Here is a 182,303-nt window from a genome sequence, read left to right on the forward strand (position 1 = left end):
CCGTACCCCGCTCCTCAAGCGCCGGAGGGGCTGGAGGTGGCTGCTGCCCGCTGCCCAGCGCGGCTCAAGGACCGGGGCTCCGCCCCCGCCCCCGCGCCTCAAACGCCGGCGAGGCTGGGTTTGGCTCCCGCCGTCTGCCGGTGCGGCTCAACGTCGGGGCTCTGCCCCGTACCCCGCTCCTCAAGCGCCGGAGGGGCTGGAGGTGGCTGCTGCCCGCTGCCCAGCGCGGCTCAAGGACCGGGGCTCCGCCCCCGCCCCCGCGCCTCAATCGCCGGCGAGGCTGGGTTTGGCTCCCGCCGTCTGCCGGTGCGGCTCAACGTCGGGGCTCTGCCCCGTACCCCGCTCCTCAATCGCCGGAGGGGCTGGAGATCGCCGCAGCGGGCGTAGCGGGGGTCCGGTGCGGTTCACAGAGCGCTCGGCGGGGCGGGAGTGGGTTGGTGGGGTGGGGGTCCGCAGGAGGGTCCCCGCAGGACGAGCGTGCAACCACCGGACGGAGTTCTCGCGGTGCCCGCAGGCGCGAGGACGAGGAGTCACTCCGGAGGGCCACCGCCCCGCCAGCCCACTCCCGACCCGCCCCACCCCCAGCCCCGCCGGCGATTGAGGCGCGGGGGCACGGGGGCAGAGCCCCCGCAACGGCCCCGCACCCGAAAAAGACGACCCCGGCCAAAGAAGAGCCCGCCGCCGATTGAGGCGGCGGGGGCGCGGGGCAGAGCCCCGGGAGCCGCGCCGCACCCGACAGACGGCGGCCCCGGCCAAGCCGAGCCCCGCCGCCGATTGAGGCGCGGGGTGCGGGGCGGAGCCCCGGGAGGGGGGCCGCACCCGACAGACGGCGGCTCCGGCCAAGCCGAGCCCCGCCGGCGATTGAGGCGCGGGGTGCGGGGCGGAGCCCCGGGAGCGGGGCCGCGCCCGACAGACGGGCTCGGCAGCGGCAGCGGCAGCGGCGCCGCACCCGTCAAGGCGACACCCCCCACCCCCGACCCCGCCCCCGCTGCGCGAGCAACACGCACAGCCCCACCCCCAGCCACACCGCCCCCACCACCCGCGCCGCCCAGGACGCCTCCACGATCACCGCCACCGTCACCACCGCCCCCAGCACCGGCATGACCAGGTGCTTCCACCAGTTCGGCGGCTCCTCCCGCCGCTTCACCACGAACCACCCCACCACCGACGCGTGCAGCAGCGTGAACGCCACCAGCGCCCCCACGTCCACCACCGAGACCAGGTGGTCGAGCCCGTCGTCGCGCCCCGCCGCCCACAGCGCGGCCACCAGCGTCACCGCCGCCGCCACCGCCAGAGCCACCCGCGGAGTACCGCCCGACGTCCGCGCCAGCGCCCGCGGCAGCCGCCCCTCGCGCGCCATCGCGAACACCAGCCGGCCCGCCGCCGCCTGCCCGGCCAGCGCCGCGAACGCCGCCCCGACGGCCTTGCTGACCGCCACCAGGTCGTGCAGCCAGGTGCCGACCGAGGACTCCACCGCGGTGTAGAAGGCCGGGCCCTGCAGCCCCGGGTCGGCCGCCAGCTCCGCCGAGGAGACCGGGTTCAGCAGCGCCACCAGATAGGTCTGCGCGACGAACAGCGCACCCGCCATCCCCAGGCAGAACAGCACCGCCCGCGCCACCCGCCGCGAGCCCCCGGTCACCTCCTCCGCGAAGGAGACGATCGCGTCGAAGCCCAGGTACGACAGCACCGCCACCGACACCGCCGTCAGCACCGCCCCCGCGCTGAAGCCGAGCGAGCCGTCGCCCGTCAGCGGGGACAGGAGCCCGCGCCGCGCCCCGTCCCGGACCAGCACCGTCACCGCCGCGACCAGGAACACCAGCAGGACCAGGACCTCCATGGCCAGTACGGCGAAACCGACCCGCGCTGCCGTCCGTACGCCCCACAGGTTGAGGCCGGTGGTCACGACCACCGCCAGCGCCGTCCACACCCACCGGGAGACCTCCGGCACCAGCGCGTTCATCGCGATCCCCGAGAACAGGTACGCGACCGCCGGGATCAGCAGGTAGTCGAGCATCGCCATCCACCCGGCGATCAGCCCGGCCCCCTCGCCCAGGCCCTTGCGGGCGTACGTGAAGACCGAACCGGCCTGCGGGGCGACCCGCACCATCTGCGCGTACGAGAAGGCCGTGAACGCCATCGCGACGGTCGCGGCCAGGTACACCAGGGCCACCGCCCCGTGCGACTTCGCGTCGAGGGTGCCGAAGACCCCGACCGGGGCCATCGGGGCGATGAAGAGCAGCCCGTAGACGACCAGGTCCCGGAAGCCGAGACTCCGCCGCAGGGCGGTGGGCGCACCGCCGCCCGTTTCTCGGGGCGCGGCGTTGCCGGAATCCGTAGCGGACGCCATCAGTCCTCCGGGTGACTGTCGGGACGTTTCTTCCGATCTTCCCGGCAAGTGTGTGCCGTACGGGGGACGTACGGCCTGCTGAAGACCCCCGTACGATGGAGCACATGACTGCTCCCGCCCCCGCTCCCGCTTCCCGCCGTGTCCTGCTCGCCGCGCCCCGCGGCTACTGCGCGGGCGTCGACCGAGCCGTGATCGCCGTCGAGAAAGCCCTCGAGCAGTACGGGGCGCCGGTCTACGTCCGGCACGAGATCGTGCACAACAAGTACGTCGTGCAGACCCTGGAGAAGAAGGGCGCGATCTTCGTCGAGCGGACGGAAGAGGTACCCGAGGGCAACATCGTGATGTTCTCCGCGCACGGCGTGGCGCCGGTGGTGCACGAGGAGGCGGCGCGCGGCAGGCTCGCGACGATCGACGCCACGTGCCCGCTCGTCACCAAGGTGCACAAGGAGGCCATCCGGTACGCGAACGAGGACTTCGACATCCTCCTCATCGGCCACGAGGGCCACGAGGAGGTCATCGGCACCTCCGGCGAGGCCCCGGACCACATCACGATCGTCGACGGCCCGGAGGACGTGGCCAAGGTCGAGGTCCGCGACGAGTCCAAGGTCGTCTGGCTCTCCCAGACCACCCTCTCCGTCGACGAGACGATGGAGACGGTCGACGCGCTGAAGACGAAGTTCCCGCTCCTCGTCTCCCCGCCCAGCGACGACATCTGCTACGCCACCTCCAACCGGCAGGCCGCCGTCAAGGTGATGGGCGCCGACTCCGACCTGGTCATCGTGGTCGGCTCGAAGAATTCCTCGAACTCCATCCGGCTGGTCGAGGTCGCCAAGGACGCCGGCGCCAAGGCCGCCCACCTGGTCGACTTCGCGAGCGAGATCGACGAGGCCTGGCTGGAGGGCGTCACCACGGTCGGCCTGACCTCGGGCGCCTCGGTGCCGGAGGTGCTGGTCGAGGAGGTCCTGGAGTGGCTGGCCGCGCGCGGCTTCGCCGACGTGGAGATCGTCAAGACGGCGGAGGAGTCGATCGTCTTCTCCCTGCCCAAGGAGCTGCGCCGCGACCTGCGTGCCGAAGCGGCCGAACTGGTCGCGGACAAGTAACTGGTTTCGTACGGTATGTCCATGCAGATCATGGGTGTGGACATCGGTGGTTCCGGGATCAAGGGCGCTCCCGTGGACCTGGCGAGGGGCGACCTGGCACAGGAGCGCCACAAGGTACTGACACCGCAACCGGCCACCCCCGAGGGGGTGGCCGGCTGCGTCGCGGAGGTGGTCGGCGCCTTCTCCTGGTCGGGGCCGGTCGGGGTCACCTTCCCGGGCGTCGTCACGAACGGGATCACCCGCTCGGCGGCCAACGTGGACAAGGGGTGGGTCGGCGCCGACGCCGCGGGCCTCCTCTCGCGCGAGCTGGGCGGCATGCCGGTGACGGTCCTCAACGACGCGGACGCGGCGGGCGTCGCGGAGATGACGTACGGGGCGGGCGCGGGCCGGGCGGGCACGGTCATCCTGCTCACGCTGGGGACGGGCATCGGCAGCGCCCTGTTCACGGACGGGCGTCTCGTACCGAACTCGGAACTCGGCCACCTGGAGCTCAAGGGCCACGACGCGGAGACGCGGGCGTCGGTGAAGGCCAAGGAGGACGGTGACCTGACCTGGGAGCGCTGGGCGCACCGCCTCCAGAAATACCTGGCCCACGTGGAGATGCTGTTCTCCCCGGACCTCTTCATCATCGGCGGCGGGGTCAGCCGCAAGCCGGAGAAGTTCCTGCCGCTGATCGAGGGCATCCGCGCGGAGATCGTCCCCGCCAAGCTCCAGAACAACGCGGGCATCGTGGGCGCGGCGATGGCGGCGAAGGCGGCCGCCGGCGCGTCCGGCTAGTTCGGAAACACCGCCTAGCCGACCCGTCGGGGAACCCTGCGCCGCCCGATCAGCACGGCCTTCCGTACGACGGCGATCAGGGCGGCGACCAGCGTCCCCGCGTACAGCCACCCGGCGTGCAGGGACAGCGCGGACACCAGCCCCATCAGCTGCCCGCCGAAGCCGCCGGAGCCGCCCGCCACGGGCCAGACTCCGGCGGCGAAGGCGATGGGGGCGGAGATCGGCGCGGTGATCAGGTCGGCGGGCCGCACCCACAGGGCGGTGGCCGCGGCGACGGGCGGGAACAGCAGCCCGTAGACGAACAGCGACGAGTCGAACAGCAGCCAGGCGAAGCCGGCCACCAGCACCATGGCGGCGCACGCGAACAGCCCGCCGCCGAGCCCCGTCAGCCGCGGCCGCGGCAGCCGCCGCGCGACGCTCGCGGCGGAGGCCGTCGGGCGCGTGCGCTGGGCCGGGGGCCGCGCGGGCCGCTGGGGCCTCGGCGGCCTCGGTACTCGCTGGGGGTGAGGGACCGGTCGCGTCCTGTATTGCTCCACCCCACAAAACTAGGCGCGGGAGCCGCCGGATCCGGTCCTGGACACGCGTACATCCACCGCCACTCATCGGAAAGTAAACTGTCCGGTGGCCCGCACCCGGGCCGCCGCCCCCTCCAGCTACGGGAAGTCGCCAACGTGTCGCTCACGATCGGAATCGTCGGTCTGCCGAATGTCGGCAAGTCGACCCTGTTCAACGCCCTGACCAAGAACGACGTGCTGGCGGCCAACTACCCGTTCGCCACCATCGAGCCGAACGTCGGCGTCGTCGGCGTCCCCGACTCCCGCCTGGCCGTCCTGGCCGGCATCTTCGGCTCCCAGCGCATCCTGCCTGCCACGGTCGACTTCGTCGACATCGCGGGCATCGTGCGCGGCGCCTCGGAGGGCGAGGGCCTCGGCAACAAGTTCCTCGCGAACATCCGCGAGTCGGACGCGATCTGCCAGGTCATCCGCGCCTTCAAGGACGAGAACGTCGTCCACGTCGACGGCAAGGTCTCGCCCAAGGACGACATCGAGACGATCAACACCGAGCTGATCCTCGCCGACCTCCAGTCCATCGAGAAGGCCGAGCCGCGCCTGACGAAGGAGTCCCGCCTCCAGAAGGAGAAGGTCGCGGTCCTCGCGGCCGTCGTCGAGGCCAAGAAGATCCTCGAAGCGGGCGACACGCTCTTCTCGAAGGGCATCACCAAGGGCACGGAGCAGGGTGACCTCCTGCACGAGCTGCACCTCCTCACCACGAAGCCCTTCCTCTACGTCTTCAACGTGGACGAGGACGAGCTGACGGACGAGGCCTTCAAGGACGAGCAGCGCGCCCTGGTCGCCCCGGCCGAGGCGATCTTCCTGAACGCGAAGCTGGAGCAGGAGCTCATCGAGCTGGAGGACGACGAGGCGCTGGAGCTCCTCCAGTCGGTCGGCCAGGACGAGCCGGGCATGGCCACCCTCGGCCGCGTCGGCTTCGCCACGCTGGGCCTCCAGACGTACCTGACGGCAGGCCCGAAGGAAACCCGCGCCTGGACCATCAAGAAGGGCGCCACCGCCCCGGAGGCGGCGGGCGTCATCCACACCGACTTCCAGCGCGGCTTCATCAAGGCGGAGGTCATCTCCTTCGCGGACCTGGTCGAATGCGGCTCGGTCGCGGAGGCCCGCTCGAAGGGCAAGGCCCGCATGGAGGGCAAGGACTACGTCATGCAGGACGGCGACGTGGTGGAGTTCCGCTTCAACGTGTAGTCGCTTCATTGCTGCACGTGACGTAATCAGTCAAATGTGCAGGCCGGAAGGGGTCGGACTCTGGCGAGTCCGACCCCTTTCGCATTCCCAAGTTGACTTGGTGCTGACCTGGAGGCGCCTCACGGCAGTATTCGTGGGTATGCGTGAGCGCCTGGGTGCCGACTGTTACTTTCATTGAACGCTTGATATCCTGCGTCCAATGAAAGTGTCACCGAGTCTGCTCCCCATCCTCCGGTCTCGCATGCAAGGCGAGCTCCTCGCCCTGGTGCTCCTGCATCCGGACCGCGAGTACAGCATCACTGAGCTCGCGGCCGAGGTCGGTGTGACGCCCACTGCTGTGCTGCGGGAGGTTGACCGGTTGACCGGCGGTGGCATCCTGGCCGATCGGCGAGTGGGGCGCAGTCGCCTCGTCAAGGCCCGGACGGACACTCCGCTGTACCGTCCGCTGAGCGAGCTCATGTCCGTCTCCTTCGGCCCCGTGCCCGTGCTCACCGATGCGCTCGCCGGACTCGAAGGCGTGGAGCGCGCCTATATCCATGGCTCGTGGGCCGCCCGGTACAACGGTGAGCCGGGGCTGCCGCCTGCTGATGTGGATGTCCTCGTCGTGGGTGCCCCCGATGCCGACGCGCTCTTCGACCTGGCCGAGGAGGCGTCACGGCGCTTGCGTCGTGAGGTCAACATTCATCGGGTCTCCGTCGAGGCGTGGGAGGCCCCCACGGACGATCCGTTCCTCACCAGCGTTCGCGAACGTCCGCTGGTGCAGCTGAACCTTGACTTGGAGGCGCAATGACGCGCTGGGATCAAGGGCGGTCGACGGTTGACGCGCTCATCGCCAGTGGTGGACTCGAACGAGTCCCCGCTTCTCGGGAGGCCGCCGAAGCGGAGCTGGTCCGGGCGCGTACCCATGTCGGCTCCGCGCGGCAGTTGGCGGACACGGACCCGGAGGGTGCCTACACGCTGGCCTATGACGCCGCGCGCAGGGCGCTGGCCGCGGTACTGCAGAACCAGGGGCTGCGTGCGACCAGTCGTGGTGGCCATACCGTCATCTACGAGGCCGTGCGGGCGCAGCTCGACCCGCCGCTCGGGTCCATGCTGCGTCCCTTCAACCGCATGCGAGCCCGGCGCAACGAAGTCGAGTACCGGTCGTCGGAGGCCCCCGCTGTGACGCCGGAGGAGGTCGCGGGCGACGTGGCGAAGGTGGAGGCGCTCATCGAGCTCGCGGAGAAGGCGATCCCGAACATGCCGCGTTACTGAAGCTCTGATCCGTCGGCTCGGTCGCGGGGCGGGAGCGTCGACCTTATTCTGCCGTGCTGATTCTGTGCTTACTTGAGCCGCACAAAACCGCGTTTCCGCAGGTGGGAGCGCTGTCGTGTGCGTTCCGCTTCAACGTCTGAGCGGATGAAACAACACCACGTCGCTGACGTGGCAAACATGCAGTTCAGAAGGGGTTGGGCTCTGTCGAGTCCGACCCCTTCGTCGTCACCGTGCTGGATCGGCGCTTTGATGGCGTCGAGTGCCCGCCTCCCAGGTCGGGTAGCCGTGGCAGCGCAGGTGCCGGCCCACCGCCTTGGCCGTGGGGCCGCCCATGCTCCGACCTCTCGCCGGCTGGGTACGGGGCAAGGGCAGCCGCGAGGGGGAGCCGATCTTCGACGAGTTCGAACGCGTGGGCGGTTTCGTCGCGATGTACAGGGCATCCTGAGCAGGGACGTGAACATCGAGTACGCGGCGAAGATGGAGCAGGGGGCGGGCGGAGGAGTTGGGCATCGACTTCGTCAACTTCAGCCCCCGGCGTGGCCCAATCCGCCGACGTCGGCCACGACCTCGTCGCCCGCAACTTCTTGAACACATCCAACAGCGTTCAACAGGGGGTATCGCAATGTCGTTCATCAAGTCTCTGTTCAAGCGGATCTTCGGGCGCAAGAAGCCCAAGAAGACGGACGCGTCGATCTACCCGATGTTCTAGGGGGCGGCCGAAGAGCAAGAGGGCATTCAATGTGGCGTGAGACGTACCGCCGGTGTGCCGACCCGGAGTTGTTCCTGGGCGCCACCACGATTCGCACACTCATGGCCGAGGTCGCGTCCGTCGACCCTCGGGCCACCCCTCCGGACCTGTCCGTCACCCTCGACGGCGTACGGTCGTGGTCGGACGAACAGTCCGGCGTCTACCAGGAGTTGACCGCTGCCGCAGACCGCGCCGGCTCCCCGGAAGCCCTGGCGCACGCGCTCCTGCGGCAGTCCGCCCCGCTCGCCTCGACGCTCGGGGCGTGGCTGCAGGGCATGAGCGCACCGGGCGTCTTCGAGGACGAGGTCCACCTACGGATCCTGGCCCTGTTCGCCGACGACATCGGCGTCGGCGACCCGCGGTCGTCCCGGTACGACGAGTTCAAGATGCTCGCGAAGCACCACGGCCGGGCCGAACTGGCCGTGGACGCGGTCGAACTGGCCGCCGAGCGTCCGATCCGGGACCACATGTTCGCGCTGCCCGCGGCGCTGTTCGCGCTGTCCAGGCGCAGTGACGCGTTCGCGCCGCTGATCGCCGGCATCGACGTGGTGATGCGCACGGCCGGCATGCTGCCCTGCTGGCAGGCGCTGCGGTCGGGCGCGGGTGGGCGCAGCGAGTGGGCGCGCCTGGACCTCGCGCGCTCCACCGGCGCGACCGACATCGCGGAGCCGCTGGAGGTCTCCCGCACCGTCGCGAAGCGGTTCGCCGGGACGGGAGCGGACGCGCGCCGCCGGGTCGAGCTCGGCGCGGCCTGGATGCTGGGCGCCCTGCGGTCGTGGAACGGGCTGCTGCTCGACGAGGCCGCGGCCGCGCTGGACCCGCGGCGGGCGATGGAGCAGCTCATCCGGGAGCGGGCCCGCGAAGGGGCCGTCTACCACCAGGGTTTCGCGATGGGCGACGGAACCCTCTCCGACCTGCTCGATCGTGCGAAGACCGACCCCGCCCCGCTGTTGGAGGAGCTGGCCGCGACCCGCATGGTCAAGCCGGGCAACGCGGAGAGCAGCTCCCTGGTCAACGGGCTGATCGGTCCGAAGGGCCCGATGTTCCGGGTCTTCTCGCCCGACGACGTCGAGGTCATCTCGAAGTGGATCGACTCGCTCGCCGACCCGGAGCCGCGGCCCGCACCGCCGCCGGCCGCCCCTGCCCCGAAGGCGCTGGACCTCGCGGCGCTCGAAGCGGCCGGAACCGCCGAGGACGGGATCGAGCCCGGCGACATCCGCGAGGCGTACTACGTCCTGCAGGGCCGTGCGCTGGCTCCGGCCACCCGCAGGTTCGCCATCCGGTACGTGAAGCGCCGGCTGGCCAGGGCGAAGCTGTCGGTGGGGCTTACGGACCGGTCGCTGCCCGAGAAGTGGACGCCCGCCGGACTGCGGCCCTGGCTGCTGGACAAGCACGACAAGCACGGCGTCGAGTTCGAGGCCGGCAGGTCGAACGAGCTGCCCAGCCGTGAGGCGGTCGTCGATTCGACGCTGCAACTGGCGCCGCTGACGCTGATCGACGGTTCCTGGCTGCAGGGATTCACCGACGCGGGGCTCGCCACCACTCGGTTCGGCTTCCCCCTGTTCGAAACCTACTGGGACGAGCTGGGCAACGGCGACATCGAGATCAACCATCCCAAGATCTACCGCGACGTGCTGCGCGAAATGGGCATCGAGCTGGCGCCGACCGGCAGCCGGGAGTTCGCCTACGACACCCGGTTCCGGGAGGAATCGCTCGAGAGGCCGGTCTACTGGCTGTGCCTGGGCAAGCTGCCGCACACGTTCCTGCCGGAGATCCTTGGCATGAACCTGGCGATGGAACTCTCGGGCGTCGGCGGCAGCTACCGCACCGCGCGGACGTTCCTGAAGCACTACGGCTTCTCCACCCATTTCGTCGACCTGCACAACACGATCGACAACGTGTCCACCGGCCACTCGGCCTGGGCCGCGGACGCGATCGACACGCACATGCGCACCGTGGCGAAGCTGTCGAGTCCCGAGGAGTCAGCCGCCGAATGGCAGCGGGTGCGGATCGGCTACGAGTCCCTGGCCCCGGTGCCGTCCAAAATCGCCGATCTGATCGGCTACCGCTTCCTGACAACGCCGTGGAAATCCCGATCGCAAGGCCGGTCGCTGTTCCACCACACACCGGTGGGGGTGTCCTGATGTCCGTCTACACGCTCGGCATATCGGCCTACTATCACGACAGCGCGGCCGCCCTGGTCCGCGACGGCGTCGTGGTGGCCGCTGCACAACAGGAACGATTCAGCCGAGTCCGGCACGACCCGGCGTTCCCGACCGACGCGATCGCGTACTGCCTCGACCACGCCGGGATCTCCCTCGCGGACCTCAATGCCGTCGTGTACTACGAGGACCCGCAGCTGAAGTTCGGGCGCGTGCTGTCGTCGTTCGCCAGCGCCGGACCGCGCGGACTGCGGCCGTTCTCGGCCGTGGTGCCCGAGTGGCTGAGGTGGAAGCGCGACGCCCTGCAGCGGGTGGACGCCGAACTCCACGCCATGGGGCGCGGTACGGCCCCGAAGACGGTCGGCTCGCAGCACCACCGCTCGCACGCGGCGTCGGCGTTCTTCCCCTCGCCGTTCGAGAACGCGGCCGTGCTCACCATCGACGGCGTGGGCGAGTGGCAGACCACCACGATCTGGCACGGTCGCGGCAACTCCCTGGAGCTGGTGAACTCGGTCTCCTACCCGCACTCCGTGGGCATGCTGTACTCGGCGTTCACCTACTACTGCGGTTTCAAGGTCGACTCCGGCGAATACAAGCTGATGGGTCTGGCGCCCTACGGGGAGCCGCGGTACGCGGACGTCATCCGCCGCGAGCTGGTGAACATCCGGCCCGACGGGTCGTTCACGCTGAACATGAGGTACTTCGAGTTCCACCAGGGTTCGCGCATGGTGGGGCGCGCCTTCGAGAAGCTCTTCGGCGCCCCGATCCGGGACGCGGAGAGCGAGCTGGAGCAGCGGCACTGCGACCTGGCCGCCTCGGTCCAGGTGGTCACCGAGGAGATCGTGCTCGGGCTGGCCCGTGCGGCGGTGGAGCAGACCGGCGAGCGGAAGATCGTCATGGCGGGCGGCGTCGCCCTGAACTGCGTCGCCAACGGTGTACTGAGCCGCTCCGGCATCGTCGACGAGATGTGGATCCAGCCGGCGGCCGGTGACGCGGGATGCGCCCTGGGTGCGGCGCTCGACCACTCGGTCGGCGTGCACGGCCGGCCGCACCTCGCCGCGGGCACCGACGGCATGTCCGGCGCGCTGCTGGGGCCGGGCTTCTCCGATGCCGAGGTCGAGGAGTTCCTCACCGCCAACGGATACGTCTTCCAGACGTACACGCGGGACAAGCTGTACGACGAGGTCGCCTCCCACCTGGCCGGGGGCGCCGTGGTCGGCTGGTTCCAGGGACGCATGGAGTTCGGTCCGCGCGCGCTCGGCGCACGGTCGATCATCGGCGATCCGCGCGACCGGGACATGCAGAAGCGGATGAACCTCAAGATCAAGTTCCGCGAGTCGTTCCGGCCGTTCGCACCCGCCGTGCTCGCGGAGGACGCCCGGGACTACTTCGGTCTCGTCGGCGACAGCCCGTACATGCTGGTGGTCGCCGAGATCGCGGACCGGATCAAGTCCGAGGCCGCGCTGCGGCCCGGCGGGCCCAGCCGTGGCCTGGGCAGCATCAACGAAACCCGTTCGGAGCTCCCGGCCGTCACCCACGTGGACCTCTCGGCGCGGGTCCAGACCGTCACCGACCACGACAACGAGCCGTACGCCCGGCTCCTGCGCGCCTTCAAGGAGGCGACCGGCTGTCCGGTCCTGGTGAACACCTCGTTCAACGTGCGCGGCGAACCCATCGTCCACACCCCCGAGGACGCCTACCGCTGCTTCATGCGCACCGGGATGGACGTGCTCGTCCTGGGCAGCCACGTGCTGCGCAAGGACGACCAGCCGCCCTTCACCGAAGCCGGCGACTGGCGCGACGAGATCCCGCTCGACTGAAAAGGACTGACTTCCATGCGTTTCGCAGCATCCGCGGTATTCGTCACGTTCTTCATCCCGATCTCGCTCTACCGGCGCCTGCGCGCGTCGAGCCGGTTCGGTCCCCGGTTCCACAACGCGCCTTCCGCCTGGGACAAGCCGGTCGTCAAGAAGGCGAATTGAGCTACGGCCGGTTCTTCGACGTCCGCCGCGGCCGCCACCTCTCCGCATCCGAGCTGGGCGGCCTCGTCGCCCTGCGCCGCGCGGCCGTCCCGGACTCGGTGAGCCCGTACCCCGACGCCGTCCGGCTCCTGGAGTCGGCCGCGGCGCTCGGCGTGCCCGCGGCGCGGGTCGTGCACATCGGTGACGAGGTCGCCACCGACGTCCTGGGCGCCCGCAGCGCCGGTCTGCAGGGCGTCGTCCACGTCAATCGGTCCGGTTGCGACTGCTCGTATGACGGCGCCTGCGTGGCGTCGCTCGTTCACACCCTCGCAAGGAGTGCCCGCAGTGAGTCCTGAACCCTCCGTCTACCGCGGCGGTGACAACGTCGCCGAGACCGTCCGCTCCGGTTTCACCGAGAGCTTCCACCGCGGCTCCGTCGCGGTGGTCGACCCCGCGGGCGCACTGATCGCGTCGGTCGGCGACGTCGTCTCCCCCGTCTTCCCGCGCTCGGCCATCAAGCCGGTCCTGGCCGTCGCGATGCTGCGGGCCGGGTGGCGGCCCGCCGGCGCCGCCGAGCTGGCGATCGCCTCGGCCAGCCACCGGGGCGAGCCGATGCACGTCGAGCGGGTCGAGGCGATCCTGTCGGCCGCCGGCCTGGGCGACGACGCCCTCCAGTGCCCGTCCGACCTGCCCGCCGACCCGGCCTCCCGCAACGCGGTCGTCGCCGCCGGCGGCACGGCGCGGCGCACGTACATGACCTGCTCGGGCAAGCACTCGGCGATGCTCGCGACGTGCGTCGCGAACGGCTGGGACACGGCGACCTACCGGGAGCTCGACCACCCCCTGCAGAAGCTGGCCGCCTCGGTGATCGAGGAGCTGGCCGGCGAGCCGATCGCGGCGACCGGCACCGACGGATGCGGCGTGCCGATCTTCGCGGTCAGCCTGACCGGCCTGGCACGCGCCTCCTCCCGCCTGGTCGAGGCCGCCGAGGGCACCGAGGAGCGGGCGGTCGCCGACGCGATGCGCGCCCACCCGCGGCTGGTCGAGGGCACCGGCCAGACCGACGCGCGGGCGATGGCAGCCCTTCCGGGGCTGATGTCGAAGTTCGGGGCCGAGGGCCTGCACCTGCTGGCCGCACCGGGAGCCGGTGCCGTGGCCGTGAAGATCGACGACGGCGCGGTCCGGGCCTCGATGCCGGTGGCGCTCACCGCGTTCACCAAGCTCGGCCGGCTGCCGGTGCCCGCATCGGCCGAGCGGGCCGTGGAGCACCTGACGGGCCCCCGGCTGTGGGGCGGCGGACGCCCGGTCGGCCGCCTGCACACGCTCATCTGACGGCCCGCCCCCGACCCGGCCGCACCCCACCTCGCTGATCCTGCGGCCGCGGCCGCAGCCGCAGCCGCGGGAGACGGTGCAGTCCGTGAGCGCGTGAGCGCGTGAGCGCCTGAACACCGGCGCACCGGTCCGAAGGGTCCGGCTCCTCCAGGGGCCGGACCCTTCGCCGTGTCCCCGGCGCCCCCGTCAGAGGCCGCGCACCGAGGCCACCGTGAAGGTGGTCGGAGTGCCCGTGCTCGGGGTCATCGGGCCGCCCTTGTCGAACTGGGAGCGGACCACCAGGGTGCGGCCCGGGGTGTGCGACAGGGTCGTCGGGATCTGCAGGGACGGGTCGGTGACCGTGCGGATCAGGCGGGCCCTCGTGCCGTCCGCGGTGAGCCGCCAGCGGGTCAGGGTGTTGGTGGTGTTGTGCGCCACCCGCAGGGTGCCGTCGGGGGAGAGGTCGAGGCCGTCGGCGGCCTTCATGTCCCGGCCGCCGAGGTCGACGCGGCGCACGGCCCCGGAGGCGAGGTCCACGCGGTACAGGTCCCCCTCCGGCATGTCCACGGCGAGCAGGTAGCGCCCGGCGCGGTCCGAGACGATCCCGTTGAGGCTGAAGCCGCCCGCCGGGCGGGGGCGCAGGGCCGGGGACAGGTCGTACGCCTCGGTGAGGGGGCCGCTGCCGGCGGCCAGCTGCTGCGGGGTCACGCGGTAGATCACCCCGCGGACGCTGTCGGTGAGGTACGCGGTGCCGTCCGGGGTGACCGTCAGGTCGTTGACGAAGCGGGGGCCGCTGCCCGCCACCTCGAAGTGGGCCAGCCGGGAGCCCGTCGCGGTGTCGTAGACCGAGACCCCGGCCGTGGAGTCGGTCACCCAGAGCCGCCCCCGGGCGTCGACCCGCAGGCCGTTCGCCGTGCGGCGGCCGTCGGTCCCGGAGGGCAGGAACACCTCCGCCTCGGTGCGGCCGGGACGGGCCCGGTAGACCGTGCCGTCCGCGTACGAGCCCACGTAGACGGTGTGCGTACGGGCGTCGGTGGCGATGCCCTCGGGATAGACCTTCGCACCGGGTATCGAGAAGGCGGTGGATATCCGGGCGCCGGCCGGCGAGGGGAGCGCGGAGGCCGGGGCCGCTCCCAGGCAGGCCAGGGACAGGGCGGTGGTCAGGGCGGCGGCGGGCAGGAGTTTCATCACGTATCCCCCGATGTTCTCTACTTGTCAGGTGCAAGCGAATCTATGTTAGAGCTCTAATGCATGCAAGGGCCGTAGGATGCGGGAATGACCTCCATGGCCCCCGACGAGCGCATCGGCGCGCACATCAAGCGCGCCGAGCAGGCGCTCCTCGCGGCGAAGAACGCCGCGGTCAAGCCGGCCGCAGTAACGGTTCCGCAGTACGCCGCACTGCTCTGGCTGGCCGAGAAGCCCGGTGTCTCCGCCGCCGCGCTCGCCCGGCTGTGCGGGGTGACGCCGCCGACCATGAACACCGTCCTGAAGAACCTCCAGGAGCGCGGGCTCATCGAGCGGACCCCGCACGAGCTCCACCGCAACGTCCTGGAGACCCGCCTCACCCAGGAGGGCCGTGCGGTGATGGAGCAGGCCGACTCCGGCGCGGTGCGGGTGGAGCGGGCGCTGGCCGCGGCGTTCAGCGCGGAGGAGCGGGAGCAGCTCGTCGCCCTGCTGGGACGGTGTGCCGAGGTCCTCGACCAACAGCGCTGACGGCCCGCCGGCGGTCGGCGCCGGCGGCCGACCCTGGCGTTCACCCAAGATTCCCGGCTCGTTTTTGCCGGGATTTGGAACTGCACGGGGGATTCGCGCATCAGGAAAAGAAGCCAGCCCTTCTGCCCGTGGGGCAGCCACGACCGTTCGGAGCGAAGTACGTGCACCAGCACCCGCAGCCCCCGGCCCCGCCCCGGCCCTACGAGGCCGAGGAGCCGCAGTACCCGCAGCCGCCGCAGCCGCCGCAGCCCCGGAGGTCCCGGCGCCGAATATGGATCGGCGTGGTCGTCGCCCTCGCCCTCCTCCTGGGCGGCGGTGGCTTCGCCGCCTGGAAGCTCGACTGGTTCTCCGGCAACGGCGACGCGGTGACCTTCGGCAAGCAGCCCGCGGCCGGCGCGGAGAAGAAGACCCCGGGCGCCCCGGCGGCTTCCGTCCCGGCCTCGCCCACGCCCACGCCCACCGGCGACCCCGACGTGCAGATGCCCAGCGGCCCGAAGTCCGACTTCAAGCAGACCACCAAGCTCGACGACGGCACGGTCATCGCCAAGACCCGCCTGGCGGGCGCGAAGTCCGGCTTCGAGGGCGACGTGTGGGTGTGGGCGCCCAAGGAGTACGACGACCCGAAGTACGCCAAGAGCGCCTTCCCGGTGCTCATCGCGCTCCCCGGCGGCAACGGCTTCCCGAACAACTACTGGGCCGACCGCAGCCTCGGCCTCCAGAAGGCCATCACCGAGGGCGTCCAGGCGGGGACCAGCCTGCCCTTCATCGTGATCATGCCGGTGCTCAACCCGGACAGCAAGTACTACTACGACGGCGCCGACATCCCCGGCCAGCCCAAGATGGGCACCTGGATCGCCGAGGACGTCCCGGACTTCACCCGCGCCAACTTCCGTACGTACAAGTCCCGCGACGGCTGGGCCTTCATGGGCTCCTCCTCCGGCGCCTTCGTCGGCATGAAGACGCTCCTGCAGCACCCGGACAAGTTCAAGGCCGTGATCGCGAGCGGCGGTGAGATCGTCCCGGACTCCCCGCTGTGGAAGGGCCACCAGGCGGAGATGGACGCGAACAACCCCGAGGTCCTCGCCAAGAAGCTGATCGACGCCAACGGCCCCGAGGTCTACATCAACTTCCAGATCGGCACGAAGGAGAGCGGGAAGGAGCGGATGACGAAGTTCGTCCAGACCTACGGCAAGGGCCCGGTCAGGACGACCATCCGCGACATCCAGAACGGCGAGCACAACGGCTGGCACTACGTCCGGGGCATGAAGGAAGGCTCCCTGGAGTGGATCAGCAAGGTGCTGAAGGGCCCCAAGCCCGCGGCCGGCTGACCGGGCTCCCGGCCGCGCTCCCGGTCGCGCTCCCGGCCGGGCTTCCGGCCCGTCTCCCGGCCGTGCTCCCGGCCGTGCCGGGAGAGCTCCCGGGAGAGCCCCCGGCCGACCGGTCGAACGCCCGACCACCATCGGGTGGTGCTCGACACGTCCCGCCCGTCCCAGGCAACCCCTCCCGTCGTTCATACCTCTGACAGGGGTGTAAGGGGGACCGAACGGTCCGACCCGCGCTCCGAGGTGAGCGCCGGAGAGGGAACGGGACAAATTCCGTGCAGTATGACCAGCAAGGCGACGGCGGCCCCACGACCAAGGGCGGCCGTCGCCCCAAGCGCCTGCGCCTGCTTCTGATCGGAGGCGGGCTCGCGTTCGTCCTGGCCGCCGGCGGCGGAGCGGCGGCGTACAAGTACGGCCTCTTCTCGGACATAGGGGAACCGGTGTCCTTCGGGAAGGTGCAGAAGACCTCCACCGCGGCCGCGGTGTCCGACGTGCCGCCGGGGGTGCGGATGCCGACCGGGCCGAAGGCCCAGTTCACCCGTACCAGCCGGCTGCCGGACGGCACCCAGATCGGCAAGACCACCCTCACCGGCGCGAAGTCCGGGTTCACGGGTGACGTGTGGGTGTGGGTGCCCAAGGAGTACGACGAGCCGAAGTACGCCAAGAGTGCCTTCCCGGTGCTGATCTCCCTGCCCGGCGGCCGCGGCTACCCGACGAACTACTGGGGCACGGGCCCCGGACTCGGTCTGCAGAAGGCCGTCAGCGACGGGGCGAAGGCCGGCAAGAGCCTGCCCTTCATCCTGATCATGCCGGTGCACAACGCCGACACCAAGCACCACTTCGACGCCTCCGACATCCCCGGCCAGCCCAAGATGGGCACCTGGATGGTCGAAGACGTCCCGGATTTCACGAAGGCCAATTTCCGGACCTTCACCTCCCGCGACGGCTGGGCCTTCATGGGATCCTCGGCGGGCGGGTTCGGCGCCTTCAAGCACGTCCTGAAGTACCCCGACCGCTTCAAGGCGGCCATCGCGAGCGGCGTCGACATCGTCCCCGATTCCCCGCTGTGGAACGGGAACACGCAGGCCATGGACCAGGACAACCCGGAGAAGCTCGCCGAGAAGCTGATCAGGGCGGGCGGCCCGGACGTCTACATCAACTTCCAGATCGGCACCGCGGAGACAGGCCGCGAGAAGGCCGAGAAGTTCATGCAGGACTACGGCAAGGGTCCCGTGCACACCACGCTCCAGGTGATCCAGGATGGTGAGCACAACGGGAAGTCCTACGTCCGCGGCATGAGGGAGGGCGCGCTGGAGTGGATCAGCAAGGTGATGTCCGCACCGACCCCCGACCCCGCCGTGCGATGAGCCATGCGGTCAGGGGGGCCTCCGTGGCCGCCGTGGCGGGGATCGCAGCGGTGTGCGCCGTCGCGTTCCTCACCGCGCCCGGCGACCGGCCTGTGCTCCCCTTCCCCACCGTCGGCGTGCTCATGGCGGGCGGCGAGCACTGGTGCACCGCGAGCGTCGTCGACAGCCCGAAGGGCAACGTCGTCGCGACGGCCGCGCACTGCGTCGCCCCGGCCGGCGAGGCCGGGCAGCCGGGCGAGGTCGCCCACGACGGCCTGGCCATCGGCGAGCTCGCCTTCGCCCCGGCCTTTTCCGGCGAGGGCGCCGGCACCCAGCCCCTGGGGGTGTGGAAGGTCCGCTCGATCCACGTCGACGACCGCTGGACGAAATGGGGCGAGGAGACCGCCGACTTCGCCTTCCTCACCCTCGCCCCGGACGAGGACGGGCGCAGCGTGCAGCAGGCCGTGGGCGGGGCGGCGGAGGCCCCGAAACCCGAATGGACCTCGGGGTACGAACGGGACGTGACCGTCGTCGGCTACCCGGAGTCCGAGCACAACCCGAAGAACCGGCCCGTCTCCTGCACCACGCAGACCCGGCACGACGACAACGACCCCGACATGCTCTACATGAGCTGCGCGGGCTTCTGGACGGGCACCAGCGGCAGCCCCTGGATCGCCGACCGCGGCGGTCCGGGCCGCCCGGGCCGGCTGATCGGCGTACTGAGCGGCGGGGACACGGACGTGGACTCCACGGCGGCGCTGTTCGACGAGCGCGCCAAGGCCCTGTACGAGCGGGCGGCCCGGAGCTGAGCCGGCCGCCCGCCCCCGGCTACTTCCTGCGCTCCGTACTCACGATCACGCCGACCGCCGCCACGACGACCGCGCCGCCCACCAGGATCGGCCAGGTCAGGGCCTCGTCGAGGACCAGCCAGCCGAGAGCGACGGCGACCACCGGATTGACGTAGGCGTACGTGGACACGAGCGACAGCGGCGCCGCCTGGAGCAGCCACACGTACGCCGTGAAGCCGACGAGGGAGCCGAAGGCGACCAGGTAGCCGAGGGCCAGCCAGGAGGCGGTGGAGTACGCCGCCGGGTCCAGACCGTGGTGCTCGCCGCGCAGCAGGCCGACGACCACGCCGCCGGTCCCGCCCGCGAGCATCTGGTAGGCGCTGCCGGTGAACGGGTTGCCCGGCAGGGGCAGCTTCGACGCCGAGAACGAGCCGAGCGACCACAGCACCGAGCCCGCCACCACCAGCAGCACCCCCGACAGCCGCACGGCACCGCCGATGCCCGGGCTCGTCAGGACCGCGAGCCCCACCAGCCCCACCAGGACCCCGCCCAGCGTGCGCGGCGGGGGCCGGTCCCCGGTGCCCGCCCGCAGCACCACCACCCACATCGGCACCGCCGCGACCAGCAGGGCGGCCAGCCCGGAGGGCACGGAGGTCTCGGCGAGCACGACCAGGCCGTTCCCGCCGAGGATGAGCAGCAGGCCGACCAGGACGGCCGAGCCGGTCTGGGCCCGGGTGGCCCTGAGCGCGCCGGGGCCGTACCGCCACGCGACGGCGGCGGTCAGGACCAGGCCGGCGGTGATGAAGCGGGCTCCGGCGGAGAGGAAGGGCGGCATGGTCTCGACGACGACCCGGATACCGAGGTAGGTGGAACCCCACAGCAGGTACACGAGGACGAGGGCGGTCCAGACGGCCGCTGCCGGGGCCGGGGCCCTGTCCGGCCGGGCCTCCTTCGCCGGAGCTGATGTGCGCATGATCAGATCCTATGGTCGTGGGGCCGGCCGCCCCGGCCCGCCTCAGCCCTTGAGCAGGGCGTTCAGCTCGCCGTACGGCAGCGCCTGCGCGAGCCCCCCGTAGGTGCCGCCGGAGAGCAGCTCCTCGGTGGCGCGCCGGACCACGGCGTACGCGGCCTCCGCGACCCAGGAGCCGAGGCTCACGCGGGAGACGCCGAGGGCGCCGAACTCGGCGACGGCGGGGGCGCCGGGGCCGGCGAGGACGTTCAGCGGGGCGTCGATGCCCTTCGCGAGCTCGGCCACGGTGGCCGGGTCGGTGACGCCGGGCACGAAGATGCCGGTGGCTCCGGCGCGGAGGTAGGCGGCGGCGCGGGCGAGGGTCTCGTCGAGCCGGGTCGCCGGGTCGCCGAGGCCGAAGAGGTACGTGTCGATGCGGGCGTTGACGTAGAGCGGGACCCCGGCGGCGTCGGCGGCGGACCGGGCCGCGGCGAGGCGCTCCGCGTGCTCGGCGGGGGCGCGGTGGCCGTCCTCGATGTTGATGCCGACCGCGCCGGCGGCGAGGACCCCGGCGACGGTCTCGGCCACGCCGGCGGCATCGGCGCCGAAGCCGCCCTCGATGTCGGCGGTGACGGGCACGGAGACGGCTGCGGCCACGCGGGCGACCAGGTCGACGGCCCGGTCGCGGGCCAGGGCGTCACCGTCGGGGGAGCCGAGCGACCAGGCGACACCGGCGCTGGTGGTGGCGACGGCGGGCGCGCCGGCGGCCTCTACGACGCGGGCGGAGGCGACGTCCCAGGCGTTGGCGAGGGCGAGGGGGGAGGCGGGGGTGTGCAGGGCCGCGAACGCGGTTGCCTTGGCGGTGAGTTCGGGGTGCGTGGTGGTCATGCCCCCACCCCATCACGCGGGCCGCCGGGAGGCTCGCGGTTTTCCGACAGCTACGTGCGGCGCCGTTGCCGGGGCTCCGCCCGGACCCCGCTCCTCAAACGCCGGAGGGGCTGAATCGCCCCGGCGGCGCCGGATTCTGCGGACGGCAGGAGCGGAAATCCAGCCCCTCCGGCGTTTGAGGAGCGGGTCTGGGCGGAGCCCAGGAGCCGCGCAGCGGCATGTCTTCAGCCCGCCCGCGTTTGAGGCGCGGGGTCCGGGGCGGAGCCCAGGGGCGGCGGTTTCAGGCGGCCGGGCCCGATTTCGCGCCCGCCCCGCACAGGGGGACGATCGCCGTGCGGCCGCGCAGGGGGTCGTCCGGAGCGCCCGGGCCGACGGCAGCCCAGCACGCCGCCGCCGTCGGTTCCACGAACAGCCCGCGCCGCGCCAGATCCCGCTGCGCCTCGCGGAGACCGGCGTCCGGGACGGTCAGGAACGTGCCCCCGGACTTGCGGACCGCCGCCAGGATCTGACGGGCCCGCGGTGGCGCGGGGATCGCGATCCCCTCCGCCGCCGTCGGCCGCTGCGGCACCGGCGCCGCATCCTGCGCACCCGCCGCGAACGCCGCCGCCAGCGGGGCCACCGCCGCCGACTGGACCGCGATCAGCGCCGGCGGCCGGACCCCGCGCGCGGCCAGCTCCTCCACCGCCAGCGCGGCCCCGAGCAGGAGGGTGCCGTTGCCGACGGGGACGACCAGCGCGTCCGGGAGGCGGCCGCCGAGCTCCTCCCAGATCTCGTACACGTACGTCTTCGTGCCGTGCAGGAAGTACGGGTTGAAGACGTGGCTCGCATAGAACGCGCCCGGCCGGTCCGCGGCGCCCCGCGCCGCCGCCGAGGCGGCCTCCCGGCCGCCCGGGACCACCCGTACGGCCGCGCCGTGCGCCCGCATCTGCTCCGTCTTCTTCTCCGAAGTGCCCTCGGGCACGAAAACTTCACAATCCAGTCCGGCCCGCGCGCAGTACGCCGCCACCGAGGTCCCCGCGTTGCCGCTGCTGTCCGCCACGACCCGCTCGGGGGCCAGCCGCCGGGCCAGTTCCACGAGCATCACGGCGCCACGGTCCTTGAACGACAGGGTCGGCATCAGGAAGTCGAGTTTGGCGTGAACCCGTTCCGCCAGCGGCACCAGTGGAGTGTGCCCCTCCGCCAGCGAGACGGAGAACGCCCCCGGCAGTGGCAGCACGGCCCCGTACCGCCACAGCGAGTTCGGCCCGGAGGCCGGTTCCAGCGGGATGGCCGGATCCGGTACGAAGTCGAGGTCCCACGGTCCGTCGCAGGCGGGGCAGCACCAGGGCGCCGTCCGGGCGTCGGCGCGGGTGCCGTCCTCAGGGCAGACGTAACCGGGCAGTGCGTGCGTCATGTGCGGAGCGCCTTTGCTCGTTCATGGCAGTCGTATGGCACGGATGTTACGTCTCCGCAGTCCTCTTGTGAGTGCTGCGGAGGTGGGTCAACCTTTCGGAGGCAACAGCCCGTTGGGCCGAATGCTTTGTCATGAGCACGACTGAAACGGATTTTTTGCGGTGTGCTCCGACCGTGCTCCCGACCATGCTCCGAGCGTGCTCCGAAGGCTGTGCCCCACCCCCCGCAACGCACCACCGACGAGGAGGACCCCCCATGTCCGTGCGTCACACCCGCCGGAAGCTCGCCGGCCTCAGCGTGACCGCCGTCGCGGCCCTCGCGCTGGGCGCCGCCGCCGCGTTACCCGCCTCGGCCGCCGACAGCGGCGCGCTCGGCGTCATCGAGAACGCGGGCGCCCCCGGTTCCGTGGCCGGCAGCTACATCGTGACCCTGAAGGACTCGGCCGCCCGCTCGACCGCCGACAGCGGCAAGGCCGTCGCCAAGCGGTACGGGGCGCGGATCGACCGGACCTACAGCGCCGCCCTCAACGGCTACTCCGTCGAGGTGTCGGAGGGTCAGGCCAGGAAGCTCGCCGCGGACCCGGCGGTCAAGTCGGTCGTGCAGAACCGTGTCTTCACCATCGACGGAGCCCAGGGCACGCAGCCCAGCCCGCCGTCCTGGGGCCTGGACCGCATCGACCAGCGCGCGCTCCCGCTGAACCAGAGCTACACCTACCCCGACAAGGCGGGCGAGGGCGTCACCGCGTACATCATCGACACCGGTGTCCGCATCACCCACCAGGACCTGGGCGGCCGCGCCTCCTACGGCTACGACGCCATCGACAACGACAACACCGCCCAGGACGGCCACGGCCACGGCACGCACGTCGCCGGCACCGTCGCGGGCACCACGTACGGCGTGGCGAAGAAGGCCAAGATCGTCGGCGTCCGGGTCCTGGACAACAACGGCTCCGGCACGACCGCCCAGGTCGTCGCCGGCATCGACTGGGTGACGCGGAACGCCGTCAAGCCGGCCGTGGCGAACATGTCCCTCGGCGGCGGCGCCGACTCCGCGCTCGACACCGCCGTGCGCAACTCCATCGCCTCCGGGATCACCTACGGCGTCGCGGCGGGCAACGAGTCCACCGACGCCTCCACCAAGTCCCCGGCGCGCGTCGCCGAGGCCATCACGGTCGGCGCCACGACCAACACCGACGCGAAGGCCAGCTACTCCAACTACGGCAGCATCCTGGACATCTTCGCGCCGGGCTCCTCCATCACCTCCTCGTGGGGCACCGGGGACACCGCCACCAACACCATCTCCGGGACCTCGATGGCCACGCCGCACGTCGTGGGCGCGGCCGCGCTGTACCTCTCGCAGAACCCGGCGAGCACCCCGGCCCAGGTTCGCGACGGCCTGGTGAACGCGGCCACCCCGAACGTGGTGACCGGTCCCGGAACGGGCTCCCCCAACCGGCTGCTCTACGTCGGCGCGGGCGGCACCGTCCCGCCCGGCCCGCGGTTCGAGAACACCGCCGACTACGCGATCAACGACAACTCGACGGTCGAGTCGCCGATCACCGTCAGCGGGGTCTCCGGCAACGCCCCGGCGACGCTCAGCGTCCCGGTCGACATCAAGCACACCTACATCGGTGACCTCAAGGTCGACCTGGTCGCCCCCGACGGCACCGTCTACACCCTGCACAACCGGGCCGGCGGCAGCGCGGACAACATCATCCAGACCTTCACCGTGAACGCCTCCTCGGAGGTCGCCAACGGCGTCTGGAAGCTCCGGGTGAACGACAACGCGAACATCGACACCGGGAAGATCGACTCCTGGGCGCTCCAGTTCTGAGGAACCCGGGATGACCGCGTGAGCACGCGGTGAACAGGGCGGGGGCGACCGCATCGGCGGTCGCCCCCGCTGCGTACTATTCGCGCGTCCGTTCGCGCCGCCGTGATGGAGTCCGCCCCTGTGAGCACCCCGCCGATACCGCCCCCCGGACCGGGCAACCCCTGGGCCCCGCCCTCACCGCAGCCGGGATGGGGCCCGCCGCCCGGGTACGGGCAGCAGCCGCCGGGGCTCAACGGATTCGCGCTCGCCTCACTCCTCGTCGGCCTGCTGTGCCTGCCGCCGCTCGGCATCGTCTTCGGCGTGGTGGCCCTCGTGCAGATCGCGAGGAAGGGAGAGCGGGGCAAGGCCCTGGCGATCACGGGCCTGGTGGTGTCGGTGCTCATGACGGGTGTCGTGGTCCTCTCGGCGGGGCGGGTCGTGACGGCGGTCCGCGGCGGGCTGGCCTCGGTGAACGAGCTCACCGAGGTCGAGGGCGAGCTCACCGACATCGACGACCTGCGGGCGGGGGACTGCTTCAACGTCCCGCTCGGGGACCTGATGGACGAGCACCCGCTGATGTACCGGACCGACTGCGGGCTGGTGCACCACGGGGAGGTCACCGAGTCGAAGCTGACGGACCCGAAGGCGCCCCTGGAATCGGCCGAGGCGGAGCTGGCCTTCGAGGACGAGTGCTGGAAGGCGCAGGACGCGTACGCGATGGACACCTGGGCCCTGCCCGCCTATGCCGAGATGTTCTACTTCGCGCCGTCGCGCGAGTCCTGGGACCAGGGCGACCGGCGGCTGCTGTGCGTGATCGGGACGACGGAGGACGACCACAGGGGCAGCCTGCGCCAGGACGCGGCCATGCTGAAGCCCGAGCAGGCGGCCTTCCTCCGGGCGGCGAACACCGTCGAGTTCGTCATGAGCCGGCCGCCCGACGAGGAGGTCGAGGAAGCGCTCGCCGAGCACCGGGCGTGGGCGCGCGAGGTGTACTCGGCGCTGGGCGAGGAGGCCGAGACGGTGGGCGGACACGCGGCCCTGCCGGGGATGGACAAGGCCGCCCGGGCGCAGCTGAAGGAGATCGAGGCGGCCCGCGTCGCGTGGCAGCGCGCCTCGCAGGCGAAGACGGCGTCGGACTTCGACAAGCAGTGGGACCTGGCGGTGGGGGCGCTGCTGCCCGAGACCGAGCAGGCGCTGCGCGGAGCGTACGGGCTGTCGACGCGGATCCCGCCGTGGCTGGAGGAGTACCCGGACGACTCGGAGTCCGGCTCGGGCCCCGGGCGGGCGCCGTCGCGCGAGTCGGTGTAGCGGCCCGGAGTGGCCGCCCCGGACTGCCGCCCCGGAGTGGCCGTTCAGGCCTTCTTCGGTAACGCGTCGTAACGGGTTTGGGTGACCAGGCTTCATCACTTCGGGTGAAACTCTGGCCCTTGCTTGCGGTCTTCAACCGTCGGTTGCCAGGGTGTGGCTGTCTGTCAACCTGATGGGAGTGGCCAGTGACTTTCGGTGAGCAGCCGGCCTATCTGCGCGTGGCCGGGGATCTGCGACAGAAGATCGTCGACGGTTCTCTGCCCCCGCACGCCCGGCTCCCCTCGCAGGCCCGCATCCGCGAGGAGTACGGGGTCTCCGACACCGTGGCGCTGGAGGCGCGCAAGGTCCTCATGGCGGAGGGCCTGGTCGAGGGCCGGTCCGGTTCCGGTACGTACGTGCGCGAACAGCCGGTCCCGCGGCGGGTCGCCCGCTCCGGCTACCGTACGGGCGGCGCGTCGACGCCGTTCCGCCAGGAGCAGGCGGACGCGGGCGCGCGCGGCACGTGGGAGTCGAACAGCGAGCAGACGGGCGCGCCGACGGAGATCGCGAAGCGGCTGGGCATCGAGCCGGGCGAGCGGGTGATGCGGACGCGGTACGTCTTCCGCGACGCGGGGGAGGCGATGATGCTGTCCACCTCCTGGGAGCCGCTCGCCGTGACCGGCCGGACCCCCGTGATGCTCCCCGAGGAGGGCCCGCTGGGCGGCTCGGGGGTGGTGGACCGGATGGCGGCGATCGACGTGGTCGTGGACAACGTGGTCGAGGAGGTCGGAGCGCGGCCGGGCCTGGCGGAGGAGATCCAGCTGCTGGGGGGAGTCCCGGGCCACGTGGTGCTGGTGATCGGCCGCACGTACTACGCCTCGGGCCGGGCCGTGGAGACGGCGGACGTGGTGGTCCCGGCGGACCGGTACCGCCTGTCGTACCACCTGCCCGTACGGTAGCCCGCCGTGGTCCGGTGCGGCGCCGCACCGGACAGCGGACACGGGGTTCGGGGGGTGTAACCCCGCGGTGATCCGGGGGACGGGTGTGTAACCCCCGGGCAACGCCCGCGGGTGACGGGGCGTCATGAAACGGCCCTACCTTGCGGCGGTATGACGGACACCGCCACCAGCACCCCCGCCCCCGCGAAAGCGACCCGCCGCTACGCCAAGCTCGCCGCCGACGAGAGCCGGGAGGACTACTCCCTCAGATACGCGCCCCACTCCTTCCGCCGCTGGGGCCCCGGCACCGTCGCCGGCACCGCCCTCGGCGGGATCGCCTACCTCGCCGACTTCGCCATCGGCGCGTCCATCGTCTTCGCCTACGGCTTCACCAGCGGCGCCGCCGCGATCCTGGCCGCCGCCGTGGTCATCTTCCTGACCGGCATCCCGATCGCCCGCGCGTGCGCCACGTACGGCCTGGACATGGACCTCGTCACCCGCGGCGCCGGCTTCGGGTACTTCGGGTCCACCCTGACCTCGCTCATCTACGCCTCGTTCACCTTCATCTTCTTCGCCCTCGAAGGCTCGATCATGGCCCAGGCCATGCACCAGGCGGTCGGCCTCCCGCTGGAGGTCGGCTACCTCCTCACCACCCTCGTGGTGATCCCGATCGTGTTCAAGGGCATGGGCGCGCTCGCCAAGGTCCAGGCCTGGACCCAGCCCGTCTGGCTGATCGGGCTCGTGCTGCCCTTCGTGGTGCTGGCCTTCCACGCGCCCGACGCGTGGGGCGCCTTCGCCGACTTCGGCGGGACGCAGGGCGCCGGGTCCGGCTTCTCGTGGGTCGGCTTCGGGTTCGGGACCGGCATCGCCCTCTCCCTCATCGCGCAGATCGGGGAGCAGGCCGACTACCTGCGGTTCATGCCCGCCAAGACCCCCGCCAACAGCCGCCGCTGGAACCTCGCCGTGCTCGCCGCCGGACCCGGCTGGGTGATCATCGGCGCCGTCAAGCAGCTCGGCGGCGCCTTCCTCGCCTTCGTCGCCCTCGAAGCGGTCGGCCGGACGCACGCCCTGGAACCGATCGCCCCGCAGATCGAGGCCCTGCGCCCCTGGCTCGGCGGCCTCGCGCTGCCCGCCGCCGCGCTCTTCGTGATCGTCTCCCAGATCAAGATCAACGTCACGAACGCCTACAGCGGCTCGCTGTCCTGGTCGAACTTCTTCTCCCGCGTCACCCACCGCCACCCGGGCCGCGTCTGGTACATCTTCCTCAACCTCGGCATCGCGCTGACGCTGATGGAACTGAACATGTTCGCCATGCTCGGCAAGCTGCTGGGCTTCTACTCCAACGTGGGCATCGCCTGGATCGCCGCGGTCGCCGCCGACCTGGTCATCAACAAGCGGCTCGGCCTCAGCCCGCCGTACATCGAGTTCAAGCGCGCCTACCTGTACGCCGTCAACCCGGCGGGTTTCGGCGCGATGGTGATCGCCTCCACCGTCTCGATCCTCGCGTTCTTCGGACTGTTCGGCACCTACGCCGAGGCCTTCTCCACCTTCATCGCGGCCGGTCTGGCCCTCCTGCTGTGCCCGTTGATCGCCTGGCTGACCAGGGGGAAGTACTACCTGGCCCGGCCGAACACCGTCAACGGACCGGACGCCGGGGCCGAGGACATCACCGTCACCCACGTGTGCGCCGTCTGCGAGACGGCGTACGAACTCCCCGACATCGCGGACTGCCCCGTCCAGGCGGGCCCGATCTGCTCCCTGTGCTGCTCCCTCGACGCGACCTGCGGGGACGTCTGCCGCAAGGGTCCGGCGGGCGGCGCGGTGGTCCTGCCGATGCCGTCCGTGCGCCCCGCACGCCCCGTCTGAACCGGCGCGCACGGCCCACTCGTACACATGGCCGGATGCGTACGCCCGCCAGGTACCTCTTCGTGAAAAACCGTATCCGCTCAGTAAAGGTCGGGCGTAAGCTCGGGCATATGCGCAATGCGGTTTCCCGGGCAGGTACGTCGGCGGAGGGTGAAACGCGATGAACGACAGCGGTGCCCTGCTCCCGTGGCTGGTCATACGTCAGGACGACAACGGCAACCGCTACCGAGTGGGCCGGTACCCCACCCGGGCCGAGGCCCAGAAGGTCGCCGACAGTCTCGACGACCGAGGACACAAGCAGCTGTACTGGGTCGAGCGGATCGGCCAGACCGCCACGACGAACTGAGCACGGGCGCCGGGACCTCCGGCGCCGGCATAGGCTCCGCCCATGACTGTACGAGTGGTCGTGGGCGGAGCCCTTTGTCATGAGGGGCGCCTGCTGGCCGCCCGCCGCAGCGCGCCGCCGGAGCTCGCCGGGCGCTGGGAGCTGCCCGGCGGCAAGGCCGAACCGGGTGAGTCCGTCCCCGAGGCGCTGGTGCGCGAACTGCGCGAGGAGCTCGGCGTCGAGACCGAGCCGCTGGAGCGGATCCCGGGGGAGTGGCCCCTGAAGCCCGGCCTCGTCCTGCACGTGTGGACGGCCCGGCTGCTGTCGGGGGTGCCCGCGCCGCTGGAGGACCACGACGAACTGCGCTGGCTCGGGCCGGAGGAGCTGGAGTCGGTGGACTGGCTCGACCAGGACCGTCCCGCGGTCGCCGAGGCCGGCCGACGGCTGCTCGGCGTGGCCGGGGACGGCGCCGCCGGCGCGGCCGGGGAAGGTGGCGCGGCCGGGTACGCGCCCGGCGGGGGCGCGTGACGCTCGCGCACTGGGCCGTCCGCGCCACAGTGCGCCGGTGGGCGGAGGGTCGGGTGGTACGACGCCTCGAATATCGGGTATGTCGCTATTAGTCCCTATCTCGTCCCTCTTTCGTCACAGACGAACCGGACTGGGGTCGCTGATGGCCCGGGAAGTGATCGGCGTGATCGACACAGACGGTGAGCGTGCCGAATGGGCCTTCCCCGCCGAGCCCGGTGCCGTCCGCACCGCCCGTCACGCCGTGCGCGGCACCCTCAGGGACTGGGGCCTCGAAGCCGTCGGTGACGTGACCGTCCTGCTGGTCAGCGAGCTCGTCACCAACTCCCTGCGCTACGCCTCCGGCCCCATCGGCGTCCGGCTGGTACGACAGGATCAAGCCGCCACCGACCCGGCGGGCGGGCCCGCGCTGCTCGTGGAGGTTTCCGATCCGCTTCCGGATCCGCCCCGGGAACGGGTCGCGCAACCCGACGACGAAGGGGGCCGTGGCCTGCACCTCGTCGCCGTCTCCTCACAGCGCTGGGGAACCCGTCACGGGAAATCGGGCAAGACCGTGTGGTTCGAGTTGGCTCTTCCTGGTGAGTAACAAGGTGAGATCACGGGACGTGGCTCGAAACTAACGGGACCTTTTTGTGATCGTGAACGCCGTGCCGAGCAGGGCCGTGGTGCTGAATACTGCGGTCATGGCCGGTCCGGTTGCGGTGAGCTGGAGGGGACGGTCGCGTGAGCGAGATACCTGCGCAGGCACATCAGACCAAGATGCCTCGCGAGACATGGCACGACGCCCTGTGGCACAGCAGTCCACCTGGCTCGATATATGACTACATAAAGGTCGCATCGTTCTCGATCGGGCCGGACGGGCTCATCGAACAGTGGAGCCTGCGCGCCGAGGAACTCTTCGGGCTGCCCGCCTCCCAGGCCGTCGGCCGGGATCCCGTCGACGCCTTCATGCCGCCCGAGCTCCGCGCCGACGCCCACCGCAGGGTGTCCGAAATCCTCGACGGCAAAGAGTGGACCGGCCTGATCCCGTTCCGGATCCCGGGCGGGGGCGGTGCGCACGGGGTCGCGGAGATCTACGTGATGCCGACCCAGACCGAGAACGACGAGCGGGCCGCGCTGTGCGTCGTCGTCGACGTCCGGGCGCTGCGGCGCATCGAATCCGATCTCGCGGCTTCGCAGGCGATTTTCGGCCAATCTCCCTTCGGCTTCCTCCTCTTCGGCACCGACCTCACCGTCCAGCGGGCCAACCGCCGCTTCGCCACCGTCTTCGGCGGCGCGGCCGAGGAGCACCGGGGCCGGACCGTCCACGACTACCTGGCCCGGGACGAGGCCGACCGGATGGCCGAGGCGCTGCGCCGCGTCCTGGAGACCGGGGACTCCGTCACCGACCTGCGGATCACCGGGGCCGCCCCCGGCAGCCGGGAGAACCGCCACTGGTCCATCAACCTCTACCGCGTGCACGGCGGCAGCGGCCGGCCCATCGGAGTCGCCGGCATCGGCACCGACGTCACCCGGCGCCACCTCGCGGCCCGCGAGGCCGCCGGAGTACGGCGCAACCTCGCCCTGCTCAACGAGGCCGGACACCGCATCGGCAACTCCCTCGATCTGGAGACCACCGCCCGCGAACTCCTCGACGTCACCGTCCCCGGCTTCTGCGACCTGGCCGCGGTCGACCTCTACCAGGCGCTGCTGCTCGGCGACGACGACCGCCCCGCCCGGCCCCAGGGCCCCGGCGTGCCCAGCCTGCCCGGGCAGGGTCCGGGCCGCGCCCCGTCCGCGGCCCTGCGCCGGGTCGCCTTCTCGTCGGCGGTCTCGGACGCGCCGCTGTCCGGGCCGGGGGCGCTGGTCTCCGTGGGGGAGATCCACCGCTACCCGGCCGCCTCGCCGGGCGCGCTCGCCCTGCGCACCGCCCGGCCCCGGCTCATCGAGGGCGGCGGCCCGGACGACCTGGTGCAGTCCACGCTGGTCGTGCCGCTGGTCGCGCACGACACGGTGGTCGGGCTCGCGCAGTTCTCCCGTACGAAGGGCAGCGAACCCTTCGGTGAACGGGACCGGGCGGTCGCGGTGGAACTCGCCGCACGGGCCGCCGTGTGCATAGACAACGCGCGGCTCTACCGGCGCGAGCACGAGCGGGCGCTGATACTCCAGCGCAGCCTGCTGCCCCCCGGCGACCCGGAGGCGGCCGGCCTGGACATCGCCTGCCGCTACCTGCCGGGCAACGCGGCCACCGAGGTCGGCGGGGACTGGTTCGACGTCATCGAGCTGCCCGGGCACCGCACCGCGCTCGTCGTCGGCGACGTCATGGGCCGCGGCCTGCGGGCCGCCGTCGCGATGGGCGAACTGCGGACCGCCGTACGGACCCTCGCGCTGCTGGACCTGGAACCGGCGGAGGTGCTGGCCGCGCTCGACGAGATCGCCCGCGGCCTCGGCGCCCCCGGCGGCTCCCAGCAGGCCTCCCGCGCCGCCCTGCACTCGCGGGACGCCGACCGCTCGGAGGTGTACCTCGCCACCTGCGTGTACGCCGTGTACGACCCGGTGACCCGGCGCTGCACGATCGCCAACGCGGGCCATATGCCGCCGGTGCTGGTCGAGCCCCCGGACGAAGCCGGGAAGCCGAGGCCGGCGCTGCTGCTGGAGGTGCCGCCGGGCATGCCGCTGGGGGTGGGCGGCGAGCCGTTCGAGGAGGTCGAGGTGGAACTCCCCGAGGGCGCCCTCCTCGCCCTCTACACCGACGGCTTGGTCGAATCCCGCGACCATCCCCTGGAGGAGGGCCTGCGGGGCCTGCGCGAGGCCCTCGCCGACCCGGTCCGCCCGCTGGAGGACGTCTGCGACCACGTCCTGAACACCCTCGACACCCGGCACGGTGAGGACGACATCGCCCTCCTCATGGCCCGGGTCCAGGGCCTGCCGGTGGACGCCGTCGGCGACTGGCAGCTGCCGAGGGAGGCCCGCTCGGTGGGACGCGCCAGGGAACTGGCCCGGGCGAAACTGCCGGCGTGGGGCCTGGAGGGCCTGCTGGACACCACCGAACTCCTGGTCAGCGAACTCGTCACCAACGCCCTGCGGTACGGAGAGGGCGAGATCAGACTCCGCCTGCTCCTCGACCGCACCCTGGTGTGCGAGGTCTGGGACGCGAACCTGGTCCAGCCGAGACGGCGCCGGGCCCGCGACACCGACGAGGGCGGCCGGGGCCTCCAACTGGTCGGCCTGCTGTCGGCGGGCTGGGGCACGCGGCGGACCCACCGGGGGAAGACGGTCTGGTTCGAGCTCCCCCTGCCGGGGGCGACGGCGGAGACCGTGGCCGAACTCTCGGCGGAGCAACTGCTGAACATGTACGGCTGAGCACCGCTGCCGGGGTGCTGCCCCGGACCCGCGCCTCAAACGCCGGCGAGGCCGGACATCCGCCGCTGCGGGCACTTTCAGCCCGTCCGGCGTTTGAGGACCGGGGTCCGGGGCGGAGCCCGGGGAACGGTGGAAGGGCGGGTAGGGGACGGGCCCCGCGCAGCGGCAACCCCGCCCCCCGGTAGGGTCAGGCGGCCCGGCCCTGCTTGAGCGCGGCGAGCCTGGCCTCGATCTCCGAGGTCTTGCCCAGGTCCTCCAGGGACTCGAACTGCGCGTCCAGAGAGGAGGCGGCGAGCTCCTGCTTGCCCAGAGCCATCGCCTCCTCCCGCCGGACCTTCTCCTCGAAGCGCGACAGCTCACTCGTCGGGTCCATCACGTCGATGTTCTTCACCGCGTCCATCATCGTGTTCTGCGCCTGCGCGGTCCTGGCCCGCGCCACCAGTTCGTCCCGCTTCGCCTGGAGCTCCGTCAGCTTGTTCCGCATCGAGTCCAGGCCCGCCTTGAGCTTGTCCACGACCTCCGTCTGGGCGGCGATCACCGGCTCCGCCGTCTTCGCCTCCTTCTCCGACTGGATCTGCCGGCCCAGCGCCACCTTCGCGAGGTTGTCGAACTTGTCGGCGTCCGCCGCCGAACCCCCGGCCCGCAGTTCGTCGGCCTTCCTGCTCGCCGCCAGGGCCTTGGTGCCCCACTCGCCGGCCGCCTCCACGTCCTCCTTGTGGTCCGCCTCCAGCATCCGGAGGTTGCCGATCGTCGTCGCGACGGCCTGCTCCGCCTCCGAGATGTTGTTCGTGTAGTCGCGGATCAGCTGGTCCAGCATCTTCTGCGGGTCCTCGGCCTGGTCCAGCAGGGCGTTGATGTTGGCCTTGGCGAGCTGGGTGACGCGGCCGAGGATGGTCTGCTTGCTCATCTGGGTCTCTCCCGAGGAAGGGTGATGGTCCGTTACCGGTGCCGATCGCGGTTCAGAAGCGGCCCCCGCCGCCCATGCGGCCGCGGGTGCCGCCGCCGCCGAAGGAGCCCGGTCCGCTGCCCCCGCCCCCGAAGCCCCCGAAGCCCCCGCCCCCGAAGCCCCCGCCCCCACCGCCGAAGGCGCCGCCGCCCCCGCCCCGCAGGATCTCGCCGAGGATGATCCCGCCGAGCACCGCGCCGCCCCGCCCGCCGCCCCCGCCGGGCCGGCCCGCGTACGGGTCCTGGTACGCCCGTACGTCCGCCTCCGCGAGTTCCTGCGCCTGCCGGGCCAGTGAATCCGCCTGCTGCGCCTCCGCCAGCGCCCCCGCCGGGTCCGACGAGGCCAGGGCCGTTGCCCGCTCCAGGTGCCGGCCCGCCTCCGCCAGCCGGGTCCGGGCCCGGCTCCCGACCGCGCCCCGGGTGGTGGTGACGTAGTCCGTCGCCGCGCCGATCGCACTGCGGGCCGAGAGCATCGCCTGATCGAGCAGCGCCGCGGCCCGCTGCCGGCCCGACTCCCGCTCCCGCGCCCCGGCCAGGGCCGCGTCCAGCGCCGCGTCGGCCTCCTCGACCCGGCGCAGCGCGTCGATCGGGTCGTACCGGCCGGCCTCCTGCTCCTTCTGCACGTCGGCCAGCACGGCCTCCGCCCGGCCGATCCGGCCCCGCAGGTCGGCCGTGGACGTACCCTCCGCGGTGCCGGACAGCAGCCCGCGCGCGTCCGCCAGGTCGGTCTCCGTCTCGCTCAGCGCGCCCGGCAGCTTCCCGGCCGCCTCCGCCAGCTCCTGCGCCCGCCGCTCGACCGCGTCGACCAGTGTCGCCGCCTGGCCGACCGCGCCCTCGGCGGCCCGGATGTGCACGGCCGCCCTGCCGTTGTCGCCCGCGTCGAGGGCCGCGTGGGCCAGGCCCAGGCTGGTCGCCGCGAACACCTGGCGGTCCTTGGCCTGTTCGGCGTTGGAAGCCACGGGCGCGGACGCGGAGTCCGCGTACCGCCGGGTCAGCGCGGTCAGTGTCGCCTCGGCGGTGACGGTGCGCCCGGTCAGGTTCAGATAGTGCTCCTCCACCGTCGCCAGGGCCCCCGGGGCGTTCTTCTCCAGGTCCCGCAGCCGGTCGAAGTCCGCCGACTCGGCGTCCAGCCGCCGGTTCGCCTCGGTGCAGCGGGCGACGATCTCGTCGAGCATCCGGCGCCGCGTCGCGTCGTCCTCCGGGTAGGCGTCGTCGAGCTGCTGGCGCAGCCGGAAGGCGCTCGTCAGCTCGCCCTTGGCGTACTCCACGGCCTCCGTGAAGGGGCCGACCGCCTCATCGCCGAACTCGGCCGAGGCGAAGCCGAGTTCCTCGGCGCTCGTCCGGACCGCGTCATCGGTCTCCACCAGCAGCGACCTGGCCCGGGCGTCCAGCTCCGGCAGCGGAACGCGGTCCGGCGCACCCTCGGGCCAGCCCGGCCCGGTCGTCGTCCCCCGGCCCGCCCGGCCCGGGGCACCGCGCCTGCGGCGGGAGTACGCGTACACCCCGAGCGCGCCGGCCGCGCCGACCACGATCACCGGGAGCACGTAGTCCCCGGCGCCGCTCTCCCCGCCCGCCCCACCCCCGGGGTCGGCCGGCCCCGGAGTGATCGTCGGCGTCGGCACCGGCTGCCCGCCGAGCACCGCGTCGTATCCGTTCGCCGCGCCGATCGCCGCGCCGGCCCAGTCGTTCTGCCGCAGCGGCGGCTCGATGGCGGTCCGGGCCACCTCCGCGAGCTGCTGCTCGGTGAAACCGGAGTCGACGGCGGCGGAGTAGGCGTACTGGCGGGCCCCGGTCGCCACGGCCAGCAGGACGTCGTCCCGGCCGAGGCCGTTCTTCTCGGCGGTGGCGTCGGCCCAGCTCTGCGCGGAGCGCCCGGAGAAATCGTGCACATACGTGACGAAGAGCTGGATCCTGCGGTCCGCGTACAGCTCGTCCAGCGCGGCGGTGACGGCCGCCTTCCGGTCGCCCAGCGCTCCGACGCGGTCGGTGATCTGCCCCTGCTGCGCAAGGGTGACGGGATCCTCCGCCCGCGCGGACGGTGCCCCGGCCACGCCCCAGCTGCCGAGAGCGAGCAGCGCGGCGGCCAGGGCGAGCAGGGCCCGTACGGATATCTCGCTTCGCGGCTTGCTTTGCGGCTTGCTCTTCGGCGGGATCACATTTGGGAGGTTATGGGCCGTTTCCCGGCTCCGCACCCGGAGGACTCACGGCAGGGCGATCGCCGTGAGCCCGGGCAGCGGGAGCACAAGGGAGTCCTCGTGCAGGACGGCGTCACGGCGCCCGATCCCGGGGTGGTCCCATCGCCATTGCGGCCGGCCCGTGCCGAGGTCGAGCGCGGTGACGAACGGGTCCTTGGAGCCGTTGTTCTGACGGGGGGCGGCCAGCGTGCACTTCACGTACAGCAGTTCCCCACGGATGCCGAGCAGGTCGAGGACGCATTTCCCGGTGTGGTACCGCCGGACGACGTCCCTCTGCCAGACCACCCGGCCGGACTCGGCCTCGATGGCGAACACCGCGTCCCCCGGCCTCTGGGGGGACGACCCGGCCGCGTACACCACCCCTGGCCGGACCAGGAGCTGCCGGGCCGGGATGTCCACGTTGACGGTCCACAACGTCCGGCCGTCGCGCTGGTGCAGGGTGCGCACCGACCGCCCGGACATCACGTGGACCGGCCCGAGAGGCACGTCCGGGCCGGCCGGGGCCACCGTCGCGTCCGCGCCGGGCGGCCCCGACCACAGGAGCCCGCCGCTCCGCAGCTGCAGGCCCGTCATCCGGTTCCGTTCCACGAGCACCAGGGAGTCCGGGCCCGTGGCCAGCGTCAGCGAGTCGTCGTACGGCCCGCGGCGGCTCCAGACCTCCTCCCCCGAGGCCGCGCTCAGGGCCTTCACCGCCGTTCGGCCCCCGTACAGGACGAGCCCCGCCGCCACTGCGAACGGCGCGGGGGAGTCATGGTCCGCGCGCGGGCCCACGGCCGTCTCCGCGGGCAGGTCCCGCCACCAGCGCACCCGCCCGTCGGCCGGCTCCCGGGCCAGCAGCCGGACACCGTGACCCTCCCGCCGTTCCACAGCCGCGAACACGGAGCCGTCCGTGGCGTCCGCCGTCAGGGCCACCGTGGTCCGCCCGGTCAGCGCCGGAGCCGGTACCCCCGCGTCCGCGTCCGCCGTCCAGAGGGACACCCCGGAGTCGGCCCGTACGAAGCCCACCTCGTTCCCCCTGCTCCAGGCCATGCCGTCCCCGGCCCGGTGCAGGGAGGCCGACCTCACCGAGGTGGACCACCGGGTCGCTCCGGCCGGGGCAGCCGGGGCCGCCGGCCCCGCAGCCGGGAGCGCATCCGCAGCCGGCGGCCCCGCGCCGACCGCCTCCCGCGTGTACCGGACGGTGGCGGCGACGGCGCCCGCACCCTTCGAATCCCGCAGGGCTTCGGCCACGGCCCTCGCCGACGGAGGCCGGTCCGCCGGATCCTTCGCGAGCAGGGCCCGCACCAGCCCGGCCACCGAGGGCCGCACGGCGAGCGGCGGCGGCGGATCGTCGACGTGCCTGCGCATCAGTACGAACGGCGACCCGTCCACGCCGAACGGCGGCTCCCCGCTCAGCAGGGCGTACAGCACGCAGCCCAGCGCGTACAGGTCGCAGCGGGCGTCCACGTGCCGGCCCAGGCACTGCTCGGGTGCCATGTAGGGGATGGTGCCCATCGCCTGCCCGGTGACCGTCCAGCCCGCCGTGGCGTCCGCGGAGTGCGCGATGCCGAAGTCGCAGATCTTGACCCGGCCGCCGGGCAGCAGGAAGAGGTTCGCGGGCTTCAGGTCCCGGTGCACCACGGACTGTTCGTGCGCGGCCGCCAGGGCCTCCGCGGTCTGGGCGGCCAGGTCCAGCGCGGTGCCAACCGGCAGCCCGTCCCGCTCGCGGGCCAGGACGCTCCCGAGGTCCTCGCCGGACAGCAGCTCCATCACGATGAAGAGCCGCCCCTCCTCCTGCCCCACGTCGTGCACGACCGTGATCCCCGGGTGCTGGAGCCGGGCCCCGATGGTGGCCTCGCGCCGGAAGCGGGCGACGAACTCGTCGCCGTGCGCCGCCTCCAGCAGCGCCTTCACCGCTACGGGCCGTTCCAGGTGCAGATCGTGGGCCCGCCAGACCTCGCCCATCCCGCCCGCCCCGAGACGCGCGTCGAGCCGGTACCGCCCCGACAGCCGATCACCCACGCGCATTGCAGAAGCCCCCTGATGTCACGTCAGCAGACGCTCGCCAGGGGGCATTCTGTACGCCGCGCGGGCTACCGGGGGTGGGAACGGCGCCGGATCACGCTCCCGAGCCACACCAGCGGGTCGTACTTGCGGTCCACCGCCCGCTCCTTCAGCGGGATCAGCGCGTTGTCGGTGATCTTGATGCCCTCGGGACAGACCTCCGTACAGCACTTGGTGATGTTGCAGTAGCCGAGCCCGTGCTCCTCCTGCGCGGTGCGCTTGCGGTCCAGGCCCGCCTCGGCCGCCGCGTCCAGGGGGTGCATGTCCAGCTCCGCCACCCGCATCAGGAAGCGCGGACCGGCGAAGGCGGGCTTGTTCTCCTCGTGGTCACGCACCACGTGGCAGGTGTCCTGGCACAGGAAGCACTCGATGCACTTGCGGAACTCCTGCGAGCGCTCCACGTCGATCTGCTGCATGCGGTACGCGCCCGGGGCCACCCCCTCCGGCGGTACGAAGGCCGGTACCTCCCGGGCCTTGTGGTAGTTGAAGGACACGTCCGTGACCAGGTCCCGGACGACCGGGAAGGCGCGCAGCGGGGTGACCGTGACCGTCTCGGACCGCTCGAAGGTCGACATGCGCGTCATGCACATCAGCCGCGGCCGGCCGTTGATCTCCGCGCTGCACGAGCCGCACTTGCCGGCCTTGCAGTTCCAGCGCACCGCGAGGTCCGAGGCCTGCGTGGCCTGGAGCCGGTGGACGATGTCCAGGACCACCTCCCCGTCGTGCACCTCGACGGTGAAGTCCCTGAGCGATCCGCCCTCCGCGTCGCCCCGCCAGATCCGGAAGCTCGCGTCGTACGTACTCATCCGTGCAGCTCCTCTTCGGCGAGGTACTTGGCCAGCTCTTCCTTCTCGAAGAGCCCGAGCAGGTCGGGACGGATGGGCTCGGTGCGCACCCGGGTCAGGTCGATCCGGTCGGCCGCCGGGTCCCCGGGCACCGGGTCGACCGGCCGGCACAGCAGGTTCACCGGGCGCCAGCTCCGCTCCATCGCCGGGCAGTCCTCGCGGGTGTGCCCGCCCCGGCTCTCGGTGCGTTCCAGGGCGGCGCGGGCCACGCACTCGCTGACCAGCAGCATGTTGCGCAGGTCCAGGGCGAGGTGCCAGCCCGGGTTGAACTGCCGGTGCCCCTCCACCCCCGCCCGGGAGGCCCGCTCGCGCAGGCCCGCCAGTTTCTCCAGGGCCTCGGACATCTCGCCGGCCCGCCGGATGATGCCGACCAGGTCGTTCATGGTCGTCTGGAGCTCCTGGTGGAGCGTGTACGGGTTCTCCGCGCCGTCGGCGGCGTGGAAGGGGGCCAGCGCCTCCGCGGCCGCCGCGTCGATCGCCTCCTGGGAGACGGCGGGCCGGGCCTCACCGGCGGCCGCGGCGTGCTCGGCCGCGTGCAGCCCCGCCCGGCGGCCGAAGACCAGCAGGTCGGACAGGGAGTTGCCGCCCAGCCGGTTCGAGCCGTGCATCCCGCCCGCGACCTCGCCCGCCGCGAAGAGCCCGGGCACGCCGAGGGCGGCGGCGGTCTCGGAGTCGACGGCGATCCCGCCCATCACGTAGTGGCAGGTCGGGCCGACCTCCATCGCCTCCGCCGTGATGTCCACGTCCGCCAGCTCCTTGAACTGGTGGTACATGGAAGGCAGCCGCCGCTTGATCTTCTCGGCGGGCATCCGCGTCGACACGTCGAGGAAGACACCGCCGTGCGGGGAGCCACGGCCCGCCTTCACCTCGGAGTTGATGGCCCGCGCCACCTCGTCGCGCGGCAGCAGCTCGGGCGGGCGCCGGTTGTTGTCCGGGTCCTCGTACCAGCGGTCGCCCTCCTCCTCCGACTCGGCGTACTTCTCCTTGAACACGTCGGGGATGTAGTCGAACATGAACCGCTTGCCCTCGGAGTTGCGCAGCACCCCGCCGTCGCCGCGGACCGACTCCGTGACGAGGATGCCCTTCACGGAGGGCGGCCAGACCATGCCCGTGGGATGGAACTGCACGAACTCCATGTTCAGCAGGGGCGCACCGGCGAGCAGGGCCAGCGCGTGGCCGTCGCCCGTGTACTCCCAGGAGTTCGAGGTGGTCTTGAAGGACTTGCCGATCCCGCCCGTGGCCAGGACCACCGCGGGGGCCTCCAGTACGAAGAAGCGGCCGGACTCGCGCTCGTAGCAGAAGGTCCCCGAGACCCTCCCTCCGTCCTTGAGGCCGCGATCTTTCAGAACCCGCGTGACCGTGCACTCCTGGAAGACCTTGAGCCGCGCCTCGTAGTCCCCGTACTCCTTGAAGTCCTCCTGCTGGAGCTGGACGATCTTCTGCTGGAGGGTGCGGATCAGTTCCAGGCCCGTACGGTCGCCCACGTGCGCGAGGCGCGGGTACTCGTGCCCGCCGAAGTTGCGCTGGGAGATCTTCCCGTCGGGCGTGCGGTCGAAGAGCGCGCCCCAGGTCTCCAGCTCCCAGACCCGGTCGGGGGCCTCCTTCGCGTGCAGCTCCGCCATCCGCCACTGGTTGAGGAACTTGCCCCCGCGCATGGTGTCGCGGAAGTGCACCTGCCAGTTGTCGTGTTCGTTGACGTTGGCCATGGAGGCGGCGATCCCGCCCTCCGCCATCACCGTGTGGGCCTTGCCGAAGAGCGACTTGCAGATCACGGCCGTACGGGCGCCCCGCTCACGCGCCTCGATCGCGGCCCGCAACCCGGCGCCGCCCGCGCCGACCACGACCACGTCCCACTGCTGCCGGTCGACTTGAGCCATGTCAGAAGAACCTCGGGTCTGTGAAGGCGCCGGTGGCGAGCAGGTACACGTAGAAGTCGCACAGGGCGACGCTGATCAGCGACGCCCACGCGAGCTGCATGTGGCGGGCGTTGAGCCGGCTGACCCAGCCCCACAGCCGGTAGCGCACCGGATGCCTGGAGAAGTGCTTGAGGCGGCCGCCCATGATGTGCCGGCAGGAGTGGCAGGACAGCGTGTAGGCCCAGATCAGCGTGATGTTGACCAGGAACAGCAGGGTCCCGAGGCCCATGTGGCCCCACTCGTAGTTCCCGTCGCGGAAGGTCAGCACGGTGTCGTAGGTGAGGATGCCCGCGACCGGGACCGCCGCGTAGAAGAAGTAGCGGTGCGCGTTCTGGAGGATGAGCGGGAAGCGGGTCTCGCCCGTGTAGGTCGCGTGCGGTTCGGCGACGGCGCAGGCCGGCGGCGAGGCCCAGAAGCCCCGGTAGTAGGCCTTGCGGTAGTAGTAGCAGGTCAGACGGAAGCCGAGCGGGAAGACCAGGATCAGCAGGGCGGGGGAGAGGACCCACCAGCTGCCGAAGACCTCCCAGTTCGGGCCGCCCTTCATCGGGACGCAGTTCTCCGCCAGACACGGGGAGTAGAAGGGCGAGACGTACGGGGCCGCGTAGTAGTCGGCGTTGGCGAAGGCCCGCCACGTCGAGTAGACGATGAAGGCGAACAGCCCGGCCGCGGTGCCGGCGGGGGCCAGCCACCACCGGTCGGTGCGCAGGTGCCGGGCGGAGATCGCGGCCCGCGAGGCGTCGTGGACGCCGGCGGGCCGCCGCTGCTGCTGGGGTGGTTCCGTGCCTGTGGCCAAAGGTGACTCCGGGTGGAGTGATGAGGGTGGCCCAGGAGGCCCGGCCGCGGGGCGGCCGGGCCAGATGGGGTGTGCGGGGGTGTGCGGGGGAGCCGGCCGGTCAGGGGGCGCGGCGGTCGCGGGCGCCGAGGCCCTCGTCGTCGACGTCCTGCCACAGCGTGGCGTCGTACGGGGTGTCCGGAACCGTCACCATCCGGGACGGGTCCGGAGCGGCCGCCGGCGTCGAGCTCCCGGGCTTCTGCCGCCTGGCCTGCTGCTCCAGCTGCTCGACCTTGCGGGTCAGCTCGTCCAGGTTGCGTCGTACGGCGGTCAGATCGTCTTGCAGGGACATGATGTGACCTCACTTCCGCAGAGTGCGGTGGCAATGGCAACGCTCATGTGCGCCTGCGAGTGTCGCGCTTCGCGTCCCCGGTTGTGAAGGGACGTGCAGCGATTGCGGGCGCGCAGGCGTGAACTGTGCGCCCCTCCCTGCCCCCATTCTCATCCCTCCCCCGGGGGAACGCTCCTTCGGCGCGCAAACCGCATTGGTCCGCACGGGTGGGGTTCGCGGCGTGGCGAGGGGCCGGTGCGGGGGGTGCGGCGGGATGTCGATTTCAGTGGTTTTCGGCAACCGGTGTGATCAGCTCCATATACCGCCGAACGTGATCATGCGTCCCCCCACGTCCCGCCCCGGAGGTACCACCCATGTCCCAGAGAAGGCGCAGGTCCTTGGCGCTGCTGACCTCGGGAGTCCTCGCCCTGCCGCTGCTCGCGGGCTGCGGTGCGGGTGACGACGAGGGCGGCCCGGCCGCCGCCGGACAGGACATCGCCGCGACCAAGCGCGACCAGGTAGCCGACGGCGGCACGCTGCGCTGGGCGGTGGACCGCCTCCCGGAGACCCTGAACACCTTCCAGGCGGATGCCGACGCCGCCACCAGCCGGATCGCCGGGGCGGTGCTGCCGCAGCTGTTCGTCCTGGACGCCAGGGGGCGTCCGGTGGCCAATCCGGACTACCTGGAGAAGGCCGAGGTCGTTGAGCGGGAGCCCAAGCAGGTCGTCCTGTACAAGCTGAACCAGCAGGCCGTGTGGAGCGACGGCCGCGAGATCGGCGCGGCGGACTTCGTGGCGCAGTGGCGGGCCCTGAACGGCAAGGACTCGGCGTACTGGACCGCCCGCAACGCCGGCTACGAGCGGATCGAGAAGATCGAACGGGGCAAGACCGACCTGGAGGTCAAGGTCACCTTCGTCAAGCCGTACGCGGACTGGCGCTCCCTGTTCACCCCGCTCTACCCCAAGCAGGTCACCGGCACCCCGGACGCCTTCAACGAGAGCGCCCGGGGCACGCTCAAGGCGACCGCGGGGCCCTTCGCGCTCGGCGCGGTCGACAAGAAGACGGGCACGGTGGCCCTGACCCGCAACCCGCGCTGGTGGGGAGCCCCGGCCAAGTTGGACTCCCTGGTCCTGACGGCCGTGCCCCGGGCGGACCGGCCGGCTGCGCTGGCCGCGGGCAAGCTCGATCTGGCGGAAATCGACCGGTCGGGCGCCGACCGGATCGCCCTGGCCCAGAAGGACGCCGCCGACAAGGAAGCGTCCGGCAAGGCCGGCTCCGGCCAGGGCGGGGCCCCCGCGCACGGACCGGCCGCCGCGCTGACCCCGGCGCAGGCCACCCTGTCGTGGGCGAACGCCTTCGGCGCGGACGAGGCCAAGGCCACGGCCGAGAAGGAGAACCGCCAGAAGCACGCCGACGCGGTGAAACGGTACGCCGACGAGCAGACGGCCCTGCGGAACTTCACGGTCCGCAAGTCCCTGGAGCCCGCCTACACGCAGCTCGCCATGAACGGGGCCTCCGGCCCGCTCACCGACGAGCGGGTGCGCCGGGCGGTGGCCCGGGCCCTGGACCGCAAGCAGCTCGCCGAGCTCGTGCTGAAGCCGCTCGGCCTGCCCGCGAAGCCGGTGGGCAGCCACCTCGCCCTGGCCGGGCAGCGCGCGTACGAGGACAACAGCGACTCCCTCGGAGGCCTGGACACCAAGGCGGCGCAGGCCCTGCTCGCGGACGCCGGCTGGCGCCTCGGCGGCAAGATCACCGAGCCGCCCGGCGCCAAGGCCGGCCCCCAGAGCGAGAAGCAGGACGACTCGAAGACCCCCTCGACCGCCTCCGGCCCGGGCACCGGCAACGACGGCCTCTACATCGTCGGCCAGGACGACCAGAACAACGGCGAGCTCCACTCGGCCGCCTCCGACCTGCGCGCGGTGACCACCTCGGCGGCCCGCCGGGAGCACCAGGGCACGCTGGGCAGCCGCCCCGAGGGCCCCGAGGGCCACAGCGGCGACGGAGCCCTGGCCGCGGACGCGTACGGCCCCGACGGGGAGATCGTCGACGCCGACGTCTTCGCCCGGGGCGCGTCCGGGGTCCGGCCCTCACCGGTGCTGGCCCCCGCCCCCTTCACGGCCCAGCAGGAGAAGTCCCTCCTCACCCAGGCCGCGGGCATGGCGGCCGTCGAAGACGGCAAGCGCAGCCCGGCCCGTGAGGCGGAGGCCGCCGAGCCCGCCGCCCAGGGCTCCCCGGCCCCGGCCAAGCAGGCCGTGCGCAACTCCGGCTCCGTGCTGGCCAAGGACGGCAAGCCGCTGACGCTGCGCTTCGTGGTCCCGGCGGGGCCGGGCTCGGAGTCCCTGCGCACCGTCGGCGAGCGGATCTCCCAGGAGCTCCGGAAGATCGGCGTGAACGCCGAGATCACCAAGGTCGCCGACGAGAGCTTCTTCAAGGACCACATCGCGGCCGGACAGTACGACCTGGCCCTCTACTCCTGGCCGGCCACCGCCTACCCCGCCACCGACGCCCGGCCCATCTTCGCCAAGCCGGAGCCGGCCGCGGACGGCTCGCTGCTCGTCGAACAGAACTACACCCGGGTCGGCACGGACCAGATCGACCAGCTCTTCGACCAGGCGCTCGGCTCCCTGGACGAGGACGAGTCCCGCGACCTGATGCGCAAGGCGGACGCCCGGATCTGGGCCGCCGCCGGCTCCATCCCGCTCTACCAGCGGCCCGAGCTGGTGGCGGTCAAGCCCGGCGTGGTCAACGCCGGAGCCTTCGGCCTCGGTGCTCCCCGCTTCCAGGACATCGGCTGGAAGAAGCCGCCGACGGCCAAGGACAAGAAGAAGTAGCCCGGCCCAAGAAGTGATGACAAAAAGGTGCCTGTCCGGTTGACCGGAGGGTCACAACCTCAGATGTGACTCAAGTCCCTTGCCCGCCGGAATCCCCGGCGGGCAAGGTCTTGGCACACCCACTGATCTGCCCGTTGACCCGCATGATTCCCGGCAGGACCGGCGACCGAGGCACCCCACCCCGAACTCGGCCGCGCTCATACGTCCAGCCTCTTGACAGACCCCCCCGGCAGGCGGTTCCCGCTGCGCGACGTACCATGGGGTAAGGCCGTGGCAGGTTTTCGCCCGGCCGAGGCGAGCGTGCCGGACCGTACGCGACGCCATCCACTTATCCCGGGAGAAGCGCCGAAGTGCCCACGCGCCACGACATCCGTAACGTCGCCATCGTCGCCCACGTCGACCATGGCAAGACGACCATCGTCGATGCCATGCTCAAGCAGGCCGGTGCCTTCGCCGCCCACCAGCAGCTCGACGACCGCATGATGGACTCGAACGACCTGGAGCGTGAGAAGGGCATCACGATCCTCGCCAAGAACACGGCGGTGAAGTATCACCCCAAGGACGGCGGGGCCCCGATCACGATCAACATCATCGACACCCCCGGCCACGCCGACTTCGGTGGTGAGGTCGAGCGCGGTCTGTCGATGGTGGACGCCGTCGTCCTGCTGGTGGACGCCTCCGAGGGTCCGCTGCCCCAGACCCGCTTCGTCCTGCGCAAGGCGCTCCAGCAGCGGAAGCCCGTCATCCTCTGCATCAACAAGACGGACCGTCCGGACTCCCGGATCGACGAGGTCGTCAACGAGACGTACGACCTCTTCCTGGACCTGGACGCCGACGAGGACCAGATCGAGTTCCCGATCGTCTACGCCTGCGGCCGTGACGGCATCGCCTCGCTGACCAAGCCGGAGGACGGCACCGTCCCCGCCGACAGCGACAGCCTGGAGCCGTTCTTCTCCACCATCCTGGAGCACGTCCCGGCCCCGGTGTACGACGAGGAGGCCCCCCTCCAGGCGCACGTCACCAACCTGGACGCCGACAACTTCCTCGGCCGCATCGCGCTGCTCCGCGTCGAGCAGGGCGAGCTGCGCAAGGGCCAGACGGTCGCGTGGATCAAGCGTGACGGCTCGATCTCGAACGTCCGCATCACCGAGCTGATGATGACCGAGGCGCTCACCCGCAAGCCCGCCGAGGTCGCCGGCCCCGGTGACATCTGCGCCGTCGCCGGTATCCCCGAGATCATGATCGGTGAGACCCTGGCCGACCCGGAGAACCCGATCGCCCTGCCGCTCATCACGGTGGACGAGCCGGCCATCTCCATGGTCATCGGCACCAACACCTCCCCGATGGTCGGCCGCGGCGGCTCCGGCAAGGGCGCGGACGCCAAGGCCGCGGTCAAGGACCGCAAGGTCACCGCCCGCCAGGTCAAGGACCGTCTGGACCGCGAGCTGATCGGTAACGTCTCGCTGCGCGTCCTGGACACCGAGCGTCCGGACGCCTGGGAGGTCCAGGGCCGCGGTGAGCTCGCGCTCGCCATCCTGGTCGAGCAGATGCGCCGCGAGGGCTTCGAGCTGACCATCGGCAAGCCGCAGGTCGTCACCAAGGAGGTCGACGGCAAGACGTACGAGCCCGTCGAGCGCATGACGATCGACGTGCCCGAGGAGCACATGGGTGCCGTCACGCAGCTCATGGGCGTCCGCAAGGGCCGCATGGACAACATGTCGAACCACGGCTCCGGCTGGGTCCGCATGGAGTTCGTCGTTCCGTCCCGCGGCCTCATCGGCTTCCGTACGGAGTTCCTGACCCAGACCCGCGGCACCGGCATCGGCCACTCGATCCACGAGGGCCACGAGCCGTGGTTCGGCCAGCTGGTCACCCGTAACAACGGCTCCCTGGTCGCCGACCGCGCCGGTGCGGTCACCGCGTTCGCGATGACCAACCTGCAGGAGCGCGGTGTCCTGTTCACCGACCCCGGCACCGAGGTGTACGAGGGCATGATCGTCGGCGAGAACTCGCGCGCCGACGACATGGACGTGAACATCACCAAGGAGAAGAAGCTCACCAACATGCGCTCCTCCTCCGCGGACACGTTCGAGGCGATCGTCCCGCCGCGCAAGCTCTCCCTGGAGCAGTCCCTGGAGTTCTGCCGCGACGACGAGTGCGTCGAGGTGACCCCCGAGGCCGTCCGCATCCGCAAGGTCGTCCTGGACCAGAAGGAGCGCTCGCGCACCGCCTCGCGCGCCAAGTCCGCGAAGTAGTACCCTCGCCAACCCGGTCGCCGCTTGGGCGGCGACGGGTCGGCGGATGATCGGCCGAAACACCGCAGAACACAGCAGCCCCTCACGTCACGTATTCCGTGACGGGAGGGGCTGTTCGCTTCTGTCAAGCGGATTGTTGCGTTCTGGTGTCCGGATACCGACCGTGACACTCCGGAAGATGAGCTAACCGTCCGTTTCGCACGTGTCTGTCTCCTATCCGTTTGTCCGGATTTCGGGTTTTCGACATGAGGTGATGTTGTGAAAACGAGACCACTTAAGTGTGGTTTACCGGTTGGGCGTCCCTGAGGATGGCTCCATTGAGCTCGGGTCAATGGGTCACGCGCTGTGGGGAGCGCCGACTCACGAGCACACACGATGGGACCGGATTTCGCTGTCAGGGGTGTCAGCGGGCCGGGACCTTCACGTATCGACAGTGACTCCTGAGGAGGCAATTACCCATGCGCGGAGCAACGAGCGCCAAGTGGGTCGCGGGTGCCGTCATCGTGGCGATGGCCGCCACGGCCTGCAGCACCAGCAAGGACGACGCCGGCAGCAAGGCGGGCGGCAACATCACCGTGCAGCTCGGTGAGCCGCAGCACGGCCTGGTCGGTCAGAACACCGCGGAGTCCGAGGGCGCCGAGGTCCTGAACGCGGTCTTCACCGCTCTGGTGGACTACGACATCAAGACCAACGAGCCGAAGCTCGCGGCCGCCCAGTCGATCGAGACCACCGACTCGAAGACCTGGACGATCAAGGTCAAGGACGGCTTCACCTTCCACAACGGCGAGAAGGTCGACGCCGCGTCGTTCGTCCGCGCCTGGAACTGGGGCGCCAACCAGGACAACGCCGCCGAGGGCCTGCCGTTCTTCTCGAAGATCGAGGGCTCCGACGAGCTGGCGCCGGGCAAGGACAAGAAGCCCACGGCCAAGGAGCTCAAGGGCCTGAAGATCGTCGACGAGATGACCTTCACCGTCACGCTGAAGGACCCGTTCTCCCAGTTCAAGACGATGCTGGGCTACAACGCCTTCTACCCGCTGCCGAAGGCGTTCGAGGCCGACCCGAAGGCCTTCGGCGAGAAGCCGATCGGTAACGGCCCCTTCCAGATGGACGGCGCCTGGGAGCACAACAAGCAGATCAAGGTCAAGCGGTACGACAAGTACCCGGCCGAGGGTCGCGCCAAGCTCGAGGGCGTCACCTTCAAGATCTACGACAACCTGGACACGGCGTACAACGACCTGCGTGCCGACGCCATCCAGATCACCGACAAGCTCCCCGTGTCGGCGATGGCCACCGTCTCCCAGGAGTTCGGCGACCGCTACATCTACAAGCCGGAGTCCGGCGTCGGCTACATCGGCATGCCGATCGCGCAGAACCCCGAGGTCTTCGGCAAGCCCGAGATCCGCAAGGCCATCTCGATGGCCATCGACCGGGACGCCATCACGAAGACCATCTTCAACGGCACCCGCAAGCCGGCCGACGACTTCGTCAGCCCGATCATCCCGGGTTACCGCAAGGGCGCCCTCGGCGAGGTCGGCACCTACAACCCGACCAAGGCCAAGGAGCTCCTGACCCAGGCCGGCGGTATCCCCGGCGGCAAGATCGAGCTCGGTTACAACGCCGACGGTGGCCACAAGGAGTGGATCGAGGCCGTCGCCAACCAGCTGAAGGCGAACCTCGGCGTCGAGGTCACCGCCAAGCCGTTCACCAAGTTCGGCGAGATGCTGGACGACCTGGGCGCCTCGAAGTACAAGGGTGCCTTCCGCATGGGCTGGGTCATGGACTACCCGGCCATGGAGAACTACCTCCGTCCGATCTTCTCGAAGGTCGCGATCGAGAACGGCTCCAACTACGGCCACTACGTGAACGAGGACTTCGAGAAGCTCCTCGACCAGGCCGACAAGTCCGCCGATGCCGCCGCCGGCCAGAAGCTGTACCAGCAGGCCGACGACATCCTCATCAAGGACCTGCCGTACATCCCGGTCTTCACGTACATGTCTTCTTCGGCCTACTCCAAGACCGTGAAGAACGTTGAGGTCGACGCCCAGGGCCGCATGGACCTGGCCAACGTCGAGCTGAACTAACACCCCTCTTCACTTAGGGGAACCCGGGGGCGGGCAGACGGAATCAGGTTTCCGTCTGCCTGCCCTTTCCCCCTGTTCTTGCTGGAGGTCTGATGGGCCGCTACCTCATCCGCCGACTCATACAGGCGATCCCTGTCCTGCTCGGTGCCACGTTCCTTATCTACTTCCTGACCTTCAAGATGCCGGGAGCTGACCCGATCCAGCTCCTCGCCGGCGAGAAGAAGGCAGACCCGCTCGTCGCTGCCATGCTGCGGCAGAAGTACCACCTCGACGACCCGTTCCTGCTGCAGTACTGGAACTACATCGTCGGCGTGCTCCAGGGTGACCTCGGTGAGACCCTGACCGGTCGCAAGGTCATCGACATGTTCTCCGAGGCCTTCCCCTACACGGTGAACCTCGCCTTCGTGGCCTTCGCCATCGAGGCCGTCGTCGGCGTCCTGGCCGGTGTCATGGCCGCCCTGCGCCGCGGCAAGTTCCTCGACCAGCTGGTCCTGATCTCCACGCTGATGGTCATCTCCATCCCCGTGTTCGTCACCGGCTTCGTGCTGCAGCTGACCCTCGGCGTCCAGCTCAAGAACGACTGGGGCATCGACTTCTTCCCCGTCTCCTTCAACGAGCACGACGGCATCCGCGCCTACCTGCTCCCGGCGTTCGTCCTGGCCTCCACGTCCCTCGCGTACGTGGCCCGCCTGACGCGCACCAGCCTCATGGAGACGATGCGCGCCGACTACGTGCGCACCGCGACCGCCAAGGGCCTGCCGCGCCGCCGCGTCGTCATGAACCACGCGCTGCGCAACGCGCTCATCCCGATCGTCACGTTCCTGGGCGCCGACCTCGGCTCGCTCATGGGCGGCGCGGTCATCACCGAGCGGATCTTCAACATCCACGGCGTCGGCGGCCTGCTCGCCAAGTCCGTGTACCTCAAGGAAGGCGCGGTCGTCGTCGGCGGTGTGACCATCCTGGTCCTCGTCTACCTCATCGCCAACCTGCTTGTGGACCTGCTCTACGCCGTGCTCGACCCGAGGATCCGCTATGCGTGACACAACTACGGTGGAGGACTCGATGACCGACACCCAGCTCGCCGGCACCTCCTCCGCCGGCGCAGCGACCTCCGCGACCGACCGCAAGAAGAAGAAGGACCGCGAGGCGAGCCTCTGGTCCGACGCGATGCGGGACCTGCGCCGCAACCCGGTCTTCGTGATCGGTGCCGCCCTCGTCCTGTTCATGCTGGTGGTCGCGGCCTTCCCGAGCTGGTTCACCTCCATCGACCCCTTCGCGAGCGGCGCCTGCCAGCTCTCGGACTCGCTGAAGACCCCCAGCGCGGACCACTGGTTCGGCTTCGACATCCAGGGCTGCGACGTCTACGCCCGCACCGTGTTCGCCGCGCGCAACTCGGTGATCGTCGGCATCGTCACCACCGCCCTGGTGATCCTCGTCGGCGGCGGCCTCGGCCTCCTCGCCGGCTGGGTCGGCGGCATCACGGACAGCATCCTGTCCCGCTTCACCGAGATCTTCTTCGCGATCCCGCTGCTGCTCGGCGGCATGCTGATCATGTCCGCCCTGCCGGGCAACGCGTGGACGGTCTCGCTGGTGCTCGCCATCCTCGGCTGGCCGCAGATCTTCCGCATCATGCGGTCGTCGGTGCTCCAGAACAAGAACAACGACTACGTGGTCGCCGCGCGCGCCCTCGGAGCCGGCACCCTGCGCATCACCCTGCGGCACATCCTCCCGAACGCCATCGCGCCCGTCATCGTGGTCGGCGCGATCAGCCTCGGTGTGTACATCTCCGCCGAAGCGGCGCTGTCCTACCTCGGCATCGGCGTCCAGCCGCCGCAGATCTCCTGGGGCCTCATGGTCAGCGACGCCTCCGTCCGCTGGCTGCAGGCACCCCACGTGCTCCTCTTCCCGGCCGCCGCGCTGAGCGTCACCGTTCTCGCGTTCATCATGGTCGGCGACGCGGTGCGCGACGCCCTCGACCCGAAGCTGCGCTGAGGAAGGGCGTACGTTGACCAACATCAGCAAGACCTCGACCGTCCCCGCGCCCCGCTCGGCGCCGGAGGGCACCCCGCTCCTCGAAGTGCGCGACCTGCACGTCGAGTTCCACACCCGCGACGGCGTCGCCAAGGCCGTCAACGGTGTCTCGTACTCGGTGAACGCCGGCGAGACCCTCGCCGTCCTCGGCGAGTCCGGCTCCGGCAAGTCCGTGACGGCGCAGGCCATCATGGGCATCCTGGACATGCCCCCGGGCAGGATCCCCTCCGGCGAGATCCTGTTCCAGGGCCAGGACCTGCTGAAGCTCCCGGCCGAGGAGTACCGCAAGATCCGCGGCTCCAAGATCGCGATGATCTTCCAGGACGCCCTGTCCTCGCTGAACCCGGTGCACACCGTCGGCGCCCAGCTCGGCGAGATGTTCCGCGTGCACCGCGGCATGTCGAAGAAGGACGCCACGGCCAAGGCCGTGGAGCTCATGGACCGCGTGAAGATCCCCGCCGCCAAGGCGCGCGTGGGTGACTACCCGCACCAGTTCTCCGGCGGTATGCGCCAGCGCATCATGATCGCCATGGCGATGGCGCTGGAGCCCGAGCTGATCATCGCCGACGAGCCCACCACGGCTCTCGACGTGACGGTTCAGGCCCAGGTCATGGACCTGCTCGCGGAACTCCAGCGCGAGATGAACATGGGTCTTATCCTGATCACCCACGACCTCGGCGTCGTCGCCGACGTCGCGGACAAGATCGCCGTCATGTACGGCGGCCGGATCGTCGAGAACGCCCCGGTCCACGAGATCTACAGCCGACCGGCCCACCCGTACACCCGCGGTCTGCTGGACTCGATCCCGCGCCTGGACCAGAAGGGCCAGGAGCTCTACGCGATCAAGGGCCTGCCGCCCAACCTGCTCAACATCCCCACGGGCTGCGCCTTCAACCCGCGCTGCCCCAAGGCCCAGGACATCTGCCGCACCGACGTTCCCGTCCTGCACCAGGTGACCGAGCAGGACGGCACGGAGCTGCCCGGCCGCGGCAGCGCGTGCCACTTCTGGAAGGAGCAGCTCCATGGCTGAGCTCACCAAGAACGCCCCCGAGCGCGAGCCGATCCTCCAGGTGCGCAACCTGGTCAAGCACTTCCCGCTGACCCAGGGCATCCTGTTCAAGAAGCAGGTCGGCGCGGTCAAGGCCGTGGACGGGGTCTCCTTCGACCTCTACCGCGGTGAGACCCTCGGCATCGTCGGCGAGTCCGGCTGTGGCAAGTCCACCGTCGCCAAGCTGCTGATGAGCCTGGAGACGGCCACCGCCGGCGAGGTCTTCTACAAGGGCCAGGACATCACCAAGCTGTCGGGCAAGGCCCTCAAGGCCGTCCGCCGCAACATCCAGATGGTGTTCCAGGACCCGTACACCTCGCTCAACCCGCGCATGACGGTCGGCGACATCATCGGCGAGCCCTTCGAGATCCACCCCGAGGTGGCTCCCAAGGGCGACCGGCGCCGCAAGGTCCAGGAGCTCCTGGACGTCGTGGGTCTGAACCCGGAGTACATCAACCGCTACCCGCACCAGTTCTCCGGCGGCCAGCGCCAGCGCATCGGCATCGCCCGCGGCCTCGCGCTCAACCCGGAGATCATCATCTGCGACGAGCCGGTCTCCGCGCTCGACGTGTCGGTGCAGGCGCAGGTCATCAACCTGATGGAGAAGCTGCAGGACGAGTTCGACCTGTCCTACGTCTTCATCGCGCACGACCTGTCGATCGTCCGGCACATCTCGGACCGCGTGGGCGTCATGTACCTCGGCAAGATGGCCGAGATCGGCTCCGACGCCGAGATCTACGAGCACCCCACGCACCCGTACACGCAGGCGCTGCTCTCCGCGGTGCCGGTGCCGGACCCGGAGGCCCGTGAGGGCCGCGAGCGCATCATCCTCACCGGTGACGTCCCGTCCCCCGCCAACCCGCCGTCGGGCTGCCGCTTCCGCACCCGCTGCTGGAAGGCCGAGGACCGGTGCGCCACGGAGGAGCCGGTGCTGGCGATCCCGACGCGCTTCCTGGGTGTCGACACCCCGGCCGCGCACGAGTCGGCGTGCCACTTCGCGGAGGAGAAGGCCGTTCTGGCCGTCTGATCCGGCGTAGCCGTACGGCTTCCAGGGCGCCCGGTACCGGACTCATCCGGCACCGGGCGCCCTGGCGTTTGCCTGCGGGGCGCGGGGCGGGGCGCGGGCGCTGGTGGCGGGGCCGACGGGTGCGGCGCCGCCGCCGGGGCTCCGCCCCGGACCCCGCGCCTCAAACGCCGGCGAGGCTGGATCGGCCCCCGGGCGGAGTTGCGCGGGCCGTGTGCGCGCCCGGACAGTGTGCGGATGCGAGAACCGCACCGTCCGCTGTGCGTCCGGCCCGCCGGGCCCGGGGACGCGCCCGACATCTGCGCCCTGCTCAACGCCGTCGACATCGCCGAGATCGGCAGACCGGAGACCGACCTCGGCACCGTCGAAGCCGATCTCAACCACCCCGGGATCGACCTGGCCACCGACTCCTGGCTCGCCTTCCGCGCGGGCCGCCTCGTGGCCTACGCCCTCGTCTGGGCCGACTCCGGCCCCGGCCGTGTCGACGGGGACCACTACGTGCTGCCGGGCCCGGAGCACGAGGAGGCCGCCGTCCGGCTGCTCGCGCTCATGGAGCGCCGGGCCCGTGAACTGGCCCTGGCGGCCGGGGCCGATCAGGGCCGCCTGCGGATCCAGCTCAACGTCGAACCCACCATCGACCTCTCCCTGCTGACCGCCCGCGGCTACCGCACCGTGCGCCGCCACCAGGTGATGACCAGGGCCCTCGCCCCCGCCGCGGACCTCCCGCCGGCGCCGCCGCAGGGGCTGACCCTGCGCCACTGCGCCACCGACGTGGCCGACCGCCGCCGGGCCCACGCCCTGGTGGAGGAGACCTTCGCCGCACACTTCGGGCACGTGGAGCGCGCGTACGAGCCGTGGCTCGACCACATCGACGCCCGCACGCTCGACTGGTCCCTCGTCTGGATCGCCTCCCTGCCCGGCCGGGGCGACGTGGCCGTGCTCCTCACCCGCGACGACCGCACCGCCATGGGCTGGATAAGCCATCTCGGCGTACGGGAGGACCTGCGCGGCCGCGGCATCGGCGGGTACCTGCTGCGCCACGGTTTCGCCGCCTACGCCGCCCGCGGCCGGCGCACCGTCGGTCTCGGCGTCGACATCCGCAACGAGACCGGCGCGCTCGCGCTGTACGAGGCGCACGGCATGGGCCTGCACTACGCGGTCGGGACGTGGGAGCTGCCTTTGCACCCGCATGGGTGACAGGCATCGGACGTGAGGGTGCAATCGGTCCAACCTGAAGTGCACGGGGCCCCTTATGGGGCGACATTGACCCCAATCGAGTCTTGGGATCACAGGAGGCACTTCATGCGCGGAGCCACCCACGCCAAGTGGGCCGCATGTGCGGTGGCCGTCGCCCTCGCGGCGACGGCCTGCGGCGGCGGCAGTGACAGCGGCGGGGGCGGTGGCTCGGGAATCGTCAGCTCCTCCTGGGGCGATCCCCAGAACCCGCTGGAGCCGGCCAACACCAACGAGGTGCAGGGCGGCAAGGTGCTCGACATGCTCTTCCGCGGTCTCAAGCGGTACGACCCGAAGACCGGCCAGGCGAACAACATGGTCGCCGAGAAGATCGAGACGACGGACAGCCAGAACTTCACGATCACACTCAAGGACGGCTGGAAGTTCAGCAACGGCGAGCCCGTCACCGCCCAGTCCTTCGTGGACGCCTGGAACTACGGCGCGGACGTGCGCAACAAGCAGAACAACTCGCCCTTCTTCTCCGACATCGTCGGCTACGCGGACGTGCACCCGGCGTCCGGCGAGCCCAAGGCCAAGACGATGTCCGGGCTGGTCGTCAAGAGCCCCACCGTCTTCACGGTCGCCCTGAAGGACAAGTTCTCCACCTGGCCCGAGACCCTCGGCTACCAGGCCTTCTCCCCCCTGCCCAAGTCCTTCTTCACCGACCACTCCGGCTGGCTGAACAAGCCCGTCGGCAACGGCCCTTACACCGTGAACTCGTACACCAAGGGCACCGGGATGCAGCTGCGCAAGTGGGACGCGTACGCCGGCCCGGACAAGGCGCAGAACAGCGGCGTCGACCTCAAGGTCTACACCGACAACAACACCGCCTACACCGACCTGATCTCCGGCAACCTCGACCTCGTCGACGACGTCCCGGCGCAGCAGCTGAAGAACGTCAAGAACGACCTCGGCGACCGCTACATCAACCAGCCGGCCCTCATCATCCAGACCCTCACCTTCCCGCTGTACGACCCGCAGTGGAACAAGGAGGGCAGCGAGAAGGTCCGCCAGGGCATCTCGCGGGCCATCAACCGCGACGAGATCACCAAGCAGATCTTCCGTGAGACCCGCACCCCCGCCAAGGACTGGACCTCCCCGGCCCTCGGTGAGAAGGGCGGCTTCTCCGCGACGATCTGCGGCGACGCCTGCGTCTACGACCCGGCCGAGGCCAAGAAGCTCATCCAGGAGGGCGGCGGCCTGCCCGGCGGCAAGGTCACGCTGACCTCCAACGTGGACACCGGCTCGCACCGCGACTGGATGGACGCCGTCTGCAACAGCGTCAACAACGCGCTGGGCGAGGGACCCGTCTGCACGGTCAACCCGGTCGGCACCTTCGCCGACTTCCGCAACCAGCAGAGCAGTTACAAGCTCACCGGCCCCTTCCGCTCCGGCTGGCAGGCCGACTACCCGCTGATCCAGAACTTCCTGCAGCCGCTGTACTACACCGGCGCCTCCTCCAACTACGGCAAGTTCAGCAACCCGGACTTCGACAAGCTCGTCGACGAGGCCAACCGGGAGAGCGACTCCGCCACGGCGATCACGAAGTTCCAGGACGCCGAGAAGGTCCTCGCCCAGCAGATGCCGTCCATCCCCCTCTGGTACCAGAACGGCAGCGCGGGCTACTCCGAGCGGCTCTCGGACGTGACGCTCAACCAGTTCAGCGTCCCGGTGTACGACCAGATCAAGGTCAGCTGACCGACCCCCGGATCGAACCTGGAGCAGTCCATGGGACGTTATGTGATCCGGCGGCTGCTCCAGATGATCCCCGTGTTCATCGGCAGCACGTTCCTGATCTTCTTCATGGTGTACACGCTCGGCGACCCGGTCGCCGCCCTCTTCGGCGACAAGGCCCCCGACCCGGCGACCGCCGCGCGCATCCGCAAGGACCTCTACCTCGACCAGCCCCTGTGGAGGCAGTACCTGCACTACATGGGCCAGATCTTCCAGGGCGACTTCGGCACGGCCTTCAACGGCCAGTCGGTGACCGAGCTGATGGCCTCGGCCTTCCCCGTCACCCTGCGCCTGACCCTGGTCGCGATCTTCTTCGAGATCGTCATCGGCATCACCCTCGGCGTGATCAGCGGACTGCGCCGGGGCAAGGCCACCGACACCTCCGTGCTGGTGATGACCCTCGTGGTCATCTCCGTGCCCACGTTCGTGACGGGCTACCTGCTCCAGTTCGTCTTCGGCGCCCAACTGCACTGGGTGCGCTCCACCGTCTCCCCGGACGCCCCGTTCAACGAGCTGATCCTGCCCGGCCTCGTGCTCGCCCTGGTCTCCCTGGCGTACGTCACGCGCCTGACCCGCACCTCCATCGCCGAGAACGTCAAGGCCGACTACGTCCGCACCGCCGTCGCCAAGGGCCTGCCGCGCCGCCGGGTCGTCACCCGCCACCTGCTGCGCAACTCCCTGATCCCGGTGGTCACCTTCATCGGCACCGACATCGGCGCCCTGATGGGCGGGGCCATCATCACCGAGCGGATCTTCAACATCCACGGCGTCGGCTACCAGCTCTACCAGGGCATCCTGCGCAACAACTCGCCCACGGTGGTCGGGTTCGTGACCATCCTCGTCATCGTCTTCCTGCTGGCGAACCTGCTCGTCGACCTGCTCTACGCGGTCCTGGACCCGAGGATCCGTTATGCCTGATCCCGAGCGCCCCGAACCCGCCGGCTTCGACCCCGTGGGCCCCCGTCCGAAGGAGGCGGTCTCTCCCACGGGCCAAGGGGGACCCATGGATCTCGCGCTGGACGAGGCCGAAAGCGTGGAAGGCATCGAGAAGACCGCCGGACCGGGCGCCCCGGGTCCCCGGGAGCGGGCCCGCTCCCTGTGGTCCGACGCCTGGCACCAGCTGAGCCGCAACCCCGTCTTCCTCGTCTCCGCGGCTCTGATCCTCTTCCTCGTCGTCATCTCGGTCTGGCCGCAGCTCATCGCGAGCGGCGACCCCCTCCAGTGCGACCTCTCCAAGTCCCAGCAGGGCTCCGAACCCGGCCACCCGTTCGGCTACGACACCCAGGGCTGTGACGTCTACACCCGCACCGTCTACGGAGCCCGTGCCTCCATCACCGTGGGCGTCTGCGCCACCCTCGGCGCCGCCCTGCTCGGCTCCGCCCTCGGCGGCCTCGCCGGCTTCTTCGGAGGCTGGGGCGACTCCCTGCTCTCCCGGGTCGCCGACATCTTCTTCGGCATCCCGGTCGTCCTCGGCGGCCTGGTCTTCCTGTCGGTCGTCACCAGCACCACCGTCTGGCCGGTCGTCGGCTTCATCGTGCTCCTCGGCTGGCCGCAGATCGCCCGCATCGCCCGCGGCTCGGTGATCACCGCCAAGCAGAACGACTACGTCCAGGCCGCCCGCGCCCTCGGCGCGGGCAACGGCCGGCTGCTGCTGCGGCACGTCGGCCCCAACGCCGTCGCCCCCGTCATCGTCGTCGCCACGATCGCGCTGGGCACGTACATCTCCCTGGAGGCGACCCTGTCCTTCCTCGGCGTGGGACTGCGACCGCCCACCGTCTCCTGGGGCATCGACATCTCCAACGCCGCCACCCAGATCCGCAACGCCCCGCACATGCTGTTCTGGCCCGCGTGCGCCCTGAGCATCACGGTGCTCGCCTTCATCATGCTCGGCGACGCGGTGCGCGACGCCCTCGACCCCAAGCTGCGCTGAGGAGCCCCGTACATGCTGCTCGAAGTCCGCGACCTGCACGTGGAATTCAAGACGCGCGACGGAGTCGCGAAGGCGGTCAACGGCGTCGCCTACTCCGTGGACGCGGGCGAGACCCTCGCCGTGCTCGGCGAGTCCGGCTCCGGCAAATCGGTGACCGCCCAGGCCGTGATGGGCATTCTGGACATGCCGCCCGGCCGCATCACCAGCGGCGAGATCCTGTTCAAGGGCGAGGACCTCCTGAAGATGAAGGAGGACCAACGGCGCAAGGTCCGGGGCGCCGGGATGGCCATGATCTTCCAGGACGCGCTGTCCTCCCTGAACCCCGTACTGAGCGTGGGCGCGCAGCTCGGCGAGATGTACGAGGTGCACCGCGGGATGTCGCGCAAGGACGCCAAGGCCAAGGCCGTCGAGCTGATGGACCGGGTGAAGATCCCCGCGGCCAGGGCGCGGGTGGGGGACTACCCGCACCAGTTCTCGGGCGGCATGCGCCAGCGCATCATGATCGCCATGGCGCTGGCCCTGGAGCCCTCCCTGATCATCGCGGACGAGCCGACCACCGCCCTGGACGTCACCGTCCAGGCCCAGGTGATGGACCTGCTGGCAGAGCTCCAGCGCGAGCTGCACATGGGCCTCATCCTGATCACCCACGACCTGGGCGTGGTCGCCGACGTGGCCGACAAGATCGCCGTCATGTACGCGGGCCGGATCGTCGAGGCGGCCCCCGTCCACGCCATCTACAAGGCCCCGGCACACCCGTACACCCGCGGCCTGCTGGACTCGATCCCGCGCCTGGACCTGAAGGGCCAGGAGCTCTACGCCATCAAGGGGCTGCCGCCGAACCTGCTGGCCATCCCCTCCGGCTGCGCCTTCAACCCGCGCTGCCCGATGGCCCGGGCCGTGTGCCGCACCGACGTACCGCCCCTGTACGCGGTGACCGGGACCCCCGGGGAGCGGACCAGCGCCTGCCACTTCTGGAAGGAGTGCCTCCATGGCTGAGCCCCTTCTCGAAGTGAAGGACCTGGTCAAGCACTACCCGCTGACCCAGGGCATCGTCTTCCGCAAACAGGTCGGCGCGGTCAAGGCCGTGGACGGGGTCTCCTTCGGACTGCGGGCCGGCGAGACCCTCGGCATCGTCGGCGAGTCCGGCTGCGGCAAGTCCACCGTCGCCAAGATGCTGGTGAACCTGGAACGCCCGACCGCGGGCGCGATCTCGTACAAGGGCGAGGACATCACCACACTGTCGGGCCGGGCCCTCAAGGCCGTCCGCCGCAACATCCAGATGGTGTTCCAGGACCCGTACACCTCGCTCAACCCCCGTATGACGGTCGGCGACATTATCGGCGAGCCGTACGAGATCCACCCCGAGGTGGCCCCGAAGGGCGACCGGCGCCGCAGGGTCCAGGAGCTCCTCGACGTGGTCGGCCTCAACCCCGAGTACGTCAACCGCTACCCGCACCAGTTCTCCGGCGGCCAGCGCCAGCGCATCGGCATCGCCCGCGGCCTCGCCCTGCGGCCCGAGATCATCGTCGCCGACGAGCCGGTCTCCGCGCTCGACGTCTCCGTCCAGGCCCAGGTGATCAACCTCCTGGAGCGGCTCCAGAACGAGTTCGACCTGAGTTACGTGTTCATCGCGCACGACCTGTCGATCGTGCGGCACATCTCCGACCGGGTCGGGGTGATGTACCTGGGCCGGATCGTGGAGATCGGCTCCGACGCCGAGATCTACGACCACCCGACCCACCCGTACACGCAGGCCCTGCTGTCGGCGGTGCCCGTCCCCGACCCCGAGGCCCGCGCCCACCGCGAGCGGATCATCCTCAGCGGCGACGTCCCCTCCCCGGCCAACCCGCCGTCGGGCTGCCGCTTCCGCACCCGCTGCTGGAAGGCGCAGCCCCGCTGCACGGCGGAGGTGCCGCTGCTCGCCGTGCCCGAGGCCTTTCCCTCCGGCCCGGCGGCCCACCCCTCGGCCTGTCACTTCGCGGCGGAGAAGCAGGTGGTGCCGCCCGTGCCGGCCGTGCCGCATGTGCCGCATGTGCCGCACGTGCCGCCGGAGGGCGGCGCGGTCGGGGAGACCCCGGACACCGGGGGCGTATGACCCGGCGCAGGGCGCCCGTCCGGGGCGCACGTCCGGGCCGTTCCGGCCGAATGCGCCCCCGCCGCGCCGGACATGCCGGAGCACCGATCATTTCCGGCCACGCCCTACGGCCTCCGGCCGACCGTTAGGGATGGCGAGATGGGAGTGCAACTCGGTTAACATGTAGGCAACTTGACCGTTTCTGCCCCGAGATCCGGGGCGTGCAGCCTGTGTGACGTGCGGCCGTGCGGGTGCCGACAGCCGACCGGAGGGGGCCAGAACCCCTCCGGTCGGCCTCTGGTGTGACCCAGCCCATGCGCGGCGTGCGCCCCTCGTGCTGCCGGAATTCGATCGATGCGCTGGTACGGATAGTTATGATCCGTAGCAGATGGTGGGTATGAGTCCTGCCGAGCACTGATGCGCGTACCGATGTCCGCTCGACGTGGAGGTGAACCGCCGTGGCACTCTCGATCTCGGCCGTGGTGCTGCTGGCGATCGTCGTCTTCCTGCTGGTCCGCAGGTCGGGCCTGAAAGCGGGACACGCGGTGGTCTGCGTACTGCTCGGCTTCTACCTGGCGAGCTCCACGATCGCCCCGACCCTGAGCCAGCTCACCTCCAACGTGGCGAGCATGATCAGCGGCCTCAAGTTCTGAGCCCGGCGACCGATCCGGCCTGAGCCGAAAGACAGGCCCTAGGCTGGGCCCATGAACGGTCTCCCCGCCCGTCGGCTGCTCCTCGTGCACGCGCACCCGGACGACGAGTCGATCAACAACGGCGTCACCATGGCCAAGTACGCGGCCGAGGGCGCCCACGTCACGCTGGTCACCTGCACCCTCGGCGAGGAGGGCGAGGTCATCCCGCCCGCCCTCGCGCACCTCACGGCCGACCGCGACGACACCCTCGGTGCCCACCGCGTCGGCGAGCTCGCCGACGCCATGGCGCAACTCGGGGTCACCGACCACCGGTTCCTCGGCGGCCCCGGCCGCTTCCGGGACTCCGGGATGATGGGCGCCCCGCAGAACGACCGTCCCGAGGCCTTCTGGTCCGCCGAGGTGGACGAGGCCGCCGCCCACCTCGTCGAGGTGATCCGCGAGGTCCGCCCGCAGGTGCTCATCACCTACGACCCCGACGGCGGATACGGGCACCCCGACCACATCCAGGCCCACCGGGTCGCCACCCGCGCCGCCGAACTGGCCGCGGAGGGCGCCTACCGGCGCGACCTCGGCGAGCCGCACCGGATCGCGAAGGTCTACTGGAACCGCGTCCCGCTCTCCGTGGTGGAGGAGGGCTTCGCCGAACTGCGGGCGACCGGGACCGAGTCGCCCTTCCCGGGGATCGCCTCCCCGAAGGACGTGCCCGGGGTCGTCGCCGACGAGCGGATCACCGCCGAGATCGAGGCGCCCGCGGAGCTCGCGGCGGCGAAGGCGGCCGCGATGCGCGCCCACGCCACCCAGATCGCCGTGGAGGGGGCCTTCTTCGCGCTCTCCAACGACCTCGGGCAGCCGCTGTTCACCCGCGAGTACTACGAACTCGTCGCGGGCGAGCCGGGCGCCCCGGCGGGCGAGCGCGAGCGCGACCTGTTCGCGGGGGTCGGGGCATGACCGCGGCGCTCACCCCGGGGCGGATCGCCGCCGCCCTGGGCCTGCTGGTCCTCGGCGCGCTGACCGGCCTGGCCGGCTGGCTCGTAGTGGACCTGTGGTTCCCCTTCGGGCTGCTGCTCGCGCTGCTGGCCCTCTTCGGGCTGTTCCTGGGCGGCCGGATCGCCCTCGGGACGGGGCTCGGCGTGGGCGGGCCCGTGGCCGGCTGGTTCCTCGCGTACGTGATGCTCGGTGTCCCGCGGCCCGAGGGCGACTTCCTGCTGAGTTCGTCCGGAATCGGTATGTACGCCTACCTTTTGGGCGGTACGGTGCTCGCTGTGATGTGCGCCACCCTGCGCGGCCCGCTCGACCGGCCGATTCCGGCCGCACGGCCCGTCAAGTGACGTGGTGTCGGACTCCGTCGAGCAATCCTGGGAGGCTGCGGGCGAGGGGCCGTCGGGCCGCCGGGCGGGGGTTCGGTGAGGGGTCCGGGGAACCCCTGAATCCCCGGGGTCAGTTGCGTCCGGGCGGCGGCCAGTATGGTGGACGGGCCGCCGAGCTGCCCGCGCACGGTATGACGGGCGGCGGAGCCAACCGGGAGAACCTGCCTTGAGTCGTGAAACCGCCAGTTCGTCCTCCGGGTCCAAAGGGCCCGGTGGAGCCGCCTACCCCTCGGGTACGCCGCCGTATGGAACCGGCCAGTCCCCGGAGGAGACCCCTGTGACCTCGAACCCGTCAACGCCCGATCCCGACGGGCCCAAGACCGAGACCACGCTGACGACCCGGATCCGGATCAACATCCCGGGTTCGCGGCCGATCCCGCCCGTGGTCGTACGCAAGCCCATGGGCACCAACTCGGGCTCGGCGGACAACGGCCCGGACGCGCCGCAGCACTCCGAGCCGGCGCAGCGCCCGGCCCTGCCGGCCGCGCCCGCCCAGGCCGAGCCGCGCCTGGAGCAGCGGCCGAAGCCCCAGCCGACCCGGATCCAGGCCGAGCCCGAGCCGGCCGCCGAGGCCGAGGCACCGACCAGCAACTGGTTCGCCCCCCGCAAGGCACCCACCCCGGCGCCGGCCCCCGCGCCCGCCCCGGCCCCCGCGCCGCTGCCGACCCGGTCCGCCGGGGGCCCGGCCGCCGGAGGTCCGGCCGCCCCGCAGCTGCCGACCCGCTCCGCCGGTGCCTCTCTCCCCGGTGCGCCGCTCCCCGGTGCGCCGCTCCTCGGCGACTCGCTCCCCGGCCCGATGGCGGCCGCGGCCCCCGCGCCCGGACAGGCGCCGATGCCGCCGAACCCGGCCGTGCCCGGCGCCGGTTTCGCGCCCCGGCCGCCCACGCCCGCCGCGCCGATGTCGGACCTCGCCCACGGCTTCGGCCCGGGTCCCGTGCCCGGCGCCCCGGCCCCCGCGGGCCCCGTACCGGGCGGCCTGGTCCCCGGTGCCCCCGGCCCCGACGCCCTCGGCGTCGACGGCACGCAGCCCCTGCAGACGTTCCGGGCCGATCAGGCCGCCGGCCCCGCCGGCCCCACCGCCGGTCCCGGACTCGGCAGCGGCCCCGGCGGCGCGGACGCGCCGCCCCGCTGGCCCGGTCCCGGCCTGGACACCCCGTCCCCCTCCACGGCGCGCGTTCCGGCGCCCGGGCCGGCCGCGCCGCGCCCCGCGCCCGCGCAGGCGAAGGCCGCCCCCGCCAAGAAGAAGGGCCGCTCCAAGGCGGTCCTGATCGGCGGCGGCGTCGTCGTCCTGTTCGGCGTGGCCTACGGCGCCGGCCTGCTGCTGAACCACTCCGACGTCCCCAAGGGCACCACCGTCCTCGGCGTCGACATCAGCGGCAGCCGCGACGAGGCCGTGGCCAAGCTCCAGACCGCCTTCGGCACGCGCGCCGCCGCCCCGCTCCAGGTGAGCGTCGGCGGCAAGCAGGCCGAGTTGAAGCCCGACAAGGCCGGCCTGAGCCTCGACGCCCAGACCACCGTCCGCAACGCGGCCGGCAGCGACTACAACCCGATCACCGTCATCGGCTCGCTCCTCGGCAACCAGCGCGTCGCCGACCCGGTGATGCCGGTCGACGAGGAGAAGCTCCAGGTGGCCCTCCAGGAACTCGCCGGAACCGCGGGCACCGCCACCGAGGCGACGATCAAGTTCGACACCGGCAAGGCCGTCGCCGTCCCCGGCAAGGCCGGCACCACCCTCGACGTCGACGCCTCCGTCCCCATCGTCGCCAAGGCCTTCCGCGCCATGGTCGAGACCGGCAAGTCGGCCCCGCCCGAACTGCCCGTCACCACCAAGGCGCCGACCATCGAACAGGCCGAGATCGACCGGGCGATGAAGGAGTTCGCCGAGCCCGCGATGTCCGCCAACGCCATCGTCAAGATCGGCAACAAGCCCATCGCCTTCGGCGCCAAGTCCCTGCCCAAGATCCTCAGCATGCAGCCCGTGGACGGCCACCTCGTCGAGAAGTACGACCTCGAAGCGCTCAAGGCCACGTACGGGAACACCTGGGACGGGGTCCTGATCACCCGGGGCACCGGCGAGAAGACCCCGGTCACCCCGCAGGACGTGGCCGGCGCCCTCACCAAGGCCCTGCGCGGCAAGACCACGGCCGAGCGCACCGTGGTCGTCGACACCAACCCCAGCTAGACGACCCTGGGCTCACGACCGTGCCCCCGCCCGGACCCCGGGCGGGGGCACCGTCATGTCCACGGCATGACATCCGTCATGCGGCCCTCACGACGGGCGACACTGCCGCGCGGCACCCCCAGGCGGCGAAGCTCTACCCATGACGACGACGACCGCGACACGCACCGCGCAGCCCGCCACCGACACCGTGGTGAGCTTCGAGAACGTGACCAAGAGCTACGGCACGGTCCGGGCGGTCGACGGGCTCTCCCTCGCGCTCCACCCGGGCGAGACCGTCGCGCTCCTCGGCCCCAACGGCGCCGGCAAGTCCACCACCCTCGACCTCCTCCTCGGCCTGCGCCCCGCCGACTCCGGCTCCGTACGGCTCTTCGGCACCACCCCGCGCGAGGCCGTCGCCGCCGGCCGCGTCGGCGCGATGCTCCAGAGCGGCGGCCTGATGGAGGAGGTGACCGTACGGGAGATCGTGGCGCTCGGCTGCGCCCTGCACCCCCGCCCGCACCCGGTCGACCAGGTCCTCTCCCGGGCCGGCATCGACAAGATCGCCGACCGCAAGGTCGACAAGCTCTCCGGCGGCCAGGAGCAGCGCGTGCGCTTCGCCCTCGCCACCGTCGGCGACAGCGACCTCATCGTGCTCGACGAGCCGACCACCGGCATGGACGTGACCTCCCGCCAGTCCTTCTGGGCCACCATGCGGGAACAGGCCGAGCAGGGCCGCACCGTCCTCTTCGCCACGCACTACCTGGAGGAGGCCGACGCGATCGCCGACCGCGTCATCGTCCTCTCCAAGGGCCGCGTCCTCGCCGACGGCACCGCCGCGGAGATCAAGGCGAAGGCCGGAGCCCGGAAGATCACCTTCGACGTGACCGACCCGGCCGACACCTCCCGCCTGCGCGAGCTGCCCTTCCTGACGTCCTTCGAACAGCACGGCGACACCGTACGGATCCAGTCCCGCGACGCCGACGCGACCGTCCACGCCCTGTACGCACTGGGGCTCTACCCCCGCAATCTGGAGGTCGCGGGCCTCGGCCTGGAACAGGCCTTCATCGCCCTCACCGAGGCCGAGGAGGCCACGAAGTGAACGCCCTCATCAAGCTCGAGATCGTCCGCGCCCTGCGCAACAAGAAGTACCTCTTCTTCACGGTCCTCTACCCGGCCGCCCTGTTCCTGATGCTCGGCGGCACCCTCGACGGCACCACCAAGGTCATGGGCACCGAACTGACCATGCCCGCCTTCTACATGGTCGCCATGGCCTCCTTCGGCGCCCTGACCGCCGTCCTGGTGGGCAACAGCGAGCGCATCGCCAAGGAACGCGAGAAGGGCTGGGTCCGCCAGCTGCGCCTCACCCCCCTCCCCGGCCGCGGTTACGTCCTCGCCAAGACCGCCGGAGCCGGGGTCCTGTCCCTCCCGGCCATCCTCGTCGTCTTCGCGGTGGCCGCCACCGTGAAGGACGTACGGTTCGACGCCTGGCAGTGGCTCGCCCTCACCGGCGCCATCTGGGCCGGCAGCCTCGTCTTCGCCGCGCTCGGCGTCGCCCTCGGCTACCTCGCCAGCGGGGACAACGTCCGCCCCATCACGATGCTGGTCTACTTCGGCCTCTCCATCCTCGGCGGCCTGTGGATGCCCACCGCGAACTTCCCGCAGTGGCTCCGCAACGTCTGCGAATGGCTCCCCACGCGCGCCTACACCGGTCTCGGCCAGGCCATCGAGCTCGGCGGAGCCCCCCACGCGAAGGACGTGGCGATCCTCGCGGTGTACTTCGTACTGTTCACCGGTGCGGCCGCCTGGCTGTACCGCAAGGACTCACTGAAGGCGTGAAGCCGTGGCGCTGACCAAGGAAGCCGAAGACGTCCCCCGATTGGGGATGGGCGTGAAGCCGCTGACCTTCCGCCAGCAGCTGGTGAAGGCCCTGTGGATCGGCATCTGGCTGTTCTACCTGAGCGCGCCCGTCACCGACCTGATCCGCGGCGGGCACGCCACCGGGCCCCGGATCCTGGGGGCGCTGGGCCTCGTCGCCTTCGTCGCCTGGTACCTGGTGCTGGTCTTCCGCACCGTCCGGCAGATGGCCGTCCCGAGGGTCCTGGTCTCGCTGGCCGTGCTCGCCGCGCAGGCCACCGTCCTGTCGCTGACGCTGGGCCGCGAATGGCTGGTGCTCTTCGTCTACGTGTCCATCTCCTCCGGCGCCGCACTGCCGGGCGAGGTCTCCCGCTGGACGGTCCCGGCCGCCACCGCGCTCCTGACGGCCACCGCCTACGCGGTGCCCGGCGGAGACGCCTACCTGGCCGGCCTGCTGATTCCGGCGCTGATGGGCGGCTTCGCGATGGTCGGCATCCGCGCCATGATCCGCACCACCCTGGAACTGCGCGAGGCGCGGGCCACGGTGGCGCAGCTCGCCGCCAACGAGGAACGCCTGAGGATGGCCCGCGACCTGCACGACCTGCTGGGCCACTCGCTGTCCCTGATCACGCTCAAGAGCGAGCTGGCCGGCCGGATGCTGCCCGACCACCCCGACCGGGCCGCCCAGCAGGTCGCGGACATCGAGCAGGTCAGCCGCCAGGCGCTGGTCGACGTACGCGAAGCCGTGAGCGGCTACCGGCGGCCCACCCTGCCCGGAGAACTCGCGGGCGCCCGGACCGCGCTGGCGGCCGCCGGCGTCGTCGCGAAGCTGCCCGCGGGGGACGGCACCGACCTGCCGGGCGAACTGACCGAGGAACAGGAGTCGGCCCTGGCCTGGTCGCTGCGTGAAGCGGTCACGAACGTGGTCCGGCACAGCGGCGCGAAGCGGTGCGCGGTCAGCCTGGAGACGCCCCAGACGCTGGAGGGCCCGGTGGTGGAGCTGACGGTCCGGGACGACGGCGCGGGCGGCCACGCCACCCCCGGCAACGGCCTCACCGGCCTGACGGAACGCCTGGAGGCGGTCGGCGGCACCCTGTCGGCCGGCCCGGCCGGCACATCCGGCTTCCGACTGGTCGCCCGCATCCCCCTAGGATCTCGGTCATGAGCCCACGCCCCATCCGCATCCTGCTGGCGGAGGACCAGTCGATGGTCCGCGAGGCCCTCGCCGCGCTGCTCGGCCTGGAGCCGGACATCGAGGTACTGGCCCAGGTCGCCCGCGGCGACGAGGTGGTGGAGGTGGCCCGCGCGCACGACGTGAACGTGGCCCTCCTGGACATCGAGATGCCGGGCATGACCGGCATAGAGGCGGCCGCGGCCCTGCGCGCCGCCCTCCCCGACCTCCGCATCGTCATCCTCACCACCTTCGGCCGCCCCGGATACCTGCGCGGGGCGATGGAGGCGGGCGCCTCCGCCTTCCTGGTCAAGGACGCGCCGGCCGCGCAGCTGGCGGCGGCCGTACGGAAGGTCCTCGACGGGGAGCGGGTCATCGACCCCGCCCTCGCGGCGGCCGCCCTCGCGGAGGGCGCGAACCCCCTCACGGAGCGGGAACGGGAGGTCCTGCGGGCGGCGGAGTCGGGCGCCACCAACGCCGAACTGGCCGCCCGCCTCCACCTCTCGCAGGGCACGGTCCGCAACTACCTCTCGACGGCGATCCAGAAACTGGCGGCCCGCAACCGGGCGGAAGCGGTCCGCACGGCCCGCGAAAAGGGCTGGCTCTAGCGGCGCGAGATCCAGCCCCTCCGGCGTGTGAGGAGCGGGGGCCGGGGCGGAGGGAGGCCCGCGCAGCCGGTCAGTTCAGCAGGGCGCGGGCCGCCGAGGCCTCGGCGCGGATGCGGGCCGCCGCATCGGCGTCGACCGCCGACACCACCTCCGCGTACGCCTCCAGCTCCGCCGCCCCCTCCCGGAACGCCCCGCGTTCCACCAGCAGCCGCGCCCGCTCGTACCGCAGCGCTGCTGGATGCGACGGCAGCAGCAGCGACAGCTCCAGCGCCCACAGCGCGACCCCGGAGTGCTCCGGGCGGGCCGACGCCCACGCGCGGATGTTGTTCAGGATCCGCAGCACGATGTCGAGCGTCCGCGCCGGCGTCCGCGGCCCGGAGGCCAGCTCCGCCGGCCCCGCCCCCAGCGACGCGCCGCCCGCGAACGGGTCGACCACCACGCCCTCCTCCGGATCCCCGAAGCCCACCACGAAGTGCCCCGGCAGGCCCAGCCCGTACACCGGCGCCCCCGCCCGCCGGGCGACCTCCAGCCACACCACCGACAACAGGATCGGCAGGCCGCGCCGCCGCCGCAGCACCTCGTGCAGCAGCGAGGACGAGAGGCGGTCGTAGTCCGCCGGGGTGCCGTGGAAACCGAGCCTGCCGCCCAGCAGTTCCGTGACCGCGGAGGCCCACTCCCGCGCGCCCACCAGGCCGTACGGCAGCATCCCCGCCAGCCGGTCCAGCTCGATCTGCGCCCAGTCCATGACGCGTTCGTCGAGCTCCGGGTCGCCCTCCGCCGCCAGCAGCAGGCACAGCACCGCCAGATCGGGCCGCTCCGCCCGGGCCTCCGCCGCGAACTGCTCACGCCACCGCGAGGTCACGAGCCCGCCGCCCGGTAGTGGTGGTACGCGTGGTGCGTCGCGAACCCGAGCCCGTCGTACAGCGCCCGGGCACCCGCGTTGTCCGTCTCCACCTGGAGCCACGCCGCCGACGCGCCCTCCTCCAGCGCCCGCCGCGCCAGCGCCGCCATCACGGCCGTCGCCAGACCCTCCCGGCGGTGCTCCGGATCGACCGTCACCGCCGCGAAGCCCGCCCAGCGCCCGTCGACCACCAGCCGGCCGATCGCCCGGCCCGCGGGCAGCGCCGCGAACCACACCGACGGCCCCTCCACGAGCATCCGGCGCGCCACCTCCGGGTCGGAGACCTTCCCGTAGCGGCCGAGCCACGCCTCGTCCGGGACGCGGGTCAGACGTACGGACCCGGCCCCGGGCGCCTCGACGTCGGCCACCGGCGCCAGCGCCCCGATCCGTACCTCCGCCGACACCTCGGACGCCCAGCCCCGCCGCTCCAGCTCCGCGCACAGCAGCTCCTGGGTGCCCGCGGCCCCCGTCGCGGCCTGCACATAGGCCGGAAGGTCACGTTCCGCGTACCAGGAGGTCACTCGGGCGAGTGCATCGTCCAGCGGTATGCCCGGGTCTCCGAGCGGCAGCACGGAGTTGGCCCGCCGGGTGAAACCGGCCGCCGCCCGCAGCGTCCACTCGCCGAGCGGTTCGCTCTCCAGCGGCTGCCAGGACCGCGCCGCGACCCGCGACAGCTCCTCGAAGGAGGCCGCCGGGCCCCGTCTGCGGGCCGGCGCCGGGGGTACGACCTTGCCCGCGACCAGCGCCGATTCCGCGATGCGGACGGATTCGCCGTTCTTTCGTGTGATCAGCAGCACACCCCGGTCCCAGGATGTGAGAACTCCGACCGTGTCCGTGAACTGGGGTGATCCGCCCAGCTCGCCTTCCGCCCGTCGTACGGACACCCGTTTACCCACGTCAGCCGGGGTGATTCGGACCTCCAGCAGTCCGCCCGCAGTGAATTCCACAGCTCTGTCCGCCCCTCCTGTTCGGATCGTGCCCGGGAACGGAGATACTAGGTGTGGGCATCGACGACGCCGCGCTCCCGCGCGATATGGACAGCCCTACCGAGGAGGAACGAGAGCGTGACCTACGTCATCGCGGAGCCTTGTGTCGACGTCAAGGACAAGGCATGCATCGAAGAGTGCCCCGTCGACTGCATCTACGAGGGCCAGCGGTCCTTGTACATCCACCCGGACGAGTGCGTCGACTGTGGTGCGTGTGAGCCGGTCTGCCCGGTCGAGGCCATCTTCTACGAGGACGACACCCCGGAGGAGTGGAAGGACTACTACAAGGCGAACGTCGAGTTCTTCGACGAGCTCGGTTCGCCCGGTGGTGCCTCCAAGCTGGGCCTGATCGAGCGCGATCACCCCTTCATCGCTGCGCTGCCCGCCGGCATCAACGGCGAGCACTGACCTTCCGGTCCGAAGCGCCCCTCGGTCCCGTACGGCCTTTCCCGCCGTACGGGACCGAGGTGTTTTCCGATCCGCTACCAGCCAGTACCGAGAGAGAGCAGAGACCACCGTGGCCGCAGTATCCGACCGTCTTCCCGCCTTCCCGTGGGACAAGCTGGAGCCCTACAAGGCGACGGCGGCGGCCCACGCGGACGGCATCGTTGACCTGTCGGTCGGCACCCCCGTGGACCCGGTCCCGGAGCTGATCCAGCGCGCCCTGGTCGGCGCCGCCGACTCCCCGGGCTACCCGACCGTGTGGGGCACGCCCGCCCTGCGCGACGCGATCACCGGCTGGGTGCGCGGGCGCCTCGGCGCGAGCGCCGCCGGGCACCGCAACGTCCTGCCGGTCGTCGGCTCCAAGGAGCTGGTGGCCTGGCTGCCGACCCAGCTCGGGCTCGGCGCGGGCGACAAGGTGGCCTACCCGCGGCTCGCCTACCCCACGTACGAGGTCGGCGCGCGGCTGTGCGGCGCCGAGGCCGTCGTCTACGACGACCCGACGGAGCTGGACCCGGCCGGCGTGAAGCTGCTGTGGCTCAACTCCCCGTCCAACCCCACCGGAAAGGTCCTCTCCAAGGAGGAGCTGATCCGGATCGTGGCCTGGGCGCGCGAGCACGGCATCCTGCTCTTCAGCGACGAGTGCTACCTGGAGCTGGGCTGGGAGGCCGAGCCCGTCTCCGTCCTCCACGACGAGGTCTGCGGTGGCTCGTACGAGGGCATCGTCTCCGTCCACTCCCTCTCCAAGCGCTCCAACCTGGCGGGCTACCGCGCGGCGTTCATCGCCGGTGACCCGTCGGTCCTCGGCGAACTGCTGGAGATCCGCAAGCACGGCGGCATGATGACCCCGGCGCCCGTCCAGGCCGCCACGGTCGCCGCGCTCGGCGACGACGCGCACGTCGAGGAACAGCGGGTCCGCTACGCCGCCCGCCGCGCGGCGCTGCGCGCGGCGCTGGAGGCCCACGGCTTCCGGGTCGAGCACAGCGAGGCCAGTCTCTACCTGTGGGTGACCCGGGACGAACCCTGCTGGGACACGGTCGCCCACCTCGCGGAGCTGGGCATCCTGGTCGCGCCCGGCGACTTCTACGGCGAGGCGGGCGCCCGTTTCGTGCGCGTCGCGTTCACCGCGACCGACGAGCGGGTGGAGGCGGCGGTCAAGCGCCTCGCGGGCTGATCCGTCCCACCGCCCCGTACGCGCCCGAAGGGGCCGGGAGTTCGCACTCCCGGCCCCTTCGGGGTTCCCGCGTCCGTACGCCCGTACGGTGATCAGCCGAGCGGCACGCCACCCGGCAGGCCGCCGGGCAGCGATCCGAGCGGCAGCTCCTGCGCGCCGGGAACGGGCAGCCCGCCGAGCAGGCCGCCCGCCTGGCCGGCCACGTCGGCGGCCGGGACGGCCTTGGTGGCGGCCGTGGCCGTGGACGCGGTGTCCGCGGCCGCCGCGGTGGCGCCGGCGGTGTCCGGGGCGGCGGTCAGGGCGCCCAGCTGCTGCACGGGCTCCAGGCCGGCGGCACTGGCCGCGCCGGCCGCACCGACCACGGGCGCTGCCCCGGCTGCGACGAGCAGCGCGGCACGGGCGATCCGACGGGTCAGGGGGAGGGACATGATGCTCCTAAGCGGTAGCGGCTGAGTACGCCGTGTACAACCGCTCGTGGGGGGCCGTGAGTTGCGGAGCCCCTCGGTAAAGGATCGGTAACGCATCGTTTAATCGGCTTCCGCGAAAAGCCCATTGAATACGCGCCGACCAGGGCTTCTTCCGGTCCGGGCTCCCCTCGGCCCCTCCATGGGCTCACCCCCGCACGGGTGACGACCCGGACGCCTGACCGGGCTCCGGGGCTGGATTGCCCGCAGGGCAATTTCAGCCCGTCCGGCGTTTGAGGACCGGGGCCCGGGGCGGAGCCCCGGTTCGGGAAGGGGCGGGGTGGGGGAAGGCCCCGCGCAGCGGCCCGGTACCGGCGGGCGGGCCGGGTCGGTTCAGGCGGGTCCGGGCCGCCCGGGTCCGGGCCGCCCGGGGCAGGGCCGCGAAAGACCGGCCCGGGGGCCCGCCGGCTCAGCGGGCGGTGAAGATCCGGACGTCGTCCGGCCCCGCGCTCTGCGGGTCCCCGGAGCCCGACTTGCCCGGCACCTTGTCGACCCAGCGGCCCTTGTTCTCGCCCGCGATCCACGCCTTGCCGTCGTACCCGACCCGCGTGATGTTCAGCTTCGCCGCGTTCGCCACGGCCCAGTGCGCGAGCTCCCAGCCGCGCTGCCGGTCGACCGCGCCCTTCTTGTCCGTCACCGGCACCGCGACCTCCGTCCGGTCCGCCGGGCCGGAGCGGCCCAGTGAGGACGTCGGCGGACCGAGCTTCGGCGCCGCCGTGGGCCCGAACACCCGGGTCAGCTCCGCCTTCACCTTCTCCGGATCGCCCGAGCCCGGCCGCGGGGCGGGACCGGTGCAGGTCAGCGCTCCCGGCGCACTGCCCGTGAACGCCGCCGCCAGCAGCGTCGCGTCAGGCTCGTGCTTCGCGTACGCCTGCGGGAAACCGCTGAGCTGGACCTGCTGCGCCGCCTCCGTCAGCGGCAGCCGGGCCCAGCCACGGACCTCCTTGAGCCGGTCGTAGAAGATCCCGGCCGAGTACACGGGGTCCTGGATCTGCGCCGGCGTGCCCCAGCCCTGCGAGGGCCGCTGCTGGAACAGGCCCAGCGAGTCCCGGTCGCCGTGGTCGAGGTTGCGCAGCGCCGACTCCTGCATGGCGGTGGCCATCGCTATCGTGACCGCCCGCTCCGGCATCGGCTTGCCCGTGCCCACCACGGCGATCGTCGCGGCGTTCCCCGCCTGCTCGGGGGTCATCGAGTACGAACCGCCCTCGCCCTCGGCGCCGTCCGCGGCGCGGACGACGCAGTGCGGCGCACCCATGCCGCCCGTGGAGTCCTGCTGGACGGCGAAGTAGCCGATGACCGCGAGCAGGACGAGCAGGCCGGCGGCGGCCCGCAGCAGCCGGCGGCGGCGACGGGGGCGGGAGTGATCGCTCTGGGACACGCGGCCCACCGTACTTGAGCCACATGACGCGTCCACCGGGCGGACGTGGAAGGTTCGCCACACCCCGGGGCGTTAGGGTCAGAGGCATGTCCGAATCCGAGCTGGACCTCACCCTGGACGCCGCCGAGCTGACCGCCCGGCTCGTCGACATTCCATCCGTGAGCGGCGACGAGAAGGTGCTCGCCGACCTCGTGGAACACGCGCTGCGCGCACTGCCGCACCTCACCGTGGACCGTTTCGGAAACAACGTCGTGGCCCGCACGAACCTCGGCCGCGCCGAGCGCGTCGTACTCGCCGGCCACCTCGACACCGTGCCGATCGCCGACAACGTTCCGTCCCGACTCGACGAGAACGACGTCCTGTGGGGCTGCGGCACCACCGACATGAAGTCCGGCGTCGCCGTGCAGCTGCGCATCGCGGCCACGGTGTCCGAGCCGAACCGCGACCTCACCTTCGTCTTCTACGACCAGGAAGAGGTCGCCGCCGACCTCAACGGCCTCGGCAAGGTCGCCGAAGCCCACCCCGACTGGCTGACCGGCGACTTCGCGGTGCTCCTGGAGCCCTCCAACGCCGAGGTCGAGGGCGGCTGCCAGGGCACCCTGCGCGTACTGCTCCGCACGACCGGCGAGCGCGCCCACTCCGCCCGCAGCTGGATGGGCTCCAACGCCATCCACGCCGCCGGCCCGATCCTGGCCCGGCTGGCCGCGTACGAGCCGCGCAAGCCGGTCATCGACGGCCTGGAGTACCACGAGGGCCTGAGCGCGGTCCGCATCGAGGGCGGCGTCGCCAACAACGTCATCCCCGACGCCTGCACGGTCACGGTCAACTTCCGCTACGCCCCGGACCGCAGCGAGGCCGACGCCGTCGCGCACGTCCGTGAGGTCTTCGCGGACTGCGACATCGCCGAGTTCGTGATCGACGACTCGTCCCCCGGCGCCCTGCCCGGCCTTTCCCACCCCGCCGCCGCGGCCTTCATGGAAGCCGTCGGAGGCCACGCCATGCCGAAGTTCGGCTGGACGGACGTCTCGCGCTTCAGCGCGCTCGGCGTCCCGGCCGTGAACTACGGCCCGGGCGACGCCCTGCTGGCCCACAAGGTCGACGAGCGGGTGGAGACGAAGGCGATCCTGCACTGCGAGGAACGACTCCGTGCCTGGCTGACCGCCTGAATTCCGCTTCCCGTCACCTTCGTGCGCCTACCCTGATCCAACGATCAGCAGGAGGGAGCACATCATGGGCAACCCCGAGAGTTCCGCCCGTCGTCGGCCCGAGGAGCAGCAGCTCGGGCCGGTGCTGAGGAGGCGGAGCCAGGTGCAGGCGGGCAGTACGACGGACCAGCGGCTGCTGGACTCCGCCGGGCCCTCCGAGTGGGTGCACACCGATCCCTGGCGGGTCCTGCGCATCCAGTCGGAGTTCATCGAGGGCTTCGGCACCCTGGCCGAGCTGCCGCCCGCGATCAGCGTGTTCGGGTCGGCCCGCACCCCCGCGGGCACGGCCGAGTACGACGCGGGCGTGCGGATCGGCAGCGCGCTGGTCGACGCCGGCTTCGCGGTGATCACGGGCGGCGGTCCGGGCGCGATGGAGGCGGCCAACAAGGGCGCCCGCGAGGCGGGCGGCATCTCGGTCGGCCTCGGCATCGAGCTGCCCTTCGAGCAGGGCCTGAACCAGCACGTCGACCTGGGGCTGAACTTCCGGTACTTCTTCGTCCGCAAGACGATGTTCGTGAAGTACAGCCAGGGGTTCGTCGTCCTGCCGGGCGGTCTCGGCACCCTGGACGAGCTGTTCGAGGCGCTGACCCTGGTCCAGACGCAGAAGATCACCCGCTTCCCGATCGTGCTGTTCGGATCGGAGTACTGGAGCGGTCTGGTCGACTGGCTGCGGAACACGGTGATCGCGCAGGGCAAGGCGTCGGAGAGGGACCTGTACCTCTTCCACGTCACCGACGACGTGGACGAGGCGATCGCCCTGGTGACGAAGGAAGTAGGCAAGTAGGCCCCGCCGACGTCTGCGGCCCGGGCCCGTGCGTGCCCACTCCAGCCTCGACGGCGTTTGAGGCGGGTCTGGGGGCGGTGCCCCCACTCCAGCCCCGCCGGCGTCTGCGGCGCGGGTCCCGGCGTGCCCGCTCCAGCCTGGCCGGCGTTTGCGGCGCGGGTCCTGGCGGGGCGCGATCCAGCCTCGCCGGCGTTTGAGGCGCGGGGTCTGGGGCGGAGCCCCGGGAACGGGTCCGGGCGGAGCCCGGGGAACGGTGGAAGGGCGGGTCGGGGACCAGCTCCGCGCAGCGGCGTCGTGGCGGGCCGCCGGGGCCGGGCGCGCGCCGGGGCACCTCCTCGGGCGTCGAACCTGCGGAGGCACCGGCAAGTGCGGCGTGGTTGCGTTCGACGCCCTGCGGGGGCACCCCGGCACACACCCGCCCCCCGCCGGCGCGGGGGTGGCAGCCCGGCACACCCGCCCCCACCGGCGCGCCGGCGCCAGCCGCGGGGCACCCCCTCCGCCCCCGGAGGGAGCCGTCAGGCCAGGCCTCGGCGGGCTACCGCCGGGGGCCGGTGGCCCTGGATCGACGCGACCATGTCGAGGATCTGCCGGGTCTCGGCGACCTCGTGCACGCGGTAGACCTGCGCACCCAGCCACGCCGAGACGGCCGTCGTGGCCAGCGTGCCCAGCAGCCGTTCCTTCACCGGCCGGTCGAGCGTTTCGCCGACGAAGTCCTTGTTGGACAGGGAGACCAGCACCGGCCACCCCGTCGCCGTCATCTCGCCCAGCCGCCGCGTGGCCTCCAGCGAGTGCCGGGTGTTCTTCCCGAAGTCGTGCCCGGGGTCGATCATGATCGCGTCCCGGCGGACACCCAGCGCGGCCGCGCGTTCGGCGAGGCCGACCGTGACCTCCAGGATGTCGGCCATGACGTCCTCGTACTCGACGCGGTGCGGCCGCGTCCGCGGCTCCGCCCCGCCCGCATGGGTGCAGACCAGCCCGGCCCCGTAACGCGCGGCGACCTCGGCCAGCTTCGGATCCACCCCGCCCCACGCGTCGTTCAGCAGGTCCGCCCCGGCCTCGCACACCGCCTCGCCCACCTCGTGCCGCCAGGTGTCCACGCTGATCACCACGTCGGGGTGGCGGCGGCGGACCTCGGCGACGAAACCGACCGTGCGCCGGGCCTCCTCGGCCGCGTCCACGTGCTCGCCCGGGCCGGCCTTGACCCCGCCGATGTCGATGATCGCGGCGCCTTCGGCGACCGCCTGCTCGACCCGGTCCAGGGCCGGTTCGTCGCGGAACGTCGCGCCCTGGTCGTAGAAGGAGTCCGGGGTGCGGTTCACGATGGCCATGATCACCGGTTCATGGGTGCCGAACTCGCGCCTGCCCAGTCGCAGCATCCTGCTCTTTCCTCCTTCGGCGGCCCCCCCGCCTCATCTGCGACCTTAACCTGAGGGTCGGAGTCTCTCGTGGGGAGTGATCGTGTTCTTCTTCTTGATGATCGCGCTGGTCGTGGTCGTGGCGGCGGTCACCCTGGCGGTGATCGGCGGAGGCTCGGAGGCCGTGCTGCCGGAAGCGGAACCGGACCGGGTCGCCGACGCGCTTCCGGAGACCCGGCCCGTCGTACGGGAGGACATCGACGCGCTGCGGCTGCCCGTCGGGCCGCGCGGGTACCGGATGGCCGAGGTGGACGACGTACTGGACCGGCTGGCGGCGGAGCTGGCCGAGCGTGACGCGCGGATCGCGCAGCTGACGGCCCGGGTCGCGGCCGAACCGCAGGACGCCGTGCCGGCCGGCCAGGTCGACCTGACCAAGCACGCCGAGCGATGAGCGCCGCGGTCGCGGGCCCCGACGGGGCGCTGCGCTGCCCGTGGGCGCTGTCCACCGGGCCCACCGGGGAGTACGTCGCCTACCACGACACCGAGTGGGGCCGCCCGGTCCACGGCGACGACGCCCTGTACGAGCGGCTGTGCCTGGAGGCCTTCCAGTCGGGGCTGTCGTGGATCACGATCCTGCGGCGCCGGGAGGGCTTCCGGAAGGCCTTCGCGTCCTTCGAGATCGCGGCGGTCGCGGAGTTCGGGCCGGCGGACGCGGAGCGGCTGCTGGCGGACGAGGGGATCATCCGCAACCGGGCCAAGATCGAGGCGACGCTGGCCAACGCGAAGGTGCTCGCCGGGTGGGAGCCGGGCGAGCTGGACGCGCTGATCTGGTCGCACGCCCCGGAGGAGCCCGGACCGGCCCCGCGCACCCTCGCCGACGTCCCGGCGGTCACCGACGGGTCCGTCGCGCTGGCGAAGGCGCTGAAGAAGGCCGGGATCCGTTTCGTCGGCCCCACGACGGCCTACGCGCTGATGCAGGCCTGCGGCCTGGTCAACGACCATCTGGCCGACTGCGCCTCCCGCGAGGTCCGGGCCTCGCGGGAGACGGCCGCTCAGCGGCCCAGGTAGTTCGGCGGCTGCTTCGCGAGGAAGGCCTGGACGGCGATGGCGTGGTCCTCGGAGGCGCCCGCGCGGGTCTGCAGGACGTCCTCGTGCTCCAGTGCCTCGGCGAGGGAGTGCGAGGCACCGTAGGCCAGGGACTCCTTCAGCGCGGCGTAGGCGACGGTCGGGCCGGAGGCCAGGGCGCGGGCGACGGCCTCGGCCTCGGCGCGCAGGGACTCCGCGGGCACCAGACGGTTGGCGATGCCGAGCTCGAACGCCTCCTGGGCCTTGACCGAGCGCGGGAAGAGCAGCAGGTCGGAGGCGCGGGAGGCACCGATCAGGCGGGGCAGGGTCCAGGAGACCCCGGAGTCGGCGGTCAGCGCCACCCCGGCGAACGAGGTGTTGAACGAGGCCGTGTCGGCGACGACGCGGAAGTCCGCCGCCAGCGCGAAGCCGAAGCCGGCCCCGGCCGCGACACCGTTCACGCCGGCCACCACGGGCTTGGGCATCTCGGTGAGGGCGCGGACGATCGGGTTGTAGTGCTCCGAGACCGTGCTCATGGTCAGCGAAGTACCGGTCTCGCGGTCCGAGGCGAGGTTCCCGATGTGTTCCTTGAGGTCCTGGCCCACGCAGAAGGCCCGGTCGCCGGCCGCGGTGAGCAGCACGGCCCGCACCGCGGAGTCGGAGGCAGCCGCCAGGACCGCGTCGCGCAGGGCGACCTTGGCCTCGGTGTTCATCGCGTTCATCGCGTCCGGGCGGTTGATCGTGATGGTGGCGAGTCCGTCGGTCACTTCGTAGAGCACGCTGTCGGCCATGGCAGGGGGTCCCCCTTCGTCGCGGGCTTGACTACCGGCCGGTACCGGCCGGTGCAAGGGTCAGCATGGCGGACCGGGCGGCGCGCGCACATGTGATGTGCGTCAAAGAAAGCGCACCGCGCGAGGGCGAAGTATCGCAGGCGGGTCCCCGAAATGAGTGGTTTTGGTCGAGCGCGTTGCCGAAGCGTTCACCGTTGAGGTTGGTCATCGGGTCCTGACATGCGGGATAATGGCCGGGAAGCAATGTGTTCGATGCCGGGTACTAGGCGCCTGAATGGGGCCGTCGGCTGACGATGAGCTGGTTTCAGGAAGGGGAACGAGCATGGCGGCCATGAAGCCGCGGACGGGCGACGGCCCGCTCGAGGTCACCAAGGAGGGGCGGGGCATCGTCATGCGCGTACCGCTCGAGGGCGGCGGTCGGCTTGTCGTCGAGCTGACCCCCGACGAGGCGGACGCCCTGGGTGACGCCCTGAAGAAGGTCGTCGGCTGACCTTTCGGCACCATCAGCATTCTGCGTTCTCTGCGCTGCCCCGATCGCCCTGTGCGGTCGGGGCAGCGTTGTGTCCAGGACCTTTCTCTATCTTTCTCTTCGATCGCCGGAGATGTGCCGTGACGTTCTCGCCGCCCGCCCCGCCCGCCTTCGCGCACTGCACCCCCCGCCAGAAGGCGGCCCGGATCCTCACCGACGTGCTGGCGCCGGCGAACCTGGTTGTGGCCCTGCTCCTTCTGATCGGCTGGTTCAGCACCGGGTCCTGGACCGGCCTCGGCTGGGGGCTGCTCGCCGCCCTGTTCTGCGGGGTGGTCCCGATCGGGATCATCGTGCTCGGGGTGCGGCGGGGGGCGCTGACCGACCAGCACATACGGGTCCGGCGTCAGCGCATGGTCCCGATGGCGCTGAGCCTGGTCTCCGTCGCCGCCGGGATCACGCTGCTGTACGCGCTCGGCGCCCCGGCGGACGTCTTCGCGCTCGTCGTCGCGATGCTCGTGGGGCTGGTCTCGTCCCTGGCGGTGACGGCGGGCTGGCAGATATCCATCCACATGTCGGTGGCCGGCGGCACCGTGATGATATTGCTGCTCGCCTTCGGGCCGGTGGCGCTCCCGGCGGCCCTGCCCGCCGCCGCCGTCGCCTGGTCGCGGCTGGTGCTGAAGGCGCACACCCCGGCCCAGCTCATCGCGGGCACCGCGCTGGGCGGCACGGCGGCCCTGACCTTCGCCCTGCTGCGCTGACGGGTCCGGCGGCCCGGGCCCACGCGCTCAGCGGCGTACGGCGCACAGCAGCCCGTCGCCCACCGGGAGCAGCGCGGACTCCAGCGCCGGGCTCTCCCGGACGCTCCGCAGCAGCTCGCGGACGCGGAGCACCTCGACGGGCTGGGCCGCGGAGTCGACCGTGCGTCCGTCGGAGAAGACCCCCTCGAAGCAGACCAGTCCGCCGGGGCGCAGCAGGCGCAACGATTCAGCGAGGTAGTCGAGGGACTCGGTCGGGTCCCCGTCGCAGAAGACGAGGTCGTACCCGCCGTCCGCGAGCCGCGGCAGCACGTCGAGGGCGCGGCCCGGGATGAAGCGGGCGCGGTTGCCGGCGAAACCGGCGGCGCGGAAGGCCTGGCGGGCGAAGGCCTGCCGGTCCGGTTCGGGATCCACCGTGGTCAGGACCCCGTCGGGGCGCATGCCGTGGAGGAGGTGGATGCCGGAGACGCCGGTGCCGGTGCCGATCTCGGCGACCGCCTTGGCATCCGCGGTGGCGGCCAGCAGGCGCAGCGCGGCCCCGGTGCCGGGGGAGACGGAGCGCAGGCCCGCTTCCCTGGACCGGTCGCGGGCCCATCGCAGAGCGTCGTCCTCGGCGACGAACGCGTCGGCGAAAGCCCAGCTCGTCTGCCGGTTGCCGGTAATGACCCTCTCCTGTCCCCATAGTTGGCGCAACGGTGACTGTATCCGTTGACGTCGGGAACCCGCAGATGGGACCGGGCGTTGTGAAGGGTGGAGACGGGATCAGAAGGGGCGCTGCCGGGCAGATCGACGGCCTCGGCCCCTCTGTGACCTAAGACCCGCGTAAAGATACTGCAAAAAGGCTTATCCGGAGCTGACAGAGGGGGTGGCTATGGTAGGGACTCCGCTGGACACCACCAGAGCCGACAGGGGAGGTGCGGCTGCGCCTGTGGATCGTAGGGGCGTGTTCAGACGTCTCTTCCGGTCGGCCGGTGAGCCGAAATCCGTGACCTACATTGCTGACAGCTTCCACACCGCCACCGCAACCACCGCGACCTTCGCCGACGATGCGGGCTCGCAGGCGTGGACCCCTCCCTCATGGGAGGAGATCGTCAGCACGCACAGCGCGCGGGTCTACCGCCTCGCCTACCGTCTGACGGGCAACCAGCACGACGCCGAGGACCTGACCCAGGAGGTCTTCGTCCGCGTCTTCCGCTCGCTGTCCACCTACACGCCGGGCACGTTCGAGGGCTGGCTGCACCGCATCACCACGAACCTGTTCCTGGACATGGTCCGCCGCAAGCAGCGGATCCGCTTCGACGCGCTCGGCGACGACGCCGCCGAGCGGCTGCCGAGCCGCGAGCCCTCCCCGCAGCAGGTTCTGCACGACACCCACTTCGACGCCGACGTCCAGCAGGCGCTGGACACCCTCGCCCCCGAGTTCCGCGCCGCCGTCGTGCTCTGCGACATCGAGGGCCTCTCGTACGAGGAGATCGCCGCGACCCTCGGCGTGAAGCTCGGAACCGTCCGCAGCCGTATCCACCGCGGCCGTTCACACCTGCGCAAGGAGCTCAAGCACCGGTCCCCCGAAGTCCGCGCGCAGCAGCGCGCGCTGGCGGGGGCGGCGGTGGGTGCGCCCGGTGCCGGGGGAGAGGGCGGAGCCGAGTGAGCGCAGCCGGACCGTCCCCCGCCGAGCACCACCTGGGCGACAGGCTCGCCGCCCTGGTGGACGGGGAGTTGAAGCACGACGCCCGCGAGCGCGTGCTGGCCCATCTGGCCACGTGTGCCAGGTGCAAGGCCGAGGCCGACGCACAGCGCCGGCTGAAGAGCATGTTCGTGGAGAGCGCGCCGCCGCCGCTGTCCGCCGGTCTGCTGGCACGGCTGCAGGGGCTGCCGGGCGGCGGTCCCGACGGGCCGCCGGGCCCCCCGGGACCGAGCGGCGGACGGGGTCCGGCCGCCCCCGCGGCGGAGCAGCAGGCCGATCCGTTCGGCTCGTTCGCGTACGCCCTGGCCCGGTCGGGCGTCCCGCCGCAGCCGCACGGTTTCCGCATCCACGAAGTCGCGCGTCCGCGCCGCCGGTTCGCCTACGTCGCGGCGGGAGCGGTGTCGCTGGCCGCGCTCGCCCTGGGCGGGACGCTGCCGATGGAGAACGCCGACCCGACCGTCCGGGGTGAGCAGCCCGCGCCCGCCTCCCGGCCCGGCCCCGTGGTCTCCGTCGCCGACGCCTCGGTCCGCGACCGGGTGCCTCCGACCCCCATGGGCCCGACCCTGCTGTCGACCCTCGCGACCCCGCTGCCGCCGCTGCACCCGAGCCCGTCGGCAACGCCCCGACCGGTCTCCCTGCTGCGCTGACCCGCGACCTGGTTGAATCTGCGGCACATGCGCATAGGCAGGCGGGGAGCGCCCATGGCCGACAGGCAGCAGACCGAACCGGCTCCGCAGTGGTGGAGCCGGCCCGAGGGCACGGCCGGAGGCCGCCACGACACGGTCCCGGCACCCAGGCCCGAGAGCGGGTCCGAAGGGGCGTCCGAGGGCGAGGGCGAGGGCGTGGGCGCGGAGACGGACGGCACGGGCGGGGAACCGGAGCCGTCCCGCCCGGTCCGCTACGACCCGTGGAGCGCCCAGCCCCTCCAGGCACCCCTCCAGGTGGTGGACCGGGGCCGGGAACGGCGCGGGCTCGGGCTCTGGCAGGCCGTCGCCCTCAGCGTGGGCACCGCCCTCCTCGCGGGCGGCGTCGGCGGCTACCTCGGCGTGCTCGCCGAGCGGCAGAGCAGCACCCGCCTGGAGCTGCCCCAGGCGGGGGTCGCGGACACGGGCCGGGCCCCCGACAGCGTGGCCGGGATCGCGGCCACCGCACTGCCCGGGGTGGTGACCCTCCACGTGCGCGGCGCCAAGGGCGGCGGGACGGGCACCGGTTTCGTACTCGACCAGCAGGGCCACATCCTGACCAACAACCACGTCGTCGCCGACTCCAAGGAGATAGCGGTCACCTTCAGCACCGGCGAGAGCGTCACCGCCGAGCTGGTCGGCCGCGACTCCGGATACGACCTGGCCGTGGTCAAGGTCAGCGGGGTGCGCGGGCTCCAGCCGCTGAGCCTCGGCAACTCCGAGAACGTGAAGGTCGGCGACCCGGTGGTGGCCATCGGCGCCCCCTTCGACCTGTCCAACACCGTCACCGCCGGCATCATCAGCGCCACCGGGCGGCCCGTCACCGCGGGCGGGGACAAGGGCGACGGCAGCGACATCAGCTACGTCGACGCCCTCCAGACCGACGCCCCCATCAACCCGGGGAACTCCGGTGGCCCCCTCCTCGACGCCAAGGCCCACGTGGTCGGTATCAACAGCGCCATCCGGGGCGCCGACAAGGACGATCCCGAGCGGCAGGGCGGCTCCATCGGCCTCGGCTTCGCCATCCCCATCAACCAGGGCAAGCGCGTCGCCGAGGAACTCATCCGCACCGGCCACGCCACCCACCCCGTGATCGGCGTCACCCTCGACATGGAGTACACGGGCGACGGAGCCCGGGTCGGGGACAAGGGCGAGGACGGCAAGCCCTCCGTGGTCTCCGGCGGGCCCGGCGCCCGTGCCGGCATCAGGGCCGGCGACGTGATCACCAAGGTGGACGGACAGCGCGTGCGCGGCGGCGACGAACTGATCATCAAGATCAGGTCCCACCGCCCGGGCGACAAGCTCACCCTGACCGTGCGGCGCGGCGGCCGGGAGGAAACCCTGGAGGTCGTCCTCGGGTCGGCGAACGGCTCGTGAGCACCGCGTGACGGGCGGGTGAAACCAGTACGGGGCGAGCACGCAGGTATGGGCGTGCGGACGAGGGCGGGTACCGTGTGTGCGGGCCCGCAGTGAGAGAGACCGAGGAGCGGCAGGGTGTTCAACGACATAGGCGCACTCGAACTCGTCACGATCGTGGTGCTCGCGATCCTGGTCTTCGGTCCGGACAAGCTGCCCAAGGTGATCCAGGACGTCTCCGGCTTCATCCGGAAGGTCCGCGCGTTCTCCGACAGCGCCAAGCAGGACATCCGCTCCGAACTCGGACCGGAGTTCAAGGACTTCGAGTTCGAGGACCTGAACCCGAAGACCTTCATCCGCAAGCAGCTGACCGAGAACGAGGACCTCAAGGAGATCCGCAGCAGCTTCGACCTCCGCAAGGAGCTGAACGACGTCACCGACGCCGTGAACAGCAGGGAGCCCGAAGCGGCCGTCGCCCCGGCGAGTGCCTCCGCCACGCCCGCCGGCACCGGTCCCGACCTGCTGAAGAAGCCCGCTTCCCCGGCCGCCGAGCAGCGCGCGCGCTTCGACGCCGACGCCACGTAGGGGCTGCGCCTGCCCGCCGATCCCGGGTCCGGTGGCTATCCTCCATCTGTCCGGATGTAGGACGCCCGAGGGGGGCGGGCCGTTCCGGACCCCACGGAACGAGAGGCCGCCCCATGGAGACGACGAGCAGCAGCCGGGTAGGTGCGCAGACCGCCGAGGCCGCCGCGCCCGCGCCCGCCCCAGCCGCCGAACCCGCGCAGGATCCGCAGAACGCCCAGCAACAGCCGCAGCAGGCGGCGCAGCAGCCGGCGCAGCCGCAGGAGGGCGCCGCGCCCGTCCCGGCCGCCCGCCGGACCGCCGAGGGCTACCTGCGGGCCGAGTTCCCCTGGTACGGGCTGGACGGCGCCTTCACCGGCCCCCGCTGGCTCATGCAGGTCGGCACCGGCGCCGACGGCACCGTGGAGCACGGCTCCACCGGCCACGGCGACGAGCCGTCCGCGCGGGGTGAGATCGCCACCGGCGAGAAGGAGCGCTTCGCGGTGGTCGTCACCGTCGCGAGCAACCCGCTGCGCCGCAGCGGGGACGGCACCGGCGTCCTGGAGGCCACCTCGGTCTCCTCGGCGGCCTGGCTCGCCGGCTCCGGGCTGCTGGCGTACAGCTGGCCGGGCCAGATGGACCACGCACTGCGCAACGACTGGCTCGACCAGCAGACGGAGGCGGCGTGGGAGCTCGCCGACGATCTGGAGGGCGAGGACTGGTCGATGCTGTCGCTGCCGGTGGACGGGGAGCCGACGCCGTTCCACTACCGCGAGTCGGAGTTCGGGTGGGTGCTCGCCGGGTCCACGCGGGGCGGCGTCCATCTCGGCGCGTACGGGCGGGGGATGAGCGCGTACGGGCTGGGGTTCTCGGTGATCTCGGACCTCGGCGCGTACGAGTAGTCCGGGTTCGTACGAGTAGTCCGGGTCACGGACCGGGTACGGCAAAGGGCACCGCTGGTCGGCGGTGCCCTTTTCGCCGCGCCGCCCGTGAGGGGCGACCGGGGGTGCTAGAACTTGTTCTTCGGGGTGATGCCCAGGGACATGCCCGAGAGGCCCCGGGCCCGGCCGCCCAGTTTGCCCGCGATCGCGCGCAGGGCCGCGCCGGCCGGGGAGTCGGGGTCGGCCAGGACGACCGGCTTGCCCTCGTCGCCGCCCTCGCGCAGACGCACGTCGATCGGGATGGAGCCGAGCACCGGGACGGTCGCGCCGACCGTCTTCGTCAGGCCGTCGGCCACCTTCTGGCCACCGCCCGAGCCGAACACGTCGACCATCTCGTCGCAGTGCGGGCACGGCAGGCCCGACATGTTCTCGACGACGCCGACGATCTTCTGGTGGGTCTGCACGGCGATCGAGCCGGCCCGCTCCGCGACCTCGGCCGCGGCCTGCTGCGGGGTGGTGACCACGAGGATCTCGGCGTTCGGGACCAGCTGCGCCACCGAGATGGCGATGTCGCCCGTACCCGGCGGGAGGTCCAGCAGCAGCACGTCCAGGTCGCCCCAGAACACGTCCGCCAGGAACTGCTGGAGCGCGCGGTGCAGCATCGGGCCGCGCCACACCACCGGCGCGTTGCCCGGGGTGAACATGCCGATGGAGATGACCTTCACGCCGTTCGCGGACGGCGGCATGATCATGTTCTCGACCTGGGTGGGACGGCCGTCGACGCCCAGCATGCGCGGCACGCTGTGGCCGTAGATGTCCGCGTCGACCACGCCGACCTTCAGGCCGTCCGCCGCCATCGCGGCGGCGAGGTTGACGGTGACCGAGGACTTGCCCACGCCGCCCTTGCCGGACGCGACCGCGTACACACGCGTCAGCGAGCCCGGCTTGGCGAAGGGCACCTCGCGCTCGGCGGTGCCGCCGCGCAGGGTGGCCGCCAGCTCCTTGCGCTGCTCGTCGCTCATCACGTCCAGGGTGACCGCGACGGAGGTCACGCCCGCGACCTTCCCGACGGCCTCGGTGACCAGCTGGGTGATGGTCTCGCGCATGGGACAGCCCGACACGGTCAGGTAGACGGTGACGGCGACCGCGCCGCCATCGCCGATCTCCACCGATTTCACCATGCCGAGTTCGGTGATCGGCCGGTGGATCTCGGGGTCGTTCACCGTCGCCAGCGCGTCCAGGATCGCGTCCTGCTCGGGCACGGCGGCCTCGGCGGCGGAGCTTGTGTCGGTAGCCATGCCCCGATGGTACGGCTCGGTAGCAGGGCTCAGGAAAGCCCGTCAGCGGTCGCCTTCGTCACGTTCCGGCGGGAATAGCCGGCGCTCGTCCATCTCCTTGATCAGGTCCTGGAACTCGGACCGGATCCAGTCGCGCGTCGCGACCTCGCCCAGACCCATCCGCAGGGCCGCGATCTCCCGGGTCAGGTACTCGGTGTCGGCGATCGAGCGCTCGTTCTGCTTGCGGTCCTGCTCCAGGTTGACCCGGTCCCGGTCGTCCTGCCGGTTCTGCGCGAGCAGGATCAGCGGAGCCGCGTACGAGGCCTGCAGCGACAGCATCAGCGTCAGGAAGATGAAGGGGTACTTGTCGAACCGCAGGTGCTCCGGCGCGAAGATGTTCCACAGCACCCAGCAGATGATGACGACCGTCATCCAGACGATGAACCGGCCCGTGCCGAGGAAGCGCGCCACCCGCTCCGACAGGCGCCCGAACGCCTCCGGGTCGTACTCCGGCAGCAGCCGGCGCCGCGACGGCCGCGGCACGTCGAGCCGGACCCGCGACCGGCCGAGCGCGCTCGAACCGGTCGCCGAGGCGGCCTTCGCCCGTTCGCCGCGCTCGAAGGCGGAACGTTCCGCCCGCTCACCCGACTCCACCGAAAGGCCGAGCTCGCGCGCCTGCGCGCGCGCCCGCTCGCGCCGCTCGCGGATCTGCTCCCGGCGTCGCTCGCGCGCCTGCTCCTTCTCGGAACGCCCCCGCTCAGTGGCCACCCACGGCCTCCTCGGAGTGGAAGTCCTTCTCGCGCCAGTCGTCCGGCAGCAAGTGGTCCAGCACGTCGTCCACCGTCACCGCGCCCAGCAGCGAACCGCTCTCGTCGACCACCGGCACCGCCACCATGTTGTAGGCGGCCAGATAGCTGGTCACCACCGGCAGCGAGGCGTCCGGACGCAGCGGCGGCAGGTCCGTGTCCACGATCGAGCTGACCAGCGTGAACGGAGGGTCGCGCAGCAGCCGCTGGAAGTGCACCGTGCCCAGGTACTTGCCGGTCGGCGTCTCGTCCGGCGGCCGGCACACGTACACCTGCGCGGCCAGCGCCGGCGACAGGTCCGACTGCCGTACGCGGGCCAGCGCGTCCGCGACCGTCGCGTCCGGGCGCAGCACGATCGGCTCCGTGGTCATCAGACCGCCGGCCGTGTTCTCCTCGTACGACAGCAGGCGCCGCACGTCGGCCGCGTCGTCCGGCTGCATCAGTGTCAGCAGCCGCTCCTTGTCGTCCTCGGGCAGCTCGGACAGCAGGTCGGCCGCGTCGTCCGGGTCCATCGCCTCCAGGACGTCGGCGGCGCGCTCCTCCTTCAGCTTGCCGAGGATCTCGACCTGCTCGTCCTCGGGGAGCTCCTCCATCACGTCCGCGAGCCGGTCGTCGTCGAGGGCGTTGGCCACCTCGGCGCGCCGCTTCGGCGTCAGGTGGTGCAGGACGTTCGCCACGTCCGCCGGGCGCATCTGCTCGAACGTGGCGACCAGGTTCTCGGCCCCCTGCCCGTGCTCCTCCAGCGAGAAGCCCGTCACCGCGGACCACTCCACGGTCAGGGTCTCGCCGCGCCGGCGCAGCGCGCCGCCCTTGCCCTTGCGCACAAAGATCCTGTCGATCTCCCAGTCCCGGCGGGCCGGCAGCTGCTGGATGGCCACGTCCAGGACGGTGACCTCCTCGCCGGTCGCGGTCAGCGTCACCCGGCGGTCCAGCAGTTCGCCGAGGATCAGCCGCTCGGTGGGGCGCTGTTCGAAGCGGCGCATGTTGACGACCCCGGTCGTGATCACCTGACCGGACTCCACGCCCGTGACCCGGGTCATCGGCAGGAAGATCCGGCGCCGGCTGACCACCTCGACCACCAGGCCCAGCAGGCGCGGCGGCCGCCCGCCGACGCGCAGCATCGCCACGAGGTCGCGGACCCGGCCGACCTGGTCGCCGTTGGGGTCGAACACGGGCACACCCGACAGATGCGAGACGAAGATCCGCGGGGCGCCACCAGCCATCCGAGCGCCTCCTAGAGCGTCCCTCAACAGTTCTGCCGCCCCTCAGGCTAGCCCGTGCCCGGTGCAAGCGTCCTGGTGGGGCGGTCCGCGCGGGTACCGCGTCGGTGCGGTGCGGGTGCGGTGCGGGCGGGGTGCGGGCGGGGTGGCGGTGCGCGGCGGCGGTGCGGCACCGGTCGCCGGGGCGCGGTCGTGGCGGGCCGCGCGCCGCCAGGTACGCTGCCTGCTGCTCGCAGCCGCACGACGAGAGGCACTTGCCCGTGACCGCCCACTTCCCTGCCGTGCGCCTGCGCCGGGCCGCGTTCATCGGTGCGCTGTGCGCGGGACTCGCCGTCACCGGCACGGGCTGCGGCTCGGACCCGGACGAGGGGACGAACGGGGTCGGCAAGCTGTCCGCGGACAAGATCGAGGAGAAGGCGAAGGCGGCCGCGACGGGCGCCGCCTCCGTGCACCTGTCCGGCACGCTCGTGAGCGGCGGCAAGTCCTTCACCCTCGACATGCGGCTGAAGTCGGACGGCGGCTCCGGCGAGGTGAAGTCGAAGGACGACACCTTCCAGCTGCTGCGGGTGGGGGAGCAGCTGTACCTGAAGGCGAGCGCGGCGTTCTGGGGGCAGTCCGACTCGGCGGGCAAGCTCGGCGACAAGTACGTGAAGGTGCCGGAGAGCGACCCCACGTACAAGCAGTTCCGCGGCTTCACCGACATGCACGTCCTGCTGGACGGGCTGCTCGGGCTGGAGGGCAAGCTCGCCAAGGGCTCCTACACGAAGGTCGGCCACACCAAGGCCGTGCAGGTCACGGCGGCCGAGGGCAAGGGCGGCAAGCTCTCCGTGTCCCTGGAGGGGACCCCGTACCCGCTGCTCATGGAACGGGCGGGGGGTGCCGGGCGGGTGGAACTCGGGGAGTGGGGCAAGCCGTTCCCGCTGGACCCGCCGGCGCAGGACCAGACGGTGGACTACGGCACGCAGCTCCCGACGACGAAGGACCAGGCGGGCGAGGGGGCGCCCCCGGCGCCGTCGAAGGGCGGAGGGCAGGGCGCGAACCCCACGAAGCCGTAGCCCCACGGCGCAGGGGCCCCACCCCCGGACCCCCCGCGCCGCACGGTGCGGCGGGCGCCCCCTGTCGGTGACTCCGCCCCCGCGCCTCAGACGCCGGCGGGACTGCACGGTCCCGGAGCTTGCGGCCCTGGTCCGGGCGGCGCGGTATCCAGCCTCGCCGGCGTCTGAGGCGCGGGCTCCGATCCAGCCTCGCCGGCGTTTGAGGCGCGGGGTCTGGGGCGGAGCCCCAGGAACGGGTCCGGGCGGAGCCCGGGGAACGGTGGAAGGGCGGGTAGGGGACTGCTCCGCGCAGCGGCACCCCGGTTCGGCCGCCGCCTAACGGCCGCCGGGGCCGGGCGCGCGCCGGGGCACCTCCTCGGGCGCCGAACCTGCAGAGGCGCCGGCAAGCAGGGCGTGGTTGCGTTCGACGCCCTGCGGGGGCACCCCGCCACACACCCGACCCCGCCGGCGCGGCGGTATACAGGGGGGCCGGACCGCCGGGCACCCGCTTCGACGGTGCGGGGGCACCCCGGCACACCCGCCCCCGGCGGCGCGGCGGTAACAGTGAGGGCCGGAGCGCCGGGCACCCGGGGGCGACGGTGCGCAAGGTCCGGCGGAGCCTACGGGCGGGGCTTGCGGCGCTTCAGGAGGAGTTTCGGGAGGTGCGCCGGGATCGGGCGGCGCGTGATGGCCGGCGAAGCCAGCGGCGCAGCGGCCAGGGAGCCGGCCGGCAGGGCGCCGACGGCCCGGGGCTCCAGGCGGAGCAGCCGGCACTCCCGCGCCCACCGCTCCGTCATGTCCTCCGAGTCCGGCGCGTTCAGCCGCTTGCCCTTGAGCTCCGCGACCGCCGCCGCCCACTCCTCGCCCCGGGGCGGCAGTTCCCGTACGGTCGCGGTCCAGGCGACCAGCCGCCCGCCCTTGTCCTTGCTCCGCACCGTCACCTCGGCCGTCGCACCGTCCGCGAGGGAGGGGAAGGGCTGCTCGCCGGGCCCGTCGCCCAGCACGTGCGCCGCGCCGTCCACCCAGGCGTGCCACAGGGCCCGGTCCGCTCCGGCGCCGCGGACCCAGATCAGGCCGGACTTCTTGGTGGCCTCCTCGACGAGGGCCAGGTCGAGCGTGCTGAGAGTCATGCGCACAGGGTAAGCGAGGTCACACGGCCACGGCGGGGCGGGAGGCGCCCCGCCAGGCGGCGGCGAGCAGCAGTGCGCCCGGGGCGACCCCGGAGACCGCCGCCACCATGGCGGCCGGTGCGCCCCCGATCGCCAGTGCCATTCCCGCCGCCCCGCACACGGACATCGCCGCGGCGAGCACCCGCAGCGCCGGCATGCGCCAGACGGCGGCCAGGGCGAAGAAGTGCACGCCGACGACCAGGGCGATCCAGCCCGCCGTCGCCCGCGGCGTGTCCAGCACGTTGGTGAGGAACGCCGCTCCGCCGAGGCCGGCGATCACCTCGGCGGCCACCACGTACCGGTAGTTCCGGCCGAAGGACGCCCTCGGCGCGGGCGCGGCGGTGTTCCGGCGTATCGAAAGGAAGAGGCCGAGGAACGCGGCGACCGCTGCCACGCGCAGGGGCGCGGACAGTGCTTGTGGCAGTGCGCCCGCGTTGGCCTGGATGAAGGCCAGGCCGAAGAGGCCACCGATGAGTCGCCCCAACTGGTTCTTTTTCATGATCGTCAGAATTTCACAGCCACCCGTGGCGGTGCAGGGCCCGGTGGATGGTGAAGCAGCTGGCGACGATGGCGGCCATCACCATCGGATAGCCGTACTTCCAGTGGAGTTCGGGAATGTGATCGAAATTCATCCCGTACACCCCGCAGATCATGGTGGGCACGGCGATGATCGCCGCCCACGAGGTGATCTTGCGCATGTCCTCGTTCTGGGCGACGGTCGCCTGCGCGAGGTTCGCCTGGAGGATCGAGTTCAGCAGCTCGTCGAAGCCCACCACCTGCTCGTGCACGCGCGCGAGGTGGTCGGCGACGTCGCGGAAGTACTTCTGGATGTCCGGGTCGACCAGCCGCATCGGGCGCTCGCTGAGCAGCTCCATCGGCCGCAGCAGGGGCGACACCGCCCGCTTGAACTCCAGTACCTCGCGCTTGAGCTGGTAGATGCGGCCCGCGTCACCGCCGCGGGTGACGCCCTTGGCGGGAGCGGCGAAGACGGCGCTCTCCACCTCGTCGATGTCGTCCTGGACGGCGGCCGCGACCGCGATGTACCCGTCGACCACGTGGTCGGCGATGGAGTGCAGCACGGAGGAGGGGCCCTTGGAGAGCAGGTCCGGGTCGTCCTGGAGGCGGTGGCGCAGCCCCTTGAGGGAGCCCTGGCCGCCGTGCCGGACGGTGATGACGAAGTCGGGGCCGGTGAAGCACATCACCTCGCCGGTCTCCACCACCTCGCTGGTGGCGGTCAGTTCGTCGTGCTCCACGTAGTGGATCGTCTTGAAGACGGTGAAGAGGGTGTCGTCGTACCGCTCCAGCTTCGGCCGCTGGTGCGCGTGCACCGCGTCCTCCACGGCGAGCGGGTGCAGCCCGAAGGTGGCGGCGATCCCCGCGAACTCGGCCTCGGTCGGCTCGTGCAGGCCGATCCACGCGAAACCGCCGTCCTCGCGGACGCGGCGGATGGCCTCACGGGGCGTCAGGCAGGCCGTTCCCTGGACGCGCCGGCCGGCGCGGTACACGGCGCAGTCGACCACCGCACTGCTGGCGGAGGGGTCGCGCGTGGTGTCGTAGCCCGGCTGGGCGGGGGTGGCCTTGCGGAGCGACGGACGGACGGCCGCACGCAGGTAGGGCAGCATCGACATGGCAGGCTCCTTCTCGCGCACGGCTGCGGACCGCACGGGTGGGAGACCTTCCGGGGGCGCGGGCGGGCAGGCCCGGGCAGGCGGAAGGAACAGGACGGGAGGACAAAGACGTTCTGCCGTCGCTCTTCTACTGATTCAGAGCGTCAGGGAAGTGGAAGAGCGATTGGTACTGCACGATCGACTTCGGTCCATCGCAGCCCCACCTCCTCCGGCCGGTCCCCCGTGGGGGACGTCCTGTCGCCCAGGGCCTTGAAACAACGCTTCTGCGTGCGGCCCGAACCAGCTGTCAACACTATCAGCCGACTGATGGTCAAGACCCGCCCTTTACCCGCCTGATACGAGTTCTATGCTCGCTCCATGGCAGAAATTCTGGCCCTCGTCGAGGCCCGGCTGCGCACCGCGTTCGGCGAACCCGACGCCCGCGCCGCCGTCACCTTCCTGGGCACCGACCGCATCGAGGTACTCCGTTTCGCCGAGGGCGACCTCGTGCGGTACGCGACCCTCGGGATGTCCGCGAACCCGATGACCGACCCGACCGACATGGTCGCCGACCCCGTCCGCGGGCCGCGCGCCGAGCTCGTGCTGACCGTACGAGCAGGACTCGCGCCCACCGACAAACTGCTCCGCCCGCTCGCCGTGCTGGCGGCCTCCCCCCAGGTCGAGGGTCTGATCGTGGCCCCCGGGGCCTCGCTCGACGTGGGTGAACCGCTGTGGGACGGGGCCGCCTTCAGCTCCGTGCTCGTGGCGGAACCCGGGGGCCTGGTGGAGGACCTGGAGCTCGACGAGCCCATGGACCCGGTCCGCTTCCTGCCGCTGCTGCCGATGACGGCCAACGAGGCCGCGTGGAAACGCGTGCACGGCGCCGCGGCCCTCCAGGAGCGCTGGCTCGCCCGGGGCACCGATCTGCGCGACCCGTTGCGCAGCGCGGTCGCGCTCGACTGACCCCGCGGCCGCGGCCCGGATGGGTGAGCCAGCCTTGACTGGCGGGCGGGCGGGGAGGAGCGTGGCTTCTTATGAGGGGTGAACCGAGTTGCCCGAAGTGCGGTGGCCGGGTCAGGGCGCCCGGACTCTTCTCCGACTCCTGGCAGTGCGCCGTGCACGGCACTGTCCACCCCCTGCAACCCGTCATCCCGCCCAGCGTGGAAGCCCTGGGGGTCGTGGTGCACCGGGCCCGGGTGCCGGTGTGGATGCCCTGGCCGCTGCCGGTGGGGTGGCTGTTCACCGGGGTCGCGTCCGCCGGTGACGACCGCAACGGGGGCCGGGCTTCGGCCGTGGCCTGCTCGGGTCCCGGCCCGCTGGGCGGCATCGGCGAGCTGGTCCTGGTCGCGGAAGAACTGGGAGTGGGTCTCGGCGCGCGCTACGCGGGCATCGACGGCCCGGACCCCGGCACCCACATCGACGTGTCGGCGCCCCCGCACGCCAAGGTCGTGGCCGCGGGCCGCCCGACCCCGCTGTGGCACCTGAAGGGGTGCCCCGACGACCGGGCCGTCTTCGCGGGCGAGGCGCGGGGCCTGTGGTTGTGGGCGATCGTGTGGCCGGAGCAGACCGGCCTCCTGATGTACGACGAGCTCGTCCTCACCGACCTCCGCGACGCGGGAGCGGAGGTCGAGCTCCTTCCTTGCGGGGCCCTGAGCCCCCGCATCCTGGGACCGGCCTAGAGGTCTGGACCAGAGGGGGTCTTCGGCCCGGTTATCCTGGAGTGTCCCCCCTCGCCCGTACGAACACTGGAGCCCGGCTGTGCGCATCGACCTGCACGCCCACTCCACCGCTTCCGACGGTACGGACACCCCCGCCGAGCTGGTGCGCAATGCCGCCGCCGCGGGGCTCGACGTGGTCGCGCTGACCGACCACGACACCGTGGGCGGGTACGCCGAAGCCGTCGCCGCGGTGCCGGCCGGGCTGACGCTGGTCACGGGCGCCGAGCTGTCGTGCCGCCTCGACGGGGTCGGGATGCACATGCTCGCGTACCTCTTCGACCCCGAGGAGCCGGAGCTCGCCCGCGAGCGGGAGCTCGTACGGGACGACCGCACCCCCCGCGCGCAGACCATGGTCGGCAAGCTCCAGGACCTCGGCGTGGGCGTCACCTGGGAGCAGGTGGCCCGGATCGCCGGTGCCGGCTCGGTCGGGCGCCCGCACATCGCCACCGCCCTCGTCGAGCTGGGCGTCGTACGCACCGTGTCGGACGCCTTCACGCCCGACTGGCTGGCCGACGGCGGCCGCGCGTACGCCGAGAAGCACGAGCTCGACCCCTTCGACGCCATCCGCCTGGTCAAGGCGGCCGGCGGGGTCACCGTCTTCGCCCACCCCCTCGCCGTCAAGCGCGGCGCGTGCGTGCCCGAGGCCGCGATCGCCGAGCTGGCGGCCGCGGGCCTGGACGGCATAGAGGTGGACCACATGGATCATGACGCCGACACCCGCGCCCGGCTGCGCGGCCTGGCCGCCGACCTCGGACTGCTGACCACCGGCTCCAGCGACTACCACGGCAGCCGCAAGACCTGCCGGCTCGGCGAGTACACGACCGACCCCGAGATCTACGGCGAGATCACGCGCCGCGCCACCGGGGCCTTCCCGGTGCCCGGCGCCGGCGGACGCGAGCGCTGACGGACGGCCCTCCGGCCTGCCCGCTCCACCTCTCCCGACCCCTTTCCGCTCTTCTGCGCGATACCCCCCTTTCGCGACACCCCTCACCTGCAAGGCATCACTGTGTTTGATTTCGCCGTCTTCGGATCCCTATTTCTCACGCTTTTCGTGATTATGGACCCCCCGGGGATCACGCCGATCTTCCTCGCCCTGACCTCCGGCCGTCCCGCCAAGGTGCAGCGCCGCATGGCCTGGCAGGCGGTGTGCGTGGCCTTCGGGGTCATCGCCGTGTTCGGGGTCTGCGGCCAGCAGATCCTGGACTACCTGCACGTCTCCGTCCCGGCGCTGATGATCGCCGGCGGTCTGCTGCTCCTGCTCATCGCCCTGGACCTGCTCACCGGCAAGACCGACGAGCCGAAGCAGACGAAGGACGTAAACGTCGCCCTCGTCCCGCTGGGCATGCCGCTGCTGGCCGGGCCCGGTGCGATCGTGTCCGTGATCCTGGCCGTGCAGAAGGCCGACGGCTTCGGCGGCCAGCTCTCCGTGTGGGCCGCGATCGCCGCCATGCACGTCGTGCTGTGGCTGACGATGCGCTACTCGCTGGTGATCATCCGGGTCATCAAGGACGGCGGTGTGGTCCTCGTGACGCGCCTCGCCGGCATGATGCTCTCCGCGATCGCCGTCCAGCAGATCATCAACGGCGTGCTCCAGGTGGTCCACGGCGCCTGACCGGGGATTCCGAGCGCATGCGAACGCCCCCGCACCGTGACCGGTGCGGGGGCGTGAACGTATGCGCGAAGCGTCAGATGGACGCGCTCTCGGCCGGTCGGATCAGAATGCGCTGGCCGACGGCCGCGGCCTGCTGCACGATCCGGTTGACGGAGGACGCGTCCACGACGGTGCTGTCCACGGCGGTCCCGTCGACGTCGTCCAGGCGCAGAATCTCGAAGCGCACGGGCTTCTCCCTTCGTCGGTTTCTCCTTGCACAGGAGTCAACGAAGAGTAAGCCGCAATCATTCCCTACGCTAAGGAAATTTTTTCACTGACTAAGGACTAGTGGGTGCAGGAGGCCCAGAACGAGCTCAGCGCACCCGCTGTGACCTGCGGGTTCTCCGCATTGGGGGAGTGTTCCGCACCCGGGACGACCACCCGCCGCGCACCCAGTCGCCGTGCCATCTCGTCCATCAGCGGGACCGGCCAGGCGTAGTCGAGCTCGCCCGACAGCACCAGCTTCGGCAGGGCGGCGCGGCTCAGCTCCTCCACCCGGTCGGGCTCGGAGATCAGCACCCGGCCCGTGACGATCAACTGCTCGGGGACCGTGGCCAGCCAGCGCGCGCGCAGGAACTCGGCCAGTTCGGGGGAGTCGGCGACCGCGTCCTCGGGATCCTGGGCGCGCATCGCCGCCCAGATGCCCGCCATGCTCTGGTCGGGCGCTGTGTCGCCCATTCCTTCGAGGGCGGCGACGAGCAGCTTCGTACGCGCCCGCTGGTCCTCCGCGATGGCGGCCGGCCCGCTGCTCATCAAGGTCAGCGAGGCGAACGGCGAAGGGTCGCGCAGCACCGCCGCGCGCGAGATCAGCCCGCCCAGCGAGTGCCCGACCAGGTGCACCGGGCCCGCTCCCAGCGCCGCGGCCTGCGCCAGGACGTCCCGCGCCAGCTCCTCCAGGGCGTACGGGGCCTCCTCGCGCGGGCCGGGGGTCTCGTGCTGGCCGCGTCCGTCGACGGCGACCACCCGGTAGCCGGCGGCGGAGAGGGGCTCCAACAGGCCGATGAAGTCCTCCTTGCTGCCCGTGAACCCGGGGACCAGGAGGACGGTGCCGCGGACGGGCTCCCCGGCCTCGTGCACGGCGAACTCGCCGCGGGCGGTGGCGAGGAGGTGCCCATGGGCGACGGACGGCAGGGTGAGGCGCGGAGGCTTGCTCATGGGCCCGAGGTTACCGGCCCGTAGATTCCCGTGCGGCCCGGGTACGCCGATGGCCCGGCCCCCGCGAACGGGGACCGGGCCATCGGGTCGTGCCTACGCCTCCGGCGCGGCCGCGGCCTTGCGGGCGCGCGTGCGCTTCGGCTTCGCGGGGGCCTCCTCCGCCACCACGGCGGACTCGGCGGCGACCGGAGCTGCCGCGGCCTTGCGCGTACGGGTCCGCTTCGGCTTGGCCGGAGCCTCCTCCGCCACGACGGCGGACTCGGCGACGGCCGCCGGTGCGGCCTCGGCCGCCTTGCGGGGGCGGGTACGGCGGACCGGGGCCGGCTCCACGAGCGGGGCCATCTGGAAGTCCGGCTCGGGCGTGGCCGCCACGACCTTGCGGGGGCGGACGCGGCGCGGCGCGACCGGCGCCTCCTCGACCACGGGGACCACGTCGGCCATGACCGACCTCTGGGTCGGCTTGCGGGTACGCCTCGGCGCGACCGGAGCCTCCTCGGCGACCGGGGCCGGCGCGGGGGCCTCGACCGCGGCGGCCACGGGGGCCTCGGCGACGGCCTTGCGGGTGCGGGTGCGCTTCGGCTTGGCCGGAGCCTCCTCCACCACGGCGGCGGCGACCGGAGCGGCCTCCACCACGGGAGCGACGGGCGCGGCCTCCACCACGGGAGCGGCCGGGGCGACCACAGCGACCGGAGCGGTCTCCACGGCCTGGGCCGGCACCGTGCCCACGCGGGTGCGGCGGCGGCGCGGCCTGCGCGGCTCGTCGGCGGCCGGAGCCTCCGGAGCCTGCGGGGCCTCGGCCACGGGAGCGGCGGCAGCGGCCTCGGCGCCGAGCTCCGCACCACCACGGGTACGGCGGCGCTGGCGCGGCGTACGGGTACGCGCGGGGCGCTCCTCCGTCACCGCGGCGGCTGCGGCCGGGCCGCGACCGCCACGGCCACCGCGGCCGCCGGTCTCGCCCAGGTCCTCGAGCTCCTCGGCCTTCAGGCCGGCCCGCGTGCGCTCGGCGCGCGGCAGGATGCCCTTGGTGCCCGCCGGGATGCCCAGCTCCTCGAACAGGTGCGGGGACGTGGAGTACGTCTCGACCGGGTCGTGGAAGTCCAGGTCCAGCGCCTTGTTGATCAGCTGCCAGCGCGGGATGTCGTCCCAGTCGACCAGGGTGACGGCGGTGCCCTTGTTGCCCGCGCGGCCGGTACGGCCCACGCGGTGCAGGAAGGTCTTCTCGTCCTCCGGCGTCTGGTAGTTGATGACGTGGGTCACACCCTCGACATCGATACCGCGCGCGGCGACGTCGGTGCAGACCAGCACGTCGACCTTGCCGTTGCGGAACGCGCGCAGCGCCTGCTCGCGAGCGCCCTGGCCCAGGTCGCCGTGGACGGCGCCCGAGGCGAAGCCGCGCTTCTCCAGCTGCTCGGCGATGTCCGCGGCCGTGCGCTTTGTACGGCAGAAGATCATGGCCAGCCCGCGGCCCTCGGCCTGCAGGATGCGGGAGACGAGCTCCGGCTTGTCCATGTTGTGCGCGCGGAAGACGTGCTGCGCGATGTTGGCGACGGTCGCGCCCTCGCCGTCCTCGGAGACGGCGCGGATGTGCGTCGGCTGCGACATGTACCGGCGGGCCAGGCCGATGACCGCGCCCGGCATGGTCGCCGAGAACAGCATCGTCTGACGCCGCGCGGGCAGCAGGTTCATGATCTTCTCGACGTCGGGCAGGAAGCCCAGGTCGAGCATCTCGTCGGCCTCGTCCAGGACGAGGGCCTTGACGTGGGACAGGTCGAGCTTGCGCTGCCCGGCCAGGTCCAGCAGGCGGCCCGGGGTGCCGACGATCACGTCGACGCCCTTCTTGAGCGCCTCGACCTGCGGCTCGTACGCGCGGCCGCCGTATATGGCGAGGACGCGGACGTTGCGGACCTTGCCCGCGGTCAGCAGGTCGTTGGTGACCTGGGTGCACAGCTCGCGGGTCGGAACCACCACGAGGGCCTGCGGGGCGTCGGTCAGCTGGTCGGGCCTGGCCCGGCCGGCCTCGACGTCCGCGGGGACGACGACCCGCTCCAGCAGCGGAAGGCCGAAACCGAGCGTCTTGCCGGTACCGGTCTTCGCCTGGCCGATGACGTCCGTGCCGGAAAGGGCGACGGGAAGGGTCATCTCCTGGATCGGGAAGGGGGACACGATGCCGACGGCCTCGAGGGCCTCGGCCGTCTCGGGATAGATCCCGAGGTCTCGGAACGTAGTCAGGGTGCTGCCTCTTCTGTGAGACGCGGCGCGAGGCGGCGAAGGGGGTCGTACCGTGCCGTGCTTGCAGTACTGCCACGTACGAAGCTGCGCGGGACCACTGGCCTTCGCTCAAGCGCATCTGCCGCTGAGGGGGCCCCTCGTCGGCGGCGGCACGCATGGACGTACTCACCACGCCGAGGGCGGTCGGTTGGAGCCGATCGGGCCACCGACCGGGCATCCTCATTCGGATGCGCCGCCGAGTATTCGGCAAGCGCATTACCACTGTACCCCGGATTCGCGCAGGTGTGTCGGGTGAATTCACCGGGTCGACGCGTTTAGGTGTCCCGACAGTGCGTAGGTGTGGTGACTTGGCGCGCCTTTCGGCGGGCTATTGTGCGGAGCATGTCGACCGTTGAAAACGCCTCGCCCGCCGACGACAGCACTCCCGCCGAAGCCGTGGGCATCGCCGCCCAGGACTGGGCGACGGCCTCCGCCTCGCCGCAGTACCGGGCCGCCGTCGTGGACCTGCTCGGCGCCCTCGCGTACGGCGAGCTCGCGGCCTTCGAGCGCCTGGCGGAGGACGCGAAGCTCGCGCCCACCCTCGACGACAAGGCCGAGCTCGCCGCCATGGCCTCCGCCGAGTTCCACCACTTCGAGCGCCTGCGCGACCGCCTCGCCGCCATCGACGCCGAGCCCACCGCCGCCATGGAGCCCTTCGCGAAGGGCGTCGACGACTTCCACCGCCAGACCGCGCCCTCGGACTGGCTGGAGGGCCTGGTCAAGGCGTACGTCGGCGACTCGATCGCCAGCGACTTCTACCGCGAGGTCGCCAGCCACCTGGACACCGACACCCGCGCGCTCGTGCTCGGCGTGCTCGACGACACCGGCCACGGCAACTTCGCCGTCGAGAAGGTCCGCGCCGCGATCGAGGCCGACCCGCGCTGCGGCGGCCGGCTCGCCCTGTGGGCCCGCCGGCTGATGGGCGAGGCCCTCTCGCAGGCCCAGCGCGTGGTCGCCGAGCGCGACGCGCTCTCCACCATGCTGGTCGGCGGCGTCGACGGAATGGCGGCGGGCTTCGACCTGGCGGCCGTCGGCGAGATGTTCACCCGCATCACCAAGGCCCACACCAAGCGCATGGCGGCCCTGGGCCTCGCCGCCTGAGCGGCACCCGTACGAGGCGGAGGCCCCGGCGCGCATCACGGCGCACCGGGGCCTCCGCCTCGTCGGGGACGGTTCGTACGGGACCGGTCGTCAGCCCCGCGTCGGGAGCGAAAACGGAGTCCTGTGGGGCTGCCTGCGGGGCCCTGCGGCCGGACGGAGCAGCAGCGACAGGACCACCGCCGAGACGAACACCGCGCCGACGAAGGTCGCCGTGAGCGTGTTGTGCCCGGGGCCCAGCGCGAAGTGCGTCAGATACGCCCCGAACAGCGCCCCCAGCACTCCGCTGACCAGGACGATCCTCGGGGAGGGGAGCCGCTGCGCCAGCGCTCTCGCGGCTGTCGCGGAAAGGGCGAGGCCCAGCAGAGCAGAGCCGAGCGCTTCCATCAGCAGCATGGGTCCCTCCGAAACGTCGGGGCAAACCGGGTCACTGCCGTCCTACCCGAAGCGGAAGAAAGGGAAACGGCCCGATGGAATCAACCACCGGGCCGTCTCGCTCAGTTCTCCGTGCCTCCGGACACCCCTCAGAGGTTCCCGAAACCGACCTTGCGCGCGGTCGGCTCACCCAGGTCCACGTACGACAGGCGGTCGGACGGCACCAGGACCTTGCGGCCCTTGGCGTCGCTGAGGCTCAGCAGCGGCTCGCTGCCGGACAGGGCGGCGGCGACGATGCGCTCCAGCTCCTCGGCGCTCAGGTCGCTCTCCAGCACGATCTCCCGGGGTGCGTGCTGCACGCCGATCTTGACCTCCACGGCTTTGTCCCTCCGACGGTCCGTTTCGCGCGATCAGCCGCGCCGTACGCGGACCACATTAGCCCGGAGAGGGGACGCGGACTGCGCTGACCGGACACGCTCGCAGCGAACAGCGGCCGGTCAGCCCCGTCGGGCCCGTCAGGCTCCCGTGCCCTCCGTGCCGTGCAGCGGGAAGCCGGCGATGCCGCGCCAGGCGAGGGAGGTCAGCAGGCCGACCGCCGTGTCACGGGCGACCGGGCTCTCACTGGACAGCCAGTAGCGGGCCACGACCTGCGAGACGCCCCCCAGACCCACGGCGAGCAGCATCGACTCGTCCTTGGACAGCCCGGTGTCCTCGGCGATCACGTCGGAGATGGCCTCCGCGCACTGGAGCGAGACCCGGTCGACGCGCTCGCGCACGGCCGGCTCGTTCGTCAGGTCGGACTCGAAGACCAGCCGGAAGGCGCCGCCCTCGTCCTCCACGTACGCGAAATAGGCGTCCATCGTCGCCGCCACGCGCAGCTTGTTGTCCGTCGTCGACGCGAGCGCGCCGCGCACGGCCAGCAGCAGCGCCTCGCAGTGCTGGTCGAGGAGCGCCAGATAGAGGTCGAGCTTGCCCGGGAAGTGCTGGTACAGCACCGGCTTGCTCACCCCGGCGCGCTCGGCGATGTCGTCCATCGCCGCCGCGTGGTAACCCTGCGCGACGAAAACCTCCTGGGCCGCGCCCAGCAGCTGATTGCGCCGGGCTCGGCGCGGCAGTCGCGTGCCCCGCGGACGCGCTGCCTCGGTCTGCTCGATGGCTGTCACGCCGCCTCCCACTTTCTCTATGAACACAGTGCGCTCTGCGCCGCGCCGCCATCGTACTTTTCGGTAACCGAATCTGGAGGGTTCAAGCCGACTTTTCTCGCGGTACGGACCGGTCGGACGCGCTGGTCAGCGGTCGGTCAGGGGTCGGTCAGGGGTCGGCGACGGGTCGGCCGGAGACCGCTCAGCGGTAGTCGTCCTCGTCCAGCGGCACCACCCGGGCCTGCTCGGCGGCGTCGCCGTCGGCGGCCTCGCCCCGCTCCGGGCCGCCCAGCGGGTCGTCCTCGTCCGGCTGCAATTCGGCCAGTTGTTCCGCCACGTCCGCCTCGGGCGCCTCCGGGTCCGAGAACTCGGCCTCCTGGAAAGTGTCCGGTTCCGCAGGGTCGACAGTCATCCCGCTCCCCTCGCTTCCTTGGTTTCACCTACGAGCCTAGGAGGAACGCGGATACCCCGCTATGCGGATTGCCACACTTCTGTGACCGCGAACACAGGAGGCCGGGCGTGATCGTCTCGTAACATTGCCCGCATGTCTTCCACGGAGCTGCCGGGCGTACGGTCCACCGCCGAGCTGTCGTCCCTGGTGGGAGCGGTCCCGGTGGCCGAGGGGGAGCAGTCGCGGACCGTCGTGCTGCCCGGGCTGGAGCTCAACTTCCGGGCGCGCCCCGCACTGGGCACCGATCTGCCGCCCGCACTGTTCGTCCACGGACTCGGCGGTTCCTCGCAGAACTGGTCGGTCCTCATGGAACAGCTGGCCGACACCGTCGACGGCGAGGCCGTCGACCTGCCCGGCTTCGGCTGGTCCCCGCCGCCCGCCGACCGCGACTACTCCGTGACCGGCTTCGCCCGCGCCGTCATCCGCCACCTCGACGCCGCCGGCCGCGGCCCGGTGCACCTCTTCGGCAACTCCCTCGGCGGCGCCGTCTCCACCCGGGTCGCCGCCGTCCGGCCCGACCTCGTGCGCACCCTGACGCTGGTCTCGCCCGCCCTGCCCGAGCTGCGCGTGCAGAAGGGCGCCGTGCCGACCGCGCTTCTCGCCGTACCCGGAGTGGCGGCGCTCTTCAACCGGATGACCCGGGGGATGACCGCCGAACAACGCACCCGAGGAGTGACGGACCTCTGTTACGGAGACCCCTCCCGGGTGACTCCCGAAGGGTTCCAGGCGGCCGTCGCGGAGATGGAGCGGCGGATGGGTCTCCCCTACTTCTGGGAGGCGATGACCAGGTCCTCCCGCGGGATCGTCGACGCCTACACCCTCGGCGGGCAGCACGGACTGTGGCGCCAGGCGCAGCGGGTGCTCGCCCCGACCCTGCTCGTCTACGGCGGCCGGGACCAGCTCGTCTCGTACCGTATGGCGCGCAGGGCCGCCGCGTCCTTCCGGGGCTCGCGGCTGCTGACGCTGCCCGACGCCGGGCACGTGGCGATGATGGAGTATCCCGGGCTGGTGGCCGACGCCTTCCGGGGGCTCCTCCGGGACACCGAAGACGAGGGCTGAGGACCGTGGGACGACATAGTCGCAAGGCCCAGCCCCCTGCCCCGGTGCCCGATCCGGCGCCGGCCCCCGCGCCGGCCCACCCGGAGCGGCCGCTCGGGTACGAGTACGAGTACGACGACTTCACCTACGGACACGACGTCCGGGAACCGGGCGCGCGGCGCCGGCCGGAACCCACCGTCAGCCACCAGGGGTACGTCACCCAGGACGCGCGGGCCGGCGGACACCCCCAGCAGTACGAACAGGGCGGCGCCTGGGGCGCCGGACCGGACCCGGCCCCCGTCTACGGGGACTGGCGCGGGGTGCCGCGCGCCCGCGCCGCCGCACCGACGGCCCTGCTCGACGGCCACCCCCTGCTCGACAGCGACACCCCGGCCTTCGGCACGCCCGCCGTGGGCTTCCCGCAGGTCACCCTCCCGCCGCCCGCCTCCACCCCCGCCCCCGTGGCCGCGCCCCGGCCCGCCCCGGCGCCGGACGCGGTCACCTCCACCGGCTCGCATCGCAAGGTGCGCGTGCCCGGGCCGCGCACGCCCGCCGAACCCGCCGTTCCCGAGGCCGAGCGCCCCGGTGCCGGCCGCGGGCGGAAGGCGTGGACGTACACCGGCATGGCCGCGGCGGCCGTCACCACCGCCCTCGCCGTCGTTGTGGCCGTCCAGATGTCCTCGGACGCCGACGGCGCGAAACCGGACCCGCTCGCCGCCCAGGGCGAGGCCCCGGCCGGGACCGGCGGCGCCAACAGCCCGACGGCGCACGCGCCCGCCGCCGCGGCCCCCGCGGTGCCGGCCGCGCCGGAGCTCACGTACGAGCAGAAGATGGCCCAGCAGCTGCCGATCGACGCCAAGCTCACCGGCCCCGGGACCTTCGACACGGTTCCCGGCGTCGCCAAGGCCCCCGGCAAGGGCAAGACCGTGCGCTACCGCGTCGACGTCGAGCAGGGCCTCGGCCTGGACCCGGCGCTCTTCGCCGAGGCCGTCCACCGCACCCTCAACGACGACCGCAGCTGGGGCCACGGCGGCGCGATGACCTTCGAGCGGGTGCCGGGCGGCGAGGCCGACTTCGTGATCACCCTCGCCAGTCCCGGGACCACCGGGAAGTGGTGCGCGAAATCCGGGCTCGACACCACCGTCGACAACGTCTCCTGCGACTCCGCGTCCACCGAGCGGGTGATGATCAACGCGTTCCGCTGGGCGCAGGGATCCGCCACGTACGGCCCCGAGCAGATGCTCAGCTACCGCCAGATGCTCATCAACCACGAGGTCGGCCACCGCCTCGGACACGGGCACGTGAGCTGCAGGACACCCGGCTCGCTCGCCCCGATCATGCAGCAGCAGACCAAGTCCCTCGACATCGACGGAATCCAGTGCAAGCCCAACCCATGGGTATTTCCCGGGACTTGACCGTCAGCCGTGATCCGCGTTGACAATCCGTCCGATCATCGGCAATCGTTCTCCGCATGTCGCAGCACCACACCATGACCGCGAGCGCCGCCATCGAGCTGGCGCTGCTTGGTGTGACCGCGCACAGCGTGGCCGACATCCTCTGTCGCTGAGCCTGCCCGCAAGCGCCGCGACCTCCCCCGCGACATCCCGCGGGAACACCGCCGCGCCCGGGCGTACGCACACGCCCGCAGGCGCGGCTTCTCCGTAACGGATCCCTTTCCGGCTCCGCCGTCGATCGCTGCCCCTCGCGTGGCATTCCCTCCCTTCCTTCACGCCGAGAGGTCTCTTTCCGATGCTCCGTCATGCCCACATATCGCGCCGCGTCGCCGCGGTCGCCGTCAGCCTCGTACTGGCCGGGGGCGCCGCGGCCTGCGGGCCGAAGGACGGTGCGGACAAGGCCGGCTCCGGTGACAAGGCGGGCGCCGCCGGCGTCCCGCAGAAGGGCGGCACCCTGACCGTCCTCAACAACGAGCCGCAGGAGGACTTCGACCCCGCCCGGCTCTACACCTCGGGCGGCGGAAACGTCCCCTCGCTGGTCTTCCGTACGCTCACCACCCGCAACCGCGAGGCCGGAGCGGCCGGCACCAAGGTCGTGCCCGACCTCGCCACCGACACCGGCAAGGCCAACGCCGATGCCACCGAGTGGACGTACACCCTCAAGGACGGGCTGAAGTACGAGGACGGCTCCCCGATCACCACCGCCGACATCAAGTACGGCATCGAGCGGTCCTTCGCCGCCGAACTGTCGGGCGGAGCCCCCTATCTGCGGGACTGGCTCGTCGGCGGAGAGACGTACGAGGGCCCCTACAAGGACGGCGGCAAGGGCCTCGACTCGATCGTCGTGCCCGACGCGAAGACCATCGTCTTCAAGCTGCGCAAGCCCGAGGGCGACTTCCCGTTCGTCGCCACCCAGACGCAGTTCGCCCCCGTCCCCAAGGCCAAGGACACCGGGGTCAAGTACGAGGAGCACCCGGTCTCCTCCGGCCCGTACAAGGTCGTCAAGAACGAGAACGACGGCGAGCACCTCACCCTGGAGCGCAACGAGCACTGGGACCCGAAGACCGACGCCGAACGCAAGGCCTACCCGGACACGATCGACGTCCGGGCCGGCCTCGACGCCGCCGTCATCAACCAGCGCCTCACCACCAGCACCGGCCCCGACGCGGCCGCCATCACCACCGACACCAACCTGGGGCCCGCGGAACTCGCCCAGATCGGCGACAACAAGGAACTCGCGGCCCGCGTCGGCACCGGCCACTTCGGCTACGTCAACTACCTGGCCTTCAACCCGAAGGTGGCCCCCTTCGACAACCCGAAGGTGCGCCAGGCCATCTCCTACGCGATCAACCGCACCAGCGTGATCAACGCGGCGGGCGGCTCCGCGCTCGCCGAGCCCGCCACCACCTTCCTGCCCGAGCACGAGGCCTTCGGCTACCTGGCCTACGACCACTTCCCGGCCGGCAGGACCGGTGACCCGGCCAAGGCCAAGGAGGTGCTGAAGGAAGCGGGCTACCCCGACGGCCTCACCATCACCCTCACCCACTCCAACGCGCAGAACCGGCAGACCAGCCCCGAGGTCGCCACCGCCGTGCAGCAGGCCCTCGCCGCCGCCGGGATCACCGTCAAGCTGGAGGGCCTGGAGGCCAACGCCTTCAACCAGCGCCGCTGGGACGCCAAGAACACGCCCGGCTTCTTCCTCTCCCGCTGGGGCGCCGACTGGCCCTCCGGCGGACCCTTCCTCGCGCCGATCTTCGACGGCCGGCAGATCGTCACCAACGGCTCCAACTACAACCACGCGCAGCTCGACGACCCCGCCGTGAACGCCGAGATCGACGAGATCGCCAAGCTCACCGACCCGGCCGCCGCCGCCAAGCGCTGGGGCGCCCTCGACAAGAAGATCGGCGAGCAGGCCCTGGACGTACCGCTCTTCCACCCCGTCTACAAGCGGCTCGTCGGCAAGGACGTCAAGAACGTCGTCATCAGCGACTGGACCGGCGTCCTCGACATCTCGCAGGTCGCGGTCAAGTGACCACCACGACCCAGCAGCCGGCGCCCGCACCCGGGACCACCACCCCGGGCGCGGGCGCCGCGCGCCGCCAGGCCTGGCACCGGCTGCGCCGACGGCCCTCGGCCGTCGCGGCCGGCGCCGTCCTGGCGCTGCTCGTCCTCCTCGCCCTCGCGGCGCCCCTGATCGCCCAGCTCACCGGCCAGGACCCGAACGCCTACCACGACGACCTCGTCGACTCGGCGCGCGGCGGCGTGCCCCACGGCTCCTTCGGCGGGGTCTCCGCCGAACACTGGCTCGGCGTCGAACCCGGCAGCGGCCGCGACCTGCTCACCCGGCTCCTGTACGGGGCGCGGATCTCCCTGCTCGTCGCCTTCGGCGCGACCGCCCTGCAGACCCTGCTCGGCCTCGTCGCCGGAATCGCCGCCGGACTCGGCAACCGCGCCGTCGGCGCCCTCATCGGCCGGCTCACCGACGTGATGATCGCCCTGCCCACCCTGGTGATCGGGATCGCGCTCACCGCCGTCGTCCCGGCCGCGTTCCCCCGGCCGCTGCTGCTGATCCTGCTCATCGGCTTCCTCGGCTGGGGCGCCACCGCCCGCATCGTGCGCGCCGAGACCCTCGCCCTGCGCGGCCTGGACTTCGTGGACGCCGCCCGGCTCGCCGGGAACGGCCCGCTGCGCATCGCCCGCCGCGAGCTGCTGCCCTCGCTGGCCGCGCCCGTGATCACGTACGCCGCGATCCACGTGCCGACCAACATGGTCGTCGAGGCCTCGCTCTCCTTCCTCGGTGTCGGCGTGAAACCGCCGACACCGTCCTGGGGGCAGATGCTGTCGTCGGCCCAGACCTGGTTCCGGGCCGACCCGATGTACGTCCTGCTCCCCGCCGGGATGCTCTTCGTCACCGTGCTCGCCTTCACCGTCCTCGGCGACGCCGTCCGCACGGCCCTCGACCCGCGCGAGGGCTCGCGCCTGCGGGTCGGCACCAGAAAGGAGCGCACGGCGTGACCCGCTTCGTGCTCAACCGGCTCGGCGGGGCACTGCTCGTGCTGCTCGCCCTGTCCGTCGTCGTCTACGCCCTCTTCTACGTCGTGCCCGGCGACCCCGCGCGCCTCGCCTGCGGGGAGCGCTGCAACCCCCAGCAGATCGCCCAGGTGCGGGAACGGATCGGGCTCGACGAACCCCTGCTCACGCAGTACCTGCACTTCCTCCAGGGGCTGGTGGCGGGCCGCGACCACTCCGGCGGCGCGGGCCTCGTCCTGCACTGCGACGCGCCCTGCCTCGGCTTCTCGTACCGCAACGACCAGCAGGTCACCCAGCTGATCCTGGACCGGCTGCCCGCCACCCTGTCCCTGGCCGCCGGCGCGCTCGTGCTCTGGCTCCTCATCGGCGTCGGCACCGGACTGCTGTCCGCACTGCGCCGGGGCGGGATCACCGAGCGGGCACTGACCGTCCTCACCCTCGCCGGGACCGGCACCCCCGTCTTCATCCTCGGGCTGCTGCTGCTCATGGCGGTCTGCGCCTACCTCCAGTGGCTGCCGTTCCCGACGTACGTGCCGCTGGGCGAGGACCCCGAGCAGTGGGCCTGGAACATGCTGCTGCCATGGGTGACCCTCGGCCTGTTCGAGAGCGCCAAGTACGCCCGCCTGACGCGCAGTTCCACCCTGGAGACCCTCGCCGAGGACCACATCCGCACCTTCCGCGCCTACGGGGTGGGGGAGCGGGCCGTCGTCACCCGGCACGCCCTGCGGGGGGCGCTGGCCCCCGTGATCGCGCTCAGCGCCGTGGACTTCGGCGCGATGATCGGCGGCGCCGTGCTCACGGAGTCGCTGTTCGGGATCCCCGGACTCGGCAAGACCCTGATGGACGGGGTGAAGATCGTCGACCTGCCCGTCGTGGTCGGCATCGTCCTGGCCATCGGCACGGCCGTGGTCGTGGCGGGCGCGATCGGCGACCTGCTGTACGCGGCGGCGGACCGAAGGGTGGCCCTGGCATGACCGAGACACTGGTGGAGGTCACCGACCTCACCGTCGACTTCCCGGTCGGCGGGCCGGGCGCGTACGTACGGGCCGTCGACGGCGTGTCCTTCACGCTGCCCGCCGGGAGTGCGCTGGGCATCGTGGGCGAGTCCGGCAGCGGCAAGTCCACCGTGGCCGCGGCCCTGCTGGACCTGCACCGGGGCACCGGCGCCCGGGTGGGCGGCACCGTCCGGGTGGGCGGCACCGACGTGGCCGCCGCCTCGGGCGCGGAGCTGCGCCAGCTGCGGGGCGGGACCGCCGCCATGGTCTTCCAGGACCCGCTGAGCTCCCTCGACTCGTACCACGCCATCGGCGACCAGATCGCCGAGGTCCACCGGATCCACGCGGACGTCTCCCGGCGGGCCGCGCGGGCGCGCGCCGTCGAGGTGCTGGACCGCGTGGGCATCCCCGACGCGGTACGGCGCTCGCGGGCGCGCCCGCACGAGTTCAGCGGCGGCATGCGGCAACGGGCGCTGATCGCGATGGCGCTGGCGTGCGAGCCGAGGCTGCTGATCGCGGACGAGCCGACGACCGCGCTGGACGTCACCGTCCAGGCGCAGATCCTGGACCTGCTGCACGAACTGCGCGAAGAGAGGGGGCTCGGGCTGCTGCTGGTCACCCACGACGTGGGGGTGGCGGCGGAGAGCGTGGACGCGCTGCTGGTGATGAGGGGTGGCTCGGTGGTGGAACGGGGGCCGGTGGGCGCGGTGCTGTCGGCGCCGGCCGAGCCGTACACCCGTGCCCTGCTGGCGGCGGTGCCGCGGCTGGACGGGCCGCGGGCCTCCCGGGCTCTGCCCGTACCCGTACGCGGCGCCGTGTCCCGGGGCTCCGCCCCGGACCCCGCTCCCCAACCGCCGGAGGGGCCGGATTCCGCCCCTACGGGGCCGGACCCCGCCCCCGTCGTCGAGGCGTTCTCCCTGCGGCGGGAGTTCGGGCGGGGCAAGGGACGGGTGGCCGCCGTCCGCGGGGTCTCGCTGGCCGTGCGCGCGGGGGAGACGCTGGGGATCGTCGGCGAGAGCGGGAGCGGGAAGAGCACCCTCGGGCGGATGCTCGTCGGGCTGCTGGAGCCCGGCTCGGGGCAGGTGCGGCACGACGGCGTCGAGGTCAGGGGGGTCGCCGCGGGCGCGCAGATGGTCTTCCAGGACCCGGTGTCCTCCCTCAACCCGCGCCGCTCCGTCGGCGAGTCCATCGCCGATCCGCTGCGCGCGGCCGGTGAGCGGGACGGGGCCGCCGTGCGCGCCCGGGTCGAGGAACTGCTGCTGCGCGTGGGGCTGGAGGCCGCGCACCACGACCGGTACCCGCACGAGTTCAGCGGCGGGCAGCGCCAGCGCGTCGGCATCGCGCGGGCCCTCGCGCCACGGCCCCGGCTGATCGTCTGCGACGAGCCCGTCTCCGCCCTCGACGTCACCACGCAGGCCCAGGTCACCGCGCTCCTCGCCGAACTCCAGCGGGAGCTCGGCATCGCGCTGGTCTTCATCGCCCACGACCTGGCGGTGGTCCGGCAGGTCAGCGACCGGGTCGCCGTCATGCGGTCCGGCGAGATCGTGGAGCAGGGCCCGGTCGACGAGGTCTACGACCGCCCGGCCCACCCCTACACCCGGCAGCTGCTGGCCGCCGTACCGGCCCTGGACCCGGAGCCCGCGGCCCGGCGGCGGTCGGAGCGGAAGTCCGGGCGCAAGGCCGTCCACGCGTAGTCGCCCAGGCTCTTCCTAGCGCGCTCGAACGCGAACCGAGGGGGAAAGTTACGACTCTTCACCCCTTCCGGTGGCGCGACGGACAACCGTCCGTCGCGCCTTCGGCAGATCCGCTTGAGTTCTCCCGCGGCCGGACGCCAGACCGACGGCGACCGCCTGAAACGGGAGATCGGGGGTGCCACTCGTGCGGATCGGACTACTCACGGAAGGTGGTTATCCGTATGCGACGGGCGAGGCCAGGCTGTGGTGCGACCGGCTCGTGCGCGGCCTCCCGCAGCACGAGTTCGAGCTGTACGCGCTGAGCCGCGACGCCGAGCAGGAGCGGGCTCGGGTACCGCTCCCCGACCACGTGACCCAGGTCCGCACGGCCCCCCTGTGGGCCCCCGCCGACGACGGCCGGACGTACTCCCGGCGCGAACGGCGGCGGTTCGCCGCCTGCTTCGGGGAACTGGTCCGGGGCATCTGCGCCGAAGAGCCCGAGCCGTTCGCCGCGGGCCTGTACGGGCTCGCCGAACTGGGCCGCGAGCAGGGCGGTCTGTACGCCGCGCTGCGGTCGGAGTCCGCGGTGCGGCTGCTGGAGTCCGCCTGCCGGGCGCCGGGCGCGGGCCGCACCGTACAGGCGGTGCAGGTCGTCGACCTGCTGGAGTTCGTCGACGAGCTGGAGCCCACGCTGCGGCCGCTGTCCCTCGACTGGTACGAGGAGGACGGCCGGCCCGGGAGCCTCGGCGGGGTCGACATCTGCCACGCGGCCGCCGGAGGGGTGGCCGCCCTCCCCGGACTGCTGGCCAAACGCTTCTTCGGGGTCCCGCTGCTGGTCACCGAGTACGGGGTGCAGCTGCGCTCCCACTACCTGGAGCAGCGGCGGGCCTCCCGGCCCGCCGTGCGGGCCCTGCTCGCAGCCTTCCAGCTGAGGCTGGCCGGCGAGATCTACGCCCGGGCCGATCTCCTGACCCCCGGAAACGCGCACGCCCGGCGCTGGCAGGAGCGGTGCGGCGCCCCGCGGGAGCGGGTGCGGACGGTGTACCCGGGCATGGAGGCGGACCGATTCGCCACCGTCGGGGAGGCCGTGGACTGCGGGGACCCCGGGACGCTGGTGTGGACCGGCCGCATCGAGCCCGCGAAGGACCTCGTCGGACTGCTGCACGCCTTCGCCGAGGTCCGCAGGGCCGAACCGGGGACCCGGCTGCGGATCTTCGCCACCGCCGCGGCCCCCGGCTACCTCGCCGACTGCCGCTCGCTCGCGGCGCAGCTCTTCCCGGACGAGGCCGCCGACGCCGTGACGGCCGGGGAGAACCCGGTGACGTTCGAGGAGATCGGCGGCCCCGACGCCGCGTCCCCGGCGGAGGCGTACGGGGCGGGCCGGATCGCCGTGCTGTCCTCGGTGATCGAGGGCTTCCCGGTCACCCTGGCCGAGGCGATGTTCAGCGGCCGGGCCACCGTGTCCACGGACGTGGGCGCGGTGTGCGAGGTCATCGGCGGCACGGGACTCGTCGTGCCGCCGCGCAATCCGCGGGCGCTGGCCGACGCGTGCCTGTCGCTGCTGCGGGACCCCGAACGGGCGCAGCGCCTGGGCGCGGCCGCGCGGGCGCGGGCGCTGGAGCTGTTCACGGTCGAGCAGAACGTGGACGCGTTCCGGGACATCTACCTGTGGCTGCTGGCCCGGGGCGCGGGGGCGCGGACGGACGGCGAGGTGCCGTTCGCGCGGCCGGCGGAGGCGAGGGTCCCGGGCCACTGGACCAGCCCGGCGTGGTCCTTGCCGGCCCGGGCTGCCGCCCAGGACCCGGCCCCGGAGGCGGCGCTGTGACCGCCGTGGATCCGGGCATGTCCCCCTTCCCGGGGGGACCCGCCGCCCCGGCCTTCCCCGCTGCGCCGGGGGCGAATCCAGCCCCTCCGGCGTTTGAGGGGCGGGGCCCCGGCGGCCCAGCCGCACCTACGGGGTCCGGCGCGGCGCCGTTGCCGGGGGCGCTGCCCCCGGACCCCCGCTCCTCAAACGCCGGAGGGGCTGAGCCAGCCGGCGGGGCGGGATTCGCCCCCGGCGGGGCGGAGGGCAACGGCGGGGCTGGATTGGCCCGCGGCGAGGTCGAGGGTGCGGTCAAGGGGGGGTCGGCGGGGCGGCGGCGGGGTGCCGGGGATCCCGTCAAGGCGCTGCTGCACCGGCACCGGGAGCTCTGCGAACGCGCCGTCGACCCGCTGGAGATCGCCGCCGGCCTGGAGGCGCACGGGATCACCGACCGTACCGCCGCACGCTTCCGGCACCGGGACGTCTTCTCCCTCGCCGAGGAGCTCTACGCCCGCACCCCGCGCGGCGAGCACCCCGGCGCACGGCCGGCCCGCGTCCCGGCGGGGGCCCGCGCGTTCCGGGGGTTCGGGTACGCCCTGCTGCCCGGGGCGGCCGGGCTCGGCGCGGCCGCCGCCGGTGCGGCGTGGGCCGGGGGCCTCACCGTGGCGGTCACCGTGGCCGCCCTGGTGTGGCCCGGGCGTTCCGCCGGGCCCCGGCTCGCCTGGGCGCCGTACGCGCTGGCCGCCGCGGTCACCGGCTGGGCCGTGCACCGGCACGGCACCGCCCTCGGCGTCGGCCTCGCGCTGGCCGTCGCCCCCGCCCACCTGGCCGCCGAGGCCTTCGCCGCCCGGGCCCGGACCCGGCTCGCCGGGAGCCGGGCACTGGAGGAGTTCGCCGACCGTGCCCGGCCCCTGTTCCTCGCGGCGGTCGTGCTCTTCGCCGCGGCAGCCGCGGGGGCGGCGGCCCTCGCCGGGGCGCCGCTGCGCGTGGCCGTGCCGCTCGCCCTGCTGCTGTTCCTCACCCGCCTGCTCCTCCGGCACGGCGCCCGCAGGGCCCCGCTCGCCGTGGCGCTGGCGTTCGCCCTGGTCCCGGTACCGGCCGCGGCGCTCGCCGCCGTCGCGGGACTCCTCGTACAGGCCGTTCTCGTGCTGGCCCGGGCTTCCGCGCACGCACGTACCTGACATCGCCCCACCCATCCACACCCACCGACCCACTCGATCCACAAGGAGAAGGACATGACCGGGCAGCCAACCAAGCAGGGGGTCACGCGATGAGGGTGCTGCTGATCGGAGCCAACGGATACCTCGGCCGCTACGTCGCCGACCGGCTGCTCGCCGACCCCGCCGTGCAGCTCACCGCTCTCGGCCGGGGGGACGACGCCGACGTACGGTTCGACCTCGCGACCGGCAGCCCCGGCGCGCTCACCCGCTTCCTCGACGCCGTCCACCCCGGCGTCGTCATCAACTGCGCCGGCGCCACCCGCGGCGGCGCCCGGGAGCTCACCCGGCACAACACCGTCGCCGTGGCGACGATCTGCGAGTCGCTGCGCCGCAGCGGCTGCGGCGCGCGGCTCGTCCAGCTCGGCTGCGCCGCCGAGTACGGGCCCAGCCAGCCCGGGTCCTCGACGGCCGAGGACGCCGTGCCGAGACCCGGAGGCCCGTACGGCGTCAGCAAACTGGCCGCGACCGAACTGGTGCTGGGCTCCGGGCTGGACGCCGTCGTGCTGCGGATCTTCTCGCCCGTCGGCCCCGGCACCCCCGCCGGATCCCCGCTGGGCCGCCTCGCCGAGGCGATGCGCCGCGCCATGCAGTCCGGCGACGGGGAGCTCAAGCTCAGCGGGCTCGGCGTGCAGCGCGACTTCGTGGACGTGCGGGACGTGGCGCGGGCCGTGCACGCCGCCTCCCTGTCCGCGGCCCAGGGCGTGGTGAACATCGGCACCGGCCGCGCGGTCCGGCTGCGGGACGCGGCCGCCGTGCTGGCGCGGGTCGCCGGATACGGCGGAGCCCTGCACGAGCTGGACCTGCCCGGGCAGCAGCACGGCCATCCGGGCCGGCCGGGCCTCCCCGCCATCGCGTCGCCGCGCTCCGAGGCCACCGCCGAGCAGATCGCCGCCTCGGTCCCGCAGTCGTACCCGTACCCCGACGGCTGCGGCGCCTGGCAGCAGGCCGATGTCCGCACCGCCCGCGACCGGCTCGGCTGGCGGCCCCGGATCAACCTGGAGGAGTCCCTGGCGGACATCTGGATGGAGGCGGCGTGCCGTATCTGACCACCCCGCCCGGGACGGCAGCGTCCGCCGCGACCGGGGCCGGCCGGATCGGCCTCGGCATCCCCGGCTACGCGCACCCGCTGCTCGCCCCCGTCGAATGGGCCGAGCTGACCCGCCCCGGCACCCCCCTGCACTGGGCCGTGCTCAACGTCACTGACGGGCCGGGCGGCCGGCCCGACCCGCACTGCTCGGAGGCCGCGGCGAAGCTCCGCGCGGCCGGCGGCACGGTGCTCGGGCATCTCGCCGTGCGGGACGGCGCGCGTTCCTTCGGCGAGCTGGTCTCCGACGCCCACCGCTTCCGCGACTGGTACGGGGTCGGCGGCTTCTACCTGGCCGGGGCCCCCGCCGACCGGGCGGAACTCGCCTCGGTGCGCCGGGTCGTGGACGCCCTGCGCGGGCTGGGCGAGGCCCCGCTGATCGTGCTCGGTCACGGCACCCACCCGTACGAGGGCTACGCGGAGATCGCCGACCAGCTGGTCACCTTCTCCGGGTCCTGGGCCGACTACCGCTGGTCGCAGGTGGCCGAGTGGACCGCCGACCACCCGCCGGAGCGCTTCTGCCACCTCGTCCACGGAGTGCCGCGCACGCACCTGGAGGAGGCCGTCCGCATCGCCCGCTGGCAGGGCGCGGGCACGATCTGGTTCACGGACCGGCGGGCCACGCCCGACCGCGATCCCTGGGAGTCGATGCCCGGGTACTGGGACGAAATCGTCTCGCGGATCGGGACGGGTGTCTCGGAATGAAAAAGGGCGTGGCACTGTTACGGGATAGAACAACCTACAAATCCCCCGCGCCCGCGGGGATGACCCTGGAGTCCCCGTGTCGCTGCCACCCCTGGTCGAGCCAGCTGCTGAGCTCACCGTTGACGAGGTCCGCCGGTACTCGCGTCACCTGATCATCCCCGATGTCGGGATGGACGGCCAGAAGCGCCTGAAGAACGCCAAGGTGCTCGCCGTGGGTGCCGGTGGCCTCGGTTCGCCCGCCCTCATGTACCTTGCCGCGGCCGGCGTCGGCACGCTGGGCATCGTGGAGTTCGACGAGGTCGACGAGTCGAACCTGCAGCGCCAGATCATCCACAGCCAGTCGGACATCGGCCGCTCCAAGGCCGAGTCCGCCCGCGACTCCGTCCTCGGCATCAACCCGTACGTGAACGTGATCCTGCACGAAGAGCGGCTCGAGGCCGACAACGTGATGGAGATCTTCAGCCAGTACGATTTGATCGTCGACGGCACGGACAACTTCGCCACCCGCTACCTGGTGAACGATGCCTGCGTGCTGCTGAACAAGCCGTACGTGTGGGGTTCGATCTACCGCTTCGACGGCCAGGCCTCGGTCTTCTGGTCCGAGCACGGCCCGTGCTACCGCTGCCTGTACCCGGAGCCCCCGCCGCCGGGCATGGTCCCGAGCTGCGCCGAGGGCGGCGTGCTGGGCGTGCTCTGCGCGTCCATCGGGTCGATCCAGGTCACCGAGGCGATCAAGGTCCTCACGGGCGTCGGCGAGCCGCTGGTCGGCCGCCTGATGATCTACGACGCCCTGGAGATGCAGTACCGCCAGGTCAAGGTCCGCAAGGACCCCGACTGCGCGGTCTGCGGTCCGAACGCGACCGTCACCGAGCTCATCGACTACGAGGCCTTCTGCGGCGTCGTGTCGGAGGAGGCCCAGGAGGCTGCCGCCGGTTCGACGATCACTCCCAAGCAGCTCAAGGAGTGGATCGACACGGACGAGAAGATCGAGATCATCGACGTCCGCGAGGTCAACGAGTACGAGATCGTCTCGATCCCCGGCGCGAAGCTGATCCCCAAGGGCGAGTTCCTGATGGGCAACGCCCTCCAGGACCTGCCGCAGGACAAGAAGATCGTCTTGCACTGCAAGACGGGTGTCCGCAGTGCGGAAGTCCTCGCGGTGCTGAAGTCCGCGGGCTTCGCCGACGCGGTCCACGTCGGTGGCGGCGTCATCGGCTGGGTCCACCAGATCGAGCCCGAGAAGCCGGTCTACTAAGCCGTACCGAGGAGGGGCCGGCCCGCGCACGCGCGGGCCGGCCCCTCCTCTTTTCGCGTCTTCTCCGTGCCCGTGCCCTCACGCCCCTTCGGGGGGCTCGGGCGCCACCGGCGTCCCCGTGGCTTCCTTCGTCGCCGTGCAGACGGTGCCGGCCTTCGGCGTCTTCCCGTCCAGCAGGTACGAGTTGACCGCTCCCTGCACGCACGCGTCGCCGCTGTTGTACGCGCCGTGGCCCTCGCCCTTGTACGTGAGCTCCACGCCGACGCCCTTGCCGAGCCGCTCCACCATGTTCCGGGCACCCTCGTACGGGGTGGCCGGGTCGCCGGTGTTGCCGACCACCAGGATGGGCGCGGAGCCGGGGGCGGAGACGTCCGGTGTCTCCCAGGCGCCCGGGACCGGCCAGCCGGTGCAGCTCATCATGGCCCAGCCGAGGAAGTCCCCGAAGACGGGCGAGGCGGCGCGGAAGGCGGGCAGCCCGGCCTTGGTCTGCTCCAGCGTGTAGCGGTCCTTGGAGTCCGCGCAGTTGATCGCGGAGTTCGCGGCCCCGATGTTGCTGTACTGGCCGTGCTCGTCCCTGCCGTTGAGCGCGTCGGAGAGCGCCATCAGCAGCTGGCCCTGGCCGCCCTCGGCCTCGTCGAGGCCCTGCTCCAGCAACGGCCACAACTCCTTGGAGTACAGGGCCTGCGCGATGCCGTTGGTCGCGGCGGACTCGGTGAGCTTCCGGTCCCCGATGCCGGGGATGGGCTTCGCCGCCAGCTCCTTCTGGAGCTTGATGACGTTCGCCTCGATCTCCTTGGCGGTGCTGCCCTGGAGCTTGCACTCGTCACCGCGGTCCACGCAGTCCTGGGCGAAGTTGCCGAGGGCGAGCTGGAAGCCCTTGGCCTGGCCGAGCGCGCCCTCCTCGGAGTTCTTGGTGGGGTCGACGACGGCGTCGAAGACGGCCCGGCCGACGTTCTTGGGGAACAGGTGGGCGTAGACCCCGCCGAGCTCGGTGCCGTAGGAGATGCCGAAGTAGTTCAGCTTCTCATCGCCGAGGGCCTGGCGGATGCGGTCCATGTCGCGGGCGGCGTTCTCCGTGCCGACGTACGGCAGGACCTTGGCGGAGTTCCGCTCGCAGGCCCGCTGGTACTGCTTGATGCCGTCGGTGAAGGCCTTCTCCTGCTCGGGGGTGGCGGGGGAGGAGTCCTGCGCGTAGTACGCGTCCAGCTGCTTGTCGCCCAGGCAGCGGACGGGGACGCTCCGGCCGACCCCGCGGGGGTCGAAGCTGACCAGGTCGTAGCGCTCGCGCAGGGCGTCGTACTCCTTGGCGGCGCCGGGCAGGGTGCTGATGCCGGACCCGCCGGGGCCGCCGAAGTTGAAGACGAGCGAACCGAGCCGCTTGTCCTTGTCCCGGGCCTTGGCGCGGATCAGGGCGATCGGGATGGTCTCGCCCTCGGGCTTCGCGTAGTCGAGGGGGACGTCGAGGGTGGCGCACTGCCAGCCCTTGGGGGGTGCCTGCCCGCCGCCCTCCAGGGGGGTGGGTGCGGGACAGTCCTCCCACTTCAGCGGCTTGGCGTGCCGGGTGCCGTCGGCGTTCACCTTCTCGCCCCCGTTCACGTCGCCGTCGTCGGAGCACGCGCTGGTGGCGAGCAGCGTGGCCGCGAGGGCGGCGCCGGCGGTGACCCGGAGGGCGTATGTCGACATACCCCCATCCTCCGCGCCAGGCGCCCCACCCGCCCCCGCGCTGACCCATCCGTGTCCCGTGGGCCCGGGCCGCGGCCTCGCCCTGGCCGGGGGATAGCGGCCGGCCCCGCCGGCGTTTGAGGCGCGGGCGCGGAGCGCCGCAGGGGTGCCGGCCCCCGGGCCCGCACGGGGCACGGGCCCGGGGGCCGGCACCCCCGGCCGACAACCCGAGCCGGAGGCTAGATCGCTTCCTTGCGGGTCAGGAAGTTGAACGACACCCACCCCGGCAGCACCGGCAGCCAGAACGTCATCAGCCGGAACAACAGCACCGCCGAGATCGCGACCTCCTTCTCCAGACCGGCCGCGATCAGACCCAGCGTCAGCGTCGTCTCCACCGCGCCGATACCACCCGGCGTCGGCGCGGCGGAGCCCAGCGCGTTGCCCGCCAGGAAGACCACCGCGATGCTCGCGTAGCTGATGGCCTCGCCGCCCCCGAACGCACGGATCGACGCGTCCAGGCACATCACGAAGCAGCCGGTCAGCAGCAGCATCCCGCCGATGCCCGTCATCAGCTTCTGGGGCCGCTGGAGCACGTCCAGCATGCGCGGCACCACCCCCGCGAACAGCGCCCGTACCCGCGTCACGACGAACTTCCGCATGAACGGGACCGCCGTCACCACCAGCACCAGCACCGCCACCGTCAGCAGACCCGCGATGACCGTCCTCGACGGGGTCATCTCGGGGGTCTTCTCGGTCCCCGTCAGATAGCCGAAGGACAGCAGCAGCAGGATGTGGCTCGCCAGTCCGAAGAGCTGCGAGGCGCCCACGCTCGCGACCGCCAGCCCCGGCCGGACCCCCGCGCGCTGCAGGAAGCGCGTGTTCAGCGCGACACCGCCCACCGCCGCCGGCGCCACCAGCTTCACGAAGGACCCGGCCACCTGCGCGACCACCGTCCGCAGGAACGGCACCCGCTCCGGCACGAAGCCCAGCAGGCTCATCGCCGCCGCGAAGTAGCTGAGCGCCGAGAAGGCGAGCGCCGCCCCGACCCAGCCCCACTGCGCCTTGCCGATGATGGTCCCGAAGTCCACGTGCGCGAGCTGCGTCAGCAGGAAGTACGCGCCGAACGCGCCCGCGATGAACGACACCAGCGTCCGCGGCCGGATCCGCTCCAGCCGGGCCGGCTCCACCGGGGCCTGCGGGCGGATCAGCAGCACCTGCTGGCGGATCTGGCTCAGCAGGTCCTCCTCCCGGGCCCCGTCCAGCGCGTCGTCCAGCGCCCTCTTCTGGGCCTTGCGGTCGGCGACCGGGTTCGTGTCCGATCCGGCCGCCTCCCGCGCGGCCTTCGCCGCCCGCGAGGACTCCAGTACGGCCTCCCGCTGCCGGTCCGCCCGTTCCCGGGCCAGCCTGCGCAGCGTGGCCCGGGTGGACCGGCTCAGCGCGATCGGCTGGAGCAGCGGCAGGCAGTCCGCGACCGTGTCCGGGCCGAGCACCGACACCGCCGAGGCCACCGAGCGCTCCGCGCCGACCCGCAGACCGAGGGTGGTCAGCAGCTGCGCGACGTCCATCCGCAGCACCAGGTCACCGGCCGCGATCTCGCCGCCGCGCAGGTCGGTGAGGACGACGTTGCCGGAACGATCCACCACCAACGCGTCCCCCGTGAGCCGCCGGTGCGCGATCCGCCGCGACTGCAGGGCCCGCACCTGCTTCCACGTGTTGCGGGTCAGGTCGTCCGTGATCTCCTCGTCGGGGAGGGAGTCCAGGGTCCGCCCGTCCAGGTGCTCGTACACGAGCATCACGGCGTCCGGGCCGAGCTCGGAGGTGGCGATCAGCTTCGGTGCGTTGGCGCCGGCCGCGATGGCCGCGTACGCGAGGAGGGCCTCCTGCTCCAGCGCCTGGCGCAGCGACTGCAGGCTGCGCCGGGTGGTGATGCCCCGCAGGGTGAGCCGGCGCCAGACCCGGTAGAAGAACCCCTGGGCCTGCTGTTCGCGGTCGACCACCGTGACGTCGAGCGGCGGGCCGTCCTCCAGCGTGACGTGGTAGCGCCGCCCCCGGTCGCCCACCTCGGAGGCCTCCGGGCCGCCCTCGGCCGGCTGCTCGGCGCGCATCGCGCTGACCGGCTGGAAACCGACCCGGCGCAGGCCCGCGAGGAGGTTCTGCCCGGTGGGGCGGACGTTCGGGGAGCCGACCGCGTACAGGGTGCCGTACGCCACGCTCCAGCCGATGAGCACGGTGAGGATGATCGAGAAGGGCGTCGTGTAGCCGCTGACCAGCATCGTGAAGGCGTCGAGCAGCAGAACCACCCACAGCGCCACGCGCCAGCGCGGTCTGCGGGTCATCCCGACCGCCGTCATGTACGCGATCACGGGCGCGAGGTAGCCGTGCACCGGATCGGTGAGGTCCCCGGCCGTGCCGGCGGGGAGCGTCAGGGCGTCCTGGATGGTCTCGGGGGCGGCCTGGGAGACCCACAGGTCGGTGGCGAGGGTGACCCCGTGCGCGAGGACGGCGGCGAGCACGCCGTCGGCGATGCGCAGTCCGTCGCGCTTGATCAGCCGCTCGATGGCGAAGGCGACGGGGAGCAGCAGCACGGCGATGCTGGAGACCAGCGCCGCGACCTTGATCAGCAGGTCGGGCGCGGCTCCGGTGCCCTGGTTGATGTCGGCTTCCAGGCCGGCGGTGGTGCCGTGGGCGAAGGCGGAGATGCCGAGCACGACGGCGATACCGAGGATGCCGACGAGGAGGCGTACCAGGTCGGACGGCCGGTGCACGCGGGCGGCGAGCAGGGGTTCGTCGACCTCGACCCGGTCGGCGGCGGTGGGGGAGTGCCCGTGCGGGCCGTCCCCGGGCGCGCCGCCGTGCTGCGCGGGGCCCTCACCCGGGGAATCCGGGCGGGGGGAGGTGCCGTCGTGACGAGCGCGGTCGTGGGTGCTGTGGCTCTCGCCGTCGCCGTCGCCCGGGCGCGCGTCCCCGTCCGTCCCCGCGCCGTTCGGAGGGCTCACACCCTGCTCCTTCGTCGTCACATCCGTCTCTTCTTGATCACGTATCACCAGTCACCGCCCGGAAGATGGTGGCACGGACCGACCGGGGCGCGGGGCATCAGGGTGCGCGCCGGTATGGAACCGGGGCTTCCGCCGGCGGGCCGCCGACGTGCTGCACCATGGGCCGGATGAGCGAGGAACTGCCCGCGTACGCGGAGCACGTACTGGAGGCGGCCGAGCGGATTCCGCCCGGCCGGGTGATGACGTACGGGGACGTCGCCGAGTGGCTCGGCGAGGGCGGACCGCGTCAGGTCGGGCGCGTCATGGCCCTGTACGGGGGAGCCGTGCCCTGGTGGCGCGTGGTGCGGGCGGACGGCGTACCCCTGCCCGGACACGAACTGCGCGCGCTGGAGCACTACCGGGCGGAGGCCACCCCGCTGCGACTGACCGCCGGCGGCGAGGCACGGCTGGACATGCGCCGGGCGCGCTGGGACGGGGCGCCCGGGGACCCCGGCCGGGACGGCACGCGCGACGAGGCTCACACCTGACAGCTTCGGCCATGCGGCGCCCGAGCGGGCGGTCGAGGGAAGGCGCGAACGCCCGTACGGGGTACCCGGGGGGACTGCGCGGCGTCGGCCGGTTGCCGTAGCGTTGCCTCTTCGGCTTCTGCGCGAACCGCCGCGGAGCCACCCGCAGACCCCCACCCCCACCCAGGACGACCAGGACCGGCACCTCACGTGATCACCCCTTCCTCCGACGCCGACCGCCGCACCGAACGGCGGCGTACGCGGACCCCCGACGCGTACCGCCTCGTGCGCACCGGGCCGGAACGGGTGGATCCCCCTGTGCTGGACGCAGCCCAGCGGTCGGTGGTTGAGCACACCCGCGGACCCCTGCTGGTCCTGGCCGGACCCGGCACCGGCAAGACCACCACGCTGGTCGAAGCGGTGACCGCCCGCGTGGAGGCGGGCACGGACCCGGCCCGCATCCTCATCCTCACCTTCAGCCGCAAGGCCGCCGTGGAACTGCGCGACCGGACCGCCCTGCGCCTCGGCGGGGCGCGGGCGCCGCAGGCCACCACCTTCCACTCCTTCTGCTACGGGCTGGTCCGCGCCCACCAGGACACCGACCTCTTCGCGGACCCGCTGCGGCTGCTGTCCGGCGCGGAGCAGGACGTCATGGTCCGCACCCTGCTGGAGGGCCAGCGCCGCTCCCGTTCGATCCGCTGGCCGGACGACCTCCGCGCGGCGCTCACCACGCGCGGCTTCGCCGACGAGGTCCGCGCGGTGCTGGCCCGCGCCCGCGAGCTGGGTCTGGGCCCCTCCGCGCTGTCCTCCTTCGCCGACCGGATCGGCCGCCCGGACTGGAAGGCGGCCGCGGCCTTCCTCTCCGAGTACCTGGACGTCCTGGACCTGCAGGGCATGCTGGACTACGCGGAACTCCTGCACCGGGCCGTCCTCCTCGCGGAGCGCACCCCGTCCCTCTCCTCCTCCTACGACGCGATCTTCGTGGACGAGTACCAGGACACGGACGCCTCCCAGCTGCGGCTGCTGCGCGCGCTGACCGGCCCCGGCGGCACGCTGACCGCCTTCGGCGACCCCGACCAGTCGATCTACGCCTTCCGCGGCGCCGACATCAACAACACCCTGGACTTCGAGTCCGCGTTCCCGGGCGCGGCGGTACGGGCCCTGACGGTCGGCCGCCGCTCGCGCTCCGTGCTGCTGTCCGCCACCCGCCTCCTGACCACCCGCATGCCGGTGCCCCGCCTCCCGGCCGCCGCCGTCCGCGCCCACCGCGCGCTCACGCCCACGCGGGAGGGCGGCTCGGTGGAGGTGTACACGTACCCCACGGCCGGCGCCGAGCTGGACAACATCGCCGACATCCTGCGCCGCGCGCACCTGGAGGACGGCGTGCCGTGGCGGGACATGGCCGTCCTGGTCCGCTCCGGCGGCCGTACCCTCCCGGCGATGCGGCGCGCCCTGATCACGGCGGGCGTCCCCGCCGAGACCGACGCCACGGCCACCCCCCTCCGCCACGAACCGGCGGTGTCCCCCCTCCTCACGGCCCTCCGCGCCGCAGCCACCGCCACCCCGCCCACGGCGGGGACGGCCACGGCCGCTCCCGCTGCGGTGGGCGAGCCGGCCGACGCCCCGGTCGCACCGGCCGTGGGCAGCGCCGCGGGCGAGGGTCCGGCCGACGCGGGCGAGCCCGCTCGCGACTCCGGGGCGGGTGAGCGGGAAACCCTCCCCGGTACCGCCGCACCCGGCGAGGCCGTACCCGGCAACGCCGCACCTGGCTCCGCCGCGGAGCCGGACTCCGAGCCCGCCGCAGGCGACGCCGCACCCGGCGAGGCCGCCGAGCCGGACTCCGAGCCCGCCGCAGGCGACACGGCCGGATGGATCGGCGTCGAGGCCGCCCTCGAACTGCTCGGCTCCCCCCTCGGGGGGATGGACGCCGCCGACCTGCGCCGCCTCGGCCGGGCCCTCCGCGACGAGGAACGCGCCGCAGGCGTGAAGGTGCCGCCGCCCTCCGACGTACTCCTCGCCCGCGCCCTGGCGGAGCCCGAACGGCTCACCGCCCACGACCCCGCCTACGCCCGCGGCGCCCAGCGCCTCGGCCTCCTCCTGCGCAAGGCCCGCGAGCTCCTCCAGGGCGGCGGCACCGCCGAAGAGGCCCTCTGGACCCTCTGGGACGGCACCCCCTGGCCGCAGCGCCTGGAGCGGCAGGCCCGCCGCGGCGGCACCGCCGGCCGCAACGCCGACCGCGACCTCGACGCGGTCTGCGCCCTCTTCGACACCGCCGCGCGCGCGGAGGAACGCACCGGCGGCCGCGGCGCCCTCAACTTCCTCGAACAGCTCGAGGCCGAGGACATCGCCGCCGACACCCTCACCGGCACCGCGGCCCGCCCCGACGCCGTCCGGCTGATGACGGCCCACCGCTCCAAGGGCCTCGAATGGGGTCTCGTCGTCGTCGCCGGCGTGCAGGAGGGGCTCTGGCCCGACCTGCGCCGCCGAGGCTCCCTCCTGGAGGCCGACCGCATCGGCCGCGACGGCCTCGCCGAGCCCCTCACCCCCGGCGCGCTCCTCGCCGAGGAGCGCCGCCTCTTCTACGTCGCCGCCACCCGCGCCCGCGACCGCCTCGTGGTCACCGCCGTCAAGGCCCCCGCCGAGGACGGCGACCAGCCCTCCCGCTTCCTCACCGAGCTCGGCGTCACCCCCAAGGACGTCACCGGGCGCCCCCGCCGCCCCCTCGCCGTCCCCGCGCTCGTCGCCGAGCTCCGCGCCACCACCGTCGACCCCGAGGCCTCGCCCCAGCTCCGCGAGGCGGCCGCCCGCCGCCTCGCCCGGCTCGCCGCGCTCACCGACGACGAGGGCCGGCCCCTCGTACCCGCAGCGCACCCGCAGCGCTGGTGGGGCCTGTACGAACCCACCCGCAGCAGCGTCCCGCTGCGCGACCGGGACCGGCCCGTCGCCCTGTCCGGCAGCGCCCTGGACCAGCTCGCGAACACCTGCTCCCTCCAGTGGTTCCTCGGCCGCGAGGTCAAGGCCGACGCCCCCTCCACCGCCGCCCAGGGCTTCGGCAACGTCGTCCACGTCCTCGCCGACGAGGTCGCCTCCGGCCGTACCCCCGCCGACCTGGCCGTCCTCATGGAACGGCTCGACTCCGTGTGGGACGCCCTCGCCTTCGACGCGCCGTGGAAGTCCCGCCAGGAGAAGGAGAACGCCCGCGCCGCCCTCGAACGCTTCCTGCGCTGGCACACCACCGACCGCGGGGGCCGGGCCGCCGTCGCCACGGAGCACGAGTTCGACGTCACCCTCGACGCGGGCGAGTACGCCGTCCGCATCCGCGGGTCCATGGACCGCGTCGAAGCGGACCCGCAGGGGCGCGCGTACGTCGTCGACTTCAAGACCGGCAAGTCCTCGCCCACGAAGGCCGAGGTCGCCCGCCATCCCCAGCTCGCCGTCTACCAGCTCGCGGTACGCGAGGGCGCCGTCGACGAGGTCTTCGACGGGCTGCGCCCCGAGCCGGGCGGCGCGGAACTCGTCCAGCTCCGCCAGGGCTCCGACGATCCGAAGATCCAGGCGCAGCAGCCGCTCGACGGCGAGTGGGTCGGGGACCTCCTCGCCACCGCCGCGGGCCGGGTCCTGGAGGAGCGCTTCGCGCCCGTCACCGGCCGCCAGTGCGACCACTGCTCCTTCCGCGCTTCCTGCAGCGCCCGCCCCGAAGGCCGCCAGACGATCGAGTGACGGCCCCCAGCCAACCCCAGCCCCACCGGGCCCGCGCCAGCCCCGCCGGCGCTTGAGGCGCGAGCCCGGGCGGGCCCGATCCAGCCTCGCCGGCGTTTGAGGCGCGGGGTCTGGGGCGGCGCCCCATCCAGCCCCGCCCGCGTTCAAGCCGCGGGGCCGGGGCGGACCCAGATCCAGCCTCGCCGGCGTTTGAGGCGCGGGGTCCGGGGCGGACCCAGATCCAGCCTCGCCGGCGTTTGAGGCGCGGGTCCGGGCGGAGCCCGGGGAACGGTGGAAGGGCGGGTAGGGGACCAGCTCCGCGCAGCGGCCCGCACGCAGGGGCCGCCGGGGCCGGGCGCGCGCCGGGGTACCTCCTCGGGCGTCGAACCTGCAGAGGCACTGGTAAGCAAGCGTGGTTGCGTTCGACGCCCTGCGGGGGCACCCCGCCGCACACCCGACCCCGACGGCGCGGGGGTGTCAGGCTGGCCGGGCCCCAGCGTTCCAACGCCCTGCGGGGGCACCCCGCCGCACGCCCGACCCCGCCGGCGCGGGGGTGGCAACGGGGGCCAGCTCCGCCGGGCACCCGACCCCGCCGGCGCGGGGGTGTCAGGCTGGCCGGGCCCCGGGGTTCAAACGCCCAGGGCACCCCGCCGCACACCCGACCCCGCCGCCGCAGGCCCGGCGGGGGCCGACCGGTCGGGGCTGTCGGTGCGTGCGGCTAGCCTCTTTACGTGTCCGCGCGTCCCCCCGTCCTCACCGATCCCGAGCAGCTCAAGGAGCTCCTCGGGATCCCCTTCACGCCCGAACAGATGGCCTGCGTCACCGCCCCACCCGCCCCGCAGGTCGTCGTCGCGGGCGCCGGTTCCGGCAAGACCACCGTCATGGCCGCCCGCGTCGTCTGGCTCGTCGGCACCGGCGCGGTCGCGCCCGAGCAGGTCCTCGGCCTGACCTTCACCAACAAGGCCGCCGGCGAGCTCGCCGAGCGCGTGCGCAAGGCCCTCGCACGGGCCGGCATCACCGACCCGGACCCCTCCCCGGCCGATCCCGACGCGGCCGGCGGCGAGCCCCGCATCTCCACGTACCACGCCTTCGCCGGGCAGCTCCTGAAGGACCACGGGCTGCGCATCGGCCTGGAGCCCGCCTCCCGCCTGCTCGCCGACGCCACCCGCTTCCAGCTCGCCGCGAAGGTGCTGCGCGAGGCCCCAGGCCCCTACCCCGCGCTCACCAAATCCCTCCCCGACCTGGTCGGAGACCTCCTCGCGCTCGACGCCGAACTCTCCGAGCACCTCGTCGAACCGGACGTGCTGCGCGCCCACGACACCGCCCTCCTGGACACCCTCGCCGGCACCAAGCTCACCAACGAGGACCTGCGCAAGGTCCCCGAGGCCGTCCGCGGCCGCCTCGAACTGCTGGAACTCGTCTCCCGCTACCGCGCCGCCAAACGCTCCCGCGACCTCTTCGACTTCAGCGACCAGATAGCCCTGTCCGCGCAGCTCGCCACCACCCGCCCCGAGGTCGGCGCACTGCTGCGCGAGGAGTTCCGCGTCGTCCTGCTCGACGAGTACCAGGACACCTCCGTCGCCCAGCGCCTCCTGCTCTCCGGCCTCTTCGGCGCGGGCACCGGGCACGCGGTGACCGCAGTCGGCGACCCCTGCCAGGCCATCTACGGCTGGCGCGGCGCCTCCGTCGCCAACCTCGACGACTTCCCCGAGCACTTCCCGCACGCCGACGGCAGCCCCGCCACCCGCTTCTCCCTCAGCGAGAACCGGCGCAGCGGCGGCCGCCTGCTCGACCTCGCCAACGGCCTGGCCGCCCCGCTGCGCGAGATGCACGAGGGCGTCGAGGCGCTGCGGGCGGCCCCGGGCGAGGAACAGGCCGGGTACGTGCGCTGCGCGCTGCTGCCGACGCACGCCGAGGAACTCGAATGGCTCGGGGACTCCGTCGCCCACCTGGTGCGCACCGGCACGGAGCCGGGGGAGATCGCGGTGCTGTGCCGTTCCGCGGGGGACTTCGCGCAGATCCAGGCCGTGCTGGTGGCCCGGGACGTGCCGGTGGAGGTCGTCGGCCTGTCCGGCCTGCTGCACCTGCCCGAGGTCGCGGACCTGGTCTCGGTCTGCGAGGTGCTCCAGGACCCGGGGGCCAACGCCTCACTGGTCCGGCTCCTGATCGGCCCGCGCTGGCGGATCGGCGCGCGCGACCTGGCCCTGCTGGGCCGCCGGGCCCGCCTGCTGGTGGGCCGTGCCCCCTCCTCCGCCGAGGACCCGGACGAGCGTCTCGCGGCGGCCGTCGAGGGCGTGGACCCGGCCGAGATCATCTCCCTGGCCGACGCCCTGGAGACCTTCCTCGACGGCGCCGGGCAGGCCCCGGACGACCTGCCGTTCTCGGCCGAGGCCCGGGTCCGCTTCGCGCACCTCGCCCAGGAGCTGCGCGACCTCAGGCGCTCCCTCGCCGACCCGCTGATGGACGTACTCCACCGGGTCCTGGCCACCACGGGCCTGGACGTGGAACTGTCCGCGTCCCCGCACGCCCTCGCCGCCCGCCGCCGCGAGACCCTGTCGAACTTCATGGACGTCGCCGCCGGCTTCGCAGCCCTCGACGGCGAGGCGACCCTCCTCGCGTTCCTGGGCTTCCTGCGGACGGCGGCCCAGTACGAGAAGGGGCTGGACCACGCGCTGCCCGGCGGGGAGAACACGGTCAAGGTCCTGACCGCCCACAAGTCCAAGGGCCTGGAGTGGGACGTGGTCGTCGTCCCCGACCTCTGCGCGGGCTCCTTCCCCAAGGAGAAGGCGCCGGAGGCCTGGACCTCGTACGCGAAGGTGCTCCCGTACGCCCTGCGCGGCGACGCCGCCACCCTGCCGGCGGACCCGGCGTGGACCTCGGCGGGCCTGAAGGCCTTCAAGGCGGCGCTGAAGTCCCACAAGGAGACGGAGGAACTCCGCCTCGGCTACGTCACCTTCACCCGCCCCCGCTCGCTCCTGCTGGCGTCGGGGCACTGGTGGGGCCCCACGCAGAAGAAGCGCCGCGGCCCGTCCGCGTTCCTGACGGCCCTGTACGAGCACTGCGCGGCGGGCTTCGGCGAGATCGAGTTCTGGGCGGAGGAACCCGACCCGAAGGCCGAGAACCCGTCCCTCGCCGACGACTCCGCCCCGGACCACTCATGGCCGCTCCCGCTGGACCCCGCCTCGCTCGCCCTGCGCCGGGCGGCGGCGGCCCTGGTCGAATCCCACCTGGCGACCCCGCCTCCCCCCGAGGACGAGGACCCCTACCTCTGGCCCCCGCACTGCGAGGACCCGTCCTACGAGGACGAACCCTGGCCGACCGAGCCCCCGGCCGCGCCCGGCCCACCCGGGAGCTCCCCCGCGCCCCCGGCCGAAGGCCCGGACGCCGACGACCCCTGGGCCGCTGAGCCCTGGGCGGAGCCCCGGCCCGCCGGCGCAGGGGCGCCCGTCTCCGGAGCCCCTGCCCCGGGCGAGGGGCCGGGCCTCGACGACCCCTGGGCGGTCGAGGGCTGGGCCGGCGGCGCAGCCGTGCCCCGGGCCGGAGCCCCGGTTTCGGGAAGGGGCGGGGTGGGGGACACATCCGTCCTGCCGGACCCCGCCGACCCGTACGGCGACCTCTGGGAGGCCGACGAAGCCCACGGCGCAGCCGTACGCGTGCCCGGGCCCGCACGGCCCGCCCGCCCCGCCCGCCGGGGCGCCCCCGGCGGCCCGACCCCCCTCACCCCCGAGGAGGCACGGACGATCGCCTCCTGGGACCGCGACCTCGACGCCCTGGAGGGCGAGCTCCGCCGTGCCCGCGCCGCCGTCCGGGACGTCGAGCTGCCGCCCGCCCTGTCCGCCAGCCAGCTCCTGCGCCTCGCCGCCGACGAGCAGGGCTTCGCCCGCGACCTCGCCCGGCCCATGCCCAAGCCCCCGCAGCCCGCAGCCCGCCAGGGCACCCGCTTCCACGCCTGGGTGGAGTCCCGTTTCGACGAGCTGCCCCTCCCGCTCCTCGACGTCCTCGACCCCGCCACCGAGCTGCCCGGCTCCGACCAGGAGATCGCGGACGAGGCCGACCTCGACGCCCTCAAGGCCGCCTTCGAACGCAGCGAGTACGCCGACCGGCCGCCCCACCGCATGGAGGCACCGGTCCAGCTCACCCTGGCCGGCCGCGTCATCCGCGGCCGGATCGACGCCGTGTACCGCACCGATGACGGCGGCTACGAGATCGTCGACTGGAAGACCGGCCGCACCACCCAGGCCGACCCCCTCCAGCTCGCCGTGTACCGCCTGGCCTGGGCGGAAGCCACCGGTACCCCCCTCGCCAAGGTGAAGGCCGCCTTCCTGCACGTCCGCAGCGGCCGCGTGATCCGCCCCCGCAACCTCCCCGGCCGGGCCCGTCTTGAGCGGATCCTCCAAGGCAAATCGGGCACGGACGGTGATGCTCAGGCGGAGGGCTAGGCTCGTGGCCATGAGCCTCAGCACGCCGGACAGCGTCGTCCGCACGTACATCGACACCCACCGCGCCGCCTTCCTCGACGACCTGGCCGAATGGCTGCGCATCCCCTCCGTCTCGGCGCAGCCCGAGCACGCGGACGACGTGCGCCGCAGCGCCGAATGGCTGGCCGCGAAGCTCAAGGAGACCGGCTTCCCGGTCACCGACGTCTGGGAGACCGACGGCGCCCCGGCCGTCTTCGCGCACTGGCCGAGCGAGGACCCGGACGCCCCCACCGTCCTCGTCTACGGGCACCACGACGTGCAGCCGGCCGCCCTCGCCGACGGCTGGCACACCGAGCCGTTCGAACCGGTCGTCAAGGACGGCCGCATGTACGGCCGCGGCGCCGCCGACGACAAGGGCCAGGTGTTCTTCCACACCCTCGGGGTGCGCGCGCACCTGGCCGCCACCGGCGCCACAGCCCCCGCCGTGCACCTGAAGCTGCTCATCGAGGGCGAGGAGGAGTCCGGCTCCCCGCACTTCCGCGCGCTCGTCGAGGCACGGGCCGCCGAGCTCGCCGCCGACGTCGTGATCGTCTCCGACACCGGCATGTGGTCCGAGACCACCCCCACCGTCTGCACCGGCATGCGCGGCGTCGCGGACTGCGAGATCGACTTCCACGGCCCGGACCAGGACATCCACTCCGGCGCCTTCGGCGGAGCCGTGCCGAACCCGGCCACCGTCGCCGCCCGCCTGGTGGCCGCCCTGCACGACGGGGACGGCCGGGTCACGATCCCGGGCTTCTACGACGGCATCGCCGAACTCACCGACACCGAGCGGGCGCTCATCGCCGAGCTCCCCTTCGACGAGGCGGAGTGGCTGCGCACGGCCAAGTCCCACGCGGCCGCCGGCGAAGCCGGCTACTCCACCCTCGAACGGGTCTGGGCCCGCCCGACCGCCGAGGTCAACGGCATCGGCGGCGGCTACCAGGGCCCCGGCGGCAAGACGATCGTGCCCGCCTCCGCCCACCTGAAGCTGTCGTTCCGACTGGTCTCCGGACAGGACCCGTACGAGGTCGAGGCGGCCGTCAGGGACTGGGTGGCCGCCCGCGTCCCCGACGGGATCCGGCACTCCATCACCTTCGGCGCCCCGACCCGCCCGTGCCTGACCCCGCTGGACCACCCGGCCCTGCAGTCGGTCGTACGGGCCATGGGCCGCGCCTTCGGCCAGAAGGTCCGCTTCACCCGCGAGGGCGGCTCGGGCCCGGCGGCCGACCTCCAGGACGTTCTGGACGCCCCCGTCCTCTTCCTCGGCATCTCGGTACCCTCCGACGGCTGGCACTCGCCGAACGAGAAGGTGGAGCTGGATCTCCTCCTCAAGGGCGTCGAGACGACCGCCTACCTGTGGGGCGACCTGGCCGCCACCCACCGGGGCGGGAGCGCCTGACACCCGTACCACGCACGCACCCGCATCCGCCGCACTCGTAGTCCGTACGCCTGCCTAGTCCCACCACCGGGGGAGTTGGAAGTACCTGTGAGCACCCGTACCGAGCGCCCGCTCTCGCTCGCCGCGCCCAGCGGAATCGACCGCGCCGCGCACCACCGCCTCGACGAGGCGTGGCTCGCCGCGGCCTGGAGCCACCCCACCACCCGTGTCTTCGTCGTCTCCGGCGGTCAGGTGCTGATCGACGACACCCCCGACGGGGGCACCGGCATCGTGATGACCGCCGCCTTCGAGGCCCCGGCCACGGAGACGCACCGGTACTTCCTGGGCACCGACGAGGACGGCGTACGGTACTTCGCACTGCAGAAGGACTCGCTGCCGGGCCGCATGGACCAGTCGGCCCGCCCGGCCGGCCTGCGCGAGGCCGGACTGCTGCTGGGCCCGCGCGACGCCGGGCTGATGGTGCACGCCGTGGCGCTGGAGAACTGGCAGCGGATGCACCGTTTCTGCTCCCGCTGCGGCGAGCGCACGGTCGTCGCGGCCGCCGGACACATCCGCCGCTGCCCCGGCTGCGGCGCCGAGCACTACCCGCGCACCGACCCGGCCGTGATCATGCTGGTCACCGACGAGCAGGACCGCGCGCTCCTCGGCCGCCAGGTCCACTGGCCCGAGGGCCGCTTCTCGACCCTGGCCGGCTTCGTGGAGCCGGGCGAGTCCATCGAGCAGTCCGTGGTGCGCGAGGTGTGGGAGGAGGCGGGCGTCAGGGTCGGCGAGGTCGAGTACGTGGCCAGCCAGCCGTGGCCCTTCCCGTACAGCCTGATGCTGGGCTTCACGGCCCGCGCCACCACCTCCGAGATCAACGTGGACGGCGAGGAGATCCAGGAGGCCCGCTGGTTCTCCCGCGAGGACCTGCGCCGCGCGTTCGAGACCGGCGAGGTGGTGCCCCCGTCGGGCATCTCCATCGCCGCCCGCCTCGTCGAGAACTGGTACGGCGAACCGCTGCCGAAGCCGGCCGCGTGAGTTTCGTCGCCGGGTGACGTTCGTCACGGCGTCACGCCGGGCACGGCAGAAGGCCCCCGCCGAGGCGGGGGCCTTTCTGACGGGCACGGCCGGGCCCGGTGGACCGCTCAGACGGCGAGGGCCTGCTTGACCTGGGCCAGGCTCGGGTTCGTCATGACGGACTCGTTGCCGGCGGCGGACTTCACGAGCACGGTGGGAACGGTCTGGTTGCCGCCGTTCGCCTTCTCCACGAACGCCGCGGACGCCGGGTCGAGCTCGATGTTGATCTCGTTGTACGCGATGCCTTCGCGGTCCAGCTGGGTCTTCAGCCGGCGGCAGTAGCCGCACCAGGTGGTGCTGTACATCGTGACGGTGCCCGTGTCCTGCATGCTGCGCTCTCCTTCGTGAGGGCTCGGTGGTCCGAGTACCCGAACGTACGGGACCCCGCCGCCATTCCCGTACCACTCCCGCGGCCGGACCGGTACGACGAACGTGCGCGGGCTGTGGACAAGTTTCCCGCCCGGCCCACGGGACCTGGCAGCATTGCGGGGTGACAGCAGCAACGCACTCCCCATCCTTCACCGCCTCCGCCGGCGCCCCGGAATCGGCCGACGCGGTGCTCCTGGGCCTGGACCCGGAGCAGCGCGAGGTCGCCACGACCCTGCGCGGACCGGTGTGCGTGCTGGCCGGCGCCGGCACGGGCAAGACCCGCGCGATCACCCACCGGATCGCGTACGGGGTCCGGTCCGGCCAGCTGATGCCCGCCAGCGTGCTGGCCGTCACCTTCACCAACCGCGCGGCCGGGGAGATGCGCGGCCGCCTGCGCGCACTCGGCGCCGACGGGGTCCAGGCCCGCACCTTCCACTCCGCCGCCCTGCGCCAGCTCCAGTACTTCTGGCCCAGGGCCATCGGCGGGGACGTGCCGCGGCTGCTGGAACGCAAGATCCAGCTCGTCGCCGAGGCCGGCGCCCGCTGCCGCATCCGCCTCGACCGGGGCGAGCTGCGCGACGTCACCGGCGAGATCGAGTGGGCCAAGGTCACCCAGACGGTGCCCGCGGACTATCCGGCGGCCGCCGTCAAGGCGGGCCGCGAGGCCCCCCGGGACCTGGCCGAGATCGCACAGATCTACGGGACGTACGAGCAGCTCAAGCGCGACCGCGCGATGATCGACTTCGAGGACGTGCTGCTCCTGACGGTCGGCATCCTCCAGGACCGGCACGACATCGCCGAGCAGATCCGCGCCCAGTACCAGCACTTCGTGGTCGACGAGTACCAGGACGTCAGCCCGCTCCAGCAGCGGCTGCTCGACCTCTGGCTCGGCGAGCGCGACAGCCTCTGCGTCGTCGGCGACGCCAGCCAGACGATCTACTCCTTCACCGGCGCCACCCCCGACCACCTGCTGAACTTCCGCACCCGCTACCCGCAGGCCACCGTGGTCAAGCTGGTCCGCGACTACCGCTCCACCCCCCAGGTGGTCCACCTCGCCAACGGCCTGCTGAAGCAGGCCCGGGGCCGGGCCGCCGAACACCGCCTGGAGCTCGTCTCGCAGCGCGAGACAGGCCCCGACCCGGTGTACGCCGAGTACCCGGACGAGCCCGCCGAGGCCGAGGGCGTCGCCCGCCGGATCCGCGACCTGATCGCGGCGGGCGTCCCGGCCGGTGAGATCGCCGTGCTCTTCCGCATCAACGCCCAGTCCGAGGTGTACGAACAGGCCCTCGCCGACGCCGGGGTCCCCTACCAGCTGCGCGGGGCCGAACGGTTCTTCGAGCGGCAGGAGGTCCAGAAGGCGATCCTCGCGCTGCGCGGAGCCGCCCGCTCCGGCGGCAACGACCGGGTCCTCGACGACGTCGTGGAACTGGGCGCCCAGGTCCGCGCCGTGCTCAGCTCCACCGGCTGGACGGCGGAGCCGCCGGCCGGCTCCGGCGCCGTCCGCGACCAGTGGGAATCGCTGGCCGCCCTGGTCCGCCTCGCCGAGGACTTCGCCCGCAGCCGCCCCGGGGCCACCCTGGCGGACCTGACGGTCGAGCTGGAGGAGCGCAAGGCCGCCCAGCACGCCCCGACGGTGCAGGGCGTCACCCTGGCCTCGCTGCACGCGGCGAAGGGCCTGGAATGGGACGCGGTGTTCCTCGTCGGCCTCACCGACGGCATGATCCCGATCACATACGCCAAGACCGACGAGCAGGTCGAGGAGGAGCGCCGGCTGCTCTACGTCGGCGTCACCCGTGCGCGGCTGCACCTGACCCTCTCCTGGGCGCTCTCCCGCGCCCCGGGCGGCAGGGCCTCCCGTCGGCCCAGCCGGTTCCTGAGCGGCCTGCGGCCGGGCTCCGCGGCTCCCGGAAGCCTGCCGGGCTCTCCGGCGGACCGGGCGGCACGCAGGAGCGGCAAGCGGGGGCCCACGCTGTGCCGGGTGTGCCGCAAGACCCTGACCGAGGCCGGCGAGCTCAAGCTGATGCGCTGCGAGGACTGCCCGTCCGACATGGACGAAGGGCTCTACGAGCGGCTGCGGGAGTGGCGCGCGGTGCAGGCGAAGGAGCAGGGAATGCCCGCGTACTGCGTGTTCACGGACAAGACGCTCATGGCCATCGCGGAGGCCGCGCCCTCGGAGCCGGGGGAGCTCGCGATGATCTCCGGAGTGGGCGGCCGCAAGCTGGACCGGTACGGGGCCGACGTCCTGGCCATCTGTGCAGGCCAGGAGAGCGGAACCGGGGATTCTGACGACGCGTAGAAACTCGTCGGAAAAATAGTTTGCACATGCCCAGCGAAGACCCATAGGTTCTTAGCAACGGAAACGGTGGCTTCTCCGAAGCCCCTGATCCGTGCTGTACTTATCCGAATACGCATGGGACGGGCCCTCGGGCCAGGTCCCCGAGACGCCGAGAGGAGGCGAGACCAGTGACCAGCTTCATGACCTTCACCAAAATGACCGATCGCTCGGTCGCCGCTTCCTGCCTGCTCGGTTCCGTCTCCCTCCGGGGTACCGGTGCGTCCGCGATTTCCGCCGGCCGCCCTGCCCTGCTGGCGACCCTTCCGGTCAGCGCGCGCAATGAGCGACCGACCCAGGCACCGGTGGCAGTACTGGCAGCAGAAGCTCAGGCGCAGGGCGCCTATGGCCTCGCCGCCGCAGCCGGTGCCGCCAGTGCCGGATTCAAGCGCCAGACGAAGCAGACGACGAAGCACCAGCACCACCTGATGTGGGCCTTCCGTGGGCTCGAACCCTGGAGTGATCCAGCCTGATCGCAAGATCAGGCCGGCGCCTTCAGGGCCGCGGAACCCCACCCGGGATCCGCGGCCCTTCTGTTTGTCCCCGAACGGGGATGACGGAGCGAAGGGGCCTCGGGACTGGCAGAACCAGACCAGCCGAGACCGGCCGACCGGCCGGAACGACTAGCCGACCAAGACGAGGAAGAAAACACCGTGCAACTCGAAGCGCACGCCCCGTCCGTATCGCAGACCCAGACTCTCTCCCCGCCCGCAGTCCCGGAGGACTCCACCTTGACCCCGCTCACCGCGCTCACCGCGCTCGACGACGCCATCGAGAACCTCGGCGTCCCGGTTCCCTGCCGCACCTTCGACCCGGAGGTCTTCTTCGCCGAGTCCCCGGCGGACGTCGAGTACGCGAAGTCCCTCTGCCGCACCTGCCCGCTCGTCGAGGCCTGCCTCGCCGGGGCGACCGAGCGTCGTGAGCCCTGGGGCGTCTGGGGCGGAGAGCTCTTCGTCCAGGGCGTCGTCGTAGCCCGGAAGCGCCCGCGTGGCCGTCCGCGCAAGAACCCGGTTGCAGCGGCATGACCGCCCTCGGAACCATCGACCGCCCCCTCACGCACGACCCCCTGAAGCAGGCCCTCATGTCCCCCTCCACCACGAGCGAGCAGCCGCACGGCGCCGCCCACGCAGACTTCATCACCGCAGGCGCGATCACCTCGCGTCAGAACAGGACCCGCGAAATGCAACTCATCCCAGAAGCCCTGGCTCGTGCCCATATGGACGACCGCATGCGTGAGGCGGACGCCGAGCGTCACGCCCTGCGCCTGGTCGCCGCCCGCCGCATGCAGCGGCGAGCCGAGCGCGTCTCGATGCGCGCCCGCCGCGCGCTGGCCATGGCCGTCATGCACTAAGAGCTGAAGAAGACAGCGCCACCGGGGGGACCGGTCCGAAGGGACCGGTCCCCCCGGTGCGTTGCGGACGGCCCTCCACCCCGTACGGGGATATCGTCTGCAGGTGGACCAGCCGACTCCCCACCCCGTCCCACCGCAAACCGAGCCCGAGCCCGTCGTCTGCGCGCGCTGCGGCACCCAGGCCCCGCCCGGCCCCCCGCCCACCTGGACCTGCTCGGTGGAGAACGGGACCAGACAGTACTTCTGCGTCGACTGCGCGCGCGCCAACCTCCGCGCGATCGAGGGCAGGCTCGACTCCTCCTGGTGGTGACCGCCTCACGGCATCACTCCCCGGAGGCGAACCCCGGCAGCCAGGCGTCCAGTTCGTCCCGCAGCCGCACCGTCGCGCCCAGCTGGCACAGCACCCCGATGGTGCTCAGCGTCACGCGGTGGATCAGCAGGTACGAGGGCGGCAGGTTGATCTGCCGGCCCAACTGGTGCGCGGGGGAACGGGGATCGGCGATCCTCGCCGCCTGGCCGCGCAGCCACGGCCGGGTGAAGGTGAACTCCTCGGCCTCGGCGGGCTCGATGATCGGCTTCAGGTAGTCCAGCACCGCGTCGGGGTCCAGTTCTATGGACTCCTTCACGAACCCCTCCGCGCACAGATGGCCGTAGACCCCCTCGGCGTCGCCGTCCAGGGTCATCCGCAGCGACCTGCCGATGGGCTCGGGCCAGCCGCCGGGCAGCCGGTCGACCGTGCCGAAGTCCAGGACGCCCAGCCGCATCCGGCCGTCCGCGGCCGATATAAGGCGGAAGTTGCCCGGGTGCGGGTCCGCGTGCAGCAGCCCGGTGCGCGCGGGACCGGAGAAGAGGAACCGGGCCAGCAGCTGACCGGCGCGGTCGCGCTCCTCGTCGGTGCCGTCGGCTATCACCTCCGACAGCGGGGTGCCCTCCAGCCACTCGGTCACCAGCACCTGGTCGCCCTGGTGCACGACCTGCGGCACGACCACGTCCGGGTCGTCCGTGAAGGCGTCCGCGTGCGTCCGCTGGGCCTCCGCCTCCAGCTCGTAGTCGAGTTCCTCGGCGACCCGGTCGCGCAACTCCTTGATCAGCGGCTTGATTTCCATGCCCGGGATCAGCGGACCCAGCAGCCCCGCGAACCGGCCCAGCTGCTTCAGGTCCGACAGCAAGGCCTCCCCGGCCCCCGGGTACTGGACCTTGACCGCCACCGCCCGGCCGTCGTGCCACACCGCCCGGTGCACCTGGCCGATGGAGGCCGCCGCGGCCGGCTTGTCCTCGAACTCCTCGAACAACTCCCGCCAGTCCGCGCCGAGCCGCTCCGCCAGCACCTGGTGGACCGTCGCCGCAGGCAGCGGCGGAGCCGCCTCCTGAAGCTTGGTCAGCGCCGCCCTGTACGGCCCCGCGACCTCCTCGGGCAGGGCCGACTCGAAGACCGACAGGGCCTGCCCGAACTTCATGGCACCGCCCTTCAGCTCCCCGAGCGTGCGGAACAGCTGCTCCGCGGTGCGCTGTTGGAGCTCGCGCGCCACTATCTCGGCAGACTTCCCGCCGATCCGCTTGGTCAGCCCCCACGTGGCCCGGCCGGCGATGCCGAGCGGCAGCGCGGCCAGCTTGGCGGTACGGGTGACCGCCTTTCGGGGAAGATCAGACATAACGCCCCTCCGTTTCCCAGACAGCTGCGCCGCAAGCGGCAGCCTCCGGCCCGCCCTCCGGCCCGGCGGATCCCCCGCATCCTGTCATGGCCCTTCCCGCCGGTCCGCTCCCGATCCTCCTCCCGCGTGCTCCAGCGCCGCTGGACGGGTCGCGCTCGCCCCGCACGGGCAGTCGGGGTGCGGGCGCACCGGCGAGGCCTCCCAGTGCAGGGCGGGCAGGGCCACCTCCCAGCGGGAGCCCGTACTGGCCGGGAGCTCGCCGTCGAGGAAGGACAGCGCGTGCGCCGCGGCCAGGCCGGCCACGGCCGTGGACAGCCCCAGATCGCAGGCGGCGGCCGCGCGGCGGCGGTGTGCCGATCTCCACTGCACCAGCATCCTCGGCCAGGCCGGATCACCGTCCACCCGGTCGCGTTCCATGCACCCGGCGCAGGCCGTAGCCCCCGGCAGCACCAGCGGCCCCACCAGCCCGGTGCCCTCCAGCACTCCCGCGAACAAGTGCGGGACGCCGCTGGCGACCCAGCCGGCCGAGGTCTCCGGATCCGGCGCCCAGGCCCCCAGCCCGTCCCGGGGTGCGACCACCACCAGGGCCAGCCCGGGCTCCGCCCCCGTGTGTTCCGCGGCCCTCGGGGCGGGGCCCGGGGCCGCCTCGCGCACCGCCTTCCCGGCCGCCTCCGCCCGCAGGCGGCCCACCCCGCCGGGCCCGATACCGCCCGGCGCCACATCGGCCGGTTCCACCCGGCCCCCGTCGAGGACTTCGACCCGGCCCACTCCGGCCCCGGCCAGGACCGAGGCGATCACCGCGCCCACCCTGCCGCTCCCGCGCACCTGGACCCGTATCGCCCGGCGCGCGGCCACGCCCCGCAAGTCCCCGCCCGGCTCGCGGTGCACGAGGGAGAGCGAGCCCAGATCGGGCCCCAGACGCTCCAGGACCGCCGCCCGCTCGCGCACGGCCTGCGCCCGCGGCCCGCCCGCGGTGACGTCATCGATCAGACCGGCCCCCGCCAGCCGCCGCACCACCTCGTCCGCCTGACCGTCCGGCAGACCCATCGCCGCGGCCTCCGCGCGCAGCAGCTCCATCCCCCGCGTCCCGTCGATCCGGTCGATCAGCGCACCCGTCGCCGTGTCCACCGGACCGAGCACCACCGCGTGCGCGGGGGTCACCCCGAACTGAACCGTCTGCAGATCCCTCCAGGCCCGCGCCAGCGCCGGCTTCACCTTCGGATACATCCCCAGCCTCCCCTGATCCCCATCCGGGTCCCGATCCCGATCCCGATCCCGAATTCCTCGTCACCCGCGTCGTGCGCTTCGTCGGCTTCGCCCACGTCTTCCGCGGCCACTTCCGCAACAGTGCCCGCCCGCCGAATTCCGTGCAGGAATTTGTCCACAGGCGGGAGGTATTGGGCATATGAGATGGAGAAAAGGGGTGTTCTGCGGACCCGCCGTGAATCGATCATGTTCGAACCCCGGACGAGCGGGACTTCCGCGACGCCCAGCGGGTACCGTCGTGGCGTGTCCGCCGACCCAACGCAGCGCGCCGTGGAAGTCCGCCGGAGCGCGCGCCGCCGCAGGACCGTATCCGCCTACCGCGAGGGTGACCGTACGGTCGTCCTCATCCCTGCCCGGATGTCCGAGGCGGAGGAGCGGCGCTGGGTGGGCGTCATGCTCGACAAGCTCGCCGCCCAGGAGGGCAGACGCGCCATCGGCGACGCGGAACTGGGCGAGCGCGCCGAGCGTCTGTCCGAGCAGTACTTCGGCGGCCGCGCACGCCCGCGCTCGGTCCGCTGGGTCACCAACCAGAACACCCGCTGGGGCTCCTGCACCCCGGCCGAGGGCAGCATCCGGCTCTCCCACCGCCTCCAGGGAATGCCGGAGTACGTGGTCGACTACGTGCTCCTCCACGAGCTCGCCCACCTCCTGGTCCCCGGTCACGGCCCCCGCTTCTGGGAACTGCTGGAGGCCTACCCGAAGACCGAGCGGGCCCGCGGATACCTGGAGGGCGTGGTCGCGGCCGAGCGGCTGCCGAAGGTCCCCGCGGCCCGCGACGAATAGGTCCCGGGCGGCGCGGCGTGATATGTACCGGGTCGGTACCGGCTTGGCCGGATGTCGGAAGTTGCCGTTAGCCTGAGCGGCACGTATTCACAGTCGGGATGGGGGACGGTCGTTACGTATGGCCAGGGAATTCCAACGAGGCCACAAGGCCAAGATCAGTGATCTGACGGCGGGCACGGACCTGTACGTAGGCGTCCAGATCTCCGGACCGGGACTCACCTTCGACATCAGCTGCTTCGGCCTCGACGCCAACGAACAGCTCTCGGACGACCGTTACTTCGTCTTCTTCAACCAGCCGAAGTCGCCGGAGGAGTCCATCCAGCTGCTCGGCGCGCAGTCCGGCGACGCGGAGTCCTTCCGTGTGACCCTGGACCGCGTCCCGGCGCACATCCACAAGCTGTCCTTCACCGCCACCATCGACGGCGCCGGTCAGATGTCGCAGATCGGCCCGGGCTACATCCGGATCGTCGCGGGCGGCGAAGAGGTCGTCCGGTACTCGTTCAACGGCTCGGAGTTCAGCACCGAGCGGGCCGTCATGCTCGGCGACTTCTACCTCAAGGACGTCTGGCGCTTCGCGGCCGTCGGCCAGGGCTTCGACGGCGGACTCGAGGCGCTGCTGAAGAACTTCGGCGGCGAGGTCGCCGAGGAGGAGCCGCAGCAGCAGGTCCCGCCGCAGGCCGCGGCCTCGCCCGGATTCGCCCCGCCGCCGCAGGCCGCGCAGGCCTCGGCCCCCGCCCCGGCCCCGTCGTTCGGCGCCCCCGCCCCGCAGGCACCCGCCCCGCAGGCCCCGGCCCCCGCGCCCTCCTACGGCTCCCAGGTCCCGGCCGCCCAGGCCCCCGCCCCGCAGCCGCAGGCGTACCCGCAGCACAGCGCGCCCACGATGGCCGCGCCGCTGGCCGCGCCGCCGCAGTCCTACGGACAGCCCCCGCAGCAGCCCTACGGCCAGGTCCCGCCGCCGCCCGCCCCGGCCCCCGCGCCCTACGGCCAGCAGCCGTCGTACGGTCAGGTCCCCGTCGGCCAGCCGCAGCCGGGCTACGGTCAGCAGCCGCCCGCCTACGGCCAGGTCCCCGGCCAGCAGCCGTACGGCCAGCAGCCCCCCGCCTACGGCCAGCAGCCCGGCTACCCCCAGCAGGCCGCCCCCGCGGCCGGCGCGGGCCTCGCCGCCGCCCTCCAGCCGTACAAGGAAGCCCCTACCGGCGCCCGCTGGACCGCGCAGAACCAGCAGCTCATGCGCGTCGACCTCAGCATGGGCGGCCAGCCCGTCCTCGCCCGCCAGGGCAGCATGGTCCTGTACCAGGGCAAGGTCGACTTCAGCTACAAGGGCGCGGGCTTCGCCGGCCGCATCGTCGGCAACGCCACCGGCCAGGAGATGCAGCTCATGCGCTGCACCGGCCGCGGCCAGGTCTTCCTCGCGGAGAACGGCGCGCACCTGCACGCCATCGAACTCCAGGGCGACGCGATCTGCGTCTCCGCCGAGGCCGTCCTCGCCTTCGACGAGTCGCTCCAGCACGAGGTCCGCCGCATCGAGGGCCACGGCATCCCCGGCGGCGCCCTGTTCACCATGCAGTTCCAGGGCACCGGCACCGTGATCGTCAAGACGCACGGCGTCCCCGTCGTCCTGCCCGTCACCCCGACCACCTTCGCGGACAGCAACGCCATCGTGGCGTGGTCGGCCGCCTCCCAGGTGATCCTTTCCAGCCAGGTCCGGCTCCGGCGCAACGCCTACCCCGGCCACAGCGGGGAGACCGTGAACCTCCAGTTCCGCGGTGCTCCCGGCAACTTCATCGTCGTCCAGCCGTACGAGGTCTGAGGGAGCCCGACATGAACGCCATGAACCAGCAGCTCGCGGGCTACGCCCCGACCCCCGTCACGGCCCGGATGGAGAACCACGGCCGGGCCATGCTCAAGGTCGCCATGCAGAGCGGCCAGGACCTCTTCGCCCGCACGGGCTCGATGGTCGCCTACGAGGGCTTCGTCCAGTACGAGCCCAACCCGCCCGCCGTCCGCCAGATGGCCTCGCAGTGGCTCACCGGCGAGAGCACCCCGCTGATGAAGTGCACCGGCGACGGCCTGCTCTACCTCGCCGACTACGGTGCGGACGTCGTCTGCATCAACCTCAACAACGACGCCCTCTCGGTCAACGGCACCAACCTGCTCGCCTTCGACGCCCACCTCCAGTGGGGCGTCGAGCGCGTCAAGGGCATGGCGAAGTTCGCCGGCCAGGGCCTGTTCAACGTGCAGGTCGCCGGCACCGGCTGGGTCGCCATCACCTCCCGCGGCACCCCGATCGTCGTCGACTGCGGCCGCGGCGAGGACGAGACGTACGTCGACCCCGACGCGCTCGTCGCCTGGTCCCCGAACCTGAAGGTCAAGGGCAAGCGCAGCTTCAAGGCCTCGTCCCTGATCGGCCGGGGCAGCGGGGAGGCCTACCAGATGGCCTTCTCCGGCCAGGGCATCGTCGTCGTACAGCCCAGCGAGGACAGCACCGACCGGCTCCGGGTCCGGGGCTGAGGGGGAGAAGGCACATCATGCAGAGCTCACTTTTCGCCCATGCCGAGGCGCAGTCCCAGGAGCGGTACGCCGTGCAGAACCCGCAGCTGCTGCGGGTCACGCTGACCGGCCACGACGACGTGCTCGCCCGCAAGGGCGCCATGGTCGCCTACCAGGGCATCGTCGACTTCGACGGCGAGTACCAGAGCACCACCCAGCGCACCGCCCGCGCCCGCACCGGCGAGGGCCTCGACCTGATGCGCTGCTCCGGGCAGGGCACGGTCTACCTGGCCAACCTCGCCCAGTACGTCCACGTCGTCGACGTGGACCAGGACGGCCTCACCGTCGACAGCAGCTACGTCCTCGCCCTGGACTCCACGCTGCACACCGAGGCCATCGCGGTCGACAGCCAGTACGGGATCTCCGGCTCGGGCAAGTACCAGCTCAACATCACCGGCCGCGGCAAGGTGGCCCTGATGACCTCCGGGCAGCCGCTGATGATGCAGGTCACGCCCGACAAGTACGTCAACGCCGACGCGGACGCCATCGTCGCCTGGTCCACCTCGCTGCGCGTGCAGATGCAGGCCCAGACGCACTCCACCGGCGTCTGGCGGCGCCGCGGCAACACCGGCGAGGGCTGGGAGCTCAGCTTCCTGGGCACCGGCTTCGCGCTGGTCCAGCCGAGCGAGGTGCTGCCGCCGCAGAACGCCCAGCTGGGCCAGGGCATGGCGGCCCAGTTCGGCATGGGCCAGCACGGCGCGCACGCCCAGAACCAGAACAACGCCTGGAACTAGCGGCGAAACGACGCGCCGGAACGACGCGCCGAAACGACGCGAGGGGCGGTCCCGGTGCGGGACCGCCCCTCCGCGCATCCACGGCTCAGGCGCCGAGCCGCGCCAAAGTCGCCTCCAGCAGCCGCACGACCGAGGCGTCGGCCACCGCCGGCACCTCCGCGTACGGGAACCAGCGCAGGTCCAGGGACTCGTCGCTGATCTCCGCCTCCGCGCCGGCCGGGGCCAGCGCCGCGTACTGCACGTCCAGGTGCCAGTTGCAGGGCGCCGGGATCGGATGCCGGTCCAGCCGCACCGGCCCACCGGGCAGCAGGCTCAGCCCGGAGGCGATACCCGACTCCTCCACGGCCTCGCGCAGCGCCACCCCGGCCAGGGTGTCGTCGCCGGGCTCGCAGTGGCCGCCCATCTGCAGCCACATGCCCAGCTTCCGGTGCAGGGTCAGCAGGACCCGCCCTCGCTCGGGGTCGATCACCAGGGCGCTGCCGGTGACGTGCCCGGCCCGGCAGGGCTTGTAGACCCCGTCCTCGTGGGCGGCGAGGTGCTCCAGGTAGACGTCGCGCAGCTCCGGCTGGTCCTCGTACGTCTTCAGTACCAGGACCGCGTCCTCGTGCAGGCTCACTTCTCGCCGCCGTCCTCGTCGCGCTTCTCCGCGGCCTCGCCGAGCATCTTGTCCAGCTCCGAGAAGTCCGGCTGCTCGCGGTGCACGAAGCCGTCCGGGTCGTCCAGGTCGGAGGCCGTCGGCAGCATGTCCGGGTGCTCCCACAGCCCGTCGCGCCCGTCCACCCCGCGCGCGTCGGTGAGCGAGGCCCACAGCCGCGAGGCGTCCCGCAGCCGGCGCGGACGCAGCTCCAGGCCGATCAGCGTCGCGAACGTCTGCTCTGCCGGACCGCCCGAGGCGCGCCGCCGGCGCATGGTCTCGCGCATCGCGTCCGCCGAGGTCAGGCGGGGCTTGGCCGCCTCGTGCACGACCGCGTCCACCCAGCCCTCGACCAGCGCGAGCGCCGTCTCCAGGCGGGCCAGGGCGGCCTTCTGCTCGGGAGTGTCCTGCGGCTGGAACATGCCGCCCTGGAGCGCCTCCTGGAGCTGCTCCGGATTCGACGGGTCGAGCTGACCGACCATTTCCTCCATCTTGGAGGTGTCGACCTTGATGCCGCGGGCGTAGCCCTCGATCGCACCGAAGAGGTGCGAGCGCAGCCACGGCACGTGCGCGAACAGCCGGGCGTGCGCCGCCTCACGCAGGGCCAGGTACAGCCGCACCTCGTCCGAGGGGACGCTCAGGTCCTTGCCGAAGCTCTCGATGTTCAGCGGCAGCAGCGCGGCCTTGCCGGCCGGGCCCAGGGGCAGCCCGATGTCGGTGGAGCCGACGACCTCACCCGCGAGCACGCCCACGGCCTGCCCGATCTGCTGGCCGAACATGGCGCCGCCCATGGAACGCATCATCCCGAGCAGCGGGCCCGCCATGGCCTGCATCTCCTCGGGCAGCACGCCGCCCATGGCCGCGCCGACCCGCTCTGCGACCGGGTCCACGAGCTCCTTCCACACCGGGAGGGTCGCCTCGACCCACTCGGCGCGGCTCCACCCCACGGCGGTGTTGGCGCCCGAGGGCAGCGAGGTCACACCGTCCAGCCAGTGGTCGGCGAGGCGCACGGCCTCCTCGACGGCCGACTTCTCGGCGATGCCGACGCTCACGTCCTTCACGCCGTCCGACGTGCCCTGGGCGACGGTCTGGCGGGCGATGTCCTTGGCCATGTCCCAGTTCACGGGACCGCCCTCGTAGCTCAGCATCTGGCCGAGCTGCTGGAAGGCGGCGCCCAGGTCATTGGGGTTCATCGAGCCGAACATCGCGGCGAACGGATTGTCCGCGCCGCCCTGGCCGCCGGCGCCGGGCAGTCCCATACCCGGGAACCCGAACGGATTCGGGCCGCCCTGACCGCCCTGATTGCCCTTCTTCTTGCCCTCGTCGCCGTTGTCCGGCTCCTCCGGCGGAAGGCCGAATCCGAATGGGGTGTCGCTCACGGGTTTCCTCGGCTCGTAGGGCCGCCGGCGGGTGCCGACGGGCAATGGTCCGACAACACCACCCAGCGTAGACACCCGAGCCGCTTGCGGGCTCGGTGCTCCGCCGACTCCTGGGCTGCGGCAGGATGGACATCACCTGGTAGGTACGCGTCACGGCGCGTCCCTACTGAAGACAACCGCTGGAGACGCCTGGTGAGTTCCCCGGATCCGAACGCTTTGGACAAGCTCAGCCCGGAAAATCGCCCCGAGCAGGGCGAGAGCACCGACGGTGTTCGCCAGCCGCGTAACCCGGCCCTGCGCGGTCCGGTGATCGCGGTGACCGGTGCCGCGACCGGGGTGGGCGCCGCCCTGGTGAGCCGACTGGTCGAGTCCGACGAGGTCAAGCAGGTCGTCGCGATCGACGAGCGGCGCGGCGACTGCGCGGCCGCGCAGTGGCACGTCCTGGACGTACGGGACCCGGCGATCGCCGAGAAGCTGCGCGGCGCCGACGTGGTCGTCCACCTCGCGCTGGACCTCGACCTGGAGACCGACCCGGCGGCCCGTACGGCGTACAACGTGCGCGGCACCCAGACCGTGCTCACGGCCGCCGCGGCGGCCGGGGTGCACCGGGTCGTGCTGTGCACCTCGGCGATGGTCTACGGGGCCCTGCCGGACAACGACATCCCGCTCTCGGAGGACTCCGAGCTGCGGGCCACCGCCGAGGCGACCGGCGTCGGCGACCTGCTGGAGATCGAGCGGCTGGGGCGGCGGGCACCGCGCGCGCACCCCGGGCTGAACGTGACCGTGGTCCGCCCCGCGGTCCTCGTCGGCGGTACGGACACCGCGCTGACCCGGTACTTCGAGTCCCCGCGCCTGCTGGTGGTGGCCGGCTCCCGGCCGACCTGGCAGTTCTGCCACGTCGAGGACCTGGTCAGCGCGCTGGAGTACGCGGCGCTGGAGAAGGTCGAGGGCGAGCTGGCGGTGGGCTGCGAGGGCTGGCTGGAGCAGGAGGAGGTCGAGGAGCTGAGCGGCATCCGCCGCATGGAACTCCCGTCCGCGGTCGCGCTGGGCGCGGCGGCCAGGCTGCACCGGATCGGGCTCACGCCGTCCCCGGCGGGGGACCTCGCCTACACGATGCACCCGTGGGTGGTCAGCGTCAGCGGGCTGCACGCGGCGGGCTGGCGGCCGAGGTGGACGAACGAGGAGGTGCTGGCCGAGCTCCTCCAGGAGGTCGCCGGACGCCACACCGTCGCGGGGCGGCGGCTGGGCCGCAAGGACGCCACCGCCGCGGGTGCGGCCGGGGCGACGGTCGCGCTGCTGGGTGCGGCCGCGGTGGTCCGCGCGGCGCGGAGGCGGCGCGGCCTGTAGGCCGTGCCGCCGCTCCGGAGGCGGTCCTGCGGCGCCGACGCGCAAGCGGCCCCGGGCTGCGCCCGGGCTCCCGGGGCTCCGCCCCGGACCCCGCGCCTCAAACGCCGGCGGGGCTGGAATTGCCGCCCCGGGGCCTCAGGCGTCGGCGGGGCCGGGGTCGCTCCTGTAGGAGGATCCCAAGGCGGGGGGCGGGGGACGGGCGATTCGGCTATTCCGCCGCGTCGGCGGCTAGGGCACGATGAAGGCATGGCACCGCACTTCGACCACCCCGGCGAGCAGGCCGCTCCGGATCCCATCAGGCTGCTCGAGATCCGTGACGAGCCGCTCTCGATCGACGAGGTCTTCCAGGCCGTCGGCGACGACGCGACGGGCGGTACGACGCTCTTCGTCGGCACGGTGCGCAACCACGACGGCGGAGCCGACGTCGAATCCCTCGGCTACTCCTGCCACCCCACCGCGCAGGCCGAGATGCGCCGCGTCGCCGAGCGCGTCGTGGCCAAGTACCCGGTCCGCGCCCTGGCCGCCGTGCACCGCGTCGGAGACCTCTCCGTCGGCGACCTGGCCGTCGTCGTCGCCGTCTCCTGCCCGCACCGCGGCGAGGCCTTCGACGCCTGCCGGATGCTCATCGACGACCTCAAGCACGAGGTCCCGATCTGGAAGCACCAGACGTTCTCCGACGGCTCGGAGGAGTGGGTCGGCGCCTGCTGACCCCCGGCCGGAGGGCCGCCCCCGCAAGGGGGTACCCTCGCACCCGTTCGGCCGCGCAACACGCCCTCGATTTGCGTAACCCCCCCACGGGCACGAGCGTTGAAGCCACCACAACGGCACGTACTTTCGGGGTAGGGAGACACGCCCATGGCATCTCTGGCGTGGTTGCTGATTCCGCTGTTCGCCGCGATCGGCGCGGGCATATGGGGCAGCTGGGCCGCACGCGACCGTACGCAGGGCGACATATCCGAGCTCGCCGGCTACGCGCGGTTCCGCGAGGCCATGGGCAAGGCCGATCCGGCCAGGGTGAAGGCGGAAGCACACTCCGGTTCCGACGCCGTCTGACGCGTCCCGCGAGTGCTCGCGCCCCCTGGGGACCGGCCCCGGGAGCCGCTTCACAGGGCCGTCCCGTACTGTCGGATCCATGCCACGCCGCACCGCGACGATGCTCGCCTCCACGCTCGTGCTGTTCGCGCTGCTCTGCGCGGGGGTCTTCATCAAGGTCCCGTACTCCGAGATGAGTCCCGGCCCGACCGTGAACACGCTCGGGGACTCGCACGGCGAGCCCGTCCTCAACATCTCGGGGCGCAAGACGTACCCGACCAGCGGCCACCTCAACATGACGACCGTCCGCGTCACCGGCGCGGACTACGACATGAACCTGCTGGAAGCGGTCTACGGCTGGCTGGCCGACGACAACATCGTCGTACCGCACGAGAACTTGTACCCCGACGGCAAGACGGACGAGCAGTCCACCCAGGAGAACGCCGAGGAGTTCAGCCAGTCGCAGCAGAGCGCCAAGGTCGCGGCCCTGAAGCAGCTCGGCATCCCCGTCTCCGCCCGCGTGATCGTCGCCTCCGTCGTCAAGGACAGCCCGTCCGACGGCAAGCTGCACGCCGGTGACGTGATCAAGGCCGTCGACGGCACCCCGGTCACCGCGCCGGAGGACGTGGCCAAGTTCGTCACCAGGCACAAGCCCGGAGAGCCGGTCGAGTTCACCATCGTGCCCGCGGCGGAAGCGGCCGAGGCGGCCAAGGCGAACCGGGAGCCCGGCGGCTCCACCAAGATCGCCATCACGGCCGGCAAGGCGGAGGGCGACGGTCACGCCATCGTCGGCATCCGGGCCGGCACCGACCACACCTTCCCGTTCACGATCGACATCAAGCTCGCCGACGTCGGGGGGCCGAGCGCCGGCCTGATGTTCGCCCTCGGCATCGTCGACAAGCTGACCCCCGAGGACCTGACCGGCGGCAAGTTCGTCGCGGGCACCGGCACCATCGACGACACGGGCAAGGTCGGCCCCATCGGCGGCATCCAGATGAAGACCATCGGGGCGCGCAACGCGGGCGCCGAGTACTTCCTCACGCCCGCCGAGAACTGCGCCTCGGCCTCCAAGAACGTGCCCGAGGGCCTGACCCTGGTGAAGGTCTCCACCATCGACGACGCCACGAAGGCGCTCGAGAAGATCCGCAAGGGGGACAAGGCCGGGCTGCCGCAGTGCGGCGCCAGGCCCTGACCCCCCCCCGCACGGCTCAGGAGAAGGTCGCCGCCAGCGCCTCCGCCAGCCCGGGCACCAGTCCGCCGCCCGTGAGGACCTCCGTCGAGGAGTCCTTCTCCCGCAGCCGTACGGCCGACTCGCGCGAGCCGTCGCGCAGCACGGCCACCGTGAGGCGCACCTCCTGCCGCTCCGGGTGACCGGCGACCCACTTCGCCAGCTGCTTGTCGTTCAGCCCCTCCGGTACGGAGGCCTCCGCGGACGGCGGCAGCATCAGCCGCTCCACCGTCAGGGCGCAGCCGACGACCGCGTCGGGCCAGGCGACGGTGCCCAGGAACTTGTCGAGGGGGGTCCCCTTGGGCAGCGCGTCCTGCTCGATCGGGGTGAGGGAGCTGTTGCCGGCGTCGTCCTGGTCGAGGCCGAGCTGGGTCGCCAGGCGCGGCTCCTGCTTCTTGAGCTTGGCGGTGTCGACGAGGGCGAACAGCCGCGCGGGCTGGTCCCAGCCGAGGCCGGAGGCGTACTCGTCGATCTCGAGACAGGCCCGCGTGAGCGGGCTGGCCGCCATCGGCGTGCCGGGGGAAGGCGAAACGTTGGACATGGACAACATCCTGCCTCCTTTCCGGCGGATACCGGGAACTGACTAAAGCCTCAGTAAGTTGCAAGAGTGGGCTCTACGATCGGGGGCCCCGTTAATACCAGACTCAGCGACTTTCGAGGTGTGGACCTTGGCTTTCCAGATGCCGGACCGCGGCGGAGGCCCTTCCGGGCCACGGATGAGAGTCGGCCGCCCCTCCCGGCGAGCCCGGACTCTGCTCATGACCCTGGGCGTGCTTGCCGTCCTGGCCATGCTCTTCATCATGTTCGCGGGCTTCTGGACCGACTGGCTCTGGTTCCGCTCCGTGAAGTACTCCACGGTCTTCACCACCACCCTGTGGACCAAGATCGGCCTCTTCGCCGTCTTCGGCCTGCTGATGGCGGGGGCCGTGGGCTTCAACATCTGGCTGGCGCACCGGCTGCGGCCGCCGCTCAGCGCGATGTCGATGGAGCAGCAGAGCCTCGACCGCTACCGGATGAGCGTGGCGCCGTACAAGAAGTGGCTGCTCCTCGGCATCTCCGTGCTCGTCGGCCTGATCGCGGGCGCCTCCGCGGCCGGCCAGTGGAAGACCTGGCTCATGTACGTGAACGGGGTGCCCTTCGGCACGAAGGACCCCCAGTTCCACATGGACGTGTCCTTCTACACCTTCGACCTGCCCTGGTACCGCTTCCTGCTCGGCTTCGGCTTCGCCGCGGTCGTGCTGTCGGTGATCGCCGCGGCCGTCGTGCACTACCTGTACGGCGGGCTGCGCGTGACCAGCCCGGGCGCCCGGGCCACCGCCGCGGCCACCGGGCACCTGTCGGTGCTGCTCGGCCTCTTCGTCAGCCTCAAGGCCGTCGCGTACTGGCTCGACCGGTACGGGCTGGCGGTGAAGTCCAGTGACTTCAAGGCGGCCGACAACTGGACGGGCCTGCGGTACGTCGACGCCAACGCCTACCTGCCCGCGAAGACGATCCTCGTCGCCATCGCCGCGATCTGCGCCCTGCTGTTCTTCGCGACGCTGTGGCGCCGCACCTGGCAGCTGCCGGTGATCGGCTTCGGCCTGATGGTGCTCTCGGCGATCCTGATCGGCGGGCTCTACCCGGCGATCGTGCAGAAGTTCCAGGTCCAGCCGAACGAGCAGGCCAAGGAATCGCCGTACGTCCAGAAGAACATCAAGGCCACCCGCGACGCCTACGGGGTCGCCGGCTCCGAGGTGTCGGACTACGCGGGCGTGCCGAACCCGAAGACGGACAAGTCGGTCCTGCGCCAGCAGGCCGACTCGACCGCCAGCATCCGGCTCCTGGACCCGAACATCGTCTCGCCCGCCTTCCAGCAGCTCCAGCAGGTCAAGGGCTACTACGCCTTCCCGTCCACGCTCGCCGTGGACCGGTACAGCGCGCAGGACACGGTCATCGGGCTGCGCGAGCTGAACATCGGCGGCATCCCGAAGAACAACTGGATCAACGACCACTTCAAGTACACGCACGGCTACGGCGTGGTCGCGGCCAAGGGCACCACCGTCGGTGACCAGGGCGCTCCGGACTTCACCCAGTCGGACCTGCCCTCCAAGGGGATGTTCGGCACCGACTTCGAGCAGCGCATCTACTACGGCGAGCAGACGAAGCAGTACTCGATCGTCGGCGGCCCGCAGAAGGAGCTCGACTACTCGGACGACAAGGGCGAGAAGGAGACGAGCTACAAGGGCGACTCCGGCGTCAACCTCGACAACCCGGTCAACCGGGCCGCGTACGCGCTGACCTTCAGCGAGCCGCAGATCCTCTACTCGGGGGCCATCGGCGAGGGTTCGCGGATCCTGTACAACCGCACGCCGAAGGACCGCGTCGAGGCCGTCGCCCCGTGGCTGACCATCGACGGCGCGCCGTACCCGGCCGTGATCGGCAAGCGGGTCGTGTGGATCGTCGACGCGTACACGACCACCAACGGCTACCCGTACGCCTCGCGCACCACGCTGGGCCAGAGCACCGCGGACTCGCTGACCAACAGTCAGCGCGCGGTGGTCGCCCAGGAGAACCAGGTCAACTACATCCGCAACTCGGTGAAGGCCACCGTCGACGCGTACGACGGCACGGTCACCCTGTACCAGTGGGACACCGAGGACCCGGTCCTGAAGACCTGGATGAAGGCGTTCCCGGGCACGGTGAAGTCCAAGAGCGAGATCTCCAAGCCGCTCCTGGACCACCTGCGCTACCCGCAGGACCTCTTCAAGGTCCAGCGCGAGCTGCTGACCCGCTACCACGTCACCGACCCGCAGACCTTCCTCAGCGGCAGTGAGGCGTGGGCGGTCCCGGACGACCCGACGACCAAGGCCGGCACGGCGGTTCCGCCGTACTACCTGTCGATGAAGACTCCGGGTCAGAAGGAGAAGGACCAGGTCTTCTCCCTCACCACGACGTTCACGCCGAACGAGCGGCCCAACCTGAGCGCCTTCATGTCGGTCAACGCCGATCCGGCCACCCCGGACTACGGCAAGATCAGAATCCTGAAGATGCCGACGAGCAAGCCGCCGGACGGCCCCGGCCAGGTACAGAGCAAGTTCCAGTCCGAACCGAAGATCGCCGAGTCGATCCGCCTGCTGCGCGGTGGTGACTCGGAGATCGAGTACGGCAACCTGCTCGCGGTGCCGCTCGACGACGGGATGCTCTACGTCGAGCCGGTGTACGTCCGCAGCTCCGGCCTGAAGTACCCGCTGCTGCGCAAGGTGCTGGTGACCTACGGCAATCAGACGGCCTTCGAGGACACCCTGGAGAAGGCGCTGAACGTGGTCTTCGGAGCCGAGGCCCCGACCACGCCCGTCCCGCCGGCGCAGCCGCCGGGCGAGGGCAACGTCCAGCCCCCGGTCAGCCAGGACCCGACGGTCAAGGCGGCGCTCGCCGACGCGCAGAAGGCGGTCGAGGACGCCGAGAAGGCCCGGCAGGCCGGCGACTGGGCGGCCTTCGGCAAGGCCCAGGAGGAGATCAAGTCGGCGCTGAAGCGGGCGATCGACGCGGAGGCGAAGGCGGCGACGCCCAAGCCGGCCGGTCAGTGAGCGGGCGGCCCGTGATCAAGGAGTAACGGCTTCGTCCCGCGTCGTGATACGGTGGTTTCACCGACGCGGGGTGGAGCAGCTCGGTAGCTCGCTGGGCTCATAACCCAGAGGTCGCAGGTTCAAATCCTGTCCCCGCTACTGAAGACGAAGGCCCGGATCCGATGGATCCGGGCCTTCGTCATGTCCGGGATATGCCCCGGATATGTACGGGGATGGACACGCGGTAACTGGGGCGGGTGAGTTGGGGCAGGACCGTGTTTGACTTAGCGGTCTGTGGGCATGTCGACAAAACGCTGTAGTGACCTCACTGGCTGCGACATACCAGGTGTACGCGGGTAGCAGGTGATGCGACGATGGGATTCATGGGGGACAGGCCAACTCTGCTGGAGCCAGGGCGGATTGCGAGGGCGGAAGCCGAACCGGCCACGGGGGCCAAGGGGGCGGCTCCGGCCGCCGACGCCCGGAACGCGCTGAGCGATGCGGATCTCCTGGCCAGGCACGGCGAGGAGGACGTGTTCGGGGAGGTCGACGCGGCGAGCGACGCAGAGCTCGAAGCCCGCCACCGGGCGGCCGCCGACAAGGGCGACCCCGGTGCCATGAGCGTGCTCGGAGCACTGCTGCTGCGCCGCGGCGACCTGGACGGGGCCGAGCCCTACCTGCGCGGCGCCACCGCCGAGGGGGACCGGGCCGCCGCGAACAACCTCGGCGTACTCCTGCACCAGCGGGGCTACCCGGACGAGGCCGCCGGCTGGTGGCGCGTCGCGGCCGTGGCCGGATCCGCGCCCGCCGCGCACGCCCTGGGCCGCCACTTCCGCGAACGCGGGGACGAGCCCGCCGCCGAGTACTGGATGCGGCAGGCGGCGGAATCCGGCCACGCCCTGGGCGCGTACGGCCTGGCCGACCTGCTGGAGCACCGCGGGGACAAGGGCGTCGAGCGGTGGTTCCGCGCCGCCGCCGAACAGGGCCACCGCGAGGCCGCCTACCGGCTGGCGCGGCACCTGCGCAAGGGCGACCCGGCCGAGGCCGAGCAGTGGTACCGGCAGGCCGCCGCGCGCGGGCACCGGCGTGCCGCGCTGCACCTGGGCGCGCTGCTGGAGGCCCGCGGGGAGCTCAAGGAGGCGGGCCGCTGGTACCTGACCTCCGCCAAGCAGGGCGAGGCGCGTGCCGCGTGCGCGCTCGGCTTCCTGCTGCGCGACGCCGGCGACGAGGACAGCGCGGCCGCGTGGTGGCACCGCGCCGCGCAGGACGGCGACGGCAACGCCGCCAACGCCCTGGGCGCGCTGCACGCCGCCCGCGGCGAGACCGAGACCGCGGAACGCTGGTACCGGACCGCGATGGACGCGGGCGACCAGAACGGGGCGTACAACCTCGCTCTGCTGTGCGTGGCGCAGGACCGGACCGCGCAGGCCGAGCAGTGGTACCGGCGCGCCGCCTACGCCGGGCACCGCGAGGCGGCCAACGCACTGGCCATCCTGCTGCTCCAGGGCGGCGACGCGGCGGGCGCGGAGCCGTGGTTCTCGAAGGCCGCCGAGGCGGGCAGCGTCGACGCCGCCTTCAACCTCGGGATCCTCTTCGCCAGCCGGGACGAGGACCGTACGGCGCTGAAGTGGTACGAGCGGGCCGCGTCGGCCGGTCACACGGACGCGGCGCTGCAGGTCGGGATCGCGCTGGTGCGGGACGGCGAGGAGCGGGCCGCGGAACGGCACCTGCGGTGCGCGGCGGGCGGCGGCAGCGCCGAGGCGGCCTTCCGGCTGGCCGCGCTGCTGGAGTCGCTGGCCCCGCCGCCGGAGCCGGTGGCGCTGGGCGAGCCGGTGGGCGGGACCGTCCGGTCCGAGAGCGAGGAGTGGTACGAGCGGGCCGCGGAGCTGGGCCACCGCCGGGCGCAGGTGCGGGTCGGCATGCTGGCCTCCGCCCGCGGTGACGTGGAGGTGGCCGCCCGGTGGTACCGGGAGGCGGCCGAGGCCGGCTCCCGCAACGGCGCGTTCAACCTCGGGCTGCTGCTGGCCCGTGAGGGGAACGAGCCGGAGGCCGCCCTGTGGTGGACCCGGGCGGCGGTGGCGGGCCACGGCCGGGCCGCGCTGCGGCTGGGCCTGCTGGCGGCCCGCCACGGCGACCTCGCGGAGGGCCAGAAGTGGTGCGTCCGCGCGATGGAGCTGGGTCCCGCGGAGGTTTCGGAGCGGGCGGCGCGGCTCCGGGAGGCGCTGGCCGAGGAGCTCTCGGCGTGAGCCTCCCGGGGTCGGTTAACCGATTTGCATCTGCCTGGGGGTCTCACGTAACGTTGGGTTCACCGACGCGGGGTGGAGCAGCTCGGTAGCTCGCTGGGCTCATAACCCAGAGGTCGCAGGTTCAAATCCTGTCCCCGCTACTGAAGACTCAGGGCCCGGATCCGATGGATCCGGGCCCTGAGTCGTTTCCATGCGCCAAGACGGGTCCGTGCGCCAGGACGGGAAGAGGCCCGGACCCCGTGGGGTCCGGGCCTCTTCCCGTGCGTTCAGGCGCCCGCGCAGTTCGGGCAGATCCCGCGGTACGTCACCTCGGCCGTCGACACGAGGAAGCCGAAGCGCTCCGAGTCGGGCAGGTCGGCCAGCGGGTCACCCGCCGGGTGGACGTCGCGGATCGCGCCGCACTGGGCGCAGACGAGGTGCTGGTGCGGCCGGTGGGCGTTCGGGTCGTAGCGCTTGGCGCGGCGGTCGGTGGCGACTTCCAGGACCTCGCCGAGGGTGACCAGTTCACCCAGCGTGTTGTAGACGGTCGCCCGGGAGATCTCGGGCAGTTTGGCCACGGCGCGCGCGTGCACCTCGTCGGCCGTCAGGTGCACGTGGTCACCGTCGAGCACCTCGGCCACGACACGCCGCTGCGCCGTCATGCGCCAGCCGCGTCCGCGGAGTCGTTCCAGCAGGTCACTCATGGACGTCAGCCTAACAGTGGGGTGACCTGGTGTAACTCCCGAAGGACTGCGATCTTGGACCGCTGTGCGAATTGGATCATGTCCAGTGTGGGTCGAAAGGGTGCGGGGTGCCTGGCCGGAACGCCCTCCTCGGGGGTCCCGGCCGGGCGTCGTTCGCGTCAGGCGGGAACCGCCTTCCGGCGGCCGGGGGTCCAGCACCTGATGATGTCGCGTACGGACACGATGCCCACCGGGCCGCCGTGTTCGAGCACGATCAGATGCCGGAAACCGCCGTGGGCCATGGCCTCGGCGGCTTCCTGCAGGGTGGCGTCGGGGGTGCAGAACACCACGTTGTTGGTGGTGTGCGCGCTCACGGTCTCCCGGTCGGGGTCGTGGCCCGCCCCGATCGAGTTGAGGATGTCGCGTTCGGTCAGGATGCCGATGCCGCTGTGGTCGGGGTCGAGGACGACGGCCGCGCCGATGCGCCGGCCGGACATCAGGCAGGCCGCCTGCCGGAGGGTGTGGGCGGGTCCGAGGGTGAGGATCACGGTGCTCATGGCGTCACGGACGAGCATGAAGAGAGCCACCTCCTGGTGAGTCCCTCCGCCCGGGTGGGTGCGCCGGAACCCTGGAGAAAGGGTTCACAAGCGCACAAGCGGAGGATTCTCACATTCCCACGACAACGCAGGGTCATCAAGGGGGCACGCTCAGGCGCTCGGGCGCAGCCGGTCCAGCATCTCCTGGTGCAACAGCCCGTTCGACGCCACGGCGTTCCCGCCGTGCACCCCGTCCACGCCGTCCAGGCTGGTGAAGCGGCCGCCGGCCTCCTCGACCACCACCGCGATCGCGGCCATGTCCCACAGGTTCAGCTCCGGCTCGGCGCACAGGTCCAGCGAACCCTCCGCGACCATCATGTACGGCCAGAAGTCGCCGTAGGCGCGCGTGCGCCAGCACGCCCGGGTCAGGTCCAGGAAGCCGGGGAGCCGGCCCTGCTCCTCCCAGCCGCTCAGCGAGGAGTACGCGAACGAGGCGTCACCGAGCTCCGCCACCTTGGACACGCCGATCCGGGTGGTGTCGCCGAGCGCGCCGCCCGAGAAGGCGCCGCCGCCCTTCGAGGCCCACCAGCGGCGCCCCAGCGCCGGTGCGGACACCACGCCGACGACCGGGCGGAACACCCCGTCGGCGCCCTCCTCCATCAGGGAGATCAGGGTCGCCCAGACGGGCACCCCCCGCACGTAGTTCTTCGTCCCGTCGATCGGGTCCACGACCCAGCGGCGCGGGCCGCTGCCCTTGAGGCCGTACTCCTCGCCCAGGATCGCGTCGGCGGGCCGCGCGGCCTCGATGCCGGCCCGGACGACCTCCTCGGCGGCCTTGTCCGCCTCGCTCACCGGAGTCATGTCCGGCTTCGTCTCGACGGCCAGGTCGAGGGCGCGGAACCGCTCCATCGTGGTGGCGTCCGCCGCATCGGCGAGCTCAAGGGCAAGGCGCAGGTCATCGTCATACTCGGGCATGCCCGAACAGTATCGAGACCGCAGCGGCCCGGCGACCGAGGTCCACAGTGCGGCCCGCGGGCGCCCTTGACAGGATCTGGCGGCCCGTCAACTCTGGCTGAGGAGCCAAACGGGGGAGGCGACGATGCCGACGGCCCGGGAGTCCCTGCTGGAGGCGGCGGGAGCGGCCCTCGCCGCGCGCCCGTGGCCGGCCGTGAAGATGGTCGACGTCGCGGCCGCGGCCGGGGTGTCCCGGCAGAGCCTCTACAACGAGTTCGGCGGCAAGGGGGGCCTGGGCCGGGCCCTGGTGCGGCTGGAGGCCGACCGGTACCTCGACGGGGTGGACCGGGCCCTCGCCGCCCCGGGGGGAACGGGCGAGCGGCTCGCCGCGGTCGCGGAGTGGACCTTACGGGCGGCCCGCGCGTATCCCCTCGTACGGGCCCTGCTGACCGGGTTCTGGGACCCTGACCTGCCCGCGCCGGGCCGCGCGCCCGGGCCCGGTGAGCTGACCAGGGCGGTACGCGACCGGGCCGCGGCGGCGCTCATGCCCGCGGAGGACGTCCGGCGGTGCGAGCTCGCCGTACGCCTCGCGCTCTCCTACGTGGTGGCCCCGGGGGAGGAGCCGGGGGCGGCCGAACTGCTCGCCCTGCTCAGTGGGCGGAGCCGGAGAGCTGCAGCCCGATGACCCCGAGGATGACCAGGGTGATCGAGACCAGCTTGAGGGTGGAGACCAGGTCGCCGAGGAAGACCATGCCGTAGATGGCGGTGCCGGCCGCGCCGATCCCCGTCCACACCGCATACGCCGGGCCCACGTCCAGCTTCTTCAGCGCCAGGGTCAGCAGGCCGAAGCTGCCGAGCGCGAAACAGGCGAAGGCGATCGTGGGCCACAGCCGGGTGAACCCGTGGGAGAGCTTGAGGCAGACCGCGAAACCGGTCTCCAGTAGTCCGGCGACCACGACCAGCAGCCACGCCATGGCGTATGCCTCCCCGCGTCACGTGACGTCCTGTCACTTGGTGCGATTATGCATTTACCAGACATGGAGTCAGGCAAACCCTGCCGGATCAGTCGCCCTCGCGGCGCTCCCGCGTCTCCAGCAGCCGCCGCAGCGAGTACAGCCGCGCCGGATCCGCGTGGCCGTCCTCCACCCACTTGTCGAGCGCGCAGTCCTGCTCGTCGTGGCTGCACGCGCGCGGGCACTCCTCCGTACCGGGAACCAGGTCCGGGAAGGCCAGGATCACCCGGGACGGGTCCACGTGGTGCAGGCCGAAGGAACGCACACCGGGGGTGTCGATGACCCAGCCGTCACCCGAGGGGAGGGGGAGCGCGAGCGCGGAGGTGGTGGTGTGCCGGCCGCGGCCGGTCACCGCGTTGACGTGCCCGGTGGCGCGCTGGCGACCCTCGGCGACCAGCGAGTTGACCAGGGTGGTCTTGCCGACGCCCGAGTGCCCGACGAAAGCGGTGATCCGGCCGGTCAGCCGCTCGCGGACCCGCTCGGCCGCGTCGCCCGTCGCGAGCTCCTCGCGGTTGGTGACGACGTAGTTCAGGCCCAGCGTGGAGTAGATCTCCAGGATCTTGTCCGCGGAGGTCAGGTCGGACTTGGTGAGCACCAGCAACGGCTCCAGCCCGGCGTCGTAGGCCGCGACCAGGCAGCGGTCGATCATCCGGGGCCGCGGCTCCGGATCGGCCAGGGCCGTGACGATGGCCAGCTGGTCGGCGTTGGCGACGACCACCCGCTCGTACGGGTCGTCGTCGTCCGCCGTGCGCCGCAGGACCGACTTGCGCTCCTGGATCCGCACGATCCGCGCGAGGGTGTCCTTCTTTCCGGACAGATCACCGACGAGTGACACCCGGTCGCCGACCACCGCCGCCTTGCGGCCCAGCTCACGGGCTTTCATGGCGGTGACCGTACGGTCCTCGACCAGGCAGGTCAGCCGGCCCCGGTCCACGGTCAGGACGAAGCCCTCCGAGGCGTCCTCGTGCTTGGGCCGGATGTTCGTCCTGGCCCGGTTGCCCTTGGGGTTCGGGCGCTGGCGGATGTCGTCCTCGTCGGTGTGCTTGCCGTACCTGCGCATGACGGGGCCCCTACGCTCCCGCTCCCGTCGTGCCTCGCGGAGCTTGCCCGAGCATGTCGGCCCACATCTTCGGGAAGTCCGGCAGGGTCTTCGCGGTCGTCGCCACGTTCTCGATCTGCACGCCCTCCACGGCCAGACCGATCACCGCGCCCGCGGTGGCCATCCGGTGGTCGTCGTACGTGTGGAAGACGCCGCCGCGCAGCTTGCGCGGGCGGATGTGCAGACCGTCCTCGGTCTCGGTGACGTCGCCGCCGAGCGCGTTGATCTCCTTGGTCAGCGCGGCCAGCCGGTCCGTCTCGTGCAGCCGCAGGTGCGCGACCCCGCGCAGCACCGACTCCGAGTCGGCCAGCGCGGCGACCGCCGCGATGCCCGGGGTGAGCTCGCCGACCTCGCTCAGGTCCACGTCGATGCCGTGGATCCTGCCGCTGCCGGTGAAGACCAGGCCCTCGTCGGTCAGCTCGCAGGAGCCGCCCATCTCCGTGAAGATGCGGCGCAGCTCGTCGCCGGGCTGCGTGGTGCGGCGCGGCCAGTCCGGGATGGTGACCGTGCCGCCGGTGATCAGGGCCGCGGCCAGGAACGGCTGGGCGTTGGAGAGGTCCGGCTCGACGACCATGTCGCGGCCCAGCAGCGCGCCCGGGGTCACCCGCCACACGTCCTTCTCGCCGCCCGCCTCGGGGGTGTCGACCTGGGCGCCCGCCGCGCGCAGCATCTCCACGGTCATCCGGATGTGCGGCATCGACGGCAGGTTGCCGCCCACGTGCCGGACCTCGACGCCCTGGTTGAAACGCGGGGCGGACAGGAGCAGCGCCGAGACGAACTGGGAGGAGTTGGACGCGTCGATCTCGACCGTGCCGCCCTCCAGGGCCCCGCCGCCCTGGACGGTCATCGGCAGCGCGCCGCGGCCGTCGTCGTCGATCCGGGCGCCGAGCGTGCGCAGGGCGGTGATGACCTGGCCGAGCGGACGCTCGTAGGAGCGCGGGTCGCCGTCGAAGCGGATGTCCCCGTCCGCGAGGGTCGCCACCGGCGGCAGGAAGCGCATGACCGTGCCCGCGTTGCCGACGTCCACGGTCGTCGGGCCGTGCAGGGCCGCCGGGATGATCCGCCAGGCCTCGCCGCTGTCGCCGTCGCCCGCGGAGCTGGAGGAGACCGTCTCCTCGATGCCCACGCCCATGGCCCGCAGCGCGTCCGACATCAGCTGCGAGTCGCGCGAGCGCAGCGGGCGGCGCACCCAGCCCGGCTCGGCGGCCAGCGCGGCCAGGACCAGGGCGCGGTTGGTGACCGATTTGGACCCCGGCACCGTGACGGTGGCGTGGACGGCCGCTTCCGCGAGCGGAGCGGGCCAGAGGGCGGGAAGCGCGGGGGTCTCGGTCATGGCCCCCACTTTAGTGGCTCCGCGGGCCCCCGGATCTTGATCACGGCACCATGGCCGAACCGTCTCAGAGGCCGAGAAGCCAGCGTCCTCCGCCGGTGAGCGAGCACAGCGCGACGACGTGGAAGAACAGCAGCCACACCACGGGGTGCAGATGCGTCAGCCGCCCCAGCTGGTCCGCGTCCGAATCCGGCGCGCCCCCGTGCCGCCGCTTGGCCCCCAGCTCGAACACCGGCCGGACCCCGCCCATCAGGAGGAACCACACCACCCCGTACGCGAACACGGCCTGCACCTCGGCCGGGGCCAGCCAGGACACCAGCACGAAGGTGCCGCCGGTCAGCACCACCGTCAGCACCCCGTAGGCGTTGCGGATCTTCACCAGCATCACCGCCAGCAGGGCGGTCGCCACCCACAGCAGCAGCGTGATCCGGTGCGCCGACAGCAGCAGCGCCCCGCCGAGCCCGAGCAGCGAAGGCGCCGTGTACCCGCTCGCGGCGGTCAGGACCATGCCGACGCCGGTCGGCTTGCCGTAGCTGAGGGTGACCCCACTGGTGTCGGAGTGCAGCCGTATCCCGTCGAGGCGGCGTCCGGTCAGCTTGGCCAGCAGTCCGTGGCCGCCCTCGTGGGCGATGGTCACGGCGTTGCGCAGCACCCGCCACACCGGTCCGTAGGCCACGGTGGCCAGGGCGACCACGCCGGTCGCGGCGACCAGCCACCGGTCGGGCGCCGTCTGTATACCCGTGAGCCGGTCCCAGAGACCGGCCATCGTGCTGCTGTCCATGAAGTGGCGGACTCCTCGTGGTCTTGTTCGAGCGACATGGCAGTGTGGCAGCCATGTGCGGAAGGTATGCAGCCGGGCGGGCGCCCGAGGAACTGGTGGAGGCGTTCGGCATCGAGCGGTGGGAGCCGGCGGAGACCCTGGCCCCCGACTGGAACGTGGCGCCGACGAAAGAGGTCCACGTCGTCCTCGACCGTCCTCTGAAGGACGCTCCCGAGCGCGGTCCGGTTCGCCAGCTGCGCGTCCTGAAATGGGGCCTGGTCCCCTCCTGGGCCCAGAACCCCGACGGCGCCGCCCGGATGATCAACGCCCGCTCCGAGACCCTCGCGGAGAAGCCCTCCTTCCGCCGCCCCTTCGCCCAGCGCCGCTGCATCGTCCCCGCCGACGGGTACTACGAGTGGGTCACCGCGCACGACGAGCGGCAGCTGGAGGTCGAGGGGAAGAAGAAGAGGGCCCGCAAGCAGCCCTACTTCGTCCTCCCCGCCGACGGCTCGGTCTTCGCCATGGCCGGGATCTACGAGTTCTGGCGGGACCCGGCCCTGCCCGACCAGCACCCCCTCGCCTGGTGGGCCACCTGCTCGGTGATCACCACCGAGGCCGAGACCGCACCGCTGGGCGTGGCGCCCGCCGAAGGGCCGCGCTCGCTCTCCGAGATCCACCCGCGGATGCCGCTCATGCTCACCCCGGACCGCTGGGACGCCTGGCTGGACCCGGCGAACACCGACACCGAGGGCTCCCTCCAGCAGCTCCTCGCGCCCCCGCCGGGCGGCCTGATGCGGGCCTACCCGGTCTCCACCGCCGCGAGCAACGTGCGCAACAACGGGCCGGAGCTGCTGGTGGAACTGGCCGCGCCGGAGGAGGGCACGCTCTTCTGACCCCGCCCGGGCTGCGGGCAGGATGGGAGCCATGAGCACCCGTACCGAGAGCGTGGACACCCCCGCGGGCGAGGCCCGCGTCACCTGGCACACCGCCCCGGAGGCCAGGCTCGTACTCGCCGTGAGCCACGGGGCCGGCGGCGGCATCGAGGCCCGCGACCTGCAGGCGCTCGCCGCCGCCCTCCCGGCGCAGGGCGTCACCGTGGCCCTCGTGGAACAGCCCTGGCGGGTCGCCGGCAAGAAGGTCGCCGCCGCGCCCAAGGTGCTGGACGAGGGCTGGCGCGCGCTGTGGCCGGTCCTCGCGGCGCCCGGCCTGCCGGTGGTCGCGGGCGGCCGCAGCGCCGGGGCCCGGGTGGCGTGCCGCACCGCCGCCGCACTGGGCGCGGCCGGGGTGCTGGCGCTGGCCTTCCCGCTGCACCCGCCGGGCCGCCCCGAGAAGTCCAGGGCCGACGAGCTCACCGGGGCCGGGCGGCCCACCCTCGTGGTCCAGGGCGGCCGGGACCCCTTCGGGCGGCCCGAGGAATTCCCCGCGGGAGGGCACGAGCTGGTGGCCGTTCCCGGCGCCGACCACGGCTTCGCCGTGCCGAAGAAGGCCGGTGTCCCCCAGGACGAGGCCCTCGCGATGATCACCACGGCCGTCGGGAAATGGCTCCGGGCGCTCCCCGTGTGAGATCGCCGAAACCCGTTCCCCGGGCGGGAATGCGCCGCCGCGCCCTTCTGTTGTGCCGGATGTCGGTACGTACGGGAAATCGTCGGAGGAGAGGGAGCGCATGACCCAGGTCATCAGCCAGAGCCGGACGCATGCCGTTGACCTGGACTGGACGGTTCTGCCGGGGCCCAAGCGCAGTGAGCTTCGGGCGGCGGAGGGCCGGGAAGGTCGACTATTCTCCGATTCGAGCGGGTCCGCTTTCGGAGCCGCCACGCTGTCGGAGGAGGTGGGTCCTGTCGCTGGGACCGACGAAGGCCACGCGGAGGAGACGACCCCGGAGCGCAACGCGCGCTTCGAACGGGACGCCCTCGGCTACCTCGACCAGATGTACTCGGCCGCGCTGCGCATGACGCGCAATCCGGCCGACGCCGAGGACCTGGTCCAGGAGACGTACGCGAAGGCATACGCGTCCTTCCACCAGTTCCGCGAGGGCACCAACCTTAAGGCGTGGCTGTACCGCATTCTGACCAACACGTTCATCAACTCCTACCGCAAGAAGCAGCGCGAGCCCCAGCGCAGCGCCGCGGAGGAGATCGAGGACTGGCAGCTGGCGCGCGCCGAGTCGCACATGTCGACGGGCTTGCGGTCCGCCGAATCGCAGGCGCTCGACCACCTGCCCGATTCGGACGTGAAGGAAGCGCTCCAGGCCATTCCGGAGGAGTTCCGCATCGCGGTCTACCTTGCAGACGTAGAGGGCTTTGCGTACAAGGAGATCGCCGACATCATGGGTACACCCATCGGTACGGTCATGTCACGACTGCACCGTGGCCGCCGTCAACTCCGCGGAATGCTGGAGGACTATGCCCGTGAGCGCGGGCTGGTACCCGCCGGCGCGGGAGAGTCGAACGACCGGAAAGGCTCGGGCTCATGAGTTGCGGAGAGCCGCACGAGACGGACTGCTCTGAGGTGCTTGACCACCTTTATGAGTTCCTCGACCACGAGATGCCGGACAGTGACTGCACGAAGTTCGAGACCCACTTCGGCGAGTGCAATCCCTGTCTGGAGAAGTACGGCCTTGAGCAGGCCGTCAAGAAACTGGTCAAGCGCTGCTGCGGGTCGGACGACGTGCCGACCGACCTGCGGTCGAAGGTCATGGGCCGGATCGAGCTGATCAGATCGGGGCAGGCCGTTCCCGAACACGACGTCACGGCGGAGAATCCGGTCACGGGCTGACCCGGCCCGCCCTCCGTTTGAACAACCGCCCCCGGAAGGCCACTTCGTTCACCCGAAGGTGTTAATCCGGGGGCGCCCGCTCGGCGCAATCCGAAAATGTGGCCCACTTCGCGCGGGGCCCCACTTATTCTCCCCAACCGGTACTGGTTTGATTCGGTACCGGGTGTGCACGGCACAGGGGAGGAGAGCGCCATGCGGGTACTTCCGCCGGTGGCGCGCGTGTACATCGTGTGCGCCGTCCTCGGTGCCGTCGCGTGCTGCGCGCCCGCCTTCACGGATTCCGCCACGCCCTGGCCCGCCGTGGCCACGCTCGCCGTGCTCTACCTCGGCTGCGAACTCGTCAAGGTCCGTCGCCTGCTCGGCAGCCGCGTCCCCGACGGCATCGGCGCCTTCTTCCCGGTCCTGCTCGCCGCCGTCTTCCTGCTCCCGCCCGCCGCCGCCGCGCTCGTCGCGCTGCCCGGCGGGCTCGCGGGCACCGTCGTCCAGCGGCCCGCCGTGGTGCGGCGCGTCTGGCACGGGGCGCAGCACGCGACAGCCGCCTGGGCCGCCGGGCAGACGTACGGGCTGCTGCGCGGCCCCGCCGCCCTGGGCGGGCCGGCGCGCACGGATCCGGTGTCCGCGGGCTCGGGCCCGCCCGGCTGGGTCGCGGACTTCCCCTACGTGCTGCTCCCCGCGGCGGTCGCTGCCGTCGCCTTCTGCCTGGTGCTCACCGCCCTCGACGGGGCCATCCTGGCCGCCGCGGAGCACCGGCCGGCCGCCACGGCCTGGCGCGGCCTGCTCACCCGCTCCCTGGCCCCGCACTGCGTCCACGGCCTCGCCGGACTGATGATGGCCGTCATGTGGCGCAGCCCGTACGGCCTCCCGGCCGCGCTGCTGGTGCTGCTGCCGATGTACATCTCCTGCTGGGTCTTCGCCCAGTACCACCGCGAGCGCGCCGCCCACCGGGCCACCATCCGCGCCCTCGTCCAGGCCGTCGACATCAAGGACCGGTACACCCGCGGCCACAGCGAGCGGGTCGGCCAGGCCTCGGCGATGATCGCCCGCGAGCTGGGCATGGCCGAGGACCGCCTCGAAGTCGTCCGCATCGCCGGGATCCTGCACGACGTCGGCAAACTGGGCGTCCCCACCAGGCTGCTGCGCAAGGACGGGCCGCTCACCCCGGAGGAGCGCCGGATCATCGAACTGCACCCCGAGTACGGACACGAGATGGTGCGCGGCATCGGCTTCCTCGACGAGGCCAGGGCGGCGATCCTGCACCACCACGAACGGGTCGACGGCTCCGGCTACCCGTACGGTCTGACCGGCGAGCAGATCCCGGTGCTGGCCCGGGTGGTCGCCGTGGCCGACGCCTTCGACGCGATGACCTCCACCCGCTCCTACAGCCGGGCCCGGCCGGTGGCGACCGCGCTCGCCGAGCTGGAGCGGTGCGCGGGGGCCCAGTTCGACGCGGCGATGGTCGGCGCCCTCGCCGAAGCCATCGGCCGGCACGGCTGGCACCCGGTGGTCACCTCCGACGAGGACCTCCAGGTGCTCCCGGGCGGCGTCCCCGCGGCCCATGCTCCCGCCGGCCGTGCGCCCGCCGCAGGGGCGGACCCGGAACACGGCGCCCTGGCCGCCATGCCGGCGCAGGGCACGACACCGCCGTCCGGCGGGGCCGCCGGCCCGCAGCCCCGGGCCGGGGCCGGGGCCGTGGTGCGGGGTTCCCGGGACGGGCGCGCCGGGACGGCCCCGCCGCTCCCCGGCGACACGGGCGGCGGCGGGGCCGGTGTCCCGGCCGACGGCGCCCGGTGAGGGCGTCGGCCGTGTGGGGCGTGCGGGGGGCCGCCGGGGTGCTCACCGCCGTCGCCCTCGGGCACACCCTGTGGAACGGCGTCCACGAGCCGGGCGCCGCCCTGGCCTTCGGCGTCATGATCACCGTCGGCGAGCTCGCCCGCAGGGACCCGGGGGCCGGCCGGCCGGACGAGGGCGCGGGCGTCCGACCCGCCCCCCTCGCCTCCGCCGGGGCCCTCGCCTACGCCCTGCTCGGCCAGAACGCCGGGCAGCCCACCCACCACGGGGTGCTCCAGATCGTCGCCGTCGTCGTCGCGGCCGCGCTCGCCGGGATCGTCCCGCACGTCGCCCGCGGGCGCGGGCCGGCCCTCGACCACCTGTCGCGCCGGGTCCTCACGGTCGCCTTCGCGGCCGTCTGCTTCCAGCCGCTCCACAACTCGGGCCGGCTGGGGGAGTGGGGCGGCCACGGCCCGTACCTCGTCGTCTTCCTGCTCTGCATCCTGGGCCTCACCGCCCTGTGCGACGCCGTGCTCGCCGCGGCGCTCGCCGGTGGCCGGACCGGCTGGCCGTACGGGCCGCTGCTGCGCGACGAGCTGAGGGCCCAGCTGGGCATCGGCGCGGCGATCTGCGCCACCGGCGTCGTGGTGGCGCTCGGCGTGGCCGTCGCGGGGCTGTGGGCCGTCCCCGTCTTCAGCGTGCCCCTGCTGCTCACGCAGCTGTCCTTCCACCGGATCGCCGCGATCCGCACCACCTACCGCCAGACGATCACCTCCCTGGCCCGCGCCACCGAGATCGCCGGCTACACCCGGCCCGGCCACTCCCGCCGCGTCGCCGCCCTGAGCTGCGCCGTCGGCCGGGAGCTGGGGCTGTCGGAGCGGGAGCTCACGGTGCTGGAGTACGCCGCGCTCATGCACGACATCGGGCAGCTCTCCCTCGTCGACCCGGTCCCCGACGGGGCCACCGCCGAGCTGCCCGCCGCCGAGGCCCGCCGCATCGCCGAGCTCGGCGGGGAGGTGGCCCGCCAGACCGGGGTGCCGGCCGAGGTCGCCGTGGTGGTGGAACGGCAGGCCGACCCGTACCGCGAGCAGCCCGTCGCCGCCCGGATCGTGCGCGTGGTGAACGCGTACGAGGACCTCACCGGCGCCGCGGGCGGGGGCCGTCACCCGGGCGGCTCACTGGCCGCCCTGGAGCAGTTGCGGCTGGGCACCGGGCGGGACTACCAGCCCGAGGTCGTGGAGTGCCTGGCGAGGGTTCTGGCCAGGAGTGGACGTGACAGAGTTGTTCCTGTACCACCGGGGTAACCCATGGGTAATGAGCGGCCGTCCGAGTGGGCATGGTTGGATGCCAGTAAGAGCGACCGTGAGAGTGTCCGCAAGGCTGCACCAGAGTCCCCCAGCCACCGCTGGGAGGTGCCCCCAGGCAGGCGGGAATCGTGAGGATCTTCGGGAAGGTACGGCATAGGCCCTCCGCCTCGTGGCGGCAGGCCACCGACCGCGCGTTCACGCTGATCGGCGACGGTCGGTACGAGGACGCGGGTGCGCTCCTGACCAGGGCAGCGGACCTGGAACCCTGGCTGTCCGAGTCCTGGTTCAACCTGGCCCTGCTCCACAAGTTCCGGCACGACTGGGAGCAGGCGAGGGCCGCCGGGCTGCGCGCCGTGGCCCTGCTGGACCGCGAGACGGGCGCCCCGGACTGGTGGAACGTCGGGATCGCCGCCACCGCGCTCCAGGACTGGCCGCTGGCGCGGCGGGCCTGGCAGGCGTACGGGCTGAAGGTGCCCGGCGACGCCGGCGCGGGCAGCGGCAAGCACAGTGGTGAGCCGGTCGGCATGGAGCTCGGCAGCGCCGCGGTCCGCCTCTCGCCCGAGGGCGAGGCCGAGGTGGTCTGGGGCCGCAGGCTGGACCCGGCCCGGCTGGAGGTCCTCTCCATCCCGCTGCCCTCCTCGGGGCGGCGCTGGGGCGAGGTCGTGCTGCACGACGGGGTCCCGCACGGCGAGCGGATCACCGCGGCCGGCCCCTCGTACCCGGTCTTCGACGAGATCGAGCTGTGGGCGCCGTCGCCGGTGCCCACCTGGGTCGTGCTCCTGGAAGCGGCGAGCGAGACCGACCGGGACGCGCTGGAGCAGCTCGCCGCGGACGCGGGCTTCGCCGCCGAGGACTGGTCCTCGTCGGTCCGGCTGCTGTGCCGGACCTGCTCGGAGAGCGAGATGCCGAGCGACGAGGGCGACGGCGAGCACCTGGACCCGCACGACCACAGCGAACCGGGGCACCCCGGCCCGCTGGGACACCGCACGGCCGGTTCCGGCTCGCTGTGGGTGCCCGAACGCGAATGCGGCATCGCGGCCCCGCCCGGCCTCGTGCGCGGTCTGCTCGACGGCTGGGTCGCCGACAGCCCGGACACCCGCGAGTGGCGGGATCTCGAAGAAGTCTGCTGAGCAGGGGCCGTAGGCTGTACGGGCACATCGGTGACTTACGGAAGGCGTACGGCGGACATGGCGCAGCAGGAGAACGAGGTTGTTGGCGAGCTCGTGAACGACGGGTACGTCGTGGACACCGAGGACTGTGCGGAGCGCGAACTGGCCCACCGCGAGCGCGGCACGGCCCGCCCCATCACGGTGGTCGGCAACCCGGTCCTGCACCGCGAGTGCAAGGACGTCACCGAGTTCGGCGAGGAACTGGCGCAGCTGATCGACGACATGTTCGCCAGCCAGAAGGCCGCCGAGGGCGTGGGCCTGGCCGCGAACCAGATCGGCGTGGACGCCAAGGTCTTCGTCTACGACTGCCCCGACGACGACGGCGTGCGCCACACCGGTGTCGTGGTCAACCCCCGGCTGGTGGAGCTGCCGGCCGGGACCCGGGTCCTGGACGACTCCAACGAGGGCTGCCTGTCGGTTCCGACCGCCTACGCCTCGCTGGCCCGCCCGGACTACGCCGAGGTCACCGGGCAGGACGCCCAGGGCAACCCGATCAAGGTGCGCGGCACCGGCTACTTCGCGCGCTGCCTCCAGCACGAGACCGACCACCTGTACGGCTACCTGTACATCGACCGGCTCTCGAAGCGCGACCGCAAGGACGCCCTGCGGCAGATGGCGGAGGGCACCCCCCGCTACGAGACCGTTCCCAACGACTGACGCCTCGCCGGGCCCCAGCCCGTGTCGGTGGCCGGGGCTTCGGTGGTCGTGCGGGCGACGCGGGACATGTGGCCCCCTCGGGCGGGTGTGAGTGGTGGGGCCGGACCGCCGCGCGGGGCGGCCGGGCCGGGCGCAATCACCGTACGCCGCCGCCCGGCTACGCACGGGTCCGGTTCAAGCCAACTCGGGGCCGCCGCGATCCGGTCAGGCGACGGCCCGGGGGCCGCGGAAGGCACGCCTGAAGGAGTTCGGGGTGGTGCCGAGCGTCCGCAGGAAGTGGTGGCGCAGGGCGGCCGCGTTGCCGAAGCCGCAGTGGCCGGCGATCGCGTCGACGGTCTCGTCAGTGGTCTCCAGCAACTCCTGGGCGAGCAGCACCCGCTGGCGCAGCACCCACTGGTAGGGGGTGGTGCCGGTCTCCTGGAGGAAGCGGCGGGCGAAGGTGCGCGGTGACATGTGCGCGCGCTCCGCCAGCTGCTCGACGGTGATCTCCTCCTCCAGGTGGCGGGCCATCCACGCGATCACCTCGCCCACCGTGTCGCAGGCCGTGCGCGGCAGCGGCCGCTGGATGAACTGGGCCTGGCCGCCGTCCCGGTGGGGCGGCACGACCATCCGCCGCGCGATGGTGTTGGCCACCTCCGCGCCCTGCTCCTGCCGTACGACGTGCAGGCACGCGTCGATCCCGGAGGCGGTGCCGGCCGCGGTGACGACCTGGCCCTCGTCCACGTACAGCACGTCGGGGTCGACCAGGGCGCGCGGATAGCGGCGCACCAGCGCGGGCGCGTGCATCCAGTGCGTGGTGCAGCGGCGGCCGTCGAGCAGCCCGGCCGCACCCAGCATGAAGGCGCCGCTGCACACGCTCAGCAGCCGCGCGCCGCGCGCCACGGCCCGGTCGAGCGCGCCCAGCAGCGCCTCCGGGTAGTCCCGGGTGGGGGCCTCCCGGTCGGCGGGCAGGCAGATCAGGTCCGCCTCCTCCAGCCGCTCGGGCCCGTGGGGGAGCGTGAGGGCGAAGTGGCCGTCGCCGGCGGGCAGCGGGTTGTCCTCGACCGCGCAGACGGCGAAGTCGTACACCGGCAGGCCCATCGCGCTGCGGTCGATCCCGAAGACCTCGCAGAAGATGCCCAGTTCGAAGGGGGCGACCCCGTTGACCACGGCCACGGCGACGTTGTTCAGAGGCATGGGTCCAGTGTGGCAGTAATTCGCTCTTTCATGACAGTCCTGCCACTGTCCGGTTTTCGCCGCTCTCGCGAGAGTGGAGCCATGACCACGCTCCTGAACCACCTCGTCGTCCTCGCCGTCGCGGCCCTCCTCGCCGGCCCCTCCCTGTACGCGCTCGCCCGCGAACGCACGATCGACCGGCAGCTGCGCGAAGCAGCCGCCGGCCGATCGGAGGCGAAGGAGTGCGAGCCCTCGAAGGCTCAGAAGTCCTCGTCCAGGTCGACGGTCCCCTCGACCGCGACCTGGTAGGCCGACGGGCGGCGCTCGAAGAAGTTCGTCAGCTCCTGGACGCCCTGCAGCTCCATGAAGGAGAACGGGTTCTGCGAGCCGTACACCGGCGGGAAGCCGAGGCGGACCAGGCGCTGGTCGGCGACGCACTCCAGGTACTCGCGCATCGACTCGGTGTTCATGCCCGGCAGACCGTCGCCGCACAGGTCGCGGCCGAACTGGAGCTCCGCCTCGACGGCCTCCTTCAGCATGTCGGTGACCTGCTGCCGCAGCTCCTCGTCGAAGAGCTCCGGCTCCTCCTTGCGGACGGTGTCGATGACCGCGAAGGCGAAGTCCATGTGGCAGCTCTCGTCGCGGAACACCCAGTTGGTGCCGGTGGCCAGGCCGTGCAGCAGACCGCGGGAGCGGAACCAGTACACGTACGCGAAGGCGCCGTAGAAGAACAGGCCCTCGATGCACGCGGCGAAGCAGATCAGGTTCAGCAGGAAACGGCGGCGGTCGGCCTGCGTCTCCAGCCGCTCGATCTTCTCGACCGAGTCCATCCACTTGAAGCAGAACTGCGCCTTCTCACGGATCGAGGGGATCTCCTCGACCGCGTCGAAGGCCGCCGCGCGGTCGTCCGGGTCGGGCAGGTAGGTGTCGAGCAGCGTCAGGTAGAACTGGACGTGCACGGCCTCCTCGAACAGCTGGCGCGACAGGTACAGGCGCGCCTCCGGGGAGTTGATGTGCTTGTAGAGGGTGAGCACCAGGTTGTTCGAGACGATCGAGTCGCCCGTCGCGAAGAACGCCACCAGACGGCCGATCATGTGCTGCTCGGCCGGGGTCAGCTTCGCGAGGTCGGCGACGTCCGAGTGGAGGTCGACCTCCTCCACGGTCCAGGTGTTCTTGATGGCGTCCCGGTAGCGCTCGTAGAAGTCGGGGTAGCGCATCGGGCGGAGCGTGAGCTCGAAGCCCGGGTCCAGGAGGTTCTTGTCGGACTGGGTGTTGCTCATTACTGGCAGGCCTCGCAGGACTCGGGGTTCTCAAGGGAGCAGGCCAGCGCATCGGCGTCGACGGCCTGGGGGAGCGCCACCGGGGTGGCGGCCTGCGCGGCGCGGGCGATCTTCGTCGCCGGGCGCGAGCGCAGGTAGTACGTGGTCTTCAGGCCCTGCTTCCAGGCGTACGCGTACATCGAGCTGAGCTTGCCGATGGTGGGCGTCTCCAGGAACAGGTTCAGCGACTGCGACTGGTCGAGGAACGGCGTACGGGCCGCCGCCATGTCGATCAGGCCGCGCTGCGGGATCTCCCACGCCGTGCGGTACAGCTCGCGCACCTCCGCCGGGATCCAGCCGAAGCCCTGGACCGAACCGGAGGAGTCGCGCAGCGCCTCGCGGGTCTGGGCGTCCCACACGCCGAGCTGCTTCAGCTCCTCCACCAGGTAGCCGTTGACCTGGAGGAACTCGCCCGACAGGGTCTCGCGCTTGAAGAGGTTGGAGACCTGCGGCTCGATGCACTCGTACACGCCGGCGATCGAGGCGATCGTCGCCGTCGGGGCGATCGCGAGGAGCAGCGAGTTGCGCATGCCGGTCTTGGCGACGCGGGCGCGCAGGGCGTCCCAGCGCTCCGGCCAGTTCAGCTCGGTCTCGTAGTGGTCCGGGTGCAGGACGCCGCGCGCGGTGCGGGTCTGCTGCCACGCGGGCAGCGGGCCGCTGCGCTCGGCGAGGTCGCACGAGGCCTCGTACGCGGCCAGCATGATGCGCTCGGAGAGCTTCGTGGACAGCGCCTTCGCCTCGGCGGAGTCGAAGGGCAGCTTCAGCTTGAAGAAGACGTCCTGGAGGCCCATGGCGCCCAGGCCGACCGGTCGCCAGCGGGCGTTGGAGCGGCCCGCCTGCTCGGTCGGGTAGAAGTTGATGTCCACCACGCGGTCGAGGAAGGTGACGGCGGTGCGGACGGTCTCGTCGATCCGCTCCCAGTCGATCCCGCCGTCCACGACGAAGGCGCCGAGGTTGACCGAGCCGAGGTTGCAGACGGCGGTCTCCCCGTCGTTCGTGACCTCGATGATCTCGGTGCACAGGTTGGAGGAGTGGACGACCGTGCCGGGCTCGGCGGTCTGGTTCGCCGTGCGGTTGGAGGCGTCCTTGAAGGTCATCCAGCCCTGGCCGGTCTGCGCGAGGGTGCGCATCATCCGGCCGTACAGGTCGCGGGCGGGCATGGTCTTGCGGGCCAGGCCCGACTCCTCGGCCTTGCGGTAGGCGGCGTCGAACGCGTCGCCCCACAGGTCGACCAGCTCGGGGACGTCGGCCGGGGAGAACAGCGACCAGTCGGCGTCGGCGTTCACGCGGCGCATGAACTCGTCCGGCACCCAGTGGGCGAGGTTCAGGTTGTGCGTACGGCGCTGGTCCTCACCGGTGTTGTCGCGGAGCTCCAGGAACTCCTCGATGTCCGCGTGCCAGGTCTCCAGGTAGACGGCGGCGGCGCCCTTGCGGCGGCCGCCCTGGTTCACGGCGGCGACGGAGGCGTCCAGCGTCTTCAGGAACGGCACGATGCCGTTGGAGTGGCCGTTGGTGCCGCGGATCAGCGAACCGCGGGCGCGGATGCGGGAGTACGAGAGGCCGATGCCGCCGGCGTGCTTGGAGAGGCGGGCGACCTGGTGGTAGCGGTCGTAGATCGAGTCGAGCTCGTCCAGCGGGGAGTCCAGCAGGTAGCAGGAGGACATCTGCGGGTGCCGGGTGCCGGAGTTGAAGAGCGTGGGGGAGGAGGGCAGGTAGTCGAGGCGGCTCATCAGCCGGTACAGCGAGGCCACCTCCTCGACGGCCCGGACGCTCTCGTCCGCGGCGAGGCCGCAGGCCACGCGCAGCATGAAGTACTGCGGGGTCTCGATCACCTGGCGGGTGAGGGGGTGGCGCAGCAGGTAGCGGCTGTGCAGGGTGCGCAGGCCGAAGAAGCCGAAGCGGTCGTCCGCGCCCTCGGCGAGGGAGTGCTCGACCAGCGAGTCCAGCCGGGCCGCGTGGGCGCGGACGAACTCGGCCGTGCGGTCGGCGATGAGGCCCTCGCGGTGGCCGACCTCGACGGAACCGGAGAAGGAGGTGGAGCCCTGGCCGGCGGCCTCGTCGCGGACGGCCAGCGTCAGCAGCCGGGCGGCGAGCTTCGAGTACGCCGGGTCCTCGGAGATCAGGCCCGCGGCGGCCTCGGTGGCCAGGCCGCGCAGTTCGGCCTCGTCGGCCGTGGAGCTGCGGCCGCGCAGCGCGGCGGCGGCCACCCGGCCGGGGTCGGTGTCGGGGAGGTCCGCCGTCAGTTCGGTGAGGGTACGCAGCAGCGCGGCCCCCGGGCCCTCGGTGTTGTCGCCAGAAACGGACTCGGCGCGCGGTGCGGAAGGCGCGATGGTCACGGCGGGAGCTCTCCCTCGCTCGGCCCGGGCGACGGCGGGCGGACGCGGGGGAGCGCGTGCGGGCGTGGCAGGTACGCGTAACACCGCACGGCGTCCACCGGCCCAACCTCGAAGCCCGGACGTATCGGCACCCGGTTCGGTCGACCCGGGTGCACCGTCGGCAGGTCCTCGGACTTTTCATACCGTTGCGGGACAGTTCCGGATTCGCACCGGATTCCCCTGCGGCGACAGCGAGGATGAGCATACATGTGGGGGCCGCGTCCTGCGCGACCCCCTAGATGTTGTGTCGCTGCGGTTACAGCTCCAGACGGTAGGTGAGCAGGGTCAGCCCGGGAACGGGCGCCCAGTCCCGCTCGGGCGTGCGGACGAAACCGAGCCGTTCGTAGATCCGTTGGGCGCCCTGCATGCCGCGCTGGGTCGAGAGCACCAGGTGCGTGACGCCCTCCAGCTCCCGGGCCCGGGCCATGCAGGCCCGCACCAGGGCCTCGCCCGCGCCGCGTCCGCGCGCCTCCCGGGAGACGGCCAGCATCCGGAACTCCGCCTCGCCGGGCCCGGCGATGTCGGCGAGCGGGCTCCCGGGCGGGGCGAAGGTCACCCCGCCGAGCACGGCCCCCTCGTGGGCGGCCACGAGCACCTCGCCGTGGGCGGCCCGCCCGGCGACGTCGCGCAGCACGCCCGCGTAGAACGCCTCGCCGGAGCCGAGGAGCCCGTCGCCCAGGTAGGCCTGCGCGGTGATCTCGCCGAGCTGTTCGTATTCGGCGGGTCGGGCCGCCCTGATCAGGATGTCCATGCGGTCGAGTGTGCCGGACGGGTGTCGGCGGTCGGCGCTATCGTCGGAGGCAGCACCGTCGAGGAAGGCGAGCGAGGCATGACCGTCATGACCGAACGCCCCCACATGACGACCGAAGCGTTCGAGCACCTGGCCCGGATAGCGGCCCGCGAGGAGGAGGGGCTGCGACTGGAATTCATCGGTGGGGTGCTGAGGAGCAAGGCCATGCCTGACGGGGACCACGGGCGGATCATCGTATGGCTGTCGCGGATCTGCATCCAACACCGTCCGGGGTTCTGGCTGCACGCCGGGCAGGGGATCAAGGCCGAACAGCACCGGGAAGGGCGCGCCATTCCGGATGGGGTCCTGGCACACGAAGACGCCTTCGTCGGGCAGGGCGACTGGGTGGATCCGAACTCGATCCTGATGGCCGTCGAGGTGACCTCGTGGGACTCCGACACCGAGCGGCGCGACCGGGTCGAGAAGCCGCGCGCCTACGCGGAGACCGGTATCCCCGTGTACCTGCTCATCGACCGGCTCAAGTGCCAGGTTCTCGTTCACAGCGACCCTGACGGCGAGCGCTACGAGACCGTCCGCACCGTTCCCTTCGGCAGGGAAGTCAACCTTCCCGAGCCCGTCGGGATCACCCTCCGGACCGAGCCCCTCAAGGACTGGGTGCGCTGACGAACGGCGAAGGGCCCCGCCGTACTCGGCGGGGCCCTTCGGGCTGCGCTCAGCAGCAGCGGAAGCCCTCGCGGGGGTCCGCCTCGCGGGCGTCCGTGCGGGCGCGTTCGAACTCGCGCCGGGTGGGGACGGCCGCCTGCGGGTCGTGGGACCGGGCGTGGGCTACGTACCGGTCGTAGGCCGCCTCGCCCGAGAACTCCCGTACGAAGTACCGGACGCGGGCCAGCGCGTCGCGCACGCTCACGACGCCGCCGGTTCCTTGGCCCGTCCGCCGCCCGAGTCCAGGCCCGCCGCGGCGAGCTCGGCCCGTTCGGCCGCGGTCGGGATCAGCCCGGCCGGGGCGACGATCTTCGACTCGGTCCACGGGACCTCGGACAGCCGCACCGACTCCGGGTCGGAGACCGCCTTGAAGCAGGTCCGGGCGGCGTCGGCCAGCACGATGATGATCAGTGCCGCGAACAGTGCCGACAGCACGCCGTCCACCGTGGCGTTGGTGACCACGGTGTGCATGTCGTCCATGGTCTTGGCGGGCGGCAGCACCTTGCCCGCGTCGATCCCGCCCTGGTACTTGTCGCGCTGCGCGAAGAAGCCGACCTTCACGTCGTCCGAGAAGACCTTCTGGTAGCTCGCGGTCAGCGTCACGGCCACGTCCCATGCCAGCGGAACGCCGGTCACCCAGGCCCACTTGAGCCGGCCGGACTTGACCAGCAGCGTGGTGCAGACGGCCAGGGCGACGGCGGCGAGGAGCTGGTTCGCGATGCCGAACAGCGGGAAGAGCTGGTTGATGCCGCCCAGCGGGTCCTTGATGCCGACCCAGAGGAAGTAGCCCCAGCCGCCGACGACGACGGCGCTGGCGATCCACACGCCGGGCTTCCAGCTGACGTCCTTGAAGGACTTGTGCACGTTGCCGAGGGTGTCCTGGAGCATGAACCGCCCCACGCGGGTGCCCGCGTCGACGGTCGTCAGGATGAACAGCGCCTCGAACATGATGGCGAAGTGATACCAGAAGGCCTTCATCCCCGCGCCGCCGATCACGGACGAGAAGATCTCCGACATTCCGAGTGCGAAGGTCGGCGCGCCACCGGTGCGGGAGAGCAGGCTCGCCTCCTCGACGTCCTTGGCGGCCTGCGCGAGCGCCTCCGGGCTGATCGCGAAGCCGAAGTGGGTCACCGCCTGCGAGGCGCTCTGGACCGTGGTGCCGATGACGCCGCCGGGGGAGTTCACCGCGAAGAACAGACCGGGATCGATGATGGTGGCCGCGATCATCGCCATGATGGCGACGAACGACTCCGTGAGCATCGCGCCGTAGCCGATGACCCGGACCTGGGTCTCCTTCTGGATCATCTTCGGGGTGGTGCCCGAGGAGACCAGCGAGTGGAAGCCGGACAGGGCCCCGCACGCGATGGTGATGAAGACGAAGGGGAACATCGACCCGGCGAAGACCGGGCCGTCGCCACGGGCCGCGAAGTCGGTGACCGCGGGCATCTTCAGGGTCGGCATGGCGATGACCACGCCCAGCGCCATCAGTGCGATGGTGCCGACCTTCATGAAGGTGGAGAGGTAGTCGCGGGGCGCGAGAAGCATCCACACCGGCAGCACCGACGCGACGAAGCCGTAGCCGATCATCCAGATGACCAGCGTCTCCTTCTCCAGCGTGAAGGTGGACGCCAGCGAGGACTCGGCGACCCAGCCGCCCGCGACGATGGCGAGGAGCAGCAGCGCGACGCCGATGACGGAGACCTCGGTGACCCGGCCCGGCCGCAGTACGCGCAGGTAGAAGCCCATGAAGAGGGCGATCGGGATGGTCATGCCGATGGAGAAGACGCCCCACGGGGAGTGCGCCAGGGCGTTCACGATGACCAGGCCGAGCACGGCCAGCAGGATGATCATGATGGTGAACACGGCGACCAGGGCGGCGGCTCCGCCGATCGGGCCGATCTCGTCACGGGCCATCTGGCCGAGGGAGCGGCCGTCGCGGCGGGTGGAGAAGAACAGCGTGACCATGTCCTGGACGGCGCCGGCGAAGATGACGCCCGCGACGATCCAGATGGTGCCCGGCAGGTAGCCCATCTGCGCGGCGAGCACGGGGCCGACGAGCGGGCCGGCGCCGGCGACGGCGGCGAAGTGGTGGCCGAAGAGCACCCGGCGGTCGGTGGGGTGGAAGTCGACACCGTTGTCGAGGCGTTCGGCGGGGGTGGCCCGGGTGGCGTCCACCTTCAGCACGCGGTTCGCGATGAAACGCGCGTAGAAGCGGTAGCCGATGGCGTAGGAGCCGACCGCGGCCGCGAGCAGCCAGGCGGCGGAGATCTCCTCGCCGCGGGAGAGGGCGAGCACGCCCCACCCGGCGGCGCCGACGAGTGCGACGAGCACCCATACGGCGACGGACTTCGGAGAGGGCGAGCCGGGTGTGGTGCCCGGACTCGCCACGTCCCGTTGTGTCCCTGTTGCTTCCGGTTCGGCCATGACCCTCGTCCCCTCGTCGATCATCTGCGTAAGCGCAGGGAATCTACGGGGGATCGGCCGGTCAGCGTAAGACCCCGTCCGTATAACGGTATGGGCACGGCGACTGCCGGACGCCCCTCGTCAGACGGCGGGGCGCTTCAGCCTGGCGACGAACTTGTAGCGGTCGCCGCGGTACACGGACCGCACCCACTCCACCGGCTCGCCGTCGGCGTCCAGGGAGTGGCGGGAGAGCATCAGCATCGGCAGGCCGACGTCGGTGCCGAGCAGGCCGGCCTCGCGCGGCGTGGCCAGCGAGGTCTCGATGGTCTCCTCCGCCTCGGCCAGGTGCACGTCGTACACCTCGGCCAGGGCGGTGTACAGCGAGGTGTACTTGGCGAGCGAACGGCGCAGTGCGGGGAAGCGCTTGGCCGAGAGGTGGGTGGTCTCGATGGCCATCGGCTCGCCGCTGGCCAGGCGCAGCCGCTCGATGCGCAGGACCCGGCCGCCGGTGTTGATCTTCAGTAGCCCGGCGAGGGTGTCGTCGGCCGTCACGTAGCCGATGTCGAGGAGCTGGGAGGTCGGTTCCAGGCCCTGGGCCCGCATGTCCTCGGTGTACGAGGTGAGTTGCAGCGCCTGGGAGACCTTGGGCTTGGCGACGAAGGTGCCCTTGCCCTGGATCCGCTCGAGCCGTCCCTCCACGACCAGTTCCTGGAGGGCCTGGCGGACGGTGGTCCGCGAGGTGTCGAATTCGGCCGCGAGCGTGCGCTCGGGCGGGACCGGGGTCCCGGGCGGCAGTGTCTCGGTCATGTCGAGCAAGTGCCGCTTGAGTCGGTAGTACTTGGGTACACGCGCCGTGCGAGTGGCCGCCCCGCCTTCCGGCTCCGTGATCGCCCCTTCGGTGGCCATCGCCGCCCGCCTTCCCGACTCCAGTTTCGCTGCCGTCACCGGCTCCTCCGATATGTGCGGTCACATCGTGACACGTGCGGGGGGACAGGCTTTCTCTCTGTCCAGGTGTCGGTCCGATAACGGACCGGACACCCGCTCATTAGACCCTTGACACCCCTAAAGGTCTAGGCCAAGCTCCAGCTACTGGTCTACACCAATATGGATCGGATCCCGGCCCCACGGGCAGTACTTGGTACGTCACCGCGGCGGGCGAGGGAAGTTGCAGGCAGCATCCCCGAGGAGGGTGGCGTGAAGCGCAAGCTCATTGCGGCGGTCGGTGTCGCGGGCATGATGGTCGGAGTCGCGGCGTGCGGCAACGGCGGCGACGACAAGGGGAAGGCCGACGCGGGTGGCGCCAAGGAGATCACCGTCTGGGTGATGGACGGTTCCGCGCCCAAGGCCTGGCTCGACGAGGTCAACAAGGAGTTCTCGGCCAAGCACCCCGGTGTCACGGTCAAGGTCGAGGAGCAGAAGTGGACCGGCATCCAGGAGAAGGTCACCACGGCCCTTTCCGAGAACAACCCGCCGGACGTCCTTGAGCTCGGCAACACCCAGACCGCCGGCTACGCGGTCACCGGCGGCCTCGCCGACCTGACCAAGGACAAGGCCAAGCTCGGCGCCGACGCCTGGTCCAAGGGCATGATGGCCTCGTCCGAGATCGACGGCAAGCTCTACTCCGCTCCCTGGTACGCGGCCAACCGCGTCGTCGTCTACGACAAGAAGGCCTTCGAGAAGGCCGGCGTCACCGCGCCCAAGACCCGCGACGAGTGGGTGGCCGGCCTGGAGAAGCTGAAGGCGGCCGACCCGGCCACCCAGCCGATCTACCTGCCCGGCCAGAGCTGGTACGTCCTCGCCGGCTTCATCTGGGACGAGGGCGGCGACCTGGCCGTCAAGGACGGCGGCAAGTGGAAGGGCCAGCTGGGCACCCCGCAGGCCGCCTCCGCGATGGAGTTCTACAAGAAGCTCGCCTCCTTCTCCACCGCCCCGAAGGACAAGGACGAGGCCACCCCGCAGCAGTCCACCGACATCATCCCCAAGGGCGGCGTCGCCTCCTGGATCGGTCTCGGCTGGGAGGCCTCCGGAGCGGAGAAGGCCCTCAAGGACGCGGGCAAGGAGGCCGACTTCGGCTTCTTCCCGATCCCGGGCAAGACCGCCGACAAGCCCGGCACCGTCTTCCTCGGCGGCTCCAACCTCGCCGTGGCCGAGCGCTCCAAGAACAAGGAGCTCGCCAAGGAGTGGCTGGCCCTCGCCGCCGGCAAGGACCAGATGACCAAGTACGCCGCCGAGACCAAGGGCGCGCTGCTCCCGAACCAGGCGGGTGCGAACTTCGCCCCCGCCGCGGGCTCCTTCGCCGAGTCGATGGCCAAGGCCGGCGCCAACGGCAAGATCACCCCGGTCACCGCGGGCTGGGCGAACGTCGAGACCGAGCCGAACCCCGTCAAGGAGTTCATGACCAAGGTCCTGAACGGTGAGGACGCCGCCAAGGCCGGCGCCGCCGCCGACGCGGAGATCACCAAGCGCATCAACAAGTAACACCCCGCAGTACCGCAGCAAGCACTACCCAGCAGTGTGAACGCACCGGGGGGCACGGCAGGCGCCCAGACGCCTGCCGTGCCCCCGGTCGCGCATTTGACTCCACAGTCAACCGCGAGGAAGCCAGCCATGACCGTGCACTCCCAGGGAGCGGCGACCAGCGCTCCAGAGGACGCACCACTCGAGTCCGCCGGACGGCCCGAGGCGAACGCCACCCGGACCGGCCCCAGTCGTCCGTCTCCTCGCGGGGGCAGAAAGCCGCTCCCCTCGGGGTGGCTGCCCTACCTGCTGATCGGGCCCGCGGTGCTCAGCCTCGCGACCCTCCTGCTCTACCCGCTGATCAAGAACGTGATCCTGTCCTTCCAGGACATCAACAAGATCGAGTTCATCCAGCGGAAGTACCCCTTCGCCAGCTTCGCCAACTACACCGAGCTGCTCGGCGACTCGAACTTCTGGACCGTCGTGGTCCGCAGCTTCGCCTTCACCCTGGCCAACGTCGCACTGATCATGGTCCTCGGCAGCCTGATAGGCATCCTGCTGAACAAGCTCGGCAAGTGGATGCGCCTGGTCCTGTCGATGGCGCTGGTAATGGCCTGGGCCATGCCGATCGTCGCCTCCGTACAGGTCTTCAAGTGGCTGTTCGACGAGCAGTTCGGCGTCATGAACTGGGTCATGCGCAGTGCTGGCTTCTCCGGCTACGAGCAGCACAACTGGATGGCGACCGGCCTGTCCACCCTGGTCATCGTCACCGTCCTGGTCGTCTGGGGCTCCATCCCCTTCGTCGCGCTCAACATGTACGCCGGACTCACCACCGTCGGCGCCGAGCTGTACGAGGCCGCGCGGATGGACGGCGCCAACGGCTGGCAGACCTTCTGGAAGATCGTCTTCCCGAACCTCAAGCCCTTCTTCCTCATCACCACGTTCCTCGAGGTGATCTGGGTCTTCAAGGCCTTCACCCAGGTCTACGCGATGAACAAGGGCGGCCCCGACCGGGCTTCCGAGATCCTGCCTGTCTTCGCCTACGTCGAGGGCCAGAGCCAGGCCCACTACGGTCTCGCCGCCGCGATCTCCGTCCTGACGATCCTCATCCTCGTGATCGTCATGTCCTTCTACTTCCGCCTGATCCTGAAGCAGGAGGAGGAGCAGTGAGCACGACCACCGCCCCGAAGGCGCCCGCCCCGCAGTCCGCGGGCACCCGGCCCGCGCCCGCGCAGAAACTCCGTACGCGCCGCCCGCTGCGCCCCGGAGCCGTCGCCAGGAACCTCGGCGCGCTGCTGCTGGCCCTGGTCTTCGTCTTCCCCGTCTACTGGATGTTCTCCTCGGCGCTCAAGCCGTCCGACCAGATGCTGACGAAGGACCCCGTCTTCGTCTTCACCCCGACGCTGGACAACTTCGCCAAGGCCACCGGGGTCGAGAACTTCTGGACGTACGTCACCAACAGCGTCCTGGTCACCGTCGGCGCCGTCCTGCTGGCCCTGCTCGTCGCCCTCGCCGCGAGCTTCGCCATCGCCCGCATGAGGTTCAGGGGCCGCAAGGGGCTCGTCCTCACGGTGATGATGGCCCAGATGGCCCCCTGGGAGGTCATGGTCATCGCGATGTACATGATCGCCCGCGACGGCGAGATGCTGAACAGCCTGCCGCTGCTCACCGCGATCTACTTCGTGATGATCCTGCCCTTCACCATCTGGACCCTGCGCGGCTTCATCGCCGCCGTCCCGGTGACCCTGGAGGAGGCGGCCCAGATCGACGGCTGCACCCGCGGCCAGGCCTTCCGCAAGGTGATCTTCCCGCTGCTGGCCCCCGGACTGATGTCCACCTCGCTCTTCGGCTTCATCACCGCCTGGAACGAGTTCGCGATGGTCCTGATCCTCAACAAGGACAAGACCGCCCAGACCCTGCCGCTGTGGCTGACCGAGTTCATGACGGCCTTCGGCAACGACTGGGGCGCCACCATGGCCGCGTCCTCGCTCTTCGCGGTCCCCGTCCTGCTGATCTTCATCTTCCTCCAGCGCAAGGCCGTCGGCGGCATGACCTCCGGCGCCGTGAAGGGATAACGGCACCATGACTGTCCTTGCGCACCGCACAGACACGCTGACGAGGGACGCCCTCGCGGTCCTCCAGCCCGGCTTCGAGGGCACCACCGCCCCCGCCTGGCTGCTGCGCCGGCTCGGCGAAGGCCTCACCGCCGTCGGCCTCTTCGGCCGCAACATCGCCTCGCCCGAACAGCTCGCCGCGCTCACCGCGCAGCTGCGCGCCGAGCGCGACGACGTCCTCGTCGCCATCGACGAGGAGGGCGGCGACGTCACCCGCCTCGAAGTACGCACCGGCTCCTCCTTCCCCGGCAACCTGGCCCTCGGGGCCGTCGACGACACCGCGCTGACCCGCGAGGTCGCCCGCGAGCTGGGCCGCCGCCTCGCCGAGTGCGGGGTCAACCTCAACTGGGCCCCGTCCGCCGACGTCAACTCCAACCCGGACAACCCGGTCATCGGCGTACGGTCCTTCGGCGCCGACACCCACCTCGCCGCCCGGCACACCGCCGCCTACGTCGAGGGCCTGCAGGCCGCCGGCGTCGCCGCCTGCACCAAGCACTTCCCCGGCCACGGCGACACCAGCGTCGACTCGCACCACGCGCTGCCGCGCATCGACGTCGACCTCGCCACCCTGGCCGCACGCGAACTGGTCCCGTTCAAGGCGGCGATGGAGGCCGGGACCAAGGCCGTGATGAGCGCGCACATCCTGGTGCCCGCCCTCGACCCGACCCGCCCGGCCACGCTCAGTCCGCAGATCCTGACCGGCCTGCTGCGCGGGGAGCTCGGCTACGAGGGCCTCATCGTCACCGACGGCATGGAGATGAACGCCATCGCCGGGACGTACGGCATCGAACGCGGCTCCGTGCTCGCCATCGCCGCCGGCGCCGACGCCATCTGCGTCGGCGGGGGACTCGCCGACGAGGCGACCGTCCTGCGGCTGCGCGACGCGCTGGTCACGGCGGTGCGCGAGGGCACGCTCGCCGAGGAGCGGCTCGCCGACGCCGCCGCCCGGGTGCGCTCGCTCGCCGAGTGGACCCTCCGGGCGAGGCCGGACGCGCGGCAGGAGGGGAGCCGCGCGTCCGGCATCGGCCTGGAGGCCGCCCGCCGGGCCCTCGTCGTCACCGGCGGGGCGAAGCCGCTGAGCACCCCGTACGTCGCCACGCTCGCCCCCGTCGCGAACATCGCCGTGGGTGACGAGACGCCGTGGGGCGTGGCCGCGGAGCTGGCCTCGCTGCTCCCGGGCACGGAGGCCGGGGTCTACCCGCAGGGCGCCACGGCCGCGGAGGTCCTGGCGGCGGCGGGGGAGCGCCCGGTCGTCGCCGTGGTCCGCGACGCGCACCGGCACCTGTGGATGACGCGGGCCCTGGACGCGCTGGTCGCGGCCCGGCCGGACACGGTGGTGGTCGAGATGGGCCTGCCCCGCGCGGAGCCGCGCGGGGCACTGCACATCGCCACGCACGGCGCCTCGCGCGTCTGCGGACGGGCGGCGGCAGAGGTCATCGCGGGGGTGGCCGCGGGGGGCTGACCCCCGCTGCCGCGGATACGGCCGAGGGGGGGGGGGGAGGGGGGGGGGGGGGGGGGGCGGGGGGGGGGGGGGGGGGGGGGGGGGGGGGGGGAAAAAGGGGGGGGGGGAGGGGGGGGGGGGGGGGGGGGGGGGTACG

At 72.2% G+C, this 182,303-nt stretch carries 164 protein-coding genes, 2 tRNA genes and 1 riboswitch; of the genes, 111 read left to right on the plus strand and 55 right to left on the minus strand.

Features of this window, described 5'->3' with window-relative positions:
* Nucleotides 1-952 precede the first annotated feature (952 nt).
* Nucleotides 953-2,347, minus strand: a complete 1,395-nt coding sequence (locus ACZ6Y1_RS17065; protein ID WP_469629406.1) for an APC family permease — start codon at nucleotides 2,345-2,347, stop codon at nucleotides 953-955.
* 95 nt (nucleotides 2,348-2,442) lie between these two features.
* Between ACZ6Y1_RS17065 and ACZ6Y1_RS17070 the strand changes: the two genes are divergently transcribed.
* Together ACZ6Y1_RS17070 and ppgK are read left to right on the plus strand one after the other, a co-directional pair.
* Entirely contained in the window at nucleotides 2,443-3,447 is a 1,005-nt protein-coding gene (locus tag ACZ6Y1_RS17070) for a 4-hydroxy-3-methylbut-2-enyl diphosphate reductase (RefSeq protein ID WP_469629412.1), read from the plus strand.
* Nucleotides 3,448-3,468: 21 nt separating this feature from the next.
* Complete coding sequence (ppgK, locus tag ACZ6Y1_RS17075; protein ID WP_469629415.1) at nucleotides 3,469-4,224, plus strand: polyphosphate--glucose phosphotransferase; 756 nt, start codon at nucleotides 3,469-3,471, stop codon at nucleotides 4,222-4,224.
* Between the two features lie 14 nt (nucleotides 4,225-4,238).
* On the opposite strand, the gene ACZ6Y1_RS17080 is transcribed toward ppgK, so the two are convergent.
* Complete coding sequence (locus ACZ6Y1_RS17080; protein ID WP_469629418.1) at nucleotides 4,239-4,574, minus strand: DUF6542 domain-containing protein; 336 nt, start codon at nucleotides 4,572-4,574, stop codon at nucleotides 4,239-4,241.
* Between the two features lie 321 nt (nucleotides 4,575-4,895).
* Between ACZ6Y1_RS17080 and ychF the strand changes: the two genes are divergently transcribed.
* From ychF to ACZ6Y1_RS17120, 8 genes are all read left to right on the plus strand, one after another.
* Nucleotides 4,896-5,984, plus strand: coding sequence for a redox-regulated ATPase YchF (gene ychF, locus ACZ6Y1_RS17085; protein WP_469629421.1), 1,089 nt, complete (start codon nucleotides 4,896-4,898; stop codon nucleotides 5,982-5,984).
* Between the two features lie 241 nt (nucleotides 5,985-6,225).
* The gene (locus ACZ6Y1_RS17090; protein WP_469629424.1) at nucleotides 6,226-6,774 is read left to right on the plus strand and encodes an ArsR family transcriptional regulator; all 549 of its coding nucleotides are present in this window, start codon (nucleotides 6,226-6,228) and stop codon (nucleotides 6,772-6,774) included.
* Complete coding sequence (locus ACZ6Y1_RS17095) at nucleotides 6,771-7,238, plus strand: hypothetical protein (RefSeq protein WP_469629426.1); 468 nt, start codon at nucleotides 6,771-6,773, stop codon at nucleotides 7,236-7,238. The genes ACZ6Y1_RS17090 and ACZ6Y1_RS17095 overlap by 4 nt, the downstream gene beginning before the upstream one ends.
* A gap of 810 nt (nucleotides 7,239-8,048) precedes the next feature.
* Nucleotides 8,049-10,130, plus strand: a complete 2,082-nt coding sequence (locus ACZ6Y1_RS17100; RefSeq protein WP_469629431.1) for an iron-containing redox enzyme family protein — start codon at nucleotides 8,049-8,051, stop codon at nucleotides 10,128-10,130.
* Nucleotides 10,130-11,968 carry a carbamoyltransferase family protein gene (locus ACZ6Y1_RS17105; protein WP_469629434.1) on the plus strand — a complete coding sequence of 613 codons (1,839 nt, stop codon included), beginning with the start codon at nucleotides 10,130-10,132 and terminating at the stop codon, nucleotides 11,966-11,968. The genes ACZ6Y1_RS17100 and ACZ6Y1_RS17105 overlap by 1 nt, the downstream gene beginning before the upstream one ends.
* Before the next feature lie 15 nt (nucleotides 11,969-11,983).
* A complete protein-coding gene (locus tag ACZ6Y1_RS17110; RefSeq protein ID WP_469629436.1) occupies nucleotides 11,984-12,130 on the plus strand; it encodes a hypothetical protein in 147 nt (48 codons plus the stop codon).
* Nucleotides 12,127-12,465 (plus strand): HAD hydrolase-like protein, encoded by a 339-nt coding sequence (locus tag ACZ6Y1_RS17115; RefSeq protein ID WP_469629441.1) that lies wholly within the window; start codon nucleotides 12,127-12,129, stop codon nucleotides 12,463-12,465. The genes ACZ6Y1_RS17110 and ACZ6Y1_RS17115 overlap by 4 nt, the downstream gene beginning before the upstream one ends.
* Nucleotides 12,455-13,441 (plus strand): asparaginase, encoded by a 987-nt coding sequence (locus ACZ6Y1_RS17120; protein WP_469629445.1) that lies wholly within the window; start codon nucleotides 12,455-12,457, stop codon nucleotides 13,439-13,441. The genes ACZ6Y1_RS17115 and ACZ6Y1_RS17120 overlap by 11 nt, the downstream gene beginning before the upstream one ends.
* Nucleotides 13,442-13,627: 186 nt before the next feature.
* On the opposite strand, the gene ACZ6Y1_RS17125 is transcribed toward ACZ6Y1_RS17120, so the two are convergent.
* Nucleotides 13,628-14,608: an SMP-30/gluconolactonase/LRE family protein gene (locus ACZ6Y1_RS17125; protein ID WP_469629448.1), complete on the minus strand. Its 981-nt coding sequence runs from the start codon at nucleotides 14,606-14,608 to the stop codon at nucleotides 13,628-13,630.
* 87 nt (nucleotides 14,609-14,695) lie between these two features.
* Here ACZ6Y1_RS17125 and ACZ6Y1_RS17130 point away from each other — a divergent pair, with 87 nt between their 5' ends.
* The 4 genes from ACZ6Y1_RS17130 (at nucleotide 14,696) to ACZ6Y1_RS17145 (ending at nucleotide 18,610) form a co-directional block, all read left to right on the plus strand.
* Nucleotides 14,696-15,133, plus strand: a complete 438-nt coding sequence (locus tag ACZ6Y1_RS17130; RefSeq protein ID WP_469629452.1) for a MarR family winged helix-turn-helix transcriptional regulator — start codon at nucleotides 14,696-14,698, stop codon at nucleotides 15,131-15,133.
* A gap of 161 nt (nucleotides 15,134-15,294) precedes the next feature.
* Nucleotides 15,295-16,461 (plus strand): alpha/beta hydrolase, encoded by a 1,167-nt coding sequence (locus ACZ6Y1_RS17135; RefSeq protein WP_469629455.1) that lies wholly within the window; start codon nucleotides 15,295-15,297, stop codon nucleotides 16,459-16,461.
* Between the two features lie 269 nt (nucleotides 16,462-16,730).
* On the plus strand, nucleotides 16,731-17,822 hold the full coding sequence (locus ACZ6Y1_RS17140; RefSeq protein WP_469629457.1) for an alpha/beta hydrolase: 1,092 nt from the start codon (nucleotides 16,731-16,733) through the stop codon (nucleotides 17,820-17,822).
* 23 nt (nucleotides 17,823-17,845) lie between these two features.
* Complete coding sequence (locus ACZ6Y1_RS17145) at nucleotides 17,846-18,610, plus strand: trypsin-like serine peptidase (protein WP_469629460.1); 765 nt, start codon at nucleotides 17,846-17,848, stop codon at nucleotides 18,608-18,610.
* 19 nt (nucleotides 18,611-18,629) lie between these two features.
* Here the strand turns inward: ACZ6Y1_RS17145 and ACZ6Y1_RS17150 are convergent, their stop codons facing one another.
* From ACZ6Y1_RS17150 to ACZ6Y1_RS17160, 3 genes are all read right to left on the minus strand, one after another.
* Nucleotides 18,630-19,562, minus strand: a complete 933-nt coding sequence (locus tag ACZ6Y1_RS17150; RefSeq protein ID WP_469629463.1) for an EamA family transporter — start codon at nucleotides 19,560-19,562, stop codon at nucleotides 18,630-18,632.
* A 42-nt stretch (nucleotides 19,563-19,604) separates the two neighbouring features.
* Nucleotides 19,605-20,426: an isocitrate lyase/PEP mutase family protein gene (locus ACZ6Y1_RS17155; RefSeq protein ID WP_469629466.1), complete on the minus strand. Its 822-nt coding sequence runs from the start codon at nucleotides 20,424-20,426 to the stop codon at nucleotides 19,605-19,607.
* Between the two features lie 280 nt (nucleotides 20,427-20,706).
* Nucleotides 20,707-21,819, minus strand: coding sequence for a pyridoxal-phosphate dependent enzyme (locus ACZ6Y1_RS17160; protein ID WP_469629470.1), 1,113 nt, complete (start codon nucleotides 21,817-21,819; stop codon nucleotides 20,707-20,709).
* 254 nt (nucleotides 21,820-22,073) lie between these two features.
* On the opposite strand from ACZ6Y1_RS17160, the gene ACZ6Y1_RS17165 reads away from it, so the two are divergent.
* The 8 genes from ACZ6Y1_RS17165 (at nucleotide 22,074) to ACZ6Y1_RS17200 (ending at nucleotide 31,913) form a co-directional block, all read left to right on the plus strand.
* On the plus strand, nucleotides 22,074-23,651 hold the full coding sequence (locus ACZ6Y1_RS17165) for a S8 family peptidase (protein ID WP_469629473.1): 1,578 nt from the start codon (nucleotides 22,074-22,076) through the stop codon (nucleotides 23,649-23,651).
* A gap of 120 nt (nucleotides 23,652-23,771) precedes the next feature.
* The gene (locus ACZ6Y1_RS17170; RefSeq protein ID WP_469629477.1) at nucleotides 23,772-24,938 is read left to right on the plus strand and encodes a DUF4190 domain-containing protein; all 1,167 of its coding nucleotides are present in this window, start codon (nucleotides 23,772-23,774) and stop codon (nucleotides 24,936-24,938) included.
* Between the two features lie 185 nt (nucleotides 24,939-25,123).
* Entirely contained in the window at nucleotides 25,124-25,876 is a 753-nt protein-coding gene (locus ACZ6Y1_RS17175; protein WP_469629480.1) for a GntR family transcriptional regulator, read from the plus strand.
* A gap of 150 nt (nucleotides 25,877-26,026) precedes the next feature.
* Entirely contained in the window at nucleotides 26,027-27,721 is a 1,695-nt protein-coding gene (locus ACZ6Y1_RS17180; RefSeq protein ID WP_469629482.1) for a purine-cytosine permease family protein, read from the plus strand.
* Between the two features lie 160 nt (nucleotides 27,722-27,881).
* On the plus strand, nucleotides 27,882-28,067 hold the full coding sequence (locus ACZ6Y1_RS17185; RefSeq protein ID WP_360900784.1) for an SPOR domain-containing protein: 186 nt from the start codon (nucleotides 27,882-27,884) through the stop codon (nucleotides 28,065-28,067).
* 42 nt (nucleotides 28,068-28,109) lie between these two features.
* Nucleotides 28,110-28,574, plus strand: coding sequence for a (deoxy)nucleoside triphosphate pyrophosphohydrolase (locus tag ACZ6Y1_RS17190; protein WP_469629487.1), 465 nt, complete (start codon nucleotides 28,110-28,112; stop codon nucleotides 28,572-28,574).
* A gap of 154 nt (nucleotides 28,575-28,728) precedes the next feature.
* On the plus strand, nucleotides 28,729-29,157 hold the full coding sequence (locus ACZ6Y1_RS17195; protein WP_469629975.1) for an ATP-binding protein: 429 nt from the start codon (nucleotides 28,729-28,731) through the stop codon (nucleotides 29,155-29,157).
* Nucleotides 29,158-29,330: 173 nt separating this feature from the next.
* Nucleotides 29,331-31,913: a SpoIIE family protein phosphatase gene (locus ACZ6Y1_RS17200; protein ID WP_469629978.1), complete on the plus strand. Its 2,583-nt coding sequence runs from the start codon at nucleotides 29,331-29,333 to the stop codon at nucleotides 31,911-31,913.
* Between the two features lie 187 nt (nucleotides 31,914-32,100).
* Here ACZ6Y1_RS17200 and ACZ6Y1_RS17205 read toward each other — a convergent pair whose 3' ends face one another.
* The 7 genes from ACZ6Y1_RS17205 to ACZ6Y1_RS17235 form a co-directional block, all read right to left on the minus strand.
* Nucleotides 32,101-32,820, minus strand: coding sequence for a PspA/IM30 family protein (locus tag ACZ6Y1_RS17205; RefSeq protein WP_469629490.1), 720 nt, complete (start codon nucleotides 32,818-32,820; stop codon nucleotides 32,101-32,103).
* A gap of 52 nt (nucleotides 32,821-32,872) precedes the next feature.
* Nucleotides 32,873-35,014, minus strand: a complete 2,142-nt coding sequence (locus ACZ6Y1_RS17210) for a TPM domain-containing protein (protein WP_469629492.1) — start codon at nucleotides 35,012-35,014, stop codon at nucleotides 32,873-32,875.
* A 45-nt stretch (nucleotides 35,015-35,059) separates the two neighbouring features.
* Nucleotides 35,060-37,060, minus strand: coding sequence for a protein kinase domain-containing protein (locus tag ACZ6Y1_RS17215; protein WP_469629494.1), 2,001 nt, complete (start codon nucleotides 37,058-37,060; stop codon nucleotides 35,060-35,062).
* Nucleotides 37,061-37,125: 65 nt separating this feature from the next.
* The gene (locus ACZ6Y1_RS17220; protein WP_469629497.1) at nucleotides 37,126-37,902 is read right to left on the minus strand and encodes a succinate dehydrogenase/fumarate reductase iron-sulfur subunit; all 777 of its coding nucleotides are present in this window, start codon (nucleotides 37,900-37,902) and stop codon (nucleotides 37,126-37,128) included.
* A complete protein-coding gene (locus tag ACZ6Y1_RS17225) occupies nucleotides 37,899-39,818 on the minus strand; it encodes a fumarate reductase/succinate dehydrogenase flavoprotein subunit (protein ID WP_469629500.1) in 1,920 nt (639 codons plus the stop codon). Before ACZ6Y1_RS17225 ends, ACZ6Y1_RS17220 begins: the two co-directional genes overlap by 4 nt.
* Before the next feature lies 1 nt (nucleotide 39,819).
* Nucleotides 39,820-40,650, minus strand: coding sequence for a hypothetical protein (locus ACZ6Y1_RS17230; RefSeq protein ID WP_469629503.1), 831 nt, complete (start codon nucleotides 40,648-40,650; stop codon nucleotides 39,820-39,822).
* A 100-nt stretch (nucleotides 40,651-40,750) separates the two neighbouring features.
* Complete coding sequence (locus ACZ6Y1_RS17235; protein ID WP_376659823.1) at nucleotides 40,751-40,981, minus strand: hypothetical protein; 231 nt, start codon at nucleotides 40,979-40,981, stop codon at nucleotides 40,751-40,753.
* Nucleotides 40,982-41,334: 353 nt separating this feature from the next.
* Here ACZ6Y1_RS17235 and ACZ6Y1_RS17240 point away from each other — a divergent pair, with 353 nt between their 5' ends.
* The 21 genes from ACZ6Y1_RS17240 (at nucleotide 41,335) to ACZ6Y1_RS17340 (ending at nucleotide 67,015) form a co-directional block, all read left to right on the plus strand.
* Nucleotides 41,335-43,791, plus strand: coding sequence for an ABC transporter family substrate-binding protein (locus tag ACZ6Y1_RS17240; RefSeq protein ID WP_469629507.1), 2,457 nt, complete (start codon nucleotides 41,335-41,337; stop codon nucleotides 43,789-43,791).
* 350 nt (nucleotides 43,792-44,141) lie between these two features.
* Nucleotides 44,142-46,046 carry a translational GTPase TypA gene (gene typA, locus ACZ6Y1_RS17245; protein ID WP_469629512.1) on the plus strand — a complete coding sequence of 635 codons (1,905 nt, stop codon included), beginning with the start codon at nucleotides 44,142-44,144 and terminating at the stop codon, nucleotides 46,044-46,046.
* A 458-nt stretch (nucleotides 46,047-46,504) separates the two neighbouring features.
* Nucleotides 46,505-48,127 carry a peptide ABC transporter substrate-binding protein gene (locus tag ACZ6Y1_RS17250; RefSeq protein ID WP_469629517.1) on the plus strand — a complete coding sequence of 541 codons (1,623 nt, stop codon included), beginning with the start codon at nucleotides 46,505-46,507 and terminating at the stop codon, nucleotides 48,125-48,127.
* A gap of 92 nt (nucleotides 48,128-48,219) precedes the next feature.
* Nucleotides 48,220-49,167 (plus strand): ABC transporter permease, encoded by a 948-nt coding sequence (locus tag ACZ6Y1_RS17255; RefSeq protein ID WP_469629520.1) that lies wholly within the window; start codon nucleotides 48,220-48,222, stop codon nucleotides 49,165-49,167.
* Nucleotides 49,160-50,119, plus strand: coding sequence for an ABC transporter permease (locus ACZ6Y1_RS17260; protein WP_469629525.1), 960 nt, complete (start codon nucleotides 49,160-49,162; stop codon nucleotides 50,117-50,119). The genes ACZ6Y1_RS17255 and ACZ6Y1_RS17260 overlap by 8 nt, the downstream gene beginning before the upstream one ends.
* A 13-nt stretch (nucleotides 50,120-50,132) precedes the next feature.
* Nucleotides 50,133-51,188, plus strand: coding sequence for an ABC transporter ATP-binding protein (locus ACZ6Y1_RS17265; protein ID WP_469629528.1), 1,056 nt, complete (start codon nucleotides 50,133-50,135; stop codon nucleotides 51,186-51,188).
* Nucleotides 51,181-52,233 carry an ABC transporter ATP-binding protein gene (locus tag ACZ6Y1_RS17270; protein ID WP_469629531.1) on the plus strand — a complete coding sequence of 351 codons (1,053 nt, stop codon included), beginning with the start codon at nucleotides 51,181-51,183 and terminating at the stop codon, nucleotides 52,231-52,233. The genes ACZ6Y1_RS17265 and ACZ6Y1_RS17270 overlap by 8 nt, the downstream gene beginning before the upstream one ends.
* Before the next feature lie 234 nt (nucleotides 52,234-52,467).
* On the plus strand, nucleotides 52,468-53,427 hold the full coding sequence (locus tag ACZ6Y1_RS17275; protein WP_469629534.1) for a GNAT family N-acetyltransferase: 960 nt from the start codon (nucleotides 52,468-52,470) through the stop codon (nucleotides 53,425-53,427).
* Nucleotides 53,428-53,532: 105 nt separating this feature from the next.
* A complete protein-coding gene (locus ACZ6Y1_RS17280; protein WP_469629537.1) occupies nucleotides 53,533-55,161 on the plus strand; it encodes a peptide ABC transporter substrate-binding protein in 1,629 nt (542 codons plus the stop codon).
* 30 nt (nucleotides 55,162-55,191) lie between these two features.
* On the plus strand, nucleotides 55,192-56,115 hold the full coding sequence (locus ACZ6Y1_RS17285) for an ABC transporter permease (RefSeq protein WP_469629539.1): 924 nt from the start codon (nucleotides 55,192-55,194) through the stop codon (nucleotides 56,113-56,115).
* An 85-nt stretch (nucleotides 56,116-56,200) separates the two neighbouring features.
* Complete coding sequence (locus ACZ6Y1_RS17290; protein WP_469629542.1) at nucleotides 56,201-57,127, plus strand: ABC transporter permease; 927 nt, start codon at nucleotides 56,201-56,203, stop codon at nucleotides 57,125-57,127.
* A gap of 12 nt (nucleotides 57,128-57,139) precedes the next feature.
* Nucleotides 57,140-58,123 carry an ABC transporter ATP-binding protein gene (locus ACZ6Y1_RS17295; RefSeq protein ID WP_469629545.1) on the plus strand — a complete coding sequence of 328 codons (984 nt, stop codon included), beginning with the start codon at nucleotides 57,140-57,142 and terminating at the stop codon, nucleotides 58,121-58,123.
* Nucleotides 58,116-59,222, plus strand: a complete 1,107-nt coding sequence (locus ACZ6Y1_RS17300; protein ID WP_469629548.1) for an ABC transporter ATP-binding protein — start codon at nucleotides 58,116-58,118, stop codon at nucleotides 59,220-59,222. Before ACZ6Y1_RS17295 ends, ACZ6Y1_RS17300 begins: the two co-directional genes overlap by 8 nt.
* 437 nt (nucleotides 59,223-59,659) lie before the next feature.
* A complete protein-coding gene (locus tag ACZ6Y1_RS17305; protein ID WP_053677094.1) occupies nucleotides 59,660-59,854 on the plus strand; it encodes a hypothetical protein in 195 nt (64 codons plus the stop codon).
* Between the two features lie 51 nt (nucleotides 59,855-59,905).
* Complete coding sequence (mshB, locus tag ACZ6Y1_RS17310) at nucleotides 59,906-60,802, plus strand: N-acetyl-1-D-myo-inositol-2-amino-2-deoxy-alpha-D-glucopyranoside deacetylase (protein WP_469629551.1); 897 nt, start codon at nucleotides 59,906-59,908, stop codon at nucleotides 60,800-60,802.
* Nucleotides 60,799-61,182, plus strand: coding sequence for a DUF6113 family protein (locus tag ACZ6Y1_RS17315; protein ID WP_469629554.1), 384 nt, complete (start codon nucleotides 60,799-60,801; stop codon nucleotides 61,180-61,182). The genes mshB and ACZ6Y1_RS17315 overlap by 4 nt, the downstream gene beginning before the upstream one ends.
* 316 nt (nucleotides 61,183-61,498) lie before the next feature.
* Nucleotides 61,499-63,403, plus strand: a complete 1,905-nt coding sequence (locus ACZ6Y1_RS17320; RefSeq protein WP_469629557.1) for a peptidoglycan binding domain-containing protein — start codon at nucleotides 61,499-61,501, stop codon at nucleotides 63,401-63,403.
* Between the two features lie 139 nt (nucleotides 63,404-63,542).
* Entirely contained in the window at nucleotides 63,543-64,481 is a 939-nt protein-coding gene (locus ACZ6Y1_RS17325; RefSeq protein WP_469629562.1) for an ABC transporter ATP-binding protein, read from the plus strand.
* A complete protein-coding gene (locus tag ACZ6Y1_RS17330) occupies nucleotides 64,478-65,218 on the plus strand; it encodes an ABC transporter permease (RefSeq protein WP_469629565.1) in 741 nt (246 codons plus the stop codon). The genes ACZ6Y1_RS17325 and ACZ6Y1_RS17330 overlap by 4 nt, the downstream gene beginning before the upstream one ends.
* 46 nt (nucleotides 65,219-65,264) lie before the next feature.
* Entirely contained in the window at nucleotides 65,265-66,401 is a 1,137-nt protein-coding gene (locus ACZ6Y1_RS17335; RefSeq protein ID WP_469629981.1) for a sensor histidine kinase, read from the plus strand.
* Nucleotides 66,398-67,015 (plus strand): response regulator transcription factor, encoded by a 618-nt coding sequence (locus tag ACZ6Y1_RS17340; protein ID WP_469629568.1) that lies wholly within the window; start codon nucleotides 66,398-66,400, stop codon nucleotides 67,013-67,015. The genes ACZ6Y1_RS17335 and ACZ6Y1_RS17340 overlap by 4 nt, the downstream gene beginning before the upstream one ends.
* Nucleotides 67,016-67,085: 70 nt before the next feature.
* Here the strand turns inward: ACZ6Y1_RS17340 and ACZ6Y1_RS17345 are convergent, their stop codons facing one another.
* Nucleotides 67,086-67,877 (minus strand): transglutaminase family protein, encoded by a 792-nt coding sequence (locus ACZ6Y1_RS17345; RefSeq protein ID WP_469629572.1) that lies wholly within the window; start codon nucleotides 67,875-67,877, stop codon nucleotides 67,086-67,088.
* The gene (locus tag ACZ6Y1_RS17350; protein ID WP_469629575.1) at nucleotides 67,874-68,863 is read right to left on the minus strand and encodes a GNAT family N-acetyltransferase; all 990 of its coding nucleotides are present in this window, start codon (nucleotides 68,861-68,863) and stop codon (nucleotides 67,874-67,876) included. The genes ACZ6Y1_RS17345 and ACZ6Y1_RS17350 overlap by 4 nt, the downstream gene beginning before the upstream one ends.
* A gap of 117 nt (nucleotides 68,864-68,980) precedes the next feature.
* Between ACZ6Y1_RS17350 and fdxA the strand changes: the two genes are divergently transcribed.
* Entirely contained in the window at nucleotides 68,981-69,310 is a 330-nt protein-coding gene (gene fdxA / locus ACZ6Y1_RS17355; RefSeq protein ID WP_030713714.1) for a ferredoxin, read from the plus strand.
* Nucleotides 69,311-69,419: 109 nt separating this feature from the next.
* Nucleotides 69,420-70,517, plus strand: coding sequence for a succinyldiaminopimelate transaminase (dapC, locus tag ACZ6Y1_RS17360; RefSeq protein WP_469629579.1), 1,098 nt, complete (start codon nucleotides 69,420-69,422; stop codon nucleotides 70,515-70,517).
* 92 nt (nucleotides 70,518-70,609) lie between these two features.
* Here dapC and ACZ6Y1_RS17365 read toward each other — a convergent pair whose 3' ends face one another.
* Together ACZ6Y1_RS17365 and ACZ6Y1_RS17370 are read right to left on the minus strand one after the other, a co-directional pair.
* Complete coding sequence (locus tag ACZ6Y1_RS17365) at nucleotides 70,610-70,945, minus strand: ATP-binding protein (protein WP_469629582.1); 336 nt, start codon at nucleotides 70,943-70,945, stop codon at nucleotides 70,610-70,612.
* A 445-nt stretch (nucleotides 70,946-71,390) separates the two neighbouring features.
* The gene (locus tag ACZ6Y1_RS17370) at nucleotides 71,391-72,359 is read right to left on the minus strand and encodes a hypothetical protein (RefSeq protein WP_469629584.1); all 969 of its coding nucleotides are present in this window, start codon (nucleotides 72,357-72,359) and stop codon (nucleotides 71,391-71,393) included.
* Between the two features lie 86 nt (nucleotides 72,360-72,445).
* Between ACZ6Y1_RS17370 and dapE the strand changes: the two genes are divergently transcribed.
* Nucleotides 72,446-73,525 carry a succinyl-diaminopimelate desuccinylase gene (gene dapE, locus ACZ6Y1_RS17375; RefSeq protein WP_469629585.1) on the plus strand — a complete coding sequence of 360 codons (1,080 nt, stop codon included), beginning with the start codon at nucleotides 72,446-72,448 and terminating at the stop codon, nucleotides 73,523-73,525.
* Between the two features lie 64 nt (nucleotides 73,526-73,589).
* Nucleotides 73,590-74,348 carry an LOG family protein gene (locus tag ACZ6Y1_RS17380; protein ID WP_469629587.1) on the plus strand — a complete coding sequence of 253 codons (759 nt, stop codon included), beginning with the start codon at nucleotides 73,590-73,592 and terminating at the stop codon, nucleotides 74,346-74,348.
* Nucleotides 74,349-74,863: 515 nt separating this feature from the next.
* Here ACZ6Y1_RS17380 and folP read toward each other — a convergent pair.
* Nucleotides 74,864-75,724, minus strand: coding sequence for a dihydropteroate synthase (gene folP, locus ACZ6Y1_RS17385; RefSeq protein WP_469629589.1), 861 nt, complete (start codon nucleotides 75,722-75,724; stop codon nucleotides 74,864-74,866).
* 76 nt (nucleotides 75,725-75,800) lie between these two features.
* Here folP and ACZ6Y1_RS17390 point away from each other — a divergent pair, with 76 nt between their 5' ends.
* Together ACZ6Y1_RS17390 and ACZ6Y1_RS17395 are read left to right on the plus strand one after the other, a co-directional pair.
* Nucleotides 75,801-76,154 (plus strand): DivIVA domain-containing protein, encoded by a 354-nt coding sequence (locus tag ACZ6Y1_RS17390; RefSeq protein ID WP_469629592.1) that lies wholly within the window; start codon nucleotides 75,801-75,803, stop codon nucleotides 76,152-76,154.
* Nucleotides 76,151-76,771, plus strand: a complete 621-nt coding sequence (locus ACZ6Y1_RS17395; RefSeq protein ID WP_469629595.1) for a DNA-3-methyladenine glycosylase I — start codon at nucleotides 76,151-76,153, stop codon at nucleotides 76,769-76,771. The genes ACZ6Y1_RS17390 and ACZ6Y1_RS17395 overlap by 4 nt, the downstream gene beginning before the upstream one ends.
* Here ACZ6Y1_RS17395 and chcB read toward each other — a convergent pair.
* Nucleotides 76,756-77,559, minus strand: coding sequence for a 2-cyclohexenylcarbonyl CoA isomerase (chcB, locus tag ACZ6Y1_RS17400; RefSeq protein WP_469629598.1), 804 nt, complete (start codon nucleotides 77,557-77,559; stop codon nucleotides 76,756-76,758). The genes ACZ6Y1_RS17395 and chcB overlap by 16 nt on opposite strands.
* A gap of 322 nt (nucleotides 77,560-77,881) precedes the next feature.
* Here chcB and ACZ6Y1_RS17405 point away from each other — a divergent pair, with 322 nt between their 5' ends.
* On the plus strand, nucleotides 77,882-78,049 hold the full coding sequence (locus tag ACZ6Y1_RS17405; RefSeq protein WP_003966491.1) for a DUF3117 domain-containing protein: 168 nt from the start codon (nucleotides 77,882-77,884) through the stop codon (nucleotides 78,047-78,049).
* A 119-nt stretch (nucleotides 78,050-78,168) separates the two neighbouring features.
* Nucleotides 78,169-78,786 carry a hypothetical protein gene (locus ACZ6Y1_RS17410; RefSeq protein ID WP_469629601.1) on the plus strand — a complete coding sequence of 206 codons (618 nt, stop codon included), beginning with the start codon at nucleotides 78,169-78,171 and terminating at the stop codon, nucleotides 78,784-78,786.
* A 27-nt stretch (nucleotides 78,787-78,813) separates the two neighbouring features.
* Here the strand turns inward: ACZ6Y1_RS17410 and ACZ6Y1_RS17415 are convergent, their stop codons facing one another.
* Nucleotides 78,814-79,476, minus strand: a complete 663-nt coding sequence (locus ACZ6Y1_RS17415; RefSeq protein ID WP_360867549.1) for an O-methyltransferase — start codon at nucleotides 79,474-79,476, stop codon at nucleotides 78,814-78,816.
* A gap of 178 nt (nucleotides 79,477-79,654) precedes the next feature.
* Here ACZ6Y1_RS17415 and sigE point away from each other — a divergent pair, with 178 nt between their 5' ends.
* From sigE to ACZ6Y1_RS17440, 5 genes are all read left to right on the plus strand, one after another.
* Nucleotides 79,655-80,431, plus strand: a complete 777-nt coding sequence (gene sigE / locus ACZ6Y1_RS17420) for an RNA polymerase sigma factor SigE (protein ID WP_469629604.1) — start codon at nucleotides 79,655-79,657, stop codon at nucleotides 80,429-80,431.
* Nucleotides 80,428-81,114 carry a zf-HC2 domain-containing protein gene (locus tag ACZ6Y1_RS17425; protein ID WP_469629608.1) on the plus strand — a complete coding sequence of 229 codons (687 nt, stop codon included), beginning with the start codon at nucleotides 80,428-80,430 and terminating at the stop codon, nucleotides 81,112-81,114. The genes sigE and ACZ6Y1_RS17425 overlap by 4 nt, the downstream gene beginning before the upstream one ends.
* Before the next feature lie 54 nt (nucleotides 81,115-81,168).
* Nucleotides 81,169-82,527 carry a S1C family serine protease gene (locus tag ACZ6Y1_RS17430; protein ID WP_469629611.1) on the plus strand — a complete coding sequence of 453 codons (1,359 nt, stop codon included), beginning with the start codon at nucleotides 81,169-81,171 and terminating at the stop codon, nucleotides 82,525-82,527.
* Between the two features lie 117 nt (nucleotides 82,528-82,644).
* The gene (locus ACZ6Y1_RS17435) at nucleotides 82,645-83,091 is read left to right on the plus strand and encodes a sec-independent translocase (protein ID WP_469629614.1); all 447 of its coding nucleotides are present in this window, start codon (nucleotides 82,645-82,647) and stop codon (nucleotides 83,089-83,091) included.
* A 113-nt stretch (nucleotides 83,092-83,204) separates the two neighbouring features.
* Nucleotides 83,205-83,969 (plus strand): hypothetical protein, encoded by a 765-nt coding sequence (locus ACZ6Y1_RS17440; RefSeq protein ID WP_469629617.1) that lies wholly within the window; start codon nucleotides 83,205-83,207, stop codon nucleotides 83,967-83,969.
* Nucleotides 83,970-84,076: 107 nt separating this feature from the next.
* On the opposite strand, the gene ACZ6Y1_RS17445 is transcribed toward ACZ6Y1_RS17440, so the two are convergent.
* The 3 genes from ACZ6Y1_RS17445 to ACZ6Y1_RS17455 all read right to left on the minus strand — a co-directional run bounded on the left by ACZ6Y1_RS17445 (nucleotide 84,077) and on the right by ACZ6Y1_RS17455 (nucleotide 87,254).
* A complete protein-coding gene (locus ACZ6Y1_RS17445) occupies nucleotides 84,077-85,246 on the minus strand; it encodes an Mrp/NBP35 family ATP-binding protein (RefSeq protein ID WP_469629620.1) in 1,170 nt (389 codons plus the stop codon).
* A 42-nt stretch (nucleotides 85,247-85,288) separates the two neighbouring features.
* Nucleotides 85,289-85,879, minus strand: coding sequence for a DUF1003 domain-containing protein (locus ACZ6Y1_RS17450; protein WP_469629984.1), 591 nt, complete (start codon nucleotides 85,877-85,879; stop codon nucleotides 85,289-85,291).
* Between the two features lie 103 nt (nucleotides 85,880-85,982).
* Nucleotides 85,983-87,254, minus strand: a complete 1,272-nt coding sequence (locus ACZ6Y1_RS17455) for a magnesium transporter MgtE N-terminal domain-containing protein (RefSeq protein ID WP_469629623.1) — start codon at nucleotides 87,252-87,254, stop codon at nucleotides 85,983-85,985.
* Nucleotides 87,255-87,511: 257 nt separating this feature from the next.
* Here ACZ6Y1_RS17455 and ACZ6Y1_RS17460 point away from each other — a divergent pair, with 257 nt between their 5' ends.
* Nucleotides 87,512-88,306, plus strand: a complete 795-nt coding sequence (locus tag ACZ6Y1_RS17460; RefSeq protein ID WP_469629626.1) for a hypothetical protein — start codon at nucleotides 87,512-87,514, stop codon at nucleotides 88,304-88,306.
* Between the two features lie 599 nt (nucleotides 88,307-88,905).
* On the opposite strand, the gene ACZ6Y1_RS17465 is transcribed toward ACZ6Y1_RS17460, so the two are convergent.
* Genes ACZ6Y1_RS17465 through ACZ6Y1_RS17475 form a run of 3 tightly spaced genes read right to left on the minus strand, consistent with a single transcriptional unit; the run spans nucleotide 88,906 to nucleotide 91,082 of the window.
* Nucleotides 88,906-89,415, minus strand: coding sequence for a hypothetical protein (locus tag ACZ6Y1_RS17465; protein WP_469629631.1), 510 nt, complete (start codon nucleotides 89,413-89,415; stop codon nucleotides 88,906-88,908).
* Between the two features lie 19 nt (nucleotides 89,416-89,434).
* On the minus strand, nucleotides 89,435-89,953 hold the full coding sequence (locus tag ACZ6Y1_RS17470) for a hypothetical protein (protein ID WP_469629634.1): 519 nt from the start codon (nucleotides 89,951-89,953) through the stop codon (nucleotides 89,435-89,437).
* 13 nt (nucleotides 89,954-89,966) lie between these two features.
* Nucleotides 89,967-91,082: a magnesium and cobalt transport protein CorA gene (locus tag ACZ6Y1_RS17475; RefSeq protein ID WP_469629637.1), complete on the minus strand. Its 1,116-nt coding sequence runs from the start codon at nucleotides 91,080-91,082 to the stop codon at nucleotides 89,967-89,969.
* 357 nt (nucleotides 91,083-91,439) lie between these two features.
* Between ACZ6Y1_RS17475 and ACZ6Y1_RS17480 the strand changes: the two genes are divergently transcribed.
* The 4 genes from ACZ6Y1_RS17480 to ACZ6Y1_RS17495 all read left to right on the plus strand — a co-directional run bounded on the left by ACZ6Y1_RS17480 (nucleotide 91,440) and on the right by ACZ6Y1_RS17495 (nucleotide 94,391).
* Nucleotides 91,440-92,024, plus strand: a complete 585-nt coding sequence (locus tag ACZ6Y1_RS17480; RefSeq protein WP_469629640.1) for a suppressor of fused domain protein — start codon at nucleotides 91,440-91,442, stop codon at nucleotides 92,022-92,024.
* Nucleotides 92,025-92,095: 71 nt separating this feature from the next.
* Complete coding sequence (locus tag ACZ6Y1_RS17485; RefSeq protein WP_469629642.1) at nucleotides 92,096-92,740, plus strand: DUF6758 family protein; 645 nt, start codon at nucleotides 92,096-92,098, stop codon at nucleotides 92,738-92,740.
* 79 nt (nucleotides 92,741-92,819) lie between these two features.
* Nucleotides 92,820-93,683, plus strand: coding sequence for a PHP domain-containing protein (locus ACZ6Y1_RS17490; RefSeq protein WP_469629645.1), 864 nt, complete (start codon nucleotides 92,820-92,822; stop codon nucleotides 93,681-93,683).
* A gap of 102 nt (nucleotides 93,684-93,785) precedes the next feature.
* The gene (locus ACZ6Y1_RS17495; RefSeq protein WP_469629648.1) at nucleotides 93,786-94,391 is read left to right on the plus strand and encodes a MarC family protein; all 606 of its coding nucleotides are present in this window, start codon (nucleotides 93,786-93,788) and stop codon (nucleotides 94,389-94,391) included.
* A gap of 73 nt (nucleotides 94,392-94,464) precedes the next feature.
* On the opposite strand, the gene ACZ6Y1_RS17500 is transcribed toward ACZ6Y1_RS17495, so the two are convergent.
* From ACZ6Y1_RS17500 to ACZ6Y1_RS17510, 3 genes are all read right to left on the minus strand, one after another.
* Entirely contained in the window at nucleotides 94,465-94,617 is a 153-nt protein-coding gene (locus ACZ6Y1_RS17500) for a hypothetical protein (protein ID WP_469629651.1), read from the minus strand.
* Nucleotides 94,618-94,715: 98 nt separating this feature from the next.
* A complete protein-coding gene (locus tag ACZ6Y1_RS17505) occupies nucleotides 94,716-95,585 on the minus strand; it encodes an alpha/beta fold hydrolase (protein WP_469629654.1) in 870 nt (289 codons plus the stop codon).
* A gap of 93 nt (nucleotides 95,586-95,678) precedes the next feature.
* Complete coding sequence (locus ACZ6Y1_RS17510; RefSeq protein WP_469629657.1) at nucleotides 95,679-97,724, minus strand: DEAD/DEAH box helicase; 2,046 nt, start codon at nucleotides 97,722-97,724, stop codon at nucleotides 95,679-95,681.
* A 471-nt stretch (nucleotides 97,725-98,195) separates the two neighbouring features.
* Here ACZ6Y1_RS17510 and ACZ6Y1_RS17515 point away from each other — a divergent pair, with 471 nt between their 5' ends.
* A complete protein-coding gene (locus tag ACZ6Y1_RS17515) occupies nucleotides 98,196-98,954 on the plus strand; it encodes a ferritin-like fold-containing protein (protein WP_469629660.1) in 759 nt (252 codons plus the stop codon).
* A 90-nt stretch (nucleotides 98,955-99,044) separates the two neighbouring features.
* Here the strand turns inward: ACZ6Y1_RS17515 and ACZ6Y1_RS17520 are convergent, their stop codons facing one another.
* The 4 genes from ACZ6Y1_RS17520 to ACZ6Y1_RS17535 all read right to left on the minus strand — a co-directional run bounded on the left by ACZ6Y1_RS17520 (nucleotide 99,045) and on the right by ACZ6Y1_RS17535 (nucleotide 100,880).
* Nucleotides 99,045-99,347, minus strand: coding sequence for a hypothetical protein (locus ACZ6Y1_RS17520; RefSeq protein WP_469629662.1), 303 nt, complete (start codon nucleotides 99,345-99,347; stop codon nucleotides 99,045-99,047).
* Nucleotides 99,348-99,475: 128 nt separating this feature from the next.
* Nucleotides 99,476-99,703, minus strand: coding sequence for a DUF3107 domain-containing protein (locus ACZ6Y1_RS17525; protein WP_469629665.1), 228 nt, complete (start codon nucleotides 99,701-99,703; stop codon nucleotides 99,476-99,478).
* Between the two features lie 138 nt (nucleotides 99,704-99,841).
* On the minus strand, nucleotides 99,842-100,489 hold the full coding sequence (locus tag ACZ6Y1_RS17530; RefSeq protein ID WP_469629667.1) for a TetR/AcrR family transcriptional regulator: 648 nt from the start codon (nucleotides 100,487-100,489) through the stop codon (nucleotides 99,842-99,844).
* A gap of 181 nt (nucleotides 100,490-100,670) precedes the next feature.
* On the minus strand, nucleotides 100,671-100,880 hold the full coding sequence (locus ACZ6Y1_RS17535; protein WP_469629672.1) for a hypothetical protein: 210 nt from the start codon (nucleotides 100,878-100,880) through the stop codon (nucleotides 100,671-100,673).
* Between the two features lie 132 nt (nucleotides 100,881-101,012).
* Between ACZ6Y1_RS17535 and ACZ6Y1_RS17540 the strand changes: the two genes are divergently transcribed.
* The 12 genes from ACZ6Y1_RS17540 (at nucleotide 101,013) to moeZ (ending at nucleotide 115,174) form a co-directional block, all read left to right on the plus strand.
* Nucleotides 101,013-101,978, plus strand: a complete 966-nt coding sequence (locus ACZ6Y1_RS17540; RefSeq protein WP_469629675.1) for an alpha/beta fold hydrolase — start codon at nucleotides 101,013-101,015, stop codon at nucleotides 101,976-101,978.
* Nucleotides 101,979-101,983: 5 nt separating this feature from the next.
* Nucleotides 101,984-103,372, plus strand: coding sequence for a DUF3152 domain-containing protein (locus ACZ6Y1_RS17545; protein WP_469629677.1), 1,389 nt, complete (start codon nucleotides 101,984-101,986; stop codon nucleotides 103,370-103,372).
* Nucleotides 103,373-103,428: 56 nt separating this feature from the next.
* Nucleotides 103,429-103,524, plus strand: coding sequence for an Ms4533A family Cys-rich leader peptide (locus ACZ6Y1_RS17550; protein WP_351301183.1), 96 nt, complete (start codon nucleotides 103,429-103,431; stop codon nucleotides 103,522-103,524).
* Nucleotides 103,525-103,706: 182 nt separating this feature from the next.
* On the plus strand, nucleotides 103,707-105,443 hold the full coding sequence (locus ACZ6Y1_RS17555) for an ABC transporter substrate-binding protein (protein WP_469629684.1): 1,737 nt from the start codon (nucleotides 103,707-103,709) through the stop codon (nucleotides 105,441-105,443).
* Complete coding sequence (locus ACZ6Y1_RS17560; RefSeq protein WP_469629687.1) at nucleotides 105,440-106,426, plus strand: ABC transporter permease; 987 nt, start codon at nucleotides 105,440-105,442, stop codon at nucleotides 106,424-106,426. The genes ACZ6Y1_RS17555 and ACZ6Y1_RS17560 overlap by 4 nt, the downstream gene beginning before the upstream one ends.
* Entirely contained in the window at nucleotides 106,423-107,415 is a 993-nt protein-coding gene (locus ACZ6Y1_RS17565) for an ABC transporter permease (protein WP_469629691.1), read from the plus strand. The genes ACZ6Y1_RS17560 and ACZ6Y1_RS17565 overlap by 4 nt, the downstream gene beginning before the upstream one ends.
* Entirely contained in the window at nucleotides 107,412-109,130 is a 1,719-nt protein-coding gene (locus tag ACZ6Y1_RS17570) for a dipeptide ABC transporter ATP-binding protein (protein WP_469629694.1), read from the plus strand. The genes ACZ6Y1_RS17565 and ACZ6Y1_RS17570 overlap by 4 nt, the downstream gene beginning before the upstream one ends.
* 184 nt (nucleotides 109,131-109,314) lie before the next feature.
* Entirely contained in the window at nucleotides 109,315-110,934 is a 1,620-nt protein-coding gene (locus tag ACZ6Y1_RS17575) for a DUF3492 domain-containing protein (RefSeq protein ID WP_469629699.1), read from the plus strand.
* Nucleotides 110,935-111,194: 260 nt separating this feature from the next.
* Nucleotides 111,195-112,091, plus strand: a complete 897-nt coding sequence (locus ACZ6Y1_RS17580) for a hypothetical protein (RefSeq protein ID WP_469629702.1) — start codon at nucleotides 111,195-111,197, stop codon at nucleotides 112,089-112,091.
* An 89-nt stretch (nucleotides 112,092-112,180) separates the two neighbouring features.
* Entirely contained in the window at nucleotides 112,181-113,176 is a 996-nt protein-coding gene (locus tag ACZ6Y1_RS17585; protein WP_469629704.1) for an NAD-dependent epimerase/dehydratase, read from the plus strand.
* The gene (locus ACZ6Y1_RS17590; RefSeq protein WP_469629708.1) at nucleotides 113,164-113,919 is read left to right on the plus strand and encodes a spherulation-specific family 4 protein; all 756 of its coding nucleotides are present in this window, start codon (nucleotides 113,164-113,166) and stop codon (nucleotides 113,917-113,919) included. The genes ACZ6Y1_RS17585 and ACZ6Y1_RS17590 overlap by 13 nt, the downstream gene beginning before the upstream one ends.
* 76 nt (nucleotides 113,920-113,995) lie before the next feature.
* The gene (gene moeZ, locus ACZ6Y1_RS17595; RefSeq protein ID WP_469629711.1) at nucleotides 113,996-115,174 is read left to right on the plus strand and encodes an adenylyltransferase/sulfurtransferase MoeZ; all 1,179 of its coding nucleotides are present in this window, start codon (nucleotides 113,996-113,998) and stop codon (nucleotides 115,172-115,174) included.
* Between the two features lie 78 nt (nucleotides 115,175-115,252).
* On the opposite strand, the gene ACZ6Y1_RS17600 is transcribed toward moeZ, so the two are convergent.
* Entirely contained in the window at nucleotides 115,253-116,857 is a 1,605-nt protein-coding gene (locus tag ACZ6Y1_RS17600; protein WP_469629714.1) for an alpha/beta hydrolase, read from the minus strand.
* A gap of 218 nt (nucleotides 116,858-117,075) precedes the next feature.
* Entirely contained in the window at nucleotides 117,076-119,880 is a 2,805-nt protein-coding gene (locus tag ACZ6Y1_RS17605; protein ID WP_469629717.1) for a lysylphosphatidylglycerol synthase transmembrane domain-containing protein, read from the minus strand.
* Between the two features lie 110 nt (nucleotides 119,881-119,990).
* Here ACZ6Y1_RS17605 and ACZ6Y1_RS17610 point away from each other — a divergent pair, with 110 nt between their 5' ends.
* The 5 genes from ACZ6Y1_RS17610 (at nucleotide 119,991) to nudC (ending at nucleotide 130,913) form a co-directional block, all read left to right on the plus strand.
* Nucleotides 119,991-120,359, plus strand: a complete 369-nt coding sequence (locus ACZ6Y1_RS17610) for an MGMT family protein (RefSeq protein ID WP_469629722.1) — start codon at nucleotides 119,991-119,993, stop codon at nucleotides 120,357-120,359.
* A 264-nt stretch (nucleotides 120,360-120,623) separates the two neighbouring features.
* Nucleotides 120,624-124,058: an ATP-dependent helicase gene (locus ACZ6Y1_RS17615; RefSeq protein ID WP_469629987.1), complete on the plus strand. Its 3,435-nt coding sequence runs from the start codon at nucleotides 120,624-120,626 to the stop codon at nucleotides 124,056-124,058.
* A 710-nt stretch (nucleotides 124,059-124,768) separates the two neighbouring features.
* Complete coding sequence (locus ACZ6Y1_RS17620) at nucleotides 124,769-128,476, plus strand: UvrD-helicase domain-containing protein (protein WP_469629724.1); 3,708 nt, start codon at nucleotides 124,769-124,771, stop codon at nucleotides 128,474-128,476.
* 10 nt (nucleotides 128,477-128,486) lie between these two features.
* A complete protein-coding gene (locus tag ACZ6Y1_RS17625; RefSeq protein ID WP_469629726.1) occupies nucleotides 128,487-129,896 on the plus strand; it encodes a dipeptidase in 1,410 nt (469 codons plus the stop codon).
* Between the two features lie 75 nt (nucleotides 129,897-129,971).
* Nucleotides 129,972-130,913, plus strand: a complete 942-nt coding sequence (nudC, locus tag ACZ6Y1_RS17630) for an NAD(+) diphosphatase (protein ID WP_469629729.1) — start codon at nucleotides 129,972-129,974, stop codon at nucleotides 130,911-130,913.
* 107 nt (nucleotides 130,914-131,020) lie between these two features.
* On the opposite strand, the gene ACZ6Y1_RS17635 is transcribed toward nudC, so the two are convergent.
* Nucleotides 131,021-131,281 carry a mycoredoxin gene (locus ACZ6Y1_RS17635; protein ID WP_030029876.1) on the minus strand — a complete coding sequence of 87 codons (261 nt, stop codon included), beginning with the start codon at nucleotides 131,279-131,281 and terminating at the stop codon, nucleotides 131,021-131,023.
* A 26-nt stretch (nucleotides 131,282-131,307) separates the two neighbouring features.
* Between ACZ6Y1_RS17635 and ACZ6Y1_RS17640 the strand changes: the two genes are divergently transcribed.
* From ACZ6Y1_RS17640 to ACZ6Y1_RS17660, 5 genes are all read left to right on the plus strand, one after another.
* Nucleotides 131,308-133,617, plus strand: a complete 2,310-nt coding sequence (locus ACZ6Y1_RS17640; protein WP_469629733.1) for an ATP-dependent DNA helicase UvrD2 — start codon at nucleotides 131,308-131,310, stop codon at nucleotides 133,615-133,617.
* 167 nt (nucleotides 133,618-133,784) lie between these two features.
* Nucleotides 133,785-134,126 (plus strand): hypothetical protein, encoded by a 342-nt coding sequence (locus tag ACZ6Y1_RS17645; RefSeq protein ID WP_469629736.1) that lies wholly within the window; start codon nucleotides 133,785-133,787, stop codon nucleotides 134,124-134,126.
* A 180-nt stretch (nucleotides 134,127-134,306) separates the two neighbouring features.
* Nucleotides 134,307-134,678 (plus strand): WhiB family transcriptional regulator, encoded by a 372-nt coding sequence (locus ACZ6Y1_RS17650; protein ID WP_365165514.1) that lies wholly within the window; start codon nucleotides 134,307-134,309, stop codon nucleotides 134,676-134,678.
* Nucleotides 134,675-135,004, plus strand: a complete 330-nt coding sequence (locus ACZ6Y1_RS17655; RefSeq protein ID WP_469629741.1) for a hypothetical protein — start codon at nucleotides 134,675-134,677, stop codon at nucleotides 135,002-135,004. The genes ACZ6Y1_RS17650 and ACZ6Y1_RS17655 overlap by 4 nt, the downstream gene beginning before the upstream one ends.
* A gap of 103 nt (nucleotides 135,005-135,107) precedes the next feature.
* Complete coding sequence (locus ACZ6Y1_RS17660; protein ID WP_469629744.1) at nucleotides 135,108-135,314, plus strand: hypothetical protein; 207 nt, start codon at nucleotides 135,108-135,110, stop codon at nucleotides 135,312-135,314.
* 13 nt (nucleotides 135,315-135,327) lie between these two features.
* On the opposite strand, the gene ACZ6Y1_RS17665 is transcribed toward ACZ6Y1_RS17660, so the two are convergent.
* Nucleotides 135,328-136,656 (minus strand): ABC1 kinase family protein, encoded by a 1,329-nt coding sequence (locus ACZ6Y1_RS17665; protein WP_469629748.1) that lies wholly within the window; start codon nucleotides 136,654-136,656, stop codon nucleotides 135,328-135,330.
* An 84-nt stretch (nucleotides 136,657-136,740) separates the two neighbouring features.
* Nucleotides 136,741-137,883: a TOMM precursor leader peptide-binding protein gene (locus tag ACZ6Y1_RS17670; protein WP_469629751.1), complete on the minus strand. Its 1,143-nt coding sequence runs from the start codon at nucleotides 137,881-137,883 to the stop codon at nucleotides 136,741-136,743.
* Between the two features lie 225 nt (nucleotides 137,884-138,108).
* On the opposite strand from ACZ6Y1_RS17670, the gene ACZ6Y1_RS17675 reads away from it, so the two are divergent.
* The 4 genes from ACZ6Y1_RS17675 to ACZ6Y1_RS17690 all read left to right on the plus strand — a co-directional run bounded on the left by ACZ6Y1_RS17675 (nucleotide 138,109) and on the right by ACZ6Y1_RS17690 (nucleotide 141,989).
* The gene (locus tag ACZ6Y1_RS17675) at nucleotides 138,109-138,705 is read left to right on the plus strand and encodes a M48 metallopeptidase family protein (RefSeq protein ID WP_469629754.1); all 597 of its coding nucleotides are present in this window, start codon (nucleotides 138,109-138,111) and stop codon (nucleotides 138,703-138,705) included.
* A 118-nt stretch (nucleotides 138,706-138,823) separates the two neighbouring features.
* Nucleotides 138,824-140,515 (plus strand): TerD family protein, encoded by a 1,692-nt coding sequence (locus ACZ6Y1_RS17680; protein WP_469629757.1) that lies wholly within the window; start codon nucleotides 138,824-138,826, stop codon nucleotides 140,513-140,515.
* 20 nt (nucleotides 140,516-140,535) lie between these two features.
* Nucleotides 140,536-141,216, plus strand: a complete 681-nt coding sequence (locus ACZ6Y1_RS17685; protein WP_469629989.1) for an AIM24 family protein — start codon at nucleotides 140,536-140,538, stop codon at nucleotides 141,214-141,216.
* 17 nt (nucleotides 141,217-141,233) lie between these two features.
* On the plus strand, nucleotides 141,234-141,989 hold the full coding sequence (locus tag ACZ6Y1_RS17690) for an AIM24 family protein (RefSeq protein ID WP_469629760.1): 756 nt from the start codon (nucleotides 141,234-141,236) through the stop codon (nucleotides 141,987-141,989).
* Nucleotides 141,990-142,074: 85 nt separating this feature from the next.
* Here the strand turns inward: ACZ6Y1_RS17690 and ACZ6Y1_RS17695 are convergent, their stop codons facing one another.
* Both ACZ6Y1_RS17695 and ACZ6Y1_RS17700 read right to left on the minus strand, forming a co-directional pair.
* Nucleotides 142,075-142,605, minus strand: coding sequence for an NUDIX hydrolase (locus tag ACZ6Y1_RS17695; protein ID WP_469629762.1), 531 nt, complete (start codon nucleotides 142,603-142,605; stop codon nucleotides 142,075-142,077).
* On the minus strand, nucleotides 142,602-144,002 hold the full coding sequence (locus ACZ6Y1_RS17700; protein WP_469629765.1) for a zinc-dependent metalloprotease: 1,401 nt from the start codon (nucleotides 144,000-144,002) through the stop codon (nucleotides 142,602-142,604). The genes ACZ6Y1_RS17695 and ACZ6Y1_RS17700 overlap by 4 nt, the downstream gene beginning before the upstream one ends.
* A 192-nt stretch (nucleotides 144,003-144,194) precedes the next feature.
* On the opposite strand from ACZ6Y1_RS17700, the gene ACZ6Y1_RS17705 reads away from it, so the two are divergent.
* The 4 genes from ACZ6Y1_RS17705 to ACZ6Y1_RS17720 all read left to right on the plus strand — a co-directional run bounded on the left by ACZ6Y1_RS17705 (nucleotide 144,195) and on the right by ACZ6Y1_RS17720 (nucleotide 147,573).
* Entirely contained in the window at nucleotides 144,195-145,349 is a 1,155-nt protein-coding gene (locus tag ACZ6Y1_RS17705) for an SDR family oxidoreductase (protein ID WP_469629768.1), read from the plus strand.
* Between the two features lie 246 nt (nucleotides 145,350-145,595).
* Complete coding sequence (locus ACZ6Y1_RS17710; protein ID WP_469629771.1) at nucleotides 145,596-146,057, plus strand: molybdenum cofactor biosynthesis protein MoaE; 462 nt, start codon at nucleotides 145,596-145,598, stop codon at nucleotides 146,055-146,057.
* A 147-nt stretch (nucleotides 146,058-146,204) separates the two neighbouring features.
* Nucleotides 146,205-146,402 carry a hypothetical protein gene (locus ACZ6Y1_RS17715; protein WP_469629774.1) on the plus strand — a complete coding sequence of 66 codons (198 nt, stop codon included), beginning with the start codon at nucleotides 146,205-146,207 and terminating at the stop codon, nucleotides 146,400-146,402.
* Between the two features lie 79 nt (nucleotides 146,403-146,481).
* Nucleotides 146,482-147,573: a YlbL family protein gene (locus ACZ6Y1_RS17720; protein WP_469629777.1), complete on the plus strand. Its 1,092-nt coding sequence runs from the start codon at nucleotides 146,482-146,484 to the stop codon at nucleotides 147,571-147,573.
* Nucleotides 147,574-147,589: 16 nt separating this feature from the next.
* Here ACZ6Y1_RS17720 and ACZ6Y1_RS17725 read toward each other — a convergent pair whose 3' ends face one another.
* Nucleotides 147,590-148,159 (minus strand): PPA1309 family protein, encoded by a 570-nt coding sequence (locus ACZ6Y1_RS17725; protein ID WP_469629780.1) that lies wholly within the window; start codon nucleotides 148,157-148,159, stop codon nucleotides 147,590-147,592.
* 130 nt (nucleotides 148,160-148,289) lie between these two features.
* On the opposite strand from ACZ6Y1_RS17725, the gene ACZ6Y1_RS17730 reads away from it, so the two are divergent.
* From ACZ6Y1_RS17730 to ACZ6Y1_RS17745, 4 genes are all read left to right on the plus strand, one after another.
* Complete coding sequence (locus ACZ6Y1_RS17730; protein ID WP_469629992.1) at nucleotides 148,290-151,175, plus strand: UPF0182 family membrane protein; 2,886 nt, start codon at nucleotides 148,290-148,292, stop codon at nucleotides 151,173-151,175.
* 64 nt (nucleotides 151,176-151,239) lie between these two features.
* A tRNA-Met gene (locus ACZ6Y1_RS17735) sits at nucleotides 151,240-151,313 on the plus strand.
* Between the two features lie 215 nt (nucleotides 151,314-151,528).
* A complete protein-coding gene (locus ACZ6Y1_RS17740) occupies nucleotides 151,529-153,400 on the plus strand; it encodes a tetratricopeptide repeat protein (protein ID WP_469629783.1) in 1,872 nt (623 codons plus the stop codon).
* A gap of 66 nt (nucleotides 153,401-153,466) precedes the next feature.
* Nucleotides 153,467-153,540: transfer RNA gene (locus ACZ6Y1_RS17745), tRNA-Met, on the plus strand.
* 126 nt (nucleotides 153,541-153,666) lie between these two features.
* Here ACZ6Y1_RS17745 and ACZ6Y1_RS17750 read toward each other — a convergent pair.
* The 3 genes from ACZ6Y1_RS17750 to hisN form a co-directional block, all read right to left on the minus strand.
* Nucleotides 153,667-154,083, minus strand: coding sequence for a Fur family transcriptional regulator (locus tag ACZ6Y1_RS17750; RefSeq protein WP_469629786.1), 417 nt, complete (start codon nucleotides 154,081-154,083; stop codon nucleotides 153,667-153,669).
* Nucleotides 154,084-154,241: 158 nt separating this feature from the next.
* Nucleotides 154,242-154,637, minus strand: a complete 396-nt coding sequence (locus tag ACZ6Y1_RS17755) for a CBS domain-containing protein (protein WP_469629789.1) — start codon at nucleotides 154,635-154,637, stop codon at nucleotides 154,242-154,244.
* 132 nt (nucleotides 154,638-154,769) lie between these two features.
* Nucleotides 154,770-155,573 carry a histidinol-phosphatase gene (hisN, locus tag ACZ6Y1_RS17760; RefSeq protein WP_469629792.1) on the minus strand — a complete coding sequence of 268 codons (804 nt, stop codon included), beginning with the start codon at nucleotides 155,571-155,573 and terminating at the stop codon, nucleotides 154,770-154,772.
* Between the two features lie 124 nt (nucleotides 155,574-155,697).
* Between hisN and ACZ6Y1_RS17765 the strand changes: the two genes are divergently transcribed.
* Nucleotides 155,698-156,237 (plus strand): TetR/AcrR family transcriptional regulator, encoded by a 540-nt coding sequence (locus ACZ6Y1_RS17765; RefSeq protein ID WP_469629796.1) that lies wholly within the window; start codon nucleotides 155,698-155,700, stop codon nucleotides 156,235-156,237.
* Here the strand turns inward: ACZ6Y1_RS17765 and ACZ6Y1_RS17770 are convergent.
* The 4 genes from ACZ6Y1_RS17770 to ACZ6Y1_RS17785 all read right to left on the minus strand — a co-directional run bounded on the left by ACZ6Y1_RS17770 (nucleotide 156,203) and on the right by ACZ6Y1_RS17785 (nucleotide 159,775).
* Nucleotides 156,203-156,526 carry a DMT family transporter gene (locus ACZ6Y1_RS17770; protein ID WP_366678933.1) on the minus strand — a complete coding sequence of 108 codons (324 nt, stop codon included), beginning with the start codon at nucleotides 156,524-156,526 and terminating at the stop codon, nucleotides 156,203-156,205. The two genes, ACZ6Y1_RS17765 and ACZ6Y1_RS17770, sit on opposite strands and share 35 nt — an antisense overlap.
* A gap of 88 nt (nucleotides 156,527-156,614) precedes the next feature.
* Nucleotides 156,615-157,625 carry a ribosome small subunit-dependent GTPase A gene (gene rsgA / locus ACZ6Y1_RS17775; protein WP_469629799.1) on the minus strand — a complete coding sequence of 337 codons (1,011 nt, stop codon included), beginning with the start codon at nucleotides 157,623-157,625 and terminating at the stop codon, nucleotides 156,615-156,617.
* Nucleotides 157,626-157,635: 10 nt separating this feature from the next.
* Nucleotides 157,636-158,997, minus strand: a complete 1,362-nt coding sequence (aroA, locus tag ACZ6Y1_RS17780; protein WP_469629802.1) for a 3-phosphoshikimate 1-carboxyvinyltransferase — start codon at nucleotides 158,995-158,997, stop codon at nucleotides 157,636-157,638.
* A gap of 64 nt (nucleotides 158,998-159,061) precedes the next feature.
* The gene (locus ACZ6Y1_RS17785; RefSeq protein ID WP_469629806.1) at nucleotides 159,062-159,775 is read right to left on the minus strand and encodes a M50 family metallopeptidase; all 714 of its coding nucleotides are present in this window, start codon (nucleotides 159,773-159,775) and stop codon (nucleotides 159,062-159,064) included.
* Between the two features lie 53 nt (nucleotides 159,776-159,828).
* Here ACZ6Y1_RS17785 and ACZ6Y1_RS17790 point away from each other — a divergent pair, with 53 nt between their 5' ends.
* From ACZ6Y1_RS17790 to def, 8 genes are all read left to right on the plus strand, one after another.
* Complete coding sequence (locus ACZ6Y1_RS17790) at nucleotides 159,829-160,647, plus strand: SOS response-associated peptidase (protein WP_469629809.1); 819 nt, start codon at nucleotides 159,829-159,831, stop codon at nucleotides 160,645-160,647.
* A gap of 31 nt (nucleotides 160,648-160,678) precedes the next feature.
* Nucleotides 160,679-161,317, plus strand: a complete 639-nt coding sequence (locus tag ACZ6Y1_RS17795; protein ID WP_469629812.1) for an alpha/beta hydrolase family protein — start codon at nucleotides 160,679-160,681, stop codon at nucleotides 161,315-161,317.
* Between the two features lie 265 nt (nucleotides 161,318-161,582).
* The gene (locus ACZ6Y1_RS17800) at nucleotides 161,583-162,227 is read left to right on the plus strand and encodes a sigma-70 family RNA polymerase sigma factor (protein ID WP_030709911.1); all 645 of its coding nucleotides are present in this window, start codon (nucleotides 161,583-161,585) and stop codon (nucleotides 162,225-162,227) included.
* Complete coding sequence (gene rsrA / locus ACZ6Y1_RS17805; RefSeq protein WP_376659124.1) at nucleotides 162,224-162,529, plus strand: mycothiol system anti-sigma-R factor; 306 nt, start codon at nucleotides 162,224-162,226, stop codon at nucleotides 162,527-162,529. The genes ACZ6Y1_RS17800 and rsrA overlap by 4 nt, the downstream gene beginning before the upstream one ends.
* A gap of 192 nt (nucleotides 162,530-162,721) precedes the next feature.
* Nucleotides 162,722-164,320: an HD-GYP domain-containing protein gene (locus ACZ6Y1_RS17810; RefSeq protein ID WP_469629817.1), complete on the plus strand. Its 1,599-nt coding sequence runs from the start codon at nucleotides 162,722-162,724 to the stop codon at nucleotides 164,318-164,320.
* A gap of 11 nt (nucleotides 164,321-164,331) precedes the next feature.
* Nucleotides 164,332-165,600 carry an HD-GYP domain-containing protein gene (locus ACZ6Y1_RS17815; RefSeq protein ID WP_469629820.1) on the plus strand — a complete coding sequence of 423 codons (1,269 nt, stop codon included), beginning with the start codon at nucleotides 164,332-164,334 and terminating at the stop codon, nucleotides 165,598-165,600.
* Nucleotides 165,601-165,731: 131 nt separating this feature from the next.
* Entirely contained in the window at nucleotides 165,732-166,733 is a 1,002-nt protein-coding gene (locus ACZ6Y1_RS17820; protein WP_469629822.1) for a tetratricopeptide repeat protein, read from the plus strand.
* A gap of 57 nt (nucleotides 166,734-166,790) precedes the next feature.
* Nucleotides 166,791-167,429 carry a peptide deformylase gene (gene def / locus ACZ6Y1_RS17825; RefSeq protein ID WP_469629826.1) on the plus strand — a complete coding sequence of 213 codons (639 nt, stop codon included), beginning with the start codon at nucleotides 166,791-166,793 and terminating at the stop codon, nucleotides 167,427-167,429.
* Nucleotides 167,430-167,633: 204 nt separating this feature from the next.
* Here the strand turns inward: def and ACZ6Y1_RS17830 are convergent, their stop codons facing one another.
* Complete coding sequence (locus ACZ6Y1_RS17830; protein WP_469629829.1) at nucleotides 167,634-168,605, minus strand: helix-turn-helix domain-containing protein; 972 nt, start codon at nucleotides 168,603-168,605, stop codon at nucleotides 167,634-167,636.
* 81 nt (nucleotides 168,606-168,686) lie between these two features.
* Between ACZ6Y1_RS17830 and ACZ6Y1_RS17835 the strand changes: the two genes are divergently transcribed.
* Entirely contained in the window at nucleotides 168,687-168,893 is a 207-nt protein-coding gene (locus tag ACZ6Y1_RS17835; protein WP_469629832.1) for a hypothetical protein, read from the plus strand.
* On the opposite strand, the gene ACZ6Y1_RS17840 is transcribed toward ACZ6Y1_RS17835, so the two are convergent.
* The 3 genes from ACZ6Y1_RS17840 to ACZ6Y1_RS17850 all read right to left on the minus strand — a co-directional run bounded on the left by ACZ6Y1_RS17840 (nucleotide 168,845) and on the right by ACZ6Y1_RS17850 (nucleotide 173,029).
* Complete coding sequence (locus ACZ6Y1_RS17840; protein WP_469629835.1) at nucleotides 168,845-169,864, minus strand: ribonucleotide-diphosphate reductase subunit beta; 1,020 nt, start codon at nucleotides 169,862-169,864, stop codon at nucleotides 168,845-168,847. The genes ACZ6Y1_RS17835 and ACZ6Y1_RS17840 overlap by 49 nt on opposite strands.
* The gene (locus ACZ6Y1_RS17845) at nucleotides 169,864-172,239 is read right to left on the minus strand and encodes a ribonucleoside-diphosphate reductase subunit alpha (protein ID WP_469629838.1); all 2,376 of its coding nucleotides are present in this window, start codon (nucleotides 172,237-172,239) and stop codon (nucleotides 169,864-169,866) included. Before ACZ6Y1_RS17845 ends, ACZ6Y1_RS17840 begins: the two co-directional genes overlap by 1 nt.
* A gap of 154 nt (nucleotides 172,240-172,393) precedes the next feature.
* Nucleotides 172,394-172,470, minus strand: a riboswitch (adenosylcobalamin-variant (AdoCbl-variant) riboswitch).
* A 64-nt stretch (nucleotides 172,471-172,534) separates the two neighbouring features.
* Nucleotides 172,535-173,029 carry a GNAT family N-acetyltransferase gene (locus ACZ6Y1_RS17850; protein ID WP_469629841.1) on the minus strand — a complete coding sequence of 165 codons (495 nt, stop codon included), beginning with the start codon at nucleotides 173,027-173,029 and terminating at the stop codon, nucleotides 172,535-172,537.
* Between the two features lie 78 nt (nucleotides 173,030-173,107).
* Between ACZ6Y1_RS17850 and ACZ6Y1_RS17855 the strand changes: the two genes are divergently transcribed.
* Complete coding sequence (locus ACZ6Y1_RS17855) at nucleotides 173,108-173,692, plus strand: Uma2 family endonuclease (RefSeq protein WP_469629843.1); 585 nt, start codon at nucleotides 173,108-173,110, stop codon at nucleotides 173,690-173,692.
* A 49-nt stretch (nucleotides 173,693-173,741) separates the two neighbouring features.
* Here ACZ6Y1_RS17855 and ACZ6Y1_RS17860 read toward each other — a convergent pair whose 3' ends face one another.
* The 3 genes from ACZ6Y1_RS17860 to ACZ6Y1_RS17870 form a co-directional block, all read right to left on the minus strand.
* The gene (locus tag ACZ6Y1_RS17860) at nucleotides 173,742-173,936 is read right to left on the minus strand and encodes a YbdD/YjiX family protein (protein WP_469629846.1); all 195 of its coding nucleotides are present in this window, start codon (nucleotides 173,934-173,936) and stop codon (nucleotides 173,742-173,744) included.
* Complete coding sequence (locus ACZ6Y1_RS17865; RefSeq protein WP_469629997.1) at nucleotides 173,933-176,155, minus strand: carbon starvation CstA family protein; 2,223 nt, start codon at nucleotides 176,153-176,155, stop codon at nucleotides 173,933-173,935. Before ACZ6Y1_RS17865 ends, ACZ6Y1_RS17860 begins: the two co-directional genes overlap by 4 nt.
* Before the next feature lie 120 nt (nucleotides 176,156-176,275).
* Nucleotides 176,276-177,040 (minus strand): GntR family transcriptional regulator, encoded by a 765-nt coding sequence (locus ACZ6Y1_RS17870; protein ID WP_215146782.1) that lies wholly within the window; start codon nucleotides 177,038-177,040, stop codon nucleotides 176,276-176,278.
* 288 nt (nucleotides 177,041-177,328) lie between these two features.
* Between ACZ6Y1_RS17870 and ACZ6Y1_RS17875 the strand changes: the two genes are divergently transcribed.
* The 4 genes from ACZ6Y1_RS17875 (at nucleotide 177,329) to ACZ6Y1_RS17890 (ending at nucleotide 182,167) form a co-directional block, all read left to right on the plus strand.
* Nucleotides 177,329-178,612: an extracellular solute-binding protein gene (locus tag ACZ6Y1_RS17875; protein ID WP_469629850.1), complete on the plus strand. Its 1,284-nt coding sequence runs from the start codon at nucleotides 177,329-177,331 to the stop codon at nucleotides 178,610-178,612.
* A gap of 129 nt (nucleotides 178,613-178,741) precedes the next feature.
* Entirely contained in the window at nucleotides 178,742-179,761 is a 1,020-nt protein-coding gene (locus tag ACZ6Y1_RS17880) for a carbohydrate ABC transporter permease (RefSeq protein WP_469629853.1), read from the plus strand.
* A gap of 86 nt (nucleotides 179,762-179,847) precedes the next feature.
* Nucleotides 179,848-180,666, plus strand: coding sequence for a carbohydrate ABC transporter permease (locus tag ACZ6Y1_RS17885; RefSeq protein WP_469630000.1), 819 nt, complete (start codon nucleotides 179,848-179,850; stop codon nucleotides 180,664-180,666).
* A gap of 7 nt (nucleotides 180,667-180,673) precedes the next feature.
* Complete coding sequence (locus tag ACZ6Y1_RS17890) at nucleotides 180,674-182,167, plus strand: glycoside hydrolase family 3 protein (RefSeq protein WP_469629856.1); 1,494 nt, start codon at nucleotides 180,674-180,676, stop codon at nucleotides 182,165-182,167.
* Nucleotides 182,168-182,303: the final 136 nt, after the last annotated feature.

It is taken from the genome of Streptomyces sp. NPDC053432 (assembly GCF_055585365.1).

Coding starts and splice junctions, on each gene's coding strand:
- ACZ6Y1_RS17065 (WP_469629406.1), bottom strand. CDS start 2,347: ATGGCGTCCGCTACGGATTCCGGCAACGCCGCGCCCCGAGAAACGGGC.
- ACZ6Y1_RS17070 (WP_469629412.1), top strand. CDS start 2,443: ATGGAGCACATGACTGCTCCCGCCCCCGCTCCCGCTTCCCGCCGTGTC.
- ppgK (WP_469629415.1), top strand. CDS start 3,469: ATGCAGATCATGGGTGTGGACATCGGTGGTTCCGGGATCAAGGGCGCT.
- ACZ6Y1_RS17080 (WP_469629418.1), bottom strand. CDS start 4,574: ATGGTGCTGGTGGCCGGCTTCGCCTGGCTGCTGTTCGACTCGTCGCTG.
- ACZ6Y1_RS17090 (WP_469629424.1), top strand. CDS start 6,226: ATGCAAGGCGAGCTCCTCGCCCTGGTGCTCCTGCATCCGGACCGCGAG.
- ACZ6Y1_RS17095 (WP_469629426.1), top strand. CDS start 6,771: ATGACGCGCTGGGATCAAGGGCGGTCGACGGTTGACGCGCTCATCGCC.
- ACZ6Y1_RS17100 (WP_469629431.1), top strand. CDS start 8,049: ATGGCCGAGGTCGCGTCCGTCGACCCTCGGGCCACCCCTCCGGACCTG.
- ACZ6Y1_RS17105 (WP_469629434.1), top strand. CDS start 10,130: ATGTCCGTCTACACGCTCGGCATATCGGCCTACTATCACGACAGCGCG.
- ACZ6Y1_RS17110 (WP_469629436.1), top strand. CDS start 11,984: ATGCGTTTCGCAGCATCCGCGGTATTCGTCACGTTCTTCATCCCGATC.
- ACZ6Y1_RS17125 (WP_469629448.1), bottom strand. CDS start 14,608: ATGAAACTCCTGCCCGCCGCCGCCCTGACCACCGCCCTGTCCCTGGCC.
- ACZ6Y1_RS17130 (WP_469629452.1), top strand. CDS start 14,696: ATGACCTCCATGGCCCCCGACGAGCGCATCGGCGCGCACATCAAGCGC.
- ACZ6Y1_RS17150 (WP_469629463.1), bottom strand. CDS start 19,562: ATGCGCACATCAGCTCCGGCGAAGGAGGCCCGGCCGGACAGGGCCCCG.
- ACZ6Y1_RS17155 (WP_469629466.1), bottom strand. CDS start 20,426: ATGACCACCACGCACCCCGAACTCACCGCCAAGGCAACCGCGTTCGCG.
- ACZ6Y1_RS17160 (WP_469629470.1), bottom strand. CDS start 21,819: ATGACGCACGCACTGCCCGGTTACGTCTGCCCTGAGGACGGCACCCGC.
- ACZ6Y1_RS17165 (WP_469629473.1), top strand. CDS start 22,074: ATGTCCGTGCGTCACACCCGCCGGAAGCTCGCCGGCCTCAGCGTGACC.
- ACZ6Y1_RS17180 (WP_469629482.1), top strand. CDS start 26,027: ATGACGGACACCGCCACCAGCACCCCCGCCCCCGCGAAAGCGACCCGC.
- ACZ6Y1_RS17185 (WP_360900784.1), top strand. CDS start 27,882: ATGAACGACAGCGGTGCCCTGCTCCCGTGGCTGGTCATACGTCAGGAC.
- ACZ6Y1_RS17190 (WP_469629487.1), top strand. CDS start 28,110: ATGACTGTACGAGTGGTCGTGGGCGGAGCCCTTTGTCATGAGGGGCGC.
- ACZ6Y1_RS17200 (WP_469629978.1), top strand. CDS start 29,331: ATGCCTCGCGAGACATGGCACGACGCCCTGTGGCACAGCAGTCCACCT.
- ACZ6Y1_RS17205 (WP_469629490.1), bottom strand. CDS start 32,820: ATGAGCAAGCAGACCATCCTCGGCCGCGTCACCCAGCTCGCCAAGGCC.
- ACZ6Y1_RS17215 (WP_469629494.1), bottom strand. CDS start 37,060: ATGCGCGTGGGTGATCGGCTGTCGGGGCGGTACCGGCTCGACGCGCGT.
- ACZ6Y1_RS17220 (WP_469629497.1), bottom strand. CDS start 37,902: ATGAGTACGTACGACGCGAGCTTCCGGATCTGGCGGGGCGACGCGGAG.
- ACZ6Y1_RS17225 (WP_469629500.1), bottom strand. CDS start 39,818: ATGGCTCAAGTCGACCGGCAGCAGTGGGACGTGGTCGTGGTCGGCGCG.
- ACZ6Y1_RS17235 (WP_376659823.1), bottom strand. CDS start 40,981: ATGTCCCTGCAAGACGATCTGACCGCCGTACGACGCAACCTGGACGAG.
- ACZ6Y1_RS17240 (WP_469629507.1), top strand. CDS start 41,335: ATGTCCCAGAGAAGGCGCAGGTCCTTGGCGCTGCTGACCTCGGGAGTC.
- ACZ6Y1_RS17250 (WP_469629517.1), top strand. CDS start 46,505: ATGCGCGGAGCAACGAGCGCCAAGTGGGTCGCGGGTGCCGTCATCGTG.
- ACZ6Y1_RS17255 (WP_469629520.1), top strand. CDS start 48,220: ATGGGCCGCTACCTCATCCGCCGACTCATACAGGCGATCCCTGTCCTG.
- ACZ6Y1_RS17260 (WP_469629525.1), top strand. CDS start 49,160: ATGCGTGACACAACTACGGTGGAGGACTCGATGACCGACACCCAGCTC.
- ACZ6Y1_RS17270 (WP_469629531.1), top strand. CDS start 51,181: ATGGCTGAGCTCACCAAGAACGCCCCCGAGCGCGAGCCGATCCTCCAG.
- ACZ6Y1_RS17275 (WP_469629534.1), top strand. CDS start 52,468: ATGCGAGAACCGCACCGTCCGCTGTGCGTCCGGCCCGCCGGGCCCGGG.
- ACZ6Y1_RS17280 (WP_469629537.1), top strand. CDS start 53,533: ATGCGCGGAGCCACCCACGCCAAGTGGGCCGCATGTGCGGTGGCCGTC.
- ACZ6Y1_RS17285 (WP_469629539.1), top strand. CDS start 55,192: ATGGGACGTTATGTGATCCGGCGGCTGCTCCAGATGATCCCCGTGTTC.
- ACZ6Y1_RS17290 (WP_469629542.1), top strand. CDS start 56,201: ATGGATCTCGCGCTGGACGAGGCCGAAAGCGTGGAAGGCATCGAGAAG.
- ACZ6Y1_RS17295 (WP_469629545.1), top strand. CDS start 57,140: ATGCTGCTCGAAGTCCGCGACCTGCACGTGGAATTCAAGACGCGCGAC.
- ACZ6Y1_RS17300 (WP_469629548.1), top strand. CDS start 58,116: ATGGCTGAGCCCCTTCTCGAAGTGAAGGACCTGGTCAAGCACTACCCG.
- mshB (WP_469629551.1), top strand. CDS start 59,906: ATGAACGGTCTCCCCGCCCGTCGGCTGCTCCTCGTGCACGCGCACCCG.
- ACZ6Y1_RS17315 (WP_469629554.1), top strand. CDS start 60,799: ATGACCGCGGCGCTCACCCCGGGGCGGATCGCCGCCGCCCTGGGCCTG.
- ACZ6Y1_RS17325 (WP_469629562.1), top strand. CDS start 63,543: ATGACGACGACGACCGCGACACGCACCGCGCAGCCCGCCACCGACACC.
- ACZ6Y1_RS17335 (WP_469629981.1), top strand. CDS start 65,265: ATGGGCGTGAAGCCGCTGACCTTCCGCCAGCAGCTGGTGAAGGCCCTG.
- ACZ6Y1_RS17340 (WP_469629568.1), top strand. CDS start 66,398: ATGAGCCCACGCCCCATCCGCATCCTGCTGGCGGAGGACCAGTCGATG.
- ACZ6Y1_RS17365 (WP_469629582.1), bottom strand. CDS start 70,945: ATGTCCCTCCCCCTGACCCGTCGGATCGCCCGTGCCGCGCTGCTCGTC.
- dapE (WP_469629585.1), top strand. CDS start 72,446: ATGTCCGAATCCGAGCTGGACCTCACCCTGGACGCCGCCGAGCTGACC.
- ACZ6Y1_RS17380 (WP_469629587.1), top strand. CDS start 73,590: ATGGGCAACCCCGAGAGTTCCGCCCGTCGTCGGCCCGAGGAGCAGCAG.
- folP (WP_469629589.1), bottom strand. CDS start 75,724: ATGCTGCGACTGGGCAGGCGCGAGTTCGGCACCCATGAACCGGTGATC.
- ACZ6Y1_RS17395 (WP_469629595.1), top strand. CDS start 76,151: ATGAGCGCCGCGGTCGCGGGCCCCGACGGGGCGCTGCGCTGCCCGTGG.
- chcB (WP_469629598.1), bottom strand. CDS start 77,559: ATGGCCGACAGCGTGCTCTACGAAGTGACCGACGGACTCGCCACCATC.
- ACZ6Y1_RS17405 (WP_003966491.1), top strand. CDS start 77,882: ATGGCGGCCATGAAGCCGCGGACGGGCGACGGCCCGCTCGAGGTCACC.
- sigE (WP_469629604.1), top strand. CDS start 79,655: ATGGTAGGGACTCCGCTGGACACCACCAGAGCCGACAGGGGAGGTGCG.
- ACZ6Y1_RS17430 (WP_469629611.1), top strand. CDS start 81,169: ATGGCCGACAGGCAGCAGACCGAACCGGCTCCGCAGTGGTGGAGCCGG.
- ACZ6Y1_RS17440 (WP_469629617.1), top strand. CDS start 83,205: ATGGAGACGACGAGCAGCAGCCGGGTAGGTGCGCAGACCGCCGAGGCC.
- ACZ6Y1_RS17445 (WP_469629620.1), bottom strand. CDS start 85,246: ATGGCTACCGACACAAGCTCCGCCGCCGAGGCCGCCGTGCCCGAGCAG.
- ACZ6Y1_RS17455 (WP_469629623.1), bottom strand. CDS start 87,254: ATGGCTGGTGGCGCCCCGCGGATCTTCGTCTCGCATCTGTCGGGTGTG.
- ACZ6Y1_RS17465 (WP_469629631.1), bottom strand. CDS start 89,415: ATGACTCTCAGCACGCTCGACCTGGCCCTCGTCGAGGAGGCCACCAAG.
- ACZ6Y1_RS17470 (WP_469629634.1), bottom strand. CDS start 89,953: ATGAAAAAGAACCAGTTGGGGCGACTCATCGGTGGCCTCTTCGGCCTG.
- ACZ6Y1_RS17475 (WP_469629637.1), bottom strand. CDS start 91,082: ATGTCGATGCTGCCCTACCTGCGTGCGGCCGTCCGTCCGTCGCTCCGC.
- ACZ6Y1_RS17480 (WP_469629640.1), top strand. CDS start 91,440: ATGGCAGAAATTCTGGCCCTCGTCGAGGCCCGGCTGCGCACCGCGTTC.
- ACZ6Y1_RS17485 (WP_469629642.1), top strand. CDS start 92,096: ATGAGGGGTGAACCGAGTTGCCCGAAGTGCGGTGGCCGGGTCAGGGCG.
- ACZ6Y1_RS17505 (WP_469629654.1), bottom strand. CDS start 95,585: ATGAGCAAGCCTCCGCGCCTCACCCTGCCGTCCGTCGCCCATGGGCAC.
- ACZ6Y1_RS17510 (WP_469629657.1), bottom strand. CDS start 97,724: ATGACCCTTCCCGTCGCCCTTTCCGGCACGGACGTCATCGGCCAGGCG.
- ACZ6Y1_RS17515 (WP_469629660.1), top strand. CDS start 98,196: ATGTCGACCGTTGAAAACGCCTCGCCCGCCGACGACAGCACTCCCGCC.
- ACZ6Y1_RS17520 (WP_469629662.1), bottom strand. CDS start 99,347: ATGCTGCTGATGGAAGCGCTCGGCTCTGCTCTGCTGGGCCTCGCCCTT.
- ACZ6Y1_RS17535 (WP_469629672.1), bottom strand. CDS start 100,880: ATGACTGTCGACCCTGCGGAACCGGACACTTTCCAGGAGGCCGAGTTC.
- ACZ6Y1_RS17540 (WP_469629675.1), top strand. CDS start 101,013: ATGTCTTCCACGGAGCTGCCGGGCGTACGGTCCACCGCCGAGCTGTCG.
- ACZ6Y1_RS17550 (WP_351301183.1), top strand. CDS start 103,429: ATGTCGCAGCACCACACCATGACCGCGAGCGCCGCCATCGAGCTGGCG.
- ACZ6Y1_RS17555 (WP_469629684.1), top strand. CDS start 103,707: ATGCTCCGTCATGCCCACATATCGCGCCGCGTCGCCGCGGTCGCCGTC.
- ACZ6Y1_RS17570 (WP_469629694.1), top strand. CDS start 107,412: ATGACCGAGACACTGGTGGAGGTCACCGACCTCACCGTCGACTTCCCG.
- ACZ6Y1_RS17585 (WP_469629704.1), top strand. CDS start 112,181: ATGAGGGTGCTGCTGATCGGAGCCAACGGATACCTCGGCCGCTACGTC.
- ACZ6Y1_RS17600 (WP_469629714.1), bottom strand. CDS start 116,857: ATGTCGACATACGCCCTCCGGGTCACCGCCGGCGCCGCCCTCGCGGCC.
- ACZ6Y1_RS17610 (WP_469629722.1), top strand. CDS start 119,991: ATGGGCCGGATGAGCGAGGAACTGCCCGCGTACGCGGAGCACGTACTG.
- ACZ6Y1_RS17625 (WP_469629726.1), top strand. CDS start 128,487: ATGAGCCTCAGCACGCCGGACAGCGTCGTCCGCACGTACATCGACACC.
- ACZ6Y1_RS17635 (WP_030029876.1), bottom strand. CDS start 131,281: ATGCAGGACACGGGCACCGTCACGATGTACAGCACCACCTGGTGCGGC.
- ACZ6Y1_RS17655 (WP_469629741.1), top strand. CDS start 134,675: ATGACCGCCCTCGGAACCATCGACCGCCCCCTCACGCACGACCCCCTG.
- ACZ6Y1_RS17665 (WP_469629748.1), bottom strand. CDS start 136,656: ATGTCTGATCTTCCCCGAAAGGCGGTCACCCGTACCGCCAAGCTGGCC.
- ACZ6Y1_RS17670 (WP_469629751.1), bottom strand. CDS start 137,883: ATGTATCCGAAGGTGAAGCCGGCGCTGGCGCGGGCCTGGAGGGATCTG.
- ACZ6Y1_RS17675 (WP_469629754.1), top strand. CDS start 138,109: ATGTTCGAACCCCGGACGAGCGGGACTTCCGCGACGCCCAGCGGGTAC.
- ACZ6Y1_RS17680 (WP_469629757.1), top strand. CDS start 138,824: ATGGCCAGGGAATTCCAACGAGGCCACAAGGCCAAGATCAGTGATCTG.
- ACZ6Y1_RS17685 (WP_469629989.1), top strand. CDS start 140,536: ATGAACCAGCAGCTCGCGGGCTACGCCCCGACCCCCGTCACGGCCCGG.
- ACZ6Y1_RS17690 (WP_469629760.1), top strand. CDS start 141,234: ATGCAGAGCTCACTTTTCGCCCATGCCGAGGCGCAGTCCCAGGAGCGG.
- ACZ6Y1_RS17710 (WP_469629771.1), top strand. CDS start 145,596: ATGGCACCGCACTTCGACCACCCCGGCGAGCAGGCCGCTCCGGATCCC.
- ACZ6Y1_RS17715 (WP_469629774.1), top strand. CDS start 146,205: ATGGCATCTCTGGCGTGGTTGCTGATTCCGCTGTTCGCCGCGATCGGC.
- ACZ6Y1_RS17720 (WP_469629777.1), top strand. CDS start 146,482: ATGCCACGCCGCACCGCGACGATGCTCGCCTCCACGCTCGTGCTGTTC.
- ACZ6Y1_RS17725 (WP_469629780.1), bottom strand. CDS start 148,159: ATGTTGTCCATGTCCAACGTTTCGCCTTCCCCCGGCACGCCGATGGCG.
- ACZ6Y1_RS17730 (WP_469629992.1), top strand. CDS start 148,290: ATGCCGGACCGCGGCGGAGGCCCTTCCGGGCCACGGATGAGAGTCGGC.
- ACZ6Y1_RS17740 (WP_469629783.1), top strand. CDS start 151,529: ATGGGATTCATGGGGGACAGGCCAACTCTGCTGGAGCCAGGGCGGATT.
- ACZ6Y1_RS17750 (WP_469629786.1), bottom strand. CDS start 154,083: ATGAGTGACCTGCTGGAACGACTCCGCGGACGCGGCTGGCGCATGACG.
- ACZ6Y1_RS17755 (WP_469629789.1), bottom strand. CDS start 154,637: ATGCTCGTCCGTGACGCCATGAGCACCGTGATCCTCACCCTCGGACCC.
- hisN (WP_469629792.1), bottom strand. CDS start 155,573: ATGCCCGAGTATGACGATGACCTGCGCCTTGCCCTTGAGCTCGCCGAT.
- ACZ6Y1_RS17765 (WP_469629796.1), top strand. CDS start 155,698: ATGCCGACGGCCCGGGAGTCCCTGCTGGAGGCGGCGGGAGCGGCCCTC.
- ACZ6Y1_RS17770 (WP_366678933.1), bottom strand. CDS start 156,526: ATGGCGTGGCTGCTGGTCGTGGTCGCCGGACTACTGGAGACCGGTTTC.
- rsgA (WP_469629799.1), bottom strand. CDS start 157,625: ATGCGCAGGTACGGCAAGCACACCGACGAGGACGACATCCGCCAGCGC.
- aroA (WP_469629802.1), bottom strand. CDS start 158,997: ATGACCGAGACCCCCGCGCTTCCCGCCCTCTGGCCCGCTCCGCTCGCG.
- ACZ6Y1_RS17785 (WP_469629806.1), bottom strand. CDS start 159,775: ATGGACAGCAGCACGATGGCCGGTCTCTGGGACCGGCTCACGGGTATA.
- ACZ6Y1_RS17790 (WP_469629809.1), top strand. CDS start 159,829: ATGTGCGGAAGGTATGCAGCCGGGCGGGCGCCCGAGGAACTGGTGGAG.
- ACZ6Y1_RS17795 (WP_469629812.1), top strand. CDS start 160,679: ATGAGCACCCGTACCGAGAGCGTGGACACCCCCGCGGGCGAGGCCCGC.
- rsrA (WP_376659124.1), top strand. CDS start 162,224: ATGAGTTGCGGAGAGCCGCACGAGACGGACTGCTCTGAGGTGCTTGAC.
- ACZ6Y1_RS17810 (WP_469629817.1), top strand. CDS start 162,722: ATGCGGGTACTTCCGCCGGTGGCGCGCGTGTACATCGTGTGCGCCGTC.
- def (WP_469629826.1), top strand. CDS start 166,791: ATGGCGCAGCAGGAGAACGAGGTTGTTGGCGAGCTCGTGAACGACGGG.
- ACZ6Y1_RS17830 (WP_469629829.1), bottom strand. CDS start 168,605: ATGCCTCTGAACAACGTCGCCGTGGCCGTGGTCAACGGGGTCGCCCCC.
- ACZ6Y1_RS17835 (WP_469629832.1), top strand. CDS start 168,687: ATGACCACGCTCCTGAACCACCTCGTCGTCCTCGCCGTCGCGGCCCTC.
- ACZ6Y1_RS17840 (WP_469629835.1), bottom strand. CDS start 169,864: ATGAGCAACACCCAGTCCGACAAGAACCTCCTGGACCCGGGCTTCGAG.
- ACZ6Y1_RS17850 (WP_469629841.1), bottom strand. CDS start 173,029: ATGGACATCCTGATCAGGGCGGCCCGACCCGCCGAATACGAACAGCTC.
- ACZ6Y1_RS17855 (WP_469629843.1), top strand. CDS start 173,108: ATGACCGTCATGACCGAACGCCCCCACATGACGACCGAAGCGTTCGAG.
- ACZ6Y1_RS17865 (WP_469629997.1), bottom strand. CDS start 176,155: ATGGCCGAACCGGAAGCAACAGGGACACAACGGGACGTGGCGAGTCCG.
- ACZ6Y1_RS17870 (WP_215146782.1), bottom strand. CDS start 177,040: ATGGCCACCGAAGGGGCGATCACGGAGCCGGAAGGCGGGGCGGCCACT.
- ACZ6Y1_RS17880 (WP_469629853.1), top strand. CDS start 178,742: ATGACCGTGCACTCCCAGGGAGCGGCGACCAGCGCTCCAGAGGACGCA.
- ACZ6Y1_RS17890 (WP_469629856.1), top strand. CDS start 180,674: ATGACTGTCCTTGCGCACCGCACAGACACGCTGACGAGGGACGCCCTC.